Origin of the sequence: Marivivens niveibacter, assembly GCF_002150005.2 — a bacterium.
Lineage (GTDB): Bacteria > Pseudomonadota > Alphaproteobacteria > Rhodobacterales > Rhodobacteraceae > Marivivens > Marivivens niveibacter.
Genome location: NZ_MSPP01000003.1, coordinates 1 through 230,686 on the forward strand (window position 1 = coordinate 1; position 230,686 = coordinate 230,686).

Sequence of the window (230,686 nt, forward strand, 5' to 3'; positions counted from 1 at the left end):
TGGAGCAGCCCGGTAGCTCGTCAGGCTCATAACCTGAAGGTCGTAGGTTCAAATCCTACCCCCGCAACCAAAATCATAAATTGACTTAAATAGCGGTTATCATCCAAGCTGTGGCCTATGCTGTTTCTCGACATTGGTCATAATCCTTGGCTGGTTGCCACGTCATTTATCGTTGCGCTGGTGGCCGGTGCGACCGGTTTGACGTTGACCAAAGATCTATCGAAAAAAACAGTCCTACAGAAAAAGTTGTCTGTCGCCATGGCTTCGATCGCTTTGGGTGGCGGCATTTGGTCCATGCATTTTGTTGGAATGCTTGGCCTGCAATTGCCCATTCTGTTTTATTATGATGCAGCTATCACTTTAGTGTCCGCTTTGATTGCTATTTTGATGGTCGCCATTGCGCTGTTGATTTTGCATTTTCGGATGCGCACAACCGGCACCATCGTGTTTGCGGGTACGATTGTTGGTTTGGGCATCTTGGCAATGCATTACGTCGGTATGGCGGGGATGCAGATGTGCAGTGCTGTTTATACGCCTTTGGGGGTCATCAGCGCCTCGATACTGTCGATCCTTTTTTGCATTCTGGCCTTTAGTGTGGCCTATAGCAAAAGAACCAACCGTAGCATTTTAACGGGCGCGATGTGCTTTGGTGTTGCGGTGTTTGCTGTCCATTTTCTGGCGATGGCTGGAACTAATTTTGTCGCGGTCTCTGATGTAGTGGAATTCGGGCCTTCTATCAGCAATGAGGTGCTGGCGATTGGAGTGATCCTCTCTAGTTTCGTTCTGTTCGGCGGTTTTTTGTGGGTCGGTTCTACGTTCATTGGATCGGTACCAACCGTAACAGCTCAGCCAGTTGGGCCTGTCGAACCTAAGCCGCAGGGACGTATCCCTTGTGAACGTGAAGGTGCGAAGGTGTTCATTGCACCGGACGACGTCTTATTTGTCCGAGCTGATGGTCATTACACTCAGGTCTATTCTGGCGATACATCCTATTTTTGTAGCTGGCCCATCACAGAGGCGACCAAAAGGTTGTTGCAAGGGGGCTTTGTCAAAGTGCACCGCAGCTATTTGGTGAATCCATCAAAAGTCGCCCAGTTCGAGCGCGGCAAAGACAAAGGCCGCATTCGCTTTGGCGTCGAAGGCGTGCCCCCTGTCCCAGTGAGCCGGTCCCATTTAAAGGACACGACTGACGCGCTAGCGTAACGCGTGGTGCAACTCGTGCGTTCAGCGGCGCATTTCGTGCAAAATAAGCGAAAATAAGTTGTTTTAGCGTGCCGCGGTATCCAGCGGCATGCAGCCTGATCCTACCCAGAACATCGCTTAGGGAGGAGAGGCAATGATTCCAGGTGCGTTTGAATACCATCGTCCAAAGGACATGGAAGGCGTGCTGGCCGTGTTACAAGAGCATGGCGACGACGCGCGGGTTATCGCTGGCGGTCACAGTTTAATCCCGATGATGAAACTGCGGATGGCCGACATTCCGCATTTGATCGACCTTCAGGACGTACAAGGCCTGAACAGCATCACCGTCGGCGACACGATCACCATCGGCGCAATGGTCACCCAACACCACATCATCGAAAACCATGCGCTAGCATCTGCTGCGCCGATCATGCGCGAAGCATCACTGCAGATTGCGGACCCGCAAGTGCGCTACATGGGCACAGTGGGCGGCAACGTCGCGAATGGCGATCCTGGCAACGATATGCCGGGCCTGATGCAGTGTCTGGATGCGACCTTTACCTTGGTTGGGCCAGACGGTGAACGCGAAGTCGCAGCGCGCGATTTCTATGAGGCCGCATATATGACCGACCGCGAAGACGAAGAGGTTCTGACCCAGGTCCGTTTCGACAAACCGCAGGGCGGTTTCGCTTATGAAAAACAGAAACGGAAAATCGGAGATTATGCGACCGCTGCGGCCGCTGTTCAGATCGTCAAAGACGGCGATACATGCGCATCGGCGTCGATAGCTATGACGAACCTAAGCGATACGCCGATCTATTCCGAAGATGCCGGCGCCGCACTGGCCGGAACGACCGTTGATGATACCGCAATCGAGGCCGCAGTCGCCGCGATGCTGGGGGATATCGACCCGACCGAAGACAACCGCGGCCCCATCGAATTCAAACGCCATGCAGCCGCTGTGATCCTGCGCCGAGCGATCGCTCGCGCTTGGTCCCGCGCGTAATCGGAGGAGGACGATATGGCGAAGAAAATGCACATCAAACTAACGGTGAATGGCCAAGAAGAGGAGTTTCTGGCCGAACCGCGTGAATTGCTGATCCACACCCTGCGCGAACGCCTGAACATCACGGGCCCGCATATCGGGTGCGAAACATCGCACTGCGGGGCCTGCACGGTCACCGTAAACGGCAAATCGGTGAAATCCTGCACCATGTTCGTAGCCCAAGCCGACGGCGCGGATGTCACAACGATCGAAGGATTAGGCAGCCCTGATAACCTGCACGTGCTGCAACGCGCGTTTAAAGAAAACCATGGCCTGCAATGCGGGTTCTGTACGCCGGGGATGATCACCCGCGCGTCGAAATTGCTAGAGGAAAACCCGAACCCAACCGAAGAGGAAGTCCGCTTTGGTATGGCGGGGAATCTGTGTCGCTGCACGGGGTATCAGAACATCGTGAAATCGATCCTCGCGGCTGCGGCTGAACTCAACTCCGCAAAGGAGGCAGCAGAATGAACAAGGAAATCACACGTCAGGAACGCGCCGACGCATTGGGCGGCATGGGCTGCAAACGCAAACGCGTCGAAGATGCCCGCTTCACCCAAGGCAAAGGCAACTACGTGGACGATATCAAACTGCCTGGTATGCTGTTCGGCGATTTCGTTCGGTCGCCTTACGCTCATGCGCGGATTAAATCGATCAACACGGATCGCGCCATGGCGCTGGACGGCGTTGTTGCTGTTCTAACGGCAGATGACCTGCGTCCGCTGGGTCTGCATTGGATGCCGACGCTGGCAGGCGATAAACAGATGGTTCTGGCAGACGGCAAGGTTCTGTTTCAGGGCCAGGAGGTAGCCTATGTCGTCGCCAAAGATCGCTATATCGCGGCGGATGCCGTCGAATTGGTCGATGTCGAATACGAAGAACTGCCCGTGGTCGTTGACCCGTTCGAGGCGCTGAAATCCGACACCGTCCTACGCGAAGATCTGGTCGCCGAAGACGGCAGCCTGCCCGACGGCGCCCATGGTCCGCGCAAACACCACAACCATATCTTTACATGGGAAGTGGGCGAAAAAGACGCGACTGAACAGGTGGTATCGGACGCTGCCGTCGTTGCCGAAGAAACCATGTATTACCATCGTACGCACCCATGCCCGCTGGAAACCTGCGGCTGCGTTGCATCGATGGACAAGGTGAATGGCAAACTGACGCTCTACGGCACATTCCAAGCGCCTCATGCGATCCGCACAGTGGTGAGCCTGATTTCCGGCATCGAAGAACACAACATCCGCGTTGTGTCCCCCGATATCGGCGGCGGCTTTGGGAACAAGGTTGGCGCGTATCCCGGCTATGTCTGTTCGGTCGTCGCCTCGATCGTGACGGGTGTGCCCGTCAAATGGATCGAAGACCGCATGGAAAACCTGATGACCACGGCCTTTGCCCGCGATTATTGGATGAAAGGCAAAATCGCCGCGACGCCAGAGGGTAAAATCACCGGCCTATGGTGCCATGTGACGGCGGACCACGGTGGCTTTGACGCCTGTGCGGATCCGACCAAATTCCCAGCGGGGTTCATGAACATCTGTACAGGTTCGTACGACATCCCAACGGCCTATCTGGCGGTTGATGGTGTCTACACGAACAAGGCGCCGGGCGGGGTCAGCTATCGCTGTTCGTTCCGCGTGACCGAAGCCGTCTATTTCATCGAACGCATGATCGAAGTGCTGGCGATTGAGCTAAATATGGATGCCGCCGAACTGCGGCGCATCAATTTCATCAAAAAGGACCAGTTCCCATATCAGTCTGCACTGGGCTGGGAATATGACAGCGGTGACTATCACACCGCATGGGACAAGGCGCTCAAGGCTGTGGACTATGAAGGCCTGCGCGCCGAGCAGGCCCAACGTGTCGAAGATTTCAAAGCAGGTAAAACACGCAAGCTGATGGGGATCGGCCTGACACACTTTACCGAAATCGTTGGCGCGGGGCCTGTGAAAAACTGTGACATCCTAGGGCTGGGAATGTTCGACAGCTGCGAAATCCGTATCCACCCGACAGGATCGGCTATTGCACGTCTGGGAACTATTTCCCAAGGTCAGGGTCACGCAACCACCTTTGCCCAAATTCTGGCAACGGAAATCGGTCTACCCGCCGATAACATCACGATCGAAGAAGGCGACACAGATACCGCGCCTTATGGTCTGGGCACCTATGGATCGCGGTCGACCCCAGTCGCGGGCGCGGCAACGGCCATGGCAGGACGCAAAATCCGCGCCAAGGCTCAGATGATCGCGGCCTACCTGCTAGAGGTCCACGACGATGACGTGGAATTCGATGTGGATCGGTTCGTCGTCAAAGGTGCGCCTGAAAAGTTCAAGACGATGAAAGAAATCGCCTTTGCCGCCTATAATCAGGCCATCCCAGGGATCGAACCAGGGCTAGAGGCGGTCAGCTACTATGATCCGCCCAACATGACCTATCCGTTCGGGGCCTATATCTGTGTCATGGATATTGATGTGGACACCGGCGTCACTGATATCCGCCGTTTTTATGCGTTGGATGATTGCGGCACGCGGATCAACCCGATGATCATCGAAGGTCAGGTTCATGGTGGTTTGACCGAGGCTCTGGCCGTCGCACTGGGTCAGGAAATTGCCTATGACGACATGGGCAACGTCAAAACGGGGACGTTGATGGATTTCTTCCTGCCGACCGCATGGGAAGTGCCGAACTACGAAACCGACCACACTGTGACGCCCAGCCCGCACCACCCAATCGGTGCCAAAGGCGTCGGCGAAAGCCCCCACGTCGGCGGCGTTCCATGTTTCTCAAACGCTGTGAACGATGCGTTCCGTGCCTTTGGTCTGCGCCATACGCACATGCCGCACGATCACTGGCGCATTTGGAAAACCGCGAACGAACTGGGCCTGCACGGCTGATCGCAAATCGGGCGCGCGTTTGATCGCGCGCGCCCTGATGCATCGGATTTTGATATGACTTGGACTGATCTCAAAACTGCTTTGGCAGCACAGGACTATGTTGCCTCGGATGATCTGGCGGTTGCGTTGCATCTGGCGCTGTCGCTTGGCCGTCCTTTGTTGCTAGAGGGCGCAGCGGGCGTCGGTAAAACCGAAGTCGCGCGGGTGTTGTCGGCCGTCCGCGACACGTCCCTGATCCGTTTGCAATGCTACGAAGGCTTGGACGCGTCCCAAGCGATCTATGAATGGAATTACCAACGCCAGCTATTGGCGATCCGCGCCGCGTCAGAGGCGGGCGAGGCTGGCAAAACGGTCGAGGATCGCATCTTTTCCCGCGATTACCTGATGGAGCGCCCGTTGTTGCAGGCGATCACTCAGGACGTGCCGCCCGTGTTGTTGATCGACGAAATCGACCGCGCCGACGAAGAATTCGAAGCGTTCTTGCTGGAAATCCTGGCTGATTTTCAGATTAGCATTCCCGAACTAGGGACTATTACTGCGGCCAGCAAACCGATTGTGATCCTGACGTCCAACGGCACCCGCGATTTGTCGGATGCGCTGCGCCGTCGGTGTCTGTTTGCCTATGTCGACTATCCTGATCCCGCGACCGAACTGGCGATCCTGCGGGCACGCTGCGCGGATGTTGAAACGCATCTGGCCGAACAGATCATCGGTTTCGTTCAGGCCCTGCGCAAAGAGGATTTGGAAAAGACCCCCGGTATTGCCGAAATGCTGGATTTCGCTGCGGCCCTGATGGGGCTCGGAATTGCGGATCTGACGCAGGATCCTGCGGCCTTGCAGGCGACGATGGCGACATTGTTGAAAACGCAATCCGACCGCGCGCAAATCACGCCAGAAGTCACCGCGCGCATCGCGGGGAAAGCCGCATGAGCCGCGTGACGAAATTCGCCGCCCGCGATCCGGGGCCAGCCGCGCGAATGGCGGGGTTTATGGCGCATCTGCGTGATAACGGCCTGCGTATCGGTGCGGCGGAAACGGACGTTGCATTAGCCGCGCTGGGGCGTGTTGATGCGGCGCGCCCTGACATGGCCCGCGCCGCGCTGCGTGCGGTTTGTACGGGCTGCAAAGACGACGCCCAACGGTTTGGCGCGTTGTTTGATGCCTTTTGGATGGATATAGGCCGCGTGCGGACCAAAACGATCCCGACCCAGACCTCGGGCAGCGACAGCATGCATTCGTCCCGCGACGCCAAGGGCGAAACCAACGATAGCGGCGGGCAAGCAAACGCCGCAGATACTGGCCAGGGCGAGGCTGACAGCGACGGCGAAGGCAAATTGATCGCCACCGATATCCGCAACCTGTCGCGCCGCGATCTGCGCGAACTGGTCCGCGCCGAAGACATCGCCGAAGCCGAAGAGGTCGCGCGGCGGTTAGGGCGGGCCATGCGCGATCGTAGGTCGCGCCGTCGTATTGCCGCCCGCAAAGGCGCGGGTCTGGATTTTCGCAAAACGATCCGTCGGTCGTTGTCCTCGGGCGGGGAACCGTTGCATCTGTTTCGTAAAAAACGCCCTGACCGTGATCGCAAAATCGTGGCGATCTGTGATGTGTCGGGGTCCATGTCCGTCTACGCGCAGGTTTTTCTGGCCTTCATCGCGGGCCTGATGCGCAGCGATCCCAAATCTGACGCCTATCTGTTCCACACCCGCCTTGTCCGCATCACCGAAGCACTGCGTGACAAAGACGCGATGCGCGCAATCGGTCGGCTATCTCTGATGGCGGATGGGTTTGGGGGTGGGTCCAAAATCGGGGCCTGTCTGACGCTATTCAGCCAGACATACGCCCGCCGTTTTGTCGACGGTCGAACGGTCGTCCTGATTATGTCGGACGGTTACGACACAGACCCAGAAGATCAGGTCGGCACAGCCTTGGCAGCGCTGCGCAAACGCGGCTGCCGCATTATTTGGCTGAACCCGCTGAAAGGCTGGCGCGATTACGAACCGGTCAGCGCGGGCATGGCGGCGGCGTTGCCGCATCTGGACCTGTTCTGCGCCGCGAATACCCTGGCCGATTTGGCCGCATTGGAAACAGAGGTGACACGCCTATGACCCCAGCAGAAGTTTTATCAGACGATCTGGCAGTAGCGGCGTCGCGACTGCGGGCGAATGCCGAACCATTTGCGTTTGCCACAATTGTCCGTACCGCAGGCGCGACGGCTGCCAAGCCGGGAGCGCGAGCGTTGATCGCGGCAGATGGCACGATTTTGCAGGGGTTTTTAGGGGGCAGCTGTACGCGTGGCGCGGTCAAACGTGCGGCAATAGCTGCATTTGAAACAGGCCAGCCGCAGTTGATTTCAGTCGCCCCCGAAGATGAATTGGCCGCCAAAGGCGTGACAGCGGGCACGAATGCGGATGGGATCACCTATGCCCGAAACGGGTGCCCATCGCGTGGCACCATCGATGTGTTCATAGAGCCATGTTTGCCGCAGCCTATGCTGGTTGTTTTGGGCGCGTCCCCAGTGGCGCAGTCAATGTCGAAATTGGGCCCTCAGTTTGGTTGGGTCGTTGCGGATGCAGTGCCTAGTGATTGCAGCGGTCGTTTCACAGCCATTGTTATTGCGACCCAAGGCCAAGGCGATTTGGCGGCCCTGAAAGAGGCAATTGCCGCGCAGCCACGGCATATTTCCTTTGTTGGATCACACAGAAAATACGCGGCCCTTTCGGAAAAATTGGCGACCGAGGATATGGATCAGGACAAAATCCGGTCTGTCCGCGCGCCTGCTGGTTTGGACATCGGCGCAGTCACCCCCGAAGAGATAGCGTTGTCGATCATGGCCGAACTGACTGCGGTGCGCCGCGCGGTGAAAACGCAGGTGCCGGCATGATGCGGTTTGATGCGATTATTCTGGCTGCAGGACTGTCATTGCGAATGGGCGCGCACAATAAGCTGCTGATGGATTGGCATGGCACCCCGATTATCAGGCGCGTTGTGCAAACTTATCTGGATAGCATCGGCCCGAACATTACGGTCGTGACGGGATTTGAATCTGACCTCGTCCGCAGGGCGCTGGATGGTTTGCCCGTTCAGTTTCATCACAATCCCTGCTTTGCAGATGGGCAGCAGTCTTCGGTGATGGCCGGGCTTTCGGTTCCCAGCGACGCCGATGCAACGCTGATGGGGTTGGGGGACCAGCCACTGCTCACGGCCTCTGCGCTATGCGATTTGATGACGGCCTACCAGATTGCAGATACGTCCAAGATCGCTTTTGCCGTTCGCGGCGATGAACGCGGTAACCCGACGATCATTCCGGCCCCAAAGCGCAGCCTGATTGCAGCAGACAAGGCACGGCCAGGGTGCCGCAAATTCATCAACGACAATCCACATTTGGTGACCCGTATCCCGATGCAATCGGATGGGTTTTTCACCGATATCGACACCCCAGAATCCTACGCGTTGCACGTCCGCACCCCCGTTTTGGGGCGGATCAAAAGGCTGCTTTCACTATCGCCGGATCAGGCGGATCAGCTCGCGCGCATTAAATTTCCTTGTTGCTAAGAAAGGACCACCAATGGAACTCTCAGACGAAATTAGAATTTCAGCACCCAAAGATCAGGTTTACGCTGCGTTGAACGATCCCGATGTCCTGCAAAAATGCATTCCGGGATGCGAAGAATTGATTAAACATTCGGATACCGAACTAGAGGCCAAGGTGCTGCTGAAGGTCGGACCGGTCAAAGCCCGCTTTGGCGGGAACGTGGAGTTGAATACCGAAGGCGCTCCCGATCAGTTTTCATTAACCGGTCAGGGGAATGGCGGTGCGGCGGGCCACGCCAAAGGCGGCGCTGATGTCACCTTGATTGCGGATGGGGATGAAACAATTCTACGCTATGATGCCAAGGCTGAAATTGGTGGAAAGCTGGCCCAATTAGGCAGCCGTTTGATCCAAAGCACGGCGAAAAAGCTAGCGGCGAAGTTTTTCAAATCCTTTGCCGAAGTGATGGAAGAGGAAAAAGTTGCCTGAGGCGATTACATATACTGAACACCCGCAAGACGTTTTGCGGGCCGCGGTTCAGCGGTTGGATCGGGGCGTGAAATTCGCCCTGATCACTTCGGTTGCGATCAAAGGTGGCGCCGCACGCGAAGTCGGGTCTTTAGCGATAGTCGATCAAAGCGGCGCGATGGTCGGGTATATGTCCAATGGCTGTATCGACAGTGACATTCGTCTGCGGGCGATAGAGCTGTTGGAAACGGGTGGCCCTGCCATTTGTTTGCAATATGGCGATGGGTCGCCGTTCAAAGATCTGACCTTACCCTGTGGTGGTTCGCTCGAGCTGTTGTTGGACCCCGACCCTGATGCGCAGGCACTGCGTGCGGCCCTGAGTTCGATGCAATCACGCGTAGACGCTGAATTGACATTCCAATGTCCTAAATCAGATCGCGCAATTACTTTTCAGTATTCGCCCAAACCGCGTCTAATTTTGGCGGGGCGCGGCGCTGTGTTTCGGGCAACAGCCCGCGTGGCATTTGCCGCTGGTTTTGAATTGCATCTTTTGACCCCGCAAGAGGATGATTTATCGGATTTGTCTGATATCGAATGTTTGTCGCAGTCCGTTCTGACCACGCCAAACGCGATTCCTGACATCGCTGTTGATCCGCATTGCGGTTTTTTGACCTTGTTTCATGATCATGATTGGGAACCCGCGCTACTGTTGCGGGCCGTAGATAGCAAAGCGCGGTTTATTGGCTGCCTGGGCAGCACGCGCACACATTCAAACCGTATCGAATACCTAAAATCCAAAGGGATAAGTCCGCAGAACATTGCACGCATTCACGGCCCGATCGGGTTGGTTCCCTCTTTGCGACAGGCCCCACTGATTGCTGTATCAACCATGGCGCAATTAGCCGAAGCGTTTCCCTTTTCCATAAACGTTGTGGAAAAATCGGACAAAGCCACGGTGCTATAATCCGACACGGCGAAAGGGTTGGGTTAAATAATAAACAAAGTCATAGAGTTATCGGTAGATGCTTAAATAACCAATTGAAACGGTCAAGTATATGATTTTATTGGTTTATTTCTTGCACTGGGGTTTTGTGTCGTGTAGGAAGGCTTCAAGGACAGCAAGCCAGCTTTTGCCAGCCCGCCAGATCCTTTGCGCAACCAGCCAGAACAATCTAGCCAGTTATCGCAGCCGCCCTATTGGGGCGGTTTTGTTTTATTCGGCTGCGGAAATGGTCGCCTGAACTGCGCGTTTCCATGCGTTATAGCGGCGGTCACGCGTGGCGTTGTCCATGGCTGGGGCAAAGTTTCGGTCGATTTCCCAGTTCGCGGCGAATTCATCCATTTGCGGATATAGTCCCGCCCGCTGCCCCGCCAGCCATGCTGCGCCCCGCGCTGTCGTTTCCAAAATCGTTGGTCGGTCCACTGGGGCGCCGATGATATCCGACAGGAATTGCATCGACCAATCATTGGCCGTCATGCCGCCATCCACACGCAAGGTTGGCGATGCATCAGAGGCAGCCCAATCCGATTGCATGGCTTCGATCAAATCACGGGTTTGGAACCCAACGCTTTCCAATGCGGCACGGGCAAATTCGTTCGGTCCTGAATTGCGCGTCAGGCCGAAAATGGCACCGCGGCATTCCGCGTTCCAATAGGGTGCACCCAGACCAGTAAAGGCGGGTACAAGGATCAGTTCCTGACTGTCATCTGCTGCGATAGCTAGATCAGACGTTTCGGACGCATGTTCGATAATTTTGATGCCATCCCGCAGCCATTGAACTACGGCGCCCGCAATGAAAATCGCCCCTTCCAACGCATAAGTCGGTTTGCCGTCCATCTGATAGGCAATGGTCGTCAACATGCGGTTATTTGATTTAACAGGACTATTTCCCGTGTTTAAAAGTGCAAAACAGCCAGTTCCGTATGTTGATTTCATCATGCCGGGTTTGAAACAGGCTTGTCCGATCGTGGCTGCCTGCTGGTCGCCAGCAACACCCAGAATTGGGATTTCCCCACCAAACAGATCAGGGAGCGTGGTGCCGAAATCAGCCGCGCAATCCTCAACTCGGGGCAGCATCGACATGGGGATGTCGAATTCGTTGCAGATCGTCGTGCTCCACTGACCTTTGTGGATGTCGTACAGGGCTGTGCGGGCTGCATTTGTTGCATCAGTTGCGTGCACCGCGCCGCCGGTCAGGTTCCAAATCAGCCAGCTATCAATCGTGCCAAACAAAAGATCAGCGTCGCGCGCACCATCGACGTTATCCAGCAACCATTTGACTTTGGTTCCCGAAAAATAGGGGTCCGCGAGTAGGCCAGTTTTATCGGTGATGACCTGATCAAACCCTTTGTCGCGTAAGGTCGCGCAATATGGGGCGGTTCTACGGTCCTGCCATACGATCGCGTTATGAATCGGTTGTCCCGTGACTTTATCCCAGATGACGGTTGTTTCGCGTTGGTTCGTGATGCCGATGCCAGCGATGTCGGCGGCTTTCGCGTCACCTTTGACCATAACGTCGCGGACAGTCGCAACGACGCTATCCCAGATTTCGTTGGCGTCATGTTCGACCCAGCCACTACGGGGGAAATGCTGGGTGAATTCCTGTTGCGCGACATGTGCGATGTTCATCTTTTCATCGAACAAAATGGCGCGCGTTGATGTCGTACCCTGATCGATCGCCAAAATATACGTCATCTGTGTCTCCCCTCTGAATCCTCGGGTGTACACAATCAGCCTGTATGGCAAAGTTCAAGCCTGACGCAGCTGCGGGTTGGTCAGTGGGCCGCGGTGTTTCTTGCGATGCGTATGTTGCGGGCAATCATGGCGAAAATGAACATTGCAGTTAGGACAAGCACAATGGTTGGTGCAGGTTCGCTGTCGATCCAAAAGCTGGCGTAGATCCCGACAACGGATGCAAGCAGCGCGATAATGACCGATGCGATCAACATCATGCTCATACGGCGCGTGATTAAGAAAGCGATGGCACCAGGCGCGATTAGCAACGCGATGGATAGGATAATTCCAACGGATGATAACATCGCAACGATTGTCGCTGACAGGATCGCCAGTAGCCCATAATGGATTACGTCAATTCGCAGTCCAATCATACGCGCTTGAACCGGATCAAACGCATGGGCAAGGATATCGCGCCATTTCACGGTCAAAATAAGGGCGACGCCGCCGCTGATTAATCCTGCAGTCCATAGATCGCTGCTAGCTACGCCCAGCATGTTTCCGAATAGGATATGGTCTAAATGAACATCCGATGAAATCTGGGTGTAAATCACGATGCCCAGACCAAACATGCCGGAAAATATGACGCCCATGACTGTGTCTTGTTTTACGCGGCTGTGGTCTTTGATGAAACCAGTGGCTAGCGCGCAAAACAGCCCAGCTAGGAAAGCCCCGATAATCAACGGGATGCCGATGATATAGGCGATGACCACACCCGGCAGTACGGCATGACTGACCGCGTCGCCCATCAGTGACCACCCTTTTAGGACCAGAAAACACGACATCAGCGCGGCTGCCGGTGCAATCAGTAGCATGACCAGAAAGGCGTTCTGCATGAACGGAAACTGAAACGGAAGTAGAGCCATTTCCATCAGTCTGCCTCCAGCGCTGCGCGGGCACGGCGGCGGGCTGCTAAAGTCCCGTGAGTTGGAGCAAAAATGAAAGCAAGCAGGAATAGCGCGGTTTGCAGGCAGACAATGATGCCGCCCGTCGCGCCATCTAAAAAGTAACTGATATAGGCCCCAAACGCTGATGTGAGCGTGCCGATTGTCACTGCCAATATAATCAGTTTGGGAAACCTATCGGTCAGCAGATAGGCGGTCGCCCCTGGTGTGACGACCAGCGCGATAACCAAAAACGCCCCAACCGTCTGCATCGCGGCAACGGTACAGGCGGACAGAAGGGTGAAAAACAGAACGCGCAGCGCGGTTGGATTTAGGCCGATGGTGCGGGCGTGCGCTTCGTCAAAGAAGACGGCCAAAAGATCACGCCATTTGGCTAGCAAGATCACCATCGACACACCGCCGATGATTGCCAATTGCAGCGTATCAGACGGCGAAATCGCAAGGATATTGCCCATCGTGATCGTTTGGATCGAAACGGACATTGGATTGAGTGACACCATAAACAACCCCAGTCCAAAGAATGAGGTAAAGATCAGACCGATCACGGCGTCCTCTTTCAATCCAGAACGGGACCGCAGGAACAACATAGCAAGCGCCGCTAGTCCGCCCGACAAAAACGCACCGAACGCGAACGGCAAGCCCAGCATATAAGCCCCCGCAACGCCCGGTACGATTGAATGTGACAAGGCGTCACCGATCAGTGACCAGCCTTTGAGCATCAAATAAGCAGACAAAAATGCACAAACTGCACCAACCAGAGCAGATACCCATATCGCGTTGGTCATATAGCCGTAGGCGAATGGCTCTAGCAGAATGCTCATTTTGCATCCTCGGCTGTGTGGTGGCGGTCGTCGTAAAACACCAAGGCGCGTTCGTCATCTGTGATGACTTCTAATTTGCGTGGGTCTTCATCGTCGTGCAGGCGGTCGCCTTCTAGCATGAAATGACGCAACACCCCGCCAAAGGCCTGTTTCAGGTTATGGGGCGTAAAGACTTCGGTCGTGAGACCATGGGCCAATACGGTGCCTTTAACCAGTACAACGCGGTCGCAGAATTCGGGCACAGACCCAAGGTTGTGCGTGGCGACCAGCATGACGCGGCCTTCGTCACGTAGATCACGCAATAGCGCGATAATCTGATCTTCGGTTTTGACATCGACGCCAGTAAACGGTTCGTCCAGTAGGATCACTTCCGCGTCTTGGGCCAAAGCGCGCGCAAGGAATACCCGTTTTTTCTGGCCGCCAGACAATTCGCCGATTTGGCGGTCTGCAAAATCGGACATATTAACCCGCGCCAAAGCCGATGCGACCGCTGCGTGGTCTGTGGCCTTTGGTCGACGGAAAAATCCCATGTGCCCATAGCGGCCCATCAAAACCACATCGCGGACCAATACCGGAAAGGACCAATCGACCTCTTCGGCTTGCGGGACGTAAGCAATTTTCTGGTGCTTAATTGCATCCGCGACGGGTTCGTCCAGAATGGAAACGTCGCCTTTTGCAACTGGGACAAATCCCATCAACGCTTTGAACAGCGTAGATTTTCCAGCGCCATTGATGCCCACCAATGCGGTGATCGTTCCGCGTGGAATTTCGAATGTGGCATTGCGCAGCGCGGTGTGGCCGTTGCGATAAGTGACAGTCAGGTCGGTTGCGCGAATGCCGGTGGTCATTGGGTCAGGCCGTTCAGAATTGTTTCAGAGGTGACGCGCAACAGATCCAAATAGGTCGGCACAGGACCGTCATTTGCGCTAAGGCTATCGACGTAGAGCACACCCGCATATTCCGCGTCGGTTTCCCTCGCTATCTGTTCTGCGGGGCGCGCAGATACCGTGGATTCCGAAAAAACGGCGGTAATGTCATTTTCCCGAACCGCATCAATGACCGTGCGCACCTGTTGGGGCGTACCTTGCGCATCTGCGTTGATAGGCCAGAGGTACAGCTCTTTCAGGTCGTAATCGCGCGCTAGGTAGGAAAAGGCGCCTTCGGACGTAACCAGCCAACGGCGGTCATCGGGTAGGGCGCGAATTTCGTCGCGGATCGGTGCAATAACTGCGGCGATTTCAGATTTATAGGCCAGTGCATTGGCTGCATAAATGTCCGCGTTGTCAGGATCGGCGGTGGTCAATGCATCGCGAATGTTGTCGATGTAGATTTCGGCAGATTCCAAACCCATCCAAGCGTGGGGGTTGGGTTTGCCGTCATAATTACCGCCAGAAATAGCGATGGGTTCGATGCCTTCGGATACCGTCGCGGCTGGAACATCGCGAAGGTTGTTAAAAAACTGTTCGAACCACAGTTCCAGATTCATCCCATTCCACAGGATCAGATCCGCACCTTGAGCTTTTAGAATGTCTCGCGGGGTTGGATTGTAACCGTGAATTTCTGCACCGGGTTTTGTAATCGAAACGACCTCGGCTGAGTCGCCGGCCACATTTTGGGCCATGTCGGCAATAACGGTGAATGTGGTGACAACCTTGATTGGGTCGTCATCAGCCCAAACAGGGGTGCCAGCAGCAAAAAGCGCAGAGAGCGCAGCAAAAATACGGTGCGGAACCATGCGGTCCTCCAGAATAACTTACCTAGAATGCATTTAGGAATGATTTGCAACTGTCAAGGTTTTTGCAAATGATTTGCAACTGCATCTTGTCGAAAGTCGATTATTTGTGCAGAAATGACGCTATGACTCAGGCCGAACGATCATTGCAGCTGACAAATGCCCTACGCGATGCGGGGGTCCGTATTACGCGCCAACGTGCTGCGTTGTTAGAGGTATTGTCCGTTGCAGACGATCATCCCGATGCCATCGAACTGCACCGACGCGCAGAAATTGCATCGCCCGGTATTTCCCTATCGACCGTTTACCGCACGCTCACCGCGTTAGAGGAGCAAGGCGTTATTCACCGCCACCAATTCGAAGGTGCGTCGGCCCGTTTCGAACATGCGAACGCGGATCACCACGACCACATGATTGATGTGGAAACGGGCGAAGTGGTCGAGTTTTGTTCAGAACGTATCGAGAAATTACAGGCCGAATTGGCCAAAGAATTGGGATACGAGATCGTTCACCACCGGATGGAGCTATACGTCCGAAAAACGCAGAATTAGCCTTCAAACGTCTTCATGACTGAATCTTTCCATTCGGTAACTGTGCGTTTCATAGCGGCGTAGGTCGCAGCGCCGATCGCATGCCCAACCTCTGTATGCAGACCTGCGTAGGCGGTGTCTCCTTGGGGGCACGCAATCGCGATACAATCGGTTCCTGTGCCCGTTGCGATACCCGTGGGTAGGTCAAATCCTGCTTCGATCACGGCGGCGGTGCGTGCCTGAGAAATGATCGACGTCGCCTCAACCATCGCATGGTCAGCAAGGCCGATGCTGGTGTGGACGGCGATATTGATTGTACCCCAATTCACGCGGCTAAAATCGCGGCGCGTACCGATGCGTTCGGCGTTTGATAACCCCGCCGTGACAACAGCATGTGCCGTGCAATCCCCGACGGTTACAATTTCCTGATCAAAGGCGGTAATATTGCGCGATGTCAGAAAGGTAACGGCGTCTAAAGCGCCGCGGCAACCCAGTTCTGATGCGATCCAATCTGTGACATCCAATTCGGGCGGTAGGTCGGTATTGCGAACTTCGCGCCAAAGAATGCGATTGGCTGTCACGAACCCGGGGCGATTAATGGCCCAGCTTAGAATTTTTTGGTCGGTTCCGAACGTAAATTCCAACCACGGGCGATCTAGCGTGACGACGTTCATGCCGTGACCTGAAGTGGTAGAAAAATGAGCCCGTCTGCAGTTTCCGTTAGAAACGCCGTGATCCCAAACGTGTCGCGCAGCAAATCTGGCGTGAGCACATCAAGGGGCGCGCCATCCGCGATGAGTTTGCCGCGATCCATTACGATTAATCGCGTGCAATGCCGTGCCGCAAGGCCCAGATCGTGGATCGACACCAGAACAGAGCGTCCTTCGGCGGCCATGTTTTCAAAAGCGTTCATAGTCGCAATTTGGTGGGCTGGATCAAGTCCGGCGATGGGCTCGTCTGCGATCACAAGCGGCGTATCCTGAGCCAAAGCGCGGGCCAGCAAAACGCGGGCTTGTTCGCCGCCAGACAATTCGGTCGACAGGCGGTTTCGATATCCGCCCAGATCCAAAGCATCCAGCGCCGCACTAACGGCTGCGCGATCTGTTTCAGATGGTGCTGCGCCAAGGCTCAGATGAGGCAGGCGACCCAGAGTCACCAAGGTTTCGACAGGCACAGGCCATGCGATTTCGCGCGATTGAGGCATGAAGGCTGCCAATTTTCCGCGCTCTTTGTGGGGGCGTGATGAAATCGACGACGTCCCGCTGTGCTTTATCAACCCTAATGCAGCCCGCATCAGGGTGGTTTTGCCCGCGCCGTTGGGGCCGATCAGGCCGATAACCTCGCCTTGGTCTATGTCAAATGAGACGCTGTCGACGACAGGGCATTCGCCACGCAGAACTGTAAGGTTAGAAAGGCGCAGCATCTGTTACAGTCCTTGGCGTTTGGTGCGGTAGATCAAGTGAAGGAACAAAGGCGATCCGACAAGGGCGGTTAAAACGCCAAGCTTCAGGTCTTTGGACGGTAGGATGATACGTACGGCGATGTCAGCGGCAAGCAACATCGCGGCTCCGCCTAAACCTGATGCCCAGAGCAGGGCCGATGGTCGTGCCTGAACGAACCTGCGCAGAATATGCGGAACCACAAGGCCAATAAACCCGATTGAGCCTGCGACCGCGGTGCCTGCGCCTACGATAGCGGCAGTTCCCAAAATCAATGCCAGACGAATGCGCGCTGGGCGGACGCCCATAGCTGCGGCTGCGTCTTCGCCTAGTGTCAGGGCGTCTAGGCCCCGCGCAGTGGATGCGATGATCAGCGCGCCAACGGCAATGAATGGTACGGCCAACCAAACGTGGGTCATGGAACGATCCGCTAGCGATCCCATGGTCCAAAAGACGATTTCATTCGCCGCAAAAGGGTTGGGTGATAGGTTTAGGACCAGCGTTGTCAAAGCGCCCGCCAGCGCGGACACAGCAATACCCGCTAGGATCAGGGTCAAGGTCGACCCTTGTGGCCCAGACAGCAACATCACGATCAGAACGCCAGCCGCCGCGCCAGACAGGGCCGAAATCGGTAGACCTAATGCCCAAGCCGCTGCAAAACCTGTTTGGATCGCCAAAACAGCCCCCAGCGCGGCCGAGGCTGACACACCGATCAAACCAGGATCGGCAAGTGGGTTACGCAGGTAGCCCTGCATAGCGGCGCCTGCAATGCCCAAACCCGCGCCGATTGCCAAACCTAAGATGGCGCGCGGTAGACGGATTTCCTGCATGACCATGGTGATCGGGCTTTGGTCGCTGCTCAGCAACGCTTTGATCGATTCAATCGGTGTGAAACCTGCTGGGCCTGTTACCAAAGACCCGAAAAACAAAAGCGCAGTCAGGGCCACAAGTGTTGCGAATAGCCTTTTCATTCGGTGGCTCCTGTCATGGTGCGGCGCAGTTGGGCCGTATCTTCGATTGCGCGCAGCACATAGGGGGTGCCGCAGACCCAGTCGCGGTCTGTAAACACGGCCTGAGGCAAACGATCGCGCAAATGATCGACCACGGGGTGATCTAGAATTTCATCCGAACGGGACGCGCCGGGGTAGGGCGTTCCTGTGATGATGGCATCAGGGTTGTTCAGCGCCAGCAATTCCAGCGGCATGAACCCGCCATAGGGGTAACCTGCGTCTTCGGCTATGTTATCAAATCCAGCGGTCGCTAGAATTTGACCTGCCAGAGTGCTGTCGCCCGAGGTGTAACCGTTTTGGTAATACAGCGCCGCGCGGGGGCGTTCGGTGATTTCCGCGCGATAGGCGGCAAGCGATGCGTCGTATTCAGCGATCAATTCGGCCGCGCGATCCGGCTGCTGCAGCGCGTCGCCCATCTGAATCATGCGGTCGCGCACGTCGTCCAGCGAATAGGCGGGATCGAATAGGATCACAGGAATGCCCAGACGTTCCAACATCGATACGGTCGCGCGCGACGAAAACGTACCGGCAAGGATCAAATCAGGGTCTAATAAATAGATTTCTTCGGCCAAGGCGGAATTGGGGATCAGATCTGCCGCCTGTTCAGCCATGGCCGAACTGCGCGGATCTGCGGCCAATTTCGAAACGGAGATGAGTTGATCATCATCCGCGATCAGCATGGCCAACTGATCAGTGCATAGATTGATCGACACAACGCGGCTGGGCGCGTCGGCATGGGCAACAGCCCCGACCAAAGTCAGGGCTGAAGCCAAGTTTATGATTTTAGAAATCTGCACGGAAACCAACGTAGACCGCACGACCCGAGGTGTTATAGCCACCTGCGGTTTCGTAGTCTTCGTCGAACAGATTTTCGACGCGTGCGTAGGCCTCGACGGTATCGGTCACGGCATAGGTCGCATCCACGTTCACGACGGTGAAATCGCCGACCTTGTGACCTGCTGGTGCATAAGCCGATGGCGTGACGTCCGCCGCGTGACGGACGTTCAGGCTACCCCAGATGCGGTCTGTTAGGTCTGCATCAACACCAACAACCAGATCATGCTTTGGCAGGCGCGCGATTTGATCGCCGTTGGTGTCTTGCGCATCGGTGTAGGTGTAGGCCGCCGAAACGGCGAACATATCGTTCAGTTCATACGAACCCGACAGCTCTAGGCCTTTGGAAACAAAACTTTGGGTGACATAGCAGCCAGCACCGTAGGCGCAGTTGGTTGCGCTAGGGTCCCAAGCGATTTGGTTTTCGATGTCCATGTAGAATGCCGTAGCGCGGATAAAGTCGTTGCCGCCCAGACGATATTCAGCGCCGATTTCATAGTTTTTCGACTGCTCTGGGCCGAATTCTTCGCTGGCGTAATAAGCGCTTAGCTGGGTCAGCGACGGCGCGCGGAAACCTGTGCCCGCTTGAGCGCGGATGATCAGGTCTTCGGTTGGGCGATAGGAAATCGCAACGCGACCCGAATTTTGCGGATCGTATTTCGATGGATCGTCGCGGCGTAGGGTGGTCACAACATCAACCGAATTGCCCAGCGACATATCGAACTCTGCGAAAACGGCCGTGCTGGACATCTCGTCATTGGTCGATCCGCCATAGCTGTCGTTTTGCAGGTTTGTTTCTGTCAGCTTTTCAGCGCCAAAGCTAAGGTCGCCAAAGGCCAATGGCGTTGCGCCGCTATAGGCCAGTTTGGTGCGTTCGCCGCGGAAATACGCGATATAGCCGGTGTCATTGCGAACTGTGCGCGAACCCGAAACCGAAAGTTCATGGGATACCAAACCTGTGTCGAATTGCGCAAACAGGCGGCCGCCCGTTTTAGCGCCGTCACCGAAATCGTCGTCTACTGGATCGGTGCCAAACCAGCCTGCATCGTCATATTCGCCATAGTTTTCGTCGTGGATCAGGGAAACGCCAACGTTTACCGCATCAGTCAGCTGGTATTCGCCGGTCAGTGTCAGGCGGGTGTTTTCGAAACCATCGGCTTCGGTGTTGTCAGCTTTGGTCGAAAAGCCGTCAGTGCTCAGGCGGGTCAGGCCGAATGCCACATAGCCGTCTTCGCCGCGATTGCCGACGTTCAGGCCAAAGGCGTTGGTGTTGTAGCTGCCCGCTTCTACCGTCATCTGACCTGATGCGCCGTCAACCTCTGGGGTCCAAGTGGACATGTCGATCACACCAGCAATTGCGCCTTGGCCAAAGCGGGCCGATTGCGAACCTTTAAGGACCTCGACGCGGTTGATGCCAATGGCGGCCAAGTTGCCAAAGTCATAGCCGTTGCCCGAGCTTGCCGGGTCGGACATGTCGATGCCGTTCAGATAGGTCGCAATGTAACCTGCGCCATTGCCGCGGATTTTTAGTGTGGTCGATGCGCCCAAACCGCCGTTCGACGAATAGGACAGGCCAGGCAGGCGTTGCAGGGCGTCCGCCAGTTTTGCGGTGCCTTCGACGGTTAGCGTGTCTTGGCCGATGATTTCGACCGTCGCGCCGGATTGTTCAACGGACGTGGCATTCTGGTTTGCGGTTACGGTGATCTGTTCCAGATCATAGGCCTCTTGGGCCAGTGCGCCGGTGGTGGCGAATGCCGCAATAGCGGCCGAGGTTAACAGCACAGAGCGTGTCATTTCATTTCCCCATGGATGCGTTCGTTTGGCGAACGCGCGTGTTTATGTATCAACAGGGTATGAAATGCCCCGCAGACGGTGAGAGCACCACGGCGGAAGCAGTCTCCGCAGCCCGAAACGCGCCCCGCGTTTGGACAGGGTGTAGCCTCGGCAGGTCTCCTGACTTGCGGGTCTTTGCGCTGCCGGACCTTCCCACCCCGCATGGGGCAGTGGCGTACGCCGGCATTGCTCTCCGCCTACAGTTGCGGGGGCAGTCGCAGAATTGGCGGATGTGGTCGCCGCACTGCGTTCCCTTTTCACGGGTGCAAAACACCCGGACCGAAGCGCGGCGAACCTATGGCCGATCAGCCTTTTGTGTAAAGAGCTGATTTATGTGTCTTTACGACACATGCCCGAAAATTAGATCAAAGTCGCAACGTGACGGGTCGCAAGGGTGTAACCATGCACACCGAATCCCGCCATAACCGCGTCAGAACGGTGGCTGACATACGAATGGTGGCGGAAAGATTCGCGTTTGTGCACTTGGCTGATGTGCACTTCGATCACGGGGCCTTCGAATGTGTTCAGCGCATCTAGAATCGCGATGGAATAATGGGTGAACGCCGCAGGGTTAATGATGATTGCGGCGGCTTCTTCGCGGGCTTGGTGAATCCAGTCGACGATTTGGCCTTCGTAGTTGGACTGAAGCATTTTCACGTCGAAACCGTTTTCTTTCGCAATTTCAGCGCAGTTTTTTTCAACGTCTTCTAGCGTGTCGTGGCCATAGATTTCAGGCTGGCGTTTGCCCAGCAGGTTCAGGTTTGGGCCGTTCATAATGTAAACAAGCTTAGACATTTTTTCCTCCGTTCGCGCTGTTGTTGCGCGTTTCTAATAGGTCCGCCAAATCGTTGCCTGTGCGTTCGATGTGACGTGACAAAAGCATCGGGCCCAATTCAGCATCGCGCGCGATCGCGGCGTCGGCGATTGCGGCATGTTCGGAATTCAAATCGCGTCCTTCGGCGGTGTACCCCAGAATGTTGGAATAGCGATGATGCAAATTGGCGAATAGTTTACACAGGTCCCCCAGCATTGGCATTGCGCAGCCGCGTATCAGTGCCGTGTGAAAAGCCGCGTGGTGATCGCTGAACAATTCGTTTTCACTATTGGTCAGGCGGTAAATCGCGGCGGGGACACGGCTTTCCCAGTCCAGCGTGCCAATAGCAATCGCATGTTTCAGTGCGAGTGATTCTAGATCGGCCCGCATGCGGGTGATTTCCAGCAGATTCGCCATGCCGATCGGCATGATGCGAAACCCCTTTTTGTCCTCAAATTCCACCAGTCGTTCAGCAACCAATCGCGATATCGCTTCGCGCATGGGGGACAAGGAAACGTTATAGATATCACGTAGATGATCCAGATTGACCTTTGAACCCGGCGCTAATTTGCCAGAGATAATTTCAGCCCTTAGCTGGTTCGATACGCGGCTGGCGCGTGTCAGTTTGCTGTCATCTAGGCTTTGGTCAAAAAACATTGCTGATCCATCCTGTTTGACCAGACGTGTAGACATATAATCGATTTATATCAACTATATTGCAGTTCTGGTTGGGTTCGCTATCCTTTCGGTTGGCCAAAAGGGGATGGCCGTAGGAGGATAGATGAGCAAACTGGGCGACGATATTTATCGGGCGATGCGTCACGATATTGTCTTTGGAAAGCTTGAGGCGCAGTCCAAAATTCGTTTGTCGAACCTCAAAGAAACATACGGGGCATCGGTCCCGACCTTGCGCGAAATTCTAAACCGACTGGTCTCGGAAGGTTTCGTATTGGCCGAAGGCCAGCGCGGCCACATCGTGACGCCAATGTCGGCAGAAGGTCTGCGTGAAATCGCAGATTTGCGTATTTTGCTCGAATCCAGTGCGTTGGAAAAATCCATACAGCGTGGTGATTTAAATTGGGAAGAGCGGATTATTTCTGCCCACTATCGTCTCGCGCAGATGGAAAAACAGATGCAAGCCGGCGATGATGCAGTACGCGAAGCGTGGAAGAAGTACGACTGGGAATATCATCAGGCTTTGATTTCCGCATGTGGGTCGTCCGAACTTTTGTCGCTGCATGGCATCACATTTGACAAATATCTGCGGTATCAAATGCGCCTTTTGACGTTTCGGGGCGAAGTTGCCGCTGACGAACATAAACTGATGCGCGATGCTGCATTGGATCGGGATGCAAAGACCGCAGTCGCATTGTTGCGTGCGCACATCTTAGGCGGGGTTGAACATAGTCTGCAGCTGTTCCGCTAATCGGAATTGCGCCAGCCGTGCACTGTGCGACAAAAAATAATCGATTATATTTACTAAATCAGGTGATATTAAAATATACATCATAACATATAAAAACCTGTTGAATGAAATCTGTGTTCTGTCAGCATCACGCTAATGTTTCGGCCTGAATCGAAACACCGGCATCATCACGGAGGAGAAAGCATGCCCTATACTATGAAACGTCGCGCATTCGTGGCGGCAGCAACCGCATCCATCATCGCAGCAACCGCAGGCACCGCAGCTTTGGCTGAAGGTCACGCAACCCAGCTGCGTTTGTCGGCTGTGATGTCGGACACCGACATGCGCGCAGTGGCAATGGTAGAAAAATTCGGCCCAGCAGTGTCCGAGTTCGCATCGTTCGAACCACACTGGAACGGCACCCTGTTCGCCCAAGGCACAGAGCTGGAAGCAATCGCAACCGGCGATCTGGAAATGGCGATCACTTCGGCTCAAGAACTGGCGACCTTCTTCCCAGAATTCTCGATTTTCACTGCTGGTTACGTACTGCAGGACGCAGATCACCAGGTTGCAGTGTTCAACGACGCACTGTTCGAACCTTTCAAAGCAAAAGCAGAAGAAGAGCTGGGCGTAACCCTGCTGGCACCAATGTATCTGGGCCGCCGTCAGGTGAACCTGCGTCAGACCGCAGACGAGCTGACTGTTTCGACCCCAGCTGATCTGGCTGGCGTGAACCTGCGTATGCCAGGCACCGACGCATGGCAGTTCCTGGGTAAAGCGCTGGGCGCAAACCCAACCCCAATGGCATTCACCGAAGTGTACACCGCACTGTCGTCGGGCGCTGTTGACGGTCAGGACAACCCACTGCCAACTGTTGTTGACGCGAAATTCTACGAAGTGACCAACCAGATCGTGCTGACCTCGCACTTGGTTGACTGGAACTTCATCGCGATTTCGTCCGAAGTGTTCAACGGCATGGACGCAGACAGCCAAGAAGCTGTTCGCGCTGCTGCATGGGAAGCTGCTGACTATGGCCGCGCTGCACAGCTGGAAAAAGAATCCAGCCTAGTTGCATTCCTAGAAGAGCAAGGCATGTCGATCTACGAACCAGACGTAGCTGCATTCCGTGACGCTGTTCAGGGCGCATACCTAGAATCCGAGTACGCAGAAGCATGGCCAGAAGGCCTGCTGGACGCTGTAAACGCTCTGGGCAACTAATTCAAAAGTCGGGGGAGGTCCCATGAAAAAAGTTTTTGGGATCTTCTCCCGCGTGACAGAGGGGGTGGCGGCGCTAATGATGGCCGCCATTTTCCTAACTTTCCTGCTGCAAATCGCAGTGCGTTATATCGTTGGCTCTGACTGGTTCACCGCGAACCTAGGCCACATAATCGACGCTGCTGATTTCGGCTGGACCGTGGAATTTATCATGGTCATGTGGCTGTGGGTGATTTTCTGGTCGAACGCATTCATCGTGCGTGAACGCGACCACGTGACATTCGATATCATCTACAACGGCGTGAACCCGAAACTGCGCAGCGCATTCGCCATTATCGGTGCGTTGATCATCTGCGGTGCCCTTTGGTACGCGATTGATCCGACCTATAGCAAAATGCGCCTGCTTCGCATCAAATCATCGGCGACCCTTCCGGTTAAGATGCTGCCGATCTATTCGATTTACTTCTTGTTCTTGGCTGTTGTGGGCCTGCGTTACCTATGGCGCGCCTATGACGTCATCCGCAACGGTGCGGACAAAGAACTGCTCGTCCAGCCCGAGGATACCTAAGCATGAGCTTTGAGATTCTTATTCTGCTCGGATCCCTGTTTTTCCTAGCGGGGATCGGTGTTCCGATCGCGTACGCAATTATCATTGCGTCTATGACCTATGTTGTCGCATCGGGCGGCAATGTGGGCACCATCCACAAAAGTCTGGTTGATGGTATCTACCAAAGCTTCCTATTGCTGGCTGTGCCGCTGTTTATTGTGGCCGCGAACATCATGAACGCGGGGTCGATTTCCGACCGTCTGTTGAATTTCTGTATCGCGACTGTTGGTCGTTTCAAAGGCGGCTTGGGCCACGTGAACGTCATGGCTTCGCTGATCTTTTCGGGCATGTCAGGTTCGGCTGTGGCTGACGCCGCAGGTATCGGCAAAATCATCATTGATATGATGCGCAAAGATGGCCGTTTCCCTGCGGGATACGCTGCGGCGATCACGGCGGCATCGGCCACCATCGGCCCGATCATTCCGCCATCAATCCCGATGGTTCTATACGCGCTGGTTTCGAACGCATCGATTGGCTACCTGTTCTTGGGCGGTATCGGTCCGGGCCTGCTGATGGGCGGCGTGCTGATGGGCATGAATTTCTGGATGGCGCACCGCCGTGGTTTCGCAACTGAAACCCCAGTGCCAATGCGCGACCTGCCTGCCGTTACGTTCAAAGCGTTTCCAGCCCTGCTGATGCCTGCAATCCTGCTGTATGGTATTTACGGCGGCGTCACGACCCCGACCGAGGCAGCTGCGGTTGCCGCTGCTTATGCGTTGATCCTTGCGGGTGTATTCTATCGTCAGCTGACCGTGAAAACGATCTGGAACATTTTGGTCGATAGCGCACGTTCGTCCGCTTCGGTCGGTATTGTTATCGGCGGCGCGCTGATCCTGAACTACATCGTGGCATCCGAAAACATCCCCGCGATGCTGTCGGCCTATATGGCAGAGATGAACGTATCGCCGATCATGTTCTTGATTGGTGTGAACCTGCTGATCCTTGTTCTGGGATGTTTGCTGGACGCAACGACCATCATTCTAGTGATCGTGCCACTGTTCATCCCGACTTGCCGTGAACTGGGTATTGATTTGGTGCACTTTGGCGTGGTTGTCGTGGTGAACTGTATGATCGGCCTCATCACACCGCCCTATGGCATCTTGCTGTTCGTGATCAATGCGGTGACCCAGATCCCGCTGAACCAGATCATCCGCGAAGTCCTGCCATTCCTGTTCATTCTGGTCTTGGCGCTGGCGGCGATGGTGTTCTTCCCATCTATCACTTTGTTCCTGCCGCGCATGTTCGGCTACGATGGTTGATCCAATGACGAAAATCCAACTGGGCCTGATCGGCGACAATATCAAAGCATCCCGCGCGCCAATTCTGCACCGCCTGTGCGGTCAGATGACGGGACTGGATGTGTCGTATGATCGCCTGATCCCAAAAGACATGGCTATGGATTTCGACGCGGTGTTTGAACACGCCAAATCGAACGGTTTTGCCGGCGTGAACGTCACCTTGCCGTACAAAGAACGCGTTGTCGAAAAACTGATCATCGAAGATCAGGATGTTGCCCGCATCGGCGCTGTGAACACGGTTGTTTTCACACCCGAAGGCCCAAAGGGTTACAACACTGATTTCACTGGCTTTGTTCAGGGCTATCGCAACCAGTTCGGCGATATGAACCCCGGCCGCGTAGTAATGTTTGGCGCGGGCGGCGTAGGTAAGGCGGTCGCCTTTGGCCTAAAACGCCTAAAAGCCGAAGAGATTATCTTCATCGAACGGGACGAGGCAAAGGCCCAAGAATTGGCCGATGCCGTGAACGCCAGCACCAAAGGTGTCAGCAAAGCGCGCGTTGGATCGATGGATGATCTGGCAACCGCTGACGGCGTGATCAACTGCACCCCGTTGGGCATGGTCGGCTACGGCGGATCGCCAGTACCCGAGGGCCAATTCCCCGCCGCGAAATGGGCGTTCGACGCGGTTTATACCCCCGTCTATACCCCGTTTGTTGGTCAAGCCGAAGCCGCAGGCACCGAAGTGATGTCGGGCTACGAGCTGTATTATTTCCAAGGCGTCGATGCCTATGAAATATTTACCGGTGTTCATCTGGATGATCACGAAACACTGCGTGCGCGTCTGCTGGAAACACCGGACGATCAAGTCGCCTAAGGCAATTTGACGGCTTCCATTTCTTGTTTGAGATAGGTCACCATCCGGTCGGCAAATGCTGATCGGGGGACCTGCGCATTAAACGCGGCATAGGTGCGGAATACGGTCGGTTCCGCAATCGGGCGAACAGCAATTCCAGGGTGGATCGTCGGCCCCGCGATGGACAATTCATCGGTCACGCCGACGCCCAAACCCTGACTGACCAGCGACGCGGTTGTGTGCCCCGTCCGCACGGAAATCGATAGATCGATGTCGATGTTTTCCGCCAAAAACGGCTCCATCAAAATGCGGCCATAAGGGTCGTCGGATTCGATCCCGATCATGGGTTCACGGGCTAGATCGTGCACCGAAATCGCGTCTTTTGCGGCCAGCGGATGGTCGGCTGGGACCAACGCCTTTAGCGTGCCGCGGTACAATGGGACCATCAACAGCCCCGGGTGATCCAATTTGTAAGACAGCGCCACCATTTCCCCGCGCTGCAGCAGCAAATAGTCGATCGCCTCTTCGATTTTCAGCGTGTTCAGGCGCAATTTCAGGTTGGGAAAATCGGCGCGGACAGATTTGACAGCCGCAGGGAAAACGTGATGCGCAATCGATGGCACGGCGGCAAAACCAGCGGTGCGCCCACCCCCAACTTTGAGCGACGCAATCAGCTCTTGTAGGTTGTCGACGGAATTATAAACCTCTGAAATCTGGCTGAAAATATCGCGTGCCTCTTCGGTCGGGGTGTAGCGTCCGTGGGTGCGGGAAAACAGGCTCAGGCCCAGCTGGCTTTCGGTGTGTTTCATCACGCGGCTGATGCCTGGCGCGGACACGCCCAACAGGTCTGCGGCGCCTTTGACGGTTCCCGCAATCATGATAGCGCGGATGACTTCGATTTGGCGTAATGTCAGCATGTTTGTAAATTAACATTAGGTTATCCCAAATGTAAATTTCGATATTCGATATTCTTTTTTGTGATTGGTACAAGTTCCGCCACAGCGCCCCGCGCGCGTACGGAGGATTCATGTACAACATCACCGGCGACGTCCTGATCGAAGACGAATTTCTGCGCGACGGTCTGCAGAATGAAAAACGCATTTTTTCCATGGACGAAAAACTGTCGTTCATTGCGGATCTAGAAAACGCAGGCGTCAAACGCATTCAGGTCGGTAGCTTTGTCCACCCCAAATGGGTGCCGACAATGGCGGATACCGATGAATTGTTCACGCGCATCAATCCAACCGACGGCGTGACTTATACCGCGCTTATCCTGAACAAGGCAGGTCTGGATCGTGCGATGGCGGTGGGTGTCAAACACCTGTCGATGTCGGTGTCTGCGTCCGAAACCCATTCGATGAAAAACCTGAACCGCACGGTGGCAGAGGCACGCACGAAAATGATGCCCACCATCGAAAAAGCGTTGGAAGAGGGCATTCAGGTCCGCGCTGGTATCCAGTCCGCACTGGGCTGCGGTTTTGAAGGCGCGATTGATCCGGCGGTCGTTGTGGATATCGCCCGCGATTATTCGGACGCGGGCGTTCACGAAATCAACATCGCGGATACCTCGGGGTTGTCGAACCCCAAAGCTGTTTACGAATTGTGTTCCGCTGTGCGCGATGCGGTTCGTCCTGACGTGTCTCTCTCCCTCCACCTCCATGACACGCGCGGGATGGGCATCGCTAATATGATCGCTGGGCTTCAGGCCGGCGTTCGTATTTTTGACGCGGCTCTAGGTGGGCTTGGTGGATGTCCATTTGTCCCCAAGGCCACCGGAAATATCGCCACCGAAGACGCCGTTTTCACGTTGTCTGAAATGGGCATCGAAACGGGGATCGACTGGCGCGCCCTGAAACCGTCCGTTGCCCGCGCCGAAGCGCTGCTGGATCGCCGCCTGCCGGGGCGGATGGGGCATATCAACCAACCCGGTGATTTACTTCCAACCGAAGGAGCCTGCGCATGAGCCGACTGTTTTCACTGGAATATCTGACCTGCCCGGGTCTGAACCCTGTCGAGCTGACGCATTGCGCAGCGGATGCAGGATATGACGCGGTTTCCTATCGTCTGATCCATATGGGCGTTGCAGGTGAACCTGATTGCGATCCATGCAGCCCGCAAATGGTGCGTAACACCAAACAGGCGCTGGCTGATCGCGGTTTGCAGGCGTTCGACGTCGAACTGGCCCGCATTCTGCGTGACCATGATCCGCGCGAATACGAACGCGCATTCGCTGCGGGTGCCGAACTGGGCTGTACGCAGGCGATTTCGTCGGCTTGGACCGATGTGCGCAATGACGGATCGTTCGTCGTCGAACAGTTCCAACGAATTTGCGAAGTCGCGCGTCCCTACGGCATCACCGTCAATCTGGAATTCCCTGCGTTTTCGCGTCTGACCTGTTTGGATGATGCGCTGGGTATTCTGCGCCGCGCGCAATGCGAAAACCAAGGCGTGTTGGTGGACACTCTGTACCACCATTTCAACGGCGGCACCGCCGAAGAGCTGCTGTCGGTTCCTGATAAATGGATCAATTTCTTCCACGTTTGTGACACCGATCACGTGGCCTATGCCAAGGACGAAATGATCCACATCGCACGCGATGCCCGCCTGTATCCGGGCGAGGGCGTGATCGATTTTGCTTCCCTCGCGGCGGCAATCCCCCATGCGCATGTCGCTATCGAACTGCCGAATTTGGCCCGTCAGGCCGAACTGGGCGCGGTTGAACATGCCCGTCGGTGCCTGGAGGGCGCCAAACGTTTTTTTAGTCAACCAGCGCAGGAAACCACCTGCGCTGAGCAAGCCGCTTAAGACCAAGGAGGCCAACTAATGGCTCGTGAAATCACACAAGAAGAAATCGCTATCGCGGACGAGATGATCGTTCGCGCTCGTGCGGCGATGGAAGAAATCAAAGACTACGATCAGGCGCAAGTTGACCGTTTGGCGCAGGCTTTGGGTTGGAACTGCGGCAACGAACAGACTTTTGTTCGCATCGCGCAGATGGGCGTTGATGAATCCGGTATCGGTGACCGTGCTGGTCGCGCTGGCAAACGTTTCAAAATCTTGGGCGTTCTGCGTGACGCGCTGCGCGGTAAATCCGTGGGCGTTATCGAACAGGACGACGTCAAAGGCCTGACCAAAATCGCGAAACCAGCAGGCGTTATCGCGTCGCTGATCCCAACCACCAACCCAGAACTGACACCTCCAGTAACCGGCATCTACGCGATCAAATGTAAAGACGCTGTGATCTTCTCTCCGCACCCACGCGCGAAAAAGACTACGTTCGAAATGGTCCGCGTTATGCGCGAAACTCTGGCGAAACTGGGCGCACCACGCGACCTGTTCCAGTGTGTTGAAAACCCATCGATCCCGCTGACCAACTATCTAATGGGCGCATGTGACCTGACGATGGCAACTGGCGGTAAACCAATGGTTCAAGCAGCATATTCGTCGGGCAAACCTGCCTACGGCGTTGGCGCTGGTAACTCGACCATGGTTATCGACGAAGACGCAGACATCGCAGAAGCAGCGATGAACAGCCGCATTTCGAAAACTTCGGACTTTGGTTCGGGTTGTTCGGCAGACGGTAACCTTATCATCCACTCGAAAATCTACGACGAGATGAAAGAGGCGCTGATCAAAGAAGGCGGTTACCTGTGTAACGCAGAAGAAAAAGAGCTGCTGCAAAAAGCACTGTGGACCGAAGAAGGCGGCCGCCGCATCGAAACCGTCGCGATCGCTGCGCAGAAAATCGCAGAATTCGCAGGCTTTGAGATCCCAGAAGACCGTAAATTCATCATGGTCGAACAAGAAGAGATCGGCAAAGAGCACAAATTCTCGGGCGAGAAACTGTCGGTCACTATGGCACTTTACAAAGCGGCTGATTTCGATGACGCGATGGCCAAAGTGCGCGCGATCTACGATGTCGCAGGCAAAGGCCATTCGTGTGGTATCTATTCGTTCAGCGAAGAGAACATCATCAAGCACGCAATGAACGCACCTGTTTCGCGCGTCATGGTCCGCCAGCCTCAGTCCAAAGCGAACGCAGGTTCGTTTGAAAACGGCATGCCAATGACATCGTCGCTGGGTTGCGGCATCTGGGGTGGCAACATCACCAACGAAAACGTCAACCTGAAACACTACATGAACGTGACTTGGGTTGCGCGTCCGATCCCAGCTGACCGTCCATCCGACGAAGAGCTGTTCGGCGAATTCTACAACACCGAGGTGATGTAAGAATGGTTACCAAGAACATCGAACCAGGTAAGGACCTGATTGCAAATCAGCTGTGCCGTTACCTAGAGGGCCGCGGCGTCGAACATATCTTCGGCCTGTGTGGTCACACAAACATCGCTGTTCTGTCGGCGCTGGCGGAATCGTCCATCGATTTCGTCAACGTTCGCCACGAACAAATTTCGTCGCACGCAGCAGACGGTTATGCACGTGTCACCGGCAAAGCGTCGGTTGTCCTGTCGCACCTGTCGCCTGGTCTGACCAACGCGGCAACGGGCGTTGCGAACGCGGCGCTGGACTGTATCCCGATGGTCGTCATCGCGGGTGACATTCCGTCGTACTACTACGGTAAACACCCCCACCAAGAGGTGAACCTGCACGCCGACGGTTCGCAGTACGAAATCTACCGCCCGTTCGTGAAACGTGCATGGCGTGTGGACACCCCCGAACTGCTGCCAGAGATCATGGAAAAAGCGTTCCAATTGGCTGAAAGCGGTCAGCCGGGTCCGGTTCTGGTCAACGTTCCGATGGATTACTTCTCGGCTCAGGTTGAAAACAGCCTGTGGGAAAAACAGAACGCCAACACCAAGGCGCTGAAAAAACCATCGATCGACGACGAAACCGCGCGCGAAATCATTCAGGCTCTGCTGGATGCAGAACGCCCAGTGATCTACGCAGGCGGCGGTGTTGCGCTGGCGCGTGCATGGGACGAACTGAAAGAATTCGTTGATCACTTGCAACTGCCAGTCGCGCACTCGCTGATGGGCAAAGGCTGCGTGCCTGATGACCACCCGCTGGTTCTGGGCATGACGGGTTTCTGGGGAACATCGTTCACCAACCAACAGACCCTGAATGCAGACTGGATCATCGGTCTGGGTTCCCGTTTCAAAGAAGCTGACTGTTCGTCGTGGTATCCTGAATACACGTTTAACATCGGCGAAGGCGCGACCAAACTGATCCACATCGACATCGAAAGCCAAGAGATTGGCCGCAACTACCCAGTTGAAATCGGTGCCGTCGCAGATCTGAAAGCCGCGTTAAAGGTTCTGAACCGCGTTGCAAAGGAAATGAAACCAGAAGGCGTTCAGCGTCCTGAGCTGGTTCAGGCGATTGCTGATTTCCGTGCAGAGTTCAAATCCAAGAACACCGAAATGCAGAAATCGGACGCTTTCCCGATGATGCCTGAACGTATTCTGGCCGACCTGCGTGAAGCGATGCCGCGTGACGCCTATCTGACCTCGGACGTGGGTTGGAACAAAAACGGTGTGGCGCAGCAGTTCGACATCTTTGAACCAGGTTCGATCCTGATCCCAGGCGGTTTTGCGACCATGGGTTTTGGTCCTGGCGCGGCTGTCGGTGCACAGGTTGCAGCGCCTGATCGCGTTGTGATTTCGCTGGTTGGAGATGGCGGCTTTGGTCAGAACCCTGCGGTGCTGGCAACGGCTGCGGCTGAAAACCTGCCTGTCATCTGGGTTGTTATGAACAACAACGCATTTGGTACCATCGCAGGTCTGCAAAAAGCCCACTACGATCTGACCTACGGCACCACCTTTAACAAGGCGGATGAAGTGCTGGAACAGACCCCAGACTACGCAGCAATCGCACGCGCCTATGGCTGTGTTGGCGTTCGCCCTGCTTCGGCGGCGGAATTCAAACCCGCGCTAGAGGCCGCGATCGCATCGCGCAAACCAACCGTGATCGATATCGCGATGATCAACAACCCGACCCCAACATCGGGCCACTGGAACATCCTAGATATCTATTCGCCAGAGGGCGGCGTAGGCCACGTATCGACCGACTAATTTCGGTCTAAAAACAACGTTGCGGCGTGCAATTCAGGGTGACTTTGGCAGGTGCTAGAGTATGCTTTGAACTGCGCGCCGCGCGCAATTTTTAAAGGTGAGACGATGAAAACTTCGATTGCTACTGTGTCCATTTCTGGTGACCTGATCGAAAAACTGACCGCGATTTCAAACGCGGGGTTTGATGGCATCGAAATTTTCGAACAAGACATCATCACCTTTGACGGATCCCCCCGTCAGGTCGGCGAATTGGCCAAAGAATTCGGCCTATCCATCGATCTGTTCCAACCCGTCCGCGATTTCGAAGGAATGCCCGAAGGTCTGCGCCAAAAGGCGTTTGATCGCGTCGAACGCAAATTCGATTTGCTACAGGAATTGGGTACGGACCTGCTGCTGATTTCATCCTCGTCCAACCCAAAGGCGCTGGGCGGGGTGGATCGTTTGGCGGCTGACTTTGCTGAGCTGGGCGAACTGGCAGCAAATCGCGATGTGCGCATCGGATACGAGGCCCGTTCGTGGGGCACCTATGTGTCGTCGCACCTAGATGCATGGGAGGTCGTGCGCCGCGCCGATCACCCGAACGTCGGTATCATTCTGGACAGTTTCCATACACTGGCCGCTGGCCATGACGTTGACAGCATCCGCCGCATTCCAGGGGACAAAGTGTTCCACGTCCAACTATCGGATGCACCAAACATTGAAATGGATCTGGAATATCTGTCCCGTCATTTCCGTTCGATGCCGGGCGAAGGCGATCTGGACATCGTGTCGTTCTTGGACGCGGTGATGGACACCGGATATAACGGCCCGCTGAGCCTAGAGATTTTGAACGACCAGTTCCGCGGCGGCAACCCGCGGATCATCGCAAATGACGGCCAACGGTCGCTTATTGCGTCGATGGATGCGCTGCGCCGTCGGGGCCGCGAATTGACAGTCGATCTGCCCGACATGCCCGCGCCCGTCGCGCTGCAAGGCGTAGAGTTTGTTGAATTCGCGGCAGACGAGGCAGAGGCAAAGGTACTGGGCGGGATGCTGAAAACCTTGGGGTTTGCGCACGCGGGACAGCACATCAGCAAGAACGTTAACCTGTACCGTCAGGGCGATATCAATATCGTCATCAACACCGAACAAGAGGGCTACGCCTATTCCGCCTATGTCACTCACGGCACCTGTGTTTGTGATGTGGGTCTGTTGGTGGATGACGCGCAGGCGGCGAAAACCCGTTCGAATGCTCTGGGCGCTAACCTGTTTTCGCAGCGGCGCGGGGCAGGGGAATTGGACATCCCCGCTGTGCGCGGCGTTGGCGGCAGCGTTCTGCACTTGCTGGACCACGGCGCCGAACTGGGCAAAGTGTGGGAGGCAGAGTTCACCCAGCTGGACGCCGATACCAAAGGCGCTGGCCTAACCCGCATCGACCATCTGGCAGAATCCATGAAGCACGAAGAATTGCTGACTTGGACCCTGTTTTATTCGACGATTTTTGATCTGGACCGCACGCCGATCACCGATGTGGCGGACCCAGGCGGCGTGGTGCATTCGCGCGCCCTGCAGTCGTCTGATGGCGCGTTCCGCCTCACGATGAACGGCGTTGATACCCACCGCACCTTTGCGGGGCGTTTCTTGGCCGACAGTTTCGGCAGCTCTGTCCAGCATGTCGCTTTTGGTACTGATGACATCTTTGCCACTGCGCAGGCGCTGGCGGACAACGGGTTTGAAGCTCTGCCGATTTTCGAAAATTATTACGCTGATCTGGATGCGCGCGGCGTTCTGGATGACGCGACAATGGACCGCCTAAAGCAGTTCAACATCATGTATGACGAAGACGATCAGGGCGGATATTTCCAGATGTATTCCAAACCCTACGGCAACGGTTTCTTTTTTGAAATCGTGCAGCGTACCGGAAAATACGGCGGATACGGCGCGCCAAATGCGCCCTATCGAACCGCTGCGCTGAAACGATTGGCGCGGGATATTAGCATCCCGACGATGTAAAAAACGTTAATGGATGCTTAAATTCGTCGCCTATCTTGTGGTTGTGCACAGGTTATTTCCCTAGCATTTGGGTTATCCCCAATATTTTGCTTTACACAGAATCACTTCCGAATCACCATAGATGGTAGAGGCGGACGTGTTTTCGGAGCCTCTGAAAAAAACGCAACTAGCGGTCGGTCGCTGCCAATTGCCGAACGCTACAGCGAATGAGGCCGAGCATATGGCACTGACAGAGCAGTATTTCGACAACGGCGATATTCACCCGATTGATGTCGTTGAAAATCTAGCAAATTTCCATGAATGGGAATTCGACCGTATCGCGGACGATCAGATTGCGATGCAAGTCGAAGGCCTATGGCGAACCTATTCGATTACCTTGGCGTGGTCGGCCTATGATCAGACGCTGCGATTGATCTGCAGCTTTGAAATGGAACCACCTGAGCACCGCGTCCCACATTTGTACGAGGCATTGAGCCGTGCAAACGATCAATGTTGGGCCGGCAACTTCACGTGGTGGGGCGAACAGCAACTGATGGTTTATCGCTATGGTCTGGTGCTGACCGGTGATCAAATCGCGTCCCCTGAACAGATTGATACGATCATAGGTTCTGCAGTGGTTAACAGCGAACGTTTCTACCCTGCGTTCCAATTGGTCACGTGGGCCGAACGCACCCCAAAAGAGGCGATGGATATCGCAATGAGCGAAGCCTACGGCACCGCCTAGGTCATACGGCTGGGCGGCAAACCCGCCTGACTGCTTGCAGTCCCTATCGCTGCGCCCTACCAATTGGGCAAACGAAGATAGGGATTGCCATGAATATGGATGATGTGGCCCGTCGCGGGCTGGTTCTGCTGGGATGTGGTAAAATGGGATCGGCCATGTTGGCCGGTTGGTTGCGGTCTGGGTTGCCGGCAACTTCGGTCTGGGTGAACGACCCCTATCCCAGCGATTGGTTGACCCAGCAGGGCGTAAACATCAATGCCGTTTTGCCCGAAAGCCCTGCGATCGTTTTGGTCGCTGTGAAACCCCAAATGATGGCGGACGCACTGCCAACTTTGCGGTCGTATGGGAATGGCGACACCGTATTCCTGTCGGTTGCTGCGGGCATCACCATTGGCACCTATGAAACCATGCTGGGCGCAGAAACGCCGGTTATTCGCGCAATGCCAAACACGCCTGCCGCCATCGGTCGCGGTGTGACAGCGATTGTGGGTAATGCGCAGGCATCGGCGGATATGATGGATCTGGCGGATAACCTCTTGCAAGCCATCGGTCAGGTCGTCCGACTGGACGCGGAAAGCCAAATGAGCGCGGTCACGGCCATTTCTGGCTGCGGTCCGGCCTATGTGTTCCACCTGATCGAAGCGATGGCAGCCGCAGGCGAAAAGGCGGGCCTTGCCCCCGAATTAGCCATGCAATTGGCCAAGGCAACCGTCGGCGGCGCAGGTCAATTGGCCGAAGACGCCGATGATAGCCCCACGCAGCTGCGCATCAACGTGACATCGCCAAACGGCGTGACGTTCGAGGCGCTAAAGGTACTGATGAACGAAACCGATGGCTTCCCTGTGTTAATGGACCGCGCAGTTCAGGCGGCGGTAAATCGCGATCAGGAGTTGTCGAATGGCTGAGATTGAGTTTGACGACTTTCTAAAGGTCGATGTGCGTGTTGGCCGCGTTGTACGCGCCGAACCCTACCCAGAGGCCCGCAAGCCCGCGATCAAAATGTGGATCGATTTCGGTGACGAGATCGGGGAAAAACGGACCTCTGCGCAGGTGACGAAACACTATGACCCCGACATGCTGATCGGCAAAGAGGTCATGGCCGTCGTTAATTTCCCGCCCCGTCAGATCGGTAAATTCATGTCCGAGGTTCTGGTTTTAGGACTACCCGACGAAAACGGCGACATTGTTTTGGTCGGTCCAGACAAAGATGTACCTGTAGGGGGACGCTTGCATTGAAACTACTGATCACCCGCGAAATCGCGCAGCCGGTCATGGACCAAGCTGCAGAACGATTTGACGTGACTGTAAACACCAGCGGGCCGCTGAATGCGGAACAGGCCGCGCAGGCGATGGCCGACTATGATCTGATCCTACCGACCTTGGGCGACGATTTTTCGGCAACTGCGTTTGCGGGTGATCTGCGATGCAAGATGTTGGGTAATTTTGGCGTGGGCTATAACCATATCGACGTAGACGCGGCGGCGCGGGTTGGTGTGGCCGTGTCGAACACACCTGACGTTCTGACTGACGCCACTGCTGACATCGGTATGACGCTATTATTGGCCACTGCCCGCCGCGCGGGCGAAGGCGAACGCATGGTCCGCGCGGGCCAATGGGAAGGTTTCGGGCCAAAGGTGGGGCTGGGCACGCAGGTCAGCGGGAAAAGCGTTGCGATCATTGGTATGGGGCGCATTGGTCAGGCGGTGGCGCATCGTTGCCATTATGGGTTTGGCATGAATGTCGTATTTTATAACCGCAGCCGCAAAGACGTCTCAATGCCCGCCCGTCAGGTCAATACCTTGGCCGAGGCGATGGGGGCTGATTTTGTCGTTGTGACAGTCCCGGGCGGTGCTGAAACCCGAAACCTGATCGACGCTGCGGCGCTGTCTGCGATGAAGCCCCACGGTATTTTCATCAATATTGCCCGCGGTGAAGTCGTAGACGAAGAAGCGTTGATAGACGCCTTGGAAAACGGCGCAATCCGCGGCGCGGGTTTGGACGTTTATGCAAACGAACCGCATGTGCCAGAACGTTTGGTGGCATTGGAAAATACGGTGCTGTTACCGCATTTGGGATCTGCAACGCATGAAACCCGACAGGCAATGGCGCAAATGGCGTTGGATAACATCATTGCATTTGCGGATGGCCAGCAGCCACCGCAGCAGGTGAATTAATTATTCGCCCACAGCTTCGCGCCAATGTTTGCGACATAGCGAAACATAACGGTCGTTGCCGCCGATCGAGACCTGATCGCCTGCGGTGACGACATTGCCGTTTTCGTCTTTGCGGATAACCATCGTGGCCTTTTTCCCGCAGTGGCAAATTGTGCGGACTTCGCGCATTTCATCGGCCAATGCCAGCAGTGCAGCGGACCCAGGGAAAAGCTGACCCAGAAAATCAACGCGCAAGCCGTAGCACATGACGGGCACCTTGAGGTCATCAACCGCACGGGCCAATTGCCAGACTTGGGGTTCGGTCAAAAACTGGGCTTCGTCCACGAAGATACAGGCGCATGGACCAGCGTTCAGGCGCGTCTGAATTTTTTCAAACAAATCGTCGTTGGCAGCATAGGTATCCGCCTGCGCGGAAATTCCGATGCGGCTGGCAATCACGCCTTGGCCTGCGCGATCGTCCATCTGCGCTGTCAGCAGATAGGTCTGCATCCCACGTTCGATATAGTTGTATGACGCCTGAAGCAGGATCGTAGATTTGCCCGCGTTCATCGTTGAAAAATTGAAATACAGCTTTGCCATAGCGCAGGAATAATCGGCCTATAGCCCTGATTTCAAGAGTAGAAAAAATGGCCAGAGACGGTGGAGCGAGGCTCGGCGCAGGATGCCGAAGTTCGCGCAGGATGGGGACACTATCCCTGGCCAAAGCAGCGGAAAACGCGCTGCAACTCGGAAACACAATAAAAACGCAATGGGGTATGCGCTTAACTGTAGGTTTTAAATGACATTCTTTGCATATTTGTTTAATGGGAAACTGTAGATGTATTTCCCCAGTGGGCGGGGGGATCATGTTTTGGGGAACGCAGAACTTTGAACAGCTATCTGAAAAAACATACCGAGGCTTTGGTCAAAGACGTCGGAATCGAGGCAGCTTGCCGTCTGACCGGAAAATCCAAAGCAACTTTGGGGCGTTACTATTCCGAAGCGGATGAGCATTCGGACAGATATATTCCGGTAGATGCAGTTGCCGCACTAGAAGCCGCAGCATCGTATCCTCACGTGACATCCGCCTTGGCAGAGCTGAAAGGCGCAACCATTTCGCTGGATCAATCACCGTCTAACAGCAAAAGCGGCGGAATTAATTCGGACGTCATCGCGCTAAGCCAACGGTTTGCGATGCTGATGGCCGAGTACAATCAGTCGATCGAAGACGGCGTGATTTCCATCAACGAAGCAAAACGCCTGCTGCGCGAAACGGTCGCCCTGCAAAAGGTGCTGATCGAAATGAAGCTTCATCTAGAAGACGAAGCTATCTGATTATTTGCGGCGCAGGATGACCGAGCCTACGGAATAACCTGCGCCGAACGAACAGATCAGACCGGCATCGCCCGACGTCAGATCGTCAGAATATTTATCAAACGCAATAATCGACCCTGCCGACGATGTGTTTGCATAGTCTTGCAGGATATTTGGCTGCTCGCCGTCCTCTGGCGTGCGGCCCAGAACCTTTTTCCCGATGTAATCGTTCATGGTTTTGTTGGCCTGATGCAGCCATAGGCGTTTCAGATCGTCCGCTGCGATGCCTTCGTCTGCCATGTGATCAGCGATATGGGCGCTGACCAACGGTAGCACCTCTTTGAACACCTTGCGGCCGTTTTGCATGAACCGCATATCACGGCGGTCGTCCATTGCGTCACGGGTCGGGCGCAGGAACCCCATGTTATTGCGGATGTTGTTCGAAAATTTCGATGCGCAGCGGGTGGATAGAACGCTGAATCCGTCCTGACCTTCGTCGCGTTCCAAAATAACGGCTGTCGCCACATCGCCAAAGATGAAATGACAATCGCGGTCGCGCCACTCCAAATGGCCAGAGGTGATTTCAGGCGATACCACCATCGCGCGGCGGATCGATCCAGATCGGATCATGTCGGCGGCGGTCTGAATACCGAATGTCGCCGACGAACAGGCAACATTCATGTCAAACGCCATGCCGCCCGCGCCCAGAAGGTCCTGAATTTCTACGGCCATCGCAGGGTAGGCGCGCTCCATGTTGGATGCAGCACAAAGGATCAGGTCGATGTCTTCGCCCGTTAGCCCTGCGCGGTCCAGCGCGATTTGCGCAGCCTTTACGCCCATTTCGGCCATCATGGATGGGTCTTCGTCACTGCGTTCGGGATAACGCGGGTACATGCGGGTCGGGTCCAGAATACCGTCTTTGGTCATCACGTAACGGCTTTGGATGCCGGATGCCGCGACGATGAAATCAGAGCTGGAGTGCGGTACAGCCGCGCGTTCACCGGCGGCAATCGCATCGGCGTATTGTTCGTTTTGCAGATCAGCATAGGCATTGAATGCCTGCACCAGTTCGTCGTTGGAAATGGCGTATGGCGGCGTGAAAACGCCGGTGGCAGTCAGAACAACACTATGCATTGGGGCCTCCTTCGCAGTGCATGGATTTTGGGCGCTAACGAGGGGATTGTCCATAACGTCGCAGGGCGGACGTGACGTAACGAAAAGGCCGGTCACATGGACCGGCCTTTTGTATCTTATTTTCGCGTTTTTTAGCTTTGCAGGCTGCGGACGGTTAGGTCGTCCTCTTGGCGGGCTTGCATGGCTTGTGCGGCGGCTTGGGCGCCGGCTGCGGTGGTGAAGTACGGGATTTTGTCGTACAGCGCGACCGAACGGATTTCGCGGCTGTCAGTGACGGCCTGTGCACCTTCGGTGGTGTTGAACACCAGATCGATTTTGCCGTCTTTCAACAGGTCCACAATGGTGCGGCCGCCTTCGTAGACTTTGTTCACGGTTTCACACGCAACGCCGTTTTCCGACAGGAACGCAGCAGTGCCGCGCGTCGCCTGAATGCCAAAGCCCAGATCGGTCAGCGTTTTTGCCGCTGTGACCATGTCTGCGGTTTTGTCGTCGTCGCGGATCGAAATGAACACGTTGCCTTCGGTCGGCAGGTGCGTACCTGCGCCCAGCTGTGCCTTTAGGAACGCGCGGCCAAACGAACGGTCCCAACCCATGACCTCACCGGTCGAGCGCATTTCTGGGCCCAGAATGGTGTCAACGCCAGGGAAACGTGCGAACGGCAGAACGGCCTCTTTCACGCTGAACCAAGGGGTGTTCGGATCGGCCAATTCGAACGGGTTGTTGCCCTTTTCAGGTGCATCAGTCGCGCGAAATGGGAAGTTCGACAGTGGCTCGCCCGCCATCAGACGTGCCGCGATCGATGCAACCGCGCTGTCTACGGCTTTTGCAACGAACGGAACAGTACGCGATGCGCGTGGGTTCACCTCGATCAGGTAAACTTCGCCATCTTTGACAGCAAACTGAACGTTCATCAGGCCTTTGACCTGCAGCGCCAGTGCCAGTTCTTTGGTCTGGCGACGGATTTCGGTCACGATGTCCGCTGGCAGGGTGTGTGGTGGCAGACAGCAAGCGGAGTCGCCCGAGTGAACACCGGCTTCTTCGATATGCTGCATGATGCCCGCAACGTGGACGTTTTCGCCGTCGCATAGCGCGTCGACGTCAACCTCGGTTGCGCCCGACAGGTAGCTGTCCAGCAGAACAGGGCTGTCGCCCGATACAACAACAGCTTCGTTGATGTAACGTTCCAGCTGTGCCTGATCGCGCACGATTTCCATCGCGCGGCCACCCAGAACGTAGGATGGGCGGATCACCAGTGGGAAACCGATTTCAGCCGCGATTTTGAACGCTTCTTCGTCGGTGGACGCGATGCCGTTAACAGGCTGTTTCAGGTCTAGGCGGTTGACCAGATCCTGGAAACGTTCGCGGTCTTCGGCCAAATCGATCGCGTCTGGCGAAGTGCCAAGGATCGGAATGCCAGCGGCCTCTAGTGCGTTTGCCAGTTTCAGCGGGGTCTGGCCGCCGAACTGAACGATCACGCCGTGCAGGTTACCGTTTTCCTGTTCCACGCGCAGGATTTCCATCACGTGTTCAAAGGTCAGCGGTTCGAAATACAGACGGTCCGAAGTGTCGTAGTCGGTCGAAACAGTTTCAGGGTTACAGTTGATCATGATCGTCTCGTAACCCTGTTCGGTTAGCGAGAAACACGCATGACAGCAGCAGTAATCGAATTCGATACCCTGACCGATACGGTTTGGACCACCACCCAAGATGACGACTTTCTTACGGTCAGTCGGGCGGCTTTCGCATTCGACGTCGCCCATCGCTGGGGCTTCGTAGGTCGAATACATATATGGGGTTTGCGCTTCGAACTCTGCCGCGCAGGTGTCGATGCGTTTGAACGATGCCACAACGCCCAGATTCTGGCGTGCGCGGCGAACGTTATCTTCGTCGCGGCCTGTCAGTTTTGCCAGACGCGCGTCGGTAAAGCCCATCATCTTCAGCTTGCGCAGGCCTTTTTCGTCGACAGGCAGGCCGTTCTTACGAACGTCTTCTTCGGCCTCGACGATTTCGCGGATGCGATCAAGGAACCAAGGATCGAACGAGGTGATCGCCTGAATTTCGTCGTTGGTGAAACCGTGACGCATCGATTGCGCGATGGTGCGCAGGCGGTCTGGGGTCGCTTTGGAAATCGCTGCGGAAACGGCAGCTTTGTCTGGTGCGCCCGGGATTTTGACTTCGTCGAAACCGGTCAGGCCAGTTTCCATCGATGCCAGCGCCTTTTGCATGGATTCGTGGAAGGTACGGCCAATTGCCATAGCCTCGCCCACGGATTTCATCGCGGTGGTCAGGTATGGTTCGGAGCCAGCAAATTTTTCGAACGCGAAACGTGGGATTTTGGTGACCACGTAGTCGATAGTTGGTTCGAACGACGCTGGGGTGACTTTGGTGATGTCGTTGTCCAGTTCGTCCAGCGTGTAACCAACAGCCAGTTTCGCCGCGATTTTCGCGATCGGGAAACCGGTTGCTTTGGACGCCAAAGCGGACGAACGCGACACGCGTGGGTTCATCTCGATCACGACCATACGGCCGTCTTTGGGGTTCACGGCCCATTGAACGTTCGAACCACCTGTTTCAACACCGATTTCGCGCAGAACGGCGATCGATGCGGTACGCATGATCTGGTATTCTTTGTCGGTCAGGGTCAGCGCAGGCGCAACAGTGATCGAGTCGCCTGTGTGAACGCCCATCGGATCCACGTTTTCGATCGAACATACGATGATCGCGTTGTCTGCTTTGTCGCGGACAACTTCCATTTCGTATTCTTTCCAGCCCAGCAGGGATTCATCGACGAGGATCTGACCCACTGGCGATGCGTCCATGCCCGAACGGCAGTAGTGTTCGTATTCTTCGCGGTTATACGCAACGCCGCCGCCTGTACCGCCCAAGGTAAACGCAGGACGGATAATCGCAGGCAGACCGATTTCTTCCAGCGCTTCCATTGCGATGGCCAGACCGGCCTTTAGGTCTTTTTTGCCATTGGCGTCGACTGGCGCGGTGACGATGGTCGCCTTGGGGTTTTCGATGCCCAAACGGTCCATCGCGTCGCGGAACAATTTGCGGTCTTCGGCCATTTCGATGGCTTCGCGTTTCGCGCCGATCATTTCGACGTTGTATTTTTCCAGAACGCCCATGTCGGCCAGCGCCAGCGACGTGTTCAGACCTGTCTGACCACCCATGGTTGGCAGCAACGCATCGGGGCGTTCTTTTTCGATGATTTTCGCAACGACTTCTGGGGTGATCGGCTCGATGTATGTCGCGTCAGCCAGACCTGGGTCGGTCATGATCGTCGCAGGGTTCGAGTTCACCAGAATGACGCGGTAACCCTCTTCGCGCAGCGCTTTACACGCCTGTGCGCCAGAGTAGTCGAATTCGCAAGCCTGACCGATAATAATCGGCCCCGCTCCGATGATCATGATCGACTGGATGTCGGTTCTCTTCGGCATGGGACCCTCATATGTTTTTGGCAGCAGAAAACAGAGCGCAAGCGGCGCTCAAATTGTTGGGCGTTATAGGCATCGAACGGCGCGGCGCAAGGGGCTAATGTTCATGTTTCCCGATTTCGGCCAAGTTTTCGCACCCAGCGTAAAGGTGACGTGACTATTCGTAATAAAATTCCAAAAACTGCCCCTGTCTGGCGTGAAAAATTGCACAGTCTGACGGTTGATAACGTCGCTTTGGGGGCCATCTCCGTCATGAATAGAATCGGTTTGGATAATAGCGGTTGTGGTTTGATCGATTATCTGGTGTCACAACGCCCAACCTAACTAGGACGCATAGATTGCAGCGATGAAAATCTACTTTGATAAAGGCCCAAACGGCACCGCCGCCCAGTTTGACGCGCCCGATCAGGTCATCGAAGCATGGACGCCTGATGACGTTCCCGCTGCTCTTTCGGCCCTAGCCGCCGCCGATGGGTGGCTAGCGGGGTATTGCAGCTATGAACTGGGCTACGCGTTAGAGCCGAAACTGGCGGACCTGATGCCAGCAGATCGAAACCTGCCTTTGCTTCGGTTCGGTGTTTACTCGGGTTGGGTGGAAGGCGCGTTGCCTGACGCGGGCGGCGATATCGGTGCGCTGCACCCTGTATGGTCGCAGGGGGAACATGCGGCTGCTATCAAATGCGTGCGCGACTATATTGCGGCGGGCGATATTTATCAGGCCAACCTGACCTTTCCGATCGACACCACCGTATCGGGTGACCCGGCCGCGCTATATGCTCGGCTGGCCGCGCATCAGCCTGTTGGACATGGCGCGTTTGTGCAGCAGGATGGCCCAACGATCCTGTCGCGGTCGCCCGAACTGTTTTTCCGCACAACGAACGGCGCGATCGAAACCGCCCCAATGAAGGGCACCATGCCGCGCGGCGCCACCCCGCAAGAGGACGCCGCGAACAAAGCGTTCCTGTCATCCGACGAAAAAAACCGCGCTGAAAACCTGATGATCGTGGATTTGCTGCGCAACGATATCAGCCGCGTGTCAAAGGCAGGTACGGTCAAGGTGCCTGATCTGTTCCACGTCCAGACCTTTGCGACGGTCCACCAGATGATCAGCCGCGTGCGGGCCGAATTGAATGACGGCGTGACCCTGCCCGATATCCTGACGGCTCTGTTCCCATGCGGGTCAATCACGGGCGCGCCAAAGGTCCGCGCGATGGAGGTTATCCGCGAACTAGAACCCGCGCCGCGCGACATCTATTGCGGGTCCGTCGGATGGTACGCGCCCAACGGCGACAGCGAATTTAACGTGGCGATCCGCACCCTGACCGTCGACGGAGACCGCGCCACGCTGAATGTCGGGGGCGGCATCGTCTGGGATTCCCGCGCCGCCGACGAATACCAAGAGGCCCTGTGGAAGGCCCGTTTCGCACAGTTTTAGTATAAGTTTGGCCGTGAATGACGCGGCTTTGCTTGACATCTGGGCATGAACGCTGTGTATCGGCTCGAAACCCCGAAAACCCTAAGGGATATTGAATTCATGCACGCCTATCGCACACACAATTGCGCTCAGCTGACCAAAGAAAACGTTGGTGAAACCGTCCGCCTGTCGGGCTGGGTCCACCGCGTCCGCGACCACGGCGGCATCCTGTTTATCGACCTACGTGATACATACGGTGTGACGCAGGTTCTGTGTGACCCTGACAGCCCTGTCTTTGCAGAGGTCGAAAAGGTCCGCAGCGAATGGTGTATCCGCATCGACGGCACCGTCAAAGCCCGCGATCCTGAACTGGTGAACCCAAAACTGCCGACCGGCGAAGTCGAAGTGTTCGTTCGTGATATCGAAATTCTGGGCTCGGCTGGCGAATTGCCGCTGATGGTGTTCGGTGATCAGGAATACCCTGAAGAAACCCGCCTGAAATACCGTTATCTGGACCTGCGCCGCGACGTGATGCAGACCAACATGAAAATGCGTTCGGACGTTGTTCGTTCGATGCGCGAGCGCATGTGGAACAACGGTTTCCGCGAATTCCAGACGCCAATCATCACCGCATCGTCCCCAGAAGGTGCGCGCGATTTCTTGGTTCCTTCGCGTCTGCACCCTGGTAAATTCTACGCGCTGCCACAGGCTCCTCAGCAGTTCAAACAGCTGATCATGGTGTCGGGCTACGACAAATATTTCCAGATCGCCCCATGTTTCCGCGACGAAGATCCACGCGCTGACCGTTCGCCAACCGATTTCTATCAGTTGGACATGGAAATGTCGTTCGCGACCCAGCAAGACATCTTTGACACCATTTCCCCAGTTCTGGCTGGCGTGTTCGAAGAATTCGGCGGCGGCAAAAAGGTCGACAACCCAGCCGAATGGCCACAGATTTCGTACCGTGACGCGGCGCTGTGGTATGGTTCGGACAAACCTGACCTGCGTAACCCGATCAAGATGCAGGTTGTTTCCGAACACTTTGCGGGCTCTGGTTTCGCGATCTTCTCGAAACTGCTGGAGCAGGAAGGCACCGAAATCCGTGCGATCCCTGCGCCTAAAGGCGGCAGCCGCAAATTCTGTGACCGCATGAACGCCTTCGCACAGAAAGAGGGCCTGCCTGGCATGGGCTACATCTTCTGGCGCGATCAAGGCGAAGGCATGGAAGCCGCTGGCCCGCTGGCGAAAAACATCGGCCCAGAGCGGACCGAGGCAATCCGTCAGCAACTGGGTCTGGGCGTTGGCGATGCTGCGTTCTTCTTGGGTGGTAAGCCTAAAGCGTTCGAATCCGTTGCGGGCAAGGCGCGTAATGTCATCGGTGAAGAGCTGGGCCTGACCGACCAAGACCGTTTCGCGTTCGCTTGGATCGTGGATTTCCCGATCTACGAAAAAGACGAAGAAACCGGCGACATCGATTTCGAACACAACCCGTTCTCGATGCCTCAGGGCGGCATGGATGCGCTGATGGGCGACCCGCTAGAGGTCAAAGGCTATCAGTACGATCTGGCTTGTAACGGCTACGAATTGGTGTCGGGTGCGATCCGTAACCACAAACCAGAGATCATGGTCAAAGCGTTCGAACTGGCTGGTTACGGCGAAGAAGAGGTTAAGAACCGCTTTGGTGCGCTGTTTAACGCGTTCCACTACGGCGCTCCTCCGCACGGTGGCTGTGCTGCGGGTATCGACCGTATCGTGATGCTGCTGGCTGAACAGTCGAACATCCGCGAAGTCATGATGTTCCCAATGAACCAGCGCGCCGAAGATCTGATGATGAACGCGCCTAGCGCACCATTGAATGAACAGCTGCGCGAACTGTCGCTGCGCGTGATCCCGCAAGAAGACTGATCACTTTTCCGCTGATTTCAAAGGCCGGTAGGGAAACCTACCGGCCTTTTTGTTATGTGTAAGGTGAATCGCATAAAGGGGGCGGTATGCGCACACAGGCAGAAATTGCGCAAATCAGGTATGGTCTGGGATTGTCGCCGCATGTCAGGTCGCCGACCGTTCCCAACGATATGTTGGATCGTTTGACGCGGTTTGATGCCGATGCCGTGCGTTTCCCGATCCCTTTGTTTGATGCCGCTCATCCAACATTACTGGAACAGCGGCTCATGCGCCGTGAACGCAGCGCCGCTGGTCAATCAGGCGACCCGATTGCCATAGCCGAAGTTCAAGAACGCTATCAGGCCCAAAGAAAAGCCCGCCGTGATGCAGAGTGGTTGCATTTTCGGACCAACCTTGCGCGCGGAGCATGGGGCGAAGATGCATTTCGCGAACGGCTCGCACGGTTTTGGGGCGACCATTTCACGGTTGCATCGCGTGTGCACGAAAGCAGCCATTTGGTTGCACCCTATATCGAAACAGCCATCAGGCCGAATATGACGGGCCTGTTTGCGGATCTGTTATGGGCCGCGGTGACTCATCCAATGATGATTGGGTATCTGGATCAGGGGCGATCCTATGGACCGAACAGCGTCTTGGGGCTGCGGCGCGGGTTGGGGTTGAATGAAAATCTGGCTCGGGAATTGTTGGAACTGCATACGCTGGGCATTGATGGCAGCTATGACCAAGATGATGTTCGCGAATTGGCTGAATTGTTAACGGGTCTGACGTATCGCCCTGATCGCGGTTTGTATTTTGATGCGGGCCGTGCAGAACCGGGTTCAGAGACCGTTCTGGGCCGTACGTATATGGCCGTTGCGGATATGTCGGTATTGCGTGCTGCGGTAGATGATATCGCGGCGCATCCCGATACAGCGTTTCACATTGCCCGCAAATTGGTCGTGCATTTTATTTCAGACGAACCGGACACGGCATTGGTCGCCGCATTAGCTGCGCGATTTGCTGAAACGGGCGGCGATCTGATGGCGGTTTATGATGCGTTGTTATCAAACGCAGCTGCGTGGGAACCCCTAGCCATGAAGGTTAAACAGCCGATGGGGTTTGTAACATCGACCTTTCGGGCGTTGGGCACGGACGTTGAACGGTTTTTCGACGCCCGACATACACACATCAAAAACGGTATTTACGTTCCGATGCAGACGATGGGGCAGGAATGGGAACACCCCATCAGCCCCGAAGGATGGCCCGAAGAGGCTGAAGCATGGGTCACACCCCAAGGCATGGCAGGCCGGATTAATTGGGCGATGACAGCGCCAGAACGCTGGGTTGATGAATTGCCCGACCCTAGGGAGTTTGTGGTGGCAGCGCTGGGCAACGGCGCGGATGCTGAATTGCGCTTTGCCGCACATGCTGCTGAATCTGTGCGCGATGGTGTGGGGATCGTTCTGGCCTCTGCTGCGTTTCAACGGAGATGACAATGATTGGACGCCGTGGATTTTTAAAACAAGGTCTGGCACTGGGCTGTTCGGCGGCTGCATCGCCGTTTATGACGCCGATCGCTTTTGCTTCGGCGCCGTGGAACACGCGGTTGGTGGTGATTGTCCTGCGTGGTGCGATGGATGGATTGCACATGGTGCAGCCTTATGGGGATCCAGCCTTTGCAGGGTATCGTCCGAATTTGGCCATGTCGCCCGATCAAGGTGGCTTTGATTTGGATGGATTTTTCGCCATGCATGGCGATTTGGCGCCTTTGTGGCCATTGTGGCAGGCGGGCGAATTGGGCTTTGTCCACGCTGTCTCTACGCCCTACCGCGATAAACGCAGCCATTTTGACGGACAGGATATTCTAGAGGCAGGCGGCTATCAGGTGGGGGATGTCGATGGCGGGTGGCTAAACCGTTTGGTGTCCCATTTGCCTGCGTCTACCCCGGAAATCGCTTATGCGGTTGGGCGCGAGCAGATGTTGATTTTGTCGGGGCAGGCGGATGTGTCCAGTTGGTCACCTGACGCCACGCTATCGCTCAGCCCCCAAGCGCAACGTTTGCTGCAACGCGTCTACGAAGGCGACCCACTGTTTGAACAGGCCAGTTTGGATGCGATCAATATCGCCCAAGGGTTAACGTCATCAGAAGATATGACCGATGACGACACCATGATGGGTGTGGCAAACGGGGGGCATGTGGAAATCGCGAAATTCGCGGCATCCCGTTTGGCGGGCGATGCGCGGATCGCAAGTTTTTCGTTGAACGGCTGGGATACGCACGTCAAACAAAATCGCAACTTGCGAAAATCATTCGCTAATCTGTCTGATGTTATCCTGACGCTACGGGCCTATTTGGGCCCAGTCTGGCAAAATACGGCCGTGATCGCGATGACAGAGTTCGGCCGCACCGTAGCGGAAAACGGGAATGAAGGCACCGACCATGGAACAGGCGGTGCAATGCTAACGGCGGGCGGCGCAATCCGCGGCGGGCGCGTTGTCACGAACTGGCCGGGTTTGGCCGAGGCCGATTTATACGCGCGCCGCGATTTGATGCCGACCCAAGACGTCCGCGCGATTGCCGGATGGATCATGCGCGGCGCTACAGATGTGCCGTTGGACGTTATTCGTGATGCCGTGTTCCCAGGGGTAGATATGGGAACCGACCCGAAATTTTTCCGCTGATTAGACGCCTGCGATTGTAGCGACGGCTGCATCATCCTGTGCAATGTTGCTGGCACTGGTGTCGATGACCGCAAAAATCGCAATGGACAGCATGACCAGACCTGCCGACAGCACCAACCAGTCAACCGCGTTGCTGCCTTTGTCGTCATTCCAGAACCGTTCCATAATTTCGGCCATGTCGCTTTTCCTAGTCTTGCTTATTCGTCTGATACGTTTGTGACGAAAGACTTGGACGCGTTAACGGACTGTTTGTGCCATTTTTGAGGTTTCGATCCAAAGAATTGGGCGAAAAAATGACAGCGTTAATTCAGGGCGCTCATCTTGGTTTCTAGCAATCGTGTTTCAATTAGGTCCGAAAGGACACGCATTTGATGGCAAATTGGTTGGCCGTTTTGACGCAGAGATTGCAATTGATCCAGCGCCGCCAAAATGGGCTGGTCGTCCGCGCATTCTGCTACACCGGACAGGAATTGATGCACGTAATCCAGCGTTCTGGGGTCCGCATTTATAGCGATCAGGCGCGCGATCTGGGTCAGGTCATCCCGATAAGCGATACGATCCGGCGCGATGTTTGTGGTGGGCAAACGGCGGGGGCCTTTGGGCCGGCGATCTATCGGCATGTGGTCTAGGATAGCGGCTTGAAATGCGGCCAAGCTATTGAAAGGTTTGCACATAAATCCGTCAGCGCCAGAAATTTTTGCGCGCATTTCCCCATCGGGGTCGCCACTGGTTGCCAAAATAGCTTGGACGCGGGGCGTTGCGCGGGACAGCTCGGAAATGAGGTCTTCTCCGTATCCGTCGGGCAGCCCTAGATCGATGATCGCGACTGAGGGTCGATAAATTCGCAGGTGTTGTCGCGCGCTGGCGATGCTATCGGCCCGGCGCAGTCGTGCCCCTGAACGTGATGCCATCATACGCATTGCTTCACAGGCGAAACGGCTGTCTTCGACCAGTAATAGCGTGACCCCCATCAGGGGACGTTCGGCGGTTGGCGGGCGGGTCAGTAGAAAATCGTCTTGGGTATCCATAGCGAATCCTCTGGCAGGGGGATCATGGCTTATGATTGCCTAGCTTGGTTGATGATCGGTTAACCTGCGACGCAACGACCGCTTTGCAAAATGCTGCGAGTGCGTAATAAAGTTGCGCAAATAGTGGGAGATTCTAAAATGATCGGACGTTTGAATCACGTCGCCATCGCAGTGCCAGACCTAGAGGCCGCATCCGCGCAGTACCGCGACACGCTGGGCGCCAATGTCGGCGCACCGCAGGATGAACCAGATCACGGCGTGACCGTTGTGTTTATCGAACTGCCAAACACCAAAATCGAATTGCTGTACCCGCTGGGCGACGATTCCCCGATCAACGGTTTTCTGGAAAAGAACCCGTCGGGCGGCATTCACCATGTCTGCTACGAGGTTGATGACATTCTGGCGGCTCGTGATCAGTTGGTCGAAAAAGGCGCGCGCATTTTGGGGAATGGCGAACCGAAAATCGGCGCGCATGGCAAACCCGTTTTGTTCCTGCATCCCAAAGATTTTCAGGGCACGTTGGTCGAACTAGAGCAAGTGTGACTTGCCCCGCGCCATGATCGGCGTATGTAACGCGGGGCGGGATATCCGCCCCGTTTGTATTTAGGAGGATCCGATGGCCATTACTTCGGCTTTGGTTTTGCTGGCTGTAACATGGTTTATGACGCTGTTTTGCGTACTGCCGATGCGTTTAACGACTCAAGGTGAGGCTGGAGAAGTTGTTCCAGGGACACATGCGTCGGCTCCTGCAAACTTTTCGGCCAAACGCACGGCGTGGGTCACGACCTTAATCGCGGTGCCGATTTGGGCGCTGATCACGGGTGTTATTTTGTCAGGCATTATCAGCGTCCGTGATCTGGACTATTTCCATCGGATGAGCACACCAGAGGTATCCCTGCCAGCGGCGACTGAATAATCAGCGCGCCGCCAGACGGTGGTATAGGTGGGTAAATGTTGCAGCGCCCAAGATCGGGATTAGCAGGTTCAGGATCGGGACCATCAACGGCACGGTCATCAAACAACCAGCGAACCAGATTTGCGCAGAGTACCGTTTACGCAAAACTTTTGCGCCCTGACGGCCTTCGCGGCGCATTGCGGCGAGCGTGAAATATTCACGGCCTAACAAAAAACCGTTCAGGCCGACGAAGATCGGAACGGTAAAGATCGGAAACATGATCGACAGCGCGAACGCGATAATGTTCGCCGCGATCAGAACGCCAAGAAAATTTACCGTATCAACGACGCCATCCCAAAAAGATGGCCCAGGCACATCTGGCAGATGCGGGTAATGTTTGTGTTCGACCGCTTGGGCGACGTCATCTAGAAACAGCGACGTCATGGCTGACGCCACAGGGACCATCAAAAACACGGACAAGACCATCATCAGGATCAAAGACCCGATGGAAAAGAACCCGTTCAACCAACCGACCTGACCGACAATGGGTAAGGTCACAGAGGATGGATCGGCCCAACTAATTAGCCCGACCAGAGCCATGTAAATTAGGACCAAAAGGCCAAAGGCCAGACCGATACCCAAAAACAGAACGCGCTGGAAACGCGAATCTGAAAGTTGGGCTACGGCTTTGGCAAAATCGGTAAAAATCATTTCCACGTCACGATGTTGGACAGGTCAGGGCGTGGGCGTTCTGGCGGAACCATGGATTCGGTGCCCAGATGAATGATGCCCGCGACTTTCTCGTCTGCGGTCACGCCTAGCTGTTCTGCCACGTGCTGCGGATCGTGGCTGTGCCAGCCAGAGACCCAGCTGGCCGCCCAGCCAGATGCCAATGTGGCGTTTACCAGCGACAGACAAACAGCGCCTGCCGAATATAGTTGTTCAATCTCGGGCACTTTGGCAGCGGGTTTTGGCGAATAGACTACCACGACGGCACAGGGCGATTGGGTATAGACGCCAACAGGTTTGTCGATGTTTGCCTGTTCAACGCCCAAACGTTCGCCAGCGGCTTGTAGTGTGTTTGCGTAGGCGGTTAGGGCTTCGTCGCTTAGCACAATAAACCGCCATGGCACCAAGGCACCGTGGTCTGGGGTGCGTGCTGCTGCCGTCAGGATGGTTTCCAATGCCGCGCGATCAGGACCAGGGCCTTTGATTGTTTTGGCAGGGCGCGAACGGCGGGTGGTCAGAAATTCCATAACAGAATCGTTATGGGCAAGCGGTGCAATTGTTGTGTTGGTCATCGAAATCTCCTGTTGGGGCAGATATCGGGGTTTGAGCCTGCAAATTCAATCACTAGCCTGCGCAGTATCTGCGGTTTAAACCTATTTTCTATGACGGATCTGACACATCTTATGCGCTCTGGCGCGATGATCGCTCTGCGTGTGACGCCCAAGGCTAGCCGCGACCGCATCACGGTCGAAGGCGATCAGATTCGCGTCTACGTGACTGCCGTGCCCGAAAACGGCAAAGCGAACGCAGCAGTCGTGAAACTACTGGCCAAGGCGTTGGGCGTGCCAAAGTCGCGCCTGACCGTGTTGAAAGGCGTCACATCCCGCGACAAGGTTATCCAGATCGACTGATCAGTCTTTGCGTAGGCGATAGACGCCCTCTGGTAGGTCCAGCGCGGCCTCTAGATCCTGAAGCTGCGAAAACGACAGCGTGATTTTCATCACCTGATCCGTCCGTGCGTCTAGTTGTTCGATTGTAATGCAGTCTTCGAATGCGGATACCGTAATATCCTCTTGAAGGTGGGTAGCGCCTTCGTCGACCAATGTGACGACTGTCGCGTCAAAATCATGCTCGATTGTAAACATAACATCAGCCTACGCCCGAGTTTTCCTAAAGAAAAGCCCTGATGGCGAAGCTGTGATTGATCGGGCTTTGACCTTTGTAGCGGTTGCAGAAATGATAGGGCGTCAAATGTAGGGATGTCCGATGCGGATCTTATTTGCAGCTATGTTTGCGGCGTTGTCTTTGGCAGGGTGCGCGATGGCGCCAATAGGCCCCATGCCAACCGTTGGGAATAGTGAGCCTGACTTTGCGCGGCGGGCACAGTTTCTACGCGTCGTGGGCAATGTTGAACCTGTGATCGAACGCATTTGCCGCGATACGACAGTCCAACGTGATTGCGATTTTTTGATTGTCGTCGATACCGCTGCCAACATGCCTGCGAATGCCTATCAGACCGTGGATCAACGTGGGCGGCCCGTCATCGCCTTTACCACTGCTTTGCTGAACGACATTCAAAACGACGATGAACTTGCCTTTGTTCTGGGGCATGAGGCATCGCATCACATTGCGGGTCATCTGGAACAAACCCAGCGCAATGCCCAAATCGGCGCCGAGATTTTCAGCGGCCTTGCGGGCATCGCTGGGTCTGGCGTACCGCAAGACCTGGCGCTGGCGCGAGAACTGGGGGCCGCTGTCGGCGCGCGCGCCTATTCCAAAGATTACGAGCTAGAGGCCGACAGGATGGCGGCACGCATCACCACGATCGCAGGATATGATGCGTGGAAAGGTGCGCAGTTCTTTTTCCGAATCCCTGATCCTGGTGATCGGTTTTTGGGATCGCATCCCGCCAATGCAGACCGTATTCGCGCCGTGCAAAACGTAGTCGCCAGCTTAAAATAGCATAACCATTGGTAGTGTTTTGCCGATCCTATTTTCCGCCTTGGCGGACCTTTTGGCACATTATTTGAAAATAAATCATTCCAATGGATAAAACGGCCAGCCCGTCGGTCGTTAACCTACCTGAACGAAAATTTCGCTGCACCGAAGGGGGTTTTGACATGAGCTCTATTCAACATAAGACGTTCCAAAAGTCTAAAAACGTTGCTGGTACGCCGCGTTGTTGTCTCGAACTGTTCCTCGCGGTCGAAGATGGGCACATGAATGCGACGAATGTCCATGAACTGTCCGAAACGTGCCAAAAGTGTCCGCGCAGAAACCGTGCGGGTGGGTGGATTAGTAACGAAAGCAGCATCGGTGTGTGGAGTGGGTGCGCACACCAGCAGCAGCTGAAAGATGCGATGAAAAGGTAAACGCGCCAAACGTTGGGTGGGCTTTGGCGTAACGAAAGCAAAGTTACGTGGCCTGTACAATGTGCTCTGATATCTGCGCCCGTCGTGATGCGCCTGTCATGCACCAGCAGGTGCAATCATGAGCTATACCGTCAAAACCCTACTGCCGGCCAAAGTCATCCACGACGCGGGCCGCGAAGACAGCCCCGAAGAAAAAGTAAACATCGTTGGCTTTGACGTCATTGATACCTCTGTTCTGGCCATGACGGTTGAGGATGCGGCCGGAAACATGCAGCAATTCCCGCTGTGGCCAACGGTTCGGATCTCTACCCGCTACGGCAAACAACAAACGGGCGATCAGCTGCTGGCCGAGTTGGTTAAGGCTGAAAAGGTCAACATGATCCAGCCGCCCAAACCGCGTCAGGAATTCCACCAACCGCCGCTAGAGCCTGTAAAGCTGGTCAAGCTGCGCAAATGGGAAGTCTACGCGCTGACCTTTGTCATCATGTTCTTTATCTGGGAAATCGTGCGGCACGCGTTATAACGGCTCGCATGAAAATTCTGGATAACATCATTTCCGACCGCGGATCGAAATATTCGGTGTCCGGCGCGCCCGTAAATTCGCCCGAGGATGCCAAGGCATTCATCAAAACCTTATGCAAAAACAAAAAGTTTGCCAAAGCGACCCATAACACATGGGCCGTTCTGCTGGACGACGGGCCGCTGAAAAACGACGACGGAGAAAGCGGCGCAGGCATGGTGATTGTGCGGATGCTAGAGCGCGAAAACCTACGCGGCCACCTCATCTGCGTCACGCGCTGGTTCGGCGGCAAACATCTGGGCGGAGACAGGTTCAGACACGTTCAGGATGCGGTCAGGGTTTATCTAGACGATCTGAACTAGCGTTTCGCCCGTGGGAACCACGGGCAGCGCCCGCCCCGCCCCCAAGGCGGGCGCTTCGCACCCACCTCGTGACGGGCGCCGCCCTTTGGAAACAGCAGTAGGGCGTTCATTCGCCTCTCATTGGACAGCATTCAATCTGAATGTCGTGCGCTATAAGTGTCAGTAATAAAAACTGTAAAAGCTGCGGCAGCTGTTACTGCAAGGCGAGCATGGCGAGGCTGAAGGCCCACGTGCTTGCCGTCTCGGCCGTGCCCAGTACCATATAACGAACGGAGTTCATTTACGCCTTTGGTTACCTGAAGCAAATTGCTTAACAGTCGTTTGATTATCTCTGCGCCTTTAGCTTCTTTCGAAATACTCTCTGGCACTAGGCGTAATTCTTTAACGACGGCTTTTGTAATTGTGGGAAAGTCATCGCGAGGTCCCGCAGGTTTCCCAAGTTCTAGTAATATTGCTTTACAACACGACTCTGTCAGGTCTTTGGCAGTCCCGATGGCTAAGGCTGGGTCTGAATCTACAGCGCTCCACGCTCGATCAATCTCGCCTTGCATCCAGCTAGATGAAAGTACTTTCGCGGAGTTGCGCGCTTTGTCCTCAAAATGTTTGGCGACGCCGTCGAGCATCGGGACATACCTCGGAAGCCCAGCCACACTTGCTTTTTGAACTAGTTTCCAGCCAGAGCCCTCTAGTAAGTTGTTAAAGTGAGATGCAAATCTGTCGATGGATGTTTTGTCTTTTCGAACAGCAGGACTGATTGTATCCGCAAGGAACGCTAAGAATTTTTCGTCAGGCAATTCAGAAATACTTAAGCGCCGGTCCGAAAGAGCCCAATTCGCTGTATAGTCGTCAAAACTAACACAATGACAGTAAACCTCTCCTTCCATTGTCTCAAAGCGAGAGTCATCGGAGGGGAAAGAGCTTAGGTCAAAGTGCCTACTAAGAAAGTCAACGTCGTTCATTTCTCCACCGTAGTAGGCTCCCTCGATCTGAAAGCAATCTAACATGTCCTGACGGACTGAAGGGGATAACCTATTCAAGACGCGACCTTACTTCAAAACACCCCACAAATCATATTCCCCAGCCTCATCGACTTCAACCTTAACGATATCGCCGACGGTTAGGCTCTCGGTGCCTTCGTCGATGAATAGGTTGCCGTCGATCTCGGGGGCGTCGGCCCATGTGCGGCAGGTGGCGATGCCGTCTTCGTCGATGTCGTCCACGATCGCTTCGACCGTTTTGCCGACTTTGGCCTGTAGTTTCGCCTCGGAAATGGCCTGCGCCTTTTCCATAAAACGTTCCCAGCGGTCCTGTTTCACCTCGGCGGGGACATGGTCGGGCAGGTCGTTCGACCGCGCGCCGTCCACGTTTTCGTACTGGAAACAGCCGACGCGATCCAATTGCGCCTCGTCCAGCCAATCCAGCAGAGTGTTAAATTCATCCTCGGTTTCGCCAGGGTAGCCGACGATAAAGGTGCTGCGCAGGGTCATATCAGGGCAAACCGACCGCCACGCCGCGATTTCGTCCAGCGTTTTGGCCGCAGCCGCAGGGCGGGCCATGCGTTTCAGCGTATCGGGGTGCGCGTGTTGGAACGGGATGTCCAAATACGGTAGGATCAGCCCGTCCGCCATCAGCGGGATCAGGTCGCGCACGTGCGGGTAGGGGTAAACGTAATGCAGCCGCACCCAAGCGCCCAAGCTGCCCAAATCGCGGGCCAGATCGGTGATATGCGCGCGGTGTTCGCGTTCTGTTTTGTGTTTAATATCAACGCCATAGGCGCTGGTGTCTTGGGAAATGACCAGTAGTTCTTTGACGCCCGCATCGACCAGCTTTTCCGCCTCGCGCATCACGGCATGGGCAGGGCGCGACGCGAGTTTGCCGCGCATGTCTGGGATGATGCAGAATTTACATTTGTGGTTACAGCCTTCGGAGATTTTCAGATAGCTGTAGTGGCGCGGCGTCAATTTCACGCCCGACGCAGGCAGCAAATCCACAAAGGGATCGGGTTTCGGCGGCACGGCTGCGTGGACGCTGTCCAGCACTTGTTCATACTGATGCGGGCCCGTCACGGCCAGAATGTTGGGGTGATGTTCGCGGATATAGTCAGGTTCAGCGCCCAAACAGCCGGTCACGATGACTTTGCCGTTTTCAACCAGCGCCTCGCCGATGGCGTCCAGCGATTCCGCCTTGGCCGAATCCAAGAAACCGCAGGTGTTCACGATGACCGCGTCCGCGCCCGTGTAGTCAGGGCTGATCTGGTATCCTTCGGCGCGTAGGCGCGTCAAAATCCGTTCGCTATCTACCAACGCTTTTGGGCAGCCCAAAGAGACCATGCCGATGGTCGGCTGGCCGTCACGTTTTTCAGTATCGAAGCGGGGCTTTGGCGCCAGATCGGGGCGCAAGCTTGGCGGATTTTGAGACATGACAGCCCTATAATCCTGAATCTTCTGCCGTTAAAGAGATTAGAGAGCCGCGAGGATCAAAATCGCGTTTCTATCCTTTTGGTAAGTCAAAGGGGGCTATGCAGGCTGCCTTTAGTTACGTATTGGTAAGAAATGCTATACACGTATCGAAACCGCAATTCTGACTGTCCTTATGAAATGGCGCTGGGTTTGGTGTCAAAACGGTGGAAGCCGCGCATTTTGGCGATCCTGTCGGAACAGACCCTACGATATGGCGATCTAAAGGACGCGTTGGAGGGTGTTTCGGACAAAGTGCTGACCGGCGCATTGGATGATCTGACGCGAGACGGGTTAATCAGCCGCACGGCGTTCGCAGTGATCCCGCCGCGGGTTGAATATGCGCTCACGCCGCAAGGTGAAACATTACTAGAGGCGTTAGAGCCGCTGGCAAATTGGGCAAAACAAGAAAACGGACGATAGACCAGTTACATCATTTATTACCTAATGGTGAGAAATGATATTTATTGGCGTTCGTTTCTGATCGCTTCTGCGATTAATGCGCTTATTGCGTCGCTGCCTTTGATCGATGGGTGGATCAAATCAAAACCGTGAAAGCTGCGATCACCAAAAGGCACAAGGTCCGCAAGCGATACAAACACCACACCGTCATCGGTTTCAGCGAACTTTGCAATCCGTGCATCCATTTCGTCACCAATGGGACCGCAGGATTCAATGGGGCCGTTTATGCCAGGGGTGCGCAGGTAGCCAGTATACAGTACCCGCGCGCCCGTTTCGCGCAGATCGCGGATTGTATCAGGGATAACGCCCGTTTGTCCGTCGGCTGAAATCAGGCGATCCAGACGTCGATCACAGGCTCCACAGCCACAACCGAACAGAATGTCGTTGCCGCCGCCGTTCATGACGACCCATTCCCAATTACCTGCTACGTACTGGCTTTGGATTTTCATGCCTGCTGCGCCGCTGACGGGCAGGTTGTAGATCAGGCGGGCGCCAGAAACGGATCGATCAACGACTGTCGTTCCTAACCGGTCCTGTAATTTATCCGCAACGCTGTTTCCCGTCAGTCGATTGAACGCCATCATGGAGTCGCCCAATAGCAATATTTGCGGTTCCGAGGGATCCTCGACCGTGTCAGTGCAGGACATGGTCAGAATGCTGACCAAAACGATGAAAAAACAGCGCAACATAAATCACCCAAACATTTGCCGGCTTCACATCGGCATATATAACCCGTGAATACGTCCAAATTAGGTCGGAAAATCTTCCTGAACAGAACGGCGGGTGATTCGCATGAAAAAACCCGCCTCTTTGGGCGGGTTAATCCGTCTAAATTTGGTGCCAATTAGCGGCGGCGATCGCGGCGCGCGCTCATTGGTTGGAAGGCAACGCCGACGTGCGCTTCGCAGTATGGTTTGCCCTGTTGGACGGGCAGACCGCAGAACCAGAAATCAGGCGTCGCAGGGTCGCCGATTGGCCATTTACAGGTGCGTTCGGTCAGTTCCATCAGCGAAATTTTCTTGGCGGTTTTTTCCACCTCGTTCACGCGGGCCAGGGCCTCGGGCGAAATTTCGTTGGCCGATGGTTGCGGCGGCAAAGGCTGTCCCGCAGGGATAATCGCCTTGCGTGCTGGGCTCATTGGCACAGTGGCAGGAGGCTGCGCTGGGGCAGGTTCTGCGGCTTTCGGCTCTGGCTTGGGGGCCGGTTTCGCCTTGGGCTTTGGCGCTGGGGCCGCCTTTGGTGCCTCGGCTTTGGCCGCTTTGGGGGCGGCTGCCGCACCCGCGCTGGTCGCGCGGTTGGATAGGCCCAAACGGTGCACTTTGCCGATCACAGCGTTACGTGTAACGCCGCCCAGTTCTTTTGCGATCTGGCTTGCGGATTGGCCTTCGCCCCACATCTTTTTCAATAGCTCGACGCGTTCGTCGGTCCAGGACATATGAGTTCCTTTGACATTTTTGGCGGGCGCAGCGCGGCATCCGTCCTTGCAACATTGGTCAGAGACCTATTCTAAGCACCATTGAGCGGGATACAAGCGTTCGAATCGCGAAAACAGGAGAGGATGATGCAAGAACACGTCGCAATGGGCGTTCGCCGCTTTGGTCGAGTGAACTGGTTGGGCCTTTATACGTTGATAAGACGCGAAATTTTGCGGTTCATGAACGTCTGGTCGCAAACAATTATGGCGCCGTTGATAAATGCGGGCCTGTTCCTGCTGATTTTCACAATCGCCATCGGTTCCCAACGCGGAGACGTCATGGGCGTGCCGTTCATGCATTTTCTGGCGCCTGGCATCCTGACGATGACGGTCATCCAGAACGCGTTTGCGAATTCATCGTCGTCGCTGACCTCGGCCAAGGTGCAGGGGAATATCGTCGATACGCTGATGCCGCCGCTGTCCGCAGGTGAATTGGTTGCGGGCTATGTGTGCGGAGCTGTCGCGCGGGGCCTGTTGGTGGCTGTCGTCATCGCCATTGGGGTCTGGCTGTTTTTGGGCGTGGGCATGCAGCATCCGCTGTGGGTGCTGACGTTCGTTGCTCTGGGCGCGGTATTAATGGGCGGTTTGGGCATCATTGCTGCGATTTTTGCCAATAAATTCGATCAGTTGGCAGCGATCAGCAATTTCATCGTGACCCCGCTGTCGTTCCTGTCGGGCACGTTTTATTCGATCGATGCGCTGCCGCCGTTTTTGAATAAACTCAGCCATGTGAACCCGTTTTTCTACATCATCGACGGCGTGCGTTACGGCATGATCGGCGTGTCCGATGGCAGCCCGTGGCGCGGTCTATGGGTGGCGGCGCTAGCGGCGACCATCGTTCTGTCGATCTGCTGGTACTGGTTCCGCAAAGGTTACCGGCTCAAAGCATAAAACGCTTTGCATTATGCCAGGTCGCCCCTATACGGGCGGCATGATGACCTGTGCGCAAAACACCACGATTCGACGCCGACGCTAATTAATTTAGCGCCGCGCTCTTTTGCGCACCCATCTTCCTTCCTTACACGTTGACATGCCCCCGCCAGCTTGGCACCAATCGGGCTTCTAATTTTAAAGGGTTTGACCATGATCCCCTCTGTTTTGCCGACCTATAACCGTGCGCCACTGTCTTTTGTCGAAGGCAAAGGCTCTTGGCTGATCGAGGCGGACGGCCGACGTTTTCTGGATTTGGGCGCGGGCATCGCGGTGAATTCTCTGGGTCATGCGCACCCTGATCTGGTTGCAGCCCTGACAGGTCAGGCAAACGCGCTGTGGCACGTGTCGAACCTATATAAAATCCCTGCGCAACAGGAGTTGGCGGACCGCCTGGTCGATGCGAGCTTTGCAGACACCGTGTTTTTCACGAACTCGGGCACGGAATCGTGCGAATTGGCCGTGAAAATGGCGCGCAAATATCACTATGAAAAAGGCGCGCCCGAGCGCACAACGATCATCACCTTTGACGGATCGTTCCACGGTCGTTCGTCCGCAGGTATCGCTGCGGCGGGTTCGGAAAAAATGGTCAAAGGCTTTGGCCCGTTGCTGCCTGGTTTCAAACACCTGAAATGGGGCGACCATGACGCCCTGCGCGCGGCTGCTGCTGAACCAGATGTTGGCGCGATCCTGATCGAACCTGTTCAAGGCGAAGGCGGCATTCGTCCGCTGCCAGATCAATGCCTAAAAGGTCTGCGCGATTTGTGCGACGAACACGGTATCCTGTTGATTTTGGACGAAGTTCAATGCGGCGTGGGCCGCACAGGCAAATTGTTCGCACACGAATGGTCGGGCGTCACACCTGATATTATGATGGTCGCCAAAGGCATCGGCGGTGGTTTCCCGCTGGGCGCTGTTTTAGCGACTGAAAACGCGGCCTATGGCATGACCGCTGGCACGCACGGGTCCACCTATGGCGGCAACCCGTTGGCCTGTGCTGTTGGGAATGCCGTGATGAAACACGTCGCCGACGATACGTTTCTGGCCGAAGTAAACCGCAAAGGCGCGCTGTTGCGTCAGAAACTAGAAGGGCTGGTGGCCTCTCATCCTGACGTGTTTGAACACGTTCGTGGGGCGGGCTTGATGCTGGGTATCAAATGCAAATGCCCGAACACTGATGTTGTGGCCGCTGGCTATGACCAAGGCGTTCTGACGGTTCCCGCAGGGGACAACGTGCTGCGTTTGCTGCCCGCACTGAACATCAGCGATGACGACATCGATCAGGCGATCACCCGTCTGGATGCCGCAGCAGCCCAAATTGAAAAGGGCTAAGGCCCAAGCGAAAGATTACACGATGACCCATTTTCTGGATATCAACACTACCTCGCCCGAGGATTTGCGGGCCATTATCGACAGCGCCAAAGCGATGAAATCCGCGCGTCAGGGCCAGCCCAAGGGCGCCTTGGACGCAGACAAACCGCTGGACGGCCGCATGGTCGCGCTGATCTTTGAAAAACCATCGACCCGAACCCGCGTGTCGTTTGACGTGGGCGTTCGCCAGATGGGCGGTCAGACGATGGTTCTGTCGGGCACCGATATGCAGCTGGGCCACGGCGAAACCATCGCCGATACCGCGCGTGTTCTGTCGCGTTACGTCGATATGATCATGATCCGCACGTTCGAAGAACAGACCCTGCTAGAAATGGCGGAATATGCGTCCGTTCCAGTGATCAATGGCCTGACCAACCGCACGCACCCGTGCCAGATCATGGCCGACATCCAAACGTTCGAAGAACATCGCGGTTCGATCGCCGGTAAAAAAGTGGTCTGGTCGGGCGACGGCAACAACGTTTGCGCGTCGTTCATCCATGCTGCGGGTCAATTCGGTTTCGACCTGACCTTTACCGGCCCTGAAAAACTGGACCCAGAAACCGTGTTCATCGAAGAGGCTCGCGCTAAAGGCGTGACCATCGACATCGAACGCGACCCGATCAAAGCTGTCGAAGGCGCAGATCTCGTCGTGACCGATACGTGGGTGTCGATGCATGATCCGGCATCAGCCCGTGAACGCCGTCATAACCTGCTGCACAAATATCAGGTAAACGAACGCCTGATGGCTGCGGCAAAACCTGACGCGTTGTTCATGCATTGTCTGCCTGCCCATCGCGAAGACGAGGCAACAAGCGCCGTGATGGATGGCCCGAATTCGGTGATCTTTGACGAGGCGGAAAACCGTCTGCACGCGCAAAAAGCCATCATGCGTCACTGTCTGGGCGCATAAAAATAAAGGGGCCTCGGGGGCCCCTTTTTCAATTACAGCGCTAGGCCGATGGTGACGGTGCCGGTGTATCCGGTTTCAGGATCACCAGTGACGACCATGGTGCGCTGTTCCATTTGCGCGTCTGAACTGTCACCAAATACCATATCGCGGGTCAGGGACTGGCGACCCAGATTGCGGATGCCGTTGGAATACAGATCGCTTTTCGCGTTGTAGACGGTTTCGCAGTCGTCTTCGTTGAATGCGATCTGCGAAATCAGCAGGCTATCGCGGCCCGTTGCGATGTCATCTGGGGATGCGAAGACCTCAAAATGCATGTGCGGCCAGCGGCCATCATAGCAGCCAGGGAAAATGCTGGTGAATTTCACGATGCCGTTTTCATCCGAAATACCCACGCCGCGCAGATAGTTGCGATCGGTCGTGTCATACAGCGAATACAGGCCCGTTACATCGCAGTGCCATAGATACAATGCATAACCCGAAACAGGGGCGCAGTTATCGTTCACATTGACCAGTTGCAGCTGCATATCCAGCTGCACACCTTCGGCGATGGTGCCTTCGTAGTCGCCAAACGACGTGCGTAAGTCTTCGCGGATTACGCCTTCTTGGGTCAGGACATTGACGGTTTGACCCGCTTTGGCGTTGGTGCCATCCGCAGGGTAAGGGCCCGCTGTTTCTTGTTGATCGACAACGCACATCAGGTCAGCCGCTGCCGCAGGGCCAGCCAGCGCAATACCAGTGCCTAAACCTACTAACATCAATGCTTTACGGCGACCAATCAGGCGCGGCAGATCGTGTTGTAATCCGTGGTCATGGTCATGAATATCTGACATTTTGAAATTCCTTTTGTTCGCGTTTCATAGGTTCAACGCATAAGGAATTGTTTTCCGTCATAAGTTTTCCGAATACCTGCTACCCGATAGCTTGAAGAACGAGAAATGCTGCGGCGGAAAATAAGGCGGTGACAGGCAAGGTGACCATCCACGCTGCGATGATGGTCATGAAATGGCTGCGCCGCACCAAACGGCGATGGCGGCGTTCTTCGACTGCGGTTCGGGGCTGTAGCGTGGAACGTTTTTGTTTTTGCGCTTGATCCCATTCGCGAAAGAAACCAACGCCAAAGACAGCGCCGACCGCGATATGCGTTGATGACACAGGCAAGCCAAACCCGCTGGCAATAATCACCGTGACAGCAGCGGATAATGCAACGCAAAATCCGCGAATTGGGTTCAGTTTGGTAATCTGGCTGCCGACCATGCGGATCAATTTGGGGCCAAACGTCATCAGGCCAAACGAAATGCCCAAGGCGCCAATCAACATAACCCACAGCGGGATTTCTGCATTCAGGGAAATATCGCCATAGGTGTAGCTATGAACAATCGCGGCCAGTGGACCCACGGCATTTGCAACATCGTTCGCGCCGTGGGCAAAGGACAACAAAGCCGCGGCGATAACCAATGGCATTCGAAACAACCGTTTGATTGATTTCGTACGATTTTCCAAACGAACTGATTTTATACGGATGATCGGTTTCGCAACGGCAAAAGCCAGTGCAGCCAAGACGCCTGAGATCAACGCGACGCGAATTGTAGGCGGCGCGTCGACAACTTTGCTAAGGCCTTTGGTCATCAAGTAGGCAGAAAAGGCCCCCGCCATGATGGCGAAATAGACGGGCAACCAACGGCGGGCGGCTGCGATTTTGTCGTCTTGGTCTAGGATCGTGCGTCTTATTAGGCCTAAAAATATCGCTGCGACCAAACCGCCAGCAATTGGTGACGTGACCCACGAGGCCATGATAATCAACACGGCGGACCAGTTCACGACGGCAAACCCTGCGCCTGCTATGCCTGCGCCCAAAACGCCGCCAACAACCGCATGGGTGGTCGATACCGGTGCGCCGATCCATGTTGCGATATTTACCCAAAGGGCCGACGCGATCAGGGCCGACAGCATCGCCCACATAAACACCTCTGTCGTCGGAGCGGCGGTGGGTTCTAATAGATCGCGCGAAATTGTCGTGACGACATCACCGCCTGCGATCAACGCGCCCGCAGCTTCGCAGATCGCGGCGATTGCGATGGCAACCCCGATGGGCAAAGCGCCAGCCCCCACCGCTGGACCCATATTGTTTGAAACGTCGTTGGCTCCGATATTCAGCGCAAGGTAGGCGCTAAAAACGGCTGCTGCGATTACCACAGCGGCTTTTGTTTCAAAGCCAAAGAAAACAGCGGCTTCGATGCCTGCGGCGACAATGAAAACTAGCGCGATGCCCATAGCCACCAACCGTCGTCCCGATATGAACGACGCGGTTTCCAGAACGGAAATCCGTTTGAGGTCTTTGTCCAGCGACTGCCAGTCATCTTGTGGTTTGTGGTTCATACTCATCGCGTAAGCCTGACAGGTCGTCGATTCAAGCCTGTCGTCTCGGTTTTAGCGGTTAGCAATCCACTGACGTAGAAAATCCGACAAATCCATATCATCGACTTCCTCTGGTGCGGCGTCCAGATCGACCAAACGGCGTTCACGTTCGGATATTTCGGGATAATCATCGGCCAATTCGTCGACGGGGATAACATAGACAAATGTTTCGCAGTCGAACCGCAGACCACTATCGCGTTCTTTGACCGTATCAAAACGGCCCGCAAAGCTGAAATTTTCTGGTTTGGAAATAACACCTGCCTCTTCCCACGCTTCCAGCGCGGCAGTCTCGGCACCTGATTTTCCGTTTTCTGGCCAGCCTTTAGGTATGATCCATCGTCCGTTCGATGAAGTGATCAAAACGATTTGTGTCTTGTCGCCGTTAGCGCATATACACAGCGCCGCAAACTGCACTATTTTGGGGCGTTTCAGAATGGGCGTGACCACAGCGGCCAACATTCTAAATAACGACCTGAACATAAGATTATCGGCTTTCGGGTTAGGGATGGATGTACCTACCAATACTGTCAGCCTGACGCAAATTTTGACGCTTGGAAAGGCAGACAAATGGACACTTTGGCAAATCTTGGCCTGTACGGTCTGGGCACGATGGGTAGCGCGCTGGCGCTGAATATTTTGGACAATGGTTTTGCGCTGCACGTTGCGAACCGTTCCAAGGACGCAACAGATGCTTTCGCGACCGAAGCGACCGAAGCGTCGCTAGCAGACAAACTGACTACGCATGGTTCTTTGGCTGATATGGCGCGCAACATGCCTGCGCCGCGTGCGATCATCCTGATGATCCCAGCGGGCAAGCCTGTTGAAACCGCAATCGAAGACCTGTGTGATCTGCTGGAACCCGGCGATACCATCATCGATGCAGGCAATACCGATTTCCACGACACCCGACGCCGCACTGCCTATGTCGAAGGCCGTGGCCTAACCTTTATCGGCATGGGCGTTTCCGGTGGAGAAGAGGGCGCACGCAACGGCCCATCGATCATGGTCGGCGGTACACCTGACGCATGGTCGGGCATCCGTCCTGTGATCGAAGCAATTGCAGCCAAATTCGAAGACGCACCTTGCGCCGATCATCTGGGTCCAGACGGCGCAGGCCACTTTGTGAAAACCGTGCACAACGGCATCGAATACGCTGACATGCAGATGATCACCGAGCTCTACGGCATGATGCGCTACGGCCAAGGCATGGAGCCAGCAGCCATCGGTGCGCGTTTTGAATCGTGGGATACAGGTGCGCTGAAATCCTATTTGGTGGAAATCACTGGCAAGGTTCTGCAAGCGACTGACAGTAAAACCGGCAAACCCGCCGTTGATGTGATCTTGGACAAGGCTGGTCAAAAAGGCACTGGCCGCTGGACCCTGATCGAGGCGCTGCGTTTGGGCCAATCCGCATCTTCGATCGAAGCTGCTGTTGCGGCCCGTTCGTGGAGCTCGGAAAAAGAGACACGCGTTGCCGGCGAAGAAATTTTGGCTGGAACGCGCAACGCTGTCGAATTGGGCGAAGCCGATTATGCAGATGCACTGCTGGCTGCGCGCATCATTGCATACGCCCAAGGTTTCCGTCTGCTGTCGGCGGCATCCGATGAATACGAATGGTCGTTGGATTTCGCACGTATCGCTGAAATCTGGCGTGCGGGCTGTATCATCCGTTCGTCGTTGTTGGATGATATTTCGGCAGCATTCCGTGGTGATATGCCTCACGGCCAATTGGTGTTCGCGCCAGCTTTTGCAGACCGTCTGTCGAAAACCGTTCCTGCACTGCGCCGCGTTGTCGCTGCTGCTGCGCTGGGCGGCCATCCGATCCCTGCGTTGGCATCGGCGCTGTCGTTCATCGATACCTTTGCGATGGCACGTGGTTTGACAGATTTGATCCAAGGTCAGCGAGATTTCTTTGGCATGCACGGGTTTGAACGACTGGATGACGGATCCACAGGCCAACACGGCCCTTGGTGGGAATAAAGATGAGGCGCGGGATGATCCCCGCGCCTTGTTCATTTCTGTCTGGGTTTTGCCCGTAGCGTCGGATCGGCGGTTGTCGGGTCGTCGGGCCACGGGTGTTTAGGATACTGTGCGCGCATGTCTTTGCGCACGTCGGGATATGAATTGACCCAAAATCCTGGAATATCCGCTGTCACCTGAACCGGTTTTTGCCCGGGCGATAGCAGCGTAAACCGAATGGGGGTGTTGCCGATCATCGGGTGCTGCGTGACGCCAAACATTTCCTGAACGCGGACGGTGATTTGCGGCAAATCGCCATCGTAATCAATTGGCAGTTTTCGCCCCAGCGGCGTTTCAAAATGCGCGGGCGCGGATCGATCCAATAGTTGTAGCTGTTCCCAATCCAACATGCCGCGCAGCGCGTTCAGCGGATCGAATTTTTTCCAATCCTCGGCATTTCGAACACCGTCCAAGTGGGGCAGCAGCCATTGATCGATGGTCTGCATTAGGCTTTCGTCATCCATTGCAGGTAGCCTATCGCTGCCATCGCGGACCAGTTCGACCCGCGCGCGGAACCGCGCTGCAGCCCCCGATAGTCGTAAGCCCAGATCACGCACGCCATCCAGCATCGCGACCGCAATATCGTGGGGGTCGGCATCGCCATTGTTGCGGTCGTCCAGTACCAATGCGCCAAACCGTTCTTGTTTGCGCGTCAGAACGCGGCGGTCGCGTTTGGACCATTCACACACGTCCATCCATTCGATTTGGTCGGCAAACAGTCCGCGCAATTCGCTGTCGGAAATGGCGATCGCCTGACGCACTTTGGCTTCGCGCGGGTTGCCGTCTAGATCGGTGGCGATGATCAGCCGTTGACCGGCCAAGGCGTCACCATCAGGCATGATCGCGCCTTTGCCGCCCGACAGAATGAAACGAGGCGCGTCGCCTTTGCGGCGCAGGCCAATACGGTCGGGGTAGGCTAATGCGGCCATTTCTGCCCAAGACAACGTGGGTTTATCCGACGCATTTTTCGCCAGTCGTTTCGCTTCGGCTCTGATCCGGTCCAGCGCGCCGCGATTGGCGCGGGGGTCGCCATTCTGAATGGCCCGCATGCGCAATGTCAGATCGGTCGATACGCCCATCAATGGATCGCGGTCCGCCAACAGCGCCGCCAAAGGCGCGGCCTGTTTGCCCGCGACCACCATCATATGCGCCAGTCGGGGGTGGACGGGCATTTTTGCAATGTCTGACCCGTGCGGCGTGATTAATCCCGCGTGGTCCAAGGCCCCTAATTGGGTCAGCAGAGCGCGAGCTTCGGCCAAGGTGCCTTCGGGTGGGGGCGTCAAAAACGGCAGGTCGGATGATCCCCAAACCGCCAGTTCTAACGCGAGGCCAGCCAGATCGGCGGCTTCGATTTCGGCGGGGGGGAAGGCGGCCATCGATCCTTCTTCGCCTTTTGTCCACATACGAAAACAGGTGCCTTCGGCCACGCGGCCGGCGCGGCCCGTGCGCTGGGTGGCTTCGGCTTTGGTGACGCGTTCGGTGACCAGTCGGGACATGCCTGAAGATGGATCATACCGCGACCTGCGTGCGCGTCCGCAATCCACGACGACGCGGATATCTTCGATCGTCAGCGATGTTTCAGCGATAGATGTCGACAGCACGACCTTGCGGCCCGTTTTCACTGGGGCAATCGCGGCGCGTTGTTTGTCGAACGGCATGGCACCGAACAGCGGGCGTATGTCGATATCACCAGGCAAGCGACCCGTTAGAGCGGCCTCAATCCGTCTGATTTCGCCTTCGCCCGGTAGGAACACCAGAACGCCGCCCGTGGTTGATTTGACCGCCTGCGCGACCAAATCTGCCGCTGCGGTTTCAAACCGAACGGATTTATCGACGGGGCAGTCAAGGTGCTGAATATCCACGGGATAGGCGCGGCCCTGCGACGTGATGATCGGCGCATCGTCCAACATCGCGGCAACGGGCGCGGCATCCAGCGTTGCTGACATGACGACCAGATGCAGATCATCGCGCAGCGCCTGAATAATTTCCCACGTCAGTGCAAGCCCAAGGTCCGCATTCAGCGACCGTTCGTGGAATTCGTCAAAGATAACAGTCCCGATGCCCGTCAATTCGGGGTCGGATTGCAGCATGCGGGTCAGGATGCCTTCGGTCACGACTTCGATTTTCGATCCCGATTTGCTGTCGCCGCGCATGAGGTAACCCACGCTTTGCCCTGTCTTTTCGCCCAGTTGTTCGGCCAAACGTTCGGCGGCGGCGCGGGCCGCGATGCGGCGGGGTTCCAGCATGATGATTTTGCCCGCGTTCGTGCCTGCCTGCATCAGGGCAAGCGGCACACGCGTTGTTTTACCCGCGCCGGGCGGCGCCTGTAGCACCGCGCGTCCGTGGGATTTCAGCGCCGCGATCAGATCGGGCAGGGCAGCATCAATGGGCAAAGTCATGGATGCTGTTTAGGGGGCGCCGCAGGTCTGGCGCAAGGGGGCTTTATTTCACGATGTGTTCGTCCTTGACGAACAGGTTCGCCCACGCGCGATCAATTAGGTCGGGGGTCATCTGATAGGGGATACCTTCGAAATCGCAGATCGAGATAATCTGATCTAACAAGAACCCCGGCTGATAGTTCGCAAAGACGTTGTTGATCGTCGGGTATTTGTTTTTCAACAAATGCACCAAGGCAGGTTCATTCAGCGGCACGCCTTTTTTCTTTGCGATCATGGCAAAGATTTTCAGGAAATCCTGTTTGCTAGGTCCATCGATTTTGATTTTGTAGAAAATCCGGCGCAGCGCCGCTTGGTCAAAGATTTCGTTCGGGTGGAAGTTCGTCGAAAAAATCACCAGCGTGTCGAACGGCACTTCGAATTTTTCGCCCGACTGCAGGGCAAGGATATCGCGGTTTTCCTCTAGCGGAACAATCCAGCGGTTGACCAGTTTCTGTGGCGGGTCCTCTTGACGGCCAAGGTCGTCGACGATGAACACGCCACCTGTTGATTTCAGCTGCAAAGGCGCCTGATAGGTCCGCGCCACAGGGTTGTAGACAAGGTTCAGCATGTCCAGCGACAGCTCACCGCCCGTAATCACGGTTGGGCGTTCACAGCGGACGTATCGCGTGTCGAATTTGCCCGACGTGCGGCGCAGCGAATTGGGGTCGTCCAAATCTTCTTCTGCTGCGGAATGAACGATGGGGTCGTAAACGGTGATCACCTGACCGGCGTATTCAATCGCGCGCGGGATATAGATTTTGTCGCCCAACGCGTCGCGGATACCGTTTGAAATCGACGATTTACCGTTACCCGGAGGGCCATACATCAGGATCGAACGCCCTGCCGAAATCGCGGGCCCCAGTTCGCCAATCAGCGGCGGAGGAAGGATCAGATGGCCCATCGCCTCTGTCAGGCGCTGGCGGGTCATTTGCAGGTTTTTAATCGACTGGCGTTTGACTTGTTCGGCGTAAACGGCCATGGGCACAGGCATCGCGCCGTAATATTCGGATTGGGCCAAGGCCTCTTGCGCGCGGGCGCGACCACTGTCGGTCAGCTGATAGGACATTTCATTCGATGAATTGGCGTGCAGCGTGCCCAGCGTCTCCATCAGGTTCTGACCGCGCGCAATTTCCACCAATTCCTGCGTCACAGGGATGGGCAGCGCGATCGTGCGCGCGATGTCGGACACCATCGTTTTGTTCGTGCGGAACATCGTTTTGATCAGGATGTCGCGCATCATGACGATGGGTAGCTGCATCGCATCCAACGAACGCGGGGCGGGTGGCGCCATAACGGAACTGGTTTGCATGTTCATAAACGTGGCCTGTGTCTAATGCGCCGCGACCTGTCAGAGTTTCCAAAGCCGCGACGATGAATCGTTGCCCGACCTGATTGGCCAATTAATGTGGCTAAAAAATGGACAAACCATTGAAAGAGGCAGGCATGAGCAAAACAAACCGCGGCGCGGTTCTATTGGTGTTGGTGGCGGTGCTGATCGCTATGGGTGGAATTTCCCTACTAAAGGGCGGATTTTTCATCGGAAAACACGAAGGCGACACTATTCATCTGGTTGATATTGTCATGCGTATGTCGATGGGCCAAAAACCGCACAGCGATTTCATGACGCCGATTGGGTTTCTGGCCTTTGCGCCTATGTCGATGTTCGTCGCATGGGGTAGTGGAATCGGCCATGCGATCATCCAGAGCCAGATTTTCGTAGCGATCGCTTTGCTACCTGCGATTTGGTGGGTGTCTGTGTCACGACTGCCCAAACGGTTGGCGATGGGGTTTGGCGTGGTCGTGTTGGTCATGATCCTTGCACTGGTCCATGGCGAGGCCAACAGCGCCGTATCCATTTCAATGCACTACAATCGTTGGGCTTGGGCTCTGGCCTATCTTGCGATTATGGGTTCGATCCTGCCGCCCATCTATGGTCAATCGCGTATCGCTGATGGTGCGATTATTGGTGGCGCTATGGCCGCGCTAGTACTGATCAAAGTCACCTATTTTGTGGCTTTTGCGTTGCCAGTTGTACTTGCGCTGATTGTGACGCGCCAAATCATGACCTTTGTCTATGCCATCATTGCGGGTTTGATCGTCGCTGGAGCAGTCACCGCGCTTTACGGCGTTGATTTTTGGTTCGCTTATCTGGCCGACTTGCAGGCGGTTGCCTCTTCGGAAACGCGCGCTGCGCCTGGGCTGCCGCTGGATCAGATATTGATTGCGCCCGCCTATATGGGGATCACCGCGATCGGCGTTGCAGGTGTTATCCTGCTGCGTCAGGCGGGGGCTATGGCGGGGGGCTTGGTCCTGCTGACATTGCTGCCTGGGTTTGTTTATGTGACCTATCAAAACTATGGCAACGATCCGCAGTGGTTGCTGCTATTTGCCATTCTGGTTTTGGCGCTGCGTCCGGAAACCGACCGTCGCGCGCCATCAGGGTTAGAGCTGCGCGGGGCGCTGGGCATCTTGGCGGTTATTGCGCTGACCTTTGGCGCGCCGTCGTTACTGAATATGGCCTACAGTCCGTTCCGCCATAATGCAGTCGATACGACAGATTACATTCCAATGTTCTTTGAAACCGAAGGCGCGTTGTCGGATCTATACGCTTTTGCCCCTCGGATCGTTCAGGTCACGGAAAAACGCGGGCTTGATGGCGTGGGCGAATATTTTCACGAATGGAACGAATTGGCGGATCGGGGCGAGCCGACCGAATTCATGGGCATGACCTTTGATGATTGCACGCTGGACGGCGGCATGGCGGCCTATTCGGAATCGATCGGCGCCGAACTGACTGCTGTGAACGGTCAGCCAGTGTTTGTCGCAGATATCTTTAACGCGCTGTGGCTGTATCAGGATTTCGCACCCGTCACGGGCGCCGCGCCATGGAATTACGGCGATTTATCAGGATTTGAAAACGCGAGCCATTTGTTGGTGCCGACCTGCCCGATGTCCGCGCAGGTGCATGGTGCCATTTTGGATGCGATTACAGATGCAGAGGCCTCGCTGACCGAAATTGACCGCACAGAGATGTATATCTTGTACGAAATCGGGTGATTAGGCCGCGATAAACGGTGCAATCAGATAGGCGATCAAGGCCATTCCCAATGGAAATCCCATTGGGAACCTTTTGCCGGTGGACCAACTTTCCCAATTTGGGGCTAGTTTGCGCAGCGCCGTATATTTCGCAACGCGGTGCAGGCCCACGCCAATCAGAATTGCAGCGGCGAGGATATACATCATCATTGGCGCATCCTGTCTGGACACAAATGGTGCAGCGGCTGCGATAAATTTGGCATCGCCCGCTCCCATCAGGCCAACGGCATTTGCAACAACGCCAGCGACCAGCAACGCGACCAGATGTACCCAGCGCCACGCCCATACATCCAAGGGCAACGCGATAAGGCCAATCACTGCAAATACTGCGATCAGGGCCAACACTGCCTTGTTCGGAATTTTCATCGAACGCAGGTCGCTATAGGCCACATAGATACAAATTGGGGCGACTGCGGGTAGAAACCACGCAGCTTGGGTCGTTGTCAGGTCCATTGGATCAATTCGTTACGTTGTTTTCCAAAGCGCGTAGCGAACGCACCGCGGCCTCAAAATGTTGCGGGTGCGTATCAATCGCCTCTTGCAGCAGACCGCGGGCAATTGTGACGTCGCCCTGTTTAACAGCCGTCAATGCCAGCGTGTGCAGCAACTGTGCGCGTTCGGTTTGTGTCATAGGGACCACCGGCAGGTCGTAATTGCGCTGCGATCCGCGCGCCATGACAAGGTTGTTTTTGGCGGTGAACAGCGATGAATCGTTGCGCAGTGCGTCACTGAACATTTGTTCAGCGCCCCGATAATCGCCGCGCGTTAGTTTGGAAAAGCCCCAGTTGTTGTAAACGCCAGCAGGGGACATGGTCAGACCAATAGCGGTTTCATAGAAACTATCGGCGCGATCCCAATCTTCGTTGCTGTCGGCAACCATCGCTTCTAGGCGGTAGCGGGCAAAGGTTTCATAGGTTGGCGGGATGGTGTCCAAAATGCCTTCGGCCTTGTCCCATTCGCCCGTACGAACCAAAGCGTCCGCCAGTGCCAGATAGTCATCATTGGTGGCCTCTGGGTGGTTGGAAACGATGGTCCAGACGCGCACGGCTTCGCTATAGCGGCCAGCGCGGATCAACGATTTACCCAACCCTTGCAGCAGATCGATACGGTCAGGTTGGCTGCTGCTGGCGCGTTGGAAATAGGCGACCGCTTCGTTAGGGTCACCAATGGTCAGCATCACGTCGTTCAGATTGGTTTCGTCAATCACATTGACGTCGGCCATGGCGCGCGCAACTTCGGCGTCGCCGTCTTTCATACAGCCTGCAAGCGCAATAGCGCCAACAAGCGTCACAAATCCAATGTGGCGCATATGCCTGCGTCCTTTACTGCTCTTCATTCCTTAGTGGTCTGACAGCAGCAGGTAATCGCCCGAACCGCGCCGAACCAGATGGAAGATATCGTTCTGATTGGGGTCAGCATAATCGGAATTCGCAAGTTTTGATAGCGCCAAGCGCAAGTTGTCGCGGATTTGATCGGAATTGCCGTTGTCCGTGGCATAAGCGCGACGCAGAACCTGTGCGGCCTCTTCGATTTTGCCGCGTTCGATCAAAACAACGCCCAGATTGTTCCATGCGGCGGCAAATTCGGGGTCTTCTTCGACCGCGCGTCGTAGCAGTTTTTCAGATTGGTTCAGGCGGCCCAGCTTTAGGTTTGCAGACCCGATGGCAGACAAAGTATCGACATTTAGGCCCTGTTGCGCGGCAGCGCGCATATACGCGCGCAACGCCAGTTCATGTTCGCCCGCTGCCATTAATCGGTGGCCAACGATCAGACCATCAATGTCCATCTCGCCCGCAACGCCAGGGGCAAAAACGCCGTCCCCACGGTTTAGGCCGCCCGAGTTACAGGCGGCCAAAAAAGCGATCGAAATGAGTGTTAGTATGATGCGCATGATGCGCGTCAATTACCATTCATGCTCATGAATGTCATGATGCCATAGACGGATGGGCCAATCAGAATGATCAACAGTGGCGGAACTGTCAGCATCATGGTCGCCAGCGTCATTTTCGTTGGCAGCGTGTTTGCCTTTTCTTCGGCGCGCATCACGCGTTTGTCACGCATTTCGGCGGCATAGACGCGCAAGGCTTCGGCGATGGATGTACCGAATTGCTGCGACTGGATCAGCACGGTCACGAACGACTGGATGTCGCCCACACCGCAGCGTTCGGCCATGTCGCGCATGACTTGGGTTTTGTCTTTACCGGCTTTCAATTCGTAGGACACAATTTCGAATTCTTGCGCCAATTCAGGGAATCCCGATTTCAGTTCCGCGGACACACGCAAAATAGCCTGATCCAACGACTGACCTGCCTCGATGCAAACAAGCAGCATGTCCAAGCTGTCTGGGAAACCGTTTTCAATCGCCTGCTGGCGTTCAGATTGACGGCGGGTGACCCAGTATTTTGGCCCCATATATCCAGCAGCACCCGGGATCAGGATCGACAGCATGATGTCCTGCGTCGACGGCTCACCGGTTTTGGATTTCAAAATGGCAAATGCCACGCCCGCAATCAGCGCGATCAGACCCAAAGAAAACTGGGCAAAATGATACATCCGAACAGCGTTTTTTGACCGGTAGCCCGCTTGCATCAGTTTCAGCTGAATAGCGGAATATTCTTCTTCATCCTGCGGTTCGAGGAAGTTGGAATATTTTTCCAGCTTATCGTGGCCAGTGGAGGTGCGCAGGCTGTCTTTGCGATCGCGGGGATCGCCGCGACCTGCTGTGCGTTTCAGTTTGTCCAGCGGGTCTTCTTTTTGCTGCATCAAGATTGGGATCAGCAACAGGATCATCAAAACGACGATCCCTGCGACCAGATACAGCGGGCCGTAGGCGCCAAACCGTTCGGTCAGAAAATCCAGTAGTCCGTTCATTGCTGGCCCCCTTATACTTTGATGTTAACCAGCGTGCGCATCACAAAGATGTTCGCAGCCAAGAACCCGCCGACGATCAGACAACCCGGAATGAAGGCAGGGGTATCTTTAACGCCGTCATAATAATCTGGCTTCGCAACGTTGATCAGCAGCAGCGCCGCCAACGGGAAACCAGACAGAAACATGCCTGACCACTTCGCCTCGGCGGTGATTGCTTTGACGCGGCGGAACAGTTTGAAACGAGCGCGGATCACCTTTGCCAGACCGTCCAAGATTTCGGCTAGGTTACCACCTGATTGCTGTTGAATGGTCACGGCAACGGCCAAGAACCGCAAATCCTGCATCCCAATGCGTTCAGCCATTGCTTTCAGACATTCGCCCATATCGCGGCCATAGGCTGCCTCGTCTGCGATCATGCCCATTTCGGTGCCTAATGGGTCGGCAACCTCTTTGGACACGATTTGCACGGCGCTGGAAAACGGGTGACCAACGCGCAAGGACCGTACCATCAGCTCGACCGCGTCAGGCAGCTGTTCCTCTAGCATCGAAATGCGTTTTTTGGCCTTGCCGTTGATCCAGACGTAAACGCCGCCGATGCCCATTGCCAAAGACACGCCAATACGAATGGGCGTAGAGGCACCTGTACCGACCGTTAGGCCGATAAATGCCAAAGCAGACAAAACCAGCATCAGCATGATCAACTGCGTCGGCGTAAAGGCGATGTTTGCCTTTTGCGCCTTGCTGGCCAATAGCGAGTACAGCGGGATCTGTTGGGATTTGATGTGCTGCGTCATTTCTTTGCGCAGCTGTTCCAGAACCTGTTCGCGGTTGCCGCCTTTTTCCAGCAGCTCTAGCCGGCGGTTGACGCGATTATTCAGACTAATCGATTTGCCGAAAACCGTCAGGTAGACGCCTTCGACCAGGATAAGAACGGCAACAAAAACAAGACCATAAATAAGCGGTTCAGCAGTAAGGACCATGGCAATTATTCCGCAGCGTAGGGTTCAAAAATAGAAGGCGGCAGATCATACCCCCACAGGCGGAAACGTTCAGCAAAATGCGAACGCACACCTGTTGCGGTGAAATGACCGATGATTTTGTTGTCTGGCGTCAGGCCCACGCGCTGGTAGCGGAACACCTCTTGCATCGAAATCACGTCACCTTCCATGCCGGTGATTTCGGTGATGGATGTCATGCGGCGCGAACCGTCTTGCAAACGTGACGCCTGAACGATCAGGTTCACAGCTGACGAAATCTGGCTGCGGACGGCTTTGATCGGCATTTCGATACCTGCCATCGCAATCATGTTTTCCAGACGCGACACGCCATCACGAGCAGAGTTAGCGTGGATCGTTGTCATCGAACCGTCGTGACCTGTGTTCATCGCTTGCAGCATGTCGATAACTTCTTCGCCGCGGGTCTCACCCACGATGATGCGGTCAGGACGCATACGCAGCGCGTTGCGCAGACAGTCACGCTGGGTCACAGCGCCTTTGCCTTCGACGTTTGGCGGACGCGATTCCATGCGGCCTACGTGGGTCTGTTGCAGCTGAAGTTCTGCCGTATCTTCGATCGTTAGAATACGTTCGCTGTCGTCAATAAACGATGACAGCGCGTTCAGCGTGGTCGTTTTACCCGAACCCGTACCGCCGGACACGATGACGTTCAGGCGGGTCGCAACGGCAGCCTGCAGATAGGCGGCCATTTCTTCGGTAAAGGCACCGAATTTGACCAGATCGTCGACGGCCAGCTTTTCCTTTTTGAATTTACGAATGGAAACCAGCGATCCGTCAACGGCCACCGGCGGAACCATAGCGTTGAAACGCGAGCCATCGGCCAAACGTGCGTCCACATAAGGATTGGATTCGTCGACGCGGCGGCCCACAGCGGACACGATTTTATCGATGATGCGCAAAAGGTGCTTTTCATCTTTGAACGTGATGTCTGTTAGTTGCAGTTTACCTGCGCGTTCCACGAAAATCTGTTGCGGTCCGTTGACCAGAATGTCGTTCACGCCGTCGTCTTTTAGTAGTGCCTCTAGCGGGCCCAGACCAGTGACTTCGTCGTACAGGTCCTGTGTCAGCTGACCGCGATCTTCGCGGTTTAGGACGATACCCTTGTCTTCGAGTGTTTCGCTGGTGATCGCATTGATTTCAGCGCGCAGATCGGATTCCGATGCCGTTTCCAGCGCAGCCAAGTTCAGGTTGTCCAACAGAGCGCGGTGCAGATCCAGTTTGATTTCGCCCAGACGTTCTTTGCGTTTCTTTTCGCGGTCATCTGGAGCGACTTGCCCAGACTTTACTGGCAACGGGCGGCGCAAGGATTTGGGCGCGTCTGGGGATGCTGGGGCAGGGGCCGCGGTGGTAGGCTGCTGCATCGCAGCCAGTCGTGCGGCAGGCGATGTTGCTTTGGAGGCGCTGGGTTTTTTATATTTCGAAAACATTTCCGATACTTACCCTTTTGCTACAGCGTCATCAGAGACATTGATTTCATGGACCGATTTGGCCAGTTTGGCGATCTCTTTGCGCAGTGGGTTTTTGGCCGCCATTGTGGCCAAGGGTGCGCCGTGATCGTTTGATTGAGTGATCTGTTTGCCGCCGTCCGGCAGCATAACGTCAATCGAGATACCCAAAGACTCTGCCATACGCTTTACGCGGCTTTTGCCATTTAGATCGGTGAATTTTGGACCACGGTTTAGGATGAACCGCAGTTTTTGGAACGGTAACTCTTCGCTTTGAAGTGCGCGTTTCAGGCGCAGCACGTTTTGGGCGCAGCGCATATCCAGTTCGGTTAGTGCGAAATAGACATGAGCGGCCTCTAGCACGGTTTGCGACCATTCGACGGTCACAACGGGCATATCAATGACAACATAGTCAAAGTTTGTCCGCGCCATATCCAACACCCGTTCAATATCTTCGGGGGTGAACAGATCCATTGGGATCAGATCGGGCGGGGACGTCAGAACATGCAGTTTGTCGTCAAAAGATAGCAGCGCTTGCATGAATACGTCGCTGTCCATGCTTTCTGTATCTGACATCATTTCCAGCACAGCTTCGCGGCGGGGCATGTCCAAATAGGTCGAAACAGAGCCATATTGCATGCCAAAATCGATTAGCACGACGCGTGGCGGGTTCTTTTTGTCAATCGTCGCCAATTCCCAGGCTAGATTGCAGGCGAATGTGGTTGCGCCAACGCCGCCTGCCATCCCTTGTACTGGGATGATCACGCCGGACCGGTCGCCTGTTGCCTTCAGCTTGTTGCGCATTTCAGGGTCAACGGGATCTTCGGCTGGCGCTGACAAAACGCGATCAATGGCTTGGGCCAATTCGCCTTCGGGCAGGGGGTAGGGCACGAATTCATCGCCGCCTTCGCGCAACAATACATGCAGGGATGCGGGGCTGACGTCTTCGGTGATGAGGATAACTTTGATGCCACGGCGCTTTGCGGCGCTGATGACGTTGATAATCGGGGACAGGTCGGCTTCGTCTTGGGCGTCCATTGCGACTGCCAAAAACTGTAGTGTTTCCGAATCTGGTTGTTCCATGAATGCCAAGGCGTCTTCAAAGCCAAGATCGCCCCAGCGTTCGCCCATAGTCGTTTCCATATCTTCGATCAGCAGATCAAAGATTTGCACATCGCGGCTGACCGTGCAGGCGATGATCGGTTGCGGCTCGGGCTGCATAGCTGCGGAATGACCCATTTACCAATTTCCTTCAAACAGTCGTCTGAGGTGGAAACCCACCTGGCCCTAGGAATCACTAAGACCTGTTTCGTTGTTTGAAATTTGACGGGGAAACGTGACCGAAATGGGGCCGAAAGGCTGCAATTGTGCGGAATTCGCGAACGATCATAAAAAAACGCAGGGATTATTTCGCCCTGCGTTTGTGATTTCTTACTGCTCAGTGGCCACTTCGGACCCTGCTATGCCCGACAATCCACTTCGCGCTGTGCCGCTTTGGATATATTCGCGGAAGATGATGTTGGCGTAATCTTTGTGTAGAACCAATGGGTTATCTTCGACAAACCCTGACACTTCGGTCACGGTGCGGCGGTTGGCGCGTTCGCGTCCTTCGGAAACGATCAGCGGTTGTGTTTCTCCAAAGGAAACAACAGCCTCTAGACGTGACCGTTCGATGCCTAGCGATTGTAGATACAATACGACCGTTTCTGCGCGGCGCAGGCCCAATTGTCTGTTGTAACCGGCAGCGCCGACCAGATCGGTGTGACCGTATACTTTGAAACGCACTTCTGGGAACTGTCGGATGAAATCCGCTTGTGCCTGCAAAACGGCGCGTGACTGATCATCCAGTGCGGTCGAGTTGAATGCAAAGTTGATTGTGGTCGGAACTTCGGCCTCAAATCGGCGGTTCAGGTTGATCGCATAGGACTGCTGCCCTGTCTGTATCAATGTGTTGTTCATCGTGGCAGAGCCAAACGCGCCGTCATCCAAACCCGATCCGACCTCGCGGTAGAACGATGCCATGCTAACGTCTGCATTTCCGCAAGCGGTCAATAGTGTGGCCGCAGCTGCGGTGATGAAGATGGTCCGTTTCATACCTGTCCCCTGCATAGCCCCATTAATCCAATACGTAACCATAAGACCCCGAGAAGTCTTGGCGAGCTACTTCGCCTGCGGCGCCTGATGTCGGCGTGCGGCCTGTGACGCGACCTTGTAGGAACAATTCACGTTCCGTTGGCAAAGCCACGCGGTCGGTTGGCAGCGAAAGAGCTTCGCCACGGGTCGGCGATACCAGATGCGGGGTTACGATGATGACCAATTCGGTCTGCTGGCGTTCATATTCCGCGCTCCGGAACAATGCGCCCAGAACCGGAATGTCGCCTAACCATGGAACCTGTCCGTTCAGGTCGCGGAAATCGTCAGACAGAAGACCCGCAATGGCAAAGCTTTCGCCGTCGCGCATCATCACGGTTGTCGATGTTTCACGTTTGCGGAACGCGTCGATTTCATAGCCGCCCAGAATAACGGTGTTGGTAGTGTCGATCGATGAAACAGCTGCTTCAAGCTCTAGGTTGATAACATCACCATCTACGACGCGCGGGATAAAGTTCAGCTCAACACCGAATGGTTTGAACTGAACTGCGATCTGTGCACCGTCGTAAACAGGAACAGGATATTCACCACCAGCCAAGAATTTGGCTTCTTGACCGGATAGGGCCGTCAGGTTTGGCTCTGCCAGAGTGCGCACAACGCCGCGTTCTTCCAACGCTTCCAGCAATAGACCGATTTCCAGACCGCCCGCGTTAAAGCCGAACATGACCGCGCCGTTCGAATCGCCGCCGCCGATGTTTGCTCCATCCAACGCGTCTGATAGCGCGTCCGCTGTGTTCAGCGCGTTGCCGCCGCCCAGAATGCCCAGATTGTCGCCCAAGGTCGAACCCGAGATGCCCAGCGAAGAGGATAAGGATTTCGAAACCGAACGCTGCATTTCCGCAAAGCGAACGCGCAGCATGACCTGTTGCGATCCACCGACGCTTAGCAAATTGGACACGCGGTCGGGCGCGTAGCGCTGTGCCAGATCGACAGCGCGATCCATCGCAGCGACCGAGGTTACGGTGCCAGATAGAACGATGCCGTCGTTTGCGGTGCGCACTTCGATATTTTCGCCCGGCAGGATTTGCTGAACGCGTTCTTTGAATTCTGTGATGTCAGGTGTGACCTGAACTTCGACGTTGGTGATCAACCGACCATCCGCTCCCAAAAGGGTCAGCGTGGTGCGCCCTGGCTCTTTACCCAAAACGTAAACCGTACGGTCCGACAGCGACGAAATGTCAGCGATCCCTGGGTTCGCGATGGAAAGTTCGGTGAATGGTGTGTCGCTTTCGACGACAACCGCGCGGTTCATAGGAACCATCAACGCCGAGGAAGTGGACCCCGACATTACGCGCAGCGTTTCAGCCACAGCAAAGCCCGGCATCGTGGTAAATGCCAAGGATAGGCTGGTCAAAACAGCCGCAAATATTCTTTTACATGTCATTGTGACCTGCCTCTTGGATCACGCCCGATTGCGGATGTTTTTACCCGTCTTTTGTGCAACCCTGCGCCGAAAAAGCATTTTTTGCAAGAATCAATGCACAATTATCAGCTGATTTTGTGGAAAAGTCGCAACATAAACGCGCCAGAGGCTGGCGCGTTCACGGTTCCCCGCATCAATTTGTGCAGGGAATTTCCATTTCGATCACGTCTGCGCCGCGACGTACGCGGGTCGTGCAGACCTTTTCTTCGACCACTTCTGGTGCAACTTCTTCGACGACTGGGGCGACTTCTTCGATCCCCAGTAGCGTGTTCTGGTCAATGACGATTGGACCGTTGCTTTCGTCCAATGCGATTGCGTCAGCGGATGTGCCAACCAGCGCTAGGAACAAATTGCCAGTCGTTTGCGCCAAGGTCAGTGCAGCGACTTGATTGCGCGTACCTTCGACGGTGACGGTCCGGGCGATCGTACCCGTATCAAAACTAGTGTCCGTATTTTGGTCAATTGCTATGATGCGCATGTTTGGCTGGATCAACTGGGTCACTTCTTTGGTGGATCCAATGCCGGTTTGGTCGTCCATGCGGCCGCTCCAATACACGTCCACAATGTTGCCTGGACGCAGCAGGCCCGAAACGCCAGATGCGACGTCAACACGGATCGCAAAGGCGCTCATGTTTGGGGACAGTAGTGACAAAATACCAGCGTTTTCACCAGGCGCGGTCACTTTTGCGGCAAGGATCGGTTCCAGGTTTTCCATGGCGCGGGTCAAAACGCGGGGGGCTTCGGCGCCGCGTGGGAATACCTCTTCGATTGTGCGGAAAACGCCTTCGGGCAAATATGGTTCTGCGTATTGGACCAGCTGCACATCGTCGGGTGTCAGGGTTGATCCATAGGGAAGGGGTTTGTTGATCGCGACAATTTCAACTGTTGGAACTTGTTCCGCGACCTGAGCACGTTCCATCGCACGCAGCATTTCTTGTTCGTCGATATAGCCTTTGACCATGTAGACAGCGAAACCTGCCAACCCAAGACCAAGAACCAGTACCAGTCCAAATGCGGAGCGCATGGTGAATTCCTTTCATGACCGTCGAAACGGTTCGCCTGTTTTATTGTTTCCTAATTGAAGGGCAATTGCGGCGATTTAGCGGCATTGTGCCGTCATTGGTGGGGAATTTTGTCCAGAATGGCAACAATCCCGAACGTAAAAATGGCCGCCCCGTTGTCAGGGCGGCCATTTTTTATCTTTGCCAATCAGTAGTACTTGTCTGCAATCGACGACATGCCAGAGGTTACGTTGTCACCCAAAGCTGTCTGTTGTTTGCCGACCGACGACACAATCGCAATGCCCAAGCCTACGAGGAACGCGACCAGTACCACCCAGTCAACAGTCACGGCACCGTCTTCGTCTTGGAACAGTGAGCAGAGCCATTTGTTCATAGCTTGGCTACGTGTGTCGAACTACGATTAGTAAGTAGCGGTTTTCTGTGCTTCCAGCATGGTCGACATTTTGTCGCCCATTGCGGTGGTGCCGCCGGATACGGTCGAGATTACTGCGATGCCGATGCCAACCAGAGCCGCGGTCAGAACAACCCAGTCTACAGTTACAGCGCCGTCTTCGTCGTTGCGGAAGTTTTTGATGAAGTTAAGCATGTTTTTAATCCTTAGATCAGGTGTTCAGATTAGTAAGTAGCGGTTTTCTGTGCTTCCAGCATGGTCGACATTTTGTCGCCCATTGCGGTGGTGCCGCCGGAAACAGTCGAGATTACTGCGATGCCGATACCAACCAGAGCTGCGGTCAGAACAACCCAGTCTACAGTTACAGCGCCGTCTTCGTCGTTGCGGAAGTTTTTGATGAAGTTAAGCATATTCTTATCCAGTCTATTCAGCAGAATTTAAATTAAATTAGTAAGTAGCGGTTTTCTGGGCTTCCAGCATGGTCGACATCTTGTCGCCCATTGCAGTGGTGCCGCCAGATACGGTCGAGATAACAGCGATGCCGATACCAACCAGAGCTGCGGTCAGAACAACCCAGTCTACAGTTACAGCGCCGTCTTCGTCGTTACGGAAGTTTTTGATGTAGTTCAGCATGTCAGTCCCTCCTCAGGGGTGTAAAATCGCTCAGTTTGAACCTTTTCGGATCGTCCCGCACCGGCCTCTTGTTGGTGCAGTTCCCGTTTCGGATGAGAAGATATAGCCAGTGGAATGGGGCGGGATTTGGGCAGGTTTCGTGCATTTTTGCATCATCGCCCTTTTTGCGTGAAATTTCGTATAAGTAGCTGATCTGATTGGATAAAATAATGAAAGTAATTATACGAACGTATATAATTGGGTGCAAAAAAGTGGCCAATTTACCCGCTGCCGACCTATTGTTTTCACATTCAGTGGAAATTGACCGCCTTTTTCGGTAAAGATTTTAAAAAAGAACAGGCAGGGCAGCCCCGCATGAAGCGGCGTTTACTAGGAATCACGTTTTTTGCGGTGGTAACCGCTGCTTCGGCCATGGCCGAAAGCCATCGTTTGCAGCCTGATTTCACGTTTAAACGAATCTCGGTGCCTCAGGCTGGCGCAACAACTGGCCGTATCAATGTGCAGATCGAACCATCGGCACCGTCTGGTCCAGCGGCACCTGCTGCTCCTCAGGCCGCAGGTACGCAGACTGGCAGTGTCTCTGGCGCTGTGCCGCGTGTTTCCGAACTGTCGTGGTTTTGGGATGCCATCCCGCCTGATCTAAGCGCGACCGCACCAGGCCGTTTGATTGCAGCGATGGATACGATCAACTCCGCGCCTGAAGGCGCTATGACTCCGCCGCGGTTGGCCGCATTACATCAAATCGCCTCTGCGCACGGTACAGATATTATGGTGTCGACGATCGGCACCCGCGTATCGCCTGCATTGGTATTGGCTGTCATTGCCGTCGAAAGCGCAGGCGACAGCCGCGCCATTAGCCGTGCAGGCGCCCAAGGTTTGATGCAGTTGATGCCAAATACGGCTGCGCGGTTTGATGTCGCGGATCCATTGAACTCTGCCGACAATATTAAAGGCGGCGTTGCCTATCTGGATTGGCTGATCGACACATTCGAAGACGACCCAATTTTATTCATTGCAGCCTATAACGCTGGCGAAGGGTCCATTTGGGATCATTCAGGTGTTCCGAATTTCCCTGAAACACGCGCCTACGTCCCCAAGGTGTTGGCGGCGTGGACTGTTGCGCGGGCGCTATGCAAAACGCCGCCGGAATTGATGACGGACGGCTGCGTATTTAATTTGAACGGAGACTGACCCGTGACCGAACAAAAACCTTTGGTTCTGGATATTGATGGCACTTTGCTGCGTACAGATATGTTGTACGAAAATTTCTGGGCCGGTCTGGGTTCGGACGCGCCGCAAACAATCAAAGCCGCGGTTAGCCTGTTTCGTGATCCTGCCGCGTTAAAATCGGTTGTCTATGAAATTGCCCCGATCCGCGTGGATCTATTGCCAGTGAACGCAGACGTCCTGTCTATGGCGAAAGACGCGCAGTCACAGGGGCGTCCTGTGATCCTCGCCAGCGCATCGGACGAACGGTTGGTTCAGGCCGTCGCCGACCATTACGGTTTCGACGGTGCGATCGGTTCAAAGGATGGTCACAATCTAAAAGGTTCGAACAAAGCGGCGGCGCTGGTCGAACGGTTTGGCGAAGGTGGCTTTGATTATGCGGGCGATCACCCTGTTGATGTCGCGATCTGGGATAAATCTGATCGCGCCATTGTTGTTGGTGGTGCAAACGGGGCGGCCGATCATTACGCCGCTGAACGGGTCAGACATATCGCGGCAGAGCAAAAGACATCGGAAATCATCCGCGCAATGCGTCCTCATCAATGGGTGAAAAACGTATTGTTATTCTTGCCGATGATTGCGGCGCACCAATTTGATCTGAAAACCATCGGCCTGATCCTATTGGGCATGATGTCATTCTCATTTGCCGCATCTTGCATTTACATCGTGAATGACCTGCTGGACCTAGAGGCAGACCGCCTACACGCCAAAAAATGTAAACGACCGTTTGCTGCGGGCACTGTACCAATCAAAACCGGCATGATCGTTTGTGCCGCCTTGGGCCTATCATCCATGTTGATCGGAGCGTTTCTGGGCTGGGCTTTCTTTGGCGTTGTCGTTTTATATATGATCCTGTCGCTGGGATATTCGCTGAAACTCAAACGCCTGCGTTGGATTGATATTTTCACGCTCGCGTCGCTTTACACCATTCGGGTTGTTGCTGGTGCCGCGGCATCGCAGGTTGATGCATCCGTCTTTATGCTGATCTTTATTTTCCCGATCTTCGTCACTTTGGGATGTGTAAAACGCCTTACCGAATTGACGCTGGCAGTTGATGATAACCGCCTGCCGGGGCGCGGGTACGGTCGTCCCGACAGGCCTGATTTGCTCAACGTGGCAGTGCTGGGCATGGTTGGCGCGCTTGTTATCTTTTTCCTGTATTCTTTCAGCGAACAGGCACAAACGCTCTATCCTTCGCGATGGCTGCTTTGGGTTGCGCTCATTCCGATCTTTGCGTGGCTCAACCGCATGGTACGTTTGGGTTGGTATGGCAAACAGGACTATGATCCGATTGTATTCGCGCTGAAAGATAAACGCGGTATCGGCCTGCTGCTGATCACTGTTTCGCTCATGTTCTATTCGGCAGGGCTGTGGCAGCAATGGTTTGGGTTCTAGGGCGCGGGCCCTAGAACGATAGTTTCTTGAACACAGGTTCAGGGATCAATTTGATCACGGTCATGATCGGGAACCAGATTTTCGCGGTGTAAATCACGTTCCGTTTTTTTTCGACGCCCTTGAGGATGTCGGCAACGGCGGCCTCTGGCGTGGTCATCGCTGGCATTTTCATGCCCCAGGTCATTGACGTGTCCACAGGGCCGGGTTTCACCGTCAGGACATGAACGCCCGAACGGCCCAAACGGTTGCGCAGGCCCGAAAGATAAGTGGCAAATCCAGCCTTGGCCGCACCGTAAACATAGTTGCCCAAACGGCCACGGTCGCCTGCAACGGACCCAACGCCAACAATCGTGCCCTGTTCGCGTAGTTCCATGATGGGCGCCAACTGGGTCAGTAAATTCGCAGGACCAGTAAAGCTGTCGGTCACAACGCCGTCGATCAACGATGGGTCCGCGTCGATTTCGGATTGTTCCGGCATGGATCCAACGAACACCGCGCAATTGATGGTCCCGACGATGTTCTTTGCGGCCTCAATTACTGGCGCAAAGGTTTCGGGCGCGCGGACGTCGATCGGGAACACCCGCGCTTCGGTTGAACCGCGCGCTTGCGCATCGGCGGCAGTTGCAGCCATGTCGTCGGTATCGCGGCCACACAGAATAAACGATGCGCCTTTTTCAGCCTCGGCACGAATAAACGCGCGGGCAATGGCCGATGTCGCGCCCAAGATGATCCAAGTGTTGTTCATTTTGCACCTCGTAGGTTTAGGCGGCGGGTTAGGTCGGTCGCGAATGTGAGGTCTGGGTCTGCGGCGTTCACCGCATCGGCCCAGTCGGTTTGTTCGGGATACATGCCTGCGATAGCGGCAGGCGTGGCCATGCTGTCTTTGGCGAAATAAATGCGGCCTTCGGCGGCGGCGGTTAGGGTGATCAGTTCTTTGATCAGATCCTTTGCTGCGTCGCGGGCAGGGAAATCAACGGCCAGAGTGTACCCTTCCATTGGGAACGACATCATGCCGCCGCGACCAGGCCCCATGCGTTTTAGGACGGCTAAGGGTGACGCAAGTCCCGATTCCGCGATTGCGTTCAACATCGCCTTTAGCGCGTCGACCTGATTGGTCGGAACTACGCATTGGAATTGGTGGAACCCGCGTTTGCCATAGAGTTTGTTCCAATCCTGCACTTTATCCAGCGGGAAAAAGAACTGCTCAAAGCTGCGGTTCACTGTGCGGCCCTCGGCGGGGACGCGGTTATAGTAGGCCGTGTTGAACAGTTTCACGATCGGTTTCGACAGGGCAAAGCTGGGCGCATCTAATGGCACCTTTTTGCCGCCTTTTGGGGCCTCGTAATCTCCCGATGTCACCTCGGCCTCTTCGATGATACCGCGGCCCATGGCGTCGCCTTTGGCAGTGGCGTCAATCCAGCCGACGCAGTAGGGCGCCGTGCTGGCGTCTAGGCGTTCGATGTGCTGTTCCCAGTTTGCAGCGCGCGTTTCCGTCACTTGCATCTGGCCGCCGCTGATCGGGGTCAGTTTCAGTTTGGCAGACAGGATGACACCGGTCTGGCCCAACCCGCCGATGGTTGCGCGCCACAGCGTATCATCTGCGGGCGTAATCGTTTTGTCGCCGTCCGCCGTGCGCAGCGTGATTTCGGTCACATGCTGACCAAAGGATCCTGCGTGGTGATGGTTTTTGCCGTGGACGTCCATGCCAATCGCGCCGCCAACCGTGGCAAACCCCGTGCCTGGCATGACAGTCGGCATATATCCCTTTTTGGCATAAATGCGGGTCAATTCGCCCAGCGTCACGCCAGCCTCAACATGCACAATGCCGTCCTCGAACCCGATAATGCGGTTCATGCGGGACATGTCGGTTGCTTTGCCATCCGAATTCAGCGGCGCATCGCCATAGCTGCGGCGGTTCCCGATCGCGGGGCCTTCGGCGGTAATGTTGCGGCTGCGTTCAGGGCGCGCCAATTCGCCTGTTGCCGTTAGGGCGCGGCCCCATCCGGCGTAAGTGTCAGTCTTCCATTGCATGTCTTAAATTGCCTGTTTGATCGATTGCCGTTCGGCATATGGAAATACGATAAGGCCCAGACCGATCGCGAACCAAAGAGTGGTCACACGAATAATGGCCGTCGCGGGCAAAGAGGTTTCTAGTGGGACGCCTTGCAGCGAAAGCAGGGCGATCATCGCGGCCTCGGCGCCGCCAACGCCGCCTGGGGCTCCGGTTAGGCCACCCGCAAGCGTCGAGAATGTGAATATCGTGACCGCCATCCAAAATCCGATGTCCGCGCCCATCCAGACCAATAGCAGATGAAACGCCATGCCTTCGGCCAACCAGCCAATTAGGCCTAGGCCCAAGGTGATGATTATCGTGGTAGGGGAGGTGAAGGCCGCCAGCGATTTCGCAGCGCGGCGGAAACGCACCATCAGGCGCGGGAATAGCCCCGTCATGCGGTATGCTCGCGTGGTCAGGGCCGACAGCAACGATGGGCGCGTTGCCACATAGGCCGCGAGCAAAGCCATGGCCACCACGGGCACGCCAAAGGTCACCCCGCCTGTGCCCAATGCCAGCCCCATCGCCAAAATCAACGCCATCGCGGCCAGATCCGATGCGCGATCCATCAGGACCAGAGGCGCGGTGCGTTCCACGGCCCAGCCCGTTTCGCGTTTGATCCAACGCATGCGGATCAATTCACCGACGCGGCCGGGGGTTACGGACATTGCAAAGCCGCCAATGAAATGGCGGATATCTTGGCCGAATGTGGTGGGCAGGCCCAGTTTGCGGGCCATGACGTGCCAGCGTCCGCCGCGGAATAGATAGTTGACTAGACTCAGCACGATCAGTGCCGCGAACTGCCATGCATGCAGTTTAGCCAATTGCGCTAAGGTATCTTCCCATCCTGTTGCGGCGGCTAGCCCCGCAAGGCCAAGGATGACAAACCCGAACAACCCGCCCAATAACGCGATGTCGCGCCACCGGCGGTTCCCCGATGTCTGCGCCGAAACTGGCGGAGTGATATGTGCTGTGTTCGCTGTCATTTGACGCTGTTATCGCGACAAAATGGGGCAGGATTGTGAACCTGTTGCGGCAATGGAAACAATTTTTTAAAAAAGGAAGAGCAATGACTGCTCTTCCTGACTATTTCACCTTAAACGATCTTGGCTTCGGTCGCGGCTTTGATGTCGTCTTCGGTCACGCCATCTGCGCATTCGACGATTTTCAATCCACCTTCGACCACGTCCAAAACACCAAGGTTCGTGATGATGCGGTCCACCACAGCTTTGCCCGTTAATGGCAGCGTGCAGGACTTCAACAGTTTGGATTCGCCGTGTTTGTTGGTGTGATCCATGACCACAACCACGCGGCCAACGCCAGCGACCAGATCCATGGCGCCGCCCATACCTTTGACCAGTTTGCCGGGGATCATCCAATTTGCCAGATCGCCGTTTTCGGCAACCTCCATCGCGCCCAGAATCGCCATTGCGATTTTGCCGCCGCGGATCATGCCGAACGATGTCGCGCTGTCGAAATACGCGGTGTGAGGCAGTTCGGTGATGGTCTGTTTGCCCGCGTTGATCAGGTCGGCGTCTTCTTCGCCTTCGATCGGAAACGGACCCATGCCCAGCATGCCGTTTTCAGACTGAAGAGTCACCGAAACGCCTTCGGGAATGTAGTTCGCGACCAGAGTCGGGATGCCGATGCCCAGATTTACATACCAGCCGTCTTGCAGTTCTTGCGCGGCGCGTGCCGCCATTTGATTGCGATCCCAGCCCATTATACGTCCTCCGCCTTGCGCACGGTGCGTTGTTCGATACGTTTTTCATGTGCGCCTTCGATCAGGCGGTGCACATAAATGCCGGGTAGGTGGATGTGATCGGGATCCAGTGTGCCCGCTTCGACGATCTCTTCGACCTCGGCGACGCAAATTTTGCCGCAGGTCGCCGCAGGGACGTTAAAGTTGCGGGCGGTTTTGCGGAAAATCAGGTTGCCGGTTGTGTCGGCTTTCCATGCTTTGACGATGGCAAGATCGGCAAAAATGCCTTCTTCCATAATGTAGGTTTCACCGTTGAAATCGCGATGGTCTTTGCCTTCTGCGATCACCGTGCCAACGCCGGTTTTGGTGTAAAACCCAGGGATGCCAGCACCGCCGGCACGCATACGTTCGGCCAATGTGCCCTGCGGGTTAAATTCCAGCTCTAGTTCGCCAGACAGATACTGGCGCATGAATTCGGCGTTTTCCCCGACATAGGACGAAATCATTTTTTTGACCTGACGGGTCTGCAACAAAAGACCGATGCCGAAATCGTCTACGCCTGCGTTGTTGGATGCAAATGTAAGGTCTTTGGAGCCTGCGTCTTTGATGGCGTCAATCAGCAGTTCAGGAATGCCGCACAAACCAAAGCCGCCCGACGCGATGAACATGCCATCAAACAATAGTCCGTCTAGGGCTTCGGATGCGCTTCCGAATATTTTATTCATAACTTCCCCCTCTTTGGGTTGGGCCAAATTGGCTGGCGGTCCCCCCTTGTAGGGTCAAGTTAGGTCGGATTTTTAAGCCGTTGTCAAATTTTTGCTGTGGTGCAGCGAAAAAAGCTGCACTGCAAAAAAGAAGCGGGCCGTAGCCCGCTGTCTTATTCGTCTTTTTTGGTGGTTTTTTTCTTGGCCGCTGGTTTTTTAGCAGTGGTTTTCTTTGCCGCGGCTTTCTTGGCGGGGGCTTTGCGTTTCTTACCGCTTTTGGCCGCCTTTTCGTTCACCAATTCGATCGCCTGTTCGACGGTCACGTCTTGCGGGTCAACGTCTTTGGGTAGGGTCGCGTTGACCTTTTCCCATTTCACGTATGGGCCATAACGACCTTCCATTACCGCCATCGCGCCGCCGTCTGGGTGATCGCCCAATTCTTTCAGCGGTTTAGCAGCCTGTCGTCCGCCGCGACCGGCGGCTTTCAATGCCAGCACTTCGACCGCGCGGTTCATGCCGATTTCAAACACCTCGTCGACCTCTTTGAGGTTGGCATAGGTGGTGCCGTGTTTGACGAACGGGCCAAAGCGGCCCAATCCGGCCTCGATCATGACGCCGTCATCAGGGTGCGGGCCGATTTCGCGCGGCAGGTTCAGCAGGGTCAGCGCCTTTTCCAGATCAATGGATTCGGGCGACCAGCCTTTGGGCAGCGATGCGCGAGGCGGTTTTGGCACCTCTTCGGTCACGTCGCCGCGCTGAACATATGGACCATAGCGGCCATCACGCAGCGTGATTTTGTCTTCGTTGTCGTAGCCCAGCAGTTTACCGTCTGGCCCAATGCCCGAATCCGCCGCGCCAGGAGGACCGAATGGACGCGTATAACGGCATTCGGGATAATTCGAACAGCCAATGAATGCGCCGCCCGAACGCGCGGTGCGCATCGACAAACGGCCAGCGCCGCAGTTTGGGCAAAGGCGCGGATCGGTGCCTTCGTCATTTGCGGGGAAAAGGTGCGGTTCTAGAACTTCGTTGATTTTTTCCAGAACGTCGGTGATCCGCAGTTCGGATGTTTCTGCAACGGCGGCAGAGAAATCTTTCCAGAATTTTTCCAGCAGCTTGTGGTAATCTACGTTGCCCGCGGACACTTCATCCAGTTCGTGTTCCAATTCCGCCGTGAAATCATATTCCACGTATTGTTTGAAGTAGTTGGACAGGAACACGGTGACCAAACGGCCTTTGTCCTGTGGAATCAGGCGGTTTTTGTCTTTGCGGACATAATCACGATCCTGAATCGTGGTCACGATCGATGCATAGGTCGACGGACGGCCAATGCCCAACTCTTCCATACGTTTAACCAGTGTGGCTTCGGTATAACGTGGCGGAGGCTGGGTGAAATGCTGTTCGGGTGTGACCGATTTTTTATCTGTTTTGTCACCTTTGTTCAGCAGCGGCAGGCGTTTGTCATCATCGTCGATTACGCTGTCGTCGCGGCCTTCTTCGTAGACGGCAATGAAACCTTCGAACAATACGACCTGACCGGTGGCGCGTAGAACGACCTGATCGTCGTCCGACGCGATATCAACGGTCGTGCGTTCCATCTGGGCCGCGGCCATTTGGCTGGCGATCGTACGTTTATAAATCAGATCATACAGTTTTTTCTGATCTGATTCCGTTAGCTTGGCGTCGTCAGGTGACACAAACATATCGGTCGGACGGATACATTCGTGTGCTTCCTGCGCGTTTTTCGCTTTGTTTTTGTACATACGAGGGCTGGACGGCAGGTATTTTTCGCCGAACTTTGCCTTGATCGCGTCACGGGCGGACATGACAGCCTCGGGCGCCATGTCGATACCGTCGGTACGCATGTAGGTGATCAAACCAGCCTCGTACAAACGCTGTGCGGCGTTCATGGTCTGGCGTGCACCCATGCCGAACTTGCGCGATGCCTCTTGCTGCAGGGTCGAGGTCATAAAGGGCGGCGACGGGTTGCGGTTGGCGGGCTTCGCTTCGACCGAAGTCACCTTTAGATCGCGGTGTTCGATGGCAGCAGCGGCAATCGCAGCCTGATTTTCATCAGGGATGTCGAATTTATCCAGCTTTTTGCCGGCAAAATGGGTCAGGCGTGCCTCGAACGCTTGGCCGCGCGGGTTGGCCAACATCGCTTTGACCGTCCAATATTCTTGGGCGCGGAAGGATTCGATTTCCATTTCGCGTTCGACGATCAGGCGCAGACAAACCGATTGAACGCGGCCTGCCGAACGCGCGCCGGGTAGTTTACGCCACAGAACGGGCGATAGGTTGAAACCCACTAGATAGTCCAACGCGCGGCGGGCCAGATAAGCCTCGACCAATGGGGCGTCGACCTGACGCGGGTTTTGCATGGCTTCGGTGACGGCGGCCTGGGTGATTGCGTTGAACGTCACGCGGCTGACGGCGGTCGATTTTTTGATCGCGCGGCGTTTGGTTAGCGCTTCTTGCAAGTGCCAGCTGATCGCTTCTCCTTCGCGATCAGGGTCGGTCGCGAGGATCAGTTCGTCGTCATCTTTTAGGGCGTCGGCAATCGCTTTGACATGCTTTTTGCTGTCGTTTGCGACCTCCCAAGTCATTTCAAAATTGTTTTCAGGGTCGACCGATCCGTCTTTTGGGGGCAGGTCACGAACGTGTCCGTAGGACGCCAGAACCGTATAGTTCGGCCCCAAATATTTGTTGATTGTCTTAGCTTTAGCCGGAGATTCGACAACAACAACTGGCATGGGGACTCCTGTAACGACGATATAGTCTATAGCGGCGCAACATGTGTGCGATGCATTTGAAATGTCAATGCACCAAAACAAATTGCGTCAAAGAGCCGTCATGACATGAGCGAAATCATCCCACCGGGTTGGCGCTGAATTCGGCCGTCTAATTCCAGATCCACGATCGCCGGCCCGGCTTGTTTCGGGTTTAATTTCAGATCGCGTAAAACCTGATCTTCGGCGATTGGCGATGGTCCCAGCTGCGACAGGATTTGCGTGTGCAAATCCGCGGTTTCCCGTAGGCTGCGTTTTTGCGGTGCGGGTTTCTGTGGTGGCAAGTCCAGCGGCATTTGCGGCGTGATCGGTTCAAGAGCTTGCAAAATGTCATCTGCGCTGCGAACCAATGTCGCGCCATCGCGGATGAGTGCATTACATCCGCCTGCGCGACCATCAAAAGGGTGCCCCGGCACCGCCATCACGTCGCGGCCTTGGGCTAATGCGGTGTCGGCGGTGATTAAACTACCAGATTTCTGCGCGGCTTCGACCACGACCGTTGCGCGGCATAAACCCGAAATAATCCGATTGCGGGCTGGGAAATGGCGGGCTTGCGGCTGGAGGCCGATCGGCTGTTCGGACAGGCGTAGTCCTTTGGCGCCAATCGCATGGAATAGGTCGGTGTTTTCTTGCGGATAAATGACATCGACGCCGCCACCCAATACCGCGATTGTTCCGCTGTCGACGGTGACGGAATGCACAGCCGCATCGATCCCGCGGGCCAGTCCCGAAACGACCACATAGCCAGCTTCGGCCAGTTCGGTCGCGAGCTTGCGCGCCATTCGCGTGCCGAGAGATGACGCATTACGCGCGCCGATTAATGCGATCATCGGGCGTTGCAGAAGGTCCGCGTTGCCGATTGCCCATAAAAATGGGGGCGCATCGTTAATGTCGGCCAAGTCCGTTGGATATTCTGGTTCGCCGATGCAGATCATCCGCGCTTTCGCCTTTCGTGCGGATTTCAGTTCGGCGTGAATGACGCCTTCAGGACAAATTTCGTAATTACGCACGCCAGCAGCGGCTGCGATCTGCGGCAAAGCCTCGAGCGCGGCAGCGGCACTGCCGTGTTCGGCCATAAGCCGATGATAGGTCGACACGCCTACGCGCCGCGATCGCAACAGACGAAGGCGGTTAAACCGGTCTTCCTCTGTGGTGGGTGGGAGTGGGGGGTGAAAAGAAGACTGTGATGCTTGGGGCATTCTGCGCTCCGTCTGTTGCAAGACTTGGATAGCAATCCGAATCTTAAACAGACGTAAACGCAGGTAAATTATTTCAAATTAGGCCGAACCACCGACGGTTAGGCCGCCGATCATCAGCGACGGCTGGCCAACGCCAACAGGAACCCATTGTCCCGCTTTGCCGCAGTTGCCGATACCGGGGTCCAGCGCCATGTCGTTGCCGATGGCGCGAATTTGGCTCATCGCAGTTGGCCCATCACCGATAAGGGTCGCACCTTTGACCGGCGCGCCAACCTGACCGTTTTTGACGCGATACGCTTCGGTGCAAGAGAAAACGAATTTGCCGTTGGTGATATCGACCTGACCGCCACCAAAACCAACGGCGTAAATGCCATCCTTTAGGTCCGCCAGAATCGACGCCGGATCGGCATCGCCGCCCAACATATATGTGTTGGTCATACGCGGCATCGGCGCGTGTTCGAAACTTTCGCGGCGTCCATTGCCGGTGGGTTCAACGCCCATTAATCGTGCGTTTTGACGGTCTTGCATATAGCCAACCAGAATGCCGTCTTCGATCAGCACATTTTTGGCGGATGGCGTGCCTTCGTCGTCTACCGTGATCGACCCGCGTCGGCCTTCGATGGTGCCGTCGTCCAAAACGGTCACACCTTTGGCAGCGACTTGTTGACCGATACGGCCCGAAAATGCGCTGGTGCCTTTGCGGTTAAAGTCCCCCTCCAGCCCGTGACCGACTGCCTCGTGGAGCAGAACGCCAGGCCAACCTGGGCCCAACACAACATCCATCACGCCCGCAGGGGCGGCTTCGGCTTCTAAGTTCACCAGTGCGATCCGCAATGCTTCGCGTAGGGCGGGTTCCCAATGATCGCGGGTGATCAGGCCCAATAGGCCCTCGCGGCCACCGCCGCCGTGGCTGCCGGATTCGCGGCGGCCGTTCGCGTCTTCGACGATGACGCTGATGTTGATGCGGCTCATCGGGCGCGTATCAGTAACCAAAATGCCGTCTGGGCGCAGGATCACGACCTCTTGCAATGACGCGGCCAATGACGCCGTGACTTGGACCACGCGTTTGTCCATTTGGCGCGCGGTTTCGTCGATTTCTTTCAGCAGGTCGATTTTCGCAGGGAACGTCGCCTGAGAGATCGGATCGACGTCACTATATAGGTGTCTGTTGGTCGGCTTTGGCCCGTCCGCTAACACGCCGCCGCCCGCGCCAATCGCCAGCATCGCGGTCTGTGCCGCGCGTTTGAGCGAAGATTCGGAAATTGTGGTCGAATGGGCATATCCAGTGGTTTCGCCGCGAACGGCGCGCAGGCCGAATCCTTCGGACGCGTCATAGCTGGCGGTTTTGATACGACCATCGTCTAAAACCAGCGCCTCGGATCGGCGTCGTTCTAGAAAAAGCTCTCCATCATCAGCGCCGTTGGTGGCCTGTTGGACGATCGAAAGGGCCGATTCCATGTCCAAATTGGTGTCAAACGGGCGAAAAATGTCGGTTTGCATGGGTGTCTATCCTGTTGGCAGCTTTGATCTAGGTCAAAAAAAGGACAATATGCCGCCCTTGGGGTTCTTGAGTTGTGCCTCAGGATATGTGACATGCTTCGCTGGATACAATGGGATTCCGCAAAACTGTTTGCGACATTCCGAGACGGGAGGGGTTTGGGCCCCTACAAGACACAGGGTATAAAATGCGACTGACCAATTTTGCCACCAAGCTTTCGGCAGCTGCTGCGATGGTATTCGCCGGCATGGCCGCCCGGGCGCAAGATGTGACCGAGGGACTGGAAATCGTTGGTGCGCCAGTTGATGGTGCACTAGGTTTTCAACCTGCTTCGACTGAACTAGCCCGCGACTTGCAGTGGCTGGACGGTATGCTGCTAGTGATCATCACCGCGATCACGCTGTTCGTTGTTGCGCTGTTGGCGTACGTAATCGTCCGCTACAACCGTCGCGCTAACCCGAATGCAGCGACCTTCACCCACAACTCCCCATTGGAAGTTGCTTGGACCGTCCTGCCGATCGTGATCCTAGTGGTTATCGGTTCGTTCTCTTTGCCGATCCTGTTCAAACAGCAGGAATTCCCAGAAGGTGACATCACCATCAAAGTAACCGGCTACCAGTGGTACTGGAGCTATGAGTACGTAGATGATGGCGTGCTGTTCGACAGCTACATGCTGGGCCACCCTGCAACGATGCCTGCGTCGATCGAAGCTGAACCATTCGTTCGTTCGGAAGGCATGAATGAACTGCTGGCATCCTACGGCTACTCCGAAGATGAATTCCTGCTGGCAACCGACACCGCAGTTGTAGTTCCAGTTGGCGCAACCGTTGTTATGCAGGTGACCGCAGCAGACGTGATCCACTCGTGGACCATCCCAGCATTCGGCGTGAAACAAGACGCTGTACCTGGTCGTCTGGCACAGCTGTGGTTCGCAGCTGAACGCGAAGGCATCTACTTTGGCCAGTGTTCGGAACTATGCGGCAAGGACCACGCATACATGCCGATCACCGTCAAAGTCGTTAGCCAAGAAGCCTACGACGCATGGCTGGAAACCGCTAAAGAAGAATTCCCAGCTTAATCGCGGAATTCGGGCGGCAATGTCGCCATCTGATAAAGCTGCGCGGCGGGTGATCCCCGCCGCCTTTGCCAAACAGAACCTTGGACCTCGATATGACGGACGCTAGCTTGCAAGATACGCCACGCGAAGCCGGTTTGGGCGATTACTTTGCCCTGTTAAAACCGCGTGTGATGTCGCTTGTGGTTTTCACCGCACTTGTTGGTTTGATCGTTGCGCCGGTGCCGGTTCATCCGTTCATCGCGTTTGTTGGTATTTTGTGCGTTGCTGTGGGTGCAGGCGCATCTGCATCGCTGAATATGTGGTGGGATGCGGACATCGACCGTATCATGAAACGCACTGCGAACCGCCCGATACCGTCGGGCAAGGTTCAACCCGAAGAAGCCTTGGCCGTTGGTCTGGCGCTGTCGGGCTTTTCTGTGATCCTGCTGGGTCTGGCCGCCAACTGGCTGGCTGCGTTCCTGCTGGCATTCACCATCTTTTTCTATGCCGTCGTTTATTCGATGTGGCTGAAACGTTCGACCCCACAGAACATCGTGATTGGCGGCCTGTCTGGTGCGCTGCCTCCGATGATTGGTTGGGCAATTGCTGCGGGCAACATCACCATTGAATCGACGCTGCTTGTTGCGCTGATTTTCATGTGGACACCGCCGCATTTCTGGTCGCTCGCGATTTTCGTGAAATCCGACTATGGCCGTGCTGGCGTGCCTATGTTGACCGAAACCCACGGTCGCCGCGTGACCCGCAATAACATCATGGGATACATGGTCGCACTTGTGCCTGTTGCGTTGGCGATTGGCTTCACCTCGATCGGTGGCCCCTTATATCTAGCCGTGTCCGCGGCGCTGAATATGTGGTTCTTGAAAGCGTGCTTTGTGGTTTGGCGCCGCGACGAAGAGCAGGCAGAGGCCGACAATTTCGCCGCTGAAAAGAACGCGTTCAAAGTGTCCTTGGCTTATCTGTTCCTGCATTTCGCAGTGTTGCTGGTTCTACCAGCAACCGGATTCGGAGGCTGGTAATGACGATTAAAGTCGAACACGAGATGCACAACCGCCGTAAGTCAAAGAACTACGGTGTGTTCATCCTGCTAATTGCGTTTGTTGCGCTGGTATTTGGCCTGACTGTGGTCAAAGTCCTTCAGTTGGGCGACGCAAAAATGTTTGAAGCGAACGACCACGTTCTGCGCCCTGCGTTGATCACAGCGGACGAGGTGCAGCAATGAAACTATTTGCAAACGTCGAAGGTCCGAAGCGCACCGTTCTGCAATTGCTGACAGTTGTGTTTGTCATGGGAGCGCTGTCATGGGCATCGGTTCCATTCTACAGCTGGTTCTGCGCAGTCACTGGTTTTGGCGGCGCTACAGACGTTGCCGAATCGGGTAGCGAAGTGATTTTAGATCGCGAAATGACCATCCGTTTTGATGCGTCGACCGATCCATCGTTGGCATGGACGTTCAAACCCGTTGAACGCGAAATGACCGTAAAAATCGGTCAAACCGCGCTGGCGTATTACGAGGCAACGAATATTTCCGACCGCCCTGTTGCTGGGCAGGCGACCTATAACGTTGTCCCATACGAAGCGGGCGGTTTTTTCGACAAAATCGAATGCTTCTGCTTTACCGAACAGGTGTTGCAGCCGGGTGAATCCGTGCTGATGCCCGTAAGCTTTTTCGTCGACCCTGCAATCGTCGACGACCGCGATGCAAAGTATACACACACGATCACGTTGGGTTATACTTTCTTCGAAATTCCGCTGCCGGAGGAACAAACCGCGGCACTTATCAACGCGGCTCCGGCCGAAACACAGACAAACTAAAGTCCAGCCTCAGGGAATACCGACATGGCTCACGCTAAGAACCACGACTATCACATCCTTCCGCCTTCGATTTGGCCGTTCCTTTCGTCCGTTGCAGCATTCATCATGCTGTTCGGCGCCGTCATGTGGATGGCCAATGACATGCCTTGGCTGTTCTGGATCGGCTTTGTTGCGACCCTATATTCGGCAGGCGCATGGTGGGCTGACACCATCAAAGAAAACATTGCTGGCGACCACACCCCTGTTGTGCGCATCGGCCTGCGTTATGGCGTGATCTTCTTTATCATGTCCGAAGTCATGTTCTTTGTGGCTTGGTTCTGGGCGTTCTTCAAAACCAGCATGTACCCAATGTGGACATATGCAGGCACTGAGTACGTCAAACCAGAAATTCACACTGTTGACGCATTCCACCTGCCGCTGATCAACACCCTGATCCTGCTGTGTTCTGGTGCTGCAGTGACCTGGGCACACCACGCACTGGTTCACGAAAACAACCGCAAAGATCTGATCCAAGGTCTGACCATCGGTATCCTGCTGGGCGCTGTGTTCACCCTGTTCCAAGCGTACGAATACTACGAACTGATCGCACACGAAGGTTGGTCGCTGGGTGGTGACATCTTCTACAACACCTTCTTCATGGCGACTGGTTTCCACGGCTTCCACGTTCTGGTTGGTACCGTATTCCTGCTGGTCTGCTTGATCCGCGCGAAAAAAGGCCACTTCACCCCAGAGAGCCACGTCGGTTTCGAAGCAGCAGCTTGGTACTGGCACTTTGTTGACGTTGTGTGGCTGTTCCTCTTCGTTGCTGTATACATTTGGGGTCAGAGCGGCTTCTAAAGCCGTGGCGGGGTTGACCCGCCGCCCAAGACAAGACAACAAACGCGCGGGGCAATGCCTTGCGCGTTTTGCGTATGAATAGGGGTTACGATGCGTCGTTATTTATTCGTTATCTTGCTGGGAATTCCGGGTTTGGCGGTGTTGCTGGGACTGGGCGTCTGGCAGATGCAGCGCCTAGACTGGAAACAGGACATTCTGGCCGAAATGGAATCGCGCATTGCCGCGCGTCCCGTTGAATTGCCGATGAACCCTTCAGAGGACATGGACGAATATCTGGCCGTTCGCCTGACCGGTACACCAACGGGGGACGAACTGCATGTTCTGTCGTCTGGCACCGCCGCAGGCACGGGATATCGCGTGATTTCGGCATGGCATACGGATATGGGCCGCCGCATCATGGTGGATATGGGTATCATGCCGTTGGACCGCAAACGCCTGAACCCTGACATCGTGACCCAAAACATTACGGGCAATTTGCTGTGGCCGAATGATGCGGCCGACAAATCCCCAGCGCCCGATCTGGAAAACAATCTGTGGTTCGCCCGCGATGCGGCCGCAATGGCGGAGGTTTTGCAGGCCGAACCGTTCATGGTCGTTCTGCGCGATTCCGATAACCCCGACCGACGGATCACGATGGTTCCGGTCGACACCTCTAATATCAAAAATGACCACCGCGAATATGCGATCACGTGGTTCCTGTTGGCGCTGGTATGGGCAGCGATGACAGGATATTTCGTGTACCGGTCGAACAAAGCCGGACAAAAGGACTGATAGATGCGTTACATTTCTACCCGTGGGCAGGCGCCTGCACTGACCTTTGAAGAGGCAATGATGACCGGCCTGGCCCGTGACGGCGGCCTGTACGTTCCTGAAACCGTGCCGACCTTTAGCGCCGAAGACATCGCAGCGATGGCGGGTAAATCCTACGAAGACATCGCATTCACCGTGATGAAGCCGTTCATTGGCGACACCTTCACCGACGAAGAATTCAAAGGCCTGATCGACAAAGCCTATGCAGATTTCGGCCACGACGCCCGCGCGCCTTTGGTGCAATTGGCGCCGAACCATTTCCTGTTGGAACTGTTCCACGGTCCAACGCTGGCGTTCAAAGATTTCGCCATGCAGATCATCGGTCAGATGATGCAGGCCGCGCTGGCACGTTCGGGTAAACGCATCACCATAGTTGGCGCGACCTCGGGCGATACGGGTTCGGCCGCGATCGAAGCGTTCCGCGGTTTGGACAACGTCGATGTGTTCATTATGTACCCACATGGCCGCGTGTCCGAAGTGCAGCGCCGCCAGATGACCACAGCCGCAGAATCGAACGTCCATGCATTGGCTGTCGAAGGCGATTTCGACGATTGCCAAGGCAAGTTGAAAGAGATGTTCAACGATTTCGAATTCCGCGACGAAGTGCATCTGGCTGGCGTGAATTCGATCAACTGGGGCCGCGTTCTGGCGCAGGTTGTTTACTACTTTAGCTCGGCGGTTTCACTGGGCGCGCCGCAGCGCAAAGTGTCGTTCACCGTGCCAACGGGCAATTTTGGCGACATTTTTGCAGGGTTCATTGCGAAACAAATGGGCCTACCTGTGGAACGTCTGGTGATCGCGACCAACCAAAACGACATTTTGCACCGCTGCATGCAGTCCAGCGATTACACCAAACACGGTGTCACGCCGTCGATTTCGCCGTCGATGGATATCGAAGTGTCGTCCAATTTCGAACGCGCGTTGTTCTGGGCGCATGACCACGATGGCGCGGCAGTTGCGGGCCTGATGGACGAATTGAAGACCAAAGGCACGTTCCGCATTTCGGAAAACGCGATGACGGCTCTGCGTGATCATTACGACAGCGGCGCAGTGGATGAAGCAACGACTTATGCCACCATCGCATCCGCGTTGGAACATTCGGGCGAACTGTTGTGCCCGCATTCGGCAGTTGGCGTGCATGTTGGCACCGAACATCAGGGCGAAAACCCCGAAGTGCCGATGATCACACTGGCAACCGCGCACCCTGCGAAATTCCCTGCTGCGGTCGAAAAAGCGTCGGATGTCTATCCGCCTCTTCCACCGCGTATGGCTGATCTATATGATCGCACGGAACGGGTGACACAGGTGCCTAACGATCTGGCCGCCCTACAGGCAATCATTCGGGAGCGTCGCGCGCGTTGACAGTACAGACCCACACTTTGTCCAATGGCATGCGCATCGTAACCGAAGCCATGCCGGGCATGCATTCTGCCTCTATCGGTGTTTGGGTTTTGGTGGGTGGACGTCACGAACGTCTGGACCAAAACGGCATTGCCCATTTCCTTGAACACATGGCGTTCAAGGGGACAAAGACGCGCAGCGCATTACAGATCGCCGAAATGATCGAAGACGTAGGCGGCTATATCAACGCCTACACCAGCCGCGAAATGACGGCCTATTACGCCCGCGTTTTGCAGGAACATGTGCCGTTGGGTTTGGAAATCATTGCAGATATTCTGAACAATTCGGTCTTTGATCCTAAAGAGATTGAGGTCGAACGCGGCGTGATCCTGCAAGAAATCGGTCAGGCCTATGATACGCCCGACGATATCGTGTTCGATTGGCTGCAAGAGGCCGCATACCCCGACCAACCGTTGGGCCGCACTATTTTGGGTCCAGCAGAACGCGTGTCGCATTTTGGACGCGAAGACCTGTCCAGCTTTGTCGCTGAACACTATGATCCGTCCCGCATGATCCTGTCGGCGGCTGGCGCAGTTGATCACGATGCTTTGGTTAAACAGGCCGAAGCGTTGTTCGGACATTTGGCCAAACACGAAACCGGCGATGTGATTGTTCCTGCGCGTTTTCAGGGCGGCGAAAAGCGCGAATTGAAATCGCTCGAACAGGTCCATTTCGCACTGGCGTTCGAGGGTCCGGACTATCGCGGCGCGGATATATATACCGCGCAGGTCTATGCAACCGCGATGGGCGGCGGCATGTCGTCCCGTTTGTTCCAGGAAATCCGCGAAAACCGCGGCTTGTGCTATACCATTTTCACCCAAGCGGGCGCCTATGCCGACACGGGCATGATGACGCTATATGCGGGGACGTCGGCAGCGCAGATTGCTGAACTTGCGCAGATAGCGGTCGATGAAATCAAACGGTCTGCCGATGGATTGTCCACGGCTGAAATTGAACGCGCACGTGCGCAGATGAAGGCGGGTCTGTTGATGGGACTGGAAAGCCCATCGTCGCGGGCCGAACGGATGGCGCATATGATCCACATTCATGGCCGCGTTCCATCAATTGAAGAAAGCACAGCATTGATTGATGGCGTGACAACCGATGCGTTGCGTGATTTCGCAGGTGGTTTGATGGGCCCAGCGGGCAAAGCATTGGCGCTATATGGTCCAGCGGATCAGGCACCTGATCTGGACGCATTAAAAGCGAGGCTGGTTGCGTAATGTTGGGGCGGCGGCGGAAGGTTCAGCTCGAAACCGAGCGGATGTCACTGCGCCTGCCTGATCACAGTGACTGGCGCGCGTGGGCTGATCTACGCGTCCAAAGCCGTGAATTTCTGACGCCTTGGGAACCAGCTTGGTCACCTGACCATTTGTCGCGCAAGGCGTTTACCAACCGTGTTTATTGGGCACAGCGGTCGAATTCGAATGGCACGGCTGTTCCATTTTTTCTGATCCGGCGGTCCGACAATCAGCTGCTAGGCGCGATCACGTTGGATAATATTCGGCGCGGTCCGGCGCAGGCGGGCACGACAGGCTATTGGATTGGTGAACCTTTTGCGCGCCAAGGGTATATGCGCGAAGCGATTGCCGCTGTTGTACACTACGCGTTTGTTGATCTGGACCTTAGCCGGATCGAAGCAGGTTGTTTGCCTGAAAATACTGCGTCTCGCCGTCTATTGGAAGAATGCGGTTACAAATACGAAGGCGTGGCGCAAAGCTATCTGGAAATCAACGGACGTTGGCGCAACCACGTCCTATATGCGAACTTGCGCGCCGATCGGCGCGGCAAAGCGGTAATTGCCTAATGTTAAATTCTGCGACCCCTGATGTCGTGGCGGCGCTCTCAGCTGCGCTGCCTTCTTTGCGATTTATTGACGACAATGCGAAATACCTCGAGGAGCCTCGAGGGCGCTATGTTGGGCAGGGTGTTGTTGTTGCCCCTGCGGACACTGCCGAAGTTGCAGCGGTTGTTAAATTTTGTTCGGAAAACGCATTGGCCGTTGTCCCATATGCAGGAGGCACGGGGCTGGTCGGCGGGCAAATCATGGAAGACGGCATTGTTCCGATCGTTCTAAGCATGGAACGCATGACACAGATCCGCGATGTATTTCCGTCTGAAAATGTATTGGTCTGCGATGCGGGCTGCATTCTGGCGGATGTGCAAAACGCGGCAGCCGAGGTGGATCGGTTGTTTCCATTGTCGCTTGCCTCTGAAGGCTCCGCACGGATCGGCGGCCTATTGGCGACCAACGCAGGCGGATTGAACGTTCTGCGGTATGGCAATGCACGTGCGCAAGTGTTGGGGTTAGAAGTTGTGACAGCCCAAGGCGAGGTGCTTAATGGGCTGACCAGACTACGCAAAGATAATACAGGTTATGATTTGCGCGACCTGATGATCGGGTCCGAAGGATCGTTGGGGATCATTACTGCCGCAGCTTTGAAGCTGGTCCCACAGCCGTCTGCAGAAGGTACCGCAATGATGGTGGTACCGTCACCTATCGCCGCGCTTGATCTATTGTCTATGGCGCAATCGCGCATTGGCGAAGGTATTTCCGCGTTCGAATTGATTGGCCGTCAGGGGCTGGAGTTTTTGGACGAGGTGGGGCCTGACGTGGTCAAGCCGTTTGAAACGCATCCCGACTGGTGTGTTTTGATTGATCTAGGATTGCCTGCTGGATTGGACCCTCAAGCTGCGTTGGAAAACCTGTTTGTAGAAGCCAGCGAGGCTGGCATCGTGACGGATGGTGTGATTGCCCAAAGCCAGCAACAGCGTCACGATTTTTGGAACATCCGCGAAAGCATACCAGCGGCAAATAAACGGATCGGTTCCGTTTCATCGCATGATATTTCGGTGCCTTTGTCGAAAATCGCCGATTACATTGTTGAGGGCCGCAATAATTTAGCAAATATCGCGGATTTCCGCGTGAATTGTTTTGGGCATTTGGGGGACGGGAACCTGCATTTTAATGTATTCCCTGCCAAAGGAAAATCGCGTTCAGACTATGAACATTTACGTGGAGACGTGAAAAAATGCGTCCACGATTTGGTTCATAAATACAACGGATCCGTCAGTGCCGAACATGGCGTTGGGCGGCTGAAGGTGGAGGATCTGGAAAGATATTCGGATCCGGTCAAACTGCAGATGATGCGCGCCATTAAAGATGCGTTGGACCCCAAAGGTATTATGAACCCTGGCGCGGTTTTGAGGGCCCGCTGATAAAAGGCGCGGCTACGCCGCATTCTTATTTGCCGCACCTTTGAGGTGCGGCGGTGGGCGCTATTTCGCGTCGGGGCGCACCAGCGAAAACACGGTGTCGATGGATGCGTAATCTTGGTATCCCAAGCGGGCCAATGGTTTGTATTTGGTCACATCAAAGATGCCGTTCACAACGCAATCATCGCGCAGGCGAATTCCTGTCACCTCTCCGAAAACGGCATGCGATTGGTCGCCTTCGAGTTTGATGATTTGGGTTAATTTGCATTCAAGCGTTGCAGGTGCAGAGGCGACATAAGAACAGGAGATCGTGTCACATTCAGCGCGTTCGATACCTGCATGAGAAAATTCATCGACCTGCAAATCCATCGTAGCAGACGTTTTATTCATCGCGTCCCGCATGGCAAATTCGACGATGTTGACACAAAACACGCCTGTGTCGCGAATATTGGTAAGCGTGTCTTTGCCGTCTTGATCGGCTTTTGTCCCGTTCGAGGAAAACATCACTTGAGGCGGGCTGTAGGCGACGGCGTTGAAAAACGAATATGGCGCGATATTGTCGATGCCATCGGCACCGCGGGTCGATATCCATCCAATCGGACGAGGGGACACGATTGCAGGAAATGGGTTATGTGGCAGTCCGTGGCCATCATTTGGGCGATAGAACATGGATGGGTCCCTTCTGGTTTGCGGCAGAGGTAGCGTCATGTTACGGCCACATCCAGACCCAGAGCGGAAAAAAGGCCCAATGATCGAAATTACCCGTGAAACTAAGAACGACTGGTGGGAAGTCGAGGCGCTATACGATTTGTGTTTTGCGCCTGGACGGACTGCGTTGTCGTCGTATCGGTTACGCGATGGGGTCGATCCTTTGTCCGAGTTATGCTTTGTCGCGCGGGATGCGGATGGAACTTTGGGTGGTGTTATTCGCAATTGGCCTGTTTGCGTCGGCGGCCGAATGGCGATTTTATTGGGGCCTGTTGCGGTTCACCCAACGCGCCAAGGCGAAGGTGTCGGCGCATTATTGATGCGAAAAGCGTTGAACCGTGCGCATGATCTAGGTTGGGCGCGCGTCATGCTGGTCGGGGATTACCCGTATTACAAACGGTTCGGTTTCTTCAAACTCGAAGGCGTGGATATGCCGCCGCCGACCAACCCAGATCGTATTTTGGGATATAATTTGACCCCAGGTGCGTGGATCGGGGTTTCTGGTGAAGTTACGCCTGCGAAGGATTGCAAAAATCTAAGTCGTCCCCAATCTATTGGGCATGAGCAATCGTGATGATGAGTTAAGGGTTGTGAACCCCACCGACCCGTTGGATGACCAAGGCCGCGCTGAGATCCAGTTATTGGCCGCGCGCCAGCGCCGTGCGAATGGTGTCCTGATGAAGGCGATCAATTTCGTCGGTTCGCAGGTCGAAGATGGACTGAAGTCGATGCCAGCGCCGGTTCGGACACGGTTCGAGGCGGCGGCGAAAAAAGCGCTAAGTTACAGTTTTTACGCAGCCAAAGCGACCCATGGAAAAGCGCCTTTAACGGACAAGGGTCATACGGCGGTGGCCGCGATAGCAGGCGCTGTTGGTGGTGTTGGCGGGTTGCCGACAGCCTTGGCTGAATTGCCGATTACCACCACGATCATTTTCAGGGCTGTGCTGGGCGTCGCCGAGGCCTATGGAGAAGATCCAGACGCCGAAGATACCCGTGTCGAATGTCTGCGCGTATTCGGTGCGGGCGGCCCCGGTGGCGATGATGATGGGATCGACACTGCGTTGATTGGGGCGCGTTTGGGCCTATCGGGTGCGGGCATCAATAGCCTGATCGCGCGAATCTCGCCCAGATTCGCCGCAGTGATGTCGCAAAAATTGGCAGGGCAGGCTGTTCCGATTATTGGCGCTGCCGCTGGAGCGGGAACGAACTATGCCTTTGTTCGCTTTTACGTTGAGATGGCCCACGTCCATTTCGGTCTTCGTCAGTTGTGCCGAATTTATGATGAAACACAGGTACTTGAAGAGTTTCACAAAGCGTTAATTATGCGAAAGCTAAGCTCGTAGGTTGTGAGGCGGATTTTGGGGCTGTCAAAAAAGCGACAGTAGAAAGTCCTCTTATATTTGACCCGAAAATCGATCTTGTTATGCTGCAAATGCGAAAGGGTGGTGTCATTTTTAGCACCAAATTTTTTCATAGCAGCTCCGTTATTTTCGGGGGAGTGAGTGGCCCGAAGCTAGCCACCCTTTTGCAACTTTACTGATTTGCCAACCAATGCGTGATCGCAGAACGGACGGATTGTTCACCGTCGTTACAGGCTTTGTCGATGACGGCCCGTGCCTCTGATAGGTCAATTTTTCGCAAAATATGCTTCACAGGACCAATGGATGCTGGGCGCATCGATAGATTCTTGATGCCCATCGCGGCCAGGCAGATTGCCTCAACAGGGCGGCCAGCGTCTTCGCCGCAGAATGACAACGGTTTGCCAGCGCGTTCACAACGTTCCACGACCTGCCGCAAGAACGATAGAAAACTGACGTTCAATGTATCATAGCGGCGGCGGACCCGTTCGTTTTCGCGGTCTGCGGCGAAAAAGAACTGTTTTAGGTCGTTGCCGCCAATCGATAGAAAGTCGACTTCGTCAAAGAAAACATCAGGCGCAAAGGCAAGGCTGGGGGTTTCCAACATTGCGCCAATTTTGATGTCGGACGGGGCAGGGTGCCCCAGTTTGATTTCACGATCCAATGCCTTTTGCATTTCAGCTTTGGCATCGCGGAATTCCTGTAGCTGCGCGATGAACGGAAACATGACCGTTAATGGTCGGCCATTTGCAGCGCGGATAAGTGCCTGCAACTGCATCCGTAAAATGCCGGGTTTATCCAGACCTACGCGGATAGCACGCCAGCCCATCGCGGGGTTGGGTTCGTCCTGCGGGGTCATATAGGGCAGTACCTTGTCCGAACCGATGTCCAACGTGCGGAACACCACGCGTTTGCCATCGGCTGCGTCCATGACGCGCTGGTATAGCGCAGACAATTCGGCACGTTTGGGCATTTGGTTCCGAACAAGGAACTGTAGCTCTGTTCGGAACAATCCCACACCTTCAGCACCCGAAGACGGCAGCGATGGCAGATCCGCCATGAGCCCCGCGTTCATCTGTAGCGAAATGGTCGTGCCGCATTTCGATGTCGCAGGCAAATCGCGGATTGAGGCATAGCGTTCTTGGGCGCGGGCCTGCATCGCGATTTTGTCGCGGAATGCATTCTGTACGTTTTCGTCGGGACGCAGGTGCGCGATGCCCTGATCGCCATCGACCAAAATCGTATCGCCGTTTAGTGCGTCCGCGGTGATGTTTTTTGCGTGAATGACCAAAGGAATGGCCCAAGCGCGCGCAACGATGGCGGCATGAGATCCGACAGAGCCTTCCTCTAGCACGATACCGCGCAGTGTTTTGCCGTATTCTAGCAATTCACCAGGGCCGATGTTTCGGGCGACCAAAACAGGGTTTTCGGGCATTTCTGCGCCGGTTTCTTTGCCTTGGCCTGTTAGAATGCGTAGCAAACGGTTCGATAGGTCATCCAGATCGTGCAGGCGGTCGCGCAGGTAGGCATCACCAGCCGATTGCATTCGGCTACGGGCAAGTGATTGTTCTTTTTCGACTGCGGCTTCGGCAGAGAGGCCGGATTGAACGTCCTCTTCCATGCGGCGCATCCAACTACGAGAGTTGGCGAACATGCGGTAGGCCTCTAGCACTTGGACCTGTTCGGCGTTCACAGTTGTTGTGGTTGATAGCATTTCATCAACCGAAATACGCAGCGTGTCTACGGCTTCGCGTAGGCGGGTCAATTCTGTTTCTGGATCGTCCGCGATAGGGTTGGTGACAACCACGCGCGGTTCATGCAGGTAAACCTGACCTTCTGTTGCGCCCTCTTGGGCGGTTGATCCGCGGAATAGAATGGGTTGTTGGTGGCGGGCACTTAGGGCCGCGCCTTCGCCGACAAAGGCACCTAGTTCGGTCATTTCTGCCAGAACCATCGCCACGACTTCTAGCGCGTACACCTCGTCGCTGGAAAACTGGCGGGCGGCCTTGGACTGCACAACTAGCACGCCCAATGCGTTTCCTAGTCTTTGGATGGGCACACCGCAAAACGATGAATAACGTTCCTCGCCCGTTTCGGGCATGTAACGGAACCCTTTTTCGGATGGCGCATCAGCGGTGTTGATCACGTGCCGCGTGCGTGCGGCGCGGCCAACCAGACCTTCGCCCAACCGCATACGAGTTTGGTGAACCGCCTCGGCATCCAGACCTTCGGTTGCGCAGAGTTCCAATGTCTCAGCATCGCGGAACAGATAGATGGAACACACTTCGGTCTGCATCGAAGACGCGATGAGATGCACAATTTTGTCCAGACGCGCCTGACCTGCGGCATCTTCGGCCATGGTGTCACGCAAACGGCCTAACAGCTTGCGGCTATCTGTTTCGATGCGTTCTGGCATACGTCTGTCCCTTTTGGTCAGCCTATCTATAGGCGATGCGACTTGCAAATGGGAGTGGGCAAAACCGTCACAGGCAAATCATTGACACTACGATGTTTTTTGCAGGTGCAGCATTTTGGAAAAACCGCCCATCGTCCAACCCAAGTTGGTTATGAACGGTCCAAAATTTCATCACTCTTTGAATGTTGGCGTGATCTGGCGATACCTAAGCAGCAGTCGCTAACACATTTGTGAAGGCACAGAATTATTGGACCCCATAATGATTCTGACAGCCTAGATGCAAAAACGACAAAAGCCGCCCCCAATGGGACGGCTTTTGAAACAAGTCTGTTGTCTAACTTAGGCTTTATCCAGATCGAATGCGTCGTGCAGTGCCTGAACAGCAAGTTCCATGTACTTACGGTCGATCAGAACCGAGATTTTGATTTCAGATGTCGCGATAACTTTGATGTTGATGCCTTCGTTCGACAGAACTTCGAACATCTTTGCAGCAACACCTGCGTGGCTGCGCATGCCGATGCCAACGACCGAAACTTTGGCAACTTCGGTGTCTGCTTCCAGACGGTCAAAGTTGATCAGGCCTTTTTCTTTGGCTTCGTTCAGGGCCTGTTCAGCGCGCATTTTCTGATCGATCGGGCACGAGAAGGTCATGTCGGTCACGCCGCCAGCGTGGCCCTGATAGTTCGTTTCAGAAATGTTCTGAACGATCATGTCGACGTTTACGCCTGCTTCGGACAGCGGGCCAAAGATCGACGCGGCAATGCCTGGTTTGTCATCAATGGTGACAAGCGTCATCTTTGCTTCTTCGCGGGAATAGGCGACGCCAGAAACTACGTTGGATTCCATGATTTGCTCCTCTGCGCAGACCAGCGTGCCTGCGTCATCTGACGGTTCTTCGAAGGAACTAAGCACGCGCAGTTTCACGTTATAGCGCATTGCCAGTTCAACCGAACGGGTTTGCAGTACTTTGGCACCCAGTGACGCCAATTCCAGCATTTCTTCAAAAGCGATCTTGTCCAGCTTGCGAGCCTTGGACGTGATGCGTGGGTCGGTCGTGTAAACGCCGTCCACGTCGGTGTAGATGTCGCAACGCTCTGCTTCGAACGCAGCTGCAAACGCCACAGCAGTGGTGTCCGATCCGCCGCGGCCCAGCGTGGTGATCCGGCCTTCGGGGGAAATACCTTGGAAACCAGCGACGACAGCAACTTTCATGCCTTCGCCGAATTTCTGGTTGATGTTATCCGATGGGATTTCTTCGATCCGTGCGGCGCCGTGTGCGCTGGTGGTTTTCACCGGCACTTGCCAGCCTTGCCAGCTGCGCGCAGGAATTCCCATTTCCTGTAGGCGTAGCGCCATCAGGCCTGCAGTGACGTTTTCACCCGACGATACGATCGCATCGTATTCACGTGCGTCATACAGCGGAGAGGTTTCGTTAACCCAACCCACCAGTTCGTTGGTCTTTCCCGACATGGCCGAGACGATGACGATCACGTCATAGCCTTTACCCACCTCAAGAGCGACGCGTTTCGCGGCGCGGGCAATTCGATCTAGATTGGCGACCGAAGTGCCGCCGAATTTCATGACAAGCGTCGGCATAGCTGTCCCTTGCAAAATATCGCGCTTCCCTTAGCCGCTGTGGCGCTAAAGGGCAATTGAACAATGCAGCTATGGCAACATTTTTGTGACACGAAATCCCCTGTTTTGTGGGGATTTCGTAATTTAGCTAACGACGCCTGTTATTAAAAGTCGCCCAATCCGCCGCCCGTGCCGCCGGTGGACGATTGAGATGCTACGGCGATCAGGGCCAAAAATACCAACGGAATGATGATCGAAGAGCTGGAGCTGGCAGGCGCAGCAGCGACGACTGTTTCTTCTTCCATGATTGGCACAACAGGTGCCATTCCCCCAGCGAATGCCGCCGACCCTGCAACTGCAAATGTGGCTGCGAGCATTAATTTTTTCACGATAAACTCCTTTTTACTAATTTTCGAAGTCGCAGAAACTTCGGGTTTAAGTAACGTCACGCTAGCGTGAGTGAGTCCAGAAATTTTACCGTTTGGTCTGGGATTCCATGCCCTAACCCGTGCAAAATTGCCGTTTTTGCCCATTGCCCGCGCAAATCAGGGGGGGGCGTCGGGTCAATTTGATTGTTTGCGGGGTAAAAACGGCAGGGGGGCCACGGGGATACCGTCTTCGATCAGTTTTATCGCGTCGGCTGGTTTGGTTTCGCCCCAGATGTTCCGTTCAGGCGCATCGCCGTCGTGGATCTTGCGGGCCTCGGTTGCGAAATCTTGGCCCACATAGTCGGCGTTCTGTTCGACGTCTTTGCGCAATTTGTCGATGGCATCTTCGGTCGGGGTGCTTGGCGTCGATAGCGGCCGCTTTGATTCTTTTGCGACCGCTGGTGCCATGAGGGATTTGGTCACCTCGGTCGATCCGCAATGGGTGCAGGCCACCATCCCCGTCTGAAACAGCCGGTCAAATGCGTCAGCCGATTTGAACCAGCTATCAAAGCTGTGACCATCGGCACATTTTAGCGAATAGCGGATCATTCCGAACCTTTGGTTTCAACAAAGCCCGCCCAAAATAGCGATTTCAGCGGGGGATTCAATCTGGGTAAACAAAAGGGCGGCAGGCAATCGTGCCGCCGCCCTGATGCGTTGCTACGTAGGCTAATGGTTAGAAAGTTCCATAGCCGCGTTCGTCTTCGTCCACGATCACCGGACCGTTATAGGTTGGTGCGGTCGCTTTGTTCGCGGCGGGTGCGTCAATTGCCTTGCGATACGTTTCATCGCTCTGGGCTGACGTTTCAGCGGCCAAGGTCAAAGGCGTGATGTCGATCGTATCGGACATGACCGTATCGCTAAGTTTGAATTTGGCGATCTCTTCGCGCAAGGCCGCGTTGGTCATCGCCAGTTCGGTTGCGGTTGATGCAAAGGTATCAGCCTGTTTGCTGGTGAACCGCGTGATGCGGGCAATATCAACAATCGCTTCGTTTACCTGTTCCACGCCGCGCGCCTGTTCGGTGCTGGAAGCAGAAATGTCGCTGACCAAAGCCGACACTTTGTCGATGTTTTGGGCGATTTCATCAAAGGCCGCGCGGGTCTGTTCCGAAATTTCGACGCCTTGCTGTACGCTGGCGCGGCTTTTTTCGATCAGGCTGCTGGATTCGCTTGCCGCTTTGGATGACCGCGCTGCCAGATTGCGCACCTCTTGGGCGACCACGGCGAAACCGCGACCATGTTGCCCTGCGCGTGCAGCTTCGACTGCGGCGTTCAGGGCCAAAAGGTTGGTTTGGAACGCGATTTCATCGATCACTTTGATGATTTTAGCGATATCTTGGCTCGATTTGTTGATGTGGGTCATCGCATCAACCATATCGGTGATCTTTTCACTGCCACGGGTCACAACGGTCGAAGTCGCTGTTACCACGCCTTCGGCGCTTTGCGCGGCTTCAGCGTTGTTGCGGACCTGCGCCGAGGTTTGCTCCAACGAGGCCGACAATTCTTCGACCGCAGAGGATTGGGTTTCTGCGTTATTCGCCAGCGATTGGGCAGCCTGTTCCAATTCTGACGAAGCCGATCCCAGTCGTTCGGTGCGTGCACGAACCTGAGCCAAGGAATTGTCGATGAACATGATCAGGCGATCAAATGCCCCAGCGGTTTGGCCCATTTCGTCGTCGCGTTCGATGACAAGCATCCGTTTTGTCAGGTCACGTTCGTCGGCCATTTTGTCCATGCGGCGGGACACCCAAGTGATCGGGCGCACAATCGCACGGCCAACAAAGAAACTGATCGCCGAGGTGACAAGAATGATACCAATCACAACGAACAAAATGGTCCAGCGCAGCGAAATAGCATCCGCCATAAGGGCGCTGTAGTTGACTGTTGTGCTGAACAAATGCGGGCGACCGCTTAGGTCGATGGTTCCGAATGTCGAAATCAGTTTTTGACCGTTCGCGCTGGTAAAGACGGTTGTGCCTTCTTCACCGTTGATGGCAGCGGCAATATTTGTATCTGTACGTTCCTGAACAAATTCAGAGCCGTCCACATTTGTTAAATCGCCCGCGGATGCGATGGTGCGGCCTGTGGTGCGCATCAGTAGCGTTTGTGATGGCACGCCAAGGCCTGTTTCTTGCGACATGGCTGTTTCTAGCGGTGTCGTTGTCATCGCAAGGACCAGAACACCGGCCATTTCACCATAACGGTCCAAAACAGGGGACCCCATGAATGCGTTCAGTGCGTTCTGCCCTGGATTATAAGGGCGGAATTCGGACATAAACACAGGATATGTCTGTGCGCTGGGGTCAGAGGAAGCAAGATAAGATTCGGTTGCTTTCAGGGTTTCGTCGAACGTCAGGTTCAGCTGGGTATTGGCAATATGCATTGCGTCTACAGAGTTTCCGAAATCACCCCGTTTTGCGTAACTGTAAACGACTGTCCCGTCCTTATCGATCAGCAGAATGTCGTCTAGCGCCATTTCATTGACGGTATCCGTAAACCACCCGTGCCAATGGGCATGAACCCGCGAATAGGCGCCAGCGCCTTCGGCTTCGAATAGTTCGTGGCGGCGATCGATTGGCAGACCGTTGCCTGCCACGAATGCGTTGCGGATGTTCCCCATCGCAGGTTCACCGTCAACGATCTGAGTCGTCAGCATATAAAACGTGGAAAGCGCAGAGTGCAGGCTGCGGTCTTGGGCCAGAATACTCGTCAGTGATTTGTAATGGTTGATTTCGGTTTCGATAGCACTCGAAACAACGTTTTGGCTCGCGGATAGCTGTTCATGCGCCGCGTTTTCGATCGTGTTCGACATTCGATTTGATGCCAACACGCCAACCAATACGGCCGCAGTTGTTGTTAGGGCTACAAAAACAAGCTGTAGCTTGATCAATAATGAAAGTTTCATTTGGGCATTCCGACGTTTTCCCGACCTCTGCACTGGGCCTCGCAGGGGTGAACGACCGGTTTGCGTAAATTTTTAGAAACATATCCACATGGGACAGATAAAACCGTATAGATACGTATCGCTTTGCCGCGGCTAATTTTATCTGTGTGGGGGAGTAGTGGTGCTGCAGAGAAGGATTGAACTTCCGACCTCTCCCTTACCAAGGGAGTGCTCTACCACTGAGCTACTGCAGCGCCGATGATGTGTCCGCCGAAGCGGTGAGCGGGGATTTAGTCGCAAAAATTTCTATGCGCAACCCCTATCTGGACGGTTTTTTTATCTAAGGGTACAACACCCCCCATGAAGAACAGTTCTGGCGATAAAAAAACCACTAAAAATAAGACAAGTCGCGAAGACCGGTTAAAGGCCGCGCTAAAGTCTAATATGGCAAAACGTAAGGCTCAGGCGCGTGCGCGTGCAGAGCAAACAAATAAAACCGAGGATAGCGAGTAGTATGGATTCGATTCTGGTAAAAGGCGGTAAGGCTCTGAACGGGCAAATCGCGATTGCGGGTGCAAAGAACGCGGCGCTGACATTGATGCCCGCCACATTGCTAAGCGAAGAGCCGCTGACCCTGACCAACATGCCGCGCCTGTCGGATATCCGTACAATGACGTTGCTGCTGCAATCGCTGGGCGCTGAAGTGTCTTCGCTGGCGGATAACAAAGTGGTCGCAATGTCCTGCCACGGTTTGTCGTCGACCCACGCCGATTATGACATCGTTCGCAAAATGCGTGCGTCCAACCTTGTTCTGGGTCCACTGCTGGCGCGCGAAGGTCATGCAACCGTTTCCCTACCTGGTGGCTGTGCGATTGGTGCGCGTCCAATGGACATTCACATCACCGCGCTAGAGGCGATGGGCGCGCAGATCGAACTAAAGGACGGCTATCTGCATGCAACGACCCAAGGCGGCCTAAAGGGCGGTTTGGTCAAGCTGCGCTTTGCGTCCGTTGGCGCGACCGAAAACGTTCTGATGGCCGCAACATTGGCCAAAGGCACGACCGTTATCGAAAACGCTGCACGTGAGCCTGAAATTGTGGATCTGGCCGACTGTCTGCGCGCAATGGGCGCACAGATCGAAGGCGACGGCACCTCCCGCATCGAAATTCAGGGCGTTGATCGCCTGCATGGCGCGACCCACCCTGTTGTGACCGACCGTATCGAATTGGGCACCTACATGCTGGCCCCTGTCATCGCAGGCGGCGAAGTTGAATGTCTGGGCGGTAAACTGTCGCTGGTCGAATCGTTCGTTGAAAAACTGCACGAGGCTGGCGTTACCGTCGAAGAAACCGACAAGGGGTTGAAAGTCCGCTGTGATGGTGGCCGTCCGAACGCGGTAGATGTCACGACCGAACCATTCCCCGGTTTCCCGACCGACCTGCAGGCGCAGATGATGGCGATGCTGTGCTTTGCCAACGGCACATCGGTGTTGGAAGAAAAGATTTTCGAAAACCGTTTCATGCACGCCCCCGAACTGACCCGCATGGGCGCAAACATCGAAGTCCACGGCGGCCACGCGACTGTCCATGGCGTGGAAAAGATGAAAGGTGCCCAAGTCATGGCGACTGACCTGCGTGCTTCGGTGTCGCTGATTCTGGCGGGCCTAGCTGCCGAAGGTGAAACCCAAGTGAACCGCGTCTATCACCTAGATCGTGGTTACGAACACGTCGAAGACAAACTGGGCGCGGTTGGCGCGACCATCGAACGGATCAAGGAATAACCCATGACCGATGCCCGTTTCGAAGACGCCGGTGAACAGCCTCTACGTATCAAAGCGTTGGATGCAGAAGATCTGAAAATCCTGTCCAGCCTTGTGCAGGATTCGGTGTTTCCGGCCTCCGAAATGGTTTGGAAATCGAAAGAACGGCGCTTTGCCGTTCTTTTGAATCGCTTCCGTTGGGAAGACGCTGATGCGGCGCAGGCTCGTGGCCGTGCGTTCGAACGTGTGCAATCCGTGCTGGCCATCGAAGACGTGCAAAAAATCCGTTCCGCAGGCGTCCCGCGCGGCGATGCGGACACTGTTTTGTCCCTTTTGGCTATAGAATGGGCCGAAAAACAGGACGGCGCGGGCACTATTACATTGGTCCTTGCTGGTGACGGAGCCATCGAAATCGATGTCGAAGCATTAGAGGTTGTCGTCAAAGATGTGACGCGTCCCTATGCCGCCCCATCAGGAAAATCGCCCAAACACGCGATTTAGTCGCGGAATTTACGACAGACGTCCATTGAAGCGGTCCCATCCCAAGGGTATCTACCCAACTGAAGGAGACCGCCCATGCCGCATTTTCTGAACACTCTGGATGATAATTTCGAGGCTGAGTTCATCGCCCTGATGGGGATGAAACGCGAAGACAGCCCCGATGTGGATGCGGTGGTCGCGGATATCATCGCAGACGTGCGCGCACGCGGCGATGCGGCGGTTCTGGAATTGACCGCGAAATTCGACCGATTGGAACTGACGCCTGAAACCATGCGGTTTTCGGATGCGGAAATCGAATCCGAATGCGCCAAGGTCGATGACGAAGACCGCGCCGCGCTGGAAATGGCCGCTGCCCGTATTCGCGCCTATCATGAACGTCAGATGCCTGCCGATGCATGGTGGGAAGATGAAACAGGCGCCGCGCTGGGCTGGCGTTGGTCTGCGGTTTCGGCGGCTGGTCTATATGTGCCGGGTGGTCTGGCGTCTTATCCGTCTTCGGTTCTGATGAACGCGATTCCGGCCAAGGTGGCGGGTGTTGACCGTTTGGCAATTGTTGTGCCGACCCCTGATGGCGTTGTGAATCCGCTGGTCCTATTGGCCGCGAAAATCGCGGGCGTCGATGAAATCTATCGTATCGGCGGGGCGCAGGCGGTTGCTGCGCTGGCCTATGGCACGGACACGATCGCGCCCGTCGATAAAATCACAGGTCCAGGCAACGCTTTCGTTGCCGCCGCGAAACGCCGTGTATTCGGCAAAGTCGGCATCGACATGATCGCTGGCCCGTCCGAAATTCTGGTGATCGCAGACAAAGACAACGATCCCGACTGGATCGCGGTTGATCTGCTGAGCCAAGCAGAGCACGACGAAAGCGCCCAGTCCATCCTCATCACCGATGACGCTGATTTTGGCCGTGCAGTTGCTGCAGCGGTGGAAAAACAGCTGGAAACGCTGGAACGCCGCGCGATTGCGGGCCCCAGTTGGCGTGATTTTGGCGCTGTGATCGTCGTGAAGGATATGGAGGAAGCCGTCCGCCTGTCCGACCGTATCGCACCTGAACATTTGGAAATCTGCACGAACGACGCCGAAGACCTGCAAACCAAAATCCGCCACGCGGGTGCAATTTTCATTGGCTCATGGACGCCAGAGGCGATTGGCGACTACATCGGCGGGCCGAACCACGTTTTACCAACTGCCCGTTCTGCACGCTTTTCGTCTGGTTTGTCCGTGATGGACTTCATCAAACGGACAACTTTGTCACGCATGACGCCTGATGCTCTTTTGGCTATTGGCCCTTCGGCCGAACGTCTGGCAAAGTCAGAAAGCCTAGAGGCGCACGGCCTGTCGGTTCGGGCTCGTTTGGATCGTTTGAATAAAGGTTAGGGTCATGTCAAAGATTGTTCATATCGAACTGGACGACAGCAATCTGCCGCCCCCCACGCCCGAGGTGGAGCAGGAACGCAAGGTTGCGATCTTTGACCTGCTAGAAGATAACTCCTTTGCGTTGCTCGAACGTGATGGCCGTACGCCACCTGAAGGTCCGTACAAACTGTATCTATCGGTGCGTGAACGTCGGCTGGTTCTAGATATCAAAACCGAAGACGGCAGCCCTGCAGGCGAATTGCATCTGGCGCTGGGCCCGTTCCGTCAGGTGGTCAAAGATTATTTCCAAATCTGCGAAAGCTATTTCGACGCGGTGAAAACGGCGGCGCCTAGCCAAATCGAAACCATCGACATGGCCCGCCGCGGTATCCACAACGAAGGTGCGAACGTCCTGCAAGAACGGCTAGAAGGTAAGGCCGAGATGGACCACGATACCGCCCGCCGCCTATTCACGCTCGTTTGTGTTTTGCACTTTGGGGGCTGATGTGAACGACGGCGGTAAGAAAATCCAAGCTCTCCCGCAGTCGGTTTTGTTTTGCTGCGATCATAACTCTGTTCGGTCCCCAATGGCCGAAGGTTTGATGAAAAAGATCTACGGCCCAGAATGTTACGTCCAATCCGTGGGTGTGAAATCTGATCTGGAAATCGACGGTTTCGCCATTGCCGTGTGCCAAGAGGTCGATGTTGAATTATCACGCCACCGCACACGGTCCTTCGAAGAGCTGAAAGAATGGGGCGATGACCTGTCGTCGTTCGATCTGGTTGTGGCCTTGACCCCAGCCAGTCAGCGCCAAGCGTTGGAGTTGACCCGTTTTTTCCATTTGGATGTCGAATATTGGCCAATTATGGACCCTTCTGGGTTAGGCACGACCCGCGATGAAAAGTTAGAGTTCTATCGCAAAGCCCGAGATCAGATCACTGATCGCCTTCAGGAAAGGTGGGGCCCTTCTAAGGAGTGACCATGGACGCCAAAGCTGTTCTGAAACGTTATTTTGATGCCTTTAATTCGGGCGACAAGGCTGGAATGCTGGCCGAATTATCCGATGACGTTGCCCACCACGTGAACGAAGGCCAAATTCGCGTTGGTAAAGACCTGTTCAGCCAGTTCTGCGACCACATGGACCGCTGCTACCGGGAAACCCTGACCGACATCGTGATCTTCGGAAATGACGACGGCACGCGCGCATCAGCTGAATTCGTGGTGAATGGTGAATATCTGGCAACGGACGAAGGCCTGCCAGAGGCGAAGGGCCAGAAATACGTCCTGCCTGCCGGTTCGTTTATGTCGTTGAAAGACGGTAAAATTTCGCGCGTCACGACCTATTACAACCTTGCTGATTGGGTCCGTCAGGTCAGCGCATGACGTTAGACTATGACGTTCTGACAGGCGATGCTGTCACGGATGCGCTGGATGATCTGGCGCGTTTGCGGATCGATGTTTTCGCCGCTTGGCCATATTTGTACGACGGGTCGTTAGAATACGAACGCGGCTATGTCGCCACGTACCGCGATGCGCCGAATTCCATTTTGGTGGCCGCAAAATCGAACGGCAAAATTGTAGGAGCCGCGACGGGCACCCCGATGGAGGATCACGCGTCAGATTTCGCCGATGCCTTTGCTGCGACGGGCATTCCGCTGACCGACATTTTCTACTGCGCCGAATCGGTATTGCTGCCCGACTATCGCGGTCAGGGCGCTGGCCATGTGTTTTTCGATAAACGAGAGGCAAAGGCGCGGGCGCTGGGGCGCAAATACATTGCCTTTTGTTCGGTGATGCGCCCGGCGGACCATCCCGCGCGGCCCAATGATTACCGTCCGCTGGATGGATTTTGGTCGGCTCGGGGATATGCGCCGTTGGACGGTGTGATCGCGCAGTTTGAATGGCCCGATATCGGTGCGGATGCGCCGACAAAGAAACCCCTGCAATTTTGGATGAAGACTTTATGAAAATCGCAACCTCTGCCTATTTGCCCGAATGGCATCCCAGCTGGTCCTCGGTCGAAGAAAAGCTTGCGAAATGGGTCGAGGCAGCGGTGGCCCAAGGCGCTGATCTGCTAGTGTTCCCCGAATACGCGGGATGCGAGGCCGCGTTGGTCGGCGCGCCAAACGATTGCGCCCCCGCCGATTGGCCCGCGCGTATGGCCGACCGCGCCGAAGATTGGCTGGCCCTACATTGCGATCTGGCCGCCCAACATGGCGTCTATATCGTGGCTGGGTCTATTTGTGTACGCAGCGGCGACACATATGTGAATCGATCATATTTTATTGGGCCTTCGGGTGATGCCGAATGGCAGGACAAACTGATCCTGACGCCCTACGAACGCGATGATATGCAGATCAGCGGCGGGGATGAAATCCGTCTGTTTGATACCAAACATGGCCGCGTCGGTATTCTGATTTGCTACGACAGCGAATTCCCGATCTGGTCGCGGACTATGTGCGAACAGGGCGCTGATATGATTCTGGTCCCGTCGGCCACGGATTTTCCTGCGGGGCAAACGCGGGTGCGTCAATCATGCCGCGCGCGGGCGATTGAAAACCAGTGTTTGATCGTCCAGTCACCCGTTTTGGGGCCTGTGCCTGATTGCGATATTTTGGATCAGGGAACGGGCCGCGCCGCGATTTTCTGCCCGCCGGACCATGGGTTGCCCAGCAACGGGATCATCGCCCAAGGCGAAACAGACGAGGCAGGTTGGATCATCGCCGAGGTTGACCCCGCCGCGATCTGCGCACCGCGCCAAACGGGGCAGGTGGGCAATTTCAGTCACTGGGTTGAACAAGATTCCCGTGCTAATAGCGTTATCATTTCGGCTTTGGCCTGATTAACCCTTGAATAATTGGCAAATCGGGCGCATTTAACCGCCGTTCCGCATAATTTGGCGGAAGGTGCTACTATGGAGATCACATGGCCAAGGAAGAACTGCTCGAATTCCCCGGTGTCGTGAAGGAACTCCTGCCGAACGCGACATTCCTGGTCGAGCTTGAAAACGGCCACACGATCATCGCGCACACGGCGGGCAAACTTCGCAAAAACCGCATCCGCGTCCTAGCAGGCGACAAGGTGCAGGTTGAAATGACGCCTTATGACCTGACCAAAGGTCGTATCAACTATCGTTTTCGGTGAGCACCGTTTCACCGACATCCGGTCTGAAACTTGTCTTGGGCTCTGGTTCGCCGCGGCGACTGGAGCTTTTGGCGCAGATCGGTGTGACGCCTACGGATGTTCGTCCGCCTGACGTGGACGAAGACCCGATCAAAGGCGAAATCCCCCGTGAATATGTAAACCGCATCGCCGCCAGCAAGGCCGCAGCGGTGACCTGCGCAGATGATGAAATCGTTCTGTGTGCCGATACGACTGTGGCATTAGGCCGCCGTATCATGGGCAAACCCGCCGACGCGGCAGAGGCTGCGGAATTTCTGCATGCACTGTCGGGCCGTCGCCACCGCGTTATCACGGCAGTGGCTGTAAAACGCGGCGAACGTATCTGGCAAAAAGATGTTGTGACGACCGTTTCGATGAAACGTTTGTCCAATCCCGAAGTAAATGCCTACCTTGCGTCGAATGATTGGCAGGGCAAGGCGGGTGGCTATGCTATCCAAGGGCCAGCTGGCGCCTTTATCCCGTGGATCAATGGATCGTTCACGGGTGTTGTGGGTCTGCCTTTGACCGAAACCGCGGGTCTGCTAACCGCTGCGGGCTATCCCCTATACGGAGAGAAATAAATGAAGGGTCGCACGATTCTATTGGATCACGTCGCAGGACGTGAGGCTGCAGCGCTGATGGTTGATGGCAAATTGGATGATTTGCTGATCGATGACGACAGCCAGCCGCGCCCTGGGGCGATCTTTCGTGCGATCTGCGACCGTCCGCTAAAAGGGCAGGGCGGTATGATGCTGCGTTTGCCTGACGGCGAAACGGGTTTCCTGCGTCAGGGGCGTGGCCTGCGTCCAGGTCAGCCCATTCTGGTTCAGGTGACAGGCTATTCCGAAGCGGGCAAAGCGATCCCCGTAACCGATCGCGTCATTTTCAAAAGCCGCTACGCCATCGTCACGCCCAACGCGCCCGGTATCAACACCAGTCGCGCCATCGCGGACGAAGAAGAGCGCGCGCGCGTCAACGCCATAGGCCACGCTGTTATGGAAGAGGCCGAACATGGCCTGATCCTGCGGTCGTCCTGTGCGGGCGCTGACGACGAAGATATCGCTGAAGATATCGAAGCGATGCTGGAACTTGCCTCTGCCGTTCTGGGCGATTTGGAGGGCGCTAATCCAGAAGCCCTGACCGAAGGCGATGGTCCCCACGTTCTGGCGTGGCGCGAATGGACGTCCCGCGCTGACGTCATCACCGATGAAAACTGTTTCGAACATCACGGTGTTCTAGATCAGATCGAAGACATCAAATCCGCTCACATCGATTTGGGCGAAGGCCACATGTATGTGGAATCCACCCGCGCGTTGGTTGCGGTGGACGTGAACACTGGCGGTGACACATCGCCTGCTGCCGCGCTTAAGGCGAATTTGGCGGCGTCGCGTGCGTTGCCTCGTGCTCTGCGGCTGCGCGGATTGGGCGGTCAGATCGCCGTTGATTTCGCGCCAATGTCCAAGGCGCACCGCAAACAAGTTGAACAGTCGCTGCGCGCATCGTTCAAAAACGATGGTATCGAAACTAGCCTTGTTGGCTGGACCACAATGGGACTATTTGAATTGCAGCGTAAACGTGAACGCCTGCCAATTGCGGGCTTTATTCGGAATATTTGATGGCTTGCCCGATTTGTTCGAAAGAAACAGTCAAAGAATACCGTCCGTTTTGTTCAAAACGTTGCGCGGATATCGATTTGTCTAAATGGCTATCGGGTAGTTACGTTATCGCAGGAAATACGCCTTTAGAGGACGACGAAATTCCTGAAATCGAAAATAAAGATTTTCCACATTAGAAACATTAACGAAATTTAAGTGGCCCATTTTAGGCCGTGACTTAAATTAATCGCCCATATGATTCGACCGTTATGCGATGAGTCGATTTTTCTGCGCCTGCATTCATTAATCGTGCAATTTTAGGTGGTTTAGTAAAGACTTTTGCCACTTTAACGTTCTACCTTTTTGGGTAATCGGTGCCAAAGTTTAATATTTTAGACCATGCGAACAAATCTATTCGCATGGTCTTTTTGTATCCTTTTGGAAGCTTTTGGATGCTGAAGAATATTCTGTAAGGCTCTTGGTTGGCCTTGTTAGCCTTCTGTTTCCTTAAGGTTTCCCCCTTGCACAGCGACAATCTGATCGTGGCCAGTACGCCACCCTGATCGCCGGAGGCGGTCTGGATTTTCGGATTGCCTGTGGGGGCGAACGTGTCGGTTAACCAGTTAACATTTGAAGAGGCGGAATACAGTTCAGACGTTCTGACTTCAGAGATGTTTGGCCTGAATTCGTTGTTTACAAAAGACAGCGTCAGAGAAGGTGGTCAGTATGACACTTTCGTTGATGAAATGGGTGCGAATTCGTTTCGTTTCCCAGGCGGTACCGTAACAGAAAAAATTCTAAACCCTAATTCCGAAGAATATGATCGTTTCTGGGAATTGGATGGTGAACCGGTTCTGGACGATAATTTCATTACTGCCGGCCAATTCGTTGAGTATGCAAATAGCAAAGACGCGACAGTAGATTGGGTTCTGCCGACCGAAGGATATTTTTCGTCGAAATCTGATAGCAACGGCAATCGCTACATTAACCACAATGCCGTCAATAACCTGATGGATCGCATCGATGCGCTGATCCGTGGCGAATACGGCGACGTGAACATCGATACCATCACTATCGGCAACGAATACTGGTACGACAATGGCGACCGTTCGTCGGCTGTTGAATATGGCCGCATGGTCAACGTTATGGCGGATAAGCTGAACACGGTGATCGAAAACTACCGTGCAGAGCTCGATGATCCAGACAGCTGGGAAGCGCCAAAAATCGCTATGCAGTCGGTTCTGCCTTGGGATGGGGATGATATCCCTAAAATCCTGAACCAGATCGACATTGAAACACGCGGTTATATCGACGTCATTGAATCCCACTACTACCCAAATACCTTGGATGATGCGGTCAATGGTCAGGTCATGTTCGACCGCATGGATCAAATCGCGGATGCCGAAGGCTTTGGTGACGTTGAATACTACGTATCTGAATGGAACGTTCAGGCCCGCGATCACAGTGAATTCGGGATGGAGCAGGCATCGAACCTGATCCAGATTATGGAAACGATGTCCGAACGCGGTGTCGATCAAGCATCGGTTTGGGGCACAACCTATAAATCCTTGAGCACGCGTTTGGCGCGCATCTACAATGATACCGATGCGCCTGGTGGAACCGCTAGCGAATTGACCGCCGCGGGCGAGGTTATGCGGATGATGTCGCGCAGCCTAGAAGGCACGCAGGTACTGGACATCAGCACGCCGGCCTATCTGTCCGATCAAATCGGCGAAGATGGAGCGACTGATCAAGTCTGGTTTAACGCCTTTGGTAGCGATGAAACAGTTGTGATCTTTATCTCGTCGCGTTCCGCAGACGGCATCGACCTAAACCTGAACATTGATGAGTTGGTTGGTGATTACGATCACCTTTGGGTTCAGCAACTGTCGACAATTGATAACCCTTGGTCGGATTGGCTGGATGAAAGCGATCCGTTGTCTGAACTGGCGCGCCCATACACAGAAACGTTCATGGGCGACGAAGTAACGGCCGACAATGGCACCATCAATCTGTCGCTGGATGGTTACGATATCGTAAAGCTGGAATTCTCGACCGGTACGGGCGTCGATATGTGGGGCAATGATGCCCGTGTAGACCGTAATGCCGACTACAATGATACTCTGGTTGGTACAGATCACGGCGACACGATCCAGGGCAACCTAGGCGATGATACGCTATACGGCATGGAAGGCCGCGATAGCATCTACGGCGGTGTCGGCGATGACTATCTGGATGGTGGTGACGGTGACGATACTATCGTGACTGGCGCAGGTAATGACACCGTTGTCGCGGGCGGCGGTGAAAACATCATTCTTGCCGAAGAAGGTGAAAACGACATCGATATCTCTGACGGCACGGGTCACCTGTTCGTTGATACGTCAGGCGACACGATTATCACCGGTTTTGATGTTGAGTCGGGCGATACATTGTCGTTCATGGGTGAGTACGAAAATCTGTCTGACTTGATGGACACCGTTCAAATCTCTGACGATGATCTGGTATTTCTGCACGACGCTGGCGGAACAACTGAATTGATCGGCGCAGCAGGACAGTTGGATAAACTGGATGCGGCTTTGGTTGATTTTACCGCGCCAGAGGAAACAGCAGAGACAATCGCGCATGTCGTCAACATGGATGACTACGACGAGTTTGCGGATGTTATGCTGAATGGCACGCCCCAAGATGTTGTAGATTTTCTGGCGGACCTGTCCCCCGATCAAATCTCTGACATTCTGGAAGACGAAGATCTGGACAAGCTGCTGGCCGATATCCCTGCGGAAAATCTGCCAGAGCTGTTGAACATGCTGGACGTTGATAACCTTGAAACCTTTTTCGAGGATACAGAGACCGCCAGCCTGCTGGACTATCTGAATGCATTTGGCGCAGCAGCGGCTGATATTCTAGAAGCGCTTGAATCCGATCCGTTCAATGCATTCTTGAATACACTGTCCTCTGACATGGACACCGTCAGCCGCTATGCGTTCGACCAAGAAACACATGACGCATTGTCCGAGGTGGCCGCGCCATTGGCAGCGGCGCAAATTGCCGAAGACGGCATAACTGGCCTCCCACCAGAAGAGGAAGCCGCCGAGGCCGAAGACGACGTGCCAGACCTAGAGGCTGGACTGGCTGGTGACTGTTTCGTTGCGACAGCGGCGTATCAGGACAAATATCATCCAGATGTGGCCTATCTGCGCAAAGTTCGCGACCATGTCTTGGTTCACTACGCTTTGGGTCGTGTGTTCATCTGGGTGTACTGGCGCGTTGGTCCATGGTTGGCCCGCAGCCTGAAACCATACCCTCGTGCTCTGCGCATGGCGCGCGGCATTCTGGGCTTTGTCATTTCGACCCTGCGTAATCGCGACGTGGTTGCTCGTAATGATCATGGCTTCAAAAGCTCGGTTTATCTGTCTTTGCGGAAGCCTTCGGGTCGCAAGTAAGTAAAGAAAAATCACTCCAGATGCATTTTGTTTGAAAATGCCTCTGGACACCCTCGCACAAGCAAATTAGAAGGCCGCTACCCAAGCAAAAGCAAACGCTTTTGCATCCCGTGCCCGGGTAGCTCAGGGGTAGAGCAGTGGATTGAAAATCCTCGTGTCGGTGGTTCGATTCCGCCCCTGGGCACCATTTTTTCCTTTTTGAAAACAATGACTTGCCCCAGTTGCTTCATAAAGCTTGTTCTCTTTATCGCGAGTTGGGGTTACGCCAGGGTTACATTTCAGCTCAATTCGAAGACACAAGCTAGCGACTCTATTTCCCTAATTATTTCGCAGTTGCAGAAAAACTCCCATAGGACAGATCCGAAAATATGTGAATATAGGAAGGCTCAATTTAATTTTGAGCGAGGTATGCCGAATCATGACCAACACTATATTTCCAACCAGATTTGTTCCGATTGATGTTGTAGCTAAGCGTTACTCTGTATCGGAAGATAGTATTCGACGTCTTGTGCGTGAGAAAAAGTTTCCACCGGGCTATAAAATTGGTGGTAGCACCCGCTGGAAAATCGCCGATCTGGACGAGTTTGACGAAAATCTATCGACTGCGCAGCCAGCATTAGCTGCTTGAGTATTTCGAGGCCGATTTTGTGTCAGCGCGGAAATAATGGCGATTGTGCGGGAGGCTTACCGAGCCTCCCCTCCCGTCGCGTCCACAGGCTCTATGAGGGCCTCTACGTGGTTTATCGATACGATTGGAGGGCTTGCTAAAGGCTTAACGACTTTCGAGGTCGGGGTTCTCCTCTACTAACATCTAAAATTTCTGTTGGTATTCGGTGCCCCCATTTTTTGGTTTCAGAGATGATGCCAACGGTCAGCGCGAACTAGTCACCCGCACCAAGGTGAGGCTGAATTGCCGCGGCTTACAAAGCTCCAACGCTGGCCCGAATTCAAATCGGACCTGAAGATGTTGTAGTTTCATTGCGACCAATGCGTTTCTTTCGAGCATTGTGCGGCTACGGTTCAAAAAATAGAAGCACAAACAATACCGCTCCAGTCACCTTACGTCACAGTTCACGCCGGTTCACATTGTTGAGCGCAACACTTGAGGCACTCTCTGGCTTGGCCATATCGCCCACCACGTTGGACGTTCTAGGCCTCAACTACCTATCGTAGTTGCTATCCGAAGGGCATCCACACTGCATACTCACGGAGACATGGTAATGAACGCCTTCAATGACGACGACGACAAAAGGAAAAATTTCAGAACGATCTTCCGGCTGCTGAACGCCTTTCGTGAAGTAGATCGCGACATACCGATATCGACCGCATTAGTTTTCTGTTGGGTGGCTCTGAACGAAGGGGCAACACAAGTTGAGATGAGAAATACTCTGGATATGCCTTCAGCTACCTCGTCCCGCAATCTTGCGGCACTCTCGAAGGTGCATCGCCTAGGTAAACCGGGTCTCGACTTGATCGAATGGGTTGAAAACCCTGAGGACCGTCGTGCAAAGCTGTTCTTTCTAAGTCGTAAGGGCGAAGCCCTATTGGAAGAACTTTTGGTCACCTTCGGGTGACCTTCGATGGCGTCGTGATGGAAACCGTTCTGGGTGATAATAAGACCGTCAGTGCAATCAGTTATTCGCGCTGACGGTTCGTATTATTTGCCTTTATGTCAAAATACTTCCACAGGTTTACAGTCTACTGTTGGGGGGGGAGGCAAATATTGGTCCGTCCTTCATTTGGCGAATACCTGTCTTAAGGCGTTGCGCGATTTTGCTGTAAGTCGTGGATCTGTGTCGCAAGTAACATCCCTAACTTCCGCTAGAATTGATCGTTCATTATTGCTGATCGGTTCCCTCAAGATATCAATAATAGCTCTTGCGGCTGTAGCGCCTACGGATTGCTGCATTGCTAACCGCATCAAATATGCAGGGTCGCATTCCAGAGCTGATGCCAATGAAGGCACGCGATCAAGCGGTATCTTGTTTTTACCCTGCTTTAGCATTGTCATCATATTCGCGTTCGAAAACCCTGCTTGTGTAGCTATGTCTGCTTGAGACTTACGGTGTGAAAGAGCTTTTATCTGTTGCGCAATGAAGATTGTTGCGGGGTCGTTTTCATATGGTTTGTTCATTTGAACCTCTTGTTATCGATGGTTCAAATTTAACGTGTATGTCAGAGTGCGTCGGGTGGGAGCTTTTTGGGTCTCGTCAAGTTTGCTGAATTTTTAGCGGCTCTTGGCGATCTAAGTTGCTAAGAGCTAAACGCAACCCACGCTAGATTTTCGACCTTGAAGTCGGAAAAGCAGACGACTTTTGTATGTGTGGCTTGTTGCTGAAACGTTAAATAAGGACGCTTTTCGGATCATTGCCTTATAGCCCAACGAGTTGTTTTTCGCTGTAGGTATCCCAGAATTATCGACGACATTAGCCCTGCAAGTCCTAGCAATACTCCCAGAACACCATCCGTAAATTTGAATGTGGTGCGCAGAATGCGACTTTTTCCAAAAATACGAAAATATCCAGCAGTCTCGGTGCCGAGAATTTGGCTGACCTTAGTTGTTCTTTGCAATTCAGTCACATTGTCGGATTGGGAAATTAAATAAAGTGCTTGTGTTGGGTTCGTATCGCTTAGGAGCGTCCCGATGTCAGATATAGCTTCAACGGCTGGTTCAAGCGCGCGCATGTTCTTTACCTGTTCGAGATCATCTATGGACCTTACATTCTTTAGACGGTGCCAGTGAATTCCTTCTCGTGCTGCGTTAACTAAAATGCGAGAAATGGCTGGAGGCAATTGTCCGGTTGTATGTGCGAACTTTAAGAAACCTGCGCCAGCTTTAATCGTTGCTCCCGATTTAATGGTCGCAGGGGAACGAGCTGCAACCAGACTTATTGCTGTAACTGATAAGCCAATTATGGATAGTAAAACGTCTACCTGGTCTATTTCGTTGCCTTGAGAATGCGCAATTCCCGCACGAGTGAGACCGGTGATGTCAGCAATTGGGGTAAGGTTGACAGCAAGCCCGCAGGCCATTGCAATACTCAGTTCGCAGTTATCTGCTGACCACATACAGCTGGCGCACTCTCTCCCTAGAGCCAGTAAAGACTGGTCTTGTTCTTTAGCGGCCTCTAAGGCTGCTGTTGTCTCTGGCTCAAGTGTAAGTGCGGCGTTCGAGGCGATTAACTCTAAGCTGTCGATGATAACCCAGTTTCGAGGCTCTTGAACTAGCTCTTCAATGAGCATGTCATTGATTGTAGCGGCGGATAAGTCTTTGTTCGAGATATATGTTATTTCACGCCTAATCTGATCCATTCCAGCGTCAACGAATAATGCTGTGTATGGTTGTGAAAGGAATGTCGTCAGCGAAACCGTCAATAACACCAAAGATGAAATACGTATCGCGAGAGCCCCAATTTTAATCCATGAAATACCCAACCGTCTGTGCGCCTCTGGGGTTAATTGTGCGCAATCGCGCAGTTGCAAATTTGAATCTTTAGAGCACAGCGTAGGTGGAATATGCGCTCAAGTAATATGTTTTTTTGATGTTTGCGCTGCTTTTGGGTCCGGAAATCCATACCTCGAGGGTTGAAGGGCTCGTCTTGAAAGACAATTGGAGTCGGTGCAGTGTTGCAACCCTGGTGAGTATGTATCGTCCTGTTTTTATCGGCAACTTTTGACTTCAGAAATGAAAAAATAACGCTTCATGTCGTTGCTATTGAATACAGTTCGTGCGTTTCCGCGCGGCCGCACCATTGAAGAATTGCACGCGCTAGTAGGCACTAGTTTTAGCTCATTAGAGCGGCATGCTCTGCTAGCCGAGTTAGAGACACTACTACAAGCCGGTGAGGTGCAAAAAACTTCAAACGGTAAGTGGAAGCCAGTGCATCGGCAAATGTCTGGTGGGTCAACTTTCGAGAAACCTTCCCCATCGGCAGTTACAAATCAAACGTTGGAAAACGAAATTCTTCGTGCTGCGAAGTGTTTTGTGACGTCTGGGGTGAAAACTGAGTCCTCTTCTGTCGAAACTGCTCAGGACGTAGGTGAGCTAGATGCCCATGCTCTTGTTCGTTATTATAGATCGGCACTCCGTTCTGATCCTAGAGGTGCTCTTCAAGAGAATGTTGATCGCTACGGCACGAAGTGGCACTTATTGTCAGGCCGAAATCGATTAGTCCCATCAGATCAAAATCCGCTAACTTTACGGATAGTTCTTGATGACTTGTCTCCGGAGTTTCGCACATCGTTGTTGAAGCGCGAGGCAAATGAAAACGCGCTTGCGATCGGCTGGCCTATGTATGTGGGTAGAAAAGAAGGCGTCCCTAGCATCTGGCCAGTAGGGTTAATCGCTGCGAATTGGCGCCGCCAGAACGATGAACTCTTAATCCAGGTTGATGCAGATGATGTATTGGTTAACCCGAAATGGGTTAAAGACGCTGCAAATAAAACCGGATGGCGACGAGACGATTTAGCTGCCGTTTTCGACGATGAGAATGGTGTCGGTCTCGGACGTGACGATTTTGTTTCTAGGCTGAAAGAAGCCGCCGCTACCAGCATTTTATCTGACATTTCGGCAAGCGACTTGACCGATAGTGTCAATGTCAACGAGTTGGGCATTCACAACGCGGCGGGATTATTTTTACACGATGATTCGAGTTTTACATCCGGCGCTGTGCGTGACCTGGATGAAATTGGGACCTGGGATAAGACCATACTGGCTCGGACAGCGTTGGGCGTAGTTTTGGGGTTAGAGGGCACTCCGCCACGGAAAGACGTTCATTCTCTTAACGTCGGCCCGTTGAACGCTGAACAAATTGAAGCCGTCTCCAATGCATGTTCGGCGCCGTTAAGCGTTGTCACAGGACCTCCTGGAACAGGGAAGTCCCAAGCAATCGTATCTATGGCGGCATCTGTGTTATCTAATGGTGGGTCTGTCTTGGTCGCTTCTAAGAACCATCAGGCTTTAGACGCTGTAGAAGATAGACTTGGTTCAATTGCAAAAGAAACTCCGTTTATCGTTCGCACGTTAGATCCGGCAAAAAATAAAGACGTTAGCTTTGCGTCACTGCTCAAGGAACTGGTCACGGAAACTTCTGGTGCCGGGTCTATAATCGATCAATCATTAGTCGCTGACTGCTTTAGGATGGCTGAGCGTCGGTCGGTTGCTTTCAATAAGGAAGTTCGCCGCGCTAAGTTGGAGTGCCAGATCGCTGATGTTCACGATCAATTGGTTGCCAGAAGTGTAGTTTTGCGGTCAGAGGTTGATGATCCAGAGCTTGATCGCGATGACAAGCAAGAGCGATCGATGGTTCGACGGTTTTTGGATAGGCTGATTGAGCTGATTTTAAGCACAAGTAGCAACCCTGAGACGCTTTCAGTTCAAAAACAATCGACCGATTTGAATAGATTGCTTACGGATTTGCGAACTGAAAGGGATGCGCTAGGTGAGAGCTTCGACTTGGTGGATCTGACAAATCGTATTGCCGAACTTACTAAAAAGATTTTGCCACTTATTTTGGCTAATCGAACGAACTTAACTCACGAAGATATCGATGCATTAGATCAACGGTTGGCGGATCTGGAATTTTCGCCTGTTCGCAACAAAATATCATCAGACATTGCTTATCAAGTTGTGGAACATAGACCCTTATGGCTTGCATCAGTGTTAGGCACTCCAAATCGCATCCCACTTATTGCCGGACTATTCGATTTAGTGATTTTTGATGAGGCAAGCCAGTGTGATATTGCATCTGCTTTTCCTTTGATGGCCCGCGCAAAGCGTGCGGTAGTGGTTGGTGACAACAATCAATTGAATTCTATAGCTCCGATCGGCCAAGCGCAGGATCGAAACTTAATGCAGGCGCAGGGGCTCCCAGTATCGCAAATGGCTCGGTTCGCCCAAAGCCGCCAATCATTGTTTGATTTCGCACGTCGGGTGCCTGGAGCTGAAAAAACATTATTAAAGCAGCAATACCGTTCTGCCGGACCAATCGTAGATTATATTAGTAAGAACTTCTACGGTGGGGAGTTGAAGACTGCGTATGATCCTTCGTTCATCAAACCACCAAAAAGCCAAAAGCCCGGCATCCATTGGACAAATATTCCTGCACCGCTTTCATTAGGTTCCGGCAACGTAAACAGTGCTGAAATAACGGCGATTGTAAGCCACCTTGAACACCTTTTAGTGCACGAAGACTACAGTGGGACAGTCGGTGTAACTTCACCCTTCCGTGATCAAGTCGCAGCAATCGGCGATGCCGTGAGGCAGAAAATACCCGAACAAAAGTTGATAGGGGCGGAGTTTAAAGTCGCTACCGTCGATGGCTTCCAAGGGCAGGAGAGAGATCTGATAATTTTCTCGCCTACGCTGGGGGCAGCGAGCGCGCCAAGTGCTTTGACTTTCATGCAAAGTGACCCAAGACGTTTAAACGTTGCAATTTCCCGAGCTCGAGCGGTAGCGCATGTTTTTGGCGATTTGTCTTTTGCAAGGTCCAGAAAAGTAAGAACTTTGGCGTCACTGGCTGCCGCGGCAACTGAACCACGTTCACGCGTTGGAGAAGGGCGGTTTGATAGCCATTGGGAAGAGATCGTATATTACGGTTTGAAAAAGCGTGGTCTCGACCCGAAGCCGCAATACGACATTGCCGGCAGGCGCTTGGATTTTGCTCTTTTCGGGGCGAGCGGTATCAAACTCGATCTCGAAGTAGATGGCCGCAAATGGCACCAAAATGCGGACGGAACTCGTAAAATTTCTGATTACTGGCGTGATCACCAACTTATTTCACTCGGCTGGCGTGTGCGTCGGTTCTGGGTCGACGAATTAGCCAAAGACTTGGAGGCTTGCTTTGACATCATCGAAAACGACCTATCGTAAAACTAATTTCAATACCGTGATAGCTTCCGTTCTTGCCGTTGCCGCTTTGGGCACAGTCGGTTTTTTGGGCGTTCAGATGAACGCTTTAAATGCGCGGTATGGGCAAATTGCGTCCGATATTGATTACTATTCAAATGAAAATTCGCGCCTTTTGGATGAGCGCGCATCTTTGATTGCAAATAGGTCAGAGATACAGTCGCAGATCAGCTTGCTTCGAGCGGAACTACAGCAAGCAGAGGTAGCCCGCGATGCAGCTTCACGGGCTAAAGATGACGCTAGCGTTCTTCTCGAGGCGAGAAGAGCAGATTTGGACGATGTAGAAGCACGTCTGACAGCGGCGCAGTCGACCCTAAGGGAGGCGGCACAAATCGATGCTACTTTGGGGGCTTTACGAAGTTCCGTAAGAGATCTTGAGACTGAAGAGGCCGACCTCATAAACACTCGAGATGGGCTGATTGAAGAAGTTGAGAGTTTCACAGCTTCCAGAGACCAGATCCAGAACTCCGTCGCGACATTGTCGGAGCGACGTGATGCATTGGATCGTGAAATTGAAGAACTACGGAACGATAAATTATCAATTTCAGGCGACGTGGATGGACTTCGAAGGGTAGTTGAAAGCTTGGAGCGTCGGCAATCAGAACTGTCCGATGTTGAACAACAATTGTCCAATGCTCAGAGCGAACTTTCGATTGTCGAAGGGAGGCTCGACACGATCCGTCCAGATTTAGAGGAGGTTCAGTCTCAGATATCCGTTCGTGAGAAAGCTATGGAGGAGCTTCGTGCTGAGGTTGATGACTTGTCTGCGCAACGAGATACTCTGAGAGCATCGGTAGCTTCTTTGGAGCAGCGAGAGTCTGACGCTAGAGCCTCACTTGCAAGTATCGATGAAGACCATCGTGGTTTGCAGGCTTCCTTACAGACCTTGAGCGACCGTCGCGATGAGTTGGAGCAGACCGTGTCGGATCTCGAAGGGCGGAGACAGGCAATGGAACAGCAACTCGGGGAATTAGAGGCGATAATTTCAACCAGAGAAGCCATTCGCGCTCGAAATTTGGATGCGCAAGCCGAAGTGGAAATGTTGGAGGCGCGAAAAGCAGAACTGGACGCCCTAGTTGGCAACCTAGCGGCCCAAGTCGCGACGCGGCGCGCAGAAATAGAGCAACTGAGTTTAGATGAGGCAGATGCGGAGCAAGCGAGACAGTTATTGGCGCAAACTGTTACCCGAACTAGTGAATTAGAAACGGAAATCAGTAACTTGGTTGCGTCAAAGTCGGAACTCGAAGGAGAGTTAGAGCCTCTTCAAGTTCAGGTGCAGAGTTTACGGCAGAATATTTCACTGCTCTCGGATGAAAGAAGCCGCCTTGCAGCTGAAATTAACGAAAATGAAGCTTCTGTTTCCGATTTGGAAGTAGCGCTTAACAGGCTTTCTGAAGCTCAAGCCGCAGTCCTTGAGGCAGAGCGCCAACGGGAGGCCCTAGCTGCTGAAATCGCGCGCTTGGAGGCTGATCGTTCGGTGTTGAGCCCAATAGTTGATCAGTTGAAGCTTGAAGCAGGAAATTTGAGAGCTGAAATTTCTGCATTGCAAACGGAAGAGCAGGATTTTCAAGAAAGGACTGTTCGGGCTCGTGCAGCTTTCGTTCAGCTATCGAATGAAATTATTCGACAACAGTCTGAGCTAACAGGGGGCTCCTCACCGGGGGAAGAGACTATTCCAACTGAAATTTCACCGATTGAAGTCGAAGTCACAGAATGATTGGGCAGACAATGTTTGATGCTAATTTGTATATCTTTATTGCGCTCTGTGTATCTGTAGTGGTCCTGATTATTCTGAGCCTTTCTAGAGCAATAGTTCATGATAAAGTGATTAACTTGCAGGCGCCCCTTGCAACCGAAAGCGAGGTATTAGCTCGCATTCGCGAGAAGCGCGAAACGTTAACTGATTTAGAAGGTGAGTTGGAAAAACGTCGGGCTGCTCTAGCGAATGTTGCAGATATCCAAGCTGAGTTGGATGCAACGGTTCGTCAACTTGATGAAGCAAAGACAGAGTGGGAACAGATGTCAGAAAGGCGCGAGGAAATACTCGCCCTTCGACACGAAACAGAACAGGCGCGAGTTGAACGGCTCGAGATTGAAACTGAACTGGTCGGACAGAAAGCGGAACTTGAACATGTTCGCGATCGCTTGGAACGGGCCGACGCATTAGTGGGTCGGATTGAAGAGCTGGAGAGCCGAAAGACTGAGCTTGAGATTTCACTTGCTGCTCTGCGGGACGAAGAACAAGATTTGAAAGATGCAGAAGCCGAGCTGCGTAGAATTGTTGAGAAAATCGATGATTTGACCCAGCTAGAGGGCACTTTGACCGGAAAACTTGAGGCCAAGAAGGCTGAAATTTCTGAACAGCAAGAGCGGATAAATTCTCTTCGAAACTTCCGAGCTGGGGTTGATGCGGAGCTTGATGCCGTCAACGCCACACTGGCGGCCGCCAAGCAAAAGTCGACCGATGTTGAAGAGCACGCTGCTCGGCTTGAGGAACAAGTGTTAACTCTAGAAGCGCGAAAAGCAGTTTTAGAAGATGCGGTTCGCAAATTGAATGCAAAATCTTCGGGCGGGGCTGACCCGGATGAAGATCCGATGCGTGAATTGAAGCAGCGCCCTCAGGTGATCGAGCGTCTTGTCGAGTGGAGTGAGCCTGAACGAATTGATGAAGCAGATGCGATCAAGAACGTGAAAAAGCGCTTTGATGCCTTTGCCTTACAATATCCAGAACGGACACTTCGAGCGTTTCATACTTCGATGAAAGTTAATGATACTACTCAAATGACAGTCCTGGCGGGTATCTCGGGAACAGGCAAGAGCCAACTTCCTCGTCAATATGCGGCGGGAATGGGGATTGGATTCTTACAGGTTCCAGTTCAGCCTAGATGGGATAGCCCGCAAGACCTAATGGGTTTTTATAACTATATCGAAGGCCGCTTCAGACCAACCGATATGGCTCGAGCACTCTACGCGCTGGATACCATCAACAATCCGGAAAACGCTGTTCAAGATAGAATGATGATGGTGCTCTTGGACGAGATGAATTTGGCACGCGTCGAGTATTATTTCTCTGATTTCCTCAGCCGACTTGAGAGCCGTCCAGCTCGAGATGCTGTTGGAGAAGCGAACTTAAGAAAAGACGCGGAGATTGAACTGGAAATTCCTAACGCTGTTACGCGGATTTTCCCGGGCTATAACCTGCTGTTTGCGGGCACGATGAACGAGGATGAGAGCACTCAATCACTGTCTGATAAAGTCGTCGACCGAGCAAACGTAATGCGTTTCGGGGCTCCGAAAACCATTTCCAAAGGTCAACGAAAAACTGGGGCTATAGAAGCGAATGCATTAAGCCTCAAAGCGTGGGAACGCTGGTGTAACCGAAGTCTTCGTGCCGATGAAAAGAGCGCGGTCGATGATGCCGTAAACTCGATGTTGGAGCTAATGCGAGATTTCGGGAAGCCTTTTGGTCACCGGCTTGGTCGAGCAATTGAGGCCTATGCTACGGTCTACCCTGAAGCTGAAGGCGTTAGTGACCGTGTTGGAACTGCTCTTGCGGATCAAATTGAAATGCGACTTTTGCCAAAGCTTCGGGGTGTTGATGTTGAAGAAAAAGCCGCTGAGTTTGAAGCCTTGGAACGTATGGCCTCAAAGTTTGGTGACGATAGCCTTGCGGAGGCTGTGCGGAAATCGGTCGAAGACGCAGAACTGACCGGTCAATTTGTTTGGAAAGGGGTTATTCGCTGATGATGCGATATTCCCGTCCTTGGAACGGTCAAGAAATCAGTCAAGAGCAAGCGTTTAGACCTGATGACTGTCTCATATCGGAATGCACATCATTATCCGAAGCCGGAGCGCATTCCGTTTTGATGTCCAACGGCTCCGGAACTCAGCAAAGCTATCTATTACAGCATCCTTACCCTAAACGGCCAATCGAGCATTCTCCTTTGAGGAGTGGCTTTTTTACTCGTCCACGAGCCGGAAAAGAAAAGGACGCAACGCCAGAAGCGCTCGAAGCGTTCCAGCGAATGAATGAAGTCGTTGCTCGCGTTCAGGAGTTGCAGGAGGCTCTCGATGAGCCAAGTAAACTGTGGAGCAATTTGCAGGCCTCTTGGGATAAGGCTGAGCAGGAAGACGAGCCGCGAATGGCGGAAATTGTTCGTCAAGCAAGGGACCTGGAAAAGCCGCTTAAGGAACTCAAACAACGAATTAGGCGCGTGCTACGGAGGCAAACTGAACTTACATCATTGGATCGAGTTCAAGAGATGGACCGATCATCAATGGTGTGGTTATCAAGACAGCCAGGCAATACGATCGCTGAACGTGCAGGAAGTAGCCAACGCATCATGGCTGTTGTGCGAAAAGAGAACTTTGATACTCTCGAAAACCGCGTGCTACATGCCTATTCGGATTTGGCCGCGAATGTAGGAAAAGAATGGATCAGAGAGCACACTCGTGCTCGAGGCAGTGAACGATACCGACAAGTCGAAAACTTCATAAAGCTGTGTATTTCTTTGTCGCGAGATCTACGCGAACTGGGAATTGGTATCGCAACGTCTGACGTTACCCCCAATTATGTATTGATGGAGGATAAGGGGTATCGACGCGTCCGAGAAGCTTGGGAAAAACTGCTTAGGCGCGAAGATGCCAAAGATGAGCTCTGGAAGTGGCAAGCAGAAACCTGGACAGATTTTTCAGTTCTGTTGTTGGTTCTGTCGATTTTTGAGATGCCAGACACCGAGTTAATTGCTCAATCACCAATCTTGTTTAATGACGAGGCGGTAAAGGGCGTTTGGTATAAGCAAGACCGACCAATTGCGGTTTTCTGGCTAAAATCAATAAACCGCGTTGTCGAAGTTATGGCGCGTCCAGATCGCCCAGGCACCTTGATGTATCTCTCGAGGGCACATGTTGCACTTCGGGTTTCTGATCCCTCTGACCCGTCGGCGTATCCTCATAGGGTCGCCGTTTGGACTCCACATGCGCTACGAAAATTAGACTTATTAGGTGCAAGCGAAGGTGCTTTTCGCAGGCTCTATGATCTGCAGAGATTGCCAAGTCAGACTGAGCGCATAAAGCACGGACTCATTTTGACACCGGCTCATGGCGAGGCTCAGACAGAGGATATTGAGCAATCCGGTCTTCTAGTTCATGCAATTTCTTTGGACGGTTCTGGGGCTCCTTTAGCAAATGGTCGTCGGGCTATTCGAGCATTTTTGACGCGAGATATTTGGGGCTAAGATGCGTAAACTAAAACTTTGCGGTTATGACCTGAATGGGTTGGTCGATCGTGTGGCCAAGAATTGGACTTTTACGGCGGGGGGCGACACGCTCATTGGTGGAGAGAATCTCTCTCAGCCTATTGTCGCTCCGAGTATTGTTCGTCTACTAGGCGATCGGAAACCAATCTGGGTCGGTGGTGCCCAAGCATCCTTTGCTCCACATGGTCGTGGTGGTGGTTGGGGAGATATTGGTAAGGTAGAAAATAGAATGCTCGTCCGTGAGGTTCTCGCGGATCAAGGTGCAGACCGGGATCAACTTGCAGCTTGCATGAGCGGATTGGCAAGTGGTGCTCGTTTCTCAGTAGTATCAATTGATGAACATGATGCCGCTATTGAGCAGCTGCAGGAAAGGCTAATTTCCGCAATCGCAAAAGCTCGCTTGGGTCGGCCATTACTTGTGTGGCGCTCTGTCTTGGTCGTTCTAGGGCAATTGTTGGATGCTGGTGAAGCTTTTGCCCCTAAGGACAAAATGAAGGTCGGGGTCATAAGTCACAATGCATCAGGTTTGAGCCTCCAAACTTTGATTTTGCGCTCAACGAACTTGGAAACTGGGCCGGAGTTTGCTCCTGAACGTCGCCAAAATGCAGAATTAGTGGCAACTTCTCAGGGCTACGAAGGATTATTGAAGCGCGCCCAAGCTAAATTTGAACGTAAAATCGACTTGAGTAGCGAGCAATGTGCGCAATTTGAAGCGCAATTAAAGCTAGCATTGCACGGCCGAAGCGATGAAGTTTTGACTCGCAATTCTCGCGGGGCCTTTGTTCATATCCCAGCTTTCGATTGTTCCACTGAGCAAAAGCCTATCGAGGGTGATGTATTTGGTAAGCTCGATGGCTGTGACATTGTTTTGTTTGAGACGTTGTCCGAGGGATCTACAAGAAAGTTTCTCTTCGAGGATATTCAAAGGCGTCTTAGTTTACCATTGATCTTAACGAAGCCAGAGGTGGTAGCTAGAGGAGCGTTAGAAGCTGCGCGCCGCTTGTCAAACGGATACCCAGTCTATTTTGATTTTCTACCAACTATTTCGACGATCGTGCTCAAAGACTTTAGCGCAAAGAACTTCGATCTAGTCAATGCGGACGAAACTTTACCGGCTGGCAGGATTTATCGATCTAAAAGTCCCGCAAAATTTGCGATGCAACCGGGTCAGTCAAGTATCTCAATTTACTTGAAAAAGCAAATGATTGACCGCCCAAGGAAGGCGAAAATCGATATTGGAGCAGGGGCCGACGAAATTGTGCCAGTTGGCTTGAGCGTCGAACAAGCACCCGCAGCGGGGCGAGCTAAACTTATTGTGGAGTCTCCGTCTCTTTCTCGTCAGTTTTTCATTGACTGGGACTCCGCTGAAGAGTTGAGCCAGACTTGGGACGAGCTTTTAGAAGAGCTTTCTGAGGGAAGCGCGTCGATTCCAAAACGCTTGGTTTTGCCTTCATCTATGGATCTTTGGAACGGAATTGACGGAAATGAAGGGATTGCAGAGATTGTAACAAGGGAAGCCCTTAAGAAAAGCCCCGATTGGAAGACACTCGCTAAAGCATTTGCGAGATCTTACAAGAGAGCTTACCCGATCTCGAGTGAAGGAGAGATTCCTAAAGAGGTAGACGACGACGTTTTGAGAAGTCTGGACGATTTAACTGATCGTGCGTTGGTTGATGTAATGGATCGGCTTGAGGCTCGAAGGCCCGGTGAGAATGAGACGTTGCAGTTCTTAACTTGGCAGTTCAAGCGTGTGGATCCGAAATTGACGTCTGCACTACTGCAAATTCTACACGAACGTAATTCGAAGGGACGGCATATAACCGTCCGATATCCAGGATCTTGGGTGTTGTTTTATCAGGGCGTTGGGCGCACTTGTTCAGATACGACACGAGAGCAAGAAGCCATAAATGTTATGCTTCACAATTCAACCGCACCGTGGAATTGGCGACATCAGACCGCAGCATTAGCGTTTATTTTGTCACGTTCTGATACTGCACCGATGCACCTCTCACAAACTGAAGTAAGCTTCCTGACATCCAAGGCGTTAGAAGAATTCTCGGAACAGCTAGGCTCAAACTATACGAAGTTTAATTACGCTCCATTCTTGCTTGGGGGGCTAATTCGTTGGCGCTTGAAGTCACCCTACGCGTTCATGTTAGGTTCGGACCCCTTGGCAGAAAAGGTTCAAGCCGCAATCCTCAAAACTATTGCTGATCTTCAACGCCTTTCACGCAACAGTTGGGAAGAAAAAGCAAAGGCCGAGCGCTACACGAGAGTTTTGGAGGGCCTGTTGGATGAGCTGAATGGAGTTAGTTCTAACCCGGATTTGCTGTTGGATCTCTTTAATCTCAAAGATTCATCATGAGTTTAACTATCACACCAATTAGCAGAATACCCGGGCTGCCAGACTGCCGCATGCCCTTCTTCTAATAGTACGCTACCGGCTGTCCTGCCATCGCTGAGAATTAGGCTACCTAGAATCCGACCGAAGCGATCTCTAACGCCCGTATCCTCTATGCCAACCGCTTGGCTTACAAGTTCTGACATTCGCGCCGTAGCAGCTCGACCTAATTCCAATTCTTGCTGGCAGTCAGGGCGATATGTTTCTGGGGTGTCGAAACCAGATATGTTTGGAGCGCCATCGCCCAAAAGGCGAACACTTTGACCGTCACATTTGACTGTGTCACCGTCAACAACTGCAATTAAGGCACAAACTAGTAACATCTCGACCTCCGTTAACCTTTTGTTAACTATTGTCGAGATCGGTGCAATCTCTTTTCCGGCTAGGTCGTCGTGCACCAGCTTGGTTCTTTTGCTTTGAAATGCCTATTTTAAGATAGAAATACTCACCAAATTTTACAGAAAGTTGTCCGCCGCATCTACTTAGTTAAGCAACTCAGTTCCAACGCTAATCACGCTGCTTGACAGATTATTTCAACACGGCTCATCTAGAGGTATTCTATAAATATTTGGTTCAAATATGTTGATTATCTCATGTGTAGTTTCGGTTGTTGTATTCATTGGGTTTATGTCGCTGGTGGGCTCACCGTCTGAAGTTGAAACGGTTATCGGTCTAGTCATCGCAGCAATTGCATTTCTTGCGACGTTTATTATCGCGTGGCGAGTGAAGTCGAAGTCTCATGAGCAGGCACAAAATGAAAAAATTGCTGCACTTGAACGCGAGATAGCGACCTTGAGAGCGAAACAATGATCTGTGTGTCACGAGGCTCTTCAGGGCAAAAATAAGGGGCGTTTAGCAATTGTCCGTGCTCCATGTCGTCGCAATCCTTAACTGAAAGGGAGCGACTAGTTAAAAGAGATTGAAATTTGGACAACCGTTCAACGGGCGAAGTCCTAGGAAAATGAAGGTGTGTTCATGGGGATGCATCCATCGTTCGAACCAAATTTTGGTTCAACCCTCCACCTTTATCAGAGTGGAGCGGGAGCGGCCGCTGCTGCTCGTCGAGTTTAAGTCGTTTGATTGTCTGGAGCTTCTGCTCCACCTGTCAATATTATCGCAGCCAGTTTGCGTAATATGATTACTCACGAAGTTGACAAATGTTGACAGAAGCCGATTTTTGTCAACATTTTGGCCTAATTTGTCAACATAATCACTGAAAACGTCAACATTTCTCGTTGAAAATGTAAACTTATGAGCCTCAAATGTTTACATTTTCAGAGCTTTGTAAACATCAATTCCCCTTATTTTGTTGGGCTTTGCGTGGTCATGTTGACAAAAGTTGACATCGATTTGAGTTTTCTGGTTTTTCTTGAGTGAGAAAGGTCGTCAAACGCAATCGTAATTTTATCGGTGAAATCGAAAGGGAATACCTCTTAAAAGGCACTTTATGGAGCCTGTTTCGATTAAAATCGTATCATTTCGATTTCCAAAGATGATTTTCAGGGTTCGGATGGCGGAAATCGAAACAAGAATGGCTACAATGGCCCGCATTCGTCTGTCGATGGCTTTGGGTATTATCTAACGTTTGGGCGGCGTTTTGTGCCGCTTAGATCGAAGAAGGTGGAAGATGGCATCGCCACGCGTTGCAACGTTTGATGGAGCTAATCCACCTCAACCCTACACCTAGGAAGTTTGCATAGCTTCACCAGTAACCAACTGATCGGTATTCTGCATTATCGTTGGAGCTGGGAGCGGGGGCTTTAGCGCATTGCGCTACCCGCCAACATAGCCGCGCCGCGTGCCATCTGGTTTATGTCTGCAATGGCTTCTGCGATCGACCCAAATTCAAACTTGCCGCCGGTCAGTTCTTCGGGAAGGCGTTCGCCAAGTAATTCGTCAAAGCTGACGCTGTCTGATCCATCGTAGTCAAAGGAATGTAGAACAGCACTCCCCGCAATTGGCGCGATGAGAAACCCAGCAGCACTGAAGCTAGCAACCTGCTGGCTTGATGAATTTGAATCCATAGCCGTGCCTAGCGCGATACTCGAACGGAAAATTCGCGCTAGCTCTGCGACAGTGAGCTCACCATCTCCTGTTATATCGGCAACGTCGAACATTGTGCGGGCACACGCTCCAGTGTTCTCGCGACATGTCCAAGCCGCTTTGTCAAAGCCTTGAAGAACTTCGAAGGGTTCGCCCAGCAAAATTTTCGCGGGTGCGAGAATGTCCGAGCACCTCCGCAACTCTACCATATCAAATGCTTCGGGAGTGGTAGAAGGATGAATAGACCCATCCGTAAGTGCCAGGTGAAGATCTTGGGGTGTTTCCGCAGCAAAGTCTTGGTTGGGCCATGCTTGGATAAATTGTTCGCCCTCTACGGTTGCAATGAACGCCGATGAATCGTCCGAACTCGCGCGAACTAGAAACCAATCGTCGATTTCCGTCTCCGAAATTTCAGAGCTTTCAAGTATGACGCCAGTTTCACCATCGCCAAATGCTGCCAGGGTATAGCCTTGAAACTCCAAACTGGATGGATCGCCACAGTTGTTCGTCGTCCAAAGACCGACAAGTTCATCTTGGGCAAGCCCAGTTGTTGGTAGCCATGCCAAAACTGCAAAGATTAAGTGTTTTCGACCCATCGATATTCCTCCCAGCCTCAATTGATAGGAGCACCCTCGTCCTCGATGGTCCACGTGGCAATGCTGGAAATCCCTTCCTCTCAGGTATCTATTGTCACCATCGAATGTCAGAACGCGGCCATAGCCCTTGAATCGACGATCAGCCTTTTGCACACTTTTTGTCAGAGTTTTTCATGAATTTGCCCCGCTACGGTCATCACGAAGCGATAGCTACATAGCTATATGGCCATATTCGGCGATCTTTTCTCCTAATAACTGTATAAGGGGAAACCACTACCAATTCAGTGAATTGTTAATACAGTTTCCTCCAAGCATTCCCTTCACGATCAGTTAGGTTCTGTAAAGCTGTTCTAATGTTCTTACTCAACTCCGAGTAACTAATAAAATCGACCGCGCCTTCCTTTCTAATACTGGGCGTCCTGAAGGGATTTCCTCTCCGTCTTAAGTGAGCTTTGAGAACTTTGAAGACATTGCTTCTGAATGGCTTTAGTAGCAGGTCTCTTCCTTGAACTGCGATTGTGCCGCCGTTTCTGAATGTATCTATTCCGGTAATGTCGTTAAATTTACTTTTCGATTGAGGCGTCGTTTTTCCTAGAAGTGGTAACTTAAATTGAAAGAAGTCACCCTGCATCTTGGTGAAGGAGTAGGATCTAAAATCAGCAACCTCGGTTAGCTCGTTTTCTCTTAGCCAATCTTTTCCTGTTCTGACCTCAATACGTGCACGTTTCTCATCCTCGGCTAAAGCTTTGGATGTATGCTTGGTCTGTGTATCAATGACCTTATGCATGATCCGGGTCAGTGATCCATGTTTGCGTGCTCCCAGGTAAAACGTAGCGTCTACTGCGGCCGACTTATAAAGATCATGGTCGTATACATTGACATATGGAGGCAAAGGATTGCTCGTATCCGGTGTTACGAACTCTGTTTCTTTTGGTAATTTGCCCCATGTAAATCTTGGTTTTTTCAAACTAGATTTGAAATGTTCACCTTTGGCGTAGAGCGTTTTGGTGAGGAGTCCTACCATGCGTTGGTGCTCAATATCGCGCCTAGCGTGAGAGTAGGCATCAACACTTACTTCGATATCGACCACCTGCGGCGCAGTTCCATAAGGATGTTGCTTAGCCAGTTTTTCTAGTCGTTGTGCCACGAACGCTAATGATTCTGGTTCTTGGAACTTGATCCGGAACGCCTGCGATGTGCCATGTCCGTTACCATCGATTTCCTTCACGAAGCACTTCCGGCTTTGGGTTTGTAATAGGCTATGCTGAATGTGTCTGACCTGGCTGTTTGTTGTTAGACGAATTTCTACCTCTACCCAGTCAATGACGGCTTTGAATGTATATTTACCCAAATTGAAATCAGGTGTGGGGACAATGCGGTTCTTGTATCTCGGCTGGTGTCCATTGGCTGGTTGAAGCTTGAATTCAAGCGGAGGGATTTTTGATGACGTCTTTGCGGTATGCAGTGGTGAAGTGATCTTGGTCATTGAACGTTAGGTGTAAAAAATGAAATTTATGTTCGCCGAAGGGTAGCTTCGGCAAGTGATCGAATACCTTATGTTTTTCAATCACTTCAGGTCGGCTGCAATCGCCTCGGCTTGCTTTAGAACGGTTTTTACTGCGTCCAGTGTCAAATCTGGTGGGTAGCCGTAGAACGTGAGGATCTTTTTCACCGCGACCCGCATCTTTGCACGCACGTTATCGCGGCGCCACCAATCTGCACCAGCATTGTTCCTGACGGTTTTAACGAGCTCTGTAGCAATCACCTTTAGTTTGTCATTAGACATGATGTCGATTGCGCTCTTGTTTTGCGCCAAAGCGTCATAAAATGACCGTTCTTCAGGCGTTAGCCCATCTTCTGGCTGTTCGCGCAAATCTCTGGCGATTTCGATCAATTCTTGGATGATTTGTAGGGCATCCACACTGCGGTTGTGATAGCGGGCGATCGCTTGCTCTAATCTACCGGAAAACTCTTCGTTTTTGACAACATTGCTGCGCGTTTTCGCTTTAATCTCGCCGTTTAACAACTTCTTCAGTGCCTCAACGGCAAGGTTTTTGTGCTCCATGTTCTGGAGCTCAATCATGAATTCTTCGGAAAGGACGCTGATATCTGGCCGGTCAAATCCGCAAGTCTCTAGGATGTCGACGACCTCGGTAGATGCAACCGCGTTATTCACAAGCTGTTGGATGGCGAAATCAGGGCGAGCAGATCCCGCACTAGGCGCGCCCACCCCTAATTTTTCTAAACCCGAGCGGATCGCTGTAAAGAATGCCACTTCAACCGCATGATCGGTTGCCTGTGGGCTACCTGAAGCAAGTTTATATGCCTTCACGAGTGCGGCAACTGCATTCAGGAATCTTTTCAGAAACGTTTCGTCCTCTTGCCTCTTTGCAAGCACATGTTCGATAGCAAATTGCAGCGCTCCGAAACGCGAGTTTGCGTCGCCGTTGAGGGCGTCCTGATATTCGAACCCGTGCATGACCTGCCTGATGACGTCCAGAGCGTCTAGGAAGGTCGCTACAGCGTCAGCTTCGCTAATTCCGGTCTCTGCCTGGTCTGACTGCGAGTAGTGCGCTAGGGCGGCTCTCAGGTCCGCTGCGAGCCCTATGTAGTCCACTACCAGTCCTGCCGGTTTCCCTTTGAAAACTCGATTGACCCGTGCGATCGCCTGCATCAAGCCATGGCCCTTCATCGGTTTGTCTACATACAGGGTGTGCATGCACGGTGCATCGAAACCTGTTAGCCACATATCCCGAACGATCACGATCTTCAGCGGATCTTTAACGTCCTTATACCGATTTCGAATGGCTTCTTGCTTTGACTTGGAGCGGATGTGGGGTTGCATCGATTGTTCGTCACTGGCGCTTCCAGTCATGATGACCTTTATTGAGCCTGTGTCGTCAGTGTCGCCATGCCAATCGGGGCGCGCTGCCACAATGCGATTGTAGACCTCTACGCAGATGCGTCGGCTCATGCATACGATCATGGCTTTACCGTCGATCGCTTTCATTCGCTCATCGAAATGGGTCAAAATATCTTCGACAACAGCATCTAGTCGCTTATCTGCGCCGACTAATGCTTCAACTTGGGTCCACCGTTTTGCAACGGAAGAAGTGGCGTTGTCATCCAAGTCTTCGGTCGCTTCGTCAAAATCTTCATCTATGTGTGAGACAGCGGCTTCATCGAGTTCGATTTTGGCAACGCGGGCTTCGTAGTAGATCGGCACAGTCGCGCCATCTTGAACTGCTTGGGATATGTCGTAAACGTCGATGTATTCGCCAAATACCCCGCGAGTATTTGCTCCAACCAATTCGACAGGCGTGCCAGTAAAGGCAACATACACAGCGTTCGGCAAAGCTTTGCGAAGTTGGTAAGCTAGGCCGTGTTTTATGTCGCCTGTTTTAGAAATTTTTGCATCGAAACCGTATTGGCTGCGATGTGCCTCATCTACTAACACGATGACATTGGAGCGCTCGGTTAACTCCGGAAAAATATCGCCTTCATCTGGTCTGAACTTTTGGATCGTTGAAAATATGACGCCGCCAACTTCGCGGGCGAGCAAAGTTTTCACGTCGGAGATGCTTTCAGCTTGAACCGGTTCTTCCCCCAGAATGTCCTTGCAGCGCCCGAACGTTCCGAAGAGTTGATTGTCCAGATCGTTGCGATCTGTGAGCACAAGGAGGGTTGGGTTCTCTAACGTGGGGTGGTGCATGACCCTGCCAGCGAGAAACGTCATCAGGAGCGATTTTCCAGACCCCTGAGTGTGCCAGATGACCCCAGCCTTACCATCCCCACCTCGTGCGCCCTGAATGGCCTCTACGGCCTTCCTGACGGCGAAGAACTGATGGTAGCCTGCGACCTTTTTGATCGGTCCTCTACCTTCATCTTCAAACACAACATACCAACGTAAAAGGTCGAGCAGTGTCTCGCGGTTCAAAAGGCCCTTTGCAAGTGTCGAAAGGGCCAAATCTGACCCGCTAGGAACCAACGATACGCCGTCTAAAGTGCGCCATTTCATAAAACGATCTAAATTCGCGGATAGCGAGCCATAGCGGGCGGTATGTCCGTCACTGATAACGTTCAGTAGCGATGTCCGGAACAGGTCTGGGATGTCATGTTTATATGTTTCGATTTGGTTCCAAGCCGCTTCGATATCCTTACCCTCAGTTCCCTTCAGTTCGATAACAACAAAGGGCAACCCGTTGAGGAAGATAACCACATCGGGAATTCGGGTGTTGCTTCCAACCACGTCGAATTGGTTGATTGCTCTCCAATCATTGACCGCGTCTGTCCAATCAACAAGCTTGACGACTGCATTGCGTTCTTCGCCTTGATCAAAATACGTCGTTTTTATGCCGTCGACGAGCAGTTGATGGAGGCGCCTGTTTTCTTGGATTATGTCAGTCGTGAAAACAGCATCTAAGACCTTATTTGCCGCCTCCGATAGTGCGCGCTCGGGTAAGTCTGGGTTCAGTCTTGTCAGCGCATCTCGAAATATGGGTTCTAGTATCGTTTGATGATAAGAAGATCTTAGGCTGTCTGGGATGTCAGGAGCGGCTTGTGAACCATGAACGGACGGAATGTTTTGCTGTTCGAGTTCCGCAAGAAGATAATTTTCGAGGTCAGCTTCAGTCAAAAACGCCATTTATTCGGTTTCCAAGGATTTTTTGCGCATTTCGGCGGAAATTTTCTGAATATTCGGGGTGAAAAAGGTCTCAAATTTTGAATGATTGTCCGCAAGCCATGCGATCATGTCGGGCCAATTTTCTTTGCTGTAACCTTGAACTGCTTTCTTCACCAACAGAACGCCTGCATTCCGTTTTTCCGGATATTGCCATTCGAGCGGCTCGGCGAAATCGTTAGGATTGATATCGGTCTGATCCTTCAATTTTTCCATAAAGGCTTGGTTGAGGTCTCGGTCGCCAAAGTCGAAATGTATCTCGACGCGGATTTCATGCCTGAGAAATGACAATTTCAGCGATACACCCGGAACGTCGATGCTCGATGTGATGCTGCGGTCCTTGCGGGGGCTGTTGCTGAGCCATCGAGTGTTTCCACGTTTGCGAAAATCTTCCAACAGATCGGCCCAAAACGCCAATCGCATCTCGTGGCTCCACCGTTTGTGGCCCTTAGTTGCCTTTTCTTCGGTCTCTTTCGCCGTCATTTGTATCATAAATTCAGCGGCTTCAGGTGTCGGGATCACCTGTTGGATGTCCACGAATAGACTATCGCCGTGCTGGTAAGGTGTTACTCTTAGGCAGCGGGCGTCAATGTCATGCTCTCTCAGCCAAAGCACCGTTGACGTTACTTCTTTGCGAAAATGTGCCGCAATAAACATTAGTCTCTGGGCATGCCCTTCGTTGAGCACGACGCCATCGAGGCTGTCTACGTCCAAGAACTCACACATGCGTTCGTTCGCATTTCCACCGCCGCAGTAACGGTCTAGGTATTGTTGATAAATAACGAGGATTTGGGACTTGGTCAGGCTCGACACATAGGCGGCATACTTCAACGCTTGCCAGGCGACATCACGGCCGGAATCGTCAAGCTTATTTTCAATGATGACCAGTTGTCCCTCTTGGTCGATGGCGAGTAGGTCCAATCGCTCACGAGTATCGGCAAACCCATCAAACTCTTTTTGAATGATCAAGAGTTCTTCGCCCAGGGCATCAGGCTGGTTCGCAAGCCATTCCTGAAGATGTTCGCGTTCGCGTAATTTCAACTCTGAAAAGCGCGCGGAATATAGTTTTTGAATGCGATTTTTTGTGAGATCTACCTGAAACATAAATTAAAAACCTAAATTTCCCGAAAGTTACCTAAGTCTCTGCTGAAAAAGAAAAATACCTTCGAAAACACCCATTATTTTCTAACTATCGCTGTGATCACGGCCCAGCCTTAGGATGTCGCGGACTAGGCTGGGTATGTTTGCCATCCCGCCACTCAACGCTGTAACGCCTAGTTGAACTGCTTTTTTCCCAATTTCTGAACCAGCGCCTTTGACGGCTTGTTCAATAAACATCCGGAATAGATTTTGTCTTTCGACCCCCGCCAGTTCATCGCGATGCCTTAATAATTCGTCCTCGATTTTCGCTCTCGCGCCTTCGGGCATGACTTCGAACGCCAGTGCCAGAAATTTGTCGCCTGAAAGAACGATAATTGAACTGTTGAAGGATGAATCGACGATGCCATAGTCTTTTTGGACCAAATCCTTGGCGAATTCGCGCAAGTATCCGTCTTCTATTTGAATGCGAACCTTATCAGACACGAAAAGGTCGTCATTTTCTTCACGGATGCGGTTCTCGATGATGATCCTCAAGCGACGCAATGCTTCGGTTTCATCGGTTAGTTGGCGGTAGGACAGTTCGTCCAGCATCGATCGCACTTTGCCCCGTTTTGCGCGGAGTTTTTGAGCGATTTCGAAGGCCGTTGGTGGATTTTCGAAAGACCAGCCGTCGCTATGTTCGATCAACAGGCGCAACACCAGTAAATCGATCTCGCGTTTGGTCATCGTCGTAAAGCCGCCCGACAAATATGCTGTCAAAAAGTCCGTGGCAAAGCTGTCTCTATCCAGCTGATCTAAAATCGTCATGATACAGCATCCAACTCTTCTTTCGCCTCGCCAACGCGAAGCTCGCCAGACATGAGGCGGGGCAGGAGGGTGTCGCGGAGGGTTGCGAGGGTTTGGTTTTCGGCCGTAATGTTACGGACCTGTTCATCAATTGGCCGCACGATATCTTCAAATGCGTCACGTAACTCATTTGGCGAAAGGACGAGCTCAAGGCTGGAAAGCTGTTTTTTGTTGATGGAACCGAAGACAGTTCCTTCGTTATCATAGGCCTTTAAGGCATCCGATAGCGCCCACATCGCTTCATAACCGTAGGCATTGCGGCCTGACTTCTCCGCAAGAGACGCTACGCCTCGACCGATGCAGCATTGTTCCCAAGCTCGGTTTAGATCACCAACAGGTGCTCGAACGCTCAATAGGATACTATCACGCGGGGCCATTCGAGATGGAGCCGAGCAGTATTTTCTGATCTTTGGAAACCTGAAGCCAAAATCTGTCCTTCCTTGATAGAATGGTAGACCGTTTCCGTTCTCGTTATATGTGTCTCCGGGCGGGGACTGGCCCATTACGATATCGAATGCATCTACCAACGATCCAATGTCCCACCCTTCCGGCAAACCGTCCTCGCCGAAGCTGTCGGGGAAGAGGGCGGCGGTGGCGGGGTCCATGTGGGCGGGGGCTCGGCCTTGGGCTTTGGCGTGGACGGGGTCAAAGTCGATAAACCACGACCGATAAAGCGCCCGCGCCATCTCCTCCAGCGTCGCCGCGGTCTTGCGGTTCAGCTCGATCTTGTCATCCAACGCCCCCAATACTGCCGCGATCTCGCGTTGTTCATTTCTATCGGGAAACACGAATTCCACAGACTTTTGTGCTTTTAGGCCAATAGTGGGAATGGTGGAAATCCCGGTCACTCGGGTCAAGAAATCTTGAAATATCCGTGTGTCGAAAAAATATTTTAGAAATTGGCGGTCGATCCTACCGTTCTCAGCTACGCGATACAGAGTTATTTGAGGATTTAGTATAATCTCACCACAATGGTCTGGCGGAACGATGGCTGTCTTTCCGATCGAACCTTTATGGGTGAGTAAAACATCCCCCGCCTTTGCGCGCCCCTTGGTTAGACTTTCTGCCGTCTTGTGGTTGAGCCTCTTGGCTCCAGTCAGATCAATGCGACCTGAGGCCATTTCTGCACCAGTAATTAGCGGCAAGCCAATCGGACCAAATTCTTCGGCCTTTGGGTATTTTGAACCGTGATTTCCATCCTGAATTACCAATAAGTCACCGGCCCTTAGAAGTTCTTCAAACGTCGCTCGCTCCCAAGAGCCAGGCCAACTGGAAGCATCCGCAATTTCTAAGCGACCAGCAGTCATTCCAACGCTCCCAGCCGGGCCTCGATCTCGGCTTCCAGCCGCTGCCCTTCGGCGAACTGGCCGCGCAGTTCTCCCATCAGGCGCTCGAACTTCTCCTCAAAAGGCTCGCCGTCATCTTCTGCCGCGCCTGCGCCGACATAGCGACCAGGGGTCAGGACGAAGTTATGCTTGGCGATTTCATCGAGGTCTGCCGATTTACAGAAGCCCGGCTCATCCTCATATGTGCCTGCATCAGGCTCTCCGCGCCACGCATGGTAAGCCGTCGCGATTTTGCCGATCTCGTCGGGTGATAGCTCTTTCTGCTTGCGCGATCCAGGCACCAGCGCCCCCATCTTGCGGGCATCGATGAAGAGGACCTCTCCGCGACGATCGCGCAGCTTCGCTTCCTTCGCGATGCCATTCGATTTATCCTTGGCAAGGATCCACAAGCAGGCTGGGATCTGGGTGCCGTAGAACAGTTGGCCGGGTAGGGCGACCATTGCGTCAATTGCGTCCGCTTGCACCAGTGCGCTACGAATATCGCCTTCTCCGCCCGACATCGACGACATAGATCCGTTTGCCATGACAACGCCCGCAATCCCCCGCGAGGAAAGGCGACTGTATACGTGTTGTATCCAAGCAAAGTTGGCGTTACCGCTTGGCGGCGTCCCGTGTTTCCAACGGACGTCTTCGCGCAACAGGTCTCCGGACCAATCAGAGATGTTGAATGGCGGGTTTGCTAGGATGTAGTCGAACCGTTCATCGGGGAATTCATCCCGCAAAAGCGTTCCTTCGGAATTCCAGCGAATATCAGCGAAGATACCACGAATAGCGAGGTTCATCCGCGCCAAACCAAAGGTCGTGTGGTTCCGTTCTTGTCCGTAGATCGCGATGTCGTTGGATTGGCCTTGGTGTGCCTCGATGAACTTTTCTGACTGCACAAAGAAACCACCAGTGCCGCAGCAGGGGTCATAAACGCGCCCCTTTGTTGGTTCGATCATTTCAATGAGTGTCGAGACGACGGACTGAGGTGTGTAGAATTCGCCGCCACGTTTGCCTTCGTTTCCCGCAAATTCACCGATGCAGTATTCGTAGATGCGGCCGATTAGGTCAAAGTCGGCTTTGGTGCCGTCCAATTTGATATCGTTGGTAAACAGCTCGATCAGTCCCGTAAGCATCGTTTTGTCGAGGCTTTCGCGACCGAAAACTTTGGGAAGTGCCCCTTTGAGGCTGGGGTTTTCGGTTTCGATATCACGCATGGCGCTATCGATCATCACGCCAATCTCAGGGTTTTTCGAATTTTTGGCGATGTGAGACCATCGCGCCTTTTCGGGAACCCAGAAAACACTCTCGGCTAGATATTCATCACGATCTTCAGGATCGGAAATGCCGTCGTTTGATAGTTCGGCGTGCAGGCGTTCAAAGGCGACTGATACATACCGTAGAAAAAGGAGGCCAAGTGCGATGTGTTTGTATTCGCCTGCATCCATTGCGCCGCGCATTTTGTCAGCGGCGGTAAAAAGGGTCTTCTCAATGCTCATTCCGGTTCCCGTTAGATAGTCGGACGGTGACGGTTGGCACCCGCGAAAATCAACTTTTGCGGGTGCGGTTGCGCTGAGACTAAAGGAATGGAAAATTTGCGCAATTCCGAAATAGCTGGCTAGCTATTCCTTCGTTGGGAATTGATTTGATCTACAGATTTTTGCGTTTCAAAGCATAAGAACAAAAAGTCACGCATGCTGAGGCCTGACTGAGCAGCGTAAGCCTTGAAAGAACGGTGCCAATGAGCAGGCATGTTAAATGTCATGCCGATTTGGCGGTTGTTATCGGAGTCCTTGGGGGGCATTTGTAGCCTTTCTATTTGTGTTCTATGAAAAGCTACAAAGCTGATTTTTTGAGTCAATAGTTATTTTAAATCAATAAGTTAGTGTTTATTTACCTTGGGCCTCTATTTGGTCTAGGGCTTCGGCTAATCGAGCGAGTGCCGTTGCTTGTGGATTTTCCGAGCTCTCCAATATTTTCGTATTGGTCAAAATATACACGCCAGCAGTGTCGCTCCCGCCTTCGCTTCGGAGAGGGGTTGCGTGATCAAGGATGGTTTCGATCACTGCAAGCGGTTGCCCAATTTCGCGCATTAATGTGCCAGCGGTCCTTCTAAGGTCGTGGCGGTGCCAATTATGAACACCCGTTTGTTTATTCAGGGCTGTTTGAAAACGATCCCAGTTTCCCAGAGGACCTTTGCCAGTGCTATTTGGGAAAACAAAATCGGTCGGTTTCGCCGTTTCCCATCCGGGAAGTGATTTGAGTAAGTTTATGATGGCCGAAGGGAGTGGGAGATCTTGGCCTCTCGGGCCGCCTTTGGTCGCCTTTACGGATGGTTTCCGCCAAATGGAATTGTCCTTGTCGACTTGGCTCCAAGTCATCTTGCAAACCTCCTCACGTCTCGCGGCTGTCATCAACATGAAGCGCAGTGCAATCGGCCTGTAGTCGTTTTCAGGTTGAATTGAGTTGTTTCCAATTTGTGGAGCCGGATATCGAAGTAAGGGGAGAATGCTGCGCAGTTCTTGGTCGTTCAAAACTCTGGAGCGCACTCCTTCTATGGAAGGGTCTGAGTTGGCGGGATCGTGGGTCGTTTGAACGGCGGCAACTTCAATTTGGGGTCTTCGTGCTGCACCAATTTTAGAAAACCTTCCTCGTCCGGCGACCCAATCAAAAACTGGTGACAAGTAAGCTCGTGCTTTAGACACTTGCCCATTGGCTGAAGTCTTCGCGGAGCTGGCGTTTGCTGGAACGTAGCTAGACATAGCGTCAGCTAAGGCCTCTGCTGTTATTTTCGATACTGGTGTATCTAGAAGATCTTTAAAAACACGACTTAAGACACGTTCGGCTTGGGCGAGTTCAGTCTTGGGGCCGGCGGGTTGCCAAATTTTCAAACGTTTTCCTGGGCCGTTTTTGTATTCAGAAATAATATCGCGAAGTGAGGGGGAGCTTTCTGCTTGGCTCGTCTGTTCTCTCAAGGCTCGCTTTTCACCGTTGATATCGACGCCTTCCTTCAGCTGCTTGTAAATTTCGCCGGCTTTTATCCGTGCGTCTTGTAGGGATAGGCTTGGATATTTCCCTATGGTGATGGTTCTTGTTTTTCCCTGATTGTCTCGGACCCTTGTGGCAAAGCTGATTGCTCCACTTGGTGATATTCGAGCGATCAATCCTGTGGTGATTGTGTCCTTGATTTCCTGCCGCGAGTTAGAGGGCTTAACTTTCTGTAGAAAAGAGTTGGTAATTTTAAGTGTGGGCATTCTGGGGTTACGCTGGGGTTACGCTGGGGTTACAAAATTGCTTCTATTGGGTGCGGGCGCCTGCGTCCTCCTGCATGTGCCTGCGCGAGTTGGTAGTTATTTATCTAACTGATTTTAAATCACTATTTTTGATATTGATCAAGTATTATTGGGATTTGCTCAGGGGTAGAGCAGTGGATTGAAAATCCTCGTGTCGGTGGTTCGATTCCGCCCCTGGGCACCACTTTTTCTACAATTGAAATCTATGATCTGATCTGCGCCATCGCTGTGTCGTGCGGTTTTGCGTCGCGTCTGTATGTGATGACAAAACCTGTCAAAGGCCTTAATAGCTTAAGTGAACTTGCATGTGGGTGCCTTTTGGTATACTGCGGCATACAATGAGCTTTCCCGGACTCGCCAGAAGCTTCTGACACCCGGCGCTCTAGCTACTTAAACATATAGCCGACGGGACAATCATGAGCTTATACGCTGATTACTTGAACGAGATCGAAACGCGCAAAGGCGAAGGTCTGCACCCAAAGCCGATCGACGATGGCGCACTGGTTGCTGAGTTGATCGCGCAGATCAAAGACGAAGCAAACGAACACCGCGCAGATTCGCTGCAGTTTCTGATCTACAACACCCTGCCAGGCACCACGAGCGCCGCAGGCGTGAAAGCAGCGTTCCTGAAAGAAATCATTCTGGGCGAAGTAACCGTTGCTGAAATCACTCCAGAGTTCGCATTCGAGCTGCTGTCGCACATGAAAGGCGGCCCTTCGGTTGCTGTTCTGCTGGATCTGGCGCTGGGCGATGACGCTTCAATCGCGGGTCAGGCTGCTGACGTTCTGAAAACCCAAGTGTTCCTGTACGACGCTGACATGGCTCGTCTGGGTGAAGCGTTCAAAGCAGGCAACGCAGTCGCCAAAGACATTCTGGAGAGCTACGCCAAGGCGGAATTCTTTACCAAACTGCCAGACGTCGAAGAAGAAATCGAAGTCGTGACTTACATCGCTGCCGAAGGCGATATCTCGACCGACCTTTTGTCGCCAGGTAATCAGGCGCACTCGCGTTCGGACCGTGAACTGCACGGCAAATGCATGATCACGCCAGAAGCGCAGGCCGAAATCCAAGAGCTGCAAAAACAGCACCCAACCAAACGCGTTATGCTGATCGCTGAAAAAGGCACCATGGGCGTTGGTTCGTCCCGTATGTCCGGCGTGAATAACGTGGCGCTGTGGACCGGTAAACAAGCCAGCCCATACGTTCCATTCGTGAACATCGCACCAGTTGTTGCTGGCACAAACGGCATTTCGCCGATCTTCCTGACCACTGTTGGCGTGACCGGTGGTATTGGTCTGGACCTGAAAAACTGGGTCAAGAAAGTCGACGCAGACGGCAAGCCGATCCTGAACAACGACGACAGCCCTGTTCTGGAGCAGAAATATTCGGTCGAAACCGGTACAGTTCTGAAAATCAACACCAAAGAAAAGAAACTGCTGAGCGACACTGGCGAAGAGCTGGTTGACGTTTCGGGTGCTTTCACTCCGCAAAAAGTGGAATTCATGAAAGCCGGCGGTTCCTATGCCGTTGTATTCGGTAAGAAACTGCAGACATTCGCGGCGGAAACTTTGGGCGTTGAGGCAACCCCAGTGTTCGCACCAGCCAAAGAGATCAGCAAACCTGATCAGGGCCTGACCGCAGTTGAAAAAATCTTTAACCGCAACGCTGTTGGCGTCACCTCCAAAGACCCGCTGCACGCAGGTTCCGACGTTCGCGTCAAAGTAAACATCGTTGGTTCGCAGGACACCACTGGTCTGATGACGTCGCAAGAACTAGAGGCGATGGCGGCAACCACCATTTCGCCGCTGGTCGATGGTGCGTATCAGTCGGGCTGTCACACGGCATCCGTTTGGGACAAAAAGGCTCAGGCTAACATCCCGAAACTGATGAAGTTCATGAACGATTTCGGCCTGATCACCGCGCGTGACCCGAAAGGTGAATACCATTCGATGACCGACGTTATTCACAAAGTGCTGAATGACATCACTGTCAGCGACTGGGACATCATCATCGGCGGCGACAGCCACACCCGTATGTCCAAAGGCGTCGCATTCGGTGCTGACTCGGGTACTGTTGCGCTGGCGCTGGCAACTGGCGAAGCCACCATGCCAATCCCTGAATCGGTCAAAGTCACTTTTAAAGGTGAAATGAAAGACCACATGGATTTCCGTGACGTGGTACACGCGACCCAATCGCAGATGCTGAAACAGCACGGCGACAACGTATTCCAAGGCCGCATCATCGAAGTTCACATCGGCACCCTGCTGGCGGACCAAGCGTTCACCTTTACCGACTGGACCGCAGAGATGAAGGCGAAAGCTTCGATCTGTATTTCCAACGATGAAACCCTGATCGGATCGCTGGAACTGGCGAAAGACCGTATTCAGGTGATGATCGACAAGGGTATGGATAACGAAGCCAAAACCCTACAGGGCCTGATCGACAAAGCAGACGCGCGTATCGCAGAAATCAAATCGGGCGCAAAACCTGCCCTGACCCCTGATGACAATGCGAAATACTACGCCGAAGTCGTTGTTGATCTGGACGCCATCGACGAACCAATGATCGCTGACCCTGACGTGAACAACGAAGACGTGTCCAAGCGTTACACCCACGACACCATTCGCCCAATCTCCTACTACGGTGGCGAGAAAAAGGTCGATTTGGGCTTTGTCGGTTCGTGCATGGTTCACAAAGGCGACATGAAAATCGTTGCTCAGATGTTGAAAAACCTAGAGGCAGCAAACGGCGAAGTGAAATTCAACGCGCCGCTGGTTGTTGCAGCTCCGACCTACAACATCATCGACGAACTGAAGGCCGAAGGTGACTGGGACATCCTGCAGAAGTATTCGGGCTTTGAGTTCGACGATCTGTTCCCCAAAGCGCAAGCACGCACCGAATACGAGAACATCATGTACCTCGAGCGTCCGGGCTGTAACCTGTGCATGGGTAACCAGGAAAAAGCAGCAAAAGGTGACACCGTTCTGGCAACCTCGACCCGCCTGTTCCAAGGCCGCGTGGTAGAGGACAGCGCCGAGAAGAAAGGTGAATCTCTGCTGGCATCGACCCCAGTTGTGGTTCTGTCCGCAATTCTGGGCCGTACGCCAACCATCAGCGAATACAAACAGGCGATTGAAGGCATCAACCTGACCAAATTCGCGCCGCCTCTGGCAAAACCTGCGACCACGCAGTCGGCACACTTCTAATCACAAAAGGCGCCGGTCGGATGATCGGCGCCTTTGCTTATTGAAAAGGACCCCAATTTCGGGGTCCTTTTTATTTAGTCCGCACCGAATAGATCGCGGGTAAAGATTTTGTCGGCTACGTCGCTGATGTCATCGGTCATGCGGTTCGCGATAATCACGTCACATTGCGATTTGAACACGTCCAGATCGCGTTCAACGCGCGAGCCAAAGAAATCATCATCCTCAAGCACGGGTTCGTAGACGACAACGCTGATGCCTTTGGCCTTGATGCGTTTCATGATGCCTTGGATCGATGACTGGCGGAAATTGTCAGATCCAGCTTTCATAACCAAACGGTAAACGCCGACCTGTTTTGGTGCGCGTGCAATGATCTGGTCTGCCAGATAATCCTTGCGTGTACGGTTTGCGTCCACGATGGCCGCGATAAGGTTCTGCGGAACCTCGGAATAGTTCGCCAGCAGCTGTTTGGTATCTTTGGGTAGGCAGTAACCGCCGTAGCCGAATGACGGGTTGTTGTAATGTGACCCGATCCGCGGATCTAGGCTCACGCCGTTGATGATCTGGCGACTGTCCATGCCGCGCGAAAGGGCATAGCTGTCCAATTCGTTAAAGAACGCGACCCGCATCGCAAGATAGGTGTTGGCAAACAGCTTAATCGCTTCGGCCTCTGACGGGTCAGTGAATAGAACTTCGACATTGGTTTCTTCAGCGCCCTGCAGCAACAGATCGGCAAACGTGCGGGCACGATCTGATTGTTCCCCAACGATGATGCGGCTGGGGTGCAGGTTGTCGTACAGCGCGCGTCCTTCGCGCAGGAATTCTGGTGAAAACAGAATGCGATCGGTGTCTTTTTCTGCGCGGATACGGTCGATAAAGCCGACTGGGATTGTCGATTTTACAACGATTGCGGCTGTGTCATTCACGGCCAAGACCTGATCAATCACCGCCTCGACGCTCGAAGTATCAAAGTAGTTGCTGACAGTGTCATAGTTGGTCGGGGTGGCGACGATCACAAATTCCGCGTCGGAATAGGCAGCAGCGCCATCGGTCGTCGCTGTCAGCGTCAATTCGCGGTTTTTCAGAAACTCCGACAGTTCTGCATCCACAATCGGCGCAATACCTTTGTTGACCATCGACACACGTTCATCAGATATGTCTACGGCGGTCACATCGTTGTGCTGGGCCAAAAGGACGGCGTTAGACAGGCCCACATAGCCCAATCCTGCAACTGCAATTTTCATTTTAATAACCTTGGTCGACGGGCGCAAAGACCGCAAAATCACTTTAAATTAGCGTTGCGAGACGTAGGAGGTAAAGCGGATAACGCCAAACTGTTGTATCCGGATCGATTTTCAAAGACCGCAATTGCATCTTTTGGTTTTCAAACCTATCGCAGATGCAACGTTGCCCTAAGGTAAAATGCTGAAGGGCCTATTTTTAGGTGATGACATGAACAATCCGTTCAAAACTCGTTTAGCAGAGCCCAAGATGATCGCAGCAGCGTGGTCCGAATTGGGCAGCCCTGACACAGCTGAAATCATGGTGCGCCACGGTTGGGATGTCATCGTGATCGACGGCGAACATGGGCGCGGCGGTTTAGAGGATTGGGTCCATGTATCCCGCGCAGTCGAAGCCGCAGGCGGGACAGTGGTTTTACGTCTACCCGAAGGGTCTGACACCGTAATCAAACAAGCATTGGATCGGGGATTTCGTAATTTCATCGTGCCGATGGTAAATTCGGCCGAGGAAGCGCGCCGCATCGTATCCGCATTCCATTACCCATCTCGCGGCCATCGCGGCTATGCCGCGCCGATCGTGCGTGGTTCCAATTGGGGCGCGACGCCTAACTATGCCCGTGAAAACGCCTCTGAAGAGGTCGTAATTATGGTGCAATGTGAACATGTTGATGCGGTCGCTGATCTAGAACAGATTGCGGCGATTGACGGTGTCGATGCGATCTTTATCGGGCCAAACGATCTAGCCGCCTCGGCAGGGTATCTGGAGCGTATGGACGATCCAGCGTTCTTGCCTGTGCTGGATCAGGTCGAAACCATCGCGAAAAAACATGGCAAACCTCTGGCTACCGTGCGCGGTCCCGGTCGGGACTGGGATGAATTGGAACGCCGTGGTTTCCGTTTAGTGGCGGGTATCAATGATGTATCGCTTATCATTGATGGTGCGCGGGCAGAATTGGAAAAACTGACGGGCCAATCTGCTGGGGCGGCTGGACGTTATTGATCCTGCCGGCACGACCTGACGACATCCGAAATCTGGCGTAAATGATCAGACAGTGGGCTTGTTTTACGCCAGATCATCCCGATTGTTCGGCGCGGTTGGGGATCTGGAAAATGTGAAACGGCGACAGACGCGGATCGCGTTTCCACGGGCACAGCCATTTCTGGTATCAGGGTAACCCCCATGCCTGCGCCGACCATTTGGACCAAAGTGGACAGCGAACTGCCGTCCATCACTTCACGTGGGCGGACGGATGGCATCGAACAAAACGATAGCGCCTGATCGCGAAAACAGTGGCCTTCTTCTAGTAACAGCAGACGCATTTCCCGCAGGATTTCAGCCGATGGAACGGGTTTGTTCGCATCGTTTTCGGGCCGAACCAAAACGAAATCTTCGGTGAACAGGGGCACCTCTTCGAATTGGGTTTCCGAAACGGGTAGCGCCACAATCGCGGTGTCGATTCGGCCAGCGGTTAGCTCTTCGATCAGGCGCGGTGTGATTGTTTCGCGGATGTGGACCGTCAGACTGGGAAATACCGTATCAATCTGCCGCATTAGGCTGGGCAGCAGGTACGGCGCGACAGTCGGAATCACCCCGATCCGAAGTGGCCCTGCGATGCCCGTCGCAGCGGTTCGCGCAAAGTCGCCTAATTCATCGACGGCGCGTAGGATATCGCGGACGCGTTTAACGTATTCTTCGCCAAAGGTCGTCAGGCGAATGTTGCGCGTTGTCCGTTCAAACAACGGTGCGCCAACAGTTGCCTCTAATTCCTTGATTTGCATGGACAGCGCGGGCTGCGTGATCGCGCAAGCATCGGCGGCATGTCCAAAATGCCCCAGGCGTGCGACGGCATCAAAGTAACGTAATTGTCGGAGTGTGATGTTATCCATTATTTTTACTTATATATCTTATCAGAAAATACAAATTAAAATTATTAACGCCTAGGGTTAGATTGATTCCAGAATGAAATTAGGCCGCAGCGCACCCCCGCGACTGCGAACCCAGAGGGAGAGACCAATGGATGGTAACAACGTGGGCAAATGCCCAGTCATGCATGGCCCAGTGCCAAACGTTAGCAACAAAGCACGCGGTAACCGCGATTGGTGGCCGAACCAGTTGAACCTACAGGTTCTGCACCAGAACCCTGTGGCTGGTAACCCGCTAGGTGCTGATTTTAACTATGCCGATGAGTTCAAAAAGCTGGATCTGGAAGCGGTCAAAGAAGACCTGCGCGCCCTGATGACCGACAGCCAAGTCTGGTGGCCAGCAGACTACGGCCACTACGGCCCGATGTTCATCCGTATGGCTTGGCACTCTGCCGGTACGTATCGTACCGCTGACGGCCGCGGCGGTTCGCGTTCGGGCACGCAGCGCTTTGCGCCACTGAACTCGTGGCCTGACAACGTCAACATCGATAAATCCCGCCGCCTGCTGTGGCCGATCAAACAGAAATACGGCAACAAACTTAGCTGGGCAGACCTGTTCATCCTAACAGGTAACGTTGCGCTGGAAACCATGGGTTTCAAAACCTTTGGTTTTGGCGGCGGACGTCCAGACCAATGGGAACCAGAAACCGACATCTATTGGGGCCCGGAAGGCGAATGGCTGGCGACATCTGACAAAGACAACAGCCGTTATTCGGGCGACCGCGATCTGGAAAACCCACTGGCTGCTGTGCAGATGGGTCTGATCTATGTGAATCCAGAAGGCCCAGACGGTAACCCTGATCCTGTGGCTTCGGGCCGCGACGTGCGTGAAACCTTTGGCCGTATGGCGATGAACGACGAAGAAACCGTTGCTCTGGTTGCTGGTGGTCACACCTTTGGTAAATCGCACGGCGCTGGTGATGCGGCTTTGGTTGGCCCAGACCCAGAGGCTGCGCCGATGGAACAAATGGGTCTGGGTTGGGCATCGGCCCACGGCACAGGCATTGGTGGTGATACCATTGGTTCGGGCATCGAAGGTGCGTGGAAACCAAACCCAACGACTTGGGATATGGGGTACCTGAAAGTGCTGTTCAAATACGATTGGGAACTGTGCAAATCGCCAGCAGGCGCGCACCAGTGGCACCCAATTGATTGCGAAGACGAAGATATGGTCGTTGACGCTCATGATCCGTCGAAAAAGCATCGTCCGATGATGACGACTGCGGATATGTCGCTGAAATTCGACCCGATCTACGAACCGATTGCACGCCGCTATTTGGACAACCCAGATGAATTCGCGGACGCATTTGCTCGCGCTTGGTTCAAGCTGACCCACCGCGATATGGGCCCGAAAGTCTGCTATCTGGGTTCCGAGGTGCCAGACGAAGAACTGATCTGGATGGATCCAATTCCAGCGTGCGACCACGAAGTTGTTAACGCAGCCGAAATCGCAGACCTAAAGGCGAAAATCCTGTCGTCTGACCTGTCGGTACGTGAGCTGGTTCTGGCTGCTTGGGCGTCGGCATCGACCTTCCGCGGGTCGGACCTGCGCGGCGGTGCAAACGGTGCACGTGTGCGTCTCGAACCACAAGTTAACTGGGAAGCAAACGAACCGGCGCAGCTGGCCAAAGTTCTGGACGTTCTGGAAGGCATCAAAGCCGACTTTGAACAAGGCGGTAAAAAGGTATCGCTGGCTGACTTGATCGTTCTGGCAGGTTCTGCAGCTGTCGAAAAAGCCGCAAAGGACGCGGGCCACGATATCGAGGTTCCGTTCACTCCTGGCCGTATGGATGCAAGCGCCGAACAAACCGACGCTGAATCCTTTGAACCGCTAGAGCCGATGGCAGATGGTTTCCGTAACTATCTAAGCCAACAGTTCGCAACAACGGCAGAGGAACTGCTGGTCGACAAAGCGCAACTGTTGACCCTGACAGCGCCTGAAATGACCGTTCTTGTCGGTGGTCTGCGTGCAATGGGCGCTAATTATGGCGACACAAAGCATGGTATCTTCACAGATCGTGTGGGTCAGTTGACCAACGATTTCTTTGTAAACGTGCTGGACATGGGCACCGTTTGGAAGGCCGTCGAAGAAGACATGCTGTACGAAGGCCGCGATCGCGCCACTGGTGATGTGAAATGGACTGCGACCCGTGCTGATTTGGTGTTCGGCGCTAACTCTCAGCTGCGCGCACTGGCAGAGGTCTATGCTCAGGACGACAACGAAGCGAAATTCGTTGCCGACTTCGTCGCGGCTTGGACCAAAGTCATGGAATTGGATCGTTTCGATCTGAAATAAAGACACCCGTAGGATGGGGTGGGGGTCGCGCTTCGGCGCGGCCCCATTTTTTATGTGCTGGCGATCTGTACGGCTGTGTCCTGAACCGACGTTAATGCCGTCTCTAACGCGGCACTGTCAGCCGCGCGTTGGGTGTCATCAGCGTCTTTGGCTAATGCATGGTCCCATTCAAGAAACAGCGCAGCCCCGCTGGTGAACGGGAGAGGCAGGACCATTTTATCCCATGTCCCCAAAATGCGGTGCCGTTTGGTCGAAAAACCAAAGGTGTACACCTTTGCGCCCGACCGCCGCGCCCAATCCAACGGTGCCGGTTTCAACTGACGTGCCGGGCCTGTTGGGCCATCCGCGGTCAATCCCATTGATCCGCGGGCCCGTAGGTGGCGCAGCACCTTGCGGGATGCGGTTAAATTGGTGTCTTTGGCCGACATCGAAATAGGCGAGAGCCCAAATCGCGATTGAACCCCTGCCGATAGATTTCCCGCAGGTGACGGATCGCGCAGGGTAACCAGTTTCACCTTTTGATTGGCAACATGTGCAGGAGCCATCAGGATGGCGCAGTGCCACATGACCAAAATGGTCGGACCTTCGGTGACGGACTGGCGAAACCCTTCGCCGCCGCGAATATCCCATCGTGTTGTGGCAAAGCAAAATCGCAAATACAGCGTCAAGGCACCGCTGACGGCAGCGTTGATGATGGCTGAATTTTCGATCTTTTTGCGTAGGTTCATACGGGGACCAGACGTAACAGTGTTGGGTGTTTGTTTTGGCTGTTTGATACCAATGCGTGCAATCCAATCAAGGTGAATAGCGCAAGACTTTGGTCATAATTGAAACTGTTGCAGCTATTGGTCGGGTGCGGTAGGTCGCGGTCCTTGATTTTGCTTCACAGACGGGCGGGGATATGACGATGACAAGTTTAGGAATTGATTTTGGTACATCCAATTCCGCCGCTGCCTTTGTCCGCGATGGGCAAATTGTACGGGTCCACTTTGATGGTGATCAGGACACATTGCCTACGGCTGTGTTTTTCCCCGACAGCGGGGACATGCAGATCGGGCGGGCCGCAGCGACATCCCTGATCGAAGGTGAAGAAGGCAGATATATGCGCGCCCTAAAGTCAGTCTTGGGCACGTCTTTGTTCCACGAAAAACGGTTGATTGGCGGTAAACGCCAGACGCTTGCCGACATTGTGACGCAGTTTTTAGTGCGATTGCGCAATGGTGCAATCCAGCGCGCGGGCCACGAATTCGATCGTGTCGTATCGGGGCGGCCTGTACGGTTCCACCACGATCCAGACCGCGACGCGCGCGCCGAACAGGATTTGCGCGACTGTTATCTGGCGGCTGGTTTCCAAACGGTAGAGTTTCTTTTCGAACCCGAAGCGGCAGCAATTGCCAGCGCGGCACAGGTGACCGATCAAGCGGTCGGGGTAATCGTCGATATCGGCGGCGGTACATCGGATTTTACCGTCTTTCGAAATGCAGATACCGGCCCATCGGTTATTGCGAGTCATGGTATCCGCTTGGGCGGAACGGATTTCGATCAAACGGTGTCCCTTGCTCATGCAATGCCGTTGTTTGGCTTGGGCGGCGAACTACGCCGTACGTTGGGCGATGGGTTACTGCCTGTACCTCGCGCGATCTATGGCGACCTGTCCAACTGGGCGATGATCCCATTCCTATATACCCGTGAAACGGAACGCATGGTTGACGATCTGGTCAAACATGCCGTCGAGCCAGAGAAGCTGAACCGTCTGTCTGCGGTCATTCAGGATCGGCTGGGGCACGATGTGGCATTTGCCGTCGAACGCGGGAAAATCGCCGCAAACTCGGGCGTAGGGGCCGCTGCGATTGATTTAGGCGTCGTTGAAAAATCACTGGCGGCACCTGTCAGCGCAGGGTCAATGAATGCAGCCCTATCCGGATACCGTGACGATTTACGCGCCGCGATGTACGAGACACTGATGAAGGCGCAAGTCGCGCCACAACAGGTCGGGTATGTGGTCTTGGTTGGTGGATCTAGCCTGATGCAGTTTGTCCAAGACGAAGCACTAGCCGTGATACCGCAGGCGAAAATCATCGAAACCAACGCATTTACAGCCGTGGTTGACGGGCTGGCGATTGCCGCAGCTGCGTAAGCGTCGTGTTCTAGGCGGGTCGTGTGGCATGGGCGCAAATATGTTCAGCGCGCTACGGGGCCACAGATTGACGACACGAGGTTCAAAGCAGATTTTAAGGGAAATTTGGTGGAGCCTAGCGGGATCGAACCGCTGACCTCCTGCATGCCATGCAGGCGCTCTCCCAGCTGAGCTAAGGCCCCACGTTTTGGCGTTTCCGCCATGGGCAGCGGCGTTCCCGTCGCTGTTCCGGTTCTTTATAATCGGGCTCGGACGGGTGCAAGACCAAAATCGCCCGAGCCAGAAAAATTAGTTATCGTCGTCGTCGTTGGCTGCAACGTCGCCCAGATCGTCGAACGACACGTTATCATCGTCGTCTTCGTCCAGTACATCATCACCCAGATCAACGTCTTCGTCATCATCGTCCAGGATCAGATCGTCTTCTTCGTCCGAAGCTTTCAGTTTCTTGGTCTGTGCGTCTTCGGCGTCCGCTACCATGGTGCGGGTCTTGGACGACTCGATGTTCACGATTTCGCCGGTGTATGGGCTGACGATCGGATCTTTGTTCAGGTCATAAAAACGTTTGCCGGTCGTCGGGCAAACACGTTTTGTACCCCATTCTTCTTTGGGCATAGTCATCCCCTTAAACTTGTCACGCTCTTGCGGTGGAATGATGCCACCTGCCATAAGCAATTAGACGTGTCAAAGCCTTTGACACACGAATTCTAGGAAAAAGCATATGGGACGTCTTGTTCTGGGTGGCAACCCCCCGATTGAGGTCAGTTTACGCAGATCGCCCCGTGCACGCCGTTTAAGCCTGCGAATTTCCCGTTTGGACGGTCGTGTGACGATGACTCTGCCAAATCCTGTGCCTGAAAGAGAGGCGATGGCGTTTCTGCGCGATCGCGAAAATTGGGTGCGCGACCATCTATCGGGGCTAGAGGGCGAACGTTTTGTTGCGATCGGGCAGGTGATTCCCTTTGGCGGGACAGAGTATGCAATCACGGCGCATGACAAACGTCGGGTTGAAGTTGCTGATGACCGTTTGATGGTACCCAATGATCCTGATCGGGTTGCTGCGCGTGTTCAGGGGTTTTTGAAAACCCATGCGCGTGATGCGCTGGCGACGGCGTCGGATAAATATGCGGCGATGCTGGGCCGCGGCTATGGGCGTATTACGCTGCGCGATACCAGATCCAGATGGGGGTCATGCACGTCGCGCGGTGATTTGATGTATAGCTGGCGGCTGATCATGGCACCGCCGCATATTCTGGATTATGTCGCGGCGCATGAGGTCGCTCATTTGATCGAAATGAATCATTCCGCCGCTTTTTGGGATGTTGTTCATAGCCTGTACCCCGACTTTGAAACGGCCCGCAGGTGGCTTCGTGATCACGGTGGGGCATTGCATCGCATTCGTTTCGATTGACGGCGGTGATTGATGTGATCACATAGGGATATGATTACGCCCCAACGCCCATCCGAACAGTCAGGCGCGGCCCATGAACGGGTTTATCGCGCCCTTCGAACTCAAGTCATGCACGGAGAGATCCTGCCGGGGCAATCGTTGACGCTACGGGGGATTGGCAAAGAGTTCGGCGTATCCATGACCCCAGCCCGCGAAGCTGTGCGCCGTTTGGTCGCCGAAGGCGCATTGTTTTTGTCGTCGTCGGGCCGCGTGTCCACGCCAGAGCTGTCTAACGATCGTATCGAAGAATTGGCCGCGCTGCGTGCGTTGTTAGAACCTGAATTGGCCAGCCGTGCTTTGCCCCGTGCACACTTTGCCCTGATCGAACGTCTAGAAACGATCAACAGCGGCGTCAGCCAAATGGTCGCACGCCATGACGCGTCTGGTTATATCAAGATGAACCTTGAATTTCACCGCACGCTGTATCTGCGCGCACAGGCGCCAGCGATCCTTGCTATGGCGGAAACGGTTTGGTTGCAGCTGGGACCGACGATGCGGGCCTTGTATGGACGCCTAAACCGCAAAGAACCGCCGCCCCACCATAAACTGATCCTTAGCGCCCTAAAGGCGGGGGACGAACCTGGTTTGCGTTTGGCTGTACGGGCTGACGTGACCCAAGGTTTGAAAATGCTACGCGGTTAGGCGGTTGCGCGGGTTTGCGCGATTTTCGACAGGATCGCACGGAAATCCTGCGCCGGTAATTGCAGCATCTTCGCGATCTGGGTCACAGCGTTGTATTCAGCGGCTTTGATTTCGCCGTTCAATGTGGCAACGCTTAGCGCGCCCTCTAGCACCAGTTCGCGACCATTTTGATTCAGGTCAGCACCGATTGCATCAATGGCTGTCGGATCGTCGCGTGTGTAATCCAGAATATCCTGAATTTGCTGTGCGCTGTATTTTTTGCCGGTCAGTTTTGCCAGTGTCTGCGAGATTTTAGAAATATCGTTTGAATGGTCCTGACCGTCTGCCGTGGTCACAAAGCACATGGCAGCCAAAACCTGAACGGCTGTGTTATCGCTGTTGCTATCGGTCGATTTGAGGCTGCGACGCATCGAGGCACGCATAATCATGGCAAGTACCATTAGCGCCACGATGCCGATTGCGCCAAAGACGGAATAGTTACGCAAGCGGTAAGCAAAAGGTGTTTGAGGTTCGGCAGGTAGTGCCGCAGGAAAATCGCCCGTTTGTTGGAATAGCGCGAATTGTTCTGCTGTTGGGATGGTGTAATCCGTTGCAGCACATTCATTTGTCGCTAGCGCGTAGGCGTCTGCTGAATACGTGATTTCCACGCCAAATGCGCTGCGTGCCGTCCCCAGATAGCACAATGACAAAGGGGCCCCGGTTTCATCCGACAGCGGCGTTGGTGCCAGATACGTCAGCTTTGGGGCTGACCTGATAACACTCTCGGCTTGTGCCGTTTGTGGCGAAACACACCACGCAGCAGCGACAAGCGCTAACGATTTTGCGAAACAACGCATAACTTTTTCCTCATTCCTGCATTATCCAATTGCTGGCCAAACATGGCGCTGATGGGGCAGCTGTCGGGAAACATCGTGCAATTGTGGCGAATCCTGTCGCCCAGGCGCAAAAAAGGGCGGCTTTTAGGGCCGCCCTTTGGGTATTTGAACATTGCCGCAGGGATTAGGCGTGGATCGCGCCGTCGCCGCAGGCCAACGCCGCTTCGCGAACTGCTTCGGAGAAGGTTGGGTGGGCGTGACAGGTACGTGCCAGATCCTCGGCTGCGGCGCCAAATTCCATCGCAACGCAAATTTCGTGGATCAGGTCGCCAGCCGCTGGGCCAATCAGGTGAGCGCCCAGAACGCGGTCGGTTTCTTTGTCCGCCAGAATTTTGACGAAACCGTCGCCCATGAACACAGCCTTTGCGCGGCCGTTGCCCATAAAGCTGAATTTACCGACCTTATATGCGCGACCTTCTTCTTTCAGCTGCTCTTCGGTTTTGCCAACCGATGCAACCTCTGGCGAGGTGTAGATAACGCCCGGGATCACGTCATAGTTCACGTGGCCAGCTTGACCTGCCAGAACCTCGGCGACGGCCATGCCTTCGTCTTCGGCTTTGTGGGCCAGCATTGGGCCTTCGATCGCATCGCCGATGGCGTAGACGCCTTTTATGTTGGTCGCGTAGTGCGCGTCGGTTTTGATCTGGCCGCGTTCGGTCAGTTCAACACCCAGCGCGTCCAGACCCAGACCAGCGGTGTAAGGACGGCGGCCCGTTGCGACCAGAACGACATCGGCGTCGATGGTGGCTTCAGAATCGTCTTTGCGCAGTTTGTAGGTGACTTTGGCTTTTTTGTTCTTGGTCTCAACACCCTGAACAGCCGCGCCCATGATGAAGTTCAGGCCCTGCTTTTGCAGCATTTTCTGGAACGTTTTCTGAACGTCGCCGTCCATGCCTGGGGTGATTTTGTCCAAGAATTCGACAACGGTCACTTCGGTGCCCAGACGTTTGTAGGCCGAACCCAGCTCCAGACCGATCACGCCTGCGCCGATGACAACCATCGATTTCGGGATTTTCGGCAGCGACAGCGCGCCAGTCGAGGTCACAACGGTTTCTTCGTCAATTTCGATGCCCGGCAGCGACGAAGGTTCGGAACCCGACGCGATGATGATGTTTTTCGCTTCGTGCACGTCATCGCCGACTTTGACCTTGCCAGCCTCTGGGATGGATGCCCAACCTTTGATCCAATCAACCTTGTTCTTTTTGAACAGGAATTCGATGCCTTTGGTGTTACCGTCGATGACCGACTGTTTGTATTCCTGCATCACAGGCCAATCGACAGATGGCGATTTGCCTTTTAGGCCCATCTTGGCAAAGTTTTCTTCGGCTTCGTGCAGCGAATGGGTCGCGTGCAGCAGCGCCTTGGACGGGATACAGCCCACGTTCAGGCAGGTGCCGCCCAGTGTTTCGCGGCCTTCGACCACGGCTGTTTTCAGGCCCAGCTGGGCGCAGCGGATTGCACAGACATAGCCGCCGGGACCGGCGCCGATTACGATAACGTCATAGCTGGACATTGCTGTCTCCTGTTTGTTTGCCACGGCTGTGGCAGGGTATTCAAAATAAAAGGGCGGATGCAATCATCGCCATTGTTGCGAATAGGCCAACGGCCCAGATGGCACTGCGCCAAGGGCGCCAGCCGAAATAATATGCGGGCACATACAGCACGCGCGCGGCCAGATAGACCCATGCGCAACTGGCAGTGAAACCCGTGGATTTATCACCCATCGTCACGACGACGACAGCGATGGTGAATAGGATCAACGCTTCGAAATTGTTGTTCATGGCGCGGTGCAGACGGCCTGTGCCGATGCTGACCTGTTCCATCAACGGTTTGTCCATTTTCTGCGGATCACGCGCCGACGTCGTTTTGCCGGTGCCCAATTCGATATTGGCAGGCACGGACATCAAAACGATCTGACCAAATTGCAGCAGACCAGCAAGGGCAAGAACGGTAAGCTCGGGGGTCATTTCGTACTCTCGTATGTTGCCATTAGTTCTGTCACCTTTTCTATTTCGTCGTCAGTGAATGTCGAGGACGGCCCACTGACCTGCAATTCTTGCAGTGTGTACCATTCGCCTTCTGTTATCACTTTGCCGCGTTTCAGAACCTTGTTTACCGTTGTGCGGAACAGCCCCGCTTTGTCATAAAAATCGAACGCCGTATGGGCGCGAAAGTCGTCCAGAAAACCACTGATGCCTTGGGCAACATCGTTTCCTTGGGTCATCAGGTCGCGCAGGTCATTAGCCGTGAGCGCGTACCATTTCTGAACCTCTTGGATGAAAAATCGTTTGCCGCGGGCGGTGGATTGTTCATCAAAAAGGTCGAGCCATTCTTTCCCCGATATAACCAACGTATTCAGATCCGGTTCCGCGTTTTGTCCGTGCAGTTGCTTGAACAGGGCAATTTGCCAGTCGCGGTAAAAATCCAAACCTTTTGTCAGTGTTTCCAGTTCGGCCCGCAGTTGCGCGATATCGTCGGTTGATGACATAGGCGTTCGCCAGAAAGGGGTAGGGGGTGTCGGGGGCGCGTGGCCCCCGACGGGTGTTTTATTACAGGTCCATCAGCAGGCGACGTGGATCCTCTAGCGCTTCTTTTACGCGAACAAGGAAGGTCACAGCGCCTTTGCCGTCTACGATGCGGTGGTCGTAGGACAGAGCCAGATACATCATCGGACGGATCACAACCTGACCGTTGATCGCCATTGGACGATCTTGGATTTTATGCATGCCCAAGATACCCGACTGAGGAGGGTTCAGGATAGGCGACGACATCAACGAACCGTACACACCACCGTTCGAAATGGTGAAGGTGCCGCCCTGCATTTCTGCCATGGACAGTTTACCGTCACGTGCGCGTGCGCCTTTTTCTGCGATCGCTTTTTCGATTTCAGCGAACGACATCTGGTCAGCGTCGTTCAGCACAGGAACAACCAGACCGGTTGGTGTACCAGCCGCGATGCCCATGTTGACATAGTTTTTGTAAACGATGTCGGTGCCGTCGATTTCTGCGTTAACTTCAGGAACTTCTTTCAGCGCGTGGATACAGGCTTTGGTAAAGAAGGACATAAAGCCCAGTTTGACGCCGTGCTTTTTCAAGAACAGGTCTTTGTATTCGTTACGCAGCGCCATCACCTCGGTCATGTCGACCTCGTTGTAGGTGGTCAGCATTGCAGCGGTGTTCTGCGAATCTTTCAGACGCTTTGCGATGGTCTGACGCAGACGGGTCATTTTAACGCGCTCTTCGCGTTCGGCCTGCGATGCAGCAACCGGTGCACGTGGTGCAGCCGACGCAGCAGGTACTGCCGATGCGCCGCCAGAGATGGCTTTCAGAACGTCTTCTTTCATGACGCGGCCATCTTTGCCCGAACCCTGAACATCAGCCGCAGCGATGTTGTTTTCGGCCATCAGTTTTTTCGCCGATGGGGCGTCTTCGACGTCTTTGCCGCCCGACGAAGCTGGTGCAGCAGCAGGTGCTGGTGCGGCTTCTTCTTTTGCAGCGGCAGGTGCAGGGGCTGCGCCTTCGCCTTCGTTGATGTGCGCCAGCAGGGCGTCAACACCTACGGTTTCACCTTCGGCAGCGACGATGTCGCCCAAGGTGCCAGCCGCAGGGGATGGCACTTCGACGGTGACTTTGTCGGTTTCCAGTTCGCACAGCATTTCGTCAACTGCGACGGCATCGCCAGGCTTTTTGAACCAGGTGGCGACGGTGGCTTCGGTGACGGATTCACCTAGCGTTGGCACACGGACTTCGATGCTCATGGTTTAGTTTCCTTCGATGGTCAGCGCGTCGTTCACCAGCGCTGCTTGTTGGGCTTTGTGTTGCGAGGCAAGGCCGGTTGCTGGCGATGCCGATGGGGCGCGGCCCGCGTAAACGGGACGTTTATGTTTCGCGTCGATGCGGGTCAGAACCCATTCGATGTTTGGTTCAACGAACGACCATGCACCTTGGTTGCGTGGCTCTTCTTGGCACCAGACCATCTCGGCGTTTTTGAAACGCTCTAGTTCTTTCATCATCGACTGAGCTGGGAACGGATAGAACTGTTCCAGACGGAGGATGTAGACATCGTCCAGACCACGTGCATCGCGTTCTTCTAGAAGGTCATAATATACCTTGCCCGAGCACATGACGACGCGTTTGATTTTGTCGTCTGCGACCAGTTTCGCGGTCGAGCGGCCAGTGTTCTTTTCATTGTCTGCATCATCCCACAGGACGCGGTGGAACGACGATCCGGTGGTGAAATCTTTCATGTCCGATACGCACAGTTTGTGGCGCAGCAGCGATTTCGGGGTCATCAGAACCAGCGGTTTGCGGTAGTTGCGGTGCAACTGACGGCGCAGGATGTGGAAATAGTTCGCAGGGGTCGAACAGTTGGCAACGATCCAGTTGTCACCGCCACACATCTGCAAGAAACGCTCTAGACGCGCGGACGAGTGCTCTGGGCCTTGGCCTTCGAAACCGTGTGGCAGCAGCATGACCAGACCGGACATACGCAGCCATTTGGATTCGCCCGACGAAATGAACTGGTCGAACATGATCTGCGCACCGTTGGCGAAATCGCCGAACTGTGCTTCCCACATGACCAGAGCGTTCGGCTCTGCCAGCGAGTAACCATATTCAAAGCCCAGCACCGCGTATTCCGACAGCATAGAGTCGATCACTTCGTAATGCGCTTGGCCTTCGCGAATGTGGTTCAGCGGGTAGTAACGTTCTTCGGTTTTCTGATCGATCAGACCCGAATGACGCTGAGAGAACGTACCGCGGGTCGCGTCCTGACCGGACAGACGCACAGGGTAGCCTTCGGTTTGCAAGGTGCCAAATGCCAACGCTTCGGCTGTTGCCCAGTCGAAACCGGTGCCGTTGTCGAACATTGCCTTTTTGGCGTCCAGCTGGCGGGCAACGGTGCGGTGAATGTTGAAACCTTCTGGATAAGTGGTCAGCGCTTTACCGACCTCTTTCAGGGTTTCTTCTTTCACTGCGGTTTTGCCGCGCTGGTATTTACCTTCTTTCTGGCGGTCCATGTGCGACCAACGACCGTCCAGCCAGTCAGCTTTGTTCGGCTTGTATTCTTTACCCGCTTCGAACTCTTCGTTCAGCATGGCTTGGAATTGGGCCTTCATATCCTCGATTTCGCCTTCGGGGATCAGACCGTCTTTGACCAGACGTTCGGTGTACAGCTGTAGCGTGGTCTTGTGCTTTTTGATGTTGGTGTACATCGCCGGGTTGGTGAACATCGGCTCGTCGCCTTCGTTGTGACCAAAGCGGCGGTAGCAGAAGATATCCAGAACAACGTCTTTGTGGAATTTCTGACGGAATTCGGTCGCAACTTTCGCAGCGTGGACAACGGCCTCTGGGTCGTCGCCGTTCACGTGGAAAATCGGAGCCTCAACCATCAGCGCGATGTCGGTAGGATATGGCGACGAACGCGAGAAGTGTGGAGCGGTGGTGAAACCGATCTGGTTGTTCACAACGATGTGGATCGTGCCGCCAGTGCGGTGACCTTTCAAACCCGACAGGCCGAAACATTCCGCAACAACACCCTGGCCTGCGAATGCAGCATCACCGTGCAACAGGATCGGCAGGGTGGTGTGGCGGGTTGGGTCATTCATCTGGTCGGTTTTCGCGCGCGCCTTGCCCAGAACAACAGGGTTCACCGCCTCTAGGTGCGATGGGTTTGCGGTCAGCGACAGGTGAACTTCGTTACCGTCGAATTCACGGTCGGACGAAGCGCCCAAGTGGTATTTCACGTCGCCCGAACCATCAACGTCCTCAGGCTTGAACGAGCCGCCCTGGAATTCGTTGAAGATCGCGCGATACGGTTTGGACATCACGTTCGCCAGAACCGACAGACGGCCACGGTGAGGCATGCCGATTACGATGTCTTTCACACCCAACGCCCCGCCGCGTTTGATGATCTGTTCCATCGCTGGGATCAGGCTTTCGCCGCCGTCCAGACCGAAACGTTTCGTGCCCATGTATTTCACGTGCAGGAATTTTTCGAACCCTTCGGCTTCGACCAGTTTGTTCAGGATCGCCTTACGGCCATTCTGGGTAAAGGTGATCTCTTTACCGAAACCTTCGATGCGCTCTTTCAGCCAGCCAGCTTGCTCTGGATCGGAAATGTGCATGTACTGCAGGGCAAAGGTGCCGCAATAGGTGCGGCGCACGATCGCGATGATTTCGTTCATCGTCGCGACTTCTAGGCCCAGAACGTTGTCGATAAAGATCGGACGATCCATGTCGGCTTCGGTAAAGCCGTAGGTTTTTGGGTCCAGCTCTGGGTGCGGTGTCTTGTCCGTCATGCCCAGTGGGTCCAGATCAGCGATCAGGTGACCACGGATACGGTAGGCGCGGATGATCATCAGGGCGCGGATCGAATCCAGAACAGCGCTGCGCACTTGTTCTTCGGAAATCTGAACGCCTTTTTCCGCTGCTTTTGATTTGATCTTATCCCCAGCTGCTTTGGGGTCTGCTGGCCACTGGCCGTCCAGCGCAGCGGTCAGATCGTCGTTTGGCACTGGCGGCCAGTCGTTACGAGACCACGATGGGCCTGCGGCCTCTGCCTTGGCGTCTACCGCAGCGTCACCCAGTGCCGCGAAAAATTCGCGCCAGGATTCGTCAACAGCGCCAGGGTTTTCGGCGTATTTTGCATAAAGCTGTTCGATATATTCGGCGTTATGTCCTTGTAGAAAGGACGATGCGTGGAATACGTCGTTTGGGGATTGATCGTTCATGATAGAACCTCAGTTCGAGGGGGCGGGGAAAGTCAGTCGCGTCAACACTCCGTTCGACGCGGCAAGGGGCGGGACAGGTTCGGTTTCTGGGACCAGTTGCATGACGTAGATCGTCGCTTCGGCGTCGTCATCCTCGACTGTGCCGGAATAGGTCACCATGCGATACCCGTTAAGGTCGATATGGTCGTGGTCTTCTTCGGCGTTCATTTCTTCATCGGCGTCGTGGCCAATGTCCGTTTCTGTGCCGGCAAAGAAATCATTGGTTAGGCGGTCATCGGCCAGCGCGATTGCGCATTCGACCTGTAGGCGCCCATCAGGCACCATGTAACCAGCCAACAACAGGGTGGCGCCGTTCTGTTCCAAAATGGCGCGGCCATTCATCAGGGTCATCGCATCAGCCGCCGCAGCGCCCGCGCGATAGTCCATCATGCCCGCCCAATCGGTTGGCTGTGGCGCATTGATTGGCAAAAACGCGTCGATCAGGCGCGCCATAGCAGCGATGCGGTCGTTCGCGTCGGTCCAGCCTTCGGCCTCAAGTCCAGCGACATAATCGTTTTTACCTGAAAGAGGTACATAGCAAGTATCGAACGGCGGAGACAGTGGATCACTGTCGGTCGCGCCGTAGGCGAAAGAGCTAAGTAAGATTAAACCCAGTGCGGCGATCAGCATCACAAAGACCCGTGGGGCAAGCGTGTCGCGATCTGCGTTGAACTGGAAAAAGTTGCGAAGGCCACGCATATCAGTAGCCTCCGCCAATTGTTGTATGCGCCCATGTCTTAACAGCCGATAGGCCAAAGGACTCGGCTGTTAGGGACATATGTTGGGCACGCGGGCGCATTATTCGCCTTTGATCGCTTTCATGACGGCTTCGCCTAGGGTCGCAGGGCTGTCTGCAACAACGATACCAGCCGATTTCATGGCTTCGATTTTGGATTCTGCGTCACCTTTGCCGCCAGCGACGATTGCGCCAGCGTGGCCCATGCGGCGGCCTGGAGGTGCAGTACGGCCAGCGATGAAACCAGCGACTGGTTTCCAGCGGCCTTTTTTGCGCTGTTCAGCCAGGAATTCTGCAGCTTCTTCTTCTGCAGTACCACCGATCTCACCGATCATGATGATCGACTGAGTTTCGTCGTCGTCCAGGAACATGTCCAGCACGTCGATGTGTTCGGTGCCTTTGATTGGGTCGCCGCCGATACCAACAGCAGTCGACTGGCCCAGACCGATGTCTGCAGTCTGTTTCACTGCCTCATAGGTCAGGGTGCCCGAACGGGACACAACGCCAACCGAACCACGTTTGTGGATGTGGCCAGGCATAATGCCGATCTTACATGCGTCAGGGGTGATGATACCTGGGCAGTTTGGACCAATCAGGCGCGATTTGGAATCTGCCAGCGCGCGCTTTACCTTCATCATGTCCAGCACAGGGATGCCTTCGGTGATGCAGACGATCAGTTCCATTTCTGCGTCGATCGCTTCTAGGATCGAATCTGCCGCGAAGGGCGGAGGAACGTAGATCACCGATGCGTTCGCTTCGGTCACTGCTTTAGCTTCGTGAACCGAGTTGAACACAGGCAGGTCCAGGTGCGATTGACCGCCTTTGCCTGGGGTCACACCGCCAACCATTTTGGTGCCGTATGCGATTGCCTGTTCCGAGTGGAACGTACCCTGCGAGCCGGTGAAGCCCTGACAGATGACCTTTGTGTTTTCATCTACGAGAATTGCCATGTGATTGGCTCCTTAGAAATTTGCTGCATAGACGGCCAAGCCGCCCTGCGCGAGTTCATATGACAAGCGGCTAGTTGCGCCATTTACGCCTGCCACTGAAATTGAAGAAGAAGAAATAAGGCCCGGTTTTGAGCGTCCTAATGCTGCCAGAGTGGTATTGTACCAGAGGGCAGCCTCTGCCACGGGCGCGTTGATGCCAGTGACAGGATTCTTGCCGGGAAAGGCCACTGCGCAGAAATCAGCTTTCTGCTCGGTGTCCCCCGAGAACAAAAGGATGTCGCTACCGGGTTGTTCCCATCGCTGCACAAGAGCGTTGCGACCGCCGTTCAGAGAAACCGAGGTCGTCGGCGAATAGCCTAGACGCTGGAATTTCTCTGGAAGCAACGAAAAGTCGCCGCTACTCGCTGCAGTAACGCAAAGAGAGTTGTAGAGCCCGGCTTCAGTGGCACGTGAGGATTCTGGAGGAGGCTGCGTTGCAGGGTTCCCTTCGTTATCCATACATGCACTCAGCGCGGCCAAGCCCGCTAATGCAATTACAAATCTAGTTGCGCGATGGGCCATGCTTACCCCTTTACCGCTTTCACGATTTTCTCTGCACCATCAGACAGGTTGTCGGCGGCGATGACGTTCAGGCCAGAGGTGTTGATGATCTCTTTGCCTTTTTCGACGTTGGTACCTTCTAGGCGAACAACCAGTGGAACCTGCAGGCCGACTTCTTTAACGGCTGCAACAACGCCTTCTGCGATCACGTCACAACGCATGATGCCGCCGAAGATGTTAACCAGAATACCTTTGACGTTCGGGTCAGAGGTGATGATTTTGAACGCTTCGGTGACTTTTTCTTTGGTAGCGCCGCCACCAACGTCAAGGAAGTTTGCAGGCTCTGCGCCGTACAGTTTGATGATGTCCATGGTGGCCATCGCCAGACCTGCACCGTTCACCATACAACCGATTTCACCGTCCAGAGCGATGTAGTTCAGGTCGAATTTCGACGCTTCCAGCTCTTTTGGGTCTTCTTCGGTGGTGTCGCGCAGTTCAGCGATGTCTGGCTGGCGGTAGATCGCGTTGCCGTCAAAGCCAACTTTCGCATCCAGAAGTTTCAGGTTGCCCGAACCTTCCAGAACGATCAGCGGGTTGATTTCCAGCTGTTCCATGTCTTTTTCGATGAACGCCTTGTACAGGATGCCCATCAGTTTGACGCATTCTTTAACCTGTGGACCTTCCAGACCCAGCGCGAACGCAACGCGGCGGCCGTGGTATGGTTGGTAACCAGTAGCTGGATCAACCGAGAACGACAGGATTTTTTCTGGGGTCGAAGCAGCAACTTCTTCGATGTCCATGCCGCCTTCGGTCGAACATACGAACGAAACGCGCGATGTCTGACGGTCGATCAGCAGAGCCAGGTACAGTTCGCGCTCGATGTCGGAACCGTCTTCGATGTAGATGCGGTTCACTTGCTTACCAGCAGGACCGGTCTGGTGCGTAACCAGAGTTTTGCCCAGCATCTGTTTCGCCATCTCGGCTGCTTCCTCTACGGAAAATGCCAGACGAACGCCGCCTTTTTCACCGGCTTCTGGTTCTACGAATTTACCTTTACCACGGCCACCGGCGTGGATCTGGGATTTTACAACCCATAGTGGGCCGTCCAGCTCGCCAGCTGCGGTTTTCGCGTCTTCAGCCTTTAGAACAGCGCGACCGTCGGAAACGGGTGCGCCATAGCTGCGCAGTAGCGCTTTGGCCTGATATTCATGGATGTTCATCGAGTATCCCTCGCTGTGCTTCGGTTTTGTCCCACTAAACACAACAGAACGCCCAAAAGAACGTTTATTTTAGCTGTGAGCGGTAAAACCCGACATTTGTGATCACACTAGAAAAAGGTGTGATCACAAATTTCACCAGTGCGGGAAATTGTTGTGAATACCCTTCGAGTCGTTGAACAGATCCAGCACTTGCTGATCTACGATTCCCCGGCGAACCAGTTCTGCAAGTGCGAAACCGGCGATATCTTTGCTTTGGGTGACCAAAGTCGCGATTTGTACGGTCGCCCGAAGCTGGTGTTCGGTCCAGTCGCCAATGGTGCGCAGATCGCGGAAATAGATCGCATCCCCGTCCACAATTTGGCGTCTCCAGCGGCGGCGGGTTGGGCCTTCGCCCGCGGACAGGTGCAGCTTCATGATGCTGTCGAAATCATGCAGGCGGAACCCTTGGCCGACCAGTTCCAACTGAAGGTCACCAAAGTCGGGTTCATTTTCATATAGCGGAAAAAAACGAACCTCAGTCCAGACACATACAGCGTTGGACAGTTTTCCACGGCCATTCGATATGATGTTCAATTCGCTGCCCTGAACATCGATTTTCAACATGTCGATTTGCGGAACGTCGGTTAGGTCATCCAAACGTGACGTTTCGACGTTGAAGGTTTCCAGAACCTCCATGTATTTCGCCAAATTCGCGGTGATATCGATGGTCGATTGATCGGGGCCGTAACAGGACGAAAAACCAGAGCCGCGGTAAATGTTGAAATCGACGGGTGCGCCCGTGCCCAATGCGTTCGGGAAATAGGTTTCGTCGTCGGATTTCGCCGCATTCAATTTTGCCAGCGCTTCGGGTTGTGGTTCAAATCCTGTGATCCGAGCCAACCCATGGTCCAAAAGGGGGGCATAAGGCGCGGCGTTGTCGATCGGATTTGCGCCGATGTCGCAGACTTCGACTTTGCGCAGTGGCGCTGTTGTCAGAAGAACCGTTTTCAGATTGGCATCCATGTGAACCCCTTAATATCGGCGCAGGCCCGCGCGACGGCATAATCCGCCATCCATTTCTGCATCAGCGCGACTGTCTCTTTTTCGTGGATCAAATGATCCGTGACGCGGCAGTCATTCATATTGCGGCGATTATAGAAATTTTGGTTTCGATTGACCGGATTGTTTGCGGCAGCAAACCAACCATCGCCGCGCGTCTTTTTACGGGCAAACATTTCGGGCGTGCGAATGACAAAATGGATGACCTGCGCCAGTTTCCACGGATCCAACCCTTGGCCTTTTATCCGGTTATAGGGCGGGCCGTCATTTGACAGAAAACCGTCCTGCGCGGCATGGCCAGATGAATTGATATACTGATATGTATCATGTGACATCGTGTCGGCCACAAGCGGACGGTGGATTGATAGACCGCTGATCTGTTTGTTCACGCGAAATAATGTTTTGCCCTGCCGCCAAGTCAGATCTGCGGGTTCTTGTGCCCATGTAAAGGCCGAGGAAATGTGACGACCAGGAAAACGAGTATTGTGACTGTCGCCATAGATGCGCCAAGCGATGGCCATTGCATCGAAATCCTGTGCGCCAATCAAATCGTCCAGCTTGCGTTCGCCCATCGACGGCAGCAGAAATTCATCGCTATCCAGCCACATGGCCCAATCGCCATCTTTGAACTGACCTGCGCCCCACGCGATATTGGCCGCATTGCGCTGGGGGCTTTCGTTTTCGGGAACAGTGTGACGATGGTGTTCGACAGCGCCGATTGCATCCAGAGCGTCTAGTAAATCATCCGATCCGTCTGTGCAGTCGTTGGAATAGACGATCACACGGTCAAATCCGATCACGCGGTGATACGCGATCCATTCGAGTAGAAATGGACCTTCGTTTCGTTGCGCACTGAACAGGATTTTCGTCAAATGTCTGGCCGGAAAAAGAAAAAGGTCTAGGCAGTGATGCCTAGACCCATATCAATCAGGCGCTTTTCGCGCAATCTTTTAGGCCAGCGACGAGTCGATGCCTTTGCATGCGTCGACCAGACCTTTAACGGCGTCGACCGATTTGTCGAACATCTCTTGCTCTTCTTTGTTCAGCTTGATGTCGATGACTTTTTCGATGCCGTTCGCGCCGATTACGGTTGGAACGCCAACGTACATGCCTTTAACGCCGATTTCGCCGTCACAGTATGCTGCGCATGGCAGAACGCGCTTTTGGTCTTTCAGGTAGGCTTCGGCCATTTCGATTGCCGAAGTCGCTGGTGCGTAGAATGCCGAACCGGTTTTCAGCAGGCCAACGATTTCTGCGCCGCCGTCACGGGTACGCTGAACGATTGCGTCCAGTTTTTCCTGTGTGGTCCAGCCCATTTCAACCAGATCTGGCAGAGGGATACCGCCAACGGTCGAATAGCGAACCGAAGGAACCATGGTGTCGCCGTGGCCGCCCAGAACGAATGCGGTGACGTCTTTCATGGATACGTTGAATTCGGTCGCCAGGAAGTGCGAGAAACGAGCCGAGTCCAGAACACCAGCCATGCCGCAAACTTTGTTTGTTGGCAGGCCCGAGAACTGCTGCAGAGCCCAAACCATCGCGTCCAGCGGGTTGGTGATGCAGATAACGAAAGCGTTTGGCGCGTGCTCTTTGATGCCTTCGCCAACGGATTTCATGACTTTCAGGTTGATGCCCAGCAGGTCGTCACGGGACATGCCTGGTTTACGTGGGACACCTGCGGTCACGATGCAGACGTCTGCGCCTGCGATGTCTGCGTAATCGTTGGTACCTTTAAAGGTGCCGTCGAAACCTTCCGATGGGCCGGATTCAGCGATGTCTAGCGCTTTGCCCTGTGGGGTGCCTTCGGCGATGTCGAACAGGACAACGTCACCGAGTTCCTTGATCGCAGCCAGGTGAGCAAGCGTGCCACCGATTTGGCCAGCGCCGATGAGGGCAATCTTTGGTCGAGCCATAATTCCATCCTTAATAAGGGTTGTGGTCGGCGCAAGGGGTAGACCTTTGGCGCGAGGCAATCAAGGGTGCCGCGATGCGGCAATTAGAATCCCCTGTTAGATAAGGGATGTTTGCGCTAAATTTCGGCACACAATTGTATGCCAAACGGTGATTTGATCAAGAATCATGCAACTGATTCTTCGGTTTTGGGGGAAATATGGTCGATATTTGGTTTTGGGTTGCGGCCGTTCTGGCGGCAATCAGCGTTGGCCTAAGCAAGGGCGGTTTGGCGTCGCTGGGCACGATAGCGGTGCCGATCATGGCGCTGGTGATGGACCCGATCATGGCCGCAGGGTTGTTGCTACCTGTCTATATCGTGTCCGATATTTTTGGCGTTTATACCTATCGCAAGGCCTATGACGTTCCGGTTCTAAAGGTGGTTTTGATTGGCGGAACGTTGGGCGTGATCGCGGGCGGTTTGCTGGCATCGATCGTGCCAAAGGCGTTTGTGACGTTGCTGGTTGGCGTTATTGGCGCGGTGTTTACCCTAAATTTCATTTTGCGGCGCGGACGCGAGGTGTCTCCAGCGCCATTGAATAAGGCCAAGGGCAATTTCTGGATGTTCCTATCTGGCTTTACCAGTTTCGTCAGCCACGCAGGGGCACCGCCCTATCAGATGTTTGTTCTGCCGTTGAAATTGGACAAACTGGTTTTTGCTGGCACGACGACCATCGCATTTGCCTATATCAACGCCATCAAACTGATCCCCTATGCGATGCTGGGGCAGATCAACGTAAGCAGTTTGCGTAATGCAGCGATCCTGATGATCCCTGCTGTAATTTCCGTATTTGTGGGCGCCAAATTGGTCAAAGTGATCCCTGAAAAGATATTCTTTAACTTCGTGGTCATCACTCTGGGATTGGTGTCGATCAAATTGATCTACGACGCGATCGGGCAGTTTTAATAAAAATGGCCGCCCACGATGGGGCGGCCGGAACTCGTTACAAGTCGTCTAAATTACGATGCTTGGTACTCTGGCATTTCGGCCAGAACTTCGGCGTTGGCGTTCATGTAAACTTGCATGTCGTCGCCATCGGTTTCTTCTAGGATCTGCAGGTCGTCATAAGCGATCTCAACTGGTTTTGCGCCCAGACCCAAGAAACCGCCCACGTCCAGAATAACAGCGTCAATGTCACCTTCAGCCGTCAGGACGATGTCACTGATGGTGCCCAGATCTTCGTCTTCCATGTTGTTGACGTCTTGGCCGATCAGCATTTCAGCGGTGAGTTCACCGACTGCAACGTTGGTGTAGCCGTCGATCATGATGATCTCTTCGCTGTCAGCGGTTGCCATGACTGTCGCGTCTGTTTCAGTCATTGCGTCGATTTCATCCATCGCATCATTTGCGGCATCAGCGATCGAGGTTTGAGCTTCGTCAATTGTTGCACCAAGACCGGTTTCAGCTTCGGCGGTTGCATCCATTTCTGCCGACATGGTGTCGCCCACTTGTGCGTCCATTTCGGTCGAAACGGCAGCGTGGCTTTCTGCCAGTGCAGGGCCAGCGATCATCAGGGCAGCAGCGGAGGTCAGTAGAATGTTTTTCATAATGTATTCCTTTATCTGTCGCCGGTGCGTCACCGGCATTTGCAGACACAACACCGCGCCGTCAGAAAAAGTTGCGAGAAAAGATATAATAATTTCAGGGAACTTTCGGCTGATTTCGGCGTTTCGGGCGCGTTCCTTCTAACTCTTTGGTCGAAGTGTCGCTGCGTTGCGGCAAATTTCCCTTTGAATGAATCGGTTATATATGTTCATTTCTGCGCAACAATATTGCGAGGTAGAATCATGTCCGACCGTCCATTCCGTTCCGCTCTGTATATTCCGGGTTCCAAAGATCGCGCTTTGGACAAGGCACGTGGTCTGCCTGTCGATGCAATCCTGTTCGATCTAGAGGATGCCGTCGCACCAGATGAAAAGGTGAACGCACGTGACACGCTGGCGGCGGCCCTATCGGCTGGCGGATATGGCGCGCGTTACCGCGTTGTGCGCGTGAACGGTCTGGATACCGAATGGGGCGAGGCTGATTGCAAAGCCGCCGCTGAAATGGATTGCAACGCCGTTCTGGTGCCAAAGGTGAACAGCCCAGCGGACGTTGATGCCGTTGCTGCGCTAGTTGGCGACAAAAAGATCTGGGCGATGATGGAAACCCCGCTGGGCGTCATCAACGCTGCTGCAATTGCTGCGCACGACCGTATCGAAGGGTTCGTTTTGGGCACCAACGATCTGGCCAAAGATCTGAATACCCGCGAATCCGACAATCGCGAACCGCTGCTGTATAGCCTGCAGGCCTGCCTGTGCGCGGCCAAAGCATATGGCGTTGTCGCAATCGACGGCGTGTATAACGCCTTCAAAGACGACGAAGGCCTGAAAATCGAATGCGATCAGGGCCGTGACATGGGCTTTGACGGGAAATCGTTGATCCACCCTGCGCAGGTCGAAATCACGAACACCGCATTTGCGCCAACCCCTGCGGAAATCGAACTGGCCGAACGTCAGATCGCGGCATTTGAAGAGGCCGAAAAACAGGGTCTGGGTGTCGCCGTAGTTGATGGCAAGATCGTTGAAAACTTGCATATCGTTACAGCCAAGGCCACGCTGGCCAAAGCCGCAGCAATTGCTGCCATCGAAAGCTAACGGGGCGGATCATTTCGCCCGAAAGGGAATGAAATGATCCTTCTTATATTAGGCGTTCTGTTATGGTCGGTCGCTCATCTGTTCAAACGACTGTCGCCCGCGCGGCGCGAAGCATTAGGCGCAAAGGGGCGGGGGCCCATCGCCTTGGCTTTGTTGCTGTCTGTGGTGTTGATGGTCGTTGGCTATCGGATGTGGTGGGCCGATCTGGCCTATGCGCCGCCCGTTTGGGGCAAACATCTGAACAACCTGTTGATGTTGTTCGCGGTTTACCTGTTCGCAGCGGCGGGCATGAAAACGGCGATCACGCGCAAAATCAGGCATCCGCAGCTGACGGGCTTCAAACTATGGGCCGTCGCGCACCTGCTCGCCAATGGCGATTGGGCGTCTGTGGTTCTGTTCGGCGGTTTGCTGATCTGGGCCGTGGCCGAGGTGATTTTGATCAGCCGCGCCACCACATGGGAAAAACCTGCGCCAGCGCCGATGGGCAAAGAAATTGGTGCGGTCGTTGGGACCGTGTTGGTTTACGGCGTAATTGCCTATATCCACATCCTGCTGGGCTACATGCCCTTTGGTTAATCCCGCGCCCCGTTGGGTCGCGGCCAATACAGGATGCGACCCGATGAAGGCCTATCGTTTTCTATCCGAAGATGACACCGCAGATTTCTGCCACAAAGTCACCGAAGCTCTGAGCAAAGGCTGGGAGCTTTATGGCGATCCTACCTATTCCTTTGATGCGGCCCGCGGCGTGATGCGCTGTGGTCAGGCCGTCGTGAAAGAGGTGGATGCCGAATATTCACGAGAGATAAAACTGGGACAGCTATGACCAAAACCAATCCGGGACGTTTTTTCGAAGATTATCAGGTAGGGCAGGTGATCAAACACGCTGTCCCGCGCACCGTCGCCGAAGGCGAACGCGCATTGTACCACGCGCTGTATCCTGCACGTCACGCGCTGTATTCGTCGGACGTGTTCGCCGCTGATTGCGGTCTGGACGGATCGCCGGTGGATGACCTGATCGCGTTTCACGTGGTCTTTGGGAAAACTGTTCCGGATGTATCGCTGAACGCGGTTGCGAACCTTGGCTATGCCGAAGGCCGCTGGCTGCTGCCCGTCTACCCCGGCGATACCCTGCGGTCCGAATCCGAGGTGATCGGGGTCAAAGAAAACTCGAACGGGAAAACCGGCGTTGTTTACGTCCGCACCCGCGGCATCAATCAGAACGACGATGTTGTTCTGGAATACGTCCGCTGGGTCATGGTCCGCAAAGGCAACGTTGATGCCCCAGCGCCAGAAACCGTGCTGCCTGATCTGAAAAAGGTGCTGTCGGTTGACGATCTGGTCATCCCGGAAGGCCTGACCTTTGAAAACTATTATTTCGATCTGGCGGGCGAACAGCATCGTTGGGGTGACTATGCCGTTGGCGAAATCATCGACCACGTTGATGGCGTCACCATTGAAGAGGCCGAACACATGCTGGCCACGCGCCTGTGGCAGAACACGGCCAAGGTGCATTTTGACCTGACTTTCCGCCCCGAAGGTCGCCTGATCTATGGCGGTCACGTTATTTCGATGGCCCGCGCTTTGTCGTTCAACGGTCTGGCGAATGCGCAGATGATCGTTGGCCTGAACGGCGGCGCCCATGCGAACCCGTGTTTCTCGGGTGATACGATCAAGGCGTGGACCGAAGTTCTGGATAAAGCCGAAACCGACTTTCCTGGCGTTGGTGCGATCCGCCTGCGTCTGGTTGCGACAAAGGATGGTTCGGTTGGCGACCTAAAAGGCGAGGACGGGAAATACAAATCTGGTGTCCTTCTGGACCTCGATTATTGGGCCCTGATGCCAGTGTAAAAGGTCAAAGCGTCGCGAATCGCGGCGCTTTTTCATGACAAAAATAGTCGGAAATATATTTGTGATCACAGGTGGAAATCTCGTGATCACAAACTGCTGTTTTAGCGCTAACTGCGTCAGTTTTTCATCGCTTGCCCTAATCGGATAGCGTGACAGGAACGTAAAAAACGCTAGAAGGATAGTACACCGGAAACCGGAAAGGAACTGTCATGGGAGATATCCCCCGCGGGAACCGCCCGCTGTCGCCGTTTATGATCGGCCCATACTACCGCCTACAGATTACATCGATTTCGTCCATCATGGTGCGTATCACTGGTATCGCATTGATGGGCGCTGTTTGTTTGGTCGTGGCGTGGCTGTTGGCTGCTGCATCGTCTGAAACCGCATTTGGCGTTGTTGACGGACTGCTACGCAGCTTTGTTGGCGATATCGTCATGTTCTTGGCCACTTGGGCGCTGTGGTATCACGCGCTGGGCCGTTTGCGCCACGTGGTCTGGGATTTCGGATATTGCCTGAACATCGAAACCGCTCAGAAACTGGGCTGGGGCATGTTCGCTGGTGCAACCGTTTTGGCTGTTCTGACAGCCATCGTATTCTAAAGGGGGCGTGACTATGAGATATCTAACCGATCGCAAACGCGCCACCGGACTGGGCGCAGGCGGCGCAGGTAGCCACCACCACTGGAAAATGATCGTGTCGTCGATCTCGATCTGTGTGCTGACACCGTTCTTTATCACCACATTCGGTTTGGCGCTGGGCCGTTCGTATGACGACGCAATCGCGTTCCTGTCGCATCCGGTGTCCGTCGTCATCATGGCGCTTAGCCTGATTGTCGGCATCCAGCATTTCAAAATGGAAATCGACGAAGCGGTCGAGGACTACGTTGGCGGCATCGCCCGTAAACTGACCTTGGTCGCAGTCACCGCGTTCAGCTACACGCTGATGGCCCTTGGCCTGTTCGCGCTGTTGAAAATCGCGCTGTAATACGCGTACAGAAGGAATAGAACATTGGCAGCATACGAATACGAAACACACGAATATGACGTTGTCGTAATCGGCGCCGGTGGCGCTGGTCTGCGTGCGACGCTGGGTATGGCCGAACAGGGCTTGCGCACCGCGTGTATTTCCAAAGTGTTCCCGACCCGTTCGCACACCGTTGCGGCGCAGGGTGGTATTGCGGCATCGCTGGGCAACATGGGCCCAGACAGCTGGCAGTGGCACATGTACGACACCGTAAAAGGGTCGGACTGGCTGGGCGATACCGACGCGATGGAATATCTAGCGCGCGAAGCTCCCAAAGCTGTTTACGAACTGGAACACTATGGCGTTCCGTTCAGCCGTACCGAAGAAGGTAAAATCTACCAGCGTCCGTTCGGCGGCCACACCACCGAATTCGGCGAAGGCCCACCCGTACAGCGTACCTGTGCTGCTGCTGACCGTACCGGTCACGCGATCCTGCACACGCTGTATGGTCAGTCGCTGAAAAACAACGCTGAATTCTACATCGAATATTTCGCGATCGACCTGATCATGAGCGAAGACGGCCAGTGCACCGGCGTCGTTTGCTGGAAACTGGACGACGGCACGTTCCACGTGTTCAACGCGAAAATGGTTGTTCTGGCGACCGGCGGTTACGGCCGTGCGTATTTCTCGGCGACTTCGGCGCACACCTGTACGGGTGACGGCGGCGGTATGGTTGCACGTGCTGGCCTGGCGCTGCAGGATATGGAATTCGTTCAGTTCCACCCAACCGGCATCTACGGTTCGGGCTGTCTGATCACCGAAGGCGCACGCGGCGAAGGTGGTTATCTGACCAACTCTGAAGGCGAACGTTTCATGGAACGTTACGCGCCAAACTACAAAGACTTGGCGCCGCGCGACTACGTTTCGCGTTCGATGACCATGGAAATCCGCGAAGGCCGCGGCGTTGGTAAAGACGGTGACCACATTCACCTGCACCTGAACCACCTGCCAGCCGAAGCATTGGCAGAACGTCTGCCTGGTATTTCGGAATCTGCGAAAATCTTTGCTGGTGTTGACGTGACCAAAGAACCAATTCCGGTTCTGCCAACTGTTCACTACAACATGGGCGGCATTCCAACCAATTATTGGGGCGAAGTGCTGAACCCAACTGCTGATAATCCAACTGGCGTTGTTCCAGGCCTGATGGCTGTGGGCGAAGCTGGCTGTGCGTCGGTACACGGTGCAAACCGTCTGGGTTCGAACTCTTTGATCGACCTTGTTGTGTTCGGCCGCGCCGCTGCGATCCGTGCGGGTCAGGTTGTGGATCCGAATTCGGCAAACCCAGTCCTGAACCAAGCGTCCATCGACAAAGCGTTCGACCGTTTCGACGGCCTGCGTCACGCCAAAGGCAACATGGCAACCGCCGAGCTGCGTTTGGAAATGCAGAAAACCATGCAGGCAGATGCGGCTGTGTTCCGTACCGCCAAAACCATGGCAGAAGGCGTCGAGAAGATGACCGCAATCGCGGGCAAAATGGACGATCTGTCGGTCACCGACCGCAGCCTTGTCTGGAACTCGGACCTGATGGAAACGCTGGAGCTGACCAACCTGATGCCGAACGCGCTGGCAACAATCGCAGGCGCCGCAGCACGCGAAGAATCGCGCGGTGCGCACGCTCACGAAGATTTCCCAGAGCGTGACGACAACAAGTGGCGCGTCCACACCGTTGCCCGCGTCGGAGAGACCAAGGTTGATCTGTCCTATCGTCCAGTGATCACCGATCCGCTGACGACCGAAGATCAGGGCGGTATCAGCCTGAAAACCATCGCACCAAAGGCGCGTACGTTCTAATGCGGACCGCGGTACTGCTATTGGCGCTTTCTCCTGTCTGGGTTGTCGGATGTGGCAAGCCAGCAGTAGATTATTCGGCGACTTCTGTCGCCGAATGCGCCGCGCAGTACAACGCAGCACCCAGCCCGCAAACATTGGCGGTGTATCAGCAATGCCTGACCATGATCGGTGCGAATGTACCGCAGGCTGCGTTTGATGATCCGACAATGGCGGCGTATCTGGAACCCGTTGGCGAACAGCGTCCAGCCGTTCAGTTGCAGGCGCCTAGCTTGTATTGCACCGGCGGCTCTAGCTTTATGCAAGGGGGGGCAGGGTATTGTATCGGTGGTTTCTGATCAGTGCGCTGGCTGCCGTTGCGGCTTGTGGCCCAATCGCGCCTGAACGCGCAGCCCAGATTTGCGAAGAACGCGCCCAACGCGCTGATGGCCCATTTGGCAATATCACGCTGGGTACTAATTCCAAATCGGGCGCTTTCGCGTCGGGCGAAATCGGAATTTCCACGGACTATCTGCGTGGGACCGATCCGATGACCGTATATGAACGTTGCGTGGTTGATCTGACGGGCACGGGCCCGATCCGGCCGCCATCGCTGTAAGAGGAGAGTGATAAGATGAAACAGTTCATTTTGGCATGTGTTGCGACGGCCGCGATTGCGGGCTGCACGATGTCGGACACTCTGACTGAAAAAGCCGAAGTGGCGCAGTCTGATATGGCCTATGCTGTGATCGTGCCTGTACTGATGCAGACTGAATTGCCCGGTGGTGTGTCGATCCCGCGTGGGGTTGCTGAACCATTGGCCCGCTGCATCATCGAAAATGCAACCGTTTCCGAATTGTCGTCGCTGGCTGCGGCATCGGTGACGGGCCCGACCGCCGATACGAATTATATCGTGTCGAATATTCTTAACCGTGCCTCCACCACGACCTGCGCGACCGCTGCGCTGTCGGGTGGTGCCAGTGCCTAAGACTAGGAGCCTGACCCATGGTCCAATTCTCCCTTCCTAAAAACAGCCGTATGACGGTTGGCAAAACCTGGCCCAAACCCGAGGGTGCAACCAACGTCCGCAAATTCCAGATCTACCGCTGGAACCCTGACGACGGCAAAAATCCTGCGATCGACACCTATTTCGTTGATATGGACGATTGCGGCCCGATGGTTTTGGACGCTCTGATCTACATTAAAAACAAGATCGACGCGACGCTGACGTTCCGCCGTTCCTGCCGCGAAGGCATCTGTGGTTCCTGCGCGATGAACATCGACGGTATTAACACGCTGGCCTGTATCTACGGCATGGATGAAATCAAAGGCGACGTGAAAATCAATCCGCTGCCGCACATGCCTGTGGTCAAAGACTTGATCCCAGACCTGACCCATTTCTACGCGCAGCACGCGTCGATCATGCCTTGGCTGGAAACCAAAACCAACCGTCCTGCAAAGGAATGGAAGCAGTCGATCGAAGACCGCAAAAAACTGGACGGTCTGTATGAATGCGTTATGTGCGCATCCTGTTCGACATCCTGCCCTAGCTACTGGTGGAACTCTGACAAATATCTGGGCCCAGCTGCGTTGCTGCACGCCTACCGCTGGATCATCGACAGCCGCGACGAAGCCACCGGTGAACGTCTGGACGAGCTAGAAGATCCGTTCAAACTGTATCGTTGTCACACCATCATGAACTGCGCGAAAACCTGTCCAAAGGGTCTGAACCCGGCAGAGGCGATCGCCAACATCAAAAAGATGATGGTCGAACGCAGCGTCTAATCGACACGAACTGATTTGAAAGGCCCCGCAATTTGCGGGGCTTTTTGTTTTTGGGGATTGTAGTCGCTGTGCCGCTTTGTATCGTTTGATCAAATATCAGGAGCCGCCCGATGACACGTGACCCGCAACACGCCCCCCTAGATGCAGATGACCGCCGCGCAATCGCGCCCGTCATTTGTTATCCGAACGACGCATTGCCCCCAGCCGATGTTGAGGGATATCGCGCTGCCATGCAAACTGCCGCGGCCGGTGATGGCGTTACTGTACCACCACGGGATGCTGCATCCATTTTGGTGCCTGCTGGTTCAATCTTGCGCATTGGCTGCCCAGAGGGGCCGCAGGTGGGCGATTTGAACCTGTTTAATGCGAACAATCTAAATGAACGTTTCTTTTCTGGGAAAACGCGCGCCATTCACGGAACGCACGTAACTGTTGGACATCGTTTATGGTCGAATTTTCCATATCTGCGGCCTATGGCGACCGTGATTAACGATACGTTGGAATGGTATGGTGCGGATGAATTTGGCGGGCGTGTGCATGATGTAATTGGCACGCGCTGCGACCCATATACAGGCCGTGCATTAGGTGGACCTGATTATCATTATTGCTGCCATTCCAATTTAACGCGGGCATTGGCTGATGATCAGGGTATAGAATTAGAACAGGCCGAACCGTATGTGCATGACGTTTTAAATGTCTTTATGTGCACCGGTTTTACCCGCGATACGGGGCAGTATTTTATGAAAGCCAGCCCAGTCCGTGCAGGTGACTATTTAGATCTATTCGCAGAAATTGATCTTTTGGCTGTGTTGAGTGCATGTCCGGGCGGGGATTGTAGTAGCGAACATTCGTCCGATACGGCCGCTTGTTACCCATTATCGATGCAGGTCTTTACACCTGAAAAAGGGGCGCTGCCAAATTGGCAATCGCCCCCCATTAACCCATATGACCGTAGTCATGGGCGATAATTAAATCGCAAAGCTTTCGATGTCGGTGCCTGCGGCTTCGGCATCTTTGATCCATTGTGGTTTGCGACCACGACCGGACCAAGTTTGCGTTGCATCCGCAGGGTTGCGATATTTCGCTGCTGCTTTGGCTTTTGGGGCTTTGGCGCCGCCTGCCAATTCTTCTAATGAAAAACCGAATTCGGCTGCGGCTTTGGCTGCAGCTTCGCGGGCTGCTTTTAATTCGCGAGCGCCGACGCGTGATAATGCTTTGTCTACGTCTGCGCGCAGTTGTTCCAGCTCTTTGCGGGACATTGATTCCAGATCGAATGACATTTTCGTTCCTTTTTGAGTGATCAAAAGGAACATGCGCCCAATTAATTAATTAATCAATTGGGCGCATAAATAATTAAGCGGCTTTTTCGGATGGATCTACTAAGACGACAATGTCTTCCATAATGCGGTTCAATTCGAAATCTTTGGGTGTATAGACACGCGCGACACCCATATTGATTAATTTTTGCGCATCCTCATCCGGAATAATGCCGCCCGCAATTACCGGAATGTGATCCAATCCTTTGGCTTTTAGTTTTTCGACGACTTCGCCAATTAATGGCAGGTGCGAACCTGAAAGGATCGAAAGGCCGATAACATGCGCTTGGTCGCGTTCTGCAGCCTCGATGATTTCGTCCGGCGTTAGGCGGATACCTTCGTATGTGATGTCCATGCCGCAATCGCGTGCACGGGCTGCGATTTGTTCGGCACCGTTCGAATGGCCGTCCAGTCCAGGTTTGCCAACGATGAATTTCAACGGACGGCCCAGTTTGCCCGATACATTCGCCACGCGGTCGCGGATGTCATCCAGACCTTCGGTGCGGTTCGATGGGTTTTTGGACACGCCTGTTGGGGCGCGGTATTGGCCGAATACCTGACGGATCGCTTCGGCCCATTCGCCTGTGGTGACGCCCGCTTTGGCAGCGGCGATTGATGGGATCATGATGTTTGTGCCGTCTTTGGCGGCGGCGGACAGGTCTGCCAGTGCTTTGGCAACCGCATCCGCGTCACGGGACGATTTCCATTCGTTCAGGCGTTGGATCTGTTCCGCCTCCACTGCTGGATCAACGGTCATGATCGCGTCATCGCCAGAGGTCAGCGGCGAAGGTTCGCCCTGTTGCCATTTGTTCACGCCAACAACGGTGGTTTCGCCCGCTTCGATGTTGTTGATGCGTTTGCCGTTGGATTCGACCAGACGGGATTTCATGTATTCGATCGACTGAACCGCGCCGCCCATACCGTCGATGGTGGCTAGCTCTTCGCGTGCGCCTTCTTTCAACGCGGCGACTTTGCGTTCGACGGCTGGGTTGTTGTCGAACAGATCGTCGTATTCCAGCAGGTCGGTTTCATAGGCCATGATCTGTTGCATACGCAGGGACCATTGTTGGTCCCATGGACGCGGCAGCCCCAAGGCTTCGTTCCATGCAGGCAGCTGAACAGCGCGCGCGCGTGCGTTTTTCGACAGGGTGACGGCCAGCATTTCGATCAGAATACGGTATACGTTATTTTCTGGCTGCTGTTCGGTCAGGCCAAGGCTGTTGACCTGAACGCCATAACGGAAACGGCGCATTTTTGGATCTTCGACGCCATAACGTTCCTGACAAATCTCGTCCCACAGTTCGACGAACGCGCGCATTTTGCACATTTCGGTGACGAAACGGATGCCTGCGTTCACAAAGAACGAAATGCGGCCGACCATGTTGGGGAAATGTTCGGCTGGAACTTTGTCTTTCAGATCGTCCAAAACGGCCGTTGCGGTCGCTAGTGCGAATGCCAGTTCTTCCTCTGGCGTCGCGCCTGCCTCTTGCAAGTGGTAGGAGCAGACGTTCATCGGGTTCCATTTAGGCAGGTTTTCACGGGTATAGGCGGCGACGTCCGTGATCATGCGTAGGGATGGTTTGGGCGGACAGATGTAGGTGCCGCGCGACAGGTATTCTTTGATAATGTCGTTTTGCACGGTGCCTTGCAGTTTGGACACATCCGCGCCCTGTTCTTCGGCCACAGCGATGTATAGCGACAACAGCCAAGGCGCGGTCGCGTTGATCGTCATCGATGTGTTCATCTGTTCCAGCGGGATTTGGTCGAACAGCGCGCGCATATCCCCTAGGTGGCAAACGGGCACGCCCACTTTGCCAACCTCGCCACGCGACAGGCGGTGATCAGAATCATATCCGGTCTGGGTTGGCAGGTCGAAAGCGACCGATAGACCGGTCTGACCTTTTGCCAGGTTCGAACGATACAAAGCGTTGGACGCAGCGGCGGTCGAGTGACCCGCATAAGTCCGGAACAGCCATGGACGATCTTTCTGCGCTTGCGACATGTTGGGCCTCCTAAGAATCTTTTGGGTAATTTTATTACCCTCAGGAATTGAATACGGAAACAATGCATCCCTGTCAATTCGCTGCAACGCGGCGTCAGCCTATTGTCGAATATCTGATTTCAGTCCATTGTCCGCGCGATGACTACGCCCGTGACATTGCCGCTATGGCTCCTTGTATTAATTGTGCTCTTCGCGGCGGTAACGTTCGCGTCGCATTTTTTGTTTCCATCTGTCCGTTGGTTTTTCCGTCGGCGCATGGAACGTGCGGTGTCGCGGCTGAATAAACGTCTGGCTCGCCCGATCGAGCCATTCAAATTGGCCCGCCGTTACGACACCATCCAGCGCGTGATTTATGACCCTGAAGTCACCAAAGCGATCCACCGCACCGCGCGAGTCGAAGGGATTCCTGAAAACGTGGCTTCTGAACGTGCCCGTAGATATGCCCGTGAAATTGTGCCGAGTTTTTCAGCGACCGTATATTTCGGCATCGGTGCGCGTTTGTCGCGTTGGCTATCGCGCGCATTCTATAAAATACGTTTGGGTGCCTTAGATCGAGACAAGCTCGCGGCGATGGACCCAAACGCCACGTGGGTTTTTGTGATCAATCATCGAAGCAACATGGATTACGTTCTGATCACCCATATGATCAGTAGCGCGGGAACGTTGGCCTATGCGGTGGGGGAATGGGCGCGCGTCTGGCCGTTGTCATGGCTAGTGCGTGCGATGGGGGCGTACTTCATCCGTCGCGGATCGCATGGTCAGTTGTATCGGGCTGTTTTGGCGGCTTATGTGCGTTTGGCCACGCAAAACGGCGTATCTCAGGCGTTTTTCCCCGAAGGTGGGCTGTCTTTGACTGGTGCAATGGGGCGGCCAAAGCTGGGATTACTTAGTTACATGGTCGAAGGGTGGGATGCTGATGACCGCGATGTCATCTTTGTACCTGTGGCGTTGAATTATGACCGCGTCCCCGAAGATCGCATTCTGGTTCGTGCTGCGCAAACTGGTGAACGCAAATTCCGACCGTCGTTTGGAGCCGCCGTGCTGGCGATCCCTGTCACCATCTGGCGGGCGATCCGATTGAAGTTCACCCCCTTTGGTACCGCTGCAGTTGGATTTGGGAAACCATTGGTTCTGTCGGAATTCATGAAATCGTCGGGCAGTCATGGGGTCGAACAACTGGCCGAGGATCTGATGGACCGCATGGCGGATACGGTGCCTTTAGTCCCGACGCCATTGGTCGCGCGAGCTGTTCTGGCAGGCGCGGATACGGCGGAAAAGATCGAAAACCATATTGCGGGCACACTAGATATATATGCGGCGCGCGGCGGTGCGTTGCCTAGGCGCGGACCCAAAGGGTTAACCAAAGAAGGCATCGCACTGTTGGTTGCCCGTAAAATTCTGGTCCGGTCGGCCGCGAAATATTCTGTCGCGGATGGTGAGCTGCCGTTGGTGGAGTATTACGCCGCATCTATCGCGCACCATTTCGATCACTGAATTTACCCGACATTAGTCGCAAAGATGACCCGCGCCGCCCTGTGCAGCGCGGTTTTTTCGTGAATCTGCGCTAAAATCGGGTTTTTACGCTGCGTTGCGGAAGAAATAAAATTACAAAGATTAAAACAGAATGATTGTAATCTTTCGCGCAAGATTGTATCTCTGCAGTACAGCGTCCGATTCTGCGACGCAGCGAATTAGAAACAAATCGACCGATGGAGAGACCGATGGCCCTCGATTACGATGCACCCAAAAAAGACCTCTACGAGGTTGGTGAAATCCCTCCGCTCGGCCATGTGCCGGCACAAATGTACGCGTGGGCGATCCGCCGCGAACGTCATGGCGAACCTGACAAATCGTTTCAGGTAGAAGTTGTAGAAACCCCAAAACTGGACGCAAACGAAGTTCTGGTTTTGGTGATGGCTGCTGGCGTTAACTATAACGGTGTTTGGGCTGGTCTGGGCGTTCCGATTTCCCCATTCGACGGCCACGGTGCTGATTACCACATCGCGGGTTCCGATGCGTCCGGCATCATCTGGGCTGTTGGCGACAAGGTGAAAAACTGGAAAGTCGGCGACGAAGTTGTCATCCACTGTAACCAAGACGACGGCGACGATGAAGAATGCAACGGCGGCGATCCAATGTATTCCCCGACCCAGCGTATCTGGGGCTACGAAACCCCTGATGGGTCTTTCGCACAGTTCACCCGCGTTCAGGCGCAACAGCTGCTGCCACGTCCTAAACACCTGACTTGGGAAGAGTCCGCTTGCTACACCCTGACGCTGGCAACTGCATACCGTATGCTGTTTGGCCACGCGCCACACGACATCAAACCAGGTCAGCACGTTCTGGTTTGGGGTGCGTCCGGTGGTCTGGGTTCGTTTGCTGTTCAGTTGGCCAAAGCGGCTGGCGCACATGCGATCGGCGTTATCTCGGATGAATCCAAACGTGACTTTGTTATGTCGATGGGCGCCAAAGGCGTCATTAACCGCAAAGATTTCAACTGCTGGGGCCAACTGCCGACAGTGAACACGCCAGAATATGACGCGTGGTTCAAAGAGGCGCGCCGTTTCGGCAAAGCGATCTGGGAATTCACCGGCAAAGGCAACAACGTAGACATCGTGTTCGAACACCCAGGTGAATCGACGTTCCCCGTGTCCAACCTTGTCTGTAAAAAAGGCGGCATGGTTGTGATCTGCGCGGGTACGACTGGTTTCAACTGTACCTTCGACGTTCGCTACACTTGGATGCACCAGAAACGCCTGCAGGGTTCGCACTTTGCGCACCTGAAGCAGGCGGCATCCGCGAACCGTCTGGTCTGCGAAGAAAAAATCGATCCATGCATGTCCGAAGTGTTCCCATGGGCTGAAATCCCGGATGCGCACATCAAAATGATGAAAAACCAGCACTTGCCAGGCAACATGGCGGTTCTGGTTCAGGCCCAAGAAAATGGCCTGCGCACATTCGAAGAAGTGTTGGAACGTTCGGGTAAATAATTTGCGAACGATCTGAATAGAAACGCGGGGCCAATGGTCCCGCGTTTTGCGTTTTGGTGTCTGGTGCCTGTCGCGGGGTCGCTGTAGGGTCGCGCTATGTCGAATACTGCGCTTACTTTCTCTGACGATCAGGCCCAAGCTTGGGATCAATTGACCGACGTTCTGGCGAATGCAGGCGTTAATCTGTCCGATGATTTACTGACATCACCGCAGAGCGACAGCAGTGCAGTCATGGCCGTGATCGGCAAGGCAGGGTCGGGTAAAACGCTGTTATTGGCGGAACTGACCAAGGCGCTAAAGGAGGCAGGCGTTTCAATCGTTTCGGGCGATTTTGAAAGCAAACGTAAAAAAGACCGCCGTTCGCTGGCGATTTTGGCCCCCACGAACAAAGCCGCATCAGTTCTGCGCAATCGCGGCGTGCCTGCGACGACGATCCACCGGATTTTGTACACGCCCGTTTACGACCCCGAATATGAAAAACTGGCCGAATGGCTAAACGGTGAATGTGATCGCCCCGCGATCGAAGGTTTGACCGATGTCGCGCTGGATCGCGCCTATGCATCGTTCCAAATCAATGCGTCGGTTCCTGCGGCATTGGCCGCGGCGGGGTTGCGCGGTTCGGATTTCATCACAGGCTGGAAACGCCGCGAAGAGCCGCTGGACATCGGGTTCATCGACGAAAGCTCGATGCTGGATCAAAAGGCGCTGGATGATCTGCGCGATATTTTCCCGACGCTCGTTCTGTTTGGCGATCCGGCACAGTTGCCGCCCGTTCAGGGCACCGGCGGGATGGTGTTTGAAAAATTGCCCGAAAAGAACCGTTTGGTTCTGAGCCGCATCCACAGACAAGAGGCCGACAGCCCCATTCTGGATCTGGCCCACGCGCTAGCCGATCCGATGGTCGATTTCTACCGTTTCGAACGCATGGTCGAAGAGGCAGCAGCCCGCGACCCACGCGTTGTACTGGCCCAAAGGGTCGAAGCCGACCTGATGGCGCGGTCCCCCGTTTTGGTCTGGCGCAATGCCACGCGCATCCGCTTGATCCACGCATTCCGCGCGGCTTATGGCGCGCCCGAGGATGCGTTGTTGCCGGGTGAGCCGCTGATCTGCGACGGTATCGAATTGCCGATGAAGCACCGCAAAAAACGGCTGGACCTAGAGGCGCGCGGCCTGATCAAGGGCGCGCAGGTCGTGTATCGCGGCCCAGGATCTCGGCCTGGGTTTTCCAAACTGTGGATCATGGGGGCAGAAGACCCTCAGGTCGCCGCCGCCAGCATCGTAAAGATCGAAAAAGAAGGTGAAGAAGAACCCTTTATCCCATATGCCGCCCGCATGGGCGCCGTGTTCCTGCATGGCGCCGCTGTGACCATTCACAAGGCGCAGGGTTCGCAGTGGGATACAGTGCAGGTATTCGCCCCCGATATCGAAATCGCCGCGAAAATGGGGCGGGTCGAGGCAGGTCAGCCATTATGGAAACGGTTGGCCTATGTGGCGATCACGCGTGCTGAACGTGAACTGCGCTGGGTTGTCCGCAATCGTCTTGCGCGTCCGTCAGAGCCATTGGGTGTCGATGATCTGGATGCACCAGCGCCGCAGTTTGAACTGACCGCGCAAGAACAAGACGATTAACGGCGCAGTATCGCAAAGGCGGCAGAGGCCGCCCAACCCGCGACGGCGGCAATCAGCAGCGATAGCAGCCCATATAGTGCGGCTTGGTTTTGGCTAAGGTTATATAGCCAGCGTTCAATGCCGACTTTGTAGACTGGAATTTCCGTCTGAAACGAGTCGATGATATGTCCATCCCGCGTCAGGAAAATACGTGTTTTGTAATCGCCCTCGGTCAGGTTCGACGGCAATTGGATTGCGGTGTGGAACAGGGTATCGCCTTCGATTGCGACTGCACCTTCTAGCAATTGAAACAGATCGCTGTTCTGTTTTATGCGCATATAGGCTTCGGTGTATTCATTTATGGCAAAGGCATCCTGCCCGACCGCGCGAACGACGCGGCCCCATGAAATGGCGTTGTGTAAATCCTCTAGGGGCAACAAAACGTCGGTCAACGGGGCAGATGATGCGATCGCATAGAACGACGGTGCGATGTCAATCGCTGCGCTATCTGTATTGACCCAAATGCCCGCGACTCTGTCTTTTTGTCGAACTTCGACTGGGACGTTCGGGCCTGCTACGGCAATGATGACACCCAATTCAGTCGTTTGGGGTGGGGGCTCGTCGCGACTGATCGCGCCAAAAATCAAAATTTCGGATCCCGTAAAAGAGGCGGTGATGGAAACTTCGTCTTGGCTAAGGCCGAGCACGATTTTTTCGTCTGCGGCCGCAATTGCGGGGATTAGCGTCAACAAGAATGCCAAGAGCCGGATCATTGCAGCACCCCGATCGAATACAGCTCTGCCGGTTTGATCAGCAAATCTAGACCCAATTTGATGCAGACCAGCAGAACCAAAGAGGCTAGCAAAATACGCAACTGTTCGGCCTTTAGGCGCATCCCGATTTGGGCACCCACCTGTGCACCAATAACCCCGCCAATCAACAGCAAGAGCGCCAGAATAATATCAACGGTCTGATTGGTGATCGCATGCATCATAGTGGTAAACGCAGCGACAAAAGTGATTTGAAACAGCGATGTCCCGATCACAACCTTTGTCGGCATGCCCAGCAGGTAAATCATCGCGGGGACCATGATAAACCCACCGCCAACACCCATGATCGCGGCCAAAATACCGACCGCGACGCCGACCATCAGGGGTGGAATCACTGAGATATAAAGGCCAGAAACGCGGAATTTGATTTTGAACGGTAGGTTGTGCACCCAGTTGTGGCGGCGGCGTTTCGGGGCACCTGAACGTTTACTGCGCATCAAGGCCCGCAGGCTTTCGATCATCATCAGGCCGCCAACAATGCCCAGAAAAATGACGTAGCAAAGGTTTACCAACAGGTCGACCTGACCCAGTTGTTTCAGAATGTTGAACACCTGCACGCCAACGGCTGATCCGATGATACCGCCGATCAACAGCACCCAGCCCATCGCGAAATCTACACCACGTCGTTTGATGTGACCCATCAAGGCAGACACCGAACTGGCGACGATCTGGTTGGCGGATGTTGCGACCGCTACAGCTGGCGGGATACCCACGAAAAACAGCAGTGGCGTGATCAGGAACCCGCCGCCAACGCCAAACATTCCAGACAGCACACCAACAAGCCCCCCAATGCCGAGGAGCAAGTAGATATTGACCGAAATTTCGGCGATCGGCAGGTAGATTTGCATAGCCTGTCCGTAGGTAAGGTTTGGTTTACCTCACCCCGTAATGCGGGAAGTGTCAAATGGATAGAGTAAAAAGGAAAAGCTGAGGCGCCTTACCTGTAGTCCGCGGTTTATGGCGCACAGGAAATGAAAACGGCGGGGAATGCCCCGCCGTTATGTTTATGCTGCTTCGGGTTCTTTCGCCCCAGTCATGAGAGCTACAGCGTCAGACATGCTGTGCGTTTTGGGATCAATGACACACAGGCGTTTGCCCAAACGGTGTACGTGAATACGGTCGGCCAATTCAAAGACGTGCGGCATGTTGTGGCTGATCAAGATGATCGGAATACCACGCGATTTTACGTCTTGGATCAGTTCCAGCACCTTACGGCTTTCTTTGACGCCTAGGGCCGCGGTGGGTTCGTCCAGAATGATGACTTTGGAACCGAACGCCGCTGCGCGTGCCACCGCAACGCCCTGACGTTGGCCGCCCGATAGGGTTTCGACCGCTTGGTTGATGTTCTGAATGGTCATCAGGCCCAATTCAGACAGCTTTTCGCGGGCGAACTCCTCCATTGCGGGGTAGTCCAGCATTTTCAGGGCCGACCCCATGAACCCCTTTTTGCGGATTTCGCGGCCGACGAACATGTTGTCCACAATCGACAGGGCAGGGGACAGGGCCAAGGTTTGGTAGACCGTTTCGATGCCCGCGTCGCGCGCCTCTAGCGGAGTGCCAAAGCTGACCTTTTTGCCTTCTAGTTCGATCGTGCCTTCGTCTGGGGTGACGGCGCCGGATAGCGCTTTGATCAGGGTCGATTTGCCTGCGCCGTTGTCGCCGATGACGGCCAGAATTTCGCCTGGGTACAGTTCGAAATCACAGTGGTCCAGAGCGGTCACACGGCCATAGCGTTTGACCAGATTTGTTGCTTTGAGGATGGGCTGTGTCATGCCGATACCTTTCTGATCCATTGGTCAATTGCGACTGCGATGATGATTAGCCAACCGATGGCAAACACCTGCCACAGCACGTCCACGCCAGCCATCCGCAGGCCCGATTGGAACACGCCTACGATCAGCGCGCCGAACAAAGCGCCCATGATCGATCCGCGTCCGCCAAACAGTGAAATGCCGCCGATCACAACTGCGGTGATGGATTGTAGGTTACCTTCGTAGAACGACTGAGGAGAGATCGAACCAACACGGCCGATGGATGCCCAGCCAGCGATGGCACAGACCAGACCCGCCAGCGCGTAGACCGAAATCAGAACGCGGTCGGAACGGATGCCTGCCAGATCTGCAGCCTCTTTATCGTCGCCCACGGCGTATACGTGACGGCCCCATGCGGTTTTGTTCAGCATGTACCAAAGCACGATGAACACCAGCACCATCAGGACAGAGCCGTAGGTGATACGCGCGCCTGCGACGTCGAACGAATGACCAAAGAATTTCAGCAACGGTGCGAATTCATCGATGTCTTGGCTGCGAATGGATTGCGCGCCCGACAGGTACAGGTTCAGCGCGAAAAAGATGGACCAAGTGCCAAGCGTCGTGATGAAGGGTGGCAGTTTGACCTTGGTGATGAACCAGCCGTTCATCATGCCAGCGCCGATACCGCCGATCATGCCGATCAGGATGCCAATTGGCGTGGGAACGCCCAAATCGATCGACAGTTTGCCCATGATGACTGACATCAAAACCATGATCGCGGCAACTGACAGGTCGATGCCTGCGGTGATGATGATCATCGACTGGGCTGCTGCCAAAATGCCGATGATCGAAACCTGCTGCATGATCAAAGATAGGTTAAATGCCGAAAAGAAACGGCCGCCAGCGATCAAGCCGAAAACGAATAGGCTTAGCGCCAGAACGATAACGGGGACCAGCGTGGGGTTGCTGTGTAAGATGTGCTGGATTTGCTGAACAGGCGTGCGTTTGGTTTCCGCAAAGCTGGCAACGCGCGTATCGCTGCCACCCAACACTCGTTCGAAATCCTGGCCTTTGGGCTGTGGATTGGTCGGTTCAGTCATTTATGTCTCCTTCCAGCGGGGCGGCTAGGCCGTCCGCGGGGCGGGAATTTCGATATGTGAGAGAGAATATAGAGCAAAGAGGGGCAATTTTGCCCCTCTTTTTAGTTTAGAGGGCGCGAGGCATTAGCCCCAGCACTTTTCCAGACCTTCAGCGGACGTCAGCGATGGGATGCCGTCAACTGGTTGGTCGGTGATCAGTTCTACGCCAGTGTTGTAGAAATCTAGACCTTCGGAGTTCGATGGCTTTTCACCGGTTTCCGCAAAGGTTTTGATCGCTTCGATACCCAGCGATGCCATCAGCAGTGGGAACTGCATCGATGTTGCGCCGATGACGCCTTCGCTGATGTTCTGAACACCTGGGCAACCGCCGTCGACCGAAACGATCATAACGTCGTTTTCGCGGCCAAAGGATTTCAGCGCCTCATACGCGCCAGCCGCTGCTGGTTCGTTGATGGTATAGACCAGGTTCACACCTGGGTCGATCTGCAGAAGGTTCTCCATCGCGGTGCGACCGCCTTCTTCGTTGCCGTTGGTAACGTCGTTGCCGACGATGCGTGGATCGTCTTCGTCACCGATGTCGGTTGGGTCTTTGATGTCGATGCCAAAGCCCTGCAGGAAACCGTTGTTACGCAGGTAGTCCACGGAAATTTCCGAAGCGTTCAGGTCCAGCAGTGCGATTTTAGCGTTTGCAGCGTCATCGCCCATCTGTGCCGCAGCCCATTCACCGATCAGAACGCCAGCTTGGAAGTTGTCGGTTGCAAAGGTTGCATCAGCAACGTCAGCTGGTTCGAACGGGGTGTCCAGTGCGATAACCAGTGCGCCAGCTTCGCGAGCTTGGGTCACAACTGGTGCCAGTGCGCGGCTGTCCGATGGGGTGATCAGGATGCCCGATGCGCCTGCTGCGATGCAGGATTCAACTGCTGCAACTTGGCTTTCAACGTCGCCGTCGATTTTACCAGCAAAGGTCATCAGTTCGATGCCGTTTGCTTCTGCTGCTGCGGTCGCGCCTTCCTTCATCTTAACAAAGAATGGGTTGGTGTCGGTTTTGGTGATCAAGCATGCGGTGGTGCTATGGCCAGCGGCGAAAGCCGAACCAGACATTGCAGCGAAAGCGATTGCCGAAGTGGCGAGAATTTTTTTCATGGTTTCCTCCCAAGTATGACGGGCCCTTGGGCCCAGCTCCCGACTCTCCATGTCGGGGATGCCCTAAAGGAAACAGGATTCGCACGGGTCGTCAATAAATAAATCTAGTTGATTTATTAATTAAGGTGTATTCACATGGAACGAAGGGGAGGATACTAAACGCTATGACAGACAATCAGGCCCGAGAGCTAAGCGCCGGCGTGAACCAACACGGTGTGCGCGATCACAACGAAAGACTAATCCTTTCAATGCTTCAGCGTCACGGTGCGCTGGCGGGTAGTGATCTATCCAGAAAGGCAGGGCTTTCCCCCCAAACAGTATCAGTGATTCTTCGAGGTCTTGAGTCAGACGGCCTATTGCGTCGCGGTGAACCGCAGCGTGGAAAAATCGGTAAGCCTTCGATCCCTATGGGTATCAATCCCGAAGGCGCATTTTCGCTGGGCCTGAAAATCGGTCGTCGTAGCGCTGATGTCATCATAGTCGATTTCGAAGGCACGGTGCGTCAAGTAATTCACACCGCCTATCATTATCCTACGCCACAGGCGATTTTGGCATTTCTGGGCGAAGGTCTGCGTCAAGCCGAAGACTATCTAGGCGCAGAAAAATACGGGCGGATTGCGGGGATCGGTGTTGCGACACCTTTTGAAATCTGGCGTTGGCACGACACCATCGGTGCGCCCGCGGATGAAATGGATAAATGGCGCGATTTTTCATTTCAGGATGAAATCGCCAAAATCTCCGATTTGCCTGTATTCGTTCAGAATGACGCGACCGCCGCGTGCCGCGCCGAACATGCCTATGGCAGTGGGCGCCAGTACAGTGACTACGCGTACTTTTATCTAGGCGCGTTTATTGGCGGTGGTATTGTTCTCAATAATTCGATCTTTGACGGACCGACCAACAACGCGGGTGCCTTTGGATCACTACCCGTGATGAGCGATAAGGGCGGCAAGCCAAAACAGCTGATTGATGTGGCATCCCTGTACTTGTTGGAACAACAGCTGGTGGACAATGGTATCAATCCGCTGCGTCTATGGCAGGCGCGCGACAATTGGAGCGCCTACACAGATCAGGTCAATGACTGGATTGATACGACCGCGCCCTACATCGCACAGGCCGCGTTGACCGTATGCGCCGTTGTCGATTTCGAGGCAGTGATGATCGACGGCGCTATGCCCAAAGATGTGCGTGCAAAACTGGTTGAAAAAGTCGCCGAAGCTATTGTCGATCTGGATGATCGCGGCATCACAGCCCCTAAAATTGTCGAAGGCAATATGGGGCTGGATGCGCGGTCACGGGGTGCAGCCAGCACCCCGATCAATGCAAAGTATTTCCTGAACAGCCACGGCCAGATGGGCGGCTGATCAGAAATTCCGCAAGAAACGGCGCAGAACCTTTTCCAGCTTGGCAGCGCCCAATGGGGCCATCGCTTTGGTGTGTTCGTGGCTGATTGCCTCGTCGCTCATGCCGGCGGCCATGTTGGTGATCGTGGAAATCGCAGCGGCGCGTAGCCCCATAAAACGGGCAAGGATCACCTCGGGCACGGTGGACATGCCAACGGCATCAGCGCCCAGCGTTTTGATCGCGCGAATTTCGGCAGGGGTTTCAAACGAAGGGCCAGAATACCAGGCATAGACGCCTTGGTGGATCGTGACCTCTTCCCATGCGGCGGCTTCGATCAGTTTTTCACGCAGTTCGGGTTCATAGGCGTCCATCATAGGAACAAACCGTTTGTCGGTCGGCTCACCTATCAGCGGGTTCAGGCCGCTGAAATTGATGTGATCCGTCAGCGCCATGATCGACCCAGTCGGCATATCGTGCCGCATCGATCCCGCCGCATTGGTTGCAATCACCGTATCGGCGCCCAGTTCGCACAGCACCTCTAGCGGGACGCGCATTTCATCGGGTTTGCCGCGTTCGTAATAATGCGCACGTCCACCGAAAACGGCGACGCGTACGCCCTCTAGGTTCCCGATAACAAGGTTGGGGTTATGCCCCGAAACGCCCGCATGGGGGAAACCTTCTAGTTCGGAATAGGGGATTGCCACGCCTTCGACAGCGCCCGCGATATGACCCAGACCCGACCCAAGGATCAGGCCCAGACGCACAGGTTCGTCGCCCGCATGTTCGCGGATGGTTTCAAGCAGTTTAGCGTTCTTTGACATAGGGTTCTCCGCCCGCTTTTGGTGGGATAGCTTTGCCGACGAAACCAGCCAGCACGATAACAGTTAGAATATAGGGCAGGGCGTCCAACACTTGGGTCTGTACGCGAATACCGATCGCACGTTCCAGAATGTCGGGGCGGATCGCCAGCGCCTGTAGGTAGCCGAACAACAGGGTCGCGCCCAATGCGCTCCATGGTTTCCATTTCGCGAAAATTAGGGCGGCCAGCGCGATATAACCGCGGCCGGCCGTCATTTCGCGCACGAAACCAGCCTGCAAACCTGTCGATAGATAGGCACCCGCCATACCGCACAACACGCCGCAGATGATCACGGCCATATAGCGCATCCGCACGACCGAAATGCCTGCGGTATCCACCGCGCCTGGGTTTTCGCCAACAGCACGCAAACGCAGGCCGAAACGGGTGCGATACAGAATCCACCAGACCAGCGGCACGATAAGAATGCACATGTAAACGATGATGGTGTGGCCCGACAGTAGTTCGGAATACACCTTCATCGGTAGGTCAGCTTTGTTGATGTCGCGGATACGGGTCAGTGCGCCTGGGAACTGGATCGATTCAAATCGGGCGTCACCAGACAGCGACGGGGTACGCCCGCCTTGGCCAAACCAGCTTTGTGCGGCGACAACGGTGATACCCGACGCGAAAAAGTTGATCGCAACGCCCGAAATCAACTGGTTGCCGCGGAACGTGATCGAGGCCAGACCGTGCAGCAACGACAAAAGGACGGACGCGAAAATACCCGCGAACATGCCGATCCAAACAGAGCCAGAGGTGAACGACACAGCCGCAGCCAAAAATGCCGAAATCAGCATTTTGCCTTCTAGCCCGATGTCGAAAATACCCGCCCGTTCGGAAAACAGACCAGCCAGGCAGGCCAGCAGCAGCGGGGTTGCCAGACGAACGGTGCCGTCCAGAACCGCGATATCAAAGAACGCCAAAAGGTCCATTATTTTGCCTCCTTCCGACGTAGGGATAGGAATAGTTTCTCAATGGGCATACGCACCATGTTGTCCAATGCGCCCGTGAACAGGATGACCAGCGCCTGAATGACGGTGACCATTTCGCGTGGAATGCGTAGTTCTGCCGATAGCTCTGCGCCGCCCTGATACAGGATGCCGAACAGCAGCGCCGCGATCAGAATACCCAGCGGGTGGTTGCGGCCCATCAGAGCGACCGCGATCCCGATGAATCCCGCGCCTTCGACCGCGTTCAGGACCAGACGTTCGGCTTCGCCCATGACGTTGTTGATCGCCATCATGCCCGCCAAAGCGCCCGAAATCAGCATGGCGATCATGATGATTTTGGTCGGGTTGATGCCAGCATATTTCGCGGCGCTTTCGCTTTCGCCGAATGCGCGGGTTTCATAGCCCAGTTTGGTGCGCCAGATCAGGATCCACACGCCAACACAGGCTAGCAGCGCGATGACCAAAGCAAAGTTTGCAGGCCCGCGATCCGAAAACGCGATGCCGAATGTGCCCAAAATGGCTGACAGGTTCGGCAATGCTATTTCGGCGGCGAATGATGGCGTTGCTGGTTCCATCCCTTCGGCCTTGATTGGGCCGTTCAGCAGGTAGTTTACCACCGGATAGGACATGTAGTTGAACATGATCGTGGTGATTACGATGTGGCTGCCGCGTTTGGCTTGTAGATAGGCAGGGATTGCCGCCCACGCCGCGCCGAATATTGCCGCGGCCAAACCGCCACCGATCAACGCGAGCGTCCAATGTGGCCACGGGATGTATAGGCACGCCAACGCCGCGCCCAAACCGCCGATATAGGCCTGACCTTCGCCGCCGATGTTGAACATCCGCGCGTGATAGGCGACGGCCACCGCGAGGCCGGTAAAGATAAAGTTGGTCGCGTAATACAGCGTATAGCTGAAATTCGTCGATGTCCCCAATGCCCCGCTAACCATCAGTTTCAGCGCATAAATCGGGTTGTGGCCGATCAGGGCAATCACGACGCCCGAAATCACAGCGGCCAGCAGTAGGGATAAAAGCGGGACCAGAATTGTATCGGCCCAGTTTGGCATTTTGTTCATCAGGCGGTTTCCCCTTGCACGCCAGCCATCAACAGGCCGAGTTCCTGAGTATTTGTTTCATCGGGTAGGCGTTCGCCCATGATTTTTCCGTCAAACATGACCGCGATGCGATCGGACAAAGACATGATTTCATCCAGTTCGACCGACACTAGCAAGATCGCTTTGCCCTGATCGCGTAGGGCGATGATCTGTTTGTGGATGAATTCGATCGCGCCGATGTCCACGCCGCGCGTCGGCTGACCAATCAACAGAAGGTCAGGATTGCGTTCGATTTCACGCGCCACGACGATTTTCTGCTGGTTGCCGCCCGAAAAGTTCTTGGCGGCTAGCATCGGGTTCGGTGGACGAACATCGAACCGTTCCATTTTTTCTGCGGTGTCCTGAACAATCGCCGCGTTGTCCATAAGTACGCCGTTTTTCTGGTATTTGCCGTCCTTGTGATACCCGAACGCCGTGTTTTCCCAAGCCGAGAAATTCAGGATCAGACCTTCGCGGTGGCGGTCTTCGGGGACGTGGGCGATGCCCCGTTCGCGGCGGCTTTGTCCATCGGATTTATCGCCCGTCAGGTCAATCGGTTCGCCGTTCATGAAAATATCGCCCGTGGCAACGCAGTAACCGCCCAAAACCTCTAGCAATTCCGACTGCCCGTTGCCCGCGACGCCCGCGATGCCCAGAATTTCGCCAGCGCGGATGTTGAACGACACGTCTTTGACGCGGTGAACGCCCTGTTCGTCGGTCACGTTCAGGTTTTTGACGTCCAGAATAATTTCGCCCGGTTGGGCGGGGGCTTTGTCGACCTGCAGCAGAACCTTGCGGCCAACCATCAGTTCGGCCAGATGCGACGGGTTGGTTTCTGCGGTTTTCACGGTCGCAGTCATTTCACCGCGACGCATTACGGAAACTGTATCCGTAATATCCATAATCTCGCGCAGTTTATGCGTGATCAGGATGATCGTCTTACCTTCTTCGCGTAGGCGGCCCAGAATGCGGAACAGCTGGTCAGCCTCAGACGGGGTCAAAACGCCGGTGGGTTCGTCCAAAATCAGGATATCCGCGCGGCGATACAGCGCCTTGAGGATTTCCACGCGCTGCTGCATGCCGACGCCGATGTTTTCGATCACAGCATCTGGATCGACGTTTAGTTCGTATTCTTCGGCCAGTTGGCGCAGCTCTTTGCGGGCTTTGTTCAGGGATGGTTTCAGCAAGAACCCATCTTCGACGCCCAAAATGACGTTTTCCAAAACAGTGAAATTTTCAACCAGTTTGAAATGCTGGAACACCATCCCGATGCCCGCGCTGATCGCAGCCTGACTGTCGGGGATTTCTGTCTTTTTGCCGTTGATGAAAATCTCACCCGAGTCTGCTTTGTAAAATCCATAAAGGATCGACATCAGGGTGGATTTGCCGGCACCGTTTTCGCCGATAATGCCGTGGATCGTGCCAGGCATTACGCGGATCGAAATGTCTTTGTTGGCCTGAACCGGGCCAAAGGCTTTGGAAATGCCTTTTAACTCAATGGCGGGGGATTGTTCAGTCATCTTGAACCCTTATCACGGGTAGGAAAAAGGCCGCGCCGATTGTGGCGGCGCGGCCTAATTGCATTGATCTAATGGATTAGAATTCCAGAACTGGGCAGGTTTCGTCCGACATGTAGTCGTGAACGCTGATTTCGCCCGCTGCGATTGCTGCCGATGCTGCGTCAACAGCAGCCTGCATGTCTGCGGTGATCAGTTCAGCGTTGAATTCGTCCAGCGCGTAACCAACACCGCCGTTGTCCAGACCCATCACGTTGAAGCCAGCTTCCAGCTCGGTGCCAGCGGTGAATGCGTCATAAACTGCCGTGTCAACGCGCTTCAGCATCGAGGTCAGAACCGAACCTGGGTGCATGTAGTTCTGGTTGGAATCGACGCCGATCGAATAAACGCCTTGGTCCGCTGCGGTTTGCAGAACGCCAACGCCCGTACCGCCAGCAGCCGCGTAGATCACGTCAGCGCCTTGGGAGATCTGGGCTAGGGTCAGTTCCGAACCTTTCACTGGGTCGTTCCATGCGGCAGGGGTGGTGCCGGTCATGTTTGCCAGAACGGTTGCGTCTGGGTTCACCGCCAGTGCGCCCTGCGCGTAACCACAAGCGAATTTGCGGATCAGCGGGATGTCCATGCCGCCGATGAAACCAACGGTGCCGTCTTCGGATGCCATCGCTGCCAGCATACCGACCAGATACGACCCTTCGTGTTCGTTGAATACGACCGACTGAACGTTTGGCGCATCAACAACCATATCGATGATCGAGAATTTCAGGTCAGGATATTCTTCGGCAACGGTTGCCAGTGGGGTGCCCCACGAAAAACCAGCCATAACGATCGGGTTGTAGCCCTCTTCGGCGAAACGGCGGATCGCCTGTTCGCGCTGCGCGTCCGAGCTGATTTCGAATTCGGCGAAGGTGCCGCCGGTTTCTTCGGCCCATTTGGTTGCGCCGGTGAATGCTGCTTCGTTAAAGGATTTGTCGAACTTGCCGCCAAGATCGAAAATGATTGCAGGATCGGCAGCAGCAGCACCTGCAGTTAGTGCCAAAGCAGCGGTCGCGCCAAAGAATTTGGTGAAGAGGGTCATTCGTGATTCTCCCAACTGGAATTGGCCCCTGCGCCCACGTGGCTGGCAAGGGCTGACATCTTCTTGTGTCTGTCCAAATTAGGGCGGGTTACGATGGAAGGGTCAACCGTATTCTTGCGTAAATCGCGGGCTTTTTGATCATGCGATCAATTTTTCATCAACTTATAGATGGATTTGCATGACCAGCGCGTCAATCGTCTGCCCGTTGGGGTGCTTGTAATAATTTTTCCGTCGTCCCGATTCGATAAAACCCGCTGATTTGTACAACGAAATTGCAGGGGCGTTGTCGGCGGCGACTTCTAGAAATGCCGTTGATGCGCCGCGCGATCGGGCGGTTTCAGCAAAGGCCAAAAGTAACGCGCGGCCTTGCCCTGTTCGACGTGAACTGGGTCGGACGGCGATTGTCAGCAACTCGGCTTCGTCCACGATAATACGTCCCATCACCAGGCCGTTGGCGTCGCCTATCGTGAAAACAGCCGGATCGGAATTCAGGCTTATAAATTCGGCTTCGGACCACGGGCGGGGAACGGTGAAGCATTCAGAATGGATGCTGGCGTAAACCCCGTTCATGTCAGAATTTTCGGAGCTGGGTCGCGCGGCGGTGCTGCATCAGCTGCACGGACGTAGAGCGGCACAGGCCTGCCGTGATCTGTGCCGATCTTTGCTTTGGCAATTCGTGCAATGATCATGACCTTTTCGTCGACAGTCTGTTCAGGCGTTACAGGACCGTCAATCACGACTGTCGAGGTATCTATCATCGTCGGGGCATCTTCGCCCGTTTCGGTGAAATGCTGCATATATGCCTGATTACGCGGCGCGCTGATTAGCGCGGTGATTGGACGGGGCTGCTGATAACTCAGCACTTCAAACCCGTTCACGCCAATGGCAGGAATGGATCGCCCTAACGCAATGCCGCGCGCCGCTGAAACGGCAATTCGGATGCCTGTGAAATTGCCGGGGCCTGTTCCAACGCCAACAGCCGATAGATCGTCAAACGTCAGATCGTTGTCTGACAAAAGCGACTGAATGATCGGGATGAGCTGTTCGGCTTGGCCTTTTGTCATTTCGACGACGCATGTTGCGACGGACCCATCGCCCAATAGCAAAGCGGCGGCGCAATGCGCCGCCGATGTGTCAATCGCCAATACTGCAGTCTTAGGCGGCAACGGGACGTACCTCTACCACTTCGGGGATGTAATGACGCAACAGGTTTTCGATGCCCATTTTCAGCGTCAGCGTGGACGATGGGCAGCCGGCGCAAGCGCCCTGCATGTGCAGGTACACAACGCCGCGTTCAAACCCGTGGAACGTGATGTCGCCGCCGTCCTGTGCCACGGCGGGGCGGACGCGCGTGTCTAGCAGTTCTTTGATCTGGGTTACGATTTCGGCGTCTTCTTCGCTGTGGTTATCAGCGTGGCCGGATGCGGCTGCGCCTTCCATCGCGGCGGCGCCGGATTGGAAATGTTCCATGATCGCGCCAAGGATCGCAGGTTTGATGTGGTCCCATTCGGTCCCGTCGTCTTTGGTCACGGTCACAAAGTCCGATCCAAAGAATACACCAGAGACGCCGCCAACAGCAAAGATGCGGGATGCCAATGGGGATTGCGCCGCTGCTTCGGCGGTTGGGAAATCTGCGGTACCTGCATCCAGGACTGTCTGACCTGGCAGGAATTTCAGGGTCGCCGGGTTCGGCGTGGATTCGGTCTGGATAAACATGCGAGCCAACCTTTTCTGTCAGGTTTCAGATATCGTGCCTTGGGTTAGAATAGTCAAGGTTTAGAATAATTCTAAATATACACCAGTCTAGCACAACATGAAACAAGAAAGGCCGCCCCATTCAGGGCGGCCCAGTCCACGAGGGTCATCGTGTATTATTTAACGTAGAGCGTTTCGGTCACGACCGGCGCGCCATCCACTGTCAGTACGGCCAACACTTTGTCGGCGGTGTTTAGGCCAACATCGATGGTTTTGTTGATGTTACCACCTGCGTCTACAGAACCTGTACCCAGCAGTTCGCCGACGGTGTCGCCGGTGTAGGCAAAGATTTCTACGGTGCCATCCGCTGGAGCGTGGATGTACTCTAGTGTGATTTCGTCGCCGCTATCGACTGTGTTTTGTACACCGAAATAGGCATCAGTTGCGGCCGAAGCGTATCCCGCTGCACCAACAGTTGTCACAACGGCAAGAGCGATAGTTTTGGTCAGATTAAACATTTTCAATCTCCTTATTACTACTTGGTTAGATTCACCGATTGTTACATTTGATCGACGTACAGGACTTCTTGGGCTACAGCTTCACCGTCAACGGTCAGGACAGCCAGCACCTTGTTATAGGTATTCAGGTCCAGATCGATATCGGTATTGATGTTACCGCCTGCGAATACTTCTTCAGTACCCAGCAGCTGGCCGGCGCCTTCGGCGTCATAGCCAAAGATTTGCAGTTCGCCTGCAGCTGGCGAATTCACATATTCAATCGTGATTTCGCTGCTGTCTGCTACGGTGTTCTGTACACCAAAGTAAGCGTCCGAAGCGGCCGATGCTGCACCAGCAAAGCCAGCAGTTGCGATCAGGGTAGTTGCGATAGTTTTAGTCAGGTTAAACATAATAAGTCTCCGTAAATTCGTGTTATTTGATCAGTTCAGCTTGGGTTATTTGACGTACAGCACTTCGGATGCCAGATCAGCGCCATCAACGGTCAGAACGGCCAGCACCTTGTTGTAGGTGTTCAGGTCCAGTTCGATGTCAGTGTTGATGTTACCACCGGCAAACACTTCTTCGTTGCCCAGTAGCTGGCCAGCGCCATCAGCGTTGTAACCGTAAATCTGTACTTCGCCTGCGGCTGGTGCGTTCACGTATTCAATGGTGATTTCGTCACCCGCATCTACGGTGTTCTGTACGCCAAAGTAAGCGTCCGAGGATGCAGCGGCAGCACCAGCAGTGGCAATAGTAGCAAAAGCAGCAAGGACAGCGGTTTTATTAAAGTTAAACATGTTAGTCTCCGTAATTTGGTTGGCGCCATTTCGTGTTCGGCGTTTGTGAAACGTTACTTGTGGCCCATTCCGTTGGTCGGAAAGGGTTTGAAATATCACGAAAAAATGAGCGACTTTTAACGACGGAAACACATCCAGTCACGTTCATGCGGGTTCCGTGAGGTGGCGCGCAGACGTCTGTGCGTGGACGCGAAGAAACGGTCGGTTCCGCGCATTTGTGGGGACTAACCCTGTCCATTTCGCACAGTGAAAAACTGTAACGGCCTTCGAAAAAAGTTGAGAATTTTTTTCGGAACAAAAAATTTTTCTGAAATTTTCACGCGGCTGTGATCAAGAACGTGAATTTTGCGGGTTTAAAACGCAAAAAGGCCGCCCAACTGGACGGCCATTCAATCTATTTATTCGGTATCTAGGTGATCGCCTCTAGCTTTTCTTTACTTAGATCGCCCGGAACGATGGTGATTGGGATCGGCAAAGACCCCGATTGGCGGGTCATTTGGCTGACCAGCGGGCCTGGCCCCTTTTTGTCTGTGCCAGCGCCCAGCACCAAAACACCGATTTCTGGGTCTTCTTCTATAAGCGTCAAAATTTCAGTGACGGGTTGGCCTTCGCGGATGATCAATTCGGGATCGACGCCTTGGCGGTCGCGCATCCATTTTGCGAAAACTTCGAAATGGGCGATGATCCGTTCACGGGCCTCTTCGCGCATGATTTCACCGATGCCGATCCAATGGTTGAATTCTTCGGGTGGGATGATTGATACGATTGCGACGCCGCCCCCAGTATGGTTCGCGCGCATTGCAGCAAATCGCATCGCGTTCAGGCATTCGCGGCTGTCGTCCAGCACGACCAGAAACTTACGCATGGTGGCTCCGTTTTTCTGGAATATTGACCGAAGCCACAGCCCAAGGCAACGCCAGACTGTAGAAAAGAAAGCGCGCTCGGGCGGGGAAACCCAAGCGCGCAAATTGTATGTCAGCTGGGACGGGCTGACTATTTGTTTTGATTAGGGTGGACGGCCTAACCAAAACGTAGACTCAGGATGGGCCGAGTCTGAATCAACATTGTGACGCGTGTGAATTCACGCTGTCATTCCTGCGACAGTTGAGTGCGATAAGTTAGCTGCGAAGAAGCCCAACAATATCATATGTCTGTTTTAGGATCGGTTGGGCAATCTCTCGGGCGCGATCAGCACCACGTGACAGAATACGATCAATTTCCGCTGGATCATCCATCAGACGTTTCATTTCAGTGGAAATCGGCGCCAGTTTGGTCACAGCAAGATCGGCCAGCGCAGGTTTGAATTTACCCCAACCTTCGCCGCCGAATTCCGCTAGCACCTGTTCGTTGGTCTGATCGTTCAGTGCTGCATAAATGTTCACCAGATTGCGGGCCTCTGGGCGGTCTGCCAAACCTTCGACGGTTTCTGGCAGCGCGTCCGCGTCGGATTTCGCTTTCTTGAATTTCTTCGCGATGGTGTCGGCGTCATCGGTCATGTTGATGCGCTCCATATCGGATTCACCCGATTTCGACATCTTTTTCGACCCGTCACGCAGGTTCATAACGCGCATAGCAGGGCCTTCGATCACAGGAACCGTTTCAGGGAAGAAATCGGTTTTGAAATCGTGATTGAATTTTTTGGCGATGTCGCGGGTTAGTTCGACGTGCTGTTTCTGGTCTTCGCCCACTGGGACGTGGGTCGCGTGATACAACAAAATGTCCGCCGCCATTAGCGAAGGATAAGCATATAGACCCAAGGACGCCTTTTCGGCGGCTTTGCCTTGGCCTGCTTTATCCTTGAACTGTGTCATGCGGTTCATCCAACCAACGCGGGCGACACAGTTGAAAATCCAGCCCAGTTCGGCGTGTTCTGCCACTTGGGCCTGATTAAACAGGATCGACTGTTCGGGATCGATGCCCGACGCCAGATAGCCGGCTGCAACTTCGCGAGTTGCGTTTTTCAGCTCGGCTGGATCCTGCCAGACGGTAATCGCGTGGAGGTCAACCACACAATAGATCGTCTCGAACTGGCCACCTTGCATATCTACGAAACGCTTAATCGCGCCCAGATAGTTGCCCATAGTTAGCCCGCCCGAGGGTTTGATGCCTGAGAACACGCGCGGCGTGAAGTTTTGTTCGGTCATCTGAAAACCTTCTGGGTCTGGATTTACGGTCCGCAAAGGACTACCCACGACGCAAAGGGCCGTCAATGCAGTGCGGCAAAAGGGGCAGGGAATATGGAACGCGAAAGCATTTTAAACGACATTCCAAACGGCGCAGCGGCGATTGCGCTGTTTATTGCGGGCGTGGAGATCCTGATGCAAGCCGCGGGCGCTGGGATCATCGGTGGCCAGATGGGGATCGGTTGGCGCAACGACATGATTTCTGATTTCGCCTTTTTCCCTGCGGTTCAGGATGAAATCATCAATCGCGGTTTTCTGCCTGCACAGTATCTGTGGCGCTATTTCACCTATCCGTTCATCCACGACGGCCTGACCCACGCGTTTTTCGCACTGGCACTGGTTTTGGCGTTAGGGAAATTCATCGGCGATCGCTGGCACTGGGCGTCGCTATTTGTGATCTTTGTCATTCCAGGTGCTGTGGCTGCGTTTGTGTTTGGTCTGATTGCGCCGCAAAACTGGCCTTTGTACGGGGCCTATCCCCCTGTCTACGGTCTGGTCGGCGCGTTCACATATATGTTGTGGATGCGTTTAGGCGAAACGGGCGGGAACCCGTGGCGTGCCTTTGCCATGATCGGGATGCTGGTTTTGGTTCAGATCCTATGGGGACTGATGATGAAAATCTTTGCCATGCTTGGTATGGGCGGTGATCCAACGCCGTTTGTATTTTTCATGGGCGTTGGCGATTTGGCGGGTTTTGCTACAGGTCTGGCGTTGTCACCCATTGTTGGGCCAGGCAGCTGGCGCGCCTTCGTTGCGCGCCTGCGCCAACGTTAACCGCGTTTAAAGGCGCGTTTAAATTCCGCCAAACGGAACGCGCCTATCAACTGCCCTGCGATGCCGTAGCTGATCATGCCAATCGCGATCAGCAGGGCCAATGCGAAATAACGCCAAATTGGTAGGCCCAAGAACGGCAGCAACACGACCCAAGCGCCCCATAGAACAGCAGCCATGAAACCCGACGCCAACACGATACGCCATAGGCGGTTCGTGAACCTTGCGTCGAAACGGGCTGCTTCGCCCAAGCTGCGCGATTGCCACCACAGGAAACCAACGGTCGCCCAAGCCGACAATGTTGTACCGACCGCTGCCGCCATGAATCCGATCACGGGCATCAGTCCGATGGCGATGACTGCGTTCACGACCAAAGACAAAAGCGCGATGTAGAATGGTCGGCGGGTGTCTTCGCGTGCGAAAAATAGGGGTTGCAATGCCTTTTGCATGACGAACGCAGGCAGGCCCAAACCATAGATCGCTACGGCCACAGCGGTGTTCATGGTGTCATCGGTGCCAAATGCGCCGCGTTCAAACAGAACCTGAACCAACGGAACGGGGATCACCATCAACGCGATTGCTGCGGGGATGGTGAGGGCCAGCGACATTTCGCACGCGCGGTTAAACGCATCGCGCCCGCCTGCGGTATCCCCTGCACGCAGGCGGCGGGATAGATCGGGCAGCAACACCACACCGATTGCGATGCCCACAACGCCCAGCGGCAATTGATACAAACGGTCCGCATAGGATAGCCACGCAACAGCACCGTCATAGAAACTGGCCACCTGACGACCCACGAGCAGGTTCACTTGCAATACGCCACCAGCCAAAGCCGCAGGGGCCGCAATGATCGCAAGCCGCTTCAGCTCGGGCGTGAATTTGGGGCGGCGCGGGCGCAGCGTGAATCCTGCGCGTTTTGCAGCGAACCAAACCAGCAACATTTGCGCAATGCCTGCAAACGGCACCGTCCATGCCAGCGTCAGGCCCATCGACCAACCAGCCAGATTGCCAACAATCATCGCGGCTACGAACAAGATGTTTAGCAAAACAGGCGCAGCCGCAGCCGCCGCAAAGCGGCCGACCGAATTTAAAACACCCGACAGCAGCGCAGCCAGAGAGATGAATAAGATATAAGGAAAGGCGATGCGGCCGTACAAAACCGCCAGCGAAAAACGATCATCTTCGGCAAATCCTGATGCCATCGCCAGAACCAGCCACGGCATGAACAGCATCGCTGCCACGGTGAAAACGATCAGAATTGTTGCAAGGCCTGTGAACGCATCATTGGCAAACCCTTCGGCATCGTCGCCGCCTTCGAATTTTTTCGAAAACATTGGCACAAAGGCCATGTTGAATGCGCCTTCGGCGAAAAAACGGCGGAACATGTTGGGCAGGGAAAAGGCGATTAGGAACGCTTCGGCCACGGGGCCTGTGCCCAAATAGGCGGCGATCATCACATCGCGCACAAACCCCAGAACACGGGACAGTAGGGTCCACAAACCCACGGTCAAAAAGCCCGAAATAAGACGAATGGGTTTCATTTCACTGCCCTTGAAAACTTATTTTGCGGCAGTATTAGCCGTTGCACCGCGGCGGCGCTATGGTGCGTTTTGCAATTCGGCTTTCGCGTGCCGATCCGACAACAGCGGAACGGCACGCGATACGTTTATTTATTCGCCCGTTCGGCGCCTTGTGAAATCGCCTCGCGTAGTTTGCGTTCCAATGCCTCACGTCGATGATCCTGATGGAATTTCAGGCCAAACATGTCTTTGACGTAGAACACATCGACCACCTGTTCGCCGTAGGTCGCGATCACGGCGGATGCGATATAGACGTTGTTCGCGGCCAAAGTGCGCGTCAGATCGTGCAGCAAACCAGCGCGGTCGCGGGTGTCGACCTCGATAATGGTGTAGATGTCCGATCCTTCGTTATCAAAGGTGACGTGGGTCTGAACGCGGAACGCTTTTTCGCGCTTTTTGATCTTATCTTTGTCCTTCAACGCCTCACGGGCGATGACTTCGCCCTTTAGCGTGCGTTCGATCATATTGCGCAGGCGTGGCAGGCGGGCCTGTTCATAGGGGTGCCCGTCCGCATCCTGAATCCAGAAAATCGCGGTCGCATAGCCGTCTTTGGACGTATAGGTGCGTGCATCCACGACGTTCGCCCCGACCAAGGCCAGCGCCCCAGCCATGCGGCTGAACAAACCGGGGTGGTCGGCCATTGCGAAACAGGCGCGGGTGGCATCGCGGTCGTGATCCAGTTCCAGATCGATACGGATTTCGCTGTCGGTGATATCGCGCAGCTGGTTCGCAAACACGACCTGAGCAGAGGCGGGAAGACCCTGCCAATAAGGGCCGTAATGACGACCGATTTCGGCACGCAGTTCTTTGGCGTCCCAATCGGAGAGCGCTTCGCGCAGTTGGCGTTTTGCTTCGGTTTCACGGCTGTTGCGGTTCAGCTCTTCCATCCCGTTTTCCAAAACGGATTTGGTTTGCTGATGCAGATCGCGTAGCAACATGGCCTTCCAGTTGTTCCAAGTACCTGGACCAACGCCGCGAATATCGCAGACCGTTAGAACGGTCAGCAGATCCAGACGTTCGACCGATTTCACGGCCTTTGCGAAATCGCGCACAGTGCGCGGGTCTGACAGGTCGCGTTTTTGCGCAACGTCGGACATCAACAGGTGATAGCGGACCAGCCATTCAACCGTTTCACAGTCTTTTTTCGAAAGCCCCAGACGCGGGCAAACTTTGCGCGCGATCTGTGCGCCAAGGATCGAATGATCCTCGGGTCGGCCTTTGCCGATGTCGTGCAACAGCAGCGCGACATACATAACTTTGCGATTGATTCCGCGTTTTAGAATGCCAGAGGCAACGGGCAGTTCTTCGACCAGTTCACCCCGTTCGATCTGCGCAAGGTGCGAGATACATTGGATCGTATGTTCGTCCACGGTGTAGTGGTGATACATATTGAACTGCATCATCGCGACGATGGGCGCAAATTCAGGCACAAAGGCCGACAGCACGCCCAATTCATTCATGCGGCGCAGCGCACGTTCTGGGTTGCCGTGTTTCAGCAGCAGATCCAGGAAAATGCGGTTGGCCTCTTTGTCCGCGCGCATGGAATCGTCGATAAGATCTAGATTGGCGGCCAAAAGGCGCATCGCATTGGGATGCAGCAAAGTACCCGTCCGCATACCTTCTTCGAAGATACGCAGCATGTTTAACGGATCAGAAAAGAACGCTTTTTCATCGCCAACTGTGATGCGGTTTTGTTCGATGGCATAGGGCGGACGCGCTTTGCGTTTGCGGGTCAACAAACGGGTCAGCATGGGTTCAGGTTTGGTGTGTTCCGCCTCTAGCGAGGTTAGGAAAATGCGGGTCAATTCGCCAACGCGGGTTGCGTGGCGGAAATAGTCCTGCATGAAGATTTCCACGCCGCGACGACCGTTTGTATCGTTATACCCCATGCGGTCTGCGACCTCTACCTGTAGATCAAAGGTCAGCTGATCCATCGCGCGGCCAGTGATCAGGTGCAGATGACAGCGAACGGCCCACAGGAATTCTTCGGCCTGATGGAATGTGACGTATTCGTCGGGGGTGAAAACACCGCGGTCCACCAGTTCGGATGCGGTGGCAACGTGGTTGATGTATTTCGCGATCCAATACAGCGACTGCATATCGCGCAGACCGCCTTTGCCCTCTTTTACGTTCGGTTCAACGACGTAACGCTGGCCGCCTTGTTTGCGGTGGCGTTCGGCGCGTTCGGCCAATTTGGCCTCGATGAAATCGGTGGCGGTGGTGCTGAAAAGTTCGTTCCACAGCTTGTCAGCCAGCTCGCCAGCCAATTCTTCGTCGCCCGCTAGGTAACGATATTCTACAAGCGACGTGCGGATGGTGTAATCTTCGCGCGCGAGTTTCAGGCAATCCTTGATCGTGCGGCTGGCGTGACCGACCTTTAGCCGCAAATCCCACATCATATAGAGCATGGATTCGATCAGGCTTTCGGCCCAAGGCGTGATTTTGTAAGGGGTCAAAAACAGCAGGTCGACATCTGAAAACGGTGCCATTTCCCCGCGGCCATAGCCGCCCACAGCGACAATCGTCAGACGTTCAGCTGCGGTCGGATTGTTCAGTTTATGCAGACGTGTTTCGGCGACATGCAAAACAGTTTTGACGATCCAATCCGTCAATCGTGTATAGGACCGTGTCACAGGGCGCGCATCGAATGGCCGTTCTGCAAAAGCAGCGGCGATACGCTCCATCCCGTTTTTACGGGCCGCGTTCAGGATTTCGACCGTTATTTTGCGAATTTGCATCGCATCGGTCACGTCCTCTAACTGCGCATCCAATTCTGCACGGATCGCGTTGGCGTCAAAAATTTCGGCGGCCGGACAAATCAGTCCGTCCGCCGCCGTTTCTTCGGGGGCTTGTGTTAGGAGTGTCGGCTCAGAAGCCGAGTCCCGCAAAGCTTCTTGGGGCTGGTTCAATGATAACCACCTGATTGTTTTGAATTTGGGCAATAGCTAGCGCCCGTTGATTAGTACCATCTGGCAACAAACGGAAGACACCTTGGGTTCCTTGGAACCCTTGAGCTTGGGTCAAACCGCCAAAAGATAGCGCTTCGGGGTTGCCGTCCGCCAATAGGGCGCCGATCGCGGCTATGCCATCAAAGGCCAAACCAGCCAACGGATGTGGCGCTTGGCCATAGGCAGCGGCGTAACGGGATTCGAACAAGCTGATCATCTGCGTGTCAGGCAGAGCGAAGACGCCGCCCTGAAGGCCAGGCAATGCCAAAGCTTGCGGTGCCACGTCCCAGCGGGTCAGACCCAGCATTTTCGTGGTGTTCGGGTTGATGCCCTGTTCAGGCAATGCGGTTGCGATGATCGGCAGGTCGGCGTTGATGCCTGCGGTCAGGAAAACGGACTGAGCGCCAGAAGAACGCACTTGGCTTGCGATTCCGCTGGCTGCGGAAATGATACCCTGCTGTGACATCGGGTAGGATGCGATCCCTGCAACTGTCGCGCCATTCGAACGCACGGCGGATGAAATCGCGTCACGGCCAACGGCCCCCTGAAGATCGTCGCCATGGACAATCATATGAGAGTTGATGCCTTGGGTTTGGGCATAGCTGACAAGGCGGTTCGCAGTGTTTTGAAAGGTCGCGCCCAGAACAAAGACATTGTTACCCGCAATCGAGGTGTTGTTGGAAAACGCCAGAACGTTCACACCGCGGTTCGCAACCGCAACGCCAGCAGCGTTTGCAGCTTCGGCATAAAGCGGGCCAAGAATGATTTGCGCACCATCGTTGACCGCTTGGGTCGCAACGGCTGCAGCTTGGGCAGGGCTTGCCGCGGTGTTATAGACGCGCAGATTGATTTGAACGCCGTTAAGGTCCGAAATAGCCAAGCGCGCTGCGTTTTCTAGATTCGACGCAAGGAAACTATCCGATTCGACACCAGATCCGCCCGGCACAAGTAGCGCGACAGTCACAGGGTCGTTTGGATTAACCGATGAAGTATTGGAATTGGTGACAGGAATTGGTTCACATGCGGCGACCCAAATTACTGAAATTAATGCAAAAAAACGCGCAATGCGTAGTCGCGCGGCGCGCACTGTCGAAAACATCGGTCATAACTCCTCTTGCGTGGGGCGGCGCAATTGCGGCAGACCCAGCAGGTCAAATCTTTCTCAGATAATAGACTGCACAACCAAAGGGTCCAGTTATGAATCATCGCATTATTCCCCTTGAAGCCGGTCTGTATCTGGTGGCGACCCCGATCGGGACAGCGCGGGATATCACATTGCGCGCGCTGGATATTCTGGCCAGCTGCGATTTGATTGTCGCCGAGGACACCCGAACCGCCCGCAAATTGATGGATATTCACGGCATCCCGCTGAACGGCCGACAGATGATCGCTTATCACGACCATTCGACCGAAGCGCAGGTTGCGGGCATAGTGAAACTGATCAGCGAAGGCAAATCCGTCGCCTGCGTGTCCGAAGCAGGCACACCAATGGTTGCGGACCCCGGTTTCGAATTGGGCCGCGCTGTGATTGCAGCCGGCGCAAATGTAACAGCGGCCCCCGGAGCTTCGGCCGTTTTGACCGCGCTGACGGTCGGCGGTTTGCCCACAGATAAATTCATGTTTGTCGGTTTCCTGCCCGCCACAAAATCGCAGCGGCAAACCGACATTGCATCCCTACGCGACATCCCAGCGACGCTGGTTTTCTATGAATCCCCCAAACGCATTAAGGAAATGTTAGTTGATTTGGCCGACGTTCTAGGGGGCGACCGAGAGGCCGCTGTTTGCCGAGAGCTGACTAAGAAGTTTGAAGAGGTCTCTCGCGGACCGTTGCGTGATCTGGTTGCCGAATATGCCGACCGTACGGTCAAAGGCGAATTGGTTGTTTTGGTGGGCCGTGCAGGTGCCGCCGAAGTTGATGAAATGGATGTGGAAACTGCATTGAAAAAAGCGATGGAAACCATGCGCGTCAAAGACGCAGCAACAGCGGTCGCGGGCGCGCTGGGCCTACCGAAACGGCAGGTCTATCAAATTGCGCTCGACTTGCAGAAAGCAGGGGAATGACCGCATCCGCGCTGCATCATCGCGGGCACAGAAATTATCAGGCAGGTTTGGCTGCCGAAGGGATCGTTGAACGGCATTACGTGTCGTTGGGGGCCACGCTGATCGCGCAACGTTGGCGCGGTAAACATGGTGGTGAAATTGACCTGATCTTTCGCCATGGGGATCGCACGGTTTTCGTCGAGGTGAAGAAAAGCAAATCCCACGCATCCGCCGCCACGCGGATCGCGCGGTCGCAGATGGCACGTATCATGACCAGCGCGACGGAATTCATGGATGGGAAACGCGTCCCGATGCGGATCGATGTCGCGTTGGTAGATGGCATCGGCGCGGTCAAGGTGATTGAAAACGCACCCATGGGCATGTGGTAGGCATTGAAGCGCAGGCCGCGCTGGGCCATGTATAAGCCAACAGTTATACAAAGGCCGCAATATGTCTCTTAAAGTTGCAATTCAGATGGACCCGATCGGTCCGATCAATATCGACGCCGACAGCACATTCCGTATCGCCGAAGAGGCGCAGAAACGCGGGCACACTCTGTTCTATTACACGCCCGACAAATTGGTCTACCAAGAGGGTCGCGTCACCGCACGCGGTTGGCCCTTGACCGTTCAGCGGGTCAAAGGGGACCACGCAATTCTGGGCGAAGAACAAGAGGTCGATCTCGCCGATTTTGATGTGGTCTGGCTGCGTCAGGACCCGCCGTTCGATATGGGTTACATCACCACGACCCACATTCTGGACCGCATTCACCCAGACACTCTGGTCGTGAATGACCCGTTCTGGGTTCGCAACTACCCCGAAAAACTGCTTGTTCTCGATTTTCCAGAATTGACCCCGCCCACTGCGATCGCGCGCGATCTACAAACCTTGCGCGAATTCCGCGAACGTCACGGCGATATCATTCTAAAGCCTTTGTACGGCAACGGCGGTGCAGGCGTGTTCAAATTGAACGCAAGCGATGGCAACCTTGCGTCGCTGCACGAAATGTTCACCGGAATTAATAACGAGCCGCTGATCGTGCAGAAATTCCTGCCTGCAGTATCGGCCGGTGACAAACGGGTCATTCTGGTCGACGGCGAACCTGTCGGCGCGATTAATCGCGTGCCGCAAAAGGGCGAAACCCGTTCGAACATGCACGTTGGTGGCCGTGCCGAGAAAGTCGAACTAACAGACCGTGATCGTGAAATCTGTGCCGCCATTGGTCCACTACTCCGTGAAAAAGGCCAAATTTTCGTCGGAATCGACGTCATCGGCGACTATCTGACGGAAATCAACGTGACCTCGCCCACGGGTATTCAAGAACTCGAACGGTTTGACGGCACCAACGTTGCCGAGAAAATTTGGGAAGCGATCGAAGCGCGCAAAGCCTGATGTCGTTTCGACTGCGTTTGTACACTTTCGGGGCGCGGTTGTTAGTGCGCCCCGTTTTCAAATACACGCACAAACCGATCCGCGCTGCAAAGCGAATGGATCGATTGGCTGCCGCATTCGTTATGTTGCCGCCATATAGTTACCGTCTGGATCGCCCGTTAGGCGGGCGTCCGGCGCATTTTATTCGTGGGCGCGGTGCGGACGGCGATGGGATTATCTTGTTTTTCCATGGCGGCGGGTATTTTACGGGTTCTGGAAAAACGCATTCAGCAATGCTCGCACGATTGTCTGGGTACGCGGGCGTGCCTGTTTTTGCGCAAGATTATCGTTTATCGCGCGACGAACCCTTTCCTGCGGCTTTCGACGATGCGGTTGCAGCATGGGATGACTTGATCGCGCGCGGATATCGTGCAGATCAGATTGTTATTGGCGGCGACAGTGCGGGCGGTGGGCTTGCGTTGTCTTTAATGGCGACGTTGTCGGCACGTGGCGAACGTCCAGCTGGTTTGTTTGCGTTTTCGCCTTGGACAGATCTGACAATGTCCGGCCCGTCGGTGACCGAGGTTGGAAATGCCGATCCTGTTTTGCCAGCCGACCGAATGACCGAAGCCGCGCAGGCCTATTACACAGACACGCCCGCAACGGATCCGCGCGTGTCGCCTTTGTTCGCGACATACACATCCCCGCCACCAGTGTTTATGCAAGTTGGAAGCCCCGAAGTTCTGTCTGACGATACCTACCGCATGGCCGAGGTTTTGCGAAAAGCTGGTGGGCAGGTTGATGTTCAAACGTGGGATAAAGCGCCGCACGTCTGGCATTTGGGCGAACTATGGGTGCCCGAAGCCCGCGCCGCATTGCGCGATACGGCGACATTTGTTCAAGATGTGCTGAGCGTCAGGCGATAACCGACCGCTTCTGCAATATGGGGGTGGCGCACCGCGTCTGATCCGTCCAAATCGGCGATGGTACGGGCCACGCGTAAAACGCGGTGATAGCCTCGTGCCGTCAGTCCAAATTTGTCGGCGACGCGTGTCAGCAATGCACGTCCGTCGCTATCAGGTTCGGCAATTTGTTCCAAAACAGCGCCCTCTGCGTCCGAATTTGTGCGCATATCATCGACGTCTATAAACCGTGCCTTTTGGATGTCACGGGCCGCTCGGACGCGTTCCGCGATTGTTGTGCTGGTTTCACCATCTGCAGGCAAATCCAGATCGGTAAAGGATACGGGGGGCACCTCGATCCGTAAATCGAAACGGTCCATCAATGGTCCCGAGATACGCCCCAGATAATCCGACCCGCATACTGGAGCGCGCGAACAAGCGCGCGTGTTATCCGACATGAACCCACATTTGCAGGGGTTCGCGGCGGCCACCAACATAAATCGACAAGGATAGCGGACATGGGCATTGGCCCGCGAAACAAATACTTCGCTCGTTTCAATTGGCTGGCGCAAAGTCTCCAGAACGGTGCGTGGGAATTCGGGGAATTCATCCATGAACAGCACGCCATTATGGGCCAAACTGATTTCACCAGGTTTCGCGCCGCGGCCACCGCCGACAATTGCGGCCATAGAGGCAGTATGGTGCGGTTCGCGGAACGGACGGTCGCGGCTGATACCGCCATCTTTGATCAACCCCGATAGGGAATGGATCATCGATGTTTCCAATGCCTCGCCCGCGTCCATTTGCGGCAAAATCCCGATTAGGCGAGACGCGAGCATTGATTTTCCCGAACCTTGTGGGCCTTGCAAAAACAGGTGATGACGCCCCGCCGCCGCGATTTCTAGCGCCCGTTTGGCGCGTTCTTGGCCTTTCACGTCGCGCATGCATTTGTGGGCACCTGACGGTGTCACCTCTCCAGGTGTGGCCGGATCGATTGGTGATTTCCCAGTCAGATGACGTATGACCGCCAGCGCAGATTTCGCACCATAAACAGGCGTTGCGTCGACCCATGCCGCCTCTGGGGCAGAGGTGACGGGGCAAACCATCGACATCGAATTTTCCGCAGCCGTCAACGCAGCAGGCAAGGCGCCGATGACTGGGATGAGGCCACCATCCAGCGCGAGTTCGCCCATTGATACTGTTTCTTTGGCTTTGTCTTTGGGAACGACGCCCAATTCAGCCAGTAAGGCCAAAGCAATGGGCAAATCGAAGTGGGATCCGTCTTTCGGCATATCCGCAGGGGACAGGTTCACGGTGATTTTAGACGACGGTAGGGCGATGCCCAATGCCTCGAACACGGCGCGGACGCGTTCACGTGCTTCGGTCACTGCCTTGTTCGGCAAACCGACTATCGCGAAACCGGGTAGGCCCTGCACCTCTGCGCATTGCACTTCGACCAGACGGGCCTCTAGCCCTTCGAATGCGACTGTATAGGTCGTTGCGACCATGGGACCCCCGTTAACCTAAGGTTTGGTTAACGGGGCAGGTGTTGATGATTAGTTAACAGGCCACGGTTTGCGCGGTAGATTTTTTTCGTATGGGAACGGGTCGTGTGTTTCCTGCAACGCCATTTCTCGCCATTTTAGGAATGCGGGATCGGCCAGATGCGCGTTCACATAGGCCTGCGCCATGTCTGATACGGGCAACCCGTACCCTGTGATCCGCATCGCGACGGGCGCGTAAAACACGTCGGCCAGCGAATACTCACCGAACAACCACGGGCCGTTCGCACCATATTTGTCGCGCGCCATGCCCCACAGGAATTCGATGCGGGCCAGATCCGTTAGCACGGCTTCGCTGGGTTCGAACCCGTCCCAAACGTGGGACAATTGCATGTCGCAACCGCGCAGCGCACCAAAGCTAGAGTGCATCTCAGCAACCAGATTGCGTGCCAGCGCCCGTGCGCCCGCGTCTGTCGGCCACAAACCTTTGCTGGGGTTTTCTTCGGCCAATGTTTCCGCCATCGAAATGCTGTCGGACAAAACGTAGCCCGCGGGTGTTTTCATGGCAGGAACGGTTTTGGCGGGGGCAAGGTCCGCCATATCGGTTTTCAATGTGCCCGCATACAGCCCCAACATATGTTCAGTGTAGGGGATGTCGAATTTTTCAAACATAAGCCAGCCGCGAAGGGACCAGCTGCTAAATAGGCGATCGCCAATATATAAATCGTAACTCATGGGGACACGTTAGCGCGGAATTTTGAATCGCGCTAAACAAGAAATGTGAAGCACCCCATTAAGGTTTGTGATTGATCGCTGTGGCGTGCCAATTGGCGGTGTCGATCGTGGTCACTGATAGGTTTTCTATCCGATGCCCAAATGTTTCATAGGCAGTGCACCCCAGCGCCCTTTGCACCTGAGTCAGGATCATCCCGAAATGCGCCACGACGATCAGGTCGGGATGCCCCAGCGCAAGATGTTCGTCGATCGCATTATCTGCACGGGACCGCACATCGTTCCAGCTTTCGCCGTTAGGGGCGGCAATATCGCCAGGGGTTTCCCAAAAGGCCCTCATATGCGGATCGTCGGAAAACGTCGCCATTTCCCAATCGCCAAAATGGATTTCCCGGAGACCTGCATGATGGGGTAGACGTGGTCGATTGCCTTGGATTGCGTCTGCGGTCGAAACGGCGCGGGACAGGTCGGATGATACGACAGGTGCGTGCGGCAAATAGCAAGATAGACGGTCAATCGCGGCTGTGTCCGACAAATCAGCAGGCAGGTCTGTCCAGCCTACCATGTTTTTCGCGTGGGTCGGGCCGTGCCGCACCAGCCAAAGACGGGTCATTCTGCCCCCTTGAGCGTCATTGGCAGTCCTGCCGCCACGAACAATACAGTATCGGCTGCGGCGGCGATCTGTTGGTTCATTTTGCCATGAAGGTTTCGAAATTTTCGACCCATGGACGTTTCTGGCACCAATCCCATGCCTAATTCATTTGATACGATCACTACGGGCGCGGCGCAGCGGCGACAGGCCGCGACTAAATCATCGAATGCGGCGTCGGTATCGTGGTCATAATGCATCAAATTTCCTAACCACAGCGTCGCGCAATCAATCAAAATGGCCTGAGTTCCGTTCACAGAGTCGAGAAATTTGGGAATATTTATCGGCTCTTCGATGGTATCCCAACCGTCCCCGCGCTGCTGTCGGTGCGCGATCACCTTTGCCTGCATTTCGTCATCGAATGGCTGAGAAGTCGCTAAATATACAGGGTTTTTTCCTGATTGTCGTATGATCGACTCGGCATATTTGGATTTGCCGGACGCGGCACCACCTAGGACGAGTGTGAGTTTTTGCAACCTTAGTTGTGCAGACATCGGTGATCCACCTTTGGAACTTTTTCGTAGCACTGTGAGTTAACCAAACAATTAACACAACAACACCCCAGGAGGTGACCATGGCACTGGACAACACGACGGACTTTAACATTTCCCGCCGCGCCATGAAGGCGGAACTGTTGGACGCAGAGACCGAAGCGCAACTTGCATTTGCGTGGCGCGACCATCAGGACACCGAGGCCCTCCACCGTTTGACGACCGCTTACATGCGTCTAGCAATTTCCATGGCCAGCAAGTTCCGCCGCTATGGCGCGCCGATGAACGACCTGATTCAAGAAGCGTCGCTGGGCCTGATGAAAGCCGCCGAAAAATTTGATCCCGACCGTGGCGTTCGTTTTTCGACCTATGCCGTTTGGTGGATCAAGGCGAGCATCCAAGATTTCGTAATGCGCAACTGGTCGATGGTTCGTACCGGTTCGACCAGTAGCCAAAAATCACTGTTCTTCAATATGCGCCGCATCCAGGCGCGTCTAGAGCGTGAAGCATCCAAAGATGGCATCACGCTGGAACGCGCTGAGCTATATGCGTCGATTGCAGCAGAGTTGAAGGTGCCCGTGCATGACGTTGAAATGATGGATGGTCGTCTGTCCGGTTCCGATTTTTCGCTGGATGCGACCCAATCGACCGAAGACGAAGGACGCAGCTGGATCGATACCATCGAAGACGAAAGCGAACAGGCTGAACATCTGGTCGAACACGAACACGATCAAGAACAGCTACGTGTTTGGATGAACCTTGCACTGTCCGAGCTGAACGAACGTGAACAATTCATCGTCCGCGAACGCAAGCTGCGCGAAGATCCTCGTACGCTGGAAAGTCTGGGCGATGAGCTGGGCTTGTCCAAAGAACGCGTTCGTCAGGTAGAGGCAGCAGCATTTGGCAAAATGCGCAAGAGCCTTGAAGCGCAGTCAAAAGAGGTGTTCAACTTCCTCGCATGAGGAAGTTGATTCTTTTTGTCAGCCTTTGGGCCGCGCCGGTCGCCGCGCAGGATGTTTGGGTTTTAGGTGAAATCCACGACAATCCTGCGCACCATATCGAACAGGCAAATCTGGTTGCGGAAATCCAACCCACTGCTGTCGTGTTTGAAATGCTATCGCCAGATCAGGCCGACATCATAAACCGCGATGTTGATCCTGCGGAAGTTGGCAATGCCGTCGGTTGGGCCGACAGTGGCTGGCCTGACTACTCAATCTACCAACCCATTTTCGAACAGCTGAATGGCGCGCGTGTCTACGGCGCGTCTTTGCCA

At 54.3% G+C, this 230,686-nt stretch carries 221 protein-coding genes, 4 tRNA genes and 1 riboswitch (1 of these 226 cut by a window edge); of the genes, 109 read left to right on the plus strand and 116 right to left on the minus strand.

The window, feature by feature from the left end; translation table 11 throughout:
• Positions 1–117: 117 nt before the first annotated feature.
• The 10 genes from BVC71_RS08710 to BVC71_RS08755 all read left to right on the plus strand — a co-directional run bounded on the left by BVC71_RS08710 (position 118) and on the right by BVC71_RS08755 (position 10,082).
• On the plus strand, positions 118–1,203 hold the full coding sequence (locus BVC71_RS08710) for an MHYT domain-containing protein (RefSeq protein WP_086451295.1): 1,086 nt from the start codon (positions 118–120) through the stop codon (positions 1,201–1,203).
• A gap of 133 nt (positions 1,204–1,336) precedes the next feature.
• Complete coding sequence (locus BVC71_RS08715) at positions 1,337–2,188, plus strand: FAD binding domain-containing protein (RefSeq protein ID WP_086451296.1); 852 nt, start codon at positions 1,337–1,339, stop codon at positions 2,186–2,188.
• A 15-nt stretch (positions 2,189–2,203) separates the two neighbouring features.
• Positions 2,204–2,698, plus strand: coding sequence for a (2Fe-2S)-binding protein (locus tag BVC71_RS08720; protein WP_086451297.1), 495 nt, complete (start codon positions 2,204–2,206; stop codon positions 2,696–2,698).
• The gene (locus BVC71_RS08725; RefSeq protein ID WP_086451298.1) at positions 2,695–5,121 is read left to right on the plus strand and encodes an aerobic carbon-monoxide dehydrogenase large subunit; all 2,427 of its coding nucleotides are present in this window, start codon (positions 2,695–2,697) and stop codon (positions 5,119–5,121) included. The genes BVC71_RS08720 and BVC71_RS08725 overlap by 4 nt, the downstream gene beginning before the upstream one ends.
• A 54-nt stretch (positions 5,122–5,175) precedes the next feature.
• Entirely contained in the window at positions 5,176–6,051 is an 876-nt protein-coding gene (locus tag BVC71_RS08730; RefSeq protein WP_086451299.1) for an AAA family ATPase, read from the plus strand.
• Positions 6,048–7,226 (plus strand): vWA domain-containing protein, encoded by a 1,179-nt coding sequence (locus BVC71_RS08735; protein ID WP_086451300.1) that lies wholly within the window; start codon positions 6,048–6,050, stop codon positions 7,224–7,226. Before BVC71_RS08730 ends, BVC71_RS08735 begins: the two co-directional genes overlap by 4 nt.
• Positions 7,223–8,002, plus strand: a complete 780-nt coding sequence (locus BVC71_RS08740; RefSeq protein ID WP_086451301.1) for an XdhC family protein — start codon at positions 7,223–7,225, stop codon at positions 8,000–8,002. The genes BVC71_RS08735 and BVC71_RS08740 overlap by 4 nt, the downstream gene beginning before the upstream one ends.
• Positions 7,999–8,673, plus strand: a complete 675-nt coding sequence (locus BVC71_RS08745) for a nucleotidyltransferase family protein (protein WP_086451302.1) — start codon at positions 7,999–8,001, stop codon at positions 8,671–8,673. Before BVC71_RS08740 ends, BVC71_RS08745 begins: the two co-directional genes overlap by 4 nt.
• Positions 8,674–8,686: 13 nt before the next feature.
• On the plus strand, positions 8,687–9,139 hold the full coding sequence (locus tag BVC71_RS08750) for an SRPBCC family protein (RefSeq protein WP_086451303.1): 453 nt from the start codon (positions 8,687–8,689) through the stop codon (positions 9,137–9,139).
• The gene (locus BVC71_RS08755) at positions 9,132–10,082 is read left to right on the plus strand and encodes an XdhC family protein (RefSeq protein WP_086451304.1); all 951 of its coding nucleotides are present in this window, start codon (positions 9,132–9,134) and stop codon (positions 10,080–10,082) included. Before BVC71_RS08750 ends, BVC71_RS08755 begins: the two co-directional genes overlap by 8 nt.
• A 249-nt stretch (positions 10,083–10,331) precedes the next feature.
• Here the strand turns inward: BVC71_RS08755 and glpK are convergent, their stop codons facing one another.
• From glpK to BVC71_RS08780, 5 genes are all read right to left on the minus strand, one after another.
• Positions 10,332–11,813, minus strand: a complete 1,482-nt coding sequence (gene glpK / locus BVC71_RS08760) for a glycerol kinase GlpK (RefSeq protein ID WP_086451305.1) — start codon at positions 11,811–11,813, stop codon at positions 10,332–10,334.
• 80 nt (positions 11,814–11,893) lie between these two features.
• Positions 11,894–12,724 (minus strand): metal ABC transporter permease, encoded by an 831-nt coding sequence (locus BVC71_RS08765; protein WP_086451306.1) that lies wholly within the window; start codon positions 12,722–12,724, stop codon positions 11,894–11,896.
• On the minus strand, positions 12,724–13,578 hold the full coding sequence (locus BVC71_RS08770; protein ID WP_086451307.1) for a metal ABC transporter permease: 855 nt from the start codon (positions 13,576–13,578) through the stop codon (positions 12,724–12,726). Before BVC71_RS08770 ends, BVC71_RS08765 begins: the two co-directional genes overlap by 1 nt.
• Positions 13,575–14,426 carry a manganese/iron ABC transporter ATP-binding protein gene (locus tag BVC71_RS08775; RefSeq protein WP_086451308.1) on the minus strand — a complete coding sequence of 284 codons (852 nt, stop codon included), beginning with the start codon at positions 14,424–14,426 and terminating at the stop codon, positions 13,575–13,577. The genes BVC71_RS08770 and BVC71_RS08775 overlap by 4 nt, the downstream gene beginning before the upstream one ends.
• A complete protein-coding gene (locus BVC71_RS08780) occupies positions 14,423–15,313 on the minus strand; it encodes a metal ABC transporter substrate-binding protein (RefSeq protein ID WP_086451309.1) in 891 nt (296 codons plus the stop codon). The genes BVC71_RS08775 and BVC71_RS08780 overlap by 4 nt, the downstream gene beginning before the upstream one ends.
• 122 nt (positions 15,314–15,435) lie before the next feature.
• Between BVC71_RS08780 and BVC71_RS08785 the strand changes: the two genes are divergently transcribed.
• On the plus strand, positions 15,436–15,861 hold the full coding sequence (locus BVC71_RS08785) for a Fur family transcriptional regulator (protein ID WP_086451804.1): 426 nt from the start codon (positions 15,436–15,438) through the stop codon (positions 15,859–15,861).
• On the opposite strand, the gene BVC71_RS08790 is transcribed toward BVC71_RS08785, so the two are convergent.
• The 7 genes from BVC71_RS08790 to BVC71_RS08820 form a co-directional block, all read right to left on the minus strand.
• Positions 15,858–16,514 (minus strand): adenosylcobinamide amidohydrolase, encoded by a 657-nt coding sequence (locus BVC71_RS08790; protein WP_086451310.1) that lies wholly within the window; start codon positions 16,512–16,514, stop codon positions 15,858–15,860. The genes BVC71_RS08785 and BVC71_RS08790 overlap by 4 nt on opposite strands.
• Positions 16,511–17,263, minus strand: coding sequence for an ABC transporter ATP-binding protein (locus tag BVC71_RS08795; protein ID WP_086451311.1), 753 nt, complete (start codon positions 17,261–17,263; stop codon positions 16,511–16,513). Before BVC71_RS08795 ends, BVC71_RS08790 begins: the two co-directional genes overlap by 4 nt.
• Before the next feature lie 3 nt (positions 17,264–17,266).
• Complete coding sequence (locus BVC71_RS08800) at positions 17,267–18,250, minus strand: FecCD family ABC transporter permease (protein WP_086451312.1); 984 nt, start codon at positions 18,248–18,250, stop codon at positions 17,267–17,269.
• Positions 18,247–19,062, minus strand: a complete 816-nt coding sequence (locus BVC71_RS08805; protein WP_240516821.1) for an ABC transporter substrate-binding protein — start codon at positions 19,060–19,062, stop codon at positions 18,247–18,249. Before BVC71_RS08805 ends, BVC71_RS08800 begins: the two co-directional genes overlap by 4 nt.
• Positions 19,063–19,072: 10 nt before the next feature.
• A complete protein-coding gene (locus BVC71_RS08810; protein ID WP_086451313.1) occupies positions 19,073–20,917 on the minus strand; it encodes a TonB-dependent receptor plug domain-containing protein in 1,845 nt (614 codons plus the stop codon).
• A gap of 132 nt (positions 20,918–21,049) precedes the next feature.
• A riboswitch (cobalamin riboswitch) is annotated at positions 21,050–21,255 on the minus strand.
• Between the two features lie 61 nt (positions 21,256–21,316).
• A complete protein-coding gene (gene aroQ, locus BVC71_RS08815) occupies positions 21,317–21,751 on the minus strand; it encodes a type II 3-dehydroquinate dehydratase (protein WP_086451314.1) in 435 nt (144 codons plus the stop codon).
• Positions 21,744–22,427: a GntR family transcriptional regulator gene (locus tag BVC71_RS08820; RefSeq protein ID WP_165767749.1), complete on the minus strand. Its 684-nt coding sequence runs from the start codon at positions 22,425–22,427 to the stop codon at positions 21,744–21,746. The genes aroQ and BVC71_RS08820 overlap by 8 nt, the downstream gene beginning before the upstream one ends.
• 124 nt (positions 22,428–22,551) lie before the next feature.
• On the opposite strand from BVC71_RS08820, the gene BVC71_RS08825 reads away from it, so the two are divergent.
• From BVC71_RS08825 to BVC71_RS08845, 5 genes are all read left to right on the plus strand, one after another.
• On the plus strand, positions 22,552–23,196 hold the full coding sequence (locus BVC71_RS08825; RefSeq protein WP_086451316.1) for a GntR family transcriptional regulator: 645 nt from the start codon (positions 22,552–22,554) through the stop codon (positions 23,194–23,196).
• Between the two features lie 183 nt (positions 23,197–23,379).
• The gene (dctP, locus tag BVC71_RS08830; RefSeq protein ID WP_086451317.1) at positions 23,380–24,393 is read left to right on the plus strand and encodes a TRAP transporter substrate-binding protein DctP; all 1,014 of its coding nucleotides are present in this window, start codon (positions 23,380–23,382) and stop codon (positions 24,391–24,393) included.
• A 22-nt stretch (positions 24,394–24,415) separates the two neighbouring features.
• Positions 24,416–24,958, plus strand: a complete 543-nt coding sequence (locus tag BVC71_RS08835) for a TRAP transporter small permease (protein ID WP_086451318.1) — start codon at positions 24,416–24,418, stop codon at positions 24,956–24,958.
• 2 nt (positions 24,959–24,960) lie between these two features.
• Positions 24,961–26,256, plus strand: a complete 1,296-nt coding sequence (locus tag BVC71_RS08840) for a TRAP transporter large permease (protein ID WP_086451319.1) — start codon at positions 24,961–24,963, stop codon at positions 26,254–26,256.
• Positions 26,257–26,260: 4 nt separating this feature from the next.
• Positions 26,261–27,109, plus strand: a complete 849-nt coding sequence (locus tag BVC71_RS08845) for a shikimate dehydrogenase family protein (protein ID WP_240516822.1) — start codon at positions 26,261–26,263, stop codon at positions 27,107–27,109.
• Here BVC71_RS08845 and BVC71_RS08850 read toward each other — a convergent pair.
• Positions 27,106–28,005, minus strand: coding sequence for a LysR family transcriptional regulator (locus tag BVC71_RS08850; RefSeq protein ID WP_086451321.1), 900 nt, complete (start codon positions 28,003–28,005; stop codon positions 27,106–27,108). The two genes, BVC71_RS08845 and BVC71_RS08850, sit on opposite strands and share 4 nt — an antisense overlap.
• A 110-nt stretch (positions 28,006–28,115) precedes the next feature.
• Between BVC71_RS08850 and BVC71_RS08855 the strand changes: the two genes are divergently transcribed.
• The 9 genes from BVC71_RS08855 (at position 28,116) to BVC71_RS08895 (ending at position 38,007) form a co-directional block, all read left to right on the plus strand.
• Positions 28,116–29,051 (plus strand): hydroxymethylglutaryl-CoA lyase, encoded by a 936-nt coding sequence (locus BVC71_RS08855; RefSeq protein WP_086451322.1) that lies wholly within the window; start codon positions 28,116–28,118, stop codon positions 29,049–29,051.
• Positions 29,048–29,893 carry a sugar phosphate isomerase/epimerase family protein gene (locus BVC71_RS08860; RefSeq protein ID WP_086451323.1) on the plus strand — a complete coding sequence of 282 codons (846 nt, stop codon included), beginning with the start codon at positions 29,048–29,050 and terminating at the stop codon, positions 29,891–29,893. Before BVC71_RS08855 ends, BVC71_RS08860 begins: the two co-directional genes overlap by 4 nt.
• A gap of 18 nt (positions 29,894–29,911) precedes the next feature.
• Positions 29,912–31,318 carry an aldehyde dehydrogenase family protein gene (locus BVC71_RS08865; protein ID WP_086451324.1) on the plus strand — a complete coding sequence of 469 codons (1,407 nt, stop codon included), beginning with the start codon at positions 29,912–29,914 and terminating at the stop codon, positions 31,316–31,318.
• Positions 31,319–31,320: 2 nt separating this feature from the next.
• Positions 31,321–33,117, plus strand: a complete 1,797-nt coding sequence (locus BVC71_RS08870) for a thiamine pyrophosphate-binding protein (RefSeq protein ID WP_086451325.1) — start codon at positions 31,321–31,323, stop codon at positions 33,115–33,117.
• A gap of 105 nt (positions 33,118–33,222) precedes the next feature.
• The gene (locus BVC71_RS08875; RefSeq protein WP_086451326.1) at positions 33,223–35,109 is read left to right on the plus strand and encodes a bifunctional sugar phosphate isomerase/epimerase/4-hydroxyphenylpyruvate dioxygenase family protein; all 1,887 of its coding nucleotides are present in this window, start codon (positions 33,223–33,225) and stop codon (positions 35,107–35,109) included.
• A gap of 220 nt (positions 35,110–35,329) precedes the next feature.
• Positions 35,330–35,833 (plus strand): type III secretion system chaperone family protein, encoded by a 504-nt coding sequence (locus BVC71_RS08880; RefSeq protein ID WP_086451806.1) that lies wholly within the window; start codon positions 35,330–35,332, stop codon positions 35,831–35,833.
• 89 nt (positions 35,834–35,922) lie between these two features.
• On the plus strand, positions 35,923–36,738 hold the full coding sequence (gene proC / locus BVC71_RS08885) for a pyrroline-5-carboxylate reductase (protein ID WP_086451327.1): 816 nt from the start codon (positions 35,923–35,925) through the stop codon (positions 36,736–36,738).
• Complete coding sequence (locus BVC71_RS08890; RefSeq protein WP_086451328.1) at positions 36,731–37,069, plus strand: tRNA-binding protein; 339 nt, start codon at positions 36,731–36,733, stop codon at positions 37,067–37,069. The genes proC and BVC71_RS08890 overlap by 8 nt, the downstream gene beginning before the upstream one ends.
• Positions 37,066–38,007, plus strand: a complete 942-nt coding sequence (locus tag BVC71_RS08895; RefSeq protein ID WP_086451329.1) for a 2-hydroxyacid dehydrogenase — start codon at positions 37,066–37,068, stop codon at positions 38,005–38,007. The genes BVC71_RS08890 and BVC71_RS08895 overlap by 4 nt, the downstream gene beginning before the upstream one ends.
• On the opposite strand, the gene BVC71_RS08900 is transcribed toward BVC71_RS08895, so the two are convergent.
• The gene (locus tag BVC71_RS08900) at positions 38,008–38,586 is read right to left on the minus strand and encodes a thymidine kinase (protein WP_086451330.1); all 579 of its coding nucleotides are present in this window, start codon (positions 38,584–38,586) and stop codon (positions 38,008–38,010) included. It lies immediately after the preceding gene.
• 288 nt (positions 38,587–38,874) lie between these two features.
• Here BVC71_RS08900 and BVC71_RS08905 point away from each other — a divergent pair, with 288 nt between their 5' ends.
• Positions 38,875–39,321, plus strand: a complete 447-nt coding sequence (locus BVC71_RS08905) for a hypothetical protein (protein WP_086451331.1) — start codon at positions 38,875–38,877, stop codon at positions 39,319–39,321.
• On the opposite strand, the gene BVC71_RS08910 is transcribed toward BVC71_RS08905, so the two are convergent.
• Positions 39,322–40,434, minus strand: coding sequence for a beta-ketoacyl-ACP synthase III (locus BVC71_RS08910; RefSeq protein WP_086451332.1), 1,113 nt, complete (start codon positions 40,432–40,434; stop codon positions 39,322–39,324).
• A 131-nt stretch (positions 40,435–40,565) separates the two neighbouring features.
• Positions 40,566–43,877, minus strand: coding sequence for a carbamoyl-phosphate synthase large subunit (carB, locus tag BVC71_RS08915; RefSeq protein ID WP_086451333.1), 3,312 nt, complete (start codon positions 43,875–43,877; stop codon positions 40,566–40,568).
• A gap of 343 nt (positions 43,878–44,220) precedes the next feature.
• Between carB and BVC71_RS08920 the strand changes: the two genes are divergently transcribed.
• The 4 genes from BVC71_RS08920 (at position 44,221) to BVC71_RS08935 (ending at position 49,855) form a co-directional block, all read left to right on the plus strand.
• Positions 44,221–45,309, plus strand: coding sequence for an aminodeoxychorismate synthase component I (locus tag BVC71_RS08920; protein ID WP_086451334.1), 1,089 nt, complete (start codon positions 44,221–44,223; stop codon positions 45,307–45,309).
• A gap of 99 nt (positions 45,310–45,408) precedes the next feature.
• Positions 45,409–47,193, plus strand: a complete 1,785-nt coding sequence (gene aspS, locus BVC71_RS08925; RefSeq protein WP_086451807.1) for an aspartate--tRNA ligase — start codon at positions 45,409–45,411, stop codon at positions 47,191–47,193.
• Positions 47,194–47,279: 86 nt separating this feature from the next.
• A complete protein-coding gene (locus BVC71_RS08930; protein ID WP_086451335.1) occupies positions 47,280–48,665 on the plus strand; it encodes a DUF1800 domain-containing protein in 1,386 nt (461 codons plus the stop codon).
• On the plus strand, positions 48,662–49,855 hold the full coding sequence (locus tag BVC71_RS08935; RefSeq protein WP_086451336.1) for a DUF1501 domain-containing protein: 1,194 nt from the start codon (positions 48,662–48,664) through the stop codon (positions 49,853–49,855). The genes BVC71_RS08930 and BVC71_RS08935 overlap by 4 nt, the downstream gene beginning before the upstream one ends.
• Here the strand turns inward: BVC71_RS08935 and BVC71_RS15460 are convergent, their stop codons facing one another.
• Together BVC71_RS15460 and BVC71_RS08940 are read right to left on the minus strand one after the other, a co-directional pair.
• Positions 49,856–50,032 (minus strand): hypothetical protein, encoded by a 177-nt coding sequence (locus BVC71_RS15460; RefSeq protein WP_165767750.1) that lies wholly within the window; start codon positions 50,030–50,032, stop codon positions 49,856–49,858. It lies immediately after the preceding gene.
• Positions 50,033–50,157: 125 nt separating this feature from the next.
• Entirely contained in the window at positions 50,158–50,883 is a 726-nt protein-coding gene (locus BVC71_RS08940) for a response regulator (RefSeq protein WP_086451337.1), read from the minus strand.
• A gap of 138 nt (positions 50,884–51,021) precedes the next feature.
• On the opposite strand from BVC71_RS08940, the gene mce reads away from it, so the two are divergent.
• Both mce and BVC71_RS08950 read left to right on the plus strand, forming a co-directional pair.
• Positions 51,022–51,426, plus strand: coding sequence for a methylmalonyl-CoA epimerase (mce, locus tag BVC71_RS08945; RefSeq protein WP_086451338.1), 405 nt, complete (start codon positions 51,022–51,024; stop codon positions 51,424–51,426).
• 73 nt (positions 51,427–51,499) lie between these two features.
• A complete protein-coding gene (locus tag BVC71_RS08950; protein WP_086451339.1) occupies positions 51,500–51,799 on the plus strand; it encodes a DUF1467 family protein in 300 nt (99 codons plus the stop codon).
• Here BVC71_RS08950 and BVC71_RS08955 read toward each other — a convergent pair whose 3' ends face one another.
• Together BVC71_RS08955 and BVC71_RS08960 are read right to left on the minus strand one after the other, a co-directional pair.
• Positions 51,800–52,489, minus strand: coding sequence for an EI24 domain-containing protein (locus tag BVC71_RS08955; protein ID WP_086451340.1), 690 nt, complete (start codon positions 52,487–52,489; stop codon positions 51,800–51,802).
• Positions 52,486–53,079, minus strand: a complete 594-nt coding sequence (locus tag BVC71_RS08960) for a nitroreductase family protein (RefSeq protein ID WP_086451341.1) — start codon at positions 53,077–53,079, stop codon at positions 52,486–52,488. The genes BVC71_RS08955 and BVC71_RS08960 overlap by 4 nt, the downstream gene beginning before the upstream one ends.
• Before the next feature lie 90 nt (positions 53,080–53,169).
• On the opposite strand from BVC71_RS08960, the gene BVC71_RS08965 reads away from it, so the two are divergent.
• On the plus strand, positions 53,170–53,418 hold the full coding sequence (locus tag BVC71_RS08965) for a DUF167 domain-containing protein (RefSeq protein ID WP_086451342.1): 249 nt from the start codon (positions 53,170–53,172) through the stop codon (positions 53,416–53,418).
• Here BVC71_RS08965 and BVC71_RS08970 read toward each other — a convergent pair whose 3' ends face one another.
• Complete coding sequence (locus BVC71_RS08970) at positions 53,419–53,652, minus strand: hypothetical protein (RefSeq protein ID WP_086451343.1); 234 nt, start codon at positions 53,650–53,652, stop codon at positions 53,419–53,421.
• A 121-nt stretch (positions 53,653–53,773) separates the two neighbouring features.
• Between BVC71_RS08970 and BVC71_RS08975 the strand changes: the two genes are divergently transcribed.
• From BVC71_RS08975 to BVC71_RS08990, 3 genes are all read left to right on the plus strand, one after another.
• Positions 53,774–54,469: a M48 family metalloprotease gene (locus BVC71_RS08975; protein WP_086451344.1), complete on the plus strand. Its 696-nt coding sequence runs from the start codon at positions 53,774–53,776 to the stop codon at positions 54,467–54,469.
• A 528-nt stretch (positions 54,470–54,997) separates the two neighbouring features.
• Positions 54,998–55,402 (plus strand): hypothetical protein, encoded by a 405-nt coding sequence (locus tag BVC71_RS08985; RefSeq protein WP_086451346.1) that lies wholly within the window; start codon positions 54,998–55,000, stop codon positions 55,400–55,402.
• Between the two features lie 8 nt (positions 55,403–55,410).
• A complete protein-coding gene (locus BVC71_RS08990) occupies positions 55,411–55,761 on the plus strand; it encodes a YigZ family protein (RefSeq protein ID WP_086451347.1) in 351 nt (116 codons plus the stop codon).
• Between the two features lie 131 nt (positions 55,762–55,892).
• On the opposite strand, the gene BVC71_RS08995 is transcribed toward BVC71_RS08990, so the two are convergent.
• Together BVC71_RS08995 and rimO are read right to left on the minus strand one after the other, a co-directional pair.
• Positions 55,893–56,798, minus strand: a complete 906-nt coding sequence (locus tag BVC71_RS08995; protein WP_276267972.1) for an abortive infection family protein — start codon at positions 56,796–56,798, stop codon at positions 55,893–55,895.
• A gap of 9 nt (positions 56,799–56,807) precedes the next feature.
• Entirely contained in the window at positions 56,808–58,181 is a 1,374-nt protein-coding gene (gene rimO, locus BVC71_RS09000; RefSeq protein WP_086451349.1) for a 30S ribosomal protein S12 methylthiotransferase RimO, read from the minus strand.
• 132 nt (positions 58,182–58,313) lie between these two features.
• Here rimO and BVC71_RS09005 point away from each other — a divergent pair, with 132 nt between their 5' ends.
• On the plus strand, positions 58,314–58,640 hold the full coding sequence (locus BVC71_RS09005; protein WP_086451350.1) for a winged helix-turn-helix transcriptional regulator: 327 nt from the start codon (positions 58,314–58,316) through the stop codon (positions 58,638–58,640).
• Positions 58,641–58,681: 41 nt separating this feature from the next.
• On the opposite strand, the gene BVC71_RS09010 is transcribed toward BVC71_RS09005, so the two are convergent.
• On the minus strand, positions 58,682–59,368 hold the full coding sequence (locus tag BVC71_RS09010) for an SGNH/GDSL hydrolase family protein (protein WP_240516823.1): 687 nt from the start codon (positions 59,366–59,368) through the stop codon (positions 58,682–58,684).
• A gap of 155 nt (positions 59,369–59,523) precedes the next feature.
• Positions 59,524–60,114 carry a GcrA family cell cycle regulator gene (locus BVC71_RS09015; RefSeq protein ID WP_086451351.1) on the minus strand — a complete coding sequence of 197 codons (591 nt, stop codon included), beginning with the start codon at positions 60,112–60,114 and terminating at the stop codon, positions 59,524–59,526.
• 126 nt (positions 60,115–60,240) lie between these two features.
• On the opposite strand from BVC71_RS09015, the gene BVC71_RS09020 reads away from it, so the two are divergent.
• The 3 genes from BVC71_RS09020 (at position 60,241) to argF (ending at position 63,364) form a co-directional block, all read left to right on the plus strand.
• A complete protein-coding gene (locus tag BVC71_RS09020) occupies positions 60,241–61,044 on the plus strand; it encodes an ABC transporter permease (protein WP_240516824.1) in 804 nt (267 codons plus the stop codon).
• 192 nt (positions 61,045–61,236) lie between these two features.
• Positions 61,237–62,415 carry an aspartate aminotransferase family protein gene (locus tag BVC71_RS09025; protein ID WP_086451352.1) on the plus strand — a complete coding sequence of 393 codons (1,179 nt, stop codon included), beginning with the start codon at positions 61,237–61,239 and terminating at the stop codon, positions 62,413–62,415.
• A 22-nt stretch (positions 62,416–62,437) separates the two neighbouring features.
• Complete coding sequence (argF, locus tag BVC71_RS09030; RefSeq protein ID WP_086451353.1) at positions 62,438–63,364, plus strand: ornithine carbamoyltransferase; 927 nt, start codon at positions 62,438–62,440, stop codon at positions 63,362–63,364.
• 32 nt (positions 63,365–63,396) lie between these two features.
• Here the strand turns inward: argF and BVC71_RS09035 are convergent, their stop codons facing one another.
• From BVC71_RS09035 to BVC71_RS09045, 3 genes are all read right to left on the minus strand, one after another.
• A complete protein-coding gene (locus BVC71_RS09035; protein ID WP_086451354.1) occupies positions 63,397–64,194 on the minus strand; it encodes a dioxygenase family protein in 798 nt (265 codons plus the stop codon).
• Between the two features lie 79 nt (positions 64,195–64,273).
• Positions 64,274–65,740: an inorganic phosphate transporter gene (locus tag BVC71_RS09040; RefSeq protein ID WP_086451355.1), complete on the minus strand. Its 1,467-nt coding sequence runs from the start codon at positions 65,738–65,740 to the stop codon at positions 64,274–64,276.
• Between the two features lie 51 nt (positions 65,741–65,791).
• Positions 65,792–66,238: an NUDIX hydrolase gene (locus BVC71_RS09045; RefSeq protein ID WP_165767751.1), complete on the minus strand. Its 447-nt coding sequence runs from the start codon at positions 66,236–66,238 to the stop codon at positions 65,792–65,794.
• A gap of 108 nt (positions 66,239–66,346) precedes the next feature.
• Here BVC71_RS09045 and gndA point away from each other — a divergent pair, with 108 nt between their 5' ends.
• On the plus strand, positions 66,347–67,759 hold the full coding sequence (gndA, locus tag BVC71_RS09050; protein WP_086451357.1) for an NADP-dependent phosphogluconate dehydrogenase: 1,413 nt from the start codon (positions 66,347–66,349) through the stop codon (positions 67,757–67,759).
• 32 nt (positions 67,760–67,791) lie between these two features.
• Here gndA and hrpB read toward each other — a convergent pair whose 3' ends face one another.
• Positions 67,792–70,197: an ATP-dependent helicase HrpB gene (gene hrpB / locus BVC71_RS09055; protein ID WP_086451358.1), complete on the minus strand. Its 2,406-nt coding sequence runs from the start codon at positions 70,195–70,197 to the stop codon at positions 67,792–67,794.
• Between the two features lie 43 nt (positions 70,198–70,240).
• Positions 70,241–71,551, minus strand: coding sequence for a P-loop NTPase family protein (locus BVC71_RS09060; protein WP_086451359.1), 1,311 nt, complete (start codon positions 71,549–71,551; stop codon positions 70,241–70,243).
• 128 nt (positions 71,552–71,679) lie between these two features.
• Between BVC71_RS09060 and BVC71_RS09065 the strand changes: the two genes are divergently transcribed.
• Positions 71,680–73,293, plus strand: coding sequence for a hypothetical protein (locus tag BVC71_RS09065; RefSeq protein WP_133064510.1), 1,614 nt, complete (start codon positions 71,680–71,682; stop codon positions 73,291–73,293).
• On the opposite strand, the gene BVC71_RS09070 is transcribed toward BVC71_RS09065, so the two are convergent.
• The 14 genes from BVC71_RS09070 to BVC71_RS09135 form a co-directional block, all read right to left on the minus strand.
• On the minus strand, positions 73,294–73,785 hold the full coding sequence (locus BVC71_RS09070; RefSeq protein WP_086451361.1) for an A24 family peptidase: 492 nt from the start codon (positions 73,783–73,785) through the stop codon (positions 73,294–73,296). It abuts the gene before it with no gap.
• A 4-nt stretch (positions 73,786–73,789) separates the two neighbouring features.
• Positions 73,790–74,641, minus strand: a complete 852-nt coding sequence (locus BVC71_RS09075; RefSeq protein ID WP_086451362.1) for a tetratricopeptide repeat protein — start codon at positions 74,639–74,641, stop codon at positions 73,790–73,792.
• Positions 74,642–74,671: 30 nt separating this feature from the next.
• Positions 74,672–75,223 carry a tetratricopeptide repeat protein gene (locus BVC71_RS09080; protein WP_086451363.1) on the minus strand — a complete coding sequence of 184 codons (552 nt, stop codon included), beginning with the start codon at positions 75,221–75,223 and terminating at the stop codon, positions 74,672–74,674.
• An 8-nt stretch (positions 75,224–75,231) separates the two neighbouring features.
• Positions 75,232–76,203, minus strand: coding sequence for a type II secretion system F family protein (locus BVC71_RS09085; protein WP_086451364.1), 972 nt, complete (start codon positions 76,201–76,203; stop codon positions 75,232–75,234).
• An 11-nt stretch (positions 76,204–76,214) separates the two neighbouring features.
• Positions 76,215–77,183: a type II secretion system F family protein gene (locus BVC71_RS09090; protein ID WP_086451365.1), complete on the minus strand. Its 969-nt coding sequence runs from the start codon at positions 77,181–77,183 to the stop codon at positions 76,215–76,217.
• Positions 77,184–77,188: 5 nt separating this feature from the next.
• A complete protein-coding gene (locus BVC71_RS09095; RefSeq protein WP_086451366.1) occupies positions 77,189–78,646 on the minus strand; it encodes a TadA family conjugal transfer-associated ATPase in 1,458 nt (485 codons plus the stop codon).
• Positions 78,647–78,655: 9 nt separating this feature from the next.
• On the minus strand, positions 78,656–79,903 hold the full coding sequence (locus tag BVC71_RS09100) for a CpaE/TadZ family protein (protein ID WP_086451367.1): 1,248 nt from the start codon (positions 79,901–79,903) through the stop codon (positions 78,656–78,658).
• Between the two features lie 192 nt (positions 79,904–80,095).
• Complete coding sequence (locus BVC71_RS09105) at positions 80,096–80,758, minus strand: OmpA family protein (RefSeq protein ID WP_086451810.1); 663 nt, start codon at positions 80,756–80,758, stop codon at positions 80,096–80,098.
• A 22-nt stretch (positions 80,759–80,780) separates the two neighbouring features.
• Positions 80,781–82,199, minus strand: coding sequence for a type II and III secretion system protein family protein (locus tag BVC71_RS09110; RefSeq protein WP_086451368.1), 1,419 nt, complete (start codon positions 82,197–82,199; stop codon positions 80,781–80,783).
• Between the two features lie 172 nt (positions 82,200–82,371).
• The gene (gene cpaB, locus BVC71_RS09115) at positions 82,372–83,262 is read right to left on the minus strand and encodes a Flp pilus assembly protein CpaB (RefSeq protein WP_086451369.1); all 891 of its coding nucleotides are present in this window, start codon (positions 83,260–83,262) and stop codon (positions 82,372–82,374) included.
• A 185-nt stretch (positions 83,263–83,447) separates the two neighbouring features.
• Positions 83,448–83,633 (minus strand): hypothetical protein, encoded by a 186-nt coding sequence (locus BVC71_RS09120; protein WP_086451370.1) that lies wholly within the window; start codon positions 83,631–83,633, stop codon positions 83,448–83,450.
• Between the two features lie 27 nt (positions 83,634–83,660).
• Positions 83,661–83,846 (minus strand): Flp family type IVb pilin, encoded by a 186-nt coding sequence (locus tag BVC71_RS09125; RefSeq protein ID WP_086451371.1) that lies wholly within the window; start codon positions 83,844–83,846, stop codon positions 83,661–83,663.
• Positions 83,847–83,875: 29 nt separating this feature from the next.
• Positions 83,876–84,061, minus strand: coding sequence for a Flp family type IVb pilin (locus BVC71_RS09130; RefSeq protein ID WP_086451371.1), 186 nt, complete (start codon positions 84,059–84,061; stop codon positions 83,876–83,878).
• Between the two features lie 37 nt (positions 84,062–84,098).
• Positions 84,099–84,284: a Flp family type IVb pilin gene (locus BVC71_RS09135; RefSeq protein WP_086451372.1), complete on the minus strand. Its 186-nt coding sequence runs from the start codon at positions 84,282–84,284 to the stop codon at positions 84,099–84,101.
• A gap of 354 nt (positions 84,285–84,638) precedes the next feature.
• Here BVC71_RS09135 and BVC71_RS09140 point away from each other — a divergent pair, with 354 nt between their 5' ends.
• Together BVC71_RS09140 and BVC71_RS09145 are read left to right on the plus strand one after the other, a co-directional pair.
• Positions 84,639–85,475 (plus strand): lytic transglycosylase domain-containing protein, encoded by an 837-nt coding sequence (locus BVC71_RS09140; protein ID WP_240516825.1) that lies wholly within the window; start codon positions 84,639–84,641, stop codon positions 85,473–85,475.
• Positions 85,476–85,478: 3 nt separating this feature from the next.
• Positions 85,479–86,906, plus strand: coding sequence for a UbiA family prenyltransferase (locus tag BVC71_RS09145; RefSeq protein WP_086451373.1), 1,428 nt, complete (start codon positions 85,479–85,481; stop codon positions 86,904–86,906).
• 10 nt (positions 86,907–86,916) lie between these two features.
• Here the strand turns inward: BVC71_RS09145 and BVC71_RS09150 are convergent, their stop codons facing one another.
• From BVC71_RS09150 to tldD, 8 genes are all read right to left on the minus strand, one after another.
• Positions 86,917–87,651, minus strand: coding sequence for an SDR family NAD(P)-dependent oxidoreductase (locus BVC71_RS09150; protein WP_086451374.1), 735 nt, complete (start codon positions 87,649–87,651; stop codon positions 86,917–86,919).
• Positions 87,648–88,937 carry an FAD-binding oxidoreductase gene (locus BVC71_RS09155; RefSeq protein WP_086451375.1) on the minus strand — a complete coding sequence of 430 codons (1,290 nt, stop codon included), beginning with the start codon at positions 88,935–88,937 and terminating at the stop codon, positions 87,648–87,650. The genes BVC71_RS09150 and BVC71_RS09155 overlap by 4 nt, the downstream gene beginning before the upstream one ends.
• A gap of 3 nt (positions 88,938–88,940) precedes the next feature.
• Positions 88,941–89,945: a lysylphosphatidylglycerol synthase transmembrane domain-containing protein gene (locus BVC71_RS09160; protein ID WP_086451376.1), complete on the minus strand. Its 1,005-nt coding sequence runs from the start codon at positions 89,943–89,945 to the stop codon at positions 88,941–88,943.
• 110 nt (positions 89,946–90,055) lie between these two features.
• Positions 90,056–90,682 carry a 3-oxoacid CoA-transferase subunit B gene (locus tag BVC71_RS09165; protein ID WP_086451377.1) on the minus strand — a complete coding sequence of 209 codons (627 nt, stop codon included), beginning with the start codon at positions 90,680–90,682 and terminating at the stop codon, positions 90,056–90,058.
• Complete coding sequence (locus BVC71_RS09170; protein ID WP_086451378.1) at positions 90,682–91,386, minus strand: CoA transferase subunit A; 705 nt, start codon at positions 91,384–91,386, stop codon at positions 90,682–90,684. Before BVC71_RS09170 ends, BVC71_RS09165 begins: the two co-directional genes overlap by 1 nt.
• A 152-nt stretch (positions 91,387–91,538) precedes the next feature.
• Complete coding sequence (topA, locus tag BVC71_RS09175) at positions 91,539–94,118, minus strand: type I DNA topoisomerase (RefSeq protein ID WP_086451379.1); 2,580 nt, start codon at positions 94,116–94,118, stop codon at positions 91,539–91,541.
• 98 nt (positions 94,119–94,216) lie between these two features.
• Positions 94,217–95,353 carry a DNA-processing protein DprA gene (gene dprA, locus BVC71_RS09180; RefSeq protein WP_086451380.1) on the minus strand — a complete coding sequence of 379 codons (1,137 nt, stop codon included), beginning with the start codon at positions 95,351–95,353 and terminating at the stop codon, positions 94,217–94,219.
• A gap of 78 nt (positions 95,354–95,431) precedes the next feature.
• Positions 95,432–96,853: a metalloprotease TldD gene (tldD, locus tag BVC71_RS09185; RefSeq protein ID WP_086451381.1), complete on the minus strand. Its 1,422-nt coding sequence runs from the start codon at positions 96,851–96,853 to the stop codon at positions 95,432–95,434.
• A 185-nt stretch (positions 96,854–97,038) separates the two neighbouring features.
• On the opposite strand from tldD, the gene coxB reads away from it, so the two are divergent.
• The 10 genes from coxB (at position 97,039) to BVC71_RS09235 (ending at position 106,008) form a co-directional block, all read left to right on the plus strand.
• Positions 97,039–97,929: a cytochrome c oxidase subunit II gene (coxB, locus tag BVC71_RS09190; protein ID WP_086451382.1), complete on the plus strand. Its 891-nt coding sequence runs from the start codon at positions 97,039–97,041 to the stop codon at positions 97,927–97,929.
• Positions 97,930–98,021: 92 nt separating this feature from the next.
• Entirely contained in the window at positions 98,022–98,945 is a 924-nt protein-coding gene (gene cyoE / locus BVC71_RS09195) for a heme o synthase (RefSeq protein ID WP_086451383.1), read from the plus strand.
• Positions 98,945–99,148, plus strand: a complete 204-nt coding sequence (locus BVC71_RS09200; protein WP_086451384.1) for a hypothetical protein — start codon at positions 98,945–98,947, stop codon at positions 99,146–99,148. Before cyoE ends, BVC71_RS09200 begins: the two co-directional genes overlap by 1 nt.
• A complete protein-coding gene (locus BVC71_RS09205) occupies positions 99,145–99,741 on the plus strand; it encodes a cytochrome c oxidase assembly protein (RefSeq protein WP_086451385.1) in 597 nt (198 codons plus the stop codon). The genes BVC71_RS09200 and BVC71_RS09205 overlap by 4 nt, the downstream gene beginning before the upstream one ends.
• A gap of 24 nt (positions 99,742–99,765) precedes the next feature.
• Complete coding sequence (locus tag BVC71_RS09210; protein ID WP_086451386.1) at positions 99,766–100,578, plus strand: cytochrome c oxidase subunit 3; 813 nt, start codon at positions 99,766–99,768, stop codon at positions 100,576–100,578.
• 90 nt (positions 100,579–100,668) lie between these two features.
• On the plus strand, positions 100,669–101,349 hold the full coding sequence (locus BVC71_RS09215) for an SURF1 family protein (protein ID WP_086451387.1): 681 nt from the start codon (positions 100,669–100,671) through the stop codon (positions 101,347–101,349).
• Between the two features lie 3 nt (positions 101,350–101,352).
• Positions 101,353–102,750, plus strand: a complete 1,398-nt coding sequence (gene thrC, locus BVC71_RS09220) for a threonine synthase (protein ID WP_086451388.1) — start codon at positions 101,353–101,355, stop codon at positions 102,748–102,750.
• Positions 102,747–104,012, plus strand: a complete 1,266-nt coding sequence (locus tag BVC71_RS09225; protein ID WP_086451389.1) for a M16 family metallopeptidase — start codon at positions 102,747–102,749, stop codon at positions 104,010–104,012. Before thrC ends, BVC71_RS09225 begins: the two co-directional genes overlap by 4 nt.
• Complete coding sequence (locus BVC71_RS09230; RefSeq protein WP_086451390.1) at positions 104,012–104,596, plus strand: GNAT family N-acetyltransferase; 585 nt, start codon at positions 104,012–104,014, stop codon at positions 104,594–104,596. The genes BVC71_RS09225 and BVC71_RS09230 overlap by 1 nt, the downstream gene beginning before the upstream one ends.
• Complete coding sequence (locus BVC71_RS09235) at positions 104,596–106,008, plus strand: FAD-binding oxidoreductase (protein ID WP_086451391.1); 1,413 nt, start codon at positions 104,596–104,598, stop codon at positions 106,006–106,008. The genes BVC71_RS09230 and BVC71_RS09235 overlap by 1 nt, the downstream gene beginning before the upstream one ends.
• 60 nt (positions 106,009–106,068) lie before the next feature.
• On the opposite strand, the gene BVC71_RS09240 is transcribed toward BVC71_RS09235, so the two are convergent.
• A complete protein-coding gene (locus BVC71_RS09240; protein ID WP_086451392.1) occupies positions 106,069–106,674 on the minus strand; it encodes a flavin reductase family protein in 606 nt (201 codons plus the stop codon).
• Between the two features lie 79 nt (positions 106,675–106,753).
• On the opposite strand from BVC71_RS09240, the gene BVC71_RS09245 reads away from it, so the two are divergent.
• Both BVC71_RS09245 and BVC71_RS09250 read left to right on the plus strand, forming a co-directional pair.
• On the plus strand, positions 106,754–107,287 hold the full coding sequence (locus tag BVC71_RS09245) for a GNAT family N-acetyltransferase (RefSeq protein ID WP_086451812.1): 534 nt from the start codon (positions 106,754–106,756) through the stop codon (positions 107,285–107,287).
• Complete coding sequence (locus BVC71_RS09250) at positions 107,274–108,056, plus strand: EcsC family protein (RefSeq protein ID WP_086451393.1); 783 nt, start codon at positions 107,274–107,276, stop codon at positions 108,054–108,056. The genes BVC71_RS09245 and BVC71_RS09250 overlap by 14 nt, the downstream gene beginning before the upstream one ends.
• Positions 108,057–108,246: 190 nt before the next feature.
• Here BVC71_RS09250 and ptsP read toward each other — a convergent pair whose 3' ends face one another.
• The 6 genes from ptsP to BVC71_RS09280 all read right to left on the minus strand — a co-directional run bounded on the left by ptsP (position 108,247) and on the right by BVC71_RS09280 (position 115,628).
• Positions 108,247–110,487, minus strand: a complete 2,241-nt coding sequence (gene ptsP / locus BVC71_RS09255; RefSeq protein ID WP_086451394.1) for a phosphoenolpyruvate--protein phosphotransferase — start codon at positions 110,485–110,487, stop codon at positions 108,247–108,249.
• Between the two features lie 339 nt (positions 110,488–110,826).
• Positions 110,827–112,083, minus strand: coding sequence for an aspartate kinase (locus BVC71_RS09260; RefSeq protein WP_086451395.1), 1,257 nt, complete (start codon positions 112,081–112,083; stop codon positions 110,827–110,829).
• Positions 112,084–112,226: 143 nt separating this feature from the next.
• Positions 112,227–112,451 carry a hypothetical protein gene (locus tag BVC71_RS09265; protein ID WP_086451813.1) on the minus strand — a complete coding sequence of 75 codons (225 nt, stop codon included), beginning with the start codon at positions 112,449–112,451 and terminating at the stop codon, positions 112,227–112,229.
• A 174-nt stretch (positions 112,452–112,625) separates the two neighbouring features.
• Complete coding sequence (locus tag BVC71_RS09270; protein WP_086451396.1) at positions 112,626–113,039, minus strand: DUF1178 family protein; 414 nt, start codon at positions 113,037–113,039, stop codon at positions 112,626–112,628.
• Positions 113,040–113,166: 127 nt separating this feature from the next.
• Positions 113,167–115,395: a methyl-accepting chemotaxis protein gene (locus BVC71_RS09275; RefSeq protein WP_086451397.1), complete on the minus strand. Its 2,229-nt coding sequence runs from the start codon at positions 115,393–115,395 to the stop codon at positions 113,167–113,169.
• A gap of 158 nt (positions 115,396–115,553) precedes the next feature.
• Positions 115,554–115,628: transfer RNA gene (locus BVC71_RS09280), tRNA-Thr, on the minus strand.
• A 260-nt stretch (positions 115,629–115,888) separates the two neighbouring features.
• On the opposite strand from BVC71_RS09280, the gene murA reads away from it, so the two are divergent.
• The 16 genes from murA (at position 115,889) to BVC71_RS09360 (ending at position 128,768) form a co-directional block, all read left to right on the plus strand.
• Positions 115,889–117,154 carry a UDP-N-acetylglucosamine 1-carboxyvinyltransferase gene (gene murA, locus BVC71_RS09285; protein WP_086451398.1) on the plus strand — a complete coding sequence of 422 codons (1,266 nt, stop codon included), beginning with the start codon at positions 115,889–115,891 and terminating at the stop codon, positions 117,152–117,154.
• Positions 117,155–117,157: 3 nt separating this feature from the next.
• Positions 117,158–117,634 carry a DUF2948 family protein gene (locus BVC71_RS09290; protein ID WP_086451399.1) on the plus strand — a complete coding sequence of 159 codons (477 nt, stop codon included), beginning with the start codon at positions 117,158–117,160 and terminating at the stop codon, positions 117,632–117,634.
• 75 nt (positions 117,635–117,709) lie between these two features.
• The gene (hisD, locus tag BVC71_RS09295) at positions 117,710–119,014 is read left to right on the plus strand and encodes a histidinol dehydrogenase (protein ID WP_086451400.1); all 1,305 of its coding nucleotides are present in this window, start codon (positions 117,710–117,712) and stop codon (positions 119,012–119,014) included.
• 4 nt (positions 119,015–119,018) lie between these two features.
• On the plus strand, positions 119,019–119,498 hold the full coding sequence (locus BVC71_RS09300; protein WP_086451401.1) for a UPF0262 family protein: 480 nt from the start codon (positions 119,019–119,021) through the stop codon (positions 119,496–119,498).
• Positions 119,499–119,520: 22 nt separating this feature from the next.
• Positions 119,521–119,973, plus strand: a complete 453-nt coding sequence (locus BVC71_RS09305; protein ID WP_086451814.1) for an arsenate-mycothiol transferase ArsC — start codon at positions 119,521–119,523, stop codon at positions 119,971–119,973.
• Between the two features lie 2 nt (positions 119,974–119,975).
• Positions 119,976–120,377 carry a ketosteroid isomerase-related protein gene (locus BVC71_RS09310; protein WP_086451402.1) on the plus strand — a complete coding sequence of 134 codons (402 nt, stop codon included), beginning with the start codon at positions 119,976–119,978 and terminating at the stop codon, positions 120,375–120,377.
• Positions 120,374–120,961, plus strand: coding sequence for a GNAT family N-acetyltransferase (locus BVC71_RS09315; protein ID WP_086451403.1), 588 nt, complete (start codon positions 120,374–120,376; stop codon positions 120,959–120,961). The genes BVC71_RS09310 and BVC71_RS09315 overlap by 4 nt, the downstream gene beginning before the upstream one ends.
• On the plus strand, positions 120,958–121,836 hold the full coding sequence (locus BVC71_RS09320) for a carbon-nitrogen hydrolase family protein (protein WP_086451404.1): 879 nt from the start codon (positions 120,958–120,960) through the stop codon (positions 121,834–121,836). The genes BVC71_RS09315 and BVC71_RS09320 overlap by 4 nt, the downstream gene beginning before the upstream one ends.
• 83 nt (positions 121,837–121,919) lie before the next feature.
• Positions 121,920–122,138, plus strand: coding sequence for a translation initiation factor IF-1 (gene infA / locus BVC71_RS09325; RefSeq protein ID WP_067550718.1), 219 nt, complete (start codon positions 121,920–121,922; stop codon positions 122,136–122,138).
• 23 nt (positions 122,139–122,161) lie between these two features.
• A complete protein-coding gene (locus BVC71_RS09330) occupies positions 122,162–122,737 on the plus strand; it encodes a Maf family protein (protein ID WP_205905970.1) in 576 nt (191 codons plus the stop codon).
• The gene (locus BVC71_RS09335; protein ID WP_086451406.1) at positions 122,738–123,772 is read left to right on the plus strand and encodes a ribonuclease E/G; all 1,035 of its coding nucleotides are present in this window, start codon (positions 122,738–122,740) and stop codon (positions 123,770–123,772) included. It abuts the gene before it with no gap.
• A complete protein-coding gene (locus BVC71_RS09340) occupies positions 123,772–123,948 on the plus strand; it encodes a DNA gyrase inhibitor YacG (RefSeq protein WP_086451407.1) in 177 nt (58 codons plus the stop codon). Before BVC71_RS09335 ends, BVC71_RS09340 begins: the two co-directional genes overlap by 1 nt.
• A gap of 411 nt (positions 123,949–124,359) precedes the next feature.
• Positions 124,360–127,194 (plus strand): CFI-box-CTERM domain-containing protein, encoded by a 2,835-nt coding sequence (locus BVC71_RS09345; RefSeq protein ID WP_133064511.1) that lies wholly within the window; start codon positions 124,360–124,362, stop codon positions 127,192–127,194.
• Positions 127,195–127,306: 112 nt separating this feature from the next.
• Positions 127,307–127,381, plus strand: a tRNA-Phe gene (locus BVC71_RS09350).
• A 231-nt stretch (positions 127,382–127,612) separates the two neighbouring features.
• On the plus strand, positions 127,613–127,822 hold the full coding sequence (locus BVC71_RS09355; protein ID WP_086451409.1) for a helix-turn-helix transcriptional regulator: 210 nt from the start codon (positions 127,613–127,615) through the stop codon (positions 127,820–127,822).
• Between the two features lie 592 nt (positions 127,823–128,414).
• Entirely contained in the window at positions 128,415–128,768 is a 354-nt protein-coding gene (locus BVC71_RS09360) for a MarR family winged helix-turn-helix transcriptional regulator (RefSeq protein WP_133064512.1), read from the plus strand.
• Between the two features lie 161 nt (positions 128,769–128,929).
• On the opposite strand, the gene BVC71_RS09365 is transcribed toward BVC71_RS09360, so the two are convergent.
• Positions 128,930–129,328 (minus strand): helix-turn-helix domain-containing protein, encoded by a 399-nt coding sequence (locus BVC71_RS09365; protein ID WP_086451411.1) that lies wholly within the window; start codon positions 129,326–129,328, stop codon positions 128,930–128,932.
• 230 nt (positions 129,329–129,558) lie between these two features.
• On the minus strand, positions 129,559–130,677 hold the full coding sequence (locus BVC71_RS09370; protein WP_165767752.1) for a hypothetical protein: 1,119 nt from the start codon (positions 130,675–130,677) through the stop codon (positions 129,559–129,561).
• Positions 130,678–130,897: 220 nt separating this feature from the next.
• Here BVC71_RS09370 and BVC71_RS09375 point away from each other — a divergent pair, with 220 nt between their 5' ends.
• From BVC71_RS09375 to BVC71_RS09395, 5 genes are read left to right on the plus strand one after another with little or no spacing between them, the layout of a single operon-like run.
• Positions 130,898–134,065, plus strand: coding sequence for an AAA domain-containing protein (locus BVC71_RS09375; RefSeq protein WP_086451413.1), 3,168 nt, complete (start codon positions 130,898–130,900; stop codon positions 134,063–134,065).
• On the plus strand, positions 134,037–135,818 hold the full coding sequence (locus BVC71_RS09380) for a hypothetical protein (protein WP_133064514.1): 1,782 nt from the start codon (positions 134,037–134,039) through the stop codon (positions 135,816–135,818). Before BVC71_RS09375 ends, BVC71_RS09380 begins: the two co-directional genes overlap by 29 nt.
• A gap of 11 nt (positions 135,819–135,829) precedes the next feature.
• The gene (locus BVC71_RS09385) at positions 135,830–137,845 is read left to right on the plus strand and encodes a chromosome segregation ATPase-like protein (RefSeq protein ID WP_086451815.1); all 2,016 of its coding nucleotides are present in this window, start codon (positions 135,830–135,832) and stop codon (positions 137,843–137,845) included.
• Complete coding sequence (locus BVC71_RS09390) at positions 137,845–139,338, plus strand: DUF2357 domain-containing protein (RefSeq protein ID WP_086451415.1); 1,494 nt, start codon at positions 137,845–137,847, stop codon at positions 139,336–139,338. The genes BVC71_RS09385 and BVC71_RS09390 overlap by 1 nt, the downstream gene beginning before the upstream one ends.
• 1 nt (position 139,339) lies before the next feature.
• Positions 139,340–141,724 carry a hypothetical protein gene (locus tag BVC71_RS09395; RefSeq protein ID WP_086451416.1) on the plus strand — a complete coding sequence of 795 codons (2,385 nt, stop codon included), beginning with the start codon at positions 139,340–139,342 and terminating at the stop codon, positions 141,722–141,724.
• A 2-nt stretch (positions 141,725–141,726) separates the two neighbouring features.
• On the opposite strand, the gene BVC71_RS15650 is transcribed toward BVC71_RS09395, so the two are convergent.
• Positions 141,727–142,083: a thermonuclease family protein gene (locus BVC71_RS15650; protein ID WP_086451816.1), complete on the minus strand. Its 357-nt coding sequence runs from the start codon at positions 142,081–142,083 to the stop codon at positions 141,727–141,729.
• 256 nt (positions 142,084–142,339) lie between these two features.
• Here BVC71_RS15650 and BVC71_RS09405 point away from each other — a divergent pair, with 256 nt between their 5' ends.
• A complete protein-coding gene (locus BVC71_RS09405) occupies positions 142,340–142,570 on the plus strand; it encodes a hypothetical protein (RefSeq protein WP_086451417.1) in 231 nt (76 codons plus the stop codon).
• A gap of 950 nt (positions 142,571–143,520) precedes the next feature.
• Here the strand turns inward: BVC71_RS09405 and BVC71_RS09410 are convergent.
• The 8 genes from BVC71_RS09410 to BVC71_RS09445 all read right to left on the minus strand — a co-directional run bounded on the left by BVC71_RS09410 (position 143,521) and on the right by BVC71_RS09445 (position 155,609).
• Entirely contained in the window at positions 143,521–144,399 is an 879-nt protein-coding gene (locus BVC71_RS09410; RefSeq protein ID WP_086451418.1) for an EF-hand domain-containing protein, read from the minus strand.
• Positions 144,400–144,691: 292 nt separating this feature from the next.
• The gene (locus BVC71_RS09415) at positions 144,692–145,885 is read right to left on the minus strand and encodes a hypothetical protein (RefSeq protein ID WP_086451419.1); all 1,194 of its coding nucleotides are present in this window, start codon (positions 145,883–145,885) and stop codon (positions 144,692–144,694) included.
• 81 nt (positions 145,886–145,966) lie between these two features.
• Positions 145,967–149,044 carry a type I restriction endonuclease subunit R gene (locus tag BVC71_RS09420; RefSeq protein WP_086451420.1) on the minus strand — a complete coding sequence of 1,026 codons (3,078 nt, stop codon included), beginning with the start codon at positions 149,042–149,044 and terminating at the stop codon, positions 145,967–145,969.
• Complete coding sequence (locus tag BVC71_RS09425) at positions 149,045–150,184, minus strand: DUF4268 domain-containing protein (RefSeq protein ID WP_086451421.1); 1,140 nt, start codon at positions 150,182–150,184, stop codon at positions 149,045–149,047.
• A gap of 81 nt (positions 150,185–150,265) precedes the next feature.
• Positions 150,266–150,988 (minus strand): hypothetical protein, encoded by a 723-nt coding sequence (locus BVC71_RS09430; protein ID WP_086451422.1) that lies wholly within the window; start codon positions 150,986–150,988, stop codon positions 150,266–150,268.
• On the minus strand, positions 150,985–152,334 hold the full coding sequence (locus tag BVC71_RS09435; RefSeq protein ID WP_086451423.1) for a restriction endonuclease subunit S: 1,350 nt from the start codon (positions 152,332–152,334) through the stop codon (positions 150,985–150,987). The genes BVC71_RS09430 and BVC71_RS09435 overlap by 4 nt, the downstream gene beginning before the upstream one ends.
• A complete protein-coding gene (locus BVC71_RS09440) occupies positions 152,331–153,854 on the minus strand; it encodes a type I restriction-modification system subunit M (RefSeq protein ID WP_086451424.1) in 1,524 nt (507 codons plus the stop codon). Before BVC71_RS09440 ends, BVC71_RS09435 begins: the two co-directional genes overlap by 4 nt.
• A gap of 390 nt (positions 153,855–154,244) precedes the next feature.
• Positions 154,245–155,609: a tyrosine-type recombinase/integrase gene (locus BVC71_RS09445; protein WP_086451425.1), complete on the minus strand. Its 1,365-nt coding sequence runs from the start codon at positions 155,607–155,609 to the stop codon at positions 154,245–154,247.
• Positions 155,610–155,765: 156 nt separating this feature from the next.
• Between BVC71_RS09445 and BVC71_RS09450 the strand changes: the two genes are divergently transcribed.
• Positions 155,766–155,832 (plus strand) — tRNA-Phe (locus BVC71_RS09450).
• 232 nt (positions 155,833–156,064) lie between these two features.
• The gene (locus tag BVC71_RS09455) at positions 156,065–158,854 is read left to right on the plus strand and encodes a bifunctional aconitate hydratase 2/2-methylisocitrate dehydratase (RefSeq protein ID WP_086451426.1); all 2,790 of its coding nucleotides are present in this window, start codon (positions 156,065–156,067) and stop codon (positions 158,852–158,854) included.
• 74 nt (positions 158,855–158,928) lie between these two features.
• On the opposite strand, the gene BVC71_RS09460 is transcribed toward BVC71_RS09455, so the two are convergent.
• The gene (locus BVC71_RS09460; RefSeq protein ID WP_086451427.1) at positions 158,929–160,095 is read right to left on the minus strand and encodes a nucleotide sugar dehydrogenase; all 1,167 of its coding nucleotides are present in this window, start codon (positions 160,093–160,095) and stop codon (positions 158,929–158,931) included.
• A 208-nt stretch (positions 160,096–160,303) separates the two neighbouring features.
• Here BVC71_RS09460 and BVC71_RS09465 point away from each other — a divergent pair, with 208 nt between their 5' ends.
• Positions 160,304–161,092, plus strand: coding sequence for an HpcH/HpaI aldolase family protein (locus BVC71_RS09465; RefSeq protein ID WP_086451817.1), 789 nt, complete (start codon positions 160,304–160,306; stop codon positions 161,090–161,092).
• Here BVC71_RS09465 and BVC71_RS09470 read toward each other — a convergent pair.
• Positions 161,086–161,979, minus strand: a complete 894-nt coding sequence (locus BVC71_RS09470) for a hydrogen peroxide-inducible genes activator (protein WP_086451428.1) — start codon at positions 161,977–161,979, stop codon at positions 161,086–161,088. The genes BVC71_RS09465 and BVC71_RS09470 overlap by 7 nt on opposite strands.
• A gap of 127 nt (positions 161,980–162,106) precedes the next feature.
• On the opposite strand from BVC71_RS09470, the gene katG reads away from it, so the two are divergent.
• Complete coding sequence (gene katG, locus BVC71_RS09475; RefSeq protein ID WP_086451429.1) at positions 162,107–164,311, plus strand: catalase/peroxidase HPI; 2,205 nt, start codon at positions 162,107–162,109, stop codon at positions 164,309–164,311.
• 50 nt (positions 164,312–164,361) lie between these two features.
• Here katG and BVC71_RS09480 read toward each other — a convergent pair whose 3' ends face one another.
• On the minus strand, positions 164,362–165,039 hold the full coding sequence (locus BVC71_RS09480; RefSeq protein ID WP_086451430.1) for a lysophospholipid acyltransferase family protein: 678 nt from the start codon (positions 165,037–165,039) through the stop codon (positions 164,362–164,364).
• A gap of 173 nt (positions 165,040–165,212) precedes the next feature.
• Between BVC71_RS09480 and BVC71_RS09485 the strand changes: the two genes are divergently transcribed.
• Positions 165,213–166,448, plus strand: a complete 1,236-nt coding sequence (locus BVC71_RS09485; RefSeq protein WP_086451431.1) for an Hsp70 family protein — start codon at positions 165,213–165,215, stop codon at positions 166,446–166,448.
• A gap of 106 nt (positions 166,449–166,554) precedes the next feature.
• Here BVC71_RS09485 and BVC71_RS09490 read toward each other — a convergent pair.
• Together BVC71_RS09490 and BVC71_RS09495 are read right to left on the minus strand one after the other, a co-directional pair.
• Positions 166,555–166,630, minus strand: a tRNA-Ala gene (locus BVC71_RS09490).
• A 106-nt stretch (positions 166,631–166,736) separates the two neighbouring features.
• The gene (locus BVC71_RS09495; RefSeq protein ID WP_086451818.1) at positions 166,737–167,060 is read right to left on the minus strand and encodes a TIGR02300 family protein; all 324 of its coding nucleotides are present in this window, start codon (positions 167,058–167,060) and stop codon (positions 166,737–166,739) included.
• A gap of 106 nt (positions 167,061–167,166) precedes the next feature.
• Between BVC71_RS09495 and BVC71_RS09500 the strand changes: the two genes are divergently transcribed.
• Together BVC71_RS09500 and BVC71_RS09505 are read left to right on the plus strand one after the other, a co-directional pair.
• A complete protein-coding gene (locus BVC71_RS09500; protein ID WP_086451432.1) occupies positions 167,167–167,856 on the plus strand; it encodes a M48 family metallopeptidase in 690 nt (229 codons plus the stop codon).
• A gap of 30 nt (positions 167,857–167,886) precedes the next feature.
• Positions 167,887–168,537: a GntR family transcriptional regulator gene (locus BVC71_RS09505; RefSeq protein WP_086451433.1), complete on the plus strand. Its 651-nt coding sequence runs from the start codon at positions 167,887–167,889 to the stop codon at positions 168,535–168,537.
• Here the strand turns inward: BVC71_RS09505 and BVC71_RS09510 are convergent.
• From BVC71_RS09510 to mdh, 13 genes are all read right to left on the minus strand, one after another.
• Positions 168,534–169,373 carry a tellurite resistance TerB family protein gene (locus BVC71_RS09510; RefSeq protein WP_086451434.1) on the minus strand — a complete coding sequence of 280 codons (840 nt, stop codon included), beginning with the start codon at positions 169,371–169,373 and terminating at the stop codon, positions 168,534–168,536. The genes BVC71_RS09505 and BVC71_RS09510 overlap by 4 nt on opposite strands.
• A 163-nt stretch (positions 169,374–169,536) precedes the next feature.
• Positions 169,537–170,925, minus strand: coding sequence for a dihydrolipoyl dehydrogenase (lpdA, locus tag BVC71_RS09515; RefSeq protein WP_086451819.1), 1,389 nt, complete (start codon positions 170,923–170,925; stop codon positions 169,537–169,539).
• Positions 170,926–170,965: 40 nt separating this feature from the next.
• Positions 170,966–171,379: an MAPEG family protein gene (locus BVC71_RS09520; RefSeq protein ID WP_086451435.1), complete on the minus strand. Its 414-nt coding sequence runs from the start codon at positions 171,377–171,379 to the stop codon at positions 170,966–170,968.
• Entirely contained in the window at positions 171,376–171,900 is a 525-nt protein-coding gene (locus BVC71_RS09525; protein WP_086451436.1) for a hypothetical protein, read from the minus strand. The genes BVC71_RS09520 and BVC71_RS09525 overlap by 4 nt, the downstream gene beginning before the upstream one ends.
• 61 nt (positions 171,901–171,961) lie before the next feature.
• Complete coding sequence (odhB, locus tag BVC71_RS15555; protein WP_240516826.1) at positions 171,962–173,170, minus strand: 2-oxoglutarate dehydrogenase complex dihydrolipoyllysine-residue succinyltransferase; 1,209 nt, start codon at positions 173,168–173,170, stop codon at positions 171,962–171,964.
• A 3-nt stretch (positions 173,171–173,173) separates the two neighbouring features.
• Positions 173,174–176,143: a 2-oxoglutarate dehydrogenase E1 component gene (locus tag BVC71_RS09530; RefSeq protein WP_240516827.1), complete on the minus strand. Its 2,970-nt coding sequence runs from the start codon at positions 176,141–176,143 to the stop codon at positions 173,174–173,176.
• 9 nt (positions 176,144–176,152) lie between these two features.
• Complete coding sequence (locus tag BVC71_RS09535) at positions 176,153–176,881, minus strand: hypothetical protein (RefSeq protein WP_086451437.1); 729 nt, start codon at positions 176,879–176,881, stop codon at positions 176,153–176,155.
• 99 nt (positions 176,882–176,980) lie between these two features.
• On the minus strand, positions 176,981–177,868 hold the full coding sequence (gene sucD, locus BVC71_RS09540; protein WP_086451438.1) for a succinate--CoA ligase subunit alpha: 888 nt from the start codon (positions 177,866–177,868) through the stop codon (positions 176,981–176,983).
• A 12-nt stretch (positions 177,869–177,880) separates the two neighbouring features.
• Positions 177,881–178,429, minus strand: a complete 549-nt coding sequence (locus BVC71_RS09545; RefSeq protein WP_133064516.1) for a hypothetical protein — start codon at positions 178,427–178,429, stop codon at positions 177,881–177,883.
• 2 nt (positions 178,430–178,431) lie between these two features.
• Positions 178,432–179,628: an ADP-forming succinate--CoA ligase subunit beta gene (gene sucC / locus BVC71_RS09550; RefSeq protein WP_086451440.1), complete on the minus strand. Its 1,197-nt coding sequence runs from the start codon at positions 179,626–179,628 to the stop codon at positions 178,432–178,434.
• Between the two features lie 132 nt (positions 179,629–179,760).
• Positions 179,761–180,630, minus strand: coding sequence for an FkbM family methyltransferase (locus tag BVC71_RS09555; RefSeq protein ID WP_086451441.1), 870 nt, complete (start codon positions 180,628–180,630; stop codon positions 179,761–179,763).
• The gene (locus tag BVC71_RS09560) at positions 180,615–181,538 is read right to left on the minus strand and encodes a glycosyltransferase family 2 protein (RefSeq protein WP_086451442.1); all 924 of its coding nucleotides are present in this window, start codon (positions 181,536–181,538) and stop codon (positions 180,615–180,617) included. The genes BVC71_RS09555 and BVC71_RS09560 overlap by 16 nt, the downstream gene beginning before the upstream one ends.
• 78 nt (positions 181,539–181,616) lie before the next feature.
• Positions 181,617–182,579, minus strand: coding sequence for a malate dehydrogenase (gene mdh / locus BVC71_RS09565; RefSeq protein WP_086451443.1), 963 nt, complete (start codon positions 182,577–182,579; stop codon positions 181,617–181,619).
• 197 nt (positions 182,580–182,776) lie between these two features.
• Here mdh and BVC71_RS09570 point away from each other — a divergent pair, with 197 nt between their 5' ends.
• Positions 182,777–183,523 (plus strand): sulfite exporter TauE/SafE family protein, encoded by a 747-nt coding sequence (locus tag BVC71_RS09570; RefSeq protein ID WP_086451444.1) that lies wholly within the window; start codon positions 182,777–182,779, stop codon positions 183,521–183,523.
• Between the two features lie 53 nt (positions 183,524–183,576).
• On the opposite strand, the gene BVC71_RS09575 is transcribed toward BVC71_RS09570, so the two are convergent.
• On the minus strand, positions 183,577–184,164 hold the full coding sequence (locus BVC71_RS09575; protein ID WP_165767753.1) for a PRC-barrel domain-containing protein: 588 nt from the start codon (positions 184,162–184,164) through the stop codon (positions 183,577–183,579).
• A 240-nt stretch (positions 184,165–184,404) separates the two neighbouring features.
• On the opposite strand from BVC71_RS09575, the gene BVC71_RS09580 reads away from it, so the two are divergent.
• The 12 genes from BVC71_RS09580 (at position 184,405) to BVC71_RS09635 (ending at position 192,644) form a co-directional block, all read left to right on the plus strand.
• Positions 184,405–185,253: an HpcH/HpaI aldolase/citrate lyase family protein gene (locus BVC71_RS09580; protein WP_086451446.1), complete on the plus strand. Its 849-nt coding sequence runs from the start codon at positions 184,405–184,407 to the stop codon at positions 185,251–185,253.
• Between the two features lie 33 nt (positions 185,254–185,286).
• Positions 185,287–185,829, plus strand: coding sequence for an NnrU family protein (locus BVC71_RS09585; RefSeq protein WP_086451447.1), 543 nt, complete (start codon positions 185,287–185,289; stop codon positions 185,827–185,829).
• 43 nt (positions 185,830–185,872) lie between these two features.
• Positions 185,873–186,076 (plus strand): DUF1737 domain-containing protein, encoded by a 204-nt coding sequence (locus BVC71_RS09590; protein WP_086451448.1) that lies wholly within the window; start codon positions 185,873–185,875, stop codon positions 186,074–186,076.
• Entirely contained in the window at positions 186,073–187,101 is a 1,029-nt protein-coding gene (locus tag BVC71_RS09595) for a MaoC family dehydratase (RefSeq protein WP_086451449.1), read from the plus strand. The genes BVC71_RS09590 and BVC71_RS09595 overlap by 4 nt, the downstream gene beginning before the upstream one ends.
• 209 nt (positions 187,102–187,310) lie before the next feature.
• Entirely contained in the window at positions 187,311–187,700 is a 390-nt protein-coding gene (sdhC, locus tag BVC71_RS09600) for a succinate dehydrogenase, cytochrome b556 subunit (RefSeq protein ID WP_086451450.1), read from the plus strand.
• 13 nt (positions 187,701–187,713) lie between these two features.
• A complete protein-coding gene (gene sdhD / locus BVC71_RS09605; protein ID WP_086451451.1) occupies positions 187,714–188,085 on the plus strand; it encodes a succinate dehydrogenase, hydrophobic membrane anchor protein in 372 nt (123 codons plus the stop codon).
• Positions 188,086–188,109: 24 nt separating this feature from the next.
• The gene (gene sdhA, locus BVC71_RS09610; RefSeq protein WP_086451452.1) at positions 188,110–189,915 is read left to right on the plus strand and encodes a succinate dehydrogenase flavoprotein subunit; all 1,806 of its coding nucleotides are present in this window, start codon (positions 188,110–188,112) and stop codon (positions 189,913–189,915) included.
• Positions 189,915–190,250: a hypothetical protein gene (locus tag BVC71_RS09615; protein ID WP_086451453.1), complete on the plus strand. Its 336-nt coding sequence runs from the start codon at positions 189,915–189,917 to the stop codon at positions 190,248–190,250. Before sdhA ends, BVC71_RS09615 begins: the two co-directional genes overlap by 1 nt.
• Positions 190,232–190,510 (plus strand): hypothetical protein, encoded by a 279-nt coding sequence (locus BVC71_RS09620; RefSeq protein WP_086451454.1) that lies wholly within the window; start codon positions 190,232–190,234, stop codon positions 190,508–190,510. The genes BVC71_RS09615 and BVC71_RS09620 overlap by 19 nt, the downstream gene beginning before the upstream one ends.
• Before the next feature lie 15 nt (positions 190,511–190,525).
• Positions 190,526–190,879, plus strand: coding sequence for a hypothetical protein (locus BVC71_RS09625; protein ID WP_086451455.1), 354 nt, complete (start codon positions 190,526–190,528; stop codon positions 190,877–190,879).
• 17 nt (positions 190,880–190,896) lie between these two features.
• Positions 190,897–191,676, plus strand: coding sequence for a succinate dehydrogenase iron-sulfur subunit (locus BVC71_RS09630; protein WP_086451456.1), 780 nt, complete (start codon positions 190,897–190,899; stop codon positions 191,674–191,676).
• A gap of 110 nt (positions 191,677–191,786) precedes the next feature.
• Positions 191,787–192,644 (plus strand): urea carboxylase-associated family protein, encoded by an 858-nt coding sequence (locus BVC71_RS09635; protein WP_086451457.1) that lies wholly within the window; start codon positions 191,787–191,789, stop codon positions 192,642–192,644.
• Here BVC71_RS09635 and BVC71_RS09640 read toward each other — a convergent pair whose 3' ends face one another.
• Positions 192,645–192,956, minus strand: coding sequence for an H-NS histone family protein (locus BVC71_RS09640; RefSeq protein WP_086451820.1), 312 nt, complete (start codon positions 192,954–192,956; stop codon positions 192,645–192,647). It abuts the gene before it with no gap.
• 73 nt (positions 192,957–193,029) lie between these two features.
• A complete protein-coding gene (locus tag BVC71_RS09645) occupies positions 193,030–194,994 on the minus strand; it encodes a protein meaA (protein ID WP_086451458.1) in 1,965 nt (654 codons plus the stop codon).
• Between the two features lie 267 nt (positions 194,995–195,261).
• Here BVC71_RS09645 and BVC71_RS09650 point away from each other — a divergent pair, with 267 nt between their 5' ends.
• The 3 genes from BVC71_RS09650 (at position 195,262) to BVC71_RS09660 (ending at position 199,613) form a co-directional block, all read left to right on the plus strand.
• The gene (locus BVC71_RS09650; protein ID WP_338036472.1) at positions 195,262–196,488 is read left to right on the plus strand and encodes a 1-acyl-sn-glycerol-3-phosphate acyltransferase; all 1,227 of its coding nucleotides are present in this window, start codon (positions 195,262–195,264) and stop codon (positions 196,486–196,488) included.
• 227 nt (positions 196,489–196,715) lie between these two features.
• A complete protein-coding gene (gene ccrA / locus BVC71_RS09655; RefSeq protein ID WP_240516828.1) occupies positions 196,716–197,984 on the plus strand; it encodes a crotonyl-CoA carboxylase/reductase in 1,269 nt (422 codons plus the stop codon).
• Between the two features lie 96 nt (positions 197,985–198,080).
• Positions 198,081–199,613, plus strand: coding sequence for an ATP-dependent DNA helicase (locus BVC71_RS09660; protein ID WP_086451461.1), 1,533 nt, complete (start codon positions 198,081–198,083; stop codon positions 199,611–199,613).
• Here BVC71_RS09660 and BVC71_RS09665 read toward each other — a convergent pair.
• The 5 genes from BVC71_RS09665 to BVC71_RS09685 all read right to left on the minus strand — a co-directional run bounded on the left by BVC71_RS09665 (position 199,610) and on the right by BVC71_RS09685 (position 204,416).
• Positions 199,610–200,365, minus strand: a complete 756-nt coding sequence (locus BVC71_RS09665) for a TIGR02186 family protein (protein WP_086451462.1) — start codon at positions 200,363–200,365, stop codon at positions 199,610–199,612. The genes BVC71_RS09660 and BVC71_RS09665 overlap by 4 nt on opposite strands.
• Positions 200,362–201,270 carry a sulfite exporter TauE/SafE family protein gene (locus tag BVC71_RS09670; protein ID WP_086451463.1) on the minus strand — a complete coding sequence of 303 codons (909 nt, stop codon included), beginning with the start codon at positions 201,268–201,270 and terminating at the stop codon, positions 200,362–200,364. The genes BVC71_RS09665 and BVC71_RS09670 overlap by 4 nt, the downstream gene beginning before the upstream one ends.
• A 156-nt stretch (positions 201,271–201,426) precedes the next feature.
• Positions 201,427–202,194 (minus strand): ATP-binding cassette domain-containing protein, encoded by a 768-nt coding sequence (locus BVC71_RS09675; protein WP_086451821.1) that lies wholly within the window; start codon positions 202,192–202,194, stop codon positions 201,427–201,429.
• A complete protein-coding gene (locus BVC71_RS09680; protein ID WP_086451464.1) occupies positions 202,191–203,273 on the minus strand; it encodes an ABC transporter permease in 1,083 nt (360 codons plus the stop codon). Before BVC71_RS09680 ends, BVC71_RS09675 begins: the two co-directional genes overlap by 4 nt.
• Before the next feature lie 123 nt (positions 203,274–203,396).
• The gene (locus BVC71_RS09685) at positions 203,397–204,416 is read right to left on the minus strand and encodes a sugar ABC transporter substrate-binding protein (RefSeq protein WP_086451465.1); all 1,020 of its coding nucleotides are present in this window, start codon (positions 204,414–204,416) and stop codon (positions 203,397–203,399) included.
• Positions 204,417–204,580: 164 nt separating this feature from the next.
• Between BVC71_RS09685 and BVC71_RS09690 the strand changes: the two genes are divergently transcribed.
• Positions 204,581–205,780 carry an ROK family transcriptional regulator gene (locus BVC71_RS09690; protein WP_086451466.1) on the plus strand — a complete coding sequence of 400 codons (1,200 nt, stop codon included), beginning with the start codon at positions 204,581–204,583 and terminating at the stop codon, positions 205,778–205,780.
• Here the strand turns inward: BVC71_RS09690 and BVC71_RS09695 are convergent, their stop codons facing one another.
• The 13 genes from BVC71_RS09695 to trpS form a co-directional block, all read right to left on the minus strand.
• The gene (locus BVC71_RS09695; RefSeq protein WP_086451467.1) at positions 205,781–206,581 is read right to left on the minus strand and encodes a purine-nucleoside phosphorylase; all 801 of its coding nucleotides are present in this window, start codon (positions 206,579–206,581) and stop codon (positions 205,781–205,783) included. It abuts the gene before it with no gap.
• Entirely contained in the window at positions 206,565–207,551 is a 987-nt protein-coding gene (locus BVC71_RS09700; RefSeq protein ID WP_086451468.1) for an ABC transporter permease, read from the minus strand. Before BVC71_RS09700 ends, BVC71_RS09695 begins: the two co-directional genes overlap by 17 nt.
• Positions 207,551–208,645: an ABC transporter permease gene (locus tag BVC71_RS09705; protein ID WP_086451469.1), complete on the minus strand. Its 1,095-nt coding sequence runs from the start codon at positions 208,643–208,645 to the stop codon at positions 207,551–207,553. The genes BVC71_RS09700 and BVC71_RS09705 overlap by 1 nt, the downstream gene beginning before the upstream one ends.
• Complete coding sequence (locus BVC71_RS09710; protein ID WP_086451470.1) at positions 208,645–210,183, minus strand: ABC transporter ATP-binding protein; 1,539 nt, start codon at positions 210,181–210,183, stop codon at positions 208,645–208,647. The genes BVC71_RS09705 and BVC71_RS09710 overlap by 1 nt, the downstream gene beginning before the upstream one ends.
• Before the next feature lie 76 nt (positions 210,184–210,259).
• On the minus strand, positions 210,260–211,255 hold the full coding sequence (locus BVC71_RS09715) for a BMP family lipoprotein (RefSeq protein WP_086451471.1): 996 nt from the start codon (positions 211,253–211,255) through the stop codon (positions 210,260–210,262).
• Positions 211,256–211,417: 162 nt separating this feature from the next.
• A complete protein-coding gene (gene rimI / locus BVC71_RS09720) occupies positions 211,418–211,825 on the minus strand; it encodes a ribosomal protein S18-alanine N-acetyltransferase (protein WP_086451472.1) in 408 nt (135 codons plus the stop codon).
• Entirely contained in the window at positions 211,822–212,400 is a 579-nt protein-coding gene (gene tsaB, locus BVC71_RS09725; protein ID WP_240516829.1) for a tRNA (adenosine(37)-N6)-threonylcarbamoyltransferase complex dimerization subunit type 1 TsaB, read from the minus strand. Before tsaB ends, rimI begins: the two co-directional genes overlap by 4 nt.
• A 10-nt stretch (positions 212,401–212,410) precedes the next feature.
• A complete protein-coding gene (locus BVC71_RS09730; protein WP_086451474.1) occupies positions 212,411–212,971 on the minus strand; it encodes a NifU family protein in 561 nt (186 codons plus the stop codon).
• 155 nt (positions 212,972–213,126) lie between these two features.
• Positions 213,127–213,468, minus strand: coding sequence for a hypothetical protein (locus tag BVC71_RS09735; RefSeq protein ID WP_086451475.1), 342 nt, complete (start codon positions 213,466–213,468; stop codon positions 213,127–213,129).
• Between the two features lie 41 nt (positions 213,469–213,509).
• Positions 213,510–213,857: a hypothetical protein gene (locus tag BVC71_RS09740; RefSeq protein WP_086451476.1), complete on the minus strand. Its 348-nt coding sequence runs from the start codon at positions 213,855–213,857 to the stop codon at positions 213,510–213,512.
• Positions 213,858–213,902: 45 nt separating this feature from the next.
• Positions 213,903–214,244, minus strand: a complete 342-nt coding sequence (locus BVC71_RS09745; RefSeq protein ID WP_086451477.1) for a hypothetical protein — start codon at positions 214,242–214,244, stop codon at positions 213,903–213,905.
• A gap of 409 nt (positions 214,245–214,653) precedes the next feature.
• Complete coding sequence (locus tag BVC71_RS09750; protein WP_086451478.1) at positions 214,654–215,109, minus strand: universal stress protein; 456 nt, start codon at positions 215,107–215,109, stop codon at positions 214,654–214,656.
• A gap of 253 nt (positions 215,110–215,362) precedes the next feature.
• Positions 215,363–216,388 (minus strand): tryptophan--tRNA ligase, encoded by a 1,026-nt coding sequence (trpS, locus tag BVC71_RS09755; RefSeq protein ID WP_086451479.1) that lies wholly within the window; start codon positions 216,386–216,388, stop codon positions 215,363–215,365.
• 93 nt (positions 216,389–216,481) lie between these two features.
• Here trpS and BVC71_RS09760 point away from each other — a divergent pair, with 93 nt between their 5' ends.
• A complete protein-coding gene (locus BVC71_RS09760) occupies positions 216,482–217,201 on the plus strand; it encodes a rhomboid family intramembrane serine protease (RefSeq protein ID WP_086451480.1) in 720 nt (239 codons plus the stop codon).
• Here BVC71_RS09760 and murJ read toward each other — a convergent pair.
• The 3 genes from murJ to BVC71_RS09775 all read right to left on the minus strand — a co-directional run bounded on the left by murJ (position 217,198) and on the right by BVC71_RS09775 (position 222,825).
• Entirely contained in the window at positions 217,198–218,739 is a 1,542-nt protein-coding gene (murJ, locus tag BVC71_RS09765; protein WP_086451481.1) for a murein biosynthesis integral membrane protein MurJ, read from the minus strand. The genes BVC71_RS09760 and murJ overlap by 4 nt on opposite strands.
• Positions 218,740–218,864: 125 nt before the next feature.
• Positions 218,865–221,687 carry a [protein-PII] uridylyltransferase gene (locus tag BVC71_RS09770; RefSeq protein WP_420845603.1) on the minus strand — a complete coding sequence of 941 codons (2,823 nt, stop codon included), beginning with the start codon at positions 221,685–221,687 and terminating at the stop codon, positions 218,865–218,867.
• Positions 221,647–222,825, minus strand: a complete 1,179-nt coding sequence (locus BVC71_RS09775) for a penicillin-binding protein activator (protein ID WP_086451483.1) — start codon at positions 222,823–222,825, stop codon at positions 221,647–221,649. Before BVC71_RS09775 ends, BVC71_RS09770 begins: the two co-directional genes overlap by 41 nt.
• A 98-nt stretch (positions 222,826–222,923) precedes the next feature.
• Between BVC71_RS09775 and rsmI the strand changes: the two genes are divergently transcribed.
• From rsmI to BVC71_RS09795, 4 genes are all read left to right on the plus strand, one after another.
• Positions 222,924–223,787, plus strand: coding sequence for a 16S rRNA (cytidine(1402)-2'-O)-methyltransferase (rsmI, locus tag BVC71_RS09780; RefSeq protein WP_086451484.1), 864 nt, complete (start codon positions 222,924–222,926; stop codon positions 223,785–223,787).
• Positions 223,784–224,155: a YraN family protein gene (locus BVC71_RS09785; RefSeq protein ID WP_086451485.1), complete on the plus strand. Its 372-nt coding sequence runs from the start codon at positions 223,784–223,786 to the stop codon at positions 224,153–224,155. The genes rsmI and BVC71_RS09785 overlap by 4 nt, the downstream gene beginning before the upstream one ends.
• A gap of 61 nt (positions 224,156–224,216) precedes the next feature.
• Positions 224,217–225,158, plus strand: a complete 942-nt coding sequence (gene gshB / locus BVC71_RS09790; RefSeq protein WP_086451486.1) for a glutathione synthase — start codon at positions 224,217–224,219, stop codon at positions 225,156–225,158.
• Complete coding sequence (locus BVC71_RS09795) at positions 225,158–226,063, plus strand: alpha/beta hydrolase (RefSeq protein ID WP_086451487.1); 906 nt, start codon at positions 225,158–225,160, stop codon at positions 226,061–226,063. Before gshB ends, BVC71_RS09795 begins: the two co-directional genes overlap by 1 nt.
• Here BVC71_RS09795 and BVC71_RS09800 read toward each other — a convergent pair.
• The 4 genes from BVC71_RS09800 to cobU are packed head-to-tail and all read right to left on the minus strand — an operon-like array spanning position 226,036 to position 229,416.
• The gene (locus tag BVC71_RS09800) at positions 226,036–227,547 is read right to left on the minus strand and encodes a YifB family Mg chelatase-like AAA ATPase (protein WP_086451488.1); all 1,512 of its coding nucleotides are present in this window, start codon (positions 227,545–227,547) and stop codon (positions 226,036–226,038) included. The two genes, BVC71_RS09795 and BVC71_RS09800, sit on opposite strands and share 28 nt — an antisense overlap.
• A 48-nt stretch (positions 227,548–227,595) precedes the next feature.
• Complete coding sequence (locus BVC71_RS09805; protein WP_086451489.1) at positions 227,596–228,276, minus strand: glutathione S-transferase; 681 nt, start codon at positions 228,274–228,276, stop codon at positions 227,596–227,598.
• Between the two features lie 58 nt (positions 228,277–228,334).
• Complete coding sequence (locus tag BVC71_RS09810) at positions 228,335–228,886, minus strand: histidine phosphatase family protein (RefSeq protein WP_086451490.1); 552 nt, start codon at positions 228,884–228,886, stop codon at positions 228,335–228,337.
• Positions 228,883–229,416, minus strand: a complete 534-nt coding sequence (gene cobU, locus BVC71_RS09815) for a bifunctional adenosylcobinamide kinase/adenosylcobinamide-phosphate guanylyltransferase (RefSeq protein ID WP_086451491.1) — start codon at positions 229,414–229,416, stop codon at positions 228,883–228,885. Before cobU ends, BVC71_RS09810 begins: the two co-directional genes overlap by 4 nt.
• A gap of 80 nt (positions 229,417–229,496) precedes the next feature.
• On the opposite strand from cobU, the gene BVC71_RS09820 reads away from it, so the two are divergent.
• Together BVC71_RS09820 and BVC71_RS09825 are read left to right on the plus strand one after the other, a co-directional pair.
• Positions 229,497–230,375 (plus strand): RNA polymerase factor sigma-32, encoded by an 879-nt coding sequence (locus BVC71_RS09820; RefSeq protein ID WP_086451492.1) that lies wholly within the window; start codon positions 229,497–229,499, stop codon positions 230,373–230,375.
• A protein-coding gene (locus tag BVC71_RS09825; protein ID WP_086451493.1) for a ChaN family lipoprotein crosses the window boundary here: on the plus strand, positions 230,372–230,686 show its start. The gene runs 435 nt beyond the window's last position; only the first 315 of its 750 coding nucleotides appear in the window; its start codon is at positions 230,372–230,374; its stop codon lies beyond the right edge, outside the window. The genes BVC71_RS09820 and BVC71_RS09825 overlap by 4 nt, the downstream gene beginning before the upstream one ends.

Coding starts and splice junctions, on each gene's coding strand:
- BVC71_RS08710 (WP_086451295.1), top strand. CDS start 118: ATGCTGTTTCTCGACATTGGTCATAATCCTTGGCTGGTTGCCACGTCA.
- BVC71_RS08715 (WP_086451296.1), top strand. CDS start 1,337: ATGATTCCAGGTGCGTTTGAATACCATCGTCCAAAGGACATGGAAGGC.
- BVC71_RS08720 (WP_086451297.1), top strand. CDS start 2,204: ATGGCGAAGAAAATGCACATCAAACTAACGGTGAATGGCCAAGAAGAG.
- BVC71_RS08725 (WP_086451298.1), top strand. CDS start 2,695: ATGAACAAGGAAATCACACGTCAGGAACGCGCCGACGCATTGGGCGGC.
- BVC71_RS08730 (WP_086451299.1), top strand. CDS start 5,176: ATGACTTGGACTGATCTCAAAACTGCTTTGGCAGCACAGGACTATGTT.
- BVC71_RS08735 (WP_086451300.1), top strand. CDS start 6,048: ATGAGCCGCGTGACGAAATTCGCCGCCCGCGATCCGGGGCCAGCCGCG.
- BVC71_RS08740 (WP_086451301.1), top strand. CDS start 7,223: ATGACCCCAGCAGAAGTTTTATCAGACGATCTGGCAGTAGCGGCGTCG.
- BVC71_RS08745 (WP_086451302.1), top strand. CDS start 7,999: ATGATGCGGTTTGATGCGATTATTCTGGCTGCAGGACTGTCATTGCGA.
- BVC71_RS08750 (WP_086451303.1), top strand. CDS start 8,687: ATGGAACTCTCAGACGAAATTAGAATTTCAGCACCCAAAGATCAGGTT.
- glpK (WP_086451305.1), bottom strand. CDS start 11,813: ATGACGTATATTTTGGCGATCGATCAGGGTACGACATCAACGCGCGCC.
- BVC71_RS08765 (WP_086451306.1), bottom strand. CDS start 12,724: ATGGAAATGGCTCTACTTCCGTTTCAGTTTCCGTTCATGCAGAACGCC.
- BVC71_RS08770 (WP_086451307.1), bottom strand. CDS start 13,578: ATGAGCATTCTGCTAGAGCCATTCGCCTACGGCTATATGACCAACGCG.
- BVC71_RS08775 (WP_086451308.1), bottom strand. CDS start 14,426: ATGACCACCGGCATTCGCGCAACCGACCTGACTGTCACTTATCGCAAC.
- BVC71_RS08780 (WP_086451309.1), bottom strand. CDS start 15,313: ATGGTTCCGCACCGTATTTTTGCTGCGCTCTCTGCGCTTTTTGCTGCT.
- BVC71_RS08785 (WP_086451804.1), top strand. CDS start 15,436: ATGACTCAGGCCGAACGATCATTGCAGCTGACAAATGCCCTACGCGAT.
- BVC71_RS08790 (WP_086451310.1), bottom strand. CDS start 16,514: ATGAACGTCGTCACGCTAGATCGCCCGTGGTTGGAATTTACGTTCGGA.
- BVC71_RS08795 (WP_086451311.1), bottom strand. CDS start 17,263: ATGCTGCGCCTTTCTAACCTTACAGTTCTGCGTGGCGAATGCCCTGTC.
- BVC71_RS08800 (WP_086451312.1), bottom strand. CDS start 18,250: ATGAAAAGGCTATTCGCAACACTTGTGGCCCTGACTGCGCTTTTGTTT.
- BVC71_RS08810 (WP_086451313.1), bottom strand. CDS start 20,917: ATGACACGCTCTGTGCTGTTAACCTCGGCCGCTATTGCGGCATTCGCC.
- aroQ (WP_086451314.1), bottom strand. CDS start 21,751: ATGTCTAAGCTTGTTTACATTATGAACGGCCCAAACCTGAACCTGCTG.
- BVC71_RS08820 (WP_165767749.1), bottom strand. CDS start 22,427: ATGTTTTTTGACCAAAGCCTAGATGACAGCAAACTGACACGCGCCAGC.
- BVC71_RS08825 (WP_086451316.1), top strand. CDS start 22,552: ATGAGCAAACTGGGCGACGATATTTATCGGGCGATGCGTCACGATATT.
- dctP (WP_086451317.1), top strand. CDS start 23,380: ATGCCCTATACTATGAAACGTCGCGCATTCGTGGCGGCAGCAACCGCA.
- BVC71_RS08835 (WP_086451318.1), top strand. CDS start 24,416: ATGAAAAAAGTTTTTGGGATCTTCTCCCGCGTGACAGAGGGGGTGGCG.
- BVC71_RS08840 (WP_086451319.1), top strand. CDS start 24,961: ATGAGCTTTGAGATTCTTATTCTGCTCGGATCCCTGTTTTTCCTAGCG.
- BVC71_RS08845 (WP_240516822.1), top strand. CDS start 26,261: ATGACGAAAATCCAACTGGGCCTGATCGGCGACAATATCAAAGCATCC.
- BVC71_RS08850 (WP_086451321.1), bottom strand. CDS start 28,005: ATGCTGACATTACGCCAAATCGAAGTCATCCGCGCTATCATGATTGCG.
- BVC71_RS08855 (WP_086451322.1), top strand. CDS start 28,116: ATGTACAACATCACCGGCGACGTCCTGATCGAAGACGAATTTCTGCGC.
- BVC71_RS08860 (WP_086451323.1), top strand. CDS start 29,048: ATGAGCCGACTGTTTTCACTGGAATATCTGACCTGCCCGGGTCTGAAC.
- BVC71_RS08865 (WP_086451324.1), top strand. CDS start 29,912: ATGGCTCGTGAAATCACACAAGAAGAAATCGCTATCGCGGACGAGATG.
- BVC71_RS08870 (WP_086451325.1), top strand. CDS start 31,321: ATGGTTACCAAGAACATCGAACCAGGTAAGGACCTGATTGCAAATCAG.
- BVC71_RS08875 (WP_086451326.1), top strand. CDS start 33,223: ATGAAAACTTCGATTGCTACTGTGTCCATTTCTGGTGACCTGATCGAA.
- BVC71_RS08880 (WP_086451806.1), top strand. CDS start 35,330: ATGGCACTGACAGAGCAGTATTTCGACAACGGCGATATTCACCCGATT.
- proC (WP_086451327.1), top strand. CDS start 35,923: ATGAATATGGATGATGTGGCCCGTCGCGGGCTGGTTCTGCTGGGATGT.
- BVC71_RS08890 (WP_086451328.1), top strand. CDS start 36,731: ATGGCTGAGATTGAGTTTGACGACTTTCTAAAGGTCGATGTGCGTGTT.
- BVC71_RS08900 (WP_086451330.1), bottom strand. CDS start 38,586: ATGGCAAAGCTGTATTTCAATTTTTCAACGATGAACGCGGGCAAATCT.
- BVC71_RS08910 (WP_086451332.1), bottom strand. CDS start 40,434: ATGCATAGTGTTGTTCTGACTGCCACCGGCGTTTTCACGCCGCCATAC.
- carB (WP_086451333.1), bottom strand. CDS start 43,877: ATGCCGAAGAGAACCGACATCCAGTCGATCATGATCATCGGAGCGGGG.
- BVC71_RS08920 (WP_086451334.1), top strand. CDS start 44,221: ATGAAAATCTACTTTGATAAAGGCCCAAACGGCACCGCCGCCCAGTTT.
- aspS (WP_086451807.1), top strand. CDS start 45,409: ATGCACGCCTATCGCACACACAATTGCGCTCAGCTGACCAAAGAAAAC.
- BVC71_RS08930 (WP_086451335.1), top strand. CDS start 47,280: ATGCGCACACAGGCAGAAATTGCGCAAATCAGGTATGGTCTGGGATTG.
- BVC71_RS08935 (WP_086451336.1), top strand. CDS start 48,662: ATGACAATGATTGGACGCCGTGGATTTTTAAAACAAGGTCTGGCACTG.
- BVC71_RS15460 (WP_165767750.1), bottom strand. CDS start 50,032: ATGGCCGAAATTATGGAACGGTTCTGGAATGACGACAAAGGCAGCAAC.
- BVC71_RS08940 (WP_086451337.1), bottom strand. CDS start 50,883: ATGGATACCCAAGACGATTTTCTACTGACCCGCCCGCCAACCGCCGAA.
- mce (WP_086451338.1), top strand. CDS start 51,022: ATGATCGGACGTTTGAATCACGTCGCCATCGCAGTGCCAGACCTAGAG.
- BVC71_RS08950 (WP_086451339.1), top strand. CDS start 51,500: ATGGCCATTACTTCGGCTTTGGTTTTGCTGGCTGTAACATGGTTTATG.
- BVC71_RS08955 (WP_086451340.1), bottom strand. CDS start 52,489: ATGATTTTTACCGATTTTGCCAAAGCCGTAGCCCAACTTTCAGATTCG.
- BVC71_RS08960 (WP_086451341.1), bottom strand. CDS start 53,079: ATGACCAACACAACAATTGCACCGCTTGCCCATAACGATTCTGTTATG.
- BVC71_RS08965 (WP_086451342.1), top strand. CDS start 53,170: ATGACGGATCTGACACATCTTATGCGCTCTGGCGCGATGATCGCTCTG.
- BVC71_RS08970 (WP_086451343.1), bottom strand. CDS start 53,652: ATGTTTACAATCGAGCATGATTTTGACGCGACAGTCGTCACATTGGTC.
- BVC71_RS08975 (WP_086451344.1), top strand. CDS start 53,774: ATGCGGATCTTATTTGCAGCTATGTTTGCGGCGTTGTCTTTGGCAGGG.
- BVC71_RS08985 (WP_086451346.1), top strand. CDS start 54,998: ATGAGCTATACCGTCAAAACCCTACTGCCGGCCAAAGTCATCCACGAC.
- BVC71_RS08990 (WP_086451347.1), top strand. CDS start 55,411: ATGAAAATTCTGGATAACATCATTTCCGACCGCGGATCGAAATATTCG.
- rimO (WP_086451349.1), bottom strand. CDS start 58,181: ATGTCTCAAAATCCGCCAAGCTTGCGCCCCGATCTGGCGCCAAAGCCC.
- BVC71_RS09005 (WP_086451350.1), top strand. CDS start 58,314: ATGCTATACACGTATCGAAACCGCAATTCTGACTGTCCTTATGAAATG.
- BVC71_RS09010 (WP_240516823.1), bottom strand. CDS start 59,368: ATGTTGCGCTGTTTTTTCATCGTTTTGGTCAGCATTCTGACCATGTCC.
- BVC71_RS09015 (WP_086451351.1), bottom strand. CDS start 60,114: ATGTCCTGGACCGACGAACGCGTCGAGCTATTGAAAAAGATGTGGGGC.
- BVC71_RS09020 (WP_240516824.1), top strand. CDS start 60,241: ATGCAAGAACACGTCGCAATGGGCGTTCGCCGCTTTGGTCGAGTGAAC.
- BVC71_RS09025 (WP_086451352.1), top strand. CDS start 61,237: ATGATCCCCTCTGTTTTGCCGACCTATAACCGTGCGCCACTGTCTTTT.
- argF (WP_086451353.1), top strand. CDS start 62,438: ATGACCCATTTTCTGGATATCAACACTACCTCGCCCGAGGATTTGCGG.
- BVC71_RS09035 (WP_086451354.1), bottom strand. CDS start 64,194: ATGTCAGATATTCATGACCATGACCACGGATTACAACACGATCTGCCG.
- BVC71_RS09040 (WP_086451355.1), bottom strand. CDS start 65,740: ATGAACCACAAACCACAAGATGACTGGCAGTCGCTGGACAAAGACCTC.
- BVC71_RS09045 (WP_165767751.1), bottom strand. CDS start 66,238: ATGTTGGCCGCTGTGGTCACGCCCATTCTGAAACGCCCCAAAATAGTG.
- gndA (WP_086451357.1), top strand. CDS start 66,347: ATGGACACTTTGGCAAATCTTGGCCTGTACGGTCTGGGCACGATGGGT.
- hrpB (WP_086451358.1), bottom strand. CDS start 70,197: ATGACTTTGCCCATTGATGCTGCCCTGCCCGATCTGATCGCGGCGCTG.
- BVC71_RS09060 (WP_086451359.1), bottom strand. CDS start 71,551: ATGAACATGCAAACCAGTTCCGTTATGGCGCCACCCGCCCCGCGTTCG.
- BVC71_RS09065 (WP_133064510.1), top strand. CDS start 71,680: ATGAGCAAAACAAACCGCGGCGCGGTTCTATTGGTGTTGGTGGCGGTG.
- BVC71_RS09070 (WP_086451361.1), bottom strand. CDS start 73,785: ATGGACCTGACAACGACCCAAGCTGCGTGGTTTCTACCCGCAGTCGCC.
- BVC71_RS09075 (WP_086451362.1), bottom strand. CDS start 74,641: ATGCGCCACATTGGATTTGTGACGCTTGTTGGCGCTATTGCGCTTGCA.
- BVC71_RS09080 (WP_086451363.1), bottom strand. CDS start 75,223: ATGCGCATCATACTAACACTCATTTCGATCGCTTTTTTGGCCGCCTGT.
- BVC71_RS09085 (WP_086451364.1), bottom strand. CDS start 76,203: ATGAACGGACTACTGGATTTTCTGACCGAACGGTTTGGCGCCTACGGC.
- BVC71_RS09090 (WP_086451365.1), bottom strand. CDS start 77,183: ATGGTCCTTACTGCTGAACCGCTTATTTATGGTCTTGTTTTTGTTGCC.
- BVC71_RS09095 (WP_086451366.1), bottom strand. CDS start 78,646: ATGTTTTCGAAATATAAAAAACCCAGCGCCTCCAAAGCAACATCGCCT.
- BVC71_RS09100 (WP_086451367.1), bottom strand. CDS start 79,903: ATGGGTCATTCCGCAGCTATGCAGCCCGAGCCGCAACCGATCATCGCC.
- BVC71_RS09105 (WP_086451810.1), bottom strand. CDS start 80,758: ATGAAACGGACCATCTTCATCACCGCAGCTGCGGCCACACTATTGACC.
- BVC71_RS09110 (WP_086451368.1), bottom strand. CDS start 82,199: ATGACATGTAAAAGAATATTTGCGGCTGTTTTGACCAGCCTATCCTTG.
- cpaB (WP_086451369.1), bottom strand. CDS start 83,262: ATGCGCTCCGCATTTGGACTGGTACTGGTTCTTGGTCTTGGGTTGGCA.
- BVC71_RS09120 (WP_086451370.1), bottom strand. CDS start 83,633: ATGAACAAATGGCTCTGCTCACTGTTCCAAGACGAAGACGGTGCCGTG.
- BVC71_RS09125 (WP_086451371.1), bottom strand. CDS start 83,846: ATGCTTAACTTCATCAAAAACTTCCGCAACGACGAAGACGGCGCTGTA.
- BVC71_RS09130 (WP_086451371.1), bottom strand. CDS start 84,061: ATGCTTAACTTCATCAAAAACTTCCGCAACGACGAAGACGGCGCTGTA.
- BVC71_RS09135 (WP_086451372.1), bottom strand. CDS start 84,284: ATGCTGAACTACATCAAAAACTTCCGTAACGACGAAGACGGCGCTGTA.
- BVC71_RS09140 (WP_240516825.1), top strand. CDS start 84,639: ATGAAGCGGCGTTTACTAGGAATCACGTTTTTTGCGGTGGTAACCGCT.
- BVC71_RS09150 (WP_086451374.1), bottom strand. CDS start 87,651: ATGAACAACACTTGGATCATCTTGGGCGCGACATCGGCCATTGCCCGC.
- BVC71_RS09155 (WP_086451375.1), bottom strand. CDS start 88,937: ATGCAATGGAAGACTGACACTTACGCCGGATGGGGCCGCGCCCTAACG.
- BVC71_RS09160 (WP_086451376.1), bottom strand. CDS start 89,945: ATGACAGCGAACACAGCACATATCACTCCGCCAGTTTCGGCGCAGACA.
- BVC71_RS09165 (WP_086451377.1), bottom strand. CDS start 90,682: ATGGGCTGGGATCGCAATCAAATGGCGGCACGCGCCGCGCAAGAACTG.
- BVC71_RS09170 (WP_086451378.1), bottom strand. CDS start 91,386: ATGAATAAAATATTCGGAAGCGCATCCGAAGCCCTAGACGGACTATTG.
- topA (WP_086451379.1), bottom strand. CDS start 94,118: ATGCCAGTTGTTGTTGTCGAATCTCCGGCTAAAGCTAAGACAATCAAC.
- dprA (WP_086451380.1), bottom strand. CDS start 95,353: ATGCCCCAAGCATCACAGTCTTCTTTTCACCCCCCACTCCCACCCACC.
- tldD (WP_086451381.1), bottom strand. CDS start 96,853: ATGCAAACCGACATTTTTCGCCCGTTTGACACCAATTTGGACATGGAA.
- coxB (WP_086451382.1), top strand. CDS start 97,039: ATGCGACTGACCAATTTTGCCACCAAGCTTTCGGCAGCTGCTGCGATG.
- cyoE (WP_086451383.1), top strand. CDS start 98,022: ATGACGGACGCTAGCTTGCAAGATACGCCACGCGAAGCCGGTTTGGGC.
- BVC71_RS09200 (WP_086451384.1), top strand. CDS start 98,945: ATGACGATTAAAGTCGAACACGAGATGCACAACCGCCGTAAGTCAAAG.
- BVC71_RS09205 (WP_086451385.1), top strand. CDS start 99,145: ATGAAACTATTTGCAAACGTCGAAGGTCCGAAGCGCACCGTTCTGCAA.
- BVC71_RS09210 (WP_086451386.1), top strand. CDS start 99,766: ATGGCTCACGCTAAGAACCACGACTATCACATCCTTCCGCCTTCGATT.
- BVC71_RS09215 (WP_086451387.1), top strand. CDS start 100,669: ATGCGTCGTTATTTATTCGTTATCTTGCTGGGAATTCCGGGTTTGGCG.
- thrC (WP_086451388.1), top strand. CDS start 101,353: ATGCGTTACATTTCTACCCGTGGGCAGGCGCCTGCACTGACCTTTGAA.
- BVC71_RS09230 (WP_086451390.1), top strand. CDS start 104,012: ATGTTGGGGCGGCGGCGGAAGGTTCAGCTCGAAACCGAGCGGATGTCA.
- BVC71_RS09235 (WP_086451391.1), top strand. CDS start 104,596: ATGTTAAATTCTGCGACCCCTGATGTCGTGGCGGCGCTCTCAGCTGCG.
- BVC71_RS09240 (WP_086451392.1), bottom strand. CDS start 106,674: ATGTTCTATCGCCCAAATGATGGCCACGGACTGCCACATAACCCATTT.
- BVC71_RS09245 (WP_086451812.1), top strand. CDS start 106,754: ATGATCGAAATTACCCGTGAAACTAAGAACGACTGGTGGGAAGTCGAG.
- BVC71_RS09250 (WP_086451393.1), top strand. CDS start 107,274: ATGAGCAATCGTGATGATGAGTTAAGGGTTGTGAACCCCACCGACCCG.
- ptsP (WP_086451394.1), bottom strand. CDS start 110,487: ATGCCAGAACGCATCGAAACAGATAGCCGCAAGCTGTTAGGCCGTTTG.
- BVC71_RS09260 (WP_086451395.1), bottom strand. CDS start 112,083: ATGCCGACGCTTGTCATGAAATTCGGCGGCACTTCGGTCGCCAATCTA.
- BVC71_RS09270 (WP_086451396.1), bottom strand. CDS start 113,039: ATGATCCGCTATTCGCTAAAATGTGCCGATGGTCACAGCTTTGATAGC.
- BVC71_RS09275 (WP_086451397.1), bottom strand. CDS start 115,395: ATGAAACTTTCATTATTGATCAAGCTACAGCTTGTTTTTGTAGCCCTA.
- murA (WP_086451398.1), top strand. CDS start 115,889: ATGGATTCGATTCTGGTAAAAGGCGGTAAGGCTCTGAACGGGCAAATC.
- BVC71_RS09290 (WP_086451399.1), top strand. CDS start 117,158: ATGACCGATGCCCGTTTCGAAGACGCCGGTGAACAGCCTCTACGTATC.
- hisD (WP_086451400.1), top strand. CDS start 117,710: ATGCCGCATTTTCTGAACACTCTGGATGATAATTTCGAGGCTGAGTTC.
- BVC71_RS09300 (WP_086451401.1), top strand. CDS start 119,019: ATGTCAAAGATTGTTCATATCGAACTGGACGACAGCAATCTGCCGCCC.
- BVC71_RS09310 (WP_086451402.1), top strand. CDS start 119,976: ATGGACGCCAAAGCTGTTCTGAAACGTTATTTTGATGCCTTTAATTCG.
- BVC71_RS09315 (WP_086451403.1), top strand. CDS start 120,374: ATGACGTTAGACTATGACGTTCTGACAGGCGATGCTGTCACGGATGCG.
- BVC71_RS09320 (WP_086451404.1), top strand. CDS start 120,958: ATGAAAATCGCAACCTCTGCCTATTTGCCCGAATGGCATCCCAGCTGG.
- infA (WP_067550718.1), top strand. CDS start 121,920: ATGGCCAAGGAAGAACTGCTCGAATTCCCCGGTGTCGTGAAGGAACTC.
- BVC71_RS09335 (WP_086451406.1), top strand. CDS start 122,738: ATGAAGGGTCGCACGATTCTATTGGATCACGTCGCAGGACGTGAGGCT.
- BVC71_RS09340 (WP_086451407.1), top strand. CDS start 123,772: ATGGCTTGCCCGATTTGTTCGAAAGAAACAGTCAAAGAATACCGTCCG.
- BVC71_RS09355 (WP_086451409.1), top strand. CDS start 127,613: ATGACCAACACTATATTTCCAACCAGATTTGTTCCGATTGATGTTGTA.
- BVC71_RS09360 (WP_133064512.1), top strand. CDS start 128,415: ATGAACGCCTTCAATGACGACGACGACAAAAGGAAAAATTTCAGAACG.
- BVC71_RS09365 (WP_086451411.1), bottom strand. CDS start 129,328: ATGAACAAACCATATGAAAACGACCCCGCAACAATCTTCATTGCGCAA.
- BVC71_RS09375 (WP_086451413.1), top strand. CDS start 130,898: ATGTCGTTGCTATTGAATACAGTTCGTGCGTTTCCGCGCGGCCGCACC.
- BVC71_RS09385 (WP_086451815.1), top strand. CDS start 135,830: ATGTTTGATGCTAATTTGTATATCTTTATTGCGCTCTGTGTATCTGTA.
- BVC71_RS09390 (WP_086451415.1), top strand. CDS start 137,845: ATGATGCGATATTCCCGTCCTTGGAACGGTCAAGAAATCAGTCAAGAG.
- BVC71_RS09395 (WP_086451416.1), top strand. CDS start 139,340: ATGCGTAAACTAAAACTTTGCGGTTATGACCTGAATGGGTTGGTCGAT.
- BVC71_RS15650 (WP_086451816.1), bottom strand. CDS start 142,083: ATGTTACTAGTTTGTGCCTTAATTGCAGTTGTTGACGGTGACACAGTC.
- BVC71_RS09405 (WP_086451417.1), top strand. CDS start 142,340: ATGTTGATTATCTCATGTGTAGTTTCGGTTGTTGTATTCATTGGGTTT.
- BVC71_RS09410 (WP_086451418.1), bottom strand. CDS start 144,399: ATGGGTCGAAAACACTTAATCTTTGCAGTTTTGGCATGGCTACCAACA.
- BVC71_RS09415 (WP_086451419.1), bottom strand. CDS start 145,885: ATGACCAAGATCACTTCACCACTGCATACCGCAAAGACGTCATCAAAA.
- BVC71_RS09420 (WP_086451420.1), bottom strand. CDS start 149,044: ATGGCGTTTTTGACTGAAGCTGACCTCGAAAATTATCTTCTTGCGGAA.
- BVC71_RS09425 (WP_086451421.1), bottom strand. CDS start 150,184: ATGTTTCAGGTAGATCTCACAAAAAATCGCATTCAAAAACTATATTCC.
- BVC71_RS09430 (WP_086451422.1), bottom strand. CDS start 150,988: ATGACGATTTTAGATCAGCTGGATAGAGACAGCTTTGCCACGGACTTT.
- BVC71_RS09435 (WP_086451423.1), bottom strand. CDS start 152,334: ATGACTGCTGGTCGCTTAGAAATTGCGGATGCTTCCAGTTGGCCTGGC.
- BVC71_RS09440 (WP_086451424.1), bottom strand. CDS start 153,854: ATGAGCATTGAGAAGACCCTTTTTACCGCCGCTGACAAAATGCGCGGC.
- BVC71_RS09445 (WP_086451425.1), bottom strand. CDS start 155,609: ATGCCCACACTTAAAATTACCAACTCTTTTCTACAGAAAGTTAAGCCC.
- BVC71_RS09455 (WP_086451426.1), top strand. CDS start 156,065: ATGAGCTTATACGCTGATTACTTGAACGAGATCGAAACGCGCAAAGGC.
- BVC71_RS09460 (WP_086451427.1), bottom strand. CDS start 160,095: ATGAAAATTGCAGTTGCAGGATTGGGCTATGTGGGCCTGTCTAACGCC.
- BVC71_RS09465 (WP_086451817.1), top strand. CDS start 160,304: ATGAACAATCCGTTCAAAACTCGTTTAGCAGAGCCCAAGATGATCGCA.
- BVC71_RS09470 (WP_086451428.1), bottom strand. CDS start 161,979: ATGGATAACATCACACTCCGACAATTACGTTACTTTGATGCCGTCGCA.
- katG (WP_086451429.1), top strand. CDS start 162,107: ATGGATGGTAACAACGTGGGCAAATGCCCAGTCATGCATGGCCCAGTG.
- BVC71_RS09480 (WP_086451430.1), bottom strand. CDS start 165,039: ATGAACCTACGCAAAAAGATCGAAAATTCAGCCATCATCAACGCTGCC.
- BVC71_RS09485 (WP_086451431.1), top strand. CDS start 165,213: ATGACGATGACAAGTTTAGGAATTGATTTTGGTACATCCAATTCCGCC.
- BVC71_RS09495 (WP_086451818.1), bottom strand. CDS start 167,060: ATGCCCAAAGAAGAATGGGGTACAAAACGTGTTTGCCCGACGACCGGC.
- BVC71_RS09500 (WP_086451432.1), top strand. CDS start 167,167: ATGGGACGTCTTGTTCTGGGTGGCAACCCCCCGATTGAGGTCAGTTTA.
- BVC71_RS09505 (WP_086451433.1), top strand. CDS start 167,887: ATGATTACGCCCCAACGCCCATCCGAACAGTCAGGCGCGGCCCATGAA.
- BVC71_RS09510 (WP_086451434.1), bottom strand. CDS start 169,373: ATGCGTTGTTTCGCAAAATCGTTAGCGCTTGTCGCTGCTGCGTGGTGT.
- lpdA (WP_086451819.1), bottom strand. CDS start 170,925: ATGTCCAGCTATGACGTTATCGTAATCGGCGCCGGTCCCGGCGGCTAT.
- BVC71_RS09520 (WP_086451435.1), bottom strand. CDS start 171,379: ATGACCCCCGAGCTTACCGTTCTTGCCCTTGCTGGTCTGCTGCAATTT.
- BVC71_RS09525 (WP_086451436.1), bottom strand. CDS start 171,900: ATGTCATCAACCGACGATATCGCGCAACTGCGGGCCGAACTGGAAACA.
- odhB (WP_240516826.1), bottom strand. CDS start 173,170: ATGAGCATCGAAGTCCGTGTGCCAACGCTAGGTGAATCCGTCACCGAA.
- BVC71_RS09530 (WP_240516827.1), bottom strand. CDS start 176,143: ATGAACGATCAATCCCCAAACGACGTATTCCACGCATCGTCCTTTCTA.
- BVC71_RS09535 (WP_086451437.1), bottom strand. CDS start 176,881: ATGCGTGGCCTTCGCAACTTTTTCCAGTTCAACGCAGATCGCGACACG.
- sucD (WP_086451438.1), bottom strand. CDS start 177,868: ATGGCAATTCTCGTAGATGAAAACACAAAGGTCATCTGTCAGGGCTTC.
- BVC71_RS09545 (WP_133064516.1), bottom strand. CDS start 178,429: ATGGCCCATCGCGCAACTAGATTTGTAATTGCATTAGCGGGCTTGGCC.
- sucC (WP_086451440.1), bottom strand. CDS start 179,628: ATGAACATCCATGAATATCAGGCCAAAGCGCTACTGCGCAGCTATGGC.
- BVC71_RS09555 (WP_086451441.1), bottom strand. CDS start 180,630: ATGGATGCCAATCTGAAAACGGTTCTTCTGACAACAGCGCCACTGCGC.
- mdh (WP_086451443.1), bottom strand. CDS start 182,579: ATGGCTCGACCAAAGATTGCCCTCATCGGCGCTGGCCAAATCGGTGGC.
- BVC71_RS09570 (WP_086451444.1), top strand. CDS start 182,777: ATGGTCGATATTTGGTTTTGGGTTGCGGCCGTTCTGGCGGCAATCAGC.
- BVC71_RS09575 (WP_165767753.1), bottom strand. CDS start 184,164: ATGAAAAACATTCTACTGACCTCCGCTGCTGCCCTGATGATCGCTGGC.
- BVC71_RS09580 (WP_086451446.1), top strand. CDS start 184,405: ATGTCCGACCGTCCATTCCGTTCCGCTCTGTATATTCCGGGTTCCAAA.
- BVC71_RS09585 (WP_086451447.1), top strand. CDS start 185,287: ATGATCCTTCTTATATTAGGCGTTCTGTTATGGTCGGTCGCTCATCTG.
- BVC71_RS09590 (WP_086451448.1), top strand. CDS start 185,873: ATGAAGGCCTATCGTTTTCTATCCGAAGATGACACCGCAGATTTCTGC.
- BVC71_RS09595 (WP_086451449.1), top strand. CDS start 186,073: ATGACCAAAACCAATCCGGGACGTTTTTTCGAAGATTATCAGGTAGGG.
- sdhC (WP_086451450.1), top strand. CDS start 187,311: ATGGGAGATATCCCCCGCGGGAACCGCCCGCTGTCGCCGTTTATGATC.
- sdhD (WP_086451451.1), top strand. CDS start 187,714: ATGAGATATCTAACCGATCGCAAACGCGCCACCGGACTGGGCGCAGGC.
- BVC71_RS09615 (WP_086451453.1), top strand. CDS start 189,915: ATGCGGACCGCGGTACTGCTATTGGCGCTTTCTCCTGTCTGGGTTGTC.
- BVC71_RS09625 (WP_086451455.1), top strand. CDS start 190,526: ATGAAACAGTTCATTTTGGCATGTGTTGCGACGGCCGCGATTGCGGGC.
- BVC71_RS09630 (WP_086451456.1), top strand. CDS start 190,897: ATGGTCCAATTCTCCCTTCCTAAAAACAGCCGTATGACGGTTGGCAAA.
- BVC71_RS09635 (WP_086451457.1), top strand. CDS start 191,787: ATGACACGTGACCCGCAACACGCCCCCCTAGATGCAGATGACCGCCGC.
- BVC71_RS09640 (WP_086451820.1), bottom strand. CDS start 192,956: ATGTCATTCGATCTGGAATCAATGTCCCGCAAAGAGCTGGAACAACTG.
- BVC71_RS09645 (WP_086451458.1), bottom strand. CDS start 194,994: ATGTCGCAAGCGCAGAAAGATCGTCCATGGCTGTTCCGGACTTATGCG.
- ccrA (WP_240516828.1), top strand. CDS start 196,716: ATGGCCCTCGATTACGATGCACCCAAAAAAGACCTCTACGAGGTTGGT.
- BVC71_RS09660 (WP_086451461.1), top strand. CDS start 198,081: ATGTCGAATACTGCGCTTACTTTCTCTGACGATCAGGCCCAAGCTTGG.
- BVC71_RS09665 (WP_086451462.1), bottom strand. CDS start 200,365: ATGATCCGGCTCTTGGCATTCTTGTTGACGCTAATCCCCGCAATTGCG.
- BVC71_RS09670 (WP_086451463.1), bottom strand. CDS start 201,270: ATGCAAATCTACCTGCCGATCGCCGAAATTTCGGTCAATATCTACTTG.
- BVC71_RS09675 (WP_086451821.1), bottom strand. CDS start 202,194: ATGACACAGCCCATCCTCAAAGCAACAAATCTGGTCAAACGCTATGGC.
- BVC71_RS09680 (WP_086451464.1), bottom strand. CDS start 203,273: ATGACTGAACCGACCAATCCACAGCCCAAAGGCCAGGATTTCGAACGA.
- BVC71_RS09685 (WP_086451465.1), bottom strand. CDS start 204,416: ATGAAAAAAATTCTCGCCACTTCGGCAATCGCTTTCGCTGCAATGTCT.
- BVC71_RS09690 (WP_086451466.1), top strand. CDS start 204,581: ATGACAGACAATCAGGCCCGAGAGCTAAGCGCCGGCGTGAACCAACAC.
- BVC71_RS09695 (WP_086451467.1), bottom strand. CDS start 206,581: ATGTCAAAGAACGCTAAACTGCTTGAAACCATCCGCGAACATGCGGGC.
- BVC71_RS09700 (WP_086451468.1), bottom strand. CDS start 207,551: ATGGACCTTTTGGCGTTCTTTGATATCGCGGTTCTGGACGGCACCGTT.
- BVC71_RS09705 (WP_086451469.1), bottom strand. CDS start 208,645: ATGAACAAAATGCCAAACTGGGCCGATACAATTCTGGTCCCGCTTTTA.
- BVC71_RS09710 (WP_086451470.1), bottom strand. CDS start 210,183: ATGACTGAACAATCCCCCGCCATTGAGTTAAAAGGCATTTCCAAAGCC.
- BVC71_RS09715 (WP_086451471.1), bottom strand. CDS start 211,255: ATGACCCTCTTCACCAAATTCTTTGGCGCGACCGCTGCTTTGGCACTA.
- rimI (WP_086451472.1), bottom strand. CDS start 211,825: ATGAACGGGGTTTACGCCAGCATCCATTCTGAATGCTTCACCGTTCCC.
- BVC71_RS09730 (WP_086451474.1), bottom strand. CDS start 212,971: ATGTTTATCCAGACCGAATCCACGCCGAACCCGGCGACCCTGAAATTC.
- BVC71_RS09735 (WP_086451475.1), bottom strand. CDS start 213,468: ATGTTTAATCTGACCAAAACTATCGCTCTTGCCGTTGTGACAACTGTT.
- BVC71_RS09740 (WP_086451476.1), bottom strand. CDS start 213,857: ATGTTTAACCTGACTAAAACTATCGCAACTACCCTGATCGCAACTGCT.
- BVC71_RS09745 (WP_086451477.1), bottom strand. CDS start 214,244: ATGTTTAACTTTAATAAAACCGCTGTCCTTGCTGCTTTTGCTACTATT.
- BVC71_RS09750 (WP_086451478.1), bottom strand. CDS start 215,109: ATGCGTAAGTTTCTGGTCGTGCTGGACGACAGCCGCGAATGCCTGAAC.
- trpS (WP_086451479.1), bottom strand. CDS start 216,388: ATGACCGAACAAAACTTCACGCCGCGCGTGTTCTCAGGCATCAAACCC.
- BVC71_RS09760 (WP_086451480.1), top strand. CDS start 216,482: ATGGAACGCGAAAGCATTTTAAACGACATTCCAAACGGCGCAGCGGCG.
- murJ (WP_086451481.1), bottom strand. CDS start 218,739: ATGAAACCCATTCGTCTTATTTCGGGCTTTTTGACCGTGGGTTTGTGG.
- BVC71_RS09775 (WP_086451483.1), bottom strand. CDS start 222,825: ATGTTTTCGACAGTGCGCGCCGCGCGACTACGCATTGCGCGTTTTTTT.
- rsmI (WP_086451484.1), top strand. CDS start 222,924: ATGAATCATCGCATTATTCCCCTTGAAGCCGGTCTGTATCTGGTGGCG.
- BVC71_RS09785 (WP_086451485.1), top strand. CDS start 223,784: ATGACCGCATCCGCGCTGCATCATCGCGGGCACAGAAATTATCAGGCA.
- gshB (WP_086451486.1), top strand. CDS start 224,217: ATGTCTCTTAAAGTTGCAATTCAGATGGACCCGATCGGTCCGATCAAT.
- BVC71_RS09795 (WP_086451487.1), top strand. CDS start 225,158: ATGTCGTTTCGACTGCGTTTGTACACTTTCGGGGCGCGGTTGTTAGTG.
- BVC71_RS09800 (WP_086451488.1), bottom strand. CDS start 227,547: ATGGTCGCAACGACCTATACAGTCGCATTCGAAGGGCTAGAGGCCCGT.
- BVC71_RS09805 (WP_086451489.1), bottom strand. CDS start 228,276: ATGAGTTACGATTTATATATTGGCGATCGCCTATTTAGCAGCTGGTCC.
- BVC71_RS09810 (WP_086451490.1), bottom strand. CDS start 228,886: ATGACCCGTCTTTGGCTGGTGCGGCACGGCCCGACCCACGCGAAAAAC.
- cobU (WP_086451491.1), bottom strand. CDS start 229,416: ATGTCTGCACAACTAAGGTTGCAAAAACTCACACTCGTCCTAGGTGGT.
- BVC71_RS09820 (WP_086451492.1), top strand. CDS start 229,497: ATGGCACTGGACAACACGACGGACTTTAACATTTCCCGCCGCGCCATG.